The sequence below is a fragment of the Pseudomonas serboccidentalis genome (genome assembly GCF_028830055.1).
In the GTDB taxonomy this organism is placed as follows: domain Bacteria; phylum Pseudomonadota; class Gammaproteobacteria; order Pseudomonadales; family Pseudomonadaceae; genus Aquipseudomonas; species Aquipseudomonas serboccidentalis.
Genome location: NZ_CP101655.1, coordinates 2303394 through 2534079 on the forward strand (window position 1 = coordinate 2303394; position 230686 = coordinate 2534079).

The following is a 230686-nucleotide window of genomic DNA, read 5'->3' on the forward strand; positions in this document are numbered from 1 at the left end:
TCATATTGGGTGGCTGTTTAGCTATTACGTTTCAGCGTTTGTTCAGGTTCGTTCAGCGAACATTGCATGAACTAAGGTAAACAGCGACCGCCGGGACTCGTTTCAAAAGAGTGCGACATCCTTGATCGTCTTCCTTGTTACAGGAGTTTTTCGATGAACCATTACCTCACGCCTGACCTGTGCGACGCCTATCCGGAGCTGGTGCAGGTGCTGGAACCGATGTTCAGCAATTTCGGTGGCCGTGATTCCTTCGGCGGCGAAATCGTGACCATCAAATGCTTCGAAGACAACTCGCTGGTCAAAGAGCAGGCCGAACTCAAGGGTAACGGCAAGGTGCTGGTGGTCGATGGCGGCGGTTCGCTGCGTCGCGCACTGCTCGGTGACATGATCGCCGAGAAAGCCGCGAAAAACGGCTGGGAAGGGATGGTCATCTACGGTTGCATCCGTGACGTCGATGTCATTGCCCAGACCGATCTTGGCGTCCAGGCGCTGGCCAGCCATCCGATGAAAACCGAAAAGCGCGGCATCGGTGACCTCAACGTGGCGGTGACCTTCGCCGGTGTGACGTTCCACCCGGGCCAATACATTTATGCGGACAACAACGGCGTGATCGTTTCGCCGAGTCCGCTGAAGATGCCTGAATAAGTTTTCGACAAAGGGATGCGGATGTTCGAGGAAGAAAACGCGCAGTGGGGGCTGGTGCATGCCCTGGTACTGGACGGTAAAGGCGGTGCGCGTTCGATTGCCCGGACTGAGCTCGACGATCTGCAGCTGCAGGCCCACGAGAGCCTGTGGCTGCATTGGGATCGCAGCCATCCGCAAACCCAGACCTGGCTGCGCAAATCCAGTGGTCTGAATGAATTCACCTGCGACCTGCTGCTGGAAGAAAACACCCGGCCGCGCCTGTTGCCGTTGCCGGATGCCGAGCTGCTGCTGTTTCTGCGCGGGGTCAATCTCAACCCCGGTGCCGAGCCGGAAGACATGGTCTCGGTGCGGATTTTCGCCTCTGCCCAGCGCGTCATCTCCTTGCGTCTGCGCCCGCTGCGCGCCACCGATGAACTGCTGGCGCTGCTGAGCGAGGGCAAGGGCCCGAAAACCTCCTCTGAACTGATCCTTTATCTGGCGCAATTCCTCACCAACAAGGTGCAGGATCTGGTCACGTGCCTGTCGGAACTGGTCGATGAAGAGGAAGAAAAACTGGATGCCGACGAACGGTATACCCCAGAGCATGGCTCGATTTTGCACATCCGTCGCAGGGCTGCCGGACTGAAGCGTTTTCTCGCGCCGCAGCGGGATATTTTCGGACAGCTGACGCGAATAAAACTGCCGTGGTTTGTCGATGATGACGCCGACTACTGGAACGAATTGAACAACAGCCTGACCCGCTATCTCGAAGAGCTCGAATTGACCCGAGAGCGCATGGGGCTTGTGCTGGAGGCCGAAGACCGGCGTTTGAACGTGCGCATGAATCGCACGATGTACCGCTTCGGCATCATCACCTGCATCTTTTTGCCGATGAGTTTTCTTACCGGTCTGTTGGGTATCAACGTGGGCGGAATTCCGTTCTCGAGCAGCCCTTATGGCTTCCTCATCGCCTGTCTGACGGTGCTGACCATGGCCTTCGGTCAATGGTGGTTATTCCGTCGTTTGCGCTGGGTATGAAGATGCAACATGTGACCCGACCAAATTTGCCCGCGTCTTTCACAGACATCACGAGAGGTGCGTATGCACGATCCGTTTGAACAGTCTTTGCGCGACATGCTCAACGCCTCGCCGTCCAGCCGCGACGACGATGCCTGCCTGGGTCGCGTACTCAAAACCGCCAACCGCCAGGTCGGCGCCGGTGATCTGTTCAGCCTGCTGGGCCGCTGGCTGCCCGCGCTGATGATCGCCCTGAATAACGGATCGGCCCACGTCTCGCCGGTTTCCCGTCTTCGTAAAACTACTGCACGCACTGCTGATAAGGCTGATTGAATATGGAACTTGATCTCTGGACTCAGAGCCTCGTCACTGCAATGACTGCGTTGTGGACCAAAGTTGCGAACTTCATCCCGAACCTGTTCGGCGCACTGGTGGTGCTGCTGTTGGGCTTCGTGGTGGCCAAACTGCTCGATACCCTGCTGTCCAAATTGCTCGCCAAACTGGGCCTCGATCGCCTGATGGGCGGCACCGGGCTGACCAAATTGATGTCGCGGGCCGGGTTGCAAGTGCCGATCTCGACCCTGATCGGCAAGATCGTCTACTGGTTCGTTCTGCTGATTTTCCTCGTTTCTGCAGCAGAGTCCCTTGGACTTGAGCGAGTTTCAGCTACGCTGGACATGCTGGCGTTGTATTTGCCGAAAGTTTTCGGCGCCGCGCTGGTCTTGCTGGTGGGTGTTTTGCTCGCGCAACTGGCCAATGGGCTGGTGCGCGGGGCGGCAGAAGGCGTAGGACTGGACTACGCTTCGGGCTTGGGCCGAATCGCCCAAGGGCTGGTGATCATCATCAGCATTTCGGTCGCGATCAGTCAGCTTGAGGTCAAGACCGACCTGCTGAACCATGTGATCGTCATCGTATTGATTACCGTTGGTCTGGCGGTTGCGCTGGCCATGGGGTTGGGAAGCCGGGAAATTGCCGGTCAGATTCTTGCGGGAATCTATGTGCGTGAGTTGTATCAGGTTGGGCAACAAGTGCGTGTTGGTGAGGTCGAAGGCCAGATCGAAGAGATCGGCACGGTTAAAACCACATTGCTGACCGATGAGGGTGAGCTAGTCTCACTTTCCAATCGGATCCTGCTGGAACAGCATGTGAGTAGCCGCTAACCCGGCAAACCCTGCTAATGTATGCCGCCGCAAATTGCCCTGAGAGGGTAGCGGCGGACATTGACCTGACTGTCGGCACGACTTGTTTTGAATAAAGCCCAAACGCTATCCACGCGCTATGACCCCCGTGAGCTCTCTGATGAGGAGTTGGTCGCGCGCTCGCATACCGAGCTGTTTCACGTGACGCGCGCCTATGAAGAGCTGATGCGGCGTTACCAGCGAACATTATTTAACGTTTGTGCGAGATATCTTGGGAACGATCGCGACGCAGACGATGTCTGTCAGGAAGTGATGCTGAAGGTGCTGTACGGCCTGAAGAACTTCGAGGGGAAATCGAAGTTCAAGACGTGGCTGTACAGCATCACTTACAACGAATGCATCACGCAGTATCGGAAGGAACGGCGAAAGCGTCGCTTGATGGACGCTTTGAGTCTGGACCCCCTGGAAGAAGCGTCGGAAGAAAAGGCGCCGAAACCCGAGGAGAAGGGCGGACTCGATCGCTGGCTGGTGTATGTGAACCCGATTGACCGTGAAATTCTGGTGCTACGATTTGTCGCAGAACTTGAATTTCAGGAGATCGCAGACATCATGCACATGGGTTTGAGTGCGACAAAAATGCGGTACAAACGTGCTCTAGACAAATTGCGTGAGAAATTTGCAGGCATTGCTGAAACTTAGTTCAGCGCAAATATCTCTTACGTGTAGGCAAGTTCTGATAGACTTGCCGCCGAGTTGTCCCCCGGTTTGCGGGACTGCTTCACAATCACCAGATGGGGATTTAACGGATGAAACTGAAAAACACCTTGGGCTTGGCCATTGGTTCTCTTATTGCCGCTACTTCGTTCGGCGCACTGGCACAAGGCCAAGGCGCAGTTGAAGGCGAGATCAACTACAAGAAGCAGTACAACGACAGCATTGATCATGTCGAAGACGGCTTCAACCCAGGCGCCAAAATCGGTTACTTCCTGACCGATGACGTCTCGATCAACTTCGGCTGGGATCGTAACAACCACACCCGTTCGAACGATGGTACCGGCAGCCAGAAACTGCGCGGTGACAACTTCGGTCTGACCGCTCAATACCACTTCAACAACGCTGGCGACGCTCTGCGTCCATACGTTGAAGGTGGCGTTAAGCACGGCAACCTGACCAACGTAGCTGCTGACGGCCACACCGGTCGCGACCAGTCGACTTTCCTGACTGCTGGCGCTGGCGTTAAGTACTACTTCGCCGAAAACTTCTTCGCCCGTGCTGGCGTAGAAGCTGACTACAAACTGGACAACGGCCGTTGGGACTACGCTCCATCGGTTGGTCTGGGTGTGAACTTCGGTGGCGGCGGCAAGCCAGCTGCTGCTCCAGTTCCAGCTCCGGCTGAAGTCTGCTCCGACAGCGACAACGATGGCGTTTGCGACAACGTTGACAAGTGCCCGGACACCCCAGCCAACGTAACTGTTGACGCTGATGGCTGCCCAGCAGTTGCTGAAGTTGTTCGTGTAGAGCTGGACGTGAAATTCGACTTCGACAAGTCGGTCGTCAAGCCAAACAGCTACGCTGACATCAAGAACCTGGCTGACTTCATGAAGCAGTACCCAGCCACTCACACCACTGTTGAAGGTCACACTGACTCCGTCGGTCCTGACGCTTACAACCAGAAACTGTCTGAGCGTCGTGCAAACGCCGTTAAGCAAGTTCTGACCAACCAGTACGGTGTTGAGTCGTCCCGCGTTCAGTCGATCGGCTACGGCGAATCCCGCCCAGTTGCTGACAACAAAACTGAAGCTGGTCGCGCTGTTAACCGTCGCGTAGAAGCGCAGGTTGAAGCTCAAGCTAAGTAATTAGCTCGCCGCTTTGAGAAAAGCCCGGCTCAGGCCGGGCTTTTCTTTGTCTGCGATTTGGCTGCAGCCACTTTTACATTGGAGCGGCCTACGCCCTGTAGGCGCTGCCGAAGGCTGCGATCTTTTGATCTTCTGCAATGGCGGCCACCGCGCCGATCACCAGAATCGCCGGGCTTTTCAAATCAAAGGCACTCGCGTCTTCGCTCATACCCAGCAGATCACTGCGGCATTCGCGCTGCTCAGGCAGTGACGCATTTTCAATCATCGCCACCGGCGTATTCGCCGCCATCCCGCCGGCCAATAGCTGATCGCGAATCTCGCCAAGCTTGGCCACGCCCATGTAAATCACCAGTGTCGTCCCGCCCTGCGCCAGCGCCTGCCAGTTCAGTTGGCTGTCGTCCTGGGTGTGCGCGGTCACCAGCGTCACGCCGCGCGCCACACCACGCAACGTCAGTGGAATATCGCACTGCGTCGCGCCGGCGAGTCCGGCGGTAATGCCATTGACCAGCTCCACCGCAACACCACGTTCGCGCAGCCACTGCGCCTCTTCACCGCCACGGCCGAAAATGCACGGGTCGCCGCCCTTGAGCCGCACCACGCATTTACCCTGGCGCGCGTAACGCAGCATCAGTCGGTGGATGAACGCCTGAGGTGTCGAGCGGCAACCGCCGCGTTTGCCCACGGCAATGATTCGCGCAGCGGGGCAATGCTCCAACACCGCGTCGTTGACCAGATCGTCAATCAGCACCACGTCCGCTTCGCGCAGCGCGCGGACTGCTTTGAGCGTCAGCAACTCGGGATCACCGGGGCCTGCGCCCACCAGCCAGACTTTTGCATTCATGGTGTTTTCCTTATCAGATAACCGATACCGGCTGCAGATCTGCGGCCAGCAAGCGCTTGATTTCGGGGACGCATGAACCGCATTGCGTGCCGCATCCCAGTTGTTGTTTGAGGCCCTGCAAATCGAGGCCTTGGCGAATCCCGGCGCACACCGCGCTGTGGCTGACGTTTTTGCAGTTGCACAGGGTTTTGCCCGGGTTGGCCTGCAAGTCGGCATTGCCCGGTGGCGCACTCATCGGGGCCAGAAGCCAGCGGCGCAGTTGTTCGTCGGCGCGGCCTTCAAGCCACAATCCTTGCAGCCAGTGTTGGGCCAAGGTTTCGCCCGCGAGGCGGATCGCGGTGATTCGGCCGTTTTCGATGCGTACCCGTTTGCCAATGGCGCGGCGCGGGTCGTCGTAGGCCAGTACCGGACCGTCGATCAGCGCCAGGCACTGGTCGATATCGCGCAGCAGTTGTGGTTCCGGAGCCGTGGCGCTGGCAGCGCGTATCAGCAGCGCGGGCCGTTCACGTCCGACAAGGCTGAGGCTGACGTAGGAAAACGCCTCACAGAGGGGTCGTAGCGTCTCGAAATGCCGTTGAACATCGCCCTCGATGAGTGCGAACAAGTGCCATGGCAAATTCACCGGCTCCAGACGCACGCCGCTGTGTTTGAGTTCGGGCTGCTTCGACAAAGGATCGAAGGCCGGCAAGGTCAGGCTGTTTACCCCGCCCTTGAGAAACCGGTCGCCCCAGTGCATCGGCAGAAAGGCCTGACCCGGACGCACGCTGTCGTCGCTGCCGACTGCCACGATAAGTGCACCGCGCCGACTCTTCAGATTGACCAGATCGCCCGGCTGCAAGCGATGTCGGCGCATTTCGTCCGGATGCAGGCTTAACACCGCTTCGCTGACATGCCCGAACAATTGCGCAGCGGTGCCGGTGCGGCTCATGCCGTGCCATTGATCGCGCAGGCGTCCGGTGATCAGGGTCAGCGGAAACCGCGCATCCCGTTGTTCTTTGGCGGCGCGGTAGGGATCGGTGATGAACTGCGCGCGACCACTGGCCGTAGGAAATATCCCGTCGCCATACAGGCGCGCAGTGCCTTGCCGGGCGCCGGTGGAGAAGGGCCATTGCTGCGGCCCCAACTCGTCGATCAATTGATGGCTGATGCCTGACAAGTCCAGGTCGCGCCCACGGGTCAGTTGCTTGTATTCATCAAACAGCTGCGCCGGTTGCTCGAAGGCAAACAGACTCGGCTGTTGCGGGCGCAGACGTTTCTCCAGTCGCTGTGCGAAATCCACGGTGATCGCCCAGTCCGACCGCGCTTCACCCGGTGGGAGAATGGCCTGTCGCACGTGGGAAATTCGCCGTTCGGAGTTGGTCACCGAACCTTCCTTTTCACCCCAACTGGCAGCGGGCAACAACAGGTCGGCGAAGGCGGCGGTTTCGGTGGTACGAAAGGCTTCCTGCAACACTACGAACGGGCAGGCCTGGAGCGCCTCGCGAACGGCGTGTTGATCAGGCATCGATTGAGCAGGGTTGGTGCAGGCAATCCACAGCGCCTTGATCTGGCCGCTGCGCACGCGCTCGAACAGCTCAATCGCACTCAGACCGGTGCTTTCGGGCAGTTGATCGACACCCCAATAAGCCGCCACTTCGGCGCGGTGCTCGGGATTGGCTGCGTCACGATGGCCGGGCAGCAAATTGGACAGGCTGCCGGTTTCCCGCCCACCCATGGCATTCGGCTGACCGGTCAACGAGAAAGGTCCTGCGCCCGGGCGACCGATTTGCCCGGTGGCCAAGTGCAGGTTGATCAGCGCGCTGTTTTTCGCGCTGCCGGCCGTGGACTGATTCAGGCCCATGCACCACAACGACAGGAAACTTGGCGAGGTGCCCACCCATTCGGCACATTGCTGCAATTGCTCGACACTGATCCCGCACAGTTGCGACACCATCTGCGGAGTGTAGTCGCGCACCAGGTTTTTCAGCTCGGGCAAACCCTCGGTGTGCGCCTTGATGAAGTCGCGGTCGATCCAGTCTTCCCACAACAACAGATGCAAAATCCCATGGAACAACGCGACGTCGGTGCCGGGCAGAATCGCCAGATGCAGGTCCGCGAGGTCGCAGGTGTCGGTGCGCCGGGGGTCGATGACGATGACTTTCATCTGTGGACGGCGGGATTTTGCCTCTTCCAGACGCCGGAAAAGTACCGGGTGGGCGTAGGCCATGTTACTGCCGGCGATCATCACGCAATCGCTCAGTTCCAGGTCCTCGTAGCTGCACGGCGGGGCATCGGCGCCGAGGCTGCGTTTGTAGCCGACCACCGCTGACGACATGCACAGCCGTGAATTGCTGTCGATGTTGTTGGTGCCAACCAGCGCCCGGGCGAGCTTGTTGAAGGCGTAATAGTCCTCGGTCAGCAACTGGCCGGAGATGTAGAACGCCACACTGTCCGGGCCATGTTCGGCGAGGGTCTCGGCGAACACGTTGGCGGCGTGTTCCAGTGCGCTGTCCCAGTCAGTACGGCTGCGCGCCAGGCCTTTGCCCAGGCGCAATTCCGGGTACAGCGCGCGTGCCGCGAGGTCGCCGGTCAGGTGCAGGGTCGAGCCTTTGCTGCACAGTTTGCCGAAGTTGGCCGGATGCGCCGGATCGCCGCTGACGCCGAGGATGCGCTCGCCGTCATGTTCGATCAGCACGCCGCAGCCGACCCCGCAATAGCAGCAGGTCGAGGCGGTCGTCTGGCGGTTCATCAGACGGCATCCCGCAGGGCCAATTGCACGCGACCGTTCTCGACCCGCGCCGGGTGGTGATGGGCGCAGCCGATGTCCGGTGCCTGGGCTTCACCGGTTTGCAGGTCGATCTGCCAGTTGTGCAGCGGGCAGGCCACGCGTTTGCCGTAGATCAACCCCTGTGACAACGGCCCGCCTTTGTGTGGGCAGCGGTCGTCGAGTGCGAAAACCTCGTCGTCACTTGTACGAAAAATCGCGATGTCACCTTTTGGCCCGGCGATGATCCGCGAACCGAGGGCATTGATCTCTTCCAGGGCACAGATATCGAGCCAGTTCATGCCGGCACCTCCAGGTTTTTCACAGGGATCACATCGAATTCTTTCTTCAGTTGCGGCTGCGCCAGACGCTCTTTCCACGGGTCCTGTTCGAACGACAGGGAGAACTGCAGGCGTTCGTTCAGAGCCTTGCGGCGCTCGGGGTCTTCGAGCACGGCTTTCTTGATGTGCTCCATGCCGACCCGTTGCAGGTAGTGCACGGTGCGTTCGAGGTAGAAGGCTTCTTCGCGATACAGCTGCAGGAACGCGCCGTTGTATTCGCGGACTTCCTCGGCGGTTTTCAGCTTGACGAAGAATTCGGCGACTTCGGTCTTGATCCCGCCGTTGCCGCCGATGTACATCTCCCAGCCGGAGTCGACGCCGATAATGCCTACGTCCTTGATCCCCGCTTCCGAGCAGTTGCGTGGGCATCCGGAGACGGCCAGCTTCACTTTGTGCGGCGACCACATGTTGAACAGGTCATGTTCCAGCTCGATGCCCAACTGTGTCGAATTCTGCGTGCCGAAGCGGCAGAATTCGCTGCCGACGCAGGTTTTCACGGTGCGGATGGATTTGCCGTAGGCATGGCCGGACGGCATGTCGAGGTCCTTCCAGACACCGGGCAAGTCCTGCTTCTTGATCCCCAGCAGGTCGATACGCTGACCGCCGGTGACCTTGACCATGGGCACGTTGTACTTGTCGGCCACGTCGGCAATCCGCCGCAGTTCCGACGGGTTGGTCACGCCACCCCACATCCTTGGAACCACCGAATAGGTGCCGTCCTTCTGAATGTTGGCGTGGGCGCGCTCGTTGATCAGGCGCGATTGCGGATCGTCCTTGGCTTCGCCGGGCCAGGTGGAAATCAGGTAATAGTTCAGCGCCGGGCGGCACGTCGCACAGCCGTTGGGGGTGCGCCAGTTGAGGTAGCTCATGGTGCCGGCGATGGTCAGCAGGTGCTGTTCGCGAATGGCCTGGCGAATCTGCCCGTGGTTGAGGTCGCTGCAACCGCAGATGGCTTTTTCGCTCTTCGGTTTGACGTCCGCCGCGCCGCCGACGGTGTTGATCAGAATCTGCTCGACCAAACCAGCGCAGGAACCACAGGAACTCGCGGCTTTGGTGTGTTTTTTCACCTCATCGACACTGAACAGGCCGTGTTCCTGAATCGCCTTGACGATGGTGCCTTTGCACACGCCGTTGCAGCCGCAGACTTCGGCGGTGTCGGCCATGACCATGGCTTTGTCCTGGCCCTGATGTCCTACGTCTCCGAGGGCGTTTTCGCCGAACATCAGGTGATCGCGGATCTCGCCAATGGCGTGATTCTCACGAATCTGGCGGAAATACCAACCGCCATCTGCCGTATCGCCGTACAGACAAGCGCCGACCAGCACGTCATCCTTGATCACCAGTTTCTTGTATACGCCGCCGATCGGGTCGGAGAGGGTGATGGTTTCGGTGCCTTCGCCGCCCATGAAGTCGCCGGCGGAAAACAGGTCGATGCCGGTGACTTTCAATTTGGTCGAGGTCACCGAGCCCTGGTAGCGGGCGAAACCCAATTGTGCGAGGTGGTTGGCGCAGACTTTGGCCTGTTCGAACAGCGGTGCTACCAGGCCATAGGCAATGCCGCGATGGCTGGCGCACTCGCCGATGGCATAAATGCGCGGATCGTAGGTTTGCAGGGTGTCGTTGACCAGAATCCCGCGGTTGCACGGGATGCCGGCCTGTTCCGCCAGTTCGGTATTAGGGCGAATGCCGGCGGCCATGACCACCAGATCAGCAGGGATGATGTCGCCGTTCTTGAATTGCACCGAGCCGACCCGGCCATTGCCGGCATCGTGCAGGGCCTGGGTCTGCTCGCACAGGCGAAAGTGCAGGCCACGGGATTCGAGGGCGCTTTGCAGCAGTTGGCCGCTGGTCTTGTCCAGTTGCCGCTCCAGCAGCCATTCGCCGAGGTGCACCACGGTGACGTGCATGCCGCGCAGCATCAGGCCGTTGGCGGCTTCGAGGCCGAGCAGGCCGCCGCCGATGACCACCGCGTGTTTGTGGGTTTTCGCGGTGTCGATCATCGCCTGGGTGTCGGCGATGTCGCGGTAGCCGATCACACCCTGCAAGGTATTGCCAGGGATCGGCAGGATAAATGGCGTCGAACCGGTGGCGATCAACAGGCGGTCGTATTCGGCCTCGGTGCCGTCTTCGGCGATCACCCGACGTTTGACCCGGTCGATCTGCACCACCTTGCGGTTGAGCAACAACTTGATGTTGTTTTCCAGGTACCAGTCGAGGTCGTTGAGCACGATCTCTTCGAAGGTCTGCTCGCCGGCCAGCACCGGTGACAGCAGAATGCGGTTGTAGTTGGTGTGCGGTTCGGCGCCGAAGACCGTGATGTCGTACAGCTCGTTGCTCAGTTTGAGCAGTTCTTCCAGGGTGCGAACCCCGGCCATGCCATTGCCGATCATCACCAGTTTGAGTTTTTTCATCAGGTTCTCCGGGGGAGCTGCGGCTGGCCTCTTGTGGGCAGTCAGGCCTTGCTCGACAAATTTTGCGCAAACAAAAAAAGGCGTCCCGCTAGTTGCCTAGCGAGGACGCCTTTGTCCTGGTCCCGTTCTCTCGGGAAACCCGGCCTTCGTCGTTGAAGGTTGGGTTTTATGTATGGTGAAACGAGTAATGCAGCGGTTGTGCCAAGTGCCGGGAGGACTGTAATTGCTGGGACATTGGCTCGATTGGGGATGTCTCGCTGCACTTTTTGGAGGCGTGTTGCGCTTTTTTGGAGCGCAGGATCAAAAGATCGCAGCCTTCGGCAGCTCCTACAGGTGTACGCAATTCCCTGTAGGAGCTGCCGAAGGCTGCGATCTTTCAAGGGTGATGAAACAACAACACCAGCAGCACCAGATTCCCCAGCAGGGCCAGCAACGCCATCGTCCGCCAGACCTTCAGCGGCTCTCGCTCCAATAAAGGTCTGGGTCGCACGCTCAAGCTGCGCCGCTCACCCTGTTCCAGCAGCAATAACCATTCTTCAGCCGTTTCAAATCGCTGGTGCGGGTCCGCAGCAACACCGCGCTCAAGACTCTGCGCGACCCACTCCGGCAAGTCCGGACGGTAGCGACTGGCACTCACCGGCACGCCGAATCGCGGTCGTTGAAAGGCTTCGATCTCGCCGTAGGGAAAGTGCCCCGTCAGCAGGAAATACAGGCTCACGCCGACGGCGTACAAATCCTGTTGCGCACTGGGTGGCTCGCCGCGAAAGGCTTCCGGGGCGATGAAACTCGGTGTTCCCGGCAGCGTTGACGGTGTGTCTTGTGACAGTCCCGGGCAGTACGCCAGACCGAAATCCAGCAACCGCAACTCACCGTCGTCGCCCAGGTGCAGATTTTCCGGCTTGATGTCGCGGTGCAGAATCTGTCGCCGATGCAGCAATCCCACCGCGCGCAATAGCCGCTCGGCGATCTCCTGCCATTGCGCCACGGGCAAGGGGCCGTTCTGTTGAAACAACTGCGCCAGCGTCGTTCCGCAATATTCACGCATCACGTAGTACAAATGCTGACGCTGGTTGCCGGCATGGACTTCAGGAAAGTGCCGTCCGGCGACGCGTTTGAGGAACCATTCTTCCGACAGCAAGGCCTGCCCGGTCTGGGGATCATCGGCCAGACGCGCCGGCAGGGTTTTCAACAGCCAGCTCCGGCCTTGCCCATCCAAGACCCGATACAGCAGCGATTGCTGGCTCTGGCCGACGACGCCTTGCACCTGCCAGCCTTCGAACATCTGCCCGGTTTTCAGCGGCGGCGGCAGCGGCCATTGCTGTAAATGTATCAGCGCATCGCCGAGGCTCGCCTCACCGACGGCATCGACCCGCACCAGCAACGCGCTGGCGTTGTCCTGACTGCCGGCCAGGTGAGCGGCGTTGACCAGCGTGTGTGCCGCGCTGTGGAGATCCGGCTGATCACGCAGAATCGCGGCAATCGCGGTATCACCCAATGTCGACCACACGCCATCGCTGAGCAGCACGAAACACTCGCCTGCGCGCAATTCACCGTCGAGGAAATCCAGCACCAGATGCTGATCCAGCCCCAGCGCGCGTTTAAGCACGTGCTGCATACCCGGTTGATCCCAGACGTGATCTTTGCTGACCCGCTGCAGACTGTCGGCGTGCCAGCGATAAACCCGGCAATCGCCTACATGAGCCAGGGTAAAGCGCCGACCGCGCATGACCAAGGCACTGACCGTGGTGAGCAGCGGTTGCCCACCACCGTTGGCCTGCAACCAGCGGTTCTGGGCGAGCAGCAGGCGATCCAGGGCCTGGGCCGCGCTCCAGGTTTCCGGCGTGGCGTAGTAGTCGAGGGCCAAAGCCTGCAAGGTCGAACGCGCAGCGAGCCCGCCATCGGCACATTGGCTGACACCGTCGGCAATGGCGAACAGATAACCCTTGCTCGCCGCCAGTGCCGGAGCCGGTGTGACCAGGCGCAGGGCGTCCTGATTCTCCTCGCGAGGGCCGGTGGCGCTGGCTTCGGCGAAACTCAGTTGCAAAGCCATCGGCGTTTCAGACCCGTGCCGCGGTCACGGCTGCCGAACCCCAAGTGGTTCTCCAGCGACGTTTGACGCCGTGCAGGCCGAACCACGCCAATACGCCAAGGCTGGCGAACAACCACAACGCCAGTTGATAGCTGCCGGTGCTTTGCTTGATCGCGCCCATACCGGCGGCCAGGGCAAAGCCGCCGATGCCGCCGGCCATGCCGATCAGCCCGGTCATCACCCCGATCTCAAGGCGAAAACGTTGCGGCACCAACTGGAACACCGCACCGTTGCCAGCGCCAAGACCGAGCATGGTGCAGACAAAAAGCGCCAGCGCCGCGTAGGAACTTGGCAGGTTGAAACCGACAGCCGCAATGCAGATCGCCGCCACGGTGTACATCGCCAGCAAGGTGCGGATGCCGCCGAAGCGATCCGCCAGTGCGCCACCCAGCGGGCGCATCAGGCTGCCGCCGAACACGCAGGCGGCGGTGTAGTAACCGGCGGTGACCGGGCTCAGGCCGTATTGGTCATTGAAATAGCCGGGCAGGGCGCTGGCCAGGCCGATGAAGCCGCCGAAGGTGACGCTGTAGAAAAACATGAACCACCAACTGTCGCGGTCACCGAGTGCCTTGAAATAGTCGGCCATGGCTTTGGCTTTCGGCCGCTGCGGGGCGTTTTTTGCCAGCCAGGCGAACAGCACCAGGGTCAGCAGCAATGGAATCAGCGCGAAGCCGAATACGTTGCTCCAGCCGAATGACGCGGCCAGCACCGGAGCGATCAACGCGGCAAACACGGTGCCGGAGTTACCGGCGCCGGCGATGCCCATGGCCTTGCCCTGATGTTGCGGCGGATACCATTGCGAGGCCAGCGGCAGCGCGACGGCGAACGAGGCGCCGGCCATGCCGAGGAACAACCCGAGCACCAGCGCCTGTTCATAACTGTGGATGCCGAGTTTCCAGGCGCCGAACAGTGCGCAGATCACGATCACCTGGCCGATCAGTCCGGCGGTTTTCGGTGACAGGCGATCAGCCAGCATGCCCATCACAAAGCGCAACACCGCTCCGGCCAGAATCGGCGTTGCCACGACCAGGCCGCGTTGTTGCGTGGTCAGGTGCAGGTCGGCGGCGATCTGCACCGCCAGCGGGCCGAGCAGGTACCAGACCATGAAACTCAGGTCGAAATACAGAAAGGCTGCGAACAGGGTCGGGGTATGGCCGGATTTCCAGAAGCTTGAATTCATCGCGCACCTCAGCTGAAAAGAGTCTCTATAGGAGTCACAGCAGGTGGAGCGCCGCCACGGCCGCACCACCGGCCCCGGGCTGTGGGGCCAAAACGCAAAAAACGCCGCTACCTGTTTCGCCATGAGGGGCGAACGGGTGAGCGACGTCTTTGTCGTGGGTGGGGCAACCGCCGTTGGTTACCTGTACTGAATGCCTAGCCAGATTTGTGCCAAGGATCAAAAGATCGCAGCCTCGTTGCACTCGACAGCTCCTACAGGAATACGCATGTCCGTGTAGGAGCTGCCGAAGGCTGCGATCTTTTGATCTTTAATCAGCCGAGCAACTCACTCATGGCAATGATCTGCTCCGCCACCTGAATCAGTTTCTGCTGGCGGCTCATGGCCTGGCGGCGCATCAGGGTGTAGGCCTCTTCCTCGTTGCAGTCCTTCATCTTCATCAGCAGCCCTTTGGCCAGTTCGATGCGCTTGCGCTCGGCCAGTTGCTGGTCGCGGGCGTGCAGTTGCGCGCGCAGGGCCTGATCGCTTTCGAAGCGGGCCATCGCCACATCCAGAATCGGCTGCAAGCGCTGGGCGTGAATGCCTTCGACGATGTAGGCGCTGACCCCGGACTTGATCGCCTGACGCATCACCCCGGGGTCATGTTCGTCGGTGAACATCACGATTGGCCGGGGCTGGTCGCGGCTGACCAGCACCACTTGCTCCATCACATCACGGCTCGGTGACTCGGTATCGATCAGGATCACGTCCGGGCGCACCGTTTCGACGCGTGCCGGCAGGTCGATGGTCAGGCCGGACTCATCGATGACCTCGAAACCGGCCTCGGTCAGCGCGGCTTTCAGGCGCCCGACTTTTTTCGCGGTGTCGTTGATCAGCAGAATGCGCAACATGGTGTCGGTCTCCTGTCAGCGGCGGGCGAGAAGGGCAGCGGCGTCGCTCAGGGCGTGCAGCTTGAAACTGCGGGCGTAACCGGCCGGATCGCTGCCGTCCCAGACTTTGCCGTCGAGCAACTGACTGCTGCGCATTTCCTTGCCCCAGGCGGCGACGCCCACGGCGGTGGCGGCTTCGCGGTAAATCTCCAGCTGTTGAACCTGGCGGGCGACGCCGAGGTAGTCGGGGTCTTCACGCAGCAAGCCCCAGCGGCGGAACTGGGTCATGAACCACATGCCGTCGGACAGATACGGCAGATTGACCTCGCCGTTGCCATGAAAGCGCAAGGCGTGCGGGTCCTGCCAGCGATTGCCGAGGCCGTCGGCGTAGTCACCGAGAAACCGCGGCTCGATGCAGGACAGCGGGGCGTCGAGATATTCCGGGGCGCTCAGCAGTTGCGCGGTGCTGCGGCGGTTTTCCGGGCTTTGCTCAATGAAGCGGCTGGCCTCCAGGATCGCCATCACCAGCGCCCGGGCGGTGTTGGGGTATTGCTCGACGAACGCGCGGGTGCAGCCGAGGACTTTTTCCGGGTGATCGGGCCAGATGGTCTGGCTGGTGGCGAGGGTGAACCCCAGATCCTGCTGCACGGCGCTGGCAGCCCACGGCTCACCGACGCAGAACCCATCGATGCGCCCGGCTTGCAGGTGCGCGACCATTTGCGGCGGCGGCACCACCACACTGTCGACATCCTGCAACGGATGAATGCCCTGACTCGCCAGCCAGTAATAAAGCCACATTGCATGGGTGCCGGTGGGGAAGGTCTGGGCGAAGGTCAGTTTTGCGCGGGTTTGGTGCGCGTGCCGATCCAGCGCCTCAGGACTGGTCACGCCCAGTTGCTGCAAGCCGCGGGACAGGTTGAGGCTCTGGCCGTTCTGGTTCAGCCCCATCAGCACCGCCATGTCGCACGGGGCGACGCCGCCGATGCCCAGATGCACCGCGTAAATCAGCCCGTACAGGCTGTGGGCGACATCCAGTTCGCCACTGACCAGTTTGTCGCGCAACGTGGCCCATGAGGCCTGACGCTTGAGGTTGATCGTCAGGCCGTAAGGTTGGGCAAAGCCCTGCGTTGCGGCCACGACCACCGAGGCGCAATCGCTCAGGGCCATGAAGCCGAGGTTGATCACGCTTTTTTCCGGGGCGTCACTGCCGTTGACCCAGGCCAGCGGCCCGACGGGCGAATCACTCATATAAAGCCACCTTCAAAAAAAACGTCGTCCCCGGCTTTGCCCAAGCAAAACCCGAGGACGACGCCATTGTCCGTGCCCGCACGCCGCCATTGGCCTGTGGGCTGATAACCCGCAAGGTGCAAGGCATATGCCAGTCGGGCTGATTTGCCTGTACGCCTCGCGCCAGGGAGCGTTGCCCGGCTATAATCGCCGCCTCTTTTCGCCGCCCGAGTCATCGCCGCCCATGTACACCCTGGCCCGTCAGCTGTTGTTCAAACTTTCCCCGGAAACCTCCCATGATCTGTCGCTGGATCTGATCGGCGCGGGTGGGCGTTTGGGCCTCAACGGCTTGCTGTGCAAGAAGCCGGCGAACGTGCCGGTGACGGTCATGGGCCTGGATTTCCCGAACCCGGTGGGTCTGGCGGCCGGTCTGGACAAGAACGGCGCGGCCATCGATGGCTTCTCGCAACTGGGGTTCGGTTTTGTCGAAATCGGCACCGTGACTCCGCGTCCGCAGCCGGGCAATCCGAAACCACGGATCTTCCGCCTGCCGGAAGCCGAGGCGATCATCAACCGCATGGGCTTCAACAACCTCGGTGTCGATAACCTGCTGGCGCGGGTCGCCGCAGCCAAATACAAAGGCGTGCTGGGGATCAACATCGGCAAGAACTTCGACACCCCGGTCGAGCGCGCTGTCGACGACTACCTGATCTGCCTGGACAAGGTGTATGCCCACGCCAGTTACATCACTGTCAACGTCAGCTCGCCGAACACCCCGGGCCTGCGCAGCCTGCAGTTCGGTGACTCGCTCAAGCAGTTGCTGGCGGACCTGGCCACGCGCCGCGCCGAACTGGCCTTGCGTCACGGCAAACACGTGCCGCTGGCGATCAAGATCGCCCCGGACATGACCGACGAAGAAACCGCGCAGGTCGCGCAGGCGTTGATCGAAACCGGGATGGATGCAGTGATCGCCACCAACACCACCCTGAGCCGCGTCGGCGTCGAAGGCATGGAGCATGGTGACGAGGCGGGTGGTTTGTCGGGTGCCCCGGTGCGGGAGAAGAGCACCCACACCGTGAAAGTGCTGGCCGGTGAATTGGCCGGACGGTTGCCGATCATTGCGGCTGGCGGTATTACCGAAGGCAAGCATGCGGCGGAGAAGATTCTCGCCGGTGCGAGCCTGGTGCAGATCTATTCGGGCTTCATCTATAAAGGCCCGGCGCTGATTCGTGAGTCGGTAGACGCGATCGCCGCCCTGCGCAAATAACCCAGGCTGACCCGGTCAATGTAGGAGCTGCCGGAGGCTGCGATCTTTTGATGTTGTTTTTTAATATCAAAAGCAAAAGATCGCAGCCTCCGGCAGCTCCTACATGAGATGTGTGTCATTCAGGCATAAAAAAGGGCTCCTCGAAGGAGCCCCTGGGCCGCAGCCCGCCGTCCGGGAAGGACGTGCATGGTAAGTCGCTAAAAATTCAGATTGTCGTGTCGCAATAAGTGCCCTGTGTCAGCCGACGGCGTGAAGTTCGTTGAGTCTGTGGATCCCCGCAGTGCCGGTCATACCGTCCCAGTTGTCGCCGCGTCCTTCTCGCCAGCCGTTGATCCAGGCTTGACGTACCGACGGTAGAGTAAATGGGCAAAGCTCGCGGGATTTGCCACCAACGCCATATTGATATCCGCGCAAAAATGCTCTTTCCAACGGATCACGCTTAAGTCTTCTCATAGGGTGTTTCCCTCACTTGTTGACTGTTTGTGTCGCGTTGACCTCAACCGAGGTCTGGCAGAAAAACTCTGCCGTGGGGCGGCTCGCTGCCGGCGTGGCGAGCCAAGGTGTTGACGCCGTTGCGACGTCAACCTGTGGTCAGTTCTAACCAATGAGTCACACCGAGGGAATGATCGTTTTGTCATAAGGACGTAACGAAAATAGTGCTACAGCCATAAGTAACGACGGGTTTCATGAGCGTTTTTTCAGCAAACCCCGGTATGATCAGCCCCGCGCGGGATGATGGGGTTAATCCTTTAGTGAGAATGACCCACGTTTACGCTCGGTTAATAAGCGACGAAGGGTCGCTTTAAGACTTTTTGTTTCATCAACTTTTTTACCTGTCCTTGCATCTAAGCTCTTTTAACCCGAGCAGCGGGGATGGAACGGCACACCTTCGTGCCACGCGGGCGCTCTTTTAGAAAAGCGCCTGATTGAAAACCGGATCGGCAATGCGTTGCCGGTTCACTAGCCAAAGGCTCTGGAAATACCATGTCCGATCGTTTCGAACTCTTCCTCACTTGCCCCAAAGGCCTTGAAGGCCTGCTCATCGAGGAAGCCGTCGGGCTTGGCCTTGAAGACGCCCGCGAGCACACCTCCGCCGTGCGTGGCATGGCGACCATGGAAACCGCTTATCGCCTGTGCCTCTGGTCGCGTCTGGCCAACCGTGTGCTGCTGGTCCTCAAGCGTTTCCCGATGAAGGACGCCGAAGACCTCTACCACGGCGTGCTGGATGTCGACTGGCAGGACCACATGCTCAGCGACGGCACTCTGGCCGTTGAGTTCAGCGGTCACGGCTCGGGCATCGACAACACCCACTTCGGCGCCTTGAAGGTCAAGGACGCCATCGTCGACAAACTGCGCACCCCGCAGGGCGACCGTCCGTCCATCGACAAGCTCAACCCGGACCTGCGCATTCACCTGCGTCTGGATCGCGGTGAGGCGATCCTGTCCCTCGATCTCTCCGGCCACAGCCTGCACCAGCGCGGTTACCGCTTGCAGCAGGGCGCTGCACCGCTGAAGGAAAACCTCGCGGCGGCGATCCTGATTCGTTCCGGCTGGCCGCGCATTGCTGCCGAAGGCGGCGCGCTGGCTGACCCGATGTGCGGTGTCGGTACGTTCCTCGTCGAGGCCGGCATGATCGCCGCCGACATGGCGCCGAACCTGCGTCGCGAGCAGTGGGGCTTCACTGCATGGCTGGGCCACGTCCCGGCGCTGTGGAAAAAACTCCATGAAGAAGCCGTCGAGCGTGCCGCTGCCGGTCTGGCCAAGCCACCGCTGTGGATTCGCGGTTACGAAGCCGACCCGCGCCTGATTCAACCGGGCCGCAACAACGTCGAGCGCGCCGGTCTGAGCGAGTGGATCAAGATCTATCAGGGCGAAGTCGCGACCTTCGAGCCGCGTCCGGACCAGAACCAGAAAGGTCTGGTGATCTGCAACCCGCCGTACGGCGAGCGTCTGGGTGATGAAGCCAGCCTGTTGTACCTCTACCAGAACCTCGGCGAGCGTCTGCGTCAGGCCTGCCTGAACTGGGAAGCCGCGGTGTTCACCGGCGCGCCGGACCTGGGCAAGCGCATGGGCATTCGCAGCCACAAACAGTATTCGTTCTGGAACGGCGCGCTGCCGTGCAAGTTGCTGCTGATCAAGGTGCTGCCGGATCAGTTCGTTACCGGCGAGCGTCGTACCCCGGAACAGCGTCAGGCCGAGCGCGAGCAAGCGGCTTACGATCAAACCCCGAACGAGCCGCAAGAGCGCAAGTTCAACAAGAACGGCAATCCGATCAAACCGACGCCAGCCCCGGCGCCGGTGATCGAGCAACCGCGCCTGAGCGAAGGCGGGCAGATGTTTGCCAACCGCCTGCAGAAAAACCTCAAGGCGATGAGCAAGTGGGTCAAGCGCGAAGGCATCGATTGCTACCGCGTCTACGATGCCGACATGCCGGAATACGCCATGGCCATCGACCTGTACCACGACTGGGTGCATGTGCAGGAATACGCTGCGCCGAAGTCGATCGATCCGGAGAAGGCCTCGGCACGCATGTTCGATGCCCTGGCCGCGATTCCGCAGGCGCTGAACGTCGACAAGAGCCGCGTGGTGGTCAAACGCCGCGAGCGCCAGAGCGGCACCAAGCAGTACGAGCGTCAGGCCGCGCAGGGCAAGTTCAATGAGGTCAGCGAAGGTGGCGTCAAGCTGCTGGTGAACCTCACCGACTACCTCGACACCGGGCTGTTCCTCGACCACCGGCCAATCCGCATGCGCATCCAGAAAGAGGCGGCCGGCAAGCGCTTCCTCAATCTGTTCTGCTACACCGCGACGGCCAGCGTGCACGCCGCCAAGGGCGGGGCGCGCAGCACCACCAGCGTCGACCTGTCGAAAACCTACCTCGACTGGGCGCGTCGCAACCTGTCGCTGAACGGTTTCTCCGACAAGAACCGTCTAGAGCAGGGCGACGTGATGGCGTGGCTGGAAAGCTGCCGGGACGAGTTCGACCTGATCTTCATCGATCCGCCGACCTTCTCCAACTCCAAGCGCATGGAAGGCATTTTCGACGTGCAGCGTGACCAGGTGCAGTTGATCGACCTGGCCATGGCGCGTCTGGCCCCGGGCGGCGTGCTGTACTTCTCCAACAACTTCCGCAAGTTCCAGCTGGAGGAGAACCTGGCCGAGCGCTACGCGGTCGAGGAAATCAGCGCGCAGACCATTGATCCGGATTTTGCCCGCAACACCAAGATTCACCGCGCCTGGAAAATCACGGCTCGTTGACACTTGCCAAAGTTGGATCCACAGAGCCTTGATTTTTAAAGGCTCCGTGGATCCTCCTGCGCTAGCTAAATTAGTGGCTAATAGCTATAACTCACACACGGTCAATGGGGTTTTCCCGCAAATGCTGGCGTAGTGAGTTGTCTTTATGTCGTTGCACCCCGTGCGCCCAAGGATCCTGGGTTTTATCAGCGAAGACGTCTCGGCCTGGTTGGTCGCGCTGCTGGTATTGCTCGCCGGCGGGATTCTCACGGGGCTGCTCGCCTGGGCTTCCCTCAACCAGTTTCATCATCAATTGCGCCAACGCTTCCAACTGCTGGCCAATGAGCGTTACAGCCGTATCGAAGAACGTTTCCAGGATCAGGAACAACGCCTCGACGGCCTGCGCCGTTTCTTCGCCAACTCCTATTCGGTATCCCGTGCCGAATTCGACGGTTATGCCAAACCTCTTTTATTACGTACCCAGGCCTATTCCTATGCGCCTCGGGTGAGCCGTGCCGAGCGCCCGGCGATCGAACAAGCCGTGCGCAACGAAGGTTTCAGCACCTTCACCCTTCGCGAGCTGAACGCTGAAGGCCAGTTACAGGCGGCCGGTGATCGCCCCGAATACGTGCCGGTGATCTACACCCAGAGCCGGAGTCATTTGCCCACGCCGTTGGGTTACGATCTGCTGGCGCAACCTCTGCGACGAGCGACACTGGAGCGCGCCGATAGCACCGGGCACATGGCGGTGTCGCAGCCATTGCACCTGGTGGGCATCGATCCAGCGTATGCCCGGGGCGTATTGCTGCTGGCGCCGGTCAGCCGTGAAGGGGCGCCGACAGGTACGTCTGAAGGCTATGTGATGGCGGTGATCAGCATGCAACAGTTGCTGGCCGATGGCTTGCCCGAGGACAACCAGGACTTCCTCACGGTGCGCATCCTTGATCTGTCCACTGATGATCAGCATGAAGTGCTCTACGAATCCGCCAACACAGCCGGGGCCAGTGATCTGTCTGCCACGCGGTTGTTGCGCATGGCCGACCATGACTATCAAGTGGACATACAGCCCAGCGAAGCCTTTCTGCAGGCCAACCATTCGTCGGTCAGCAGCCTGGTGGTGCTGGGTGCACTGCTGAGCCTGTTGCTCAGCGCATTGCTCTATGTGCTGGTGAGTCAGCGCCAGCGCGCCCTGCGCATGGTCGAACTGCGCACCCAGGAATTGCACGCTCGCGAGCAGGAACTGCGCGGCACCCACGGCCAGTTGCGCGGGGTGCTGAACGCCGCGACCCAGGTCGCAATCATCGCCACTGACCTGCGCGGGGTGATCAACACCTTCAATCCCGGCGCAGAGCAGATGCTCGGCTACAGCAGCGCCGATGTCGTCGGCCACATGACCCTGGAAAACCTGCACCTGCCGCGCGAACTCGCAGCGCGCGCGGCGGAATTGAGCGCGCGCTACGGCAAGAGCATCCCGACCTGTCACGCGATGCTGGTCGAGGGTGGCGAAGTCGGCGGTCATGAAGCGCGCGAGTGGACGCTGGTGCGCAGCGATGGCAGTCATCTGCCGGTGAACATGCTCGCCACCCCGGTGCTCGATGAGCAGGGCCTGTGGGTCGGGCATCTGGCGATCTGCATCGACATCACCGAGCGCAAGCGCGTGCACGAGGCGCTGGCGGCGCGGGATGTGCTGCTGAAAAAGCTCAGTGCTCACGTGCCTGGCGGCATCTATCAATTCAAGATGGAATTCGACGGGCGCTTCAGCGTGATCTACGCCAGCGACGGCATCCGCGATATCTACGAGCTGGCGCCGGACGTGCTGCTGCTCGATGCCGAGGCGATTTTCTCCCGCATCCACCCGCAGGACATCACCCGCGTGCGCACCTCGATCCGCGCCTCGGCAGACAACCTCAGCCCCTGGCGCGAGGAGTACCGCGTGCAACTGCCCGAGCGCGGCCTGCGCTGGGTGCGTGGTGAGGCGACGCCGGAAGAGCTGCCGGGCGGCGGCGTGCTGTGGCACGGCTACATCTCAGACATTTCCGATCTGAAGCGGGTGGAAGAGGAATTGCGGGCACTGTCGGTCACCGACTCACTGACCGGCATCCACAACCGTCGCTATTTTCAAGAACGCCTGACCACCGAAATGGCCCGGGTCGAGCGCGGCGGTGGCGAACTGTCGGTGATCATGCTCGACATCGACCACTTCAAGCGGATCAACGACCAGTACGGGCATGCCGTGGGTGACCGCGTGCTGCAAGCGGTGTGCGAGCGCATTGGTCATCGTCTGCGTCGCACTGATGTGTTCTGCCGTCTGGGCGGCGAAGAGTTCATGGTGCTGTGCCCGGACATCGACGGCGAGCACGCGTACATGCTGGCGGTGGAGTTGTGGCAGGGCTTGCGCGGTGCGCCGGTGGATGTGGTCGGCGTGGTGACGGCGAGTTTCGGCATCGCCAGCTGGCGCCCGGGGGAGGGCGCGGATGCGCTGCTGCTGCGCGCGGATTCGGGGGTGTATGCGGCGAAGCAGGGCGGGCGGGATCGGGTTGAGCAGATGAGTTAGGCCGTTACGCCAATCCCCCAGAAGATCAAAAGATCGCAGCCTGCGGCAGCTCCTACATGGGAATGATGTACACCCTGTAGGAGCTGCCGCAGGCTGCGATCTTTTGCTTTGGGCGGTTTAGAGGGCCGAAGCCGTCTGCGGCAACCGCGGCTGCTTGTACAGATCCAGCAGCACCTGATCCAGCACCGACGATGCGCCGAACGGGGCCTTGTCGTTGAGGATCGCCACCACCGCCCAGGTATTGCCGTTGACGTCGCGGCTGAAGCCGGCGATCGCGCGCACGGTGTTCAGGGTGCCGGTCTTGACGTGGGCTTCGCCGCGCATCGCGGTGGTCTTCAAGCGTTTGCGCATGGTGCCGTCGGTGCCGGCAATCGGCAGCGAGCTGATGTACTCGGCGGCGTACGGGCTGTGCCAGGCGGCTTGCAGCATGTTGGCCATTTCGCGGGCGCTGACGCGTTCGGCGCGGGACAGCCCGGAGCCGTTCTCCATCACCAGGTGCGGCGCGGTGATGCCTTTCTTCGCCAGCCACTGGCGGACCACGCGTTGTGCGGCCTTGGCGTCGTCACCGTCGGCTTCGTTACGGTACTTCTGGCCCAGGCTCAGGAACAGCTGTTGGGCCATGGTGTTGTTACTGTATTTGTTGATGTCGCGGATGATTTCCGCCAGATCCGGCGAGTAGGCGCGGGCCAGCAGTTTGGCGCTGCTCGGGGTCGCGGCGAGGCGATCCTTGCCCTGGATGCTGCCACCCAGTTCTTTCCAGATCGCGCGTACGGCGCCGGCGGTGTAGGTCGCGTGGTCGAGCAGCGACAGGTAAGTCTGCGAGCTGCAACCTTCACCCAGTTGGCCGGCGACGGTCACGGTCACACTGCCGTCCGCCTGGGTCACCGGGTTGTAGCGCACGCCACCGGTGCACTGTTTGGAGTTGAGCGCCTTGACCGTGTTTTCGATGCGCACGCTGGCAATCGGCGGCTCCACCGAGATCAGCACCCGGCCACCGTCATTGCGTGCGACGAAACGCAGCGCCTTGAGGTTGACCAGCAGCGAATCCGGCTTGACCAGGAACGGCTTGTTCTCGTCGTTGCCGTCGTCGTTGAACTCGGGCAGTTGTGGCTGGATGAAGAAGCCGCGGTCGAGAACCAGGTCACCGGTGACCTGGGTCACGCCGTTGGCGCGCAGGTCGCGCATCAGCAGCCAGAGTTTTTCCATGTTCAGCTTCGGATCGCCGCCACCCTTGAGGTACAGGTTGCCGTTGAGGATGCCGCCGCTCAGGTCGCCGTCGGTGTAGAACTCGGTTTTCCACTGATGGTTGGGGCCGAGCATTTCCAGCGAGGCGTAGGTGGTGACCAGTTTCATGGTAGAGGCCGGGTTGACCGAGACGTCGGCGTTGTACACGGTCGCGTTGCCCGGGCCGTCGAGCGGAATCATCACCAGCGACAGTGCATTGGGCGGCAGTTTGCTGGTCTTCAGGGCTTTTTCGACGTTAGGGGTGAGGGCGGTGTTGATGGTGGCCGCAGAAACCGGCAGGGCCAGGGGCAGAAGAAGGCCGGCGAGAAACAGTGGACGCAACGATTTGATCATATGAAATAAAACCCTGCAGAAGAGGGGAAAAATAACGAGGGCATGGATGAAAAAGCCCTCAGTGGTCATGAAAGTGTCGGCATTATGCCCCAAGCTGTAACAGCTTGTGCCTTGCCCGAGGCGGCCATTTCGTTATTTTTTTACAGGCGGTCGGCCACAGCGCCCAGAGAGTCGGGCAATTGACCGCTTAAACTGGTAAAGTGCCGGCCGTTATTACTTAAGAGGATTGTTCCAATGGCGACTAACCGTTCCCAGCGTCTGCGCAAAAAACTGTGCGTTGATGAATTTCAAGAGCTGGGTTTCGAACTGAACCTGGACTTCAAAGAAGACTTGTCCGAAGAAGCCATTGACGCTTTCCTCGAAGCATTCATCAAAGAAGCCATGGAAGCCAACGGTCTGGGCTATGTCGGCGGCGACGACTTCGGTCTGGTGTGCCTGCAGAAGCGTGGCTCGGTCAACGAAGAGCAGCGCGCTGCCGTTGAAGCCTGGTTGAAAAGCCGTAGCGAACTGACCGGCATGACCGTCAGCCCGCTGCTGGACGTTTGGTATCCGGAAAAGCCGATCAACGCGGCTAAGTGATACTGAAAAAAACGGCGACCTTCGGGTCGCCGTTTTTTTTCGTGAATCAAAAGATCGTCCGAACGCGGCCCGATCTTTGCTTTTAAGCTTTGCGCCAATTCAGAATCAGCAACGTCAAAACCCCCGCCACAATCCCCCAGAACGCCGACCCAATGGAAAACAGCGTCAGCCCCGACGCGGTGACCATGAAGGTGATCAGCGCCGCTTCACGTTCCTTCACCTCGGTCATGGCAATGCTCAGGCCGTTGATGATCGAGCCGAACAGCGCCAGTGCGGCAATCGACAGCACCAGTTCTTTCGGCAACGCGGCAAACAGCGCCGCCAACGTAGCGCCGAATACTCCGGCAATCCCGTAGAAAATCCCGCACCACACCGCGGCGGTGTAGCGCTTGTTGCGGTCTTCGTGGGCGTGCGGGCCGGTGCAGATGGCTGCGCTGATTGCCGCGAGGTTGATGCCGTGGGAGCCGAATGGCGCCAGCAGCAGTGAGGCGATGCCGGTGGTGGTGATCAGCGGCGACGCCGGCACGTTGTAGCCGTCGGCGCGCAGCACGGCGATGCCGGGCATGTTCTGCGAGGTCATGGCCACCACGAACAGCGGGATGCCGATGCTGATGGTCGCCGCCAGCGAGAAGTGCGGCGTAGTCCACACCGGTGTCGCCACTTCCAGGTGAAAACCGCTGAAATCCAGCAGGCCCATGAAGCCCGACAGCGCGGTGCCGATCAGCAATGCTGCGAGCACCGCGTAACGTGGCGACAGGCGTTTGACCACTAAATAGGTGAAGAACATCCCCAGCACCAGCCCGGTGCGGTGTTGCGCAGCGACGAAGATTTCGCTGCCGATCTTGAACAGAATCCCCGCCAGCAGCGCCGCCGCCAGCGATGCCGGGATCTTTTTCATCAGGCGTTCGAAGCTGCCGGTCAGGCCGCAGATGGTCACCAGTACTGCGCAGGTAATGTAGGCGCCGATGGCTTCGCCATACGTGACGCCGCCCAGGCTGGTGATCAGCAGGGCCGCGCCCGGGGTCGACCAGGCGATGGTGATCGGCGTGCGGTAACGCAGCGACAGGCCGATCGAGCACACCGCCATGCCGATGGAGATCGCCCAGATCCACGAGGAAATCTGCCCGCTGCTCAGGCCCGCCGCTTGCCCGGCCTGAAACATCAGCACCAGTGAGCTGGTGTAGCCGGTCATCATCGCAATGAAACCGGCGACGATGGCCGAAGGCGAAGTGTCGGCGAGAGGGCGCAGCCGGGTGTAGGTGGCGTCGTTCATGACGGTGGTGTTCCTTATACAGATGAAGATGTCCGCCATAACGCTAACCCTTGTAGGAGCTGCCGAAGGCTGCGATCTCTTGATCTTGCTTCTTAAAATCAAAGTCAAAAGATCGCAGCCTTCGGCAGCTCCTACAGGGGAGGTGGTGTTCTGGCGGCGGATTCTGTGATCAAGCCTAAACTCAATCGTAACGGATCGTTGCAATACAGCCGTGGACGCAAACAGCCATACAGTCGTGTTGCCACCTTCCATTGTGTACAATCGCGCTGTTTTTTACGCGATACTTGCCAGCGACCTACTGTGCCGTATTACAGTCACGGTCTATTCGCCGCAGTTCTCCCGACTCGAGTGCCCATGAACGAACAGTTGCAACCCCTCAAGAAACAACCGCGAGCAGGCAAAGCCGGCCGCAGCGGAACCCAGGACGATATTGTCTACGCGCATATCTTCGAGGCCATCCTCGAACAGCGTCTGGCGCCCGGCACCAAGTTGAGCGAAGAAGCGCTGGGGGAAATCTTCGGGGTCAGCCGCACCATCATTCGCCGCGCGCTGTCGCGTCTGGCCCATGAAGGCGTGGTGTTGTTGCGGCCGAACCGCGGCGCCGTGGTCGCCAGCCCGAGCGTTGAAGAAGCGCGTCAGGTGTTCATGGCCCGCCGTCTGGTGGAGCGCGCGATCACTGAACTCGCCGTGCAGCACGCCACCGCCGAGCAGATCGCCGAACTGCGCCAGATGGTCAACGACGAGCGCGACAGCTTCTCCCGTGGCGATCGCGGTGCCGGTATCCGTCTGTCGGGCGAATTCCATCTGAAGCTGGCTGAAGCGGCGAAAAACGCGCCATTGATCAGCTTCCAGCGCAGCCTGGTCTCGCAGACCTCGCTGATCATCGCCCAGTACGAAAGCGGCAACCGCTCGCATTGTTCCTACGACGAGCACACCCAGTTGATCGACGCCATCGAAGCGCGCAACGGTGAGCTGGCGGTGGACCTGATGATGCATCACATGGATCACATCGACAGCAAGCTCAACCTCGATGAGGAAAGTGCGTCGGATGACCTGCATGCGGTGTTCTCGCATCTGTTGCAGACCAAGAAGCCTGGGCGTCCGGCGGCCAAGCTTTGAGCTGATACCGGGTCGCTCCAATCGCGAGCAGGCTAACTCCTACAGTGGATCTTCAGTGGCCACAAAATGTGTGAACAACAAAGATCACTGTAGGAGTGAGCCTGCTCGCGATAGCAATCGGACAAGCAATAAAAATCCCCCGGGGTGAACACCCCCGGGGGATTTTTTATGCCTCGGGAAAACTCAGCGCTGATGCACCAAAGCACCCGCCGCATACGTCTGTTGCACCGTGCGGTCATCGCCCAGCGTCATCAACACAAACAACGTCTCGGCAATGGTGTTGGCCTGCTTCAGGCGATAGCTGAGCAGCGGCGTGGCGTTGTAATCCAGCACCAGGAAGTCGGCGTCGGAGCCCGGTTGCAGGTTGCCGATCTTGTCTTCCAGGCGCAGCGCCCGCGCACCGCCAAGCGTTGCGAGGTACAGCGACTTGAACGGACTCAGGCGTGCACCCTGCAACTGCATGACTTTGTAGGCTTCGTTGAGGGTTTGTAGCAGCGAGAAACTGGTGCCGCCGCCGACGTCAGTGCCCAGGCCGACGTTCAGCTTATGCTTCTCGGCCATCGGCAGGTTGAACAGGCCGCTGCCGAGGAACAAGTTCGAGGTCGGGCAGAACGAGATCGCCGAGCCGGTTTCCGCCAGGCGCGCGCATTCGTCGTCGCACAGGTGCACACCGTGGGCGAATACCGAGCGCTCGCCGAGTAACTGGTAGTGATCGTAAACGTCGAGGTAGCCCTTGCGCTCCGGGAACAGTTCCTTGACCCACTCGATTTCCTTGAGGTTCTCGCTGATGTGGGTCTGCATGTACAGATCCGGGTATTCGGTCAGCAGTTGTCCGGCGAGGGTCAGTTGTTCCGGGGTGCTGGTCGGGGCGAAGCGCGGGGTGACGGCGTAGTGCAGGCGGCCCTTGCCGTGCCAGCGTTCGATCAGCGCCTTGCTCTCGACGTAGCTGGATTCGGCGGTGTCGGTCAGGTAGTCCGGGGCGTTGCGGTCCATCATCACCTTGCCGGCGATCATCCGCAGGTCGAGCTTCTCGGCGGCTTCGAAGAACGAATTCACCGATTGCGGGTGCACGCTGCCGAACACCAGCGCGGTGGTGGTGCCGTTGCGCAGCAGTTCCTTGATGAAAATGTCCGCGACTTCATCAGCGTGGGCCTTGTCGCCGAACTGGCTTTCGCACGGGAAGGTGTAGGTGTTGAGCCAGTCCAGCAGTTGTTCGCCGTAGGCACCGACCATGCCGGTTTGCGGCAGGTGGATGTGGGTGTCGATGAAGCCCGGGGTGATCAGCGCGTCCTGATAATGCGTGATCTCGATGTCCGCCGGCAGCGTCGGCAACAGTTCGCTGGCGTGGCCGAGGGCGCTGATCTTGCCGCCATCGACCACCAGCAGGCCGTCCTCGAAATATTCGTAGGAGGCGTCGATCCCCACTTCAGCGGGGTCGGCGATGCTGTGCAGGATGGCGGCGCGGTAGGCTTTGCGAGTCAGAGGCATGAGGGTTCTCTAATCAGTTTGAGGCTTTGAGTTTGGCGGCCTGACTGCGCCGGGAAGCGGGCAGCAGTCTGGCAATCGGTTCGGCGCTGGCGGTGTGCAGGCCGAAATTGGCGTTGTAGGTGGCGATGATTTCGCCGGCGATGGAGATGGCGATTTCCACAGGCAGTTTGCCTTTGACTTCGCCGATGCCCATCGGGCAGCGCATGCGTTGCACGACGCTGGCGTCGAAACCGCGATCACGCAGGCGATGTTCGAACTTGGCCCGTTTGGTCTTCGAACCGATCAGGCCGAACCAGGCAAAGTCGTTGCGCTTGAGGATCGCGGCGGTGAGTTCAAGGTCCAGCTGATGGTTGTGGGTCATGACGATGCAATAGCTGCCGACGGGCAGGTCATCGATTTCATCCACAGGCTCTTCGGCGACGATTTTACGCACGCCGTGGGGGATCTGTTGGGGGAATTCCTCTTCCCGCGAATCGATCCAGCGCACCCGGCAGGGCAGGCTGGCGAGCAATGGCACCAGCGCGCGGCCGACATGGCCGGCGCCGAATACGGCGATCTGCGCCTGCACCTGGCCCATCGGTTCGAACAGCAACACCGTGGCGCCGCCGCAGCACTGACCGAGGCTGGCACCGAGGCTGAAGCGCTCCAGATGGGTGTCCTGCTTGCCGCTGGCGAGCATGTCGCGGGCGATCTGCATGGCTTTGTATTCCAGATGCCCGCCACCGATGGTGTCGAAGGTCTGTTTCGCGCTGACGACCATTTTCGAGCCGGCATTGCGCGGGGTCGAGCCGAGTTCTTCGATGATCGTCACCAGAACGCAGGGTTCACCCTGGTTCTGCAGGTCGGCGAGGGCGTCGATCCAGTTGTACATGTTCACCTCGACATCTTCGTTGTCTGTCAGTCCGCCATCGCGAGCAGGACTCACTCCTACAGTTGGAATGCATTCCCCTGTAGGAGTGAGCCTGCTCGCGATAGCCGCACCTCGGTCCTTAAAGCGGAGCCAGCTCAGCTTCAGCAGCAACCGGTTTTACCGCTTTGAGCTGGCGCATCTGCTCACACCCCCACAACACCCGCTCCGGGGTCGCCGGCGCATCAATCTGCGGTTGATGCTGATAGTCACCAAGGCTCGCCACTGCATCCTTGATCGCACACCACGCGGCAATCCCGAGCATGAATGGCGGCTCACCGACAGCCTTGGAATGGAACACCGTGTCTTCCGGGTTCTTGCGGTTTTCCACCAGTTTCACCCGCAAATCCAGCGGCATGTCCGCCACGGCCGGGATCTTGTAGCTGGCCGGGCCGTTGGTCATCAGCTTGCCCTTGTTGTTCCAGACCAGCTCTTCCATGGTCAGCCAGCCCATGCCCTGAACGAAACCGCCCTCGACCTGACCGATATCGATCGCCGGGTTCAGCGAGGCACCGACATCGTGGAGGATGTCGGTGCGCAGCATCTTGTACTCGCCGGTCAGGGTGTCGACGATCACTTCGCAGCACGCCGCGCCGAAGGCGAAGTAGTAGAACGGCCGGCCACGGGCCTGGCTGCGGTCGTAGTAGATTTTCGGGGTCTTGTAGAAGCCGGTGCTCGACAGTGAGACCTGATTGAAATACGCCAGCTGGATCAGCGCTTCGAAGGTCATGATGTGGTCACGCACGCGCACATGGCCGTTGTGGAATTCCACGTCTTCTTCGCTGACCTTGTAGTGCCGCGCGGCAAATTCCACCAGACGCTGCTTGATGATCTCGGCGGCGTTCTGCGCAGCCTTGCCATTGAGGTCGGCACCGCTGGAGGCGGCGGTCGGCGAGGTGTTCGGCACCTTGTCGGTGTTGGTCGCGGTGATCTGCACCCGGTCCATTTCCACCTGGAACACTTCGGCCACCACCTGCGCGACCTTGGTGTTCAGGCCCTGGCCCATTTCCGTGCCGCCGTGGTTGAGGTGGATGCTGCCGTCGGTGTAGACGTGGATCAGCGCGCCGGCCTGGTTGAGGAAGCTGGCGGTGAAGGAAATGCCGAATTTCACCGGGGTCAGCGCCAGGCCTTTTTTCAGGATCGGGCTGTTGGCGTTGTAGCGGCGGATCGCTTCGCGGCGCTCGGCGTACTGGCTGCTTTCTTCCAGTTCCGCGGTCATTTCCTCGAGCATGTTGTGCTCGACGGTCTGGTAGTAGTGGGTGACGTTGCGCTCGGTCTTGCCGTAGTAGTTGGCCTTGCGCACGGCCAACGGGTCGAGGTGCAGGTGGCGGGCAATAGCGTCCATCACTTCTTCGATGGCAACCATGCCTTGCGGACCGCCGAAACCACGGTAGGCGGTGTTCGACGCGGTGTTGGTCTTGCAGCGGTGACCATTGATGGTCGCATCACCCAGGTAGTACGAGTTGTCCGAGTGGAACATCGCCCGGTCAACGATCGATGCGGACAGGTCCGGCGAGCAGCCACAGTTGCCGGCCAGGTCCATGTTGATCCCGTGCAGGCGCCCGGTGCTGTCGAAGCCGACGTCGTACTCGACGTAGAACGGGTGACGCTTGCCGGTCATCAGCATGTCTTCGACCCGTGGCAGACGCATCTTGGTCGGCTGCCCGGTGAGGTGCGCGATTACCGCGCACAGGCACGCCGGGCTGGCGGCCTGGGTTTCCTTGCCGCCGAAACCACCGCCCATGCGGCGCATGTCGACGACGATCTTGTTCATCGACACGTCGAGCACTTCGGCCACCAGTTTCTGCACTTCGGTGGGGTTCTGCGTCGAGCAGTAGACGATCATCCCGCCGTCTTCGGTGGGCATCACTGAGGAGATCTGCGTCTCCAGATAGAAGTGTTCCTGGCCGCCGATGTGCAGCGTGCCCTGAATGCGGTGTTCGGCCGTGGCCAGTGCCGACGCTGAATCGCCGCGCTGATGGGTGTGGCTATCGAGCACGAAGTGGCGTTTGCGCAGGGCTTCGACTACATCCAGCACCGGCTCCAGATCTTCGTATTCGATGATCGCGGCCATTGCCGCTTTGCGCGCGGTTTCCAGGTCTTTGGCGGCCACGGCCAGCACCGGTTGGCCGACGAACTGCACATCGTCGATGGCCAGCAGCGGATCGCCCGGCAGCAGCGGGCCGATGTCTTTCAGGCCCGGCACGTCTTCGTGGGTGATCGCAATGCGCACGCCGTCGAAGGCGTAGCAGGGCTGGGTGTCGATGCTGATGATTTTCGCGTGGGCGCGGTCTGACAGTCGTGCGTAAACGTGCAGCTGGTTGGGGAATTCCAGACGGTCATCGATGTACTGCGCTTCACCGGACACATGCTTGGCGGCGCTGTCGTGCTTGACGCTGCGGCCGACACCGGTGGTCAGGTCCTTGGCGAACAGTTCAGCCAGTTCGGCCTGAGTCTTCTCTACGGCGTGATGGTTAGACATAAGCGGTCACCCGAGTCTCGATGTGCGGTGTTTGCAGTTCGATGAAGTATTTGCGCAGCAGGTTCTGCGCGCTGAGCAGGCGATATTCCTTGCTGGCGCGGAAGTCCGAGAGCGGCGTGAAGTCCTCGGCCAGCGCGGCGCAGGCGCGTTCGACCACGGCGTTGTTGAACGGCTGTCCGAGCAGCACGGTTTCGCAATGGGCGGCGCGTTTCGGGATCGCCGCCATGCCGCCGAAAGCCATGCGGGCATCGGTGATTACGCCGTTTTCCACACGCAGGTTGAAGGCGGCGCAGACCGCAGAGATGTCGTCGTCCAGGCGCTTGGAGACCTTGTAGGCGCGGAACAACTGCTCGGCGCTGGCGCGCGGGACGATGATCTTCTCGATGAACTCGCTTTCCTGGCGGGCCGTGACCTTGTAGTCGATGAAGTAATCTTCCAGGTTCAGCGTGCGCCGGGTTTCACCCTTGCACAGCACAACTTGAGCGCCGAGGGCGATCAGCAGCGGTGGCGAATCACCGATTGGCGAGGCGTTGCCGATGTTGCCGCCGAGGGTGCCCTGATTGCGAATCTGCAGCGAGGCGAATCGGTGCAGCAATTCGCCGAAGTCCGGGTACTCGGCGTTTAACGCTTCGTAGCAGTCGGAGAGGGCAGTGGCGGCGCCGATTTCGATGCGGTCTTCGAAGGTTTCGATGCGCTTCATTTCGGCGACGTTGCCGACGTAGATCATCACCGGCAGGGTGCGGTGGAACTGGGTGACTTCCAGGGCCAGATCGGTACCGCCGGCCAGCAGTCGCGCTTGTGGATAAGCATCGTAGAGGTCGGCCAGATCGGCGACGGTCAGCGGCACCAGGCAGCGCTTGTCGCCGCTGTTGAGTTCGCCGATATCGGTCGGGGCGATGGCTTTGAGGCGGGCGATGGTCTCGGCTTCGCGGGCATCGAACTGGTCCGGCTGCTTGCCGCAGCACGATTGCTCGGCGGCAGCGAGGATCGGCCGGTAGCCGGTGCAGCGGCAGAGGTTGCCGGCCAGCGCTTCGTGGGCCTTGGCCTGATCCGGTGCATCGCTGTTCTTTTGCAGGGCGAACAGCGACATGACGAAACCGGGGGTGCAGAACCCGCACTGCGAGCCGTGGCACTCGACCATGGCTTGCTGCACGCTGTGCAATTCGCCCTGGTGCTTGAGGTCTTCGACGCTGATCAGTTGTTTGCCGTGCAGCGACGACACAAAGGTCAGGCACGAGTTGAGGCTGCGGTAGCGAATGTGTTCGCGGCCGTCGTCATCCGTTTGCAACTCGCCGACCACCACAGTGCAGGCGCCACAATCGCCGCTGGCGCAGCCTTCTTTGGTGCCGGATTTGCCCACATGCTCGCGCAGGTAATTGAGCACGGTCAGGTTCGGGTCCAGGGCGTGCTCGCTACGGAGTTCCTGGTTAAGTAAAAACTGGATCACGGAAGGCCTCGCAGACTCATTATTGTTGTTAACCGACTTGAACCGAATTTAGCAGGTCTGACTTTTCGGTCAATGGTTTTCTGACTTAAGGGTCAGGAAAATCGCTTTTGTCGATTAACGTGTGCTCTATTGAGTATTGACCCTGAGCGGATCCACTGCTTTTTTGCTTGAATCGTGCCAAAAACCGCCCTGCGGGCACTCCGCCATGCACCTGCATTTGCGCTACACTGCGCCGCTTGTGCAGATCGAAGAGTTTGAAGGACAACCATGACGTTCAAGGCGCCGGACAGCCTCGCCGAGCAAATCGCTCACCACCTCGCCGAACGCATCATTCGCGGCGAAATGAAGCCGGGAGAGCGCATTCAGGAACAGAAGGTCACGCTGGCCCTCAATGTCAGCCGCGGATCGGTCCGCGAAGCCCTGCTGATCCTCGAACGCCGCCACCTGATCGCGATCCTGCCGCGACGTGGCGCCCATGTCACCGAACTCACCGCGCACAAGGTGCAGAGCCTGTGCACGTTGATGAGCGAGCTGTACATCCTGCTCGGCAATGCGGTCGCCAATGGCTGGCAGACCCAGGCCGACATGGCGCCGTTCGTGCAGATCCAGCAGCGCCTGAGCGCCAGCTATGAACGTCAGGACATCCGCACCTTCGTCGACGACAGCTTCGCCGTGATGCGCGCAGCGTACCCGTTCGCCAACAACCCGTACCTGCAAGAGACCGTCGAGAACCTGCAGCCGGCCATGAGCCGTGCCTACTTCCTCGCCCTCGAACAGCGCAAGGCCGAAATGAGCGAGTTCCTCGAACTGTTCGAACGCCTGCTCGCCGCCGTGCTCGCCCGTGATTTGCCGCAGATCCGCATCGTGCTGACGGCTTACGCCCGGCGCAGCTGCGATCTGGTGGTTTCCGCCCTGACGGTTGCCTGAGCGTGCGGCTAAAGTGCATCAAACTGGCGGGGTTCAAGTCCTTCGTCGACCCGACCACGGTGAACTTCCCCAGTAACATGGCGGCAGTCGTCGGGCCGAACGGTTGCGGCAAGTCGAACATCATCGACGCCGTACGCTGGGTGATGGGCGAAAGCTCGGCGAAAAACCTGCGTGGCGAGTCGATGACCGACGTCATCTTCAACGGCTCGACCAGCCGCAAACCGGTGAGCCAGGCGAGCATCGAGCTGGTGTTCGACAACTCCGATGGCACGCTGGTTGGTGAATACGCGGCGTATGCCGAGATTTCCATTCGCCGCAAAGTTACCCGCGACAGTCAGAACAGCTATTTCCTCAACGGCGCCAAATGCCGCCGTCGCGACATCACCGATATCTTCCTCGGCACCGGTCTGGGGCCGCGCAGCTACTCGATCATCGAGCAGGGGATGATCTCCAAGCTGATCGAAGCCAAGCCCGAAGACCTGCGCAACTTCATCGAAGAAGCGGCGGGCATCTCCAAGTACAAGGAGCGCCGGCGCGAGACCGAAAACCGCATTCGCCGCACCCACGAAAACCTCGCCCGCCTGACCGACCTGCGCGAAGAACTCGAACGCCAGCTCGAACGCCTGCACCGTCAGGCCGAGTCCGCGAAGAAGTATCAGGAATACAAGACCGAAGAGCGTCAGCTCAAGGCGCAACTGTCGGCCCTGCGCTGGCAGGATCTGAACGATCAGGTCGGCCAGCGCGAGTCGATCATCGGCACTCAGGAAGTCAGTTTCGAAGCGTTGGTCGCCGAGCAGCGTAATGCGGATGCGGCCATTGAGCGCCTGCGCGACGGGCACCATGAACTGTCCGAACGCTTCAATCTGGTGCAGGGGCGCTTCTATTCGGTCGGCGGCGATATCGCCCGGGTCGAGCAGAGCATCCAGCACGGCCAGCAGCGCTTGCGTCAGTTGCAGGATGACCTGAAAGAAGCCGAACGCGCGCGTCTGGAAACCGAATCGCATCTGGGCCACGACCGCACGCTGCTGCTGACCCTCGGCGAAGAGCTGGACATGCTCACCCCCGAGCAGGAGGTCACCAGCGCCGCCGCCGAAGAAGCCGCCGCTGCGCTGGAAGATTCCGAAAGCGTCATGCACGGCTGGCAGGAGCAGTGGGACACCTTCAACCTGACCGCCGCTGAACCCCGGCGTCAGGCCGAAGTGCAGCAGTCGCGCATCCAGCAGCTGGAAACCAGCATGGAGCGTCTGGCCGATCGACAAAAGCGTCTTGCGGAGGAGCGTGACTTGCTCTCGGCCGATCCGGAAGACGCCGCGATCATGGCGCTCAACGAGCAACTTGCCGAGTCCGAAGCGACCCTGGAAGACTTGCAGACCAGCGAAGAAGCGCAGGTCGAAAAGCTTGAGCAACTGCGTCAGGAATTGCAGCAGGCGCTGACCGCGCAGCAACAGGCGCAGGGCGATCTGCAGCGGCTCAACGGTCGCCTGGCGTCCCTTGAGGCCCTGCAGCAAGCCGCGCTCGATCCGGGCACCGGCACCGCCGAATGGTTGAAGGAACACAACCTCGCCGAGCGCCCGCGCCTGGCCGAGGGCCTGAAGGTCGAGGCGGGTTGGGAGCTGGCGGTGGAAACCGTGCTCGGCGCCGATCTGCAAGCGGTACTCGTCGACGATTTCAGCGGCTTCGATCTGTCCGGTTTCAGCCAGGGTGATTTGCGCCTGCTCAGCCCGGGCAACGATGGCGTGCGGGTGGCCGGCAGCTTGCTGGACAAGGTCGAGGCGCAGATTGATCTGTCGCCGTGGCTCGGTCAGGTCAAACCGGTCGACAGCCTCGAGCAAGCCTTGGCCTTGCGCGGACAGTTGAGCGCCGGCCAGAGCGTGATCAGCCGCGACGGTTATTGGGTCGGCCGGCACTTTCTGCGCGTGCGTCGTGCCAGTGAAGCCGAGAGCGGCATGCTCGCCCGAGGTCAGGAAATCGAGACGCTGCAGGCCGAGCGCGAAGAGCGCGAAGCCACGGTCGAGGCCATGGAAACCCGCTTGCAAACCCTGCGTGCGCAACAGCGTCAGCAGGAAAACGGTCGCGAACATTTGCGGCGCTTGCTGCAAGACGAAGCGCGTCAGCAAGGTGAACTGAAAGCCCAATTGTCCGCCGGCAAAGCCAAGGCCGAACAACTGACCTTGCGCCGTACGCGCCTCGATGAAGAGCTGGTCGAACTCGGCGAACAGCGCGAGCTGGAACACGAACAGATCGGCGAAGCGCGCATGCAATTGCAGGAAGCGCTCGACGCCATGGCGCTGGACACCGAACAGCGCGAATTGCTGCTGGCCCAGCGCGACAGCCTGCGCGAACGCCTCGACCGCGTGCGACAGGAAGCCCGTCAGCACAAGGATCACGCTCATCAACTGGCCGTGCGTCTCGGCTCGTTGCGTGCCCAGTACGATTCCACGCGTCAGGCGCTGGAGCGTCTGGAGATGCAGGCCGAGCGCCTCACCGAAAAGCGCGAACAGTTGAGTCTGAATCTGGAGGAGGGTGAGGCGCCGCTGGAAGAGCTGCGCCTGAAACTCGAAGAGCTGCTCGACAAACGCATGACCGTCGACGAAGAACTGAAGACTGCGCAGATCGCGCTGGAAGACGCCGACCGCGAATTGCGCGAAGCGGAAAAACGTCGGACCCAGGCCGAGCAGCAATCGCAATTGATCCGCGGCCAGCTCGAACAGCAGCGCATGGAATGGCAAGCGCTGACCGTGCGACGCAAGGCGTTGCAGGATCAATTGCTCGAAGACGGCTACGATCTCAATGGCGTGCTCGCGACCTTGACGCCTGAGGCCAGTGAACGCGCCGCCGAAGATGAACTCGAACGAATCAATGCGCGGATTCAGCGTCTGGGCGCGATCAACCTCGCGGCCATCGACGAATACACGCAACAATCCGAGCGTAAACGTTATCTGGATGCGCAGGACGCCGATCTGGTGGAAGCACTGGAGACCCTGGAAAACGTCATTCGCAAGATCGACAAGGAAACCCGTAACCGTTTCAAAGATACCTTTGATCAGATCAATGGCGGTTTACAGGCACTTTTCCCGAAAGTTTTCGGTGGAGGCAGCGCCTATTTGGAACTGACGGGCGAAGATCTACTCGATACAGGGGTGACGATCATGGCGCGGCCGCCAGGAAAGAAGAACAGCACCATCCATTTGCTCTCCGGCGGGGAAAAAGCCCTGACCGCACTGGCACTGGTTTTTGCGATCTTCAAATTGAATCCGGCGCCGTTCTGCATGCTCGATGAAGTTGACGCGCCACTGGATGACGCTAACGTTGGACGCTACGCACGATTGGTTAAAGAGATGTCGCAGACCGTGCAGTTCATCTATATCACCCACAACAAGATCGCCATGGAAATGGCCGATCAACTGATGGGGGTGACGATGCACGAGCCGGGTTGTTCGCGACTGGTTGCAGTGGATGTCGAGGAGGCGATGGCGATGGTGGACGCCTGAGCCAGCGTGGTGTCGGAAGGGTATTGATGTTCTGTAGGACTTTTTTACCGACTTCGACTTGCTGGCCAATCGACATATTCGCGCAAGCCAATGTGACAGACGGTGTAAAGTTGTCTTTGGTCGTGCTAGTTTAATGTCAATTTTTCGTATACGTGGGCAAAACGCCTGTCAGAACATAGAGTTGGCGCCACGTTTTAAAGCGGTTTACACAGTGTAAACCCCTTATTTTTCAGCATTTTTTATAGAGGCACGGGATTACATGGAAATCGGTCTGCGCGAGTGGCTGATCGTCATCGGCATCATTGTGATAGCCGGTATTCTTTTCGATGGCTGGCGCCGTATGCGCGGCGGCAAGGGAAAACTGAAATTCCGTCTTGACCGAAGTCTGTCCAACCTGCCGGACGAGGACACCAGCGCTGAGCTGTTGGGCCCGGCTCGCGTGCTGGACACGCATAAAGAACCGCAACTGGACGAACACGATCTGCCGTCGGTGAGCATGCCGGCCCGCGAAGCACGCGAGCCTCGCGAATCGGGCTCCAAACGTGGCAAGCGTGGCAGCAATGGTCCGGCCCAGGGCGACCTGAACCTCGACCTGGACCTGGACGGTGGCCCGAGCTTCAGCAGCCGTGATGATGACTTTGTCGAAGACAGCAAGCCTTCGCCGGCCGTGGCCGACAAGGATCAGCCGCAAGCCGAAGAAGTCCTGGTGATCAGCGTGATCTGCCGCGACGCAGCCGGCTTCAAAGGCCCGGCGTTGTTGCAGAACATTCTGGAAAGCGGTCTGCGTTTCGGCGAGATGGATATTTTCCACCGCCACGAAAGCATGGCCGGTAACGGTGAAGTGCTGTTCTCCATGGCCAACGCCGTCAAGCCGGGTATCTTCGATCTGGACGACATCGACCATTTCAGCACCCCGGCGGTGAGCTTCTTCCTTGGCCTGCCAGGCCCGCGTCATCCGAAGCAGGCCTTCGACGTGATGGTGGCGGCAGCCCGCAAGCTGTCCCAGGAGCTGAATGGCGAGTTGAAAGACGATCAGCGCAGCGTTCTGACCGCGCAGACCATCGAGCACTACCGTCAGCGCATCGTCGAATTCGAACGCCGGGCCCTGACCCAGAAGCGCTAAAGGCCAAGATCAAAAGATCGCAGCCTTCGGCAGCTCCTACAGAGGACCCTGTAGGAGCTGTCGAGTGCAACGAGGCTGCGATCTTTAAATGATGAAACTGGAGCAGCCTCGGCTGCTCTTTTGCTTTATGAGAGAACACCCATGACCGCCGCCAAAACCCGCATTCTAGAACTGCGCGCTGAGCTCGATCAGCACAACTACCGTTACCACGTCCTCGACGAACCGAGCATTCCGGACGCCGAATACGACCGGTTGTTCCACGAGCTCAAGGCGCTGGAAGCGGCCAACCCGGAACTGATCACCAGCGACTCGCCAACCCAGCGCGTCGGCAGCGTGGCCCTGACCGCGTTCACCCAGGTGCGTCACGAAGTGCCGATGCTCAGCCTCGGCAACGCCTTCGAAGAAACCGACATGCGCGAGTTCGACCGCCGGGTGACTGAAGGGCTGGACCTGCCGGCCGGCGATCTGTTCGGTGGCGGTGCGGCGGTGGAGTACAGCTGCGAACCGAAGCTCGATGGCCTGGCGGTCAGCCTGCTGTATCAGGACGGCGTGCTGGTACGCGGCGCCACACGCGGCGACGGCACCACCGGTGAAGACATCAGCGTCAACGTGCGCACCGTGCGCAACATCCCGCTGAAGCTGCACGGCAGCGGTTGGCCGGCGGCCCTGGAAGTGCGCGGTGAAGTGTTCATGTCCAAGGCCGGTTTCGAGCGCCTCAACGCCTCGCAACTGGAAGTCGGCGGCAAGACCTTCGCCAACCCGCGCAACGCCGCTGCCGGCAGCCTGCGTCAGCTGGATTCGAAGATCACCGCCAACCGCCCGCTGGAATTTTGCTGCTACGGCATTGGTCAGGTCTCCCACGATATTTCTGACACCCACATCGGCAACCTCAAGCAATTGCAGGCGTGGGGCCTGCCGATCAGCCATGAGCTGAAACTGGCCAAAGGCATCGGCGAGTGCCTGGATTACTACCGCGACATCGGCGAGCGACGTAACTCGCTGGCCTACGAAATTGACGGCGTGGTGTTCAAGGTCAACAGCATTGCCGATCAGCGTGAGTTGGGCTTTCGTGCCCGCGAACCGCGCTGGGCCATCGCGCACAAATTCCCGGCGATGGAAGAACTCACCGAGCTGCTCGACGTGGAATTCCAGGTCGGCCGCACCGGTGCCGTTACGCCGGTAGCGCGACTGAAACCGGTCAAGGTTGCCGGTGTCACTGTCGCCAACGCCACTTTGCACAACATGGATGAAGTGGCGCGTCTGGGCTTGATGATCGGCGACACGGTGATCATCCGCCGCGCCGGTGACGTGATCCCGCAGGTGGTGCAAGTGGTCACCGAACGTCGCCCCGACGATGCGCGCCCGGTGCATATCCCGCAAAGCTGCCCGGTGTGCGGCTCCCACGTCGAGCGCACGCAACTGGTCAAGCGCAGCAAAGGCAAGGAAACCATCAGCGAAGGCGCGGTGTACCGCTGCGTCGGCCGTCTGGCCTGTGGCGCACAACTGAAACAGGCGATCATTCACTTTGTGTCGCGCCGGGCGATGGACATCGAAGGCCTCGGCGACAAGAGCGTCGAGCAACTGGTCGACGAAGGTCTGGTCAGTTCGCCGGCGGACCTGTACGCGCTGAAGTTTGACGACATCGTCGATCTGGAGGGCTTCGCTGAAGTCTCCAGCAACAAGCTGCTGGCGGCGATCGAAGACAGCAAGCAGCCAGGACTGGCGCGCTTCATCTACGCCCTAGGCATTCCCGATGTCGGCGAGGAGACGGCCAAGGTCCTGGCGCGTTCGCTGGGTTCGCTGGAGCGCGTGCAACAGGCGCTGCCACAAGTGCTGACCTACCTGCCGGACATCGGCCTGGAAGTGGCGCACGAGATTCACAGCTTCTTCGAAGATGCGCACAACCAGCAGGTGATTACTGAATTGCTGGGGCATGGTCTGCAGATTCAGGATCAGGGCGAGCTGGGCGCCGAGTTTGCTGCGAGTACCACGCTCGGTGGGTTACTCGACAAGCTGCACATCCCTTCGGTCGGCCCGGGCGGCGCGCAGAAACTCGCAGACAAGTTCGGCTCGCTGGAAGCGGTGATGAATGCCGATTGGCTGGACATGCGTCAGGCACTGCCGGAGAAACAGGCCAATTCGGTGCGCGAGTTCTTTGCTTCGCCAGAGCACCGGCAGATCGCCGAGTCCGCCGAGAAACAGCTGCGTGATTTCGGCATGCACTGGTTGAGCGAGAAGAAAGTCGTCGAAGGCCTGCCGCTGTCCGGCCAGACCTGGGTGCTGACCGGCAAGGTTGAGCTGATGAGTCGTGATGTGGCCAAAGAGCATCTGGAAAGCCTCGGCGCCAAGGTGGCGGGCTCGGTATCGGCGAAAACTCATTGCGTGGTCGCAGGGCCGGGCGCCGGCTCGAAACTGACCAAGGCCAATGAGCTGGGCGTGAAGGTCATGGACGAAGAAGCGTTTATCGCCTTCCTCAAAACCCATGGTATTTCTGCCTGATACCTCTTCCGGAGAGTGCGCTTTTTTGTGGTGAGGGGGCTTGCCCCCGTTGGGTTGCGAAGCAGCCCCGACTTCAGAGAATGCAGTTCATCCATAGTCTGCCGTTGGAGTGCGTTGCACTCCAACGGGGGCAAGCCCCCCTCACCAGGTGTTAGTGGGAACGATGTTGTCTCGGCAATGATCTAGTCTTGGCAAGCCCCAGGGAGAGATCGCCATGTACCGCTTTTTCGAGCAGCTCAGTTCTCGCATCGTCGCGCCGTTCATGGGCGAAACTTCACGCAACAGCAAAGTCTGGCCGTGCCGCTGCGGCCAGTCGCTGTTCTTTCGCAACAGCCAGTGCCTGGCTTGCAACGCTGCGCTGGGCTACCAGCCTGAAGAAAGTCGCATCACTTCATTGTCGCCCGGTGTGGAGGGTGGCATCTGGACGCTCGACGCCGACCCCGATGCCGGACTGTTTCGCCGCTGTGCCAACCTGGACACGCCGGCTGCCTGCAACTGGCTGCTGCCCCTCAATGCGCACGACAGTTTGTGTGTCGCGTGCAGCCTCAATCGCACCATCCCCGACCTCGCGGTGGCGGCAAACCCCGAGCGCTGGCGCAAAGTCGAAATCGCCAAACGACGCCTCGTCGCGCAACTGATCACCCTCGGTCTGCCGGTCATCCCGAAAACCGTGGATGAAGACACCGGTCTGGCCTTCGATTTCATCGGCGTCGACCTTGAAGGCAACGCACCGATGACCGGCCACGCCAACGGCCTGATCACCCTCGACATCAAGGAAGCCGACGACGCCCACCGCGAGCAGGTGCGGGCGGCGATGCATGAACCCTATCGCACGCTGCTCGGGCATTTCCGGCATGAGGTCGGGCATTACTACTGGGATCGCCTGATCGCCAACGGCCCGTGGCTCGAAGCCTTCCGTAACCTGTTTGGCGACGAACGCGCCAGTTACGCCGAAGCGCTTGATCGTCATTATCAGCAGGGCGCACCGCTGGACTGGCCGCAACACTACGTCAGCGCCTACGCGACCATGCATCCGTGGGAAGACTGGGCCGAAACCTGGGCGCATTACCTGCACATGATGGACGCCGTGGACACTGCGCTGGGCTTCGGCATGAGCGCGCGGGAAATGGACTTCGACTACCAGCCGTTTCCGCCCGGCACCCTGTACGACCCGGAGCACCCCGGCGGCGCGGCATTCCTGTCATTCGTCAATGCGTGGATCGAACTGGCCGGCATGCTCAACGAACTGTCGCGCAGCATGGGCCAGCCGGATTTCTACCCGTTCGTGCTGCCGGCGGCGGCGATTGCCAAGCTGCACTTCATCCATCTGGTGATCCAGCAGGCGGGCGGTCGGGCAGACGAGGTTCTCACCCTGTAGGAGCTGGCGCAGGCTGCGATCTTTATGTCCTTGAAGCCACTCATATTTTTAATCTGAAACCAACGGTTGTAACTTCGCTTCAGATAGGTACAATGGCGCGGCTCGCCGACAGGTGAGTGTCGTTATGGTGACCCCATCGGTCCCCCCGCAACGATTACCCGTGAACCTGGTCAGATCCGGAAGGAAGCAGCCACAGCGGGAACATTGTGTGCCGGGGTGTGGCTGGTGGGGTTACCACCTTAACGAACATCGAACGCTTCAACAGAACTGCATGGGTTTCGCCCACTGCGGTTTTTTTATGCCTGCGATTCGAGTTTTCACGCCAGCCTCTGTGGGAGCGAACCTGCTCGCGAAGGCAACGCCCCAATGCCTGTTCGGCCTTCGCTGCGCAACAGTGGCATACTCCACCGTCTTGCTGCGCGCGTCGTTGACAAGTTCGCGCCCTGGCTACGAGGTTGTATGCACCCGGAACATCACGATTTATCCACTGCCGTTTACTTGCCTGTGACGGATGAAACCTGCGCGAGCCTGTTGCAGCCAGAGGGCGTGAAAACCCTCGGCGAGCTGACGGACGCGCAATTGGCCGCGGTGCTGGTCATTCAGAATCTGGCCCAGGCGGCCGAAAAGGATCTCACCGCCGCCGCGGCGGAGAAGGTCCTGGCCAAGTTGATTGCATGGGCGGTCGATGGCCGGGCAGGGCTGTTGTCCGAGGCGCAGCGACTGTTCGATCCGCGCCAGTTGTACTTCGGGCTCAACGCCATCCGGCGGCTGAACCTGCGATTGCTGTTGGCCGACGAAGTATCGGCGCAGGATTACCTGCTGCCTGATGGCAAATGGGATGACGAGTTCAAGACGCGCCACCACGCCGCCAACAATCCGTTCAGCCAACAGATGATCAGCCCCATCCATCGCGAGCGCTGGCTGAGCGCGGCACAAGACAAACTGGTCAGGACCTTCCGCGCCAATCTGGACGAAGACCTGCACGTGCAGGGCTACGCCGGGATCGGCAAGAGCCATCTGCTCGGTGCCTTGACCGAGTGTCTGCGACCGGAGAAAACCCTGCTGCTGGCGCGCACCCCGGAAAAACTGGCCACGCTCGGTCAGCGCATGGGCATTACCGGTGATCGCAAGCCCGGCATCACTTTCGAAGCCTTCGCGCGCGGGCTGATACACGGTCGCAGACCGCAGCCGGCGGGTGCTGCCGCCAGGTTGGCGAGTAAGCAGAGTGTGGCGCAGGAACTGAATATCCTCGGCTTTCGCGGCCATGATGCGCAACGGACCTTCAACGTTTGCCTGGAAACCCTTGAGCGCTATTGTCAGTCCCGGGACTACAGCCTGAGCGCCCAGCATCTGCCGTATTTCCAGCTTTCGTTGTCCAGCCTTGAGTCCAAGGTGCTGCTGGAATATTCCAGCCGCGTCTGGACCTATCTTGAGGCCAACCCGGCATGGGGGCGGCAGAGCGGCTTCGAAGCGTTGTTGCTGATCAAGCGGGCGAGTCTGGCCGGCTGCGTGGTGCCGCCTCGCTATACCCACGTGCTGATTGATGAGAGCCAGGATATTCCTGCCTCGCTGCTGCAGATCATCGAGCGCGGCCGTCAGGTGCTGATCACCCTGGGCGATGAGTATCAGCACGCCAGCCGAGATCTGGTGAAAAGAAAGCGCGAAGTGCGCCAGAGCGATATCACCTATTCGGTACGCTCCGGCCGCAACGTCGAGCGTCTGGTCAATCCGCTGATTTCCCGGCACTCGGAAAAGACCAAGGTGCCTTTCGAAGGCGCGCGTGAGGCGGACGTCGGAATCGAGTTTTATCCACAAGGCTTTGTGCCGCCCGAAGGTTGCGTGGTGCTGACCGCCTCACCGTGGGACACGATGATGTGGGCCATGCAATTGCACGATGGCAACTGCCTGTTCAGCTTTGCCGACATGAAAGCGCAGCGCGATCTCGAACACTTCATGACCACCGCCATCGAGCTGTTCAAGGTTGACTACTACAGTGCCGAGTACAGCGATAAGGGCCCGCATCGGTATTTCAGCGACTTGCCCGACTGGCAGCAGGTGCGCGAGGCCAATCAGTTCGACGAGGCGTTTCTGTGGGTCGAGGCCGAGCTGCAAAAGGGCTTCAAGGTGGCTGACCTGACCCGTCTGAATCGCATGATCGGCGGCCCCGGCAAGAGCTGCATGCTGATGCAGGCGCAGGAGGCGGGTGGCATGGAGTTCGACCGGGTGCTGCTGACGCCGGAGCTGCTGACCAACGTCAAGTTCAAGGACGCCTATGCGTTCGATGAGCGGATCTGCGCCGTGTACATCGCCATCTCGCGCGCCCGGCAGCAGCTCTATCTGCCGTACGACGTGGTCGAATGGATCGAATTTCATGACTACCAGAAATTCCGCGAGTCGCACGGCTACTGAATACCTGGCCACAATCTCCCTGTAGGAGTGAGCCTGCTCGCGATAGCGGTAGATCATTCACTAAAGGATGGCGGCTGATACACCGCCATCGCCAGCAGGCTCACTCCTGCAGAGTTACGGGTTGTCTTCGGAACTGCCGGTATACAACCGGATCATGTCTCGATCTCCCCCAACATTTTCCGCCACCCCTTGCTGTTGTTCTTCAGGCAGCAGACGCTGGTTGAACCAGTCCAGGGCCATTGATTGCTACGATCCCGGGCTGATATTCCCCCGCCAACAGCAGCTTGGCCATATTAGACGAGCACACCGGATGCAATTTTGCCCTTGCTCCGCTAGCATTAGCCGCTTCAGCTTCCTTCGTTGCGACGGTTTTCGATGAGTTATCAGGTTCTTGCACGTAAATGGCGTCCGCGCTCGTTCCGCGAAATGGTCGGCCAGACCCATGTGCTCAAGGCTCTGATCAATGCCTTGGACAGCCAGCGGCTGCACCACGCGTACCTGTTCACCGGTACGCGCGGGGTCGGCAAGACCACCATTGCGCGGATCATTGCCAAATGCCTGAACTGTGAGACAGGTATCACTTCCAGCCCGTGCGGCGAGTGCTCGGTGTGCCGCGAGATCGATGAAGGTCGCTTCGTCGACCTGATCGAGATCGACGCCGCGAGCCGGACCAAGGTCGAGGACACCCGCGAGCTGCTCGACAACGTGCAGTACGCCCCGAGCCGCGGGCGCTTCAAGGTCTACCTGATCGACGAAGTGCACATGCTCTCCAGCCATTCCTTCAATGCGCTGCTGAAAACCCTCGAAGAGCCGCCGCCGTACGTCAAGTTCATCCTGGCGACGACGGACCCGCAGAAACTTCCGGCAACGATTTTGTCGCGCTGCCTGCAGTTCTCTCTGAAGAACATGACGCCCGAGCGCGTGGTCGAGCATTTGACCCACGTCCTCGGCGCCGAGAACGTGCCGTTCGAAGACGACGCGTTGTGGCTGCTGGGTCGCGCTGCTGACGGCTCGATGCGGGACGCCATGAGCCTGACCGACCAGGCCATTGCCTTCGGTGAAGGCAAGGTACTGGCCGCCGACGTGCGGGCGATGCTCGGCACGTTGGATCACGGCCAGGTCTTCGACGTACTGCACGCGCTGATCGAAGGCGACGCCAAAGCGTTGCTCGAGGCCGTGCGCCACCTGGCCGAGCAAGGCCCGGACTGGAATGGCGTGCTCTCGGAAATTCTCAACGTGCTGCACCGCGTCGCCATCGCCCAGGCGTTGCCCGAAGGTGTTGACAACGGTCATGGCGACCGTGATCGGGTGTTGGCGCTGGCTCAGGCGCTGCCGGCCGAAGATGTGCAGTTCTATTACCAGATGGGCCTGATCGGCCGCCGCGACTTGCCGTTGGCGCCGGACCCCCGGGGTGGCTTCGAGATGGTTCTGCTGCGGATGCTGGCCTTCCGGCCGGCGGACACGGCGGACGCCCCGAGGCAACCGCTAAAGCCAGTGGGGATCAGCCAGGCCACAGTTGATTCCGCAAACTCAGTGGCTGCCGCGCCTAAACCTGCGCCGGTAGTCGCTGCGGCTGTTGCGCCGACGCCTGCACCTGCACCGGTTGTTGCGCCTGCGCCAGTACCGACCCCGGAACCCGCGCCTGTCGTGGTCGCCGAGCCCGCGCCAGAGCCGGCGCCAGAACCCGAGCCGGTCGTCGCCGAAGAGGTCGTCGACCTGCCGTGGAACGATCCGGTCGAACCCGAGCCTGAACCCGCGCAGCAACCGGCCGTCGAACCGGTGTTGGAAACCGCTGGCGAGCAGCCCGAGTTGCCGCCGATGCCGCTGCCGACCCCGGACAGCGTGGTGCCGGATGCACCGGAGTGGGCCGCCGCGCCGATTCCCGAGCCGTCGGTCGCCGAGATCGATGCCGCCACGCCGGGCATGGACCTGGACGACGAACCGCCGCTGGACGAAGACTACATCGAGCCGGACATGGATTCGGCCTACAGCTACCTCGACGACCTGGCCAGCGAACACACCGCCGAGCCGGTTCCGGAACCTGAGCCCGAGCCTGCCGCCGCGCCGGCCACCGGTCTGGCGTTGCAATGGCTGGAGCTATTCCCGCAACTGCCGATCTCCGGCATGACCGGCAGCATCGCCGCCAACTGCACGCTGATCGCGGTCGATGGCGACCATTGGCTGATGCACCTGGACCCGGCGCACAGTGCGCTGTTCAACGCTACGCAGCAACGTCGCCTGAACGATGCATTGAACCAGTTCCACGGTCGCACGCTGACCCTGACCATCGAGCTGATCAAGCCCGAGCAGGAAACCCCGGCGCAGGCCGCGTCTCGTCGTCGGGCCAACCGTCAGCGCGAAGCGGAGGAATCGATCCACGGTGATCCGTTCATCCAGCAGATGGTCCAGCAGTTCGGTGCGGTCGTGCGACACGATACTATTGAACCTGTCGACGCTCTGGTCACTCAGGGCTAATAACTGAAGGCGTTCGGCGTGCATTCGCCGGGCGCTGATTTGATCCAAGTACTTTTGAGGTGATTCCCATGATGAAAGGTGGCATGGCCGGCCTGATGAAGCAGGCGCAGCAGATGCAGGAAAAAATGGCCAAGATGCAGGAAGAACTGGCCAACGCCGAAGTCATCGGCAAGGCCGGTGGCGATATGGTCACCGTGGTGATGACCGGTCGTCACGACGTGAAAAGCGTCAGCATCGACCCAAGCCTGGTTGAAGGCCTGAGCGAAGACGACAAAGAAATGCTGGAAGCCGTGGTCGCTGCCGCCGTCAACGACGCCGTGCGCAAGATCGAAGCCAACAGCCAGGAAAAAATGGGCAGCATGACCGCCGGCATGAACCTGCCAGCGGGTATGAAACTGCCATTCTGATTCGCCATTGCGCGGCAGATGAGCTACACAAAATGCCAGGCATCGCGCCTGGCATTTTTGTTTCTGCCTGATCAGGTACAAACCCTGTAGGAGCTGTCGAGTGAAACGAGGCAGCGATCTTTTGATCTTGATCTTTAAAAGCAAAATCAAAAGATCGCAGCGTGCCGCAGCTCCTGCATAAATCTCGTGCAGTGTCGAAACATCGAACCCGCTACCGCCACAAAGGTCTGCTCCCTATACCCCCTGAATTCCCCATTCACAGGAGACGCTGACATGTCCGACCCTCTGACGCTCAACCAACGCTTCGTCCTCGCCTCGCGCCCGGTCGGTGCGCCGACCCCGGAAAATTTCCGTCTGGAGCGCGAAGCGTTGCCGGACCTCGAAGACGGTCAGGTGCTGTTGAAAACCCTGTACCTGTCGCTCGACCCGTACATGCGCGGGCGTATGAGTGACGCGCCGTCCTACGCCGCGCCGGTACAAATCGGCGAAGTGATGACCGGTGGTGCTGTCAGCCGTGTCGAAGACTCCCGTCATCCGAAATTCCACAAGGGTGATCTGGTGGTCGGCCTCACCGGTTGGCAGAGCCACAGCATCAGCGACGGGCGCAACATCATTCCGATCCCGTCCGGCCTGCCGAGCCCGTCGATGACTCTCGGTGTATTGGGCATGCCGGGAATGACCGCGTACATGGGCCTGATCGACATCGGTCAGCCGAAGGAGGGCGAAACCCTGGTGGTTGCCGCTGCGTCCGGCGCAGTTGGCTCGGTGGTCGGCCAAGTGGCGAAGATCAAAGGTCTGCGCGCCGTCGGCGTGGCCGGTGGCGCCGACAAATGCAAATACGTGGTCGAGGAGCTGGGTTTTGATGCCTGCATCGATCATAAGGCGCCGGATTTTGCCGAACAACTGGCCAAGGCGTGCCCGAATGGCATCGACATCTATTACGAGAACGTCGGTGGTCATGTCTTCGATGCCGTGGTGCCGCTGCTCAACCCCAAGGCGCGAATTCCGCTGTGCGGGCTGATTGCCGGCTACAACGCCTCTGAAGCGCCGCAAGGCCCGGATCGTCTGCCGATGCTGCAACGTACGTTGTTGACCAAGCGTGTGCGGATTCAGGGCTTCATCGTGTTTGACGACTATGGCGACCGTCAGCCGGAATTCATCAGCCACATGGTGCCGTGGGTGCGCGACGGCAAGGTGAAATTCCGCGAGGACGTGGTGGAAGGCCTGGAGCAGGCACCGGAGGCGTTTATCGGTCTGCTGGAGGGGCGCAACTTCGGCAAACTGGTGGTGAAGGTCGCTCAGGACTGAGCATTTGACGCTGGCCGGAGGCGCGGGTATAAACCGCGTCTCGTTGTTTTGTCGGACTTTTTACCCATGAGCTTCAGCCCTTTGATTCGCCAACTGATCGACGCCCTGCGAACCTTGCCGGGCGTGGGTCAGAAAACCGCCCAGCGCATGGCGTTGCAGTTGCTCGAGCGTGATCGCAGCGGCGGCACGCGCCTGGCCCAGGCCCTGAGCCAGGCCATGGAAGGGGTCGGTCATTGCCGTCAGTGCCGCACGCTGACCGAAGACGATCTGTGCCCGCAATGCGCCGATCCGCGCCGCGACGACACGCTGCTGTGCGTGGTGGAAGGGCCGATGGACGTGTATGCGGTCGAGCAGACCGGTTTCCGTGGCCGCTACTTCGTGCTCAAGGGCCATCTGTCGCCGCTCGACGGTCTGGGGCCTGAGGCGATCGGCATTCCGCAGTTGATGGCGCGCATCGAAGAGGCGGGTACCTTTACCGAAGTCATCCTCGCCACCAACCCGACGGTGGAAGGTGAAGCCACGGCGCATTACATCGCCCAGCTTCTCGCCAACAAAGGCCTGATCGCCTCACGCATCGCTCATGGCGTGCCGCTGGGCGGTGAGCTGGAACTGGTGGATGGCGGGACGCTGGCGCATTCGTTTGCCGGGCGTAAGCCGATTTCCCTCTGATCAAAGCAAAAGATCGCAGCCTTCGGCAGCTCCTACAGGGATGCATTCCAATTGTAGGAGCTGCCGAAGGCTGCGATCTTTTGATCTTCTGCATCTTGAAAACCAAGCAAGCGCTCGGTTAACGTCGGCGAACCCTTCGATGGAGCTCGCCCATGCCTGCCTTCCAGGAATACTTCGACCCCAGCCACCAAATGGTCCGTGACAGCGTCAGACGTTTCGTCGAGCGCGAGATCCTGCCGGACATCGACGCGTGGGAAGAAGCCGAAAGTTTTCCCCGTGAGCTGTACCTGAAGGCCGGGGCGGCGGGGATTCTCGGTATTGGTTACCCAGAAGCACTGGGCGGTAGCCACGAAGGTGATCTGTTCGCCAAGATCGCCGCCAGTGAGGAACTGATGCGCTGCGGCTCCGGCGGTCTGGTGGCCGGGTTGGGGTCGCTGGATATCGGTCTGCCACCGATCGTCAAATGGGCGCGCTCTGAAGTGCGTGAGCGCGTCGTGCCACAAGTGCTCAGTGGCGAAAAGATCAGCGCCCTGGCGGTCACCGAGCCCGGTGGCGGTTCCGACGTCGCTAACCTGCAAACCCGCGCTGTGCGTGACGGTGATGTCTATCGGGTCAGCGGCAGCAAAACCTTCATCACCAGCGGCGTACGCGCCGATTGCTACACCGTCGCGGTGCGCACCGGCGCGCCAGGTTTCGGCGGCATCAGCCTGCTGCTGATCGAGAAGGGCACACCAGGCTTCACGGTAGGTCGCCAGCTGAAGAAAATGGGCTGGTGGGCCTCGGACACCGCTGAACTGTTCTTCGACGACTGTCGGGTACCTGTGGGCCATCTGATCGGTGCCGAGAATATGGGCTTTGCCTGCATCATGGGCAATTTCCAGAGCGAACGGCTGGCACTGGCGCTGATGGCCAACATGACTTCACAGCTGGCGCTCGAAGAGGCCCTGAAGTGGGCGCGCGAGCGTGAGGCCTTCGGCAAACTGATCGGCAAGTTTCAGGTGATCAAGCATCGCCTCGCCGAAATGGCCACGGCGCTGGAAGTGTCGCGGGAGTTCACCTACCGGCAGGCGGCGAAGATGGCGGCGGGACAGAGCGTGATCAAGGAGATTTCCATGGCCAAGAATTTTGCCACGGATACCTCGGACCGGATCACCACTGAAGCGGTGCAAATTCTCGGCGGCCTCGGTTACATGCGCGAGAGCCTGGTGGAGCGGCTGTATCGGGATAACCGCATTCTGTCGATTGGCGGCGGGACGCGGGAAGTGATGAACGAGATCATCAGCAAGCAGATGGGGCTTTAAAAGCAAAAGATCGCAGCCTTCGGCAGCTCCTACATTGAGATGGGTGTTTCCCTTTAGGAGCTGCCGAAGGCTGCGATCTTTTGATCTTTACTATTTATCGGTCAACGCAAACTGCGTCAGGCAGAAGGCAGGAATCCCCATGTCTTCCAGACGCTGCGAACCACCCAGCTCCGGCAGATCAATGATCGCCGCCGCTTCATGCACCCGCGCGCCCATGCGGCGGATCAGGTTGGCCGCTGCGATCAACGTACCACCGGTGGCGATCAGGTCATCGAACATCACCACCGAATCACCTTCGCACAGGCTGTCGGCGTGCACTTCGAGGAACGCTTCGCCGTACTCGGTCGCGTAACCTTCGGCCAGCACGTCCGCCGGCAGTTTGCCCTGCTTGCGGAACAGCACCAGCGGCTTGTTCAACTGGTAGGCCAGCACCGAACCGATCAGGAAACCGCGCGCATCCATCGCGCCGATGTGGGTGAAGTCGGCTTCCACATAACGGTGGGCGAAGCTGTCCATCACCAGGCGCATGGCCTTGGGCGACTGGAACAGCGGGGTGATGTCGCGAAAGATCACGCCCGGTTTCGGAAAATCGATCACGGGGCGGATCAGGGATTTGATGTCGAAGGAGTCGAAGACCATCGTCGAGGTGTCCTGGCAGGGCTGCAAACGGCGCAGTATACCCGCGGCTGAAACGCTTCGCTCAACCGCGGATCGAGATCAGCCTTCGAGCGAGCCACCAGCCAGGGCGCAGAGCTGGATCGGGTCGAGGATGTGGATCTCCTTGCCCTCGGCGGCGATCAGTTCATTCTGCTGGAAGCGGGTGAACACCCGGGACACGGTTTCCACCGCGAGGCCCAGGTAGTTGCCGATTTCGTTGCGCGACATGCTCAGGCGGAACTGGTTGGCCGAGAACCCGCGAGCGCGGAAGCGGGCCGACAGGTTGACCAGGAACGTGGCGATGCGCTCGTCGGCGGTTTTCTTCGACAACAACAGCATCATTTGCTGGTCGTCACGGATCTCGCGGCTCATCACGCGCATCAACTGGCGGCGCAGCTGTGGCAGTTGCAGAGCCAGTTCGTCGAGGCGTTCGAAAGGAATTTCACACACCGAGGTGGTTTCCAGGGCTTGGGCCGACACCGGGTGTTTCTCGGTGTCCATGCCGGACAGACCGACCAGCTCGCTCGGCAGGTGGAAACCGGTGAGCTGCTCTTCGCCGGTGTCGCTCAGGCTGAAAGTCTTGAGGGCGCCGGAGCGTACTGCATAAACGGAATCGAAGGTGTCGCCCTGGCGGAACAGGAACTCGCCTTTTTTCAGCGGGCGACCACGTTTAACGATTTCGTCCAGCGCATCCATGTCTTCCAGATTCAGAGAAAGTGGCAGGCAGAGAGGGGCCAGGCTGCAATCCTTGCAATGGGCCTGGTTATGAGCGCGCAGTTTGACTGGCTCGGACATTTCTTAAATCCTTGTGGGAAAACACACATAAGCCGTAAGGGTAACCTACGGGAGGACATTCAGGCCAGTCCACGGCGAGATTGCCCCACGGGCATAAGGCCGCAGGGCAAACAATAGGCGCGGGGTGTTCGCGAGACTCGCAAGGAATCGGTTTCATGGGCAGGACGTTTCAGATCACCCGCGAGAAGCGCTGACGGTTCTGCTGTTCCAGATACGCGTCGAACACCATGCACACCGAACGCACCAAGAGGCGTCCGGCCGGCAATACTTCGATCCTTTCGCGATCCAGCGTGATCAAGCCATCGTTGGCCATGTCTTGCAGTTGTGGCCACAGCGCGCCGAAATAACCTTGAAAGTCGACGTTGAACGCTTGCTCGATCTCGGCGAACTCCAGGCTGAAATTACAGATCAGTTGCTGGATTACTGCCCGGCGCAGGCGGTCGTCGGCGTTGCACACCAGGCCCCGGCTGGTCGCCAGTTGCGCGGCAGCGAGGCTGTTCTGGTACTGGTTGAGGTCGCTGCTGTTCTGGCAGTACAGGTCGCCGATCTGGCTGATCGCCGACACCCCCAGACCAATCAGATCGCAATGGCCGTGCGTGGTGTAGCCCTGAAAGTTGCGTTGCAGGGTCTGTTCTTCCTGGGCGATCGCCAGCTCATCGTCGGGCAGGGCGAAGTGATCCATGCCGATGTAGCGATAACCGGCGGCGGTCAGTTGTTCGATGGTGCGCTGGAGCATTTCCAGTTTTTGCGCCGGGCTCGGCAGCTCGTTGCTGTTGATCCGCCGCTGCGGCATGAAGCGCTCCGGCAGGTGCGCATAGTTGAACACCGAGAGCCGGTCCGGCTGCAGGCTGATGACTTCTTCGACAGTGCGCGCGAAGTTCTCCGGCGTCTGCTTGGGCAGGCCGTAGATCAGGTCGATGTTGATCGAGCGAAATTGCAGGGTGCGCGCCGCATCGATTACCGCGCGGGTTTCTTCCAGACTTTGCAGGCGATTGACTGCGCGCTGCACCGCCGGATCGAGGTCTTGCAGGCCGATACTGACCCGGTTGAACCCCAGCTCGCGCAACAGGCCCATGGTCGACCAGTCGGCCTCGCGTGGGTCAATTTCAATGCCGTAGTCGCCGGAATCGTCATCCAGCAAATTGAAGTGTTTGCGCAGGTGCGCCATCAACTGCCGCAGTTCGTCGTGGCTGAGGAAGGTCGGGGTGCCGCCGCCGAAGTGCAGTTGCTCGACTTTCTGCGCCGGTTCCAGGTGGCAGGCAATCAGCTGGATTTCCTGCTCCAGCCGTTGCAGATATGGCTGTGCGCGGCCGCGATCCTTGGTGATGACCTTGTTGCAGGCGCAGTAGTAGCAAATGTTCGCGCAGAACGGCACGTGCACGTACAGCGACAACGGGCGCAGCGCCTTGCGGCTGTCGCGCAGGGCATGGAACAGGTCGAACGTGCCGACCTGACTGTTGAATTGCACGGCCGTCGGGTACGAGGTGTAGCGCGGCCCCGCCAAGTCGTAGCGGCGGATCAGATCAGTGTCCCAACGAATGGCGTCGAGCATGCGGGCATTCCCCCGGATAGGCTGGCAGTGTGGCGAGTCTATCGGGCGGCGGTGAGGGGGCTCTTGATTTGCATCAAGAGCATAAGAGCAAAAGATCGCAGCCTGCGGCAGCTCCTACAGGGAAACACATTCCAAATGTAGGAGCTGTCGTTTTTTTTGTGGCGAGGGGGCTTGCCCCCGTTGGGCTGCGCAGCGGCCCTCTGCAATCAGGCAATTAGAACATGTTGTCCGGATTTACGACTGCTGCGCAGCCGGACGGCGGCAAGCCCCCTCGCCACAGTTTTAATGGCCCATGAGCCAATGCTGATGCGGCCCCGGCAGCGTCCAGATCCCAAACAGAATCACCAGCAAGCCACCCGTCATGCGCACGCTGCGTTTGCGCAACAGCGCGGTCACACGCTCGGCGGCGAGCCCCGTGGCGAGCAGCACCGGCCATGTGCCCAGGCCGAAGGCGAGCATCAATAACGCACTGTCTAGCGCATTGCCCTGGCTCGCCGACCACAGCAGCGTGCTGTAAACCAGCCCGCACGGCAGCCAGCCCCACAGCGCGCCGAGCAGCAATGCCCGCGGCAGAGTCGACACCGGCAGCAAGCGGTTGGCCACGGGTTGGATATAGCGCCATAAGCCACGGCCAAGGCTTTCGATGCGGGTCAGGCCGCTCCACCAGCCGGCCAGATACAGGCCCATGGCGATCAGCAGCAATCCGGCGAGAATGCGCATGAACATCGCCGCCGGGCTGTTCGCCACCGCCCAGCCGGCCAGACCGATCAGCAGGCCGGCAGTGGCGTAGCTGAGGATGCGTCCGAGGTTGTACGCCAGCAGCAAACGAAAGCGCCGGCTGCGCTGTTCCTTGGGAATCGCCAGGGTCAGCGCGCCCATCAGGCCGCCGCACATGCCCAGACAATGACCGCCGCCGAGCAGGCCGAGGATCAGCGCCGAAACCAGCAGGGGCGCCAGCTCAAGCATGGGGTGGCGCCTTGTCCTGCGGCTTGTCGGACTTGGCTTCGTCCACGGCAGCGGTGTGGTTGGGGTCCTGATCATCGAACAGGATGCTGTGGGCCGGGCCGTCGAGGTCGTCGTACTGACCGCTGTCCACCGCCCAGAAGAAGATGTACACGGCGATGGCCACGATCAGCAGGGCGGCCGGGATCATCACGTAAAGAGCTGGCATCGCTACTCCAGGCCCGCGCGGCTCAAGCCGGCAACGGGCGGGTTTCTGAGCGGGTGCCGGCGACCGGCGCACTCGGCAGGCGAGTCAGGCGCAGGGCGTTGAGCACCACGGTCAACGAACTGATCGACATACCGACGGCGGCCCACACCGGGGTGATCCAGCCGAGGGCGGCGAACGGCAACATGAGGCCATTGTACAGCGCCGCCCACAGCAGGTTCTCGATGATTACCCGGCGGGTGCGTCGAGCCAGCGTGAATGCCTGCACCAGCGCGTCGAGGCGATTGGACAGCAGCACCGCATCGGCACTGGTTTTCGCCAGATCGGTGGCCGAGCCCATGGCCACGCTGATGTCGGCGGCGGCCAGCACCGGGACGTCATTCACGCCGTCGCCGAGCATCAGCACTTTGCGACCCTGTGCGTGCAGTTGTTGCAGCACTTGCAGTTTGTCGTCCGGGCGCAGCCCGCCACGGGCCTCGTCGATGCCCAGCTCGGCGGCGACACTGGCAACCATCGGCGAGCTGTCGCCGGACAGCAGCAGCGTGCGCCAGCCACGGGCCTTGCACGCGGCAAGCAGCGCGGGGGCATCGTCGCGCAGGCGATCATCGAGAACGAACCAGGCCAATGGCCCCTGATCGTCACCGAGCAGCAGCCATTGTCCCGGTTCATTCGGCATCGCCGGTATAGGTTTGCCGCTGAGGTCGCAGACAAATGCGGCCTGACCGATGCGCAAACGCTGTGCGCCGACCAGCCCTTCGAGCCCAAGCCCCGGCGTGCTGTGGACTTCTTCGGCGGCCAGCGGTGCGCGGCCAAAGGCGCGGGCAATCGGGTGTTCCGAACGGTTTTCCAGCGCAGCGGCAAGGCTCAGGCACTGGTCGCTGTTCAGCGTGCCCAGCGGGCGAATCGAGCGCAAAACCAGGCGCCCCTCGGTGAGGGTGCCGGTCTTGTCAAAGATCACCGTGTCGATCTGGTTCAGGCCTTCGAGCACATGGCCGCGAGTGAGCAGCAGGCCGAGTTTGTGCAAGGTGCCGGTGGCGGCGGTGAGGGCGGTTGGCGTGGCGAGCGACAGCGCACAGGGGCAAGTCGCAACCAGCATCGCCAGGACGATCCAGAACGCCCGCGACGAATCCAGTTCCCACCACAACAGGCCGATGGCCGCCGCGGCAATCAGCGACAACAGCAGGAACCATTGCGCGGCACGGTCGGCGATTTCCGCCAGTCGCGGTTTCTCGGCCTGGGCGCGATCGAGCAGGCGGACGATGGCCGACAGCCGTGTGTCCTGACCCAGCGCCAGCACTTCGACGGTCAATGCGCCTTCGACATTCAGTGTGCCGGCGGTTACGGCGTCACCGGTCATGCGCGGCTGCGGCAGGTATTCGCCGGTGAGCAGCGATTCGTCGATGCTCGACTGGCCGTCGAGGATCTTGCCATCCGCCGGCAGGATCGACCCCGGTTGCACCAGCACCCGGTCGCCCAGACGCAGTTCGCTGAGCAGAATGCGTTCGCTCTGGCCGCTGTCGTCGAGGCGCAGGCACGAGGCTGGCAGCAGGTTGACCAGTTGCGCCGTCGCGGCGGCGGTGCGCTCGCGGGCGCGGCGTTCCAGATAACGCCCGGCGAGCAGGAACAGCGCAAACATCCCGACCGCGTCGAAATACAGTTCGCCGACCCCGGTGATCGAGGTCCAGATCCCGGCGATGTACGCGCTGCCAATCGCCAGCGACACCGAGACGTCCATGGTCAAGTGACGGGTGCGCAGATCACGCATCGCGCCTTTGAAGAACGGCGCGCAGCTGTAGAACACGATCGGCGTGGTCAGGAACAGCGCGACCCAGCGCAGAATTGTGTGCAGTTCGGGGCTGAGATCAATGTTGAATTCCGGCCAGGTCGCCATGGTCGCCATCATCGCCTGGAACCACAGCAGCCCGGCGACGCCGAGCTGGCGCAGGGCCAGACGGTTTTCGCTGGCCAGTTGTTCGCTGGCGCGGTCGGCCTGATACGGGTGGGCGGCGTAACCGATGTGACGCAGTTCGGCGAGGATCTGGCTCAGCGGCAATTGCGCGTCGGCCCAGCGCACGTGCAGGCGATGGTTGGACAGATTCAACCGCGCCTCGGCCACCGCCGGCAGGGTGCGCAAGTGTTTCTCGATCAGCCAGCCGCAGGCGGCGCAACTGATGCCCTCCATCAGCAAGGTGGTTTCGGCGAGTTCGCCTTCGTGACGGACGAAAGGCTTTTGCACATCGGCGCGGTCGTACAGCGCCAGTTCATCGGTCAGTTGCACCGGCAGCGCTTCGGGGTTGGCCGAGGCTTCACTGCGGTGTTGGTAATAGCTGTCGAGACCACCGGCAACGATGGCTTCGGCCACGGCCTGACAGCCGGGGCAGCAGAATTCGCGGGACTCCCCGAGCACGATGGCGGTGAAGCGACTGCCGGCCGGAACGGGCAGGGCGCAGTGGTAGCAGGGGAGTGGGGTGGTCATCAGATTTTCACTAATACTGCCGAATCAACACCATTCCTGTAGGCGCTGCCGCAGGCTGCGATCTTTTGACTTTACCTTTTCAAGGCAAGATCAAAAGATCGCAGCCTGCGGCAGCTCCTACAGGGTTCGGTTTATTTTTTCAGGTCTTCGGCGCCCTGCAGGGGTTCATCTCCCAGCAGCAGATCCTTGTCATGGCTGACCAGTTCTTCTTCGAACATGCGCCACACGTGATCATCCTGAGTACCCAGCAACTCGACAAACCGGCGGCCCTCGACCTTATCGCCCAGCTGGCCGATGTAGCGACCGGTTTCGGTTTCGCTGCGAGTCAGGACGATCTTGCGATCCTTCTCCGGCTGGGTCGGCGAGATCAGGTTCAGTTCCAGGGTTTTCGGCTGGCTGTCGCCGCTCAGGCGCAGGTCGACTTCGCCGGTGAGGTCATCCAGGTGCACGCTGGCGCGCATCTTCAGGTTCTGCGCCAGCAACTCGCGATCCAGTGAACGGTTGATGCCCTTGCCGGCCTCGTAATAGTTGTCGTTGACCAGATTGTCCGGGTTGTTCACCGCAATGGTCACCATCGACAGGGTCAGGGTCACCGAACAGGCCAGAATCGCGATGATGATCCATGGCCAAAGGTGCTTGTACCAAGGGCTGGCGGCGTTTGCTGCGGGCATGTTCAGTTCTCTCAACGGGTTTGTGGGCCGATGAATCGGCTCTTGGCTTCAACGTGAACGCTGTCGTCGTCGGCATCCTTGAGGATGAATTTCACCTCGTTGGTGCTCGACGGCAATTGTTCCGGTGCGCTCGACAACTCCACCGGCATGCTGAAGATTTCACCGGCCGGGACCTTGATCTCGCGTTTGCCCTGCAGGCGCAGATCCGGCAGACCGGCGGCTTCCAGCACGTAGGTGTGGTCGCGCTGATCCTTGTTCATGATCTTCAGGCTGTAGACGTTTTCGATCCGGCCTTCGGCGTTCTCGCGGTACAGCACACGGTCCTTGCTGACGTCGAAGCCGACCAGCGAACGCATGAAGAACGCCGTCACCAACAGGCTGATCATCGTCAGCAGCACTACCGCATAGCCAATCAGGCGTGGCCGCAGTTTATGGGTTTTCTGGCCTGACAGGTTGTGTTCGGTGGTGTAGCTGATCAGCCCGCGCGGGTAGTCCATCTTGTCCATGATCGCGTCGCAGGCATCGATGCACGCGGCGCAGCCGATGCACTCGATCTGCAGGCCGTCGCGGATGTCGATACCGGTCGGGCAGACCTGGACGCACATGGTGCAGTCGATGCAGTCGCCCAGGCCCAGGGCCTTGTAATCGACGCCTTTCTTGCGCGGGCCACGGCTTTCGCCGCGACGCGGATCGTAGGAAACGATCAGGGTGTCCTTGTCGAACATCACGCTCTGGAAACGCGCGTACGGACACATGTAGATGCACACCTGCTCGCGCAGCCAGCCGGCGTTACCGTAGGTGGCGAGGGTGAAAAAACCGACCCAGAAGTACGACCAGCCATCGGCCTGGCCGGTGAAAAACTCAAAGACCAGTTCGCGGATCGGCGAGAAGTAGCCGACGAAGGTCATGCCGGTGACGAAACCGATCAGCAGCCACAACGAATGTTTGGCGAGCTTGCGCAGGAACTTGTTGCCGCTCATCGGCGCCTTGTCGAGCTTGATGCGCTGGTTGCGGTCGCCTTCGGTGACCTTCTCGCACCACATGAAGATCCACGTCCACACGCTTTGCGGGCAGGTGTAACCGCACCAGACGCGACCCGCGTAAACGGTGATGAAGAACAGGCCGAACGCGGCAATGATCAGCAGGCCGGAAAGCAGAATGAAATCCTGCGGCCAGAAGGTCGCGCCGAAGATGAAGAACTTGCGTTCCGGCAGGTTCCACCATACGGCCTGATGGCCGCCCCAGTTGAGCCACACCGTACCGAAATACAACAGGAACAGGGCGGCACCGCCCATCATCCGCAGATTGCGGAACAGGCCGGTGAAAGCACGGGTGTAGATTTTTTCTCGAGAGGCGTAAAGATCGACGCTGTTGTTCGCGTTCTTGCTGGGCGGTGTAACGTCGTGTAGCGGAATCTGGTTGCTCATCATTGCATCCCACGGCAGTGGAAAAATGCCTCGGTCGATACATGCCGACCGCGGTCAGAAAGAGATCTTGCAGTGGCGCAATGATACGCCTGTCGCCCTAACTCAAGGGTGCGACCTTTGGTCGCGTTGGGAAAAAAGCGTTATTGGTGTAGCGAATGCGGTAAAGCCTGATGCAGATCAATTGACTTGTTGAGTATGGACAGTTTTGGCGCTGCCGCTCACTTCTCGTTCGCGCGTGGCCAGGGCCACGGATTCCTCGGGGGCGTCCGATGATTGGGGGGCGTGATCGATTTCCGTGAGTGTGTGCTCAACCGATTGATGGGTTTCGTCGTCATTCAGCATAGCGGCTTCATCCTTGAAGTGGCTCCGATGCGGGTCATCGGGCTGTGGAGGACCCTACAGAGCAAGGTGAATAGAGTCCATCAGGCATGTGTCTCAAAGTATTAATTTCAAGGGCTGTACCCATGTTGTGGAAATATCATTAGTTAATTAATGGGTTTTAAATTCTTATTGCTTTCGAATAGCTTGGTGGCTGTTCTGCAATCGCTGGGTTGCATGTTCAAGTTTGATAATTAACGGAATAATGGAATGTTATGAAGATCAAGGAAGTTAAAAAGCTTTTCGCTGGTTTGTGCCTGTTATCGCTGGCCTCTTTCGCCAGTGCCAATGAAAGCGTTCCGCAGCACATGGTATTTGCCTCAGACCCGCAATACCCGTGGACGGAAAAATCGGACAGTGGTGAAGATGAGTCGAGCGCGGACTTCGACAAGCGTTCGAAGTGGCTGGTGGAAAGCCAGTTCGCGAGTATTGCGCAGTTTCGCAGCGAGATGGGCGGACAGGCTGCCGTGCCATTGATGATCAACGGCGACATGACCGCTTTCGGCCACGGCTGGCAGCGTTCGTTTGTAGGGACGATGCTGAAGAAGCACTTTGGTGATCACTATCTCTATGGCCTGGGTAATCATGATTACCAGAACAATGTGGGCGACTGTTTTAGTGAAAGTTGTGCGGCGGGGAGTATTGTCGATTATCGCGATCATCACGTTGATAAAGTCGATCAGTTCGATCTTGAAGTGAGCGGCAGTTTCCTGAATAAGCTCTATCTTGGCAGTCTGGCTTATTCAAAGAACATCGGGGAAGTGCATCTGGTACAACTGAATAATGAACCGACTTACCAGGTAAGGATTTCCCACGCGCTGAACCCGACAACATTCGATATCAGGCAGTCGCTGGATTGGCTGGAGAATGATTTGCGAATGGCGCGAGTGCAGGGCTACGCGATCATTATCAACATGCACAAACCCTATGACTGGGCGGGCAGTTGGGATCAGGAAAAGCGTTTTCGCGAAATGATCGAAAGGTATGAGGTGACGGCAATATTCGCGGGCCATTTCCACGCCGAGGGTGGCAGCAAGACTTACCTGGGGAGCGTGCCGATGTTCCTCAGTGGTGCGACGTCGCAGCAGACCTACCTGACCGCCAGTTTTTCCACGGACCGCAAGCAACTGGAGGTGAGCCTGGTCGAGGGTAATCAGTGGCGCAATCGTAAGCCGGTCGCCACAGTGCCGGTGAAGTCGATCTGGGCCAATCGACCATAAAAAATCCCCCGCCAGGTCACTGGCGGGGGCTTTTTCCTGCGTCAGGCGTTGGCTTTACTGGGCCTCGGCTTCCGCGGGTTTGTCACCGTGGGACAGGCTGTAAACATAGGCCGCCAGCAAGTGCACCTTGTCGTTGCCTTGCAGTTGTTCCTGTGCAGGCATCTGGCCCTGACGGCCGTAACGGATGGTCTGCTGCAGCTGCGCGAAGCTCGAACCGTAGATGAACGCGGCCGGGTGGGTCAGGTTGGGCGCGCCCATGGCCGGGGTGCCTTTGCCTTCCGGACCGTGGCAGGCCACGCAGTTGGCGGCGAACAGCTTCTGGCCGTTGGCCGGGTCAGCCTTGGTGCCTTCCGGCAGCTTGCGGCCGTCGAGCTGGGTGACCACGAAGGCCGCCACGTCGGCTACGCCTTGTTCGCCGATCACTTCGGCCCAGGCCGGCATCACCGCGTGACGACCGCCCATGATGGTGGTCTTGATGGTTTCCGGTTCGCCGCCCCAGCGCCAGTCGGCGTCAGTCAGGTTCGGGAAGCCATAGGCGCCCTTGGCGTCGGAACCGTGGCACACCGAGCAGTTGGAGGCGAACAGACGGCCGCCCATCTTCAGTGCTTGCGGGTCCTTGGCGACTTCTTCGATTGGCATCGCCGCGAACTTGGCGAAGATCGGACCGAACTTGGCGTCCGAACGAGCCATTTCCTTTTCCCACTCATGCACGCCGGTCCAGCCGGTCTGGCCGTTGGCGAACGCCGTCTGCTTGTCGTTATCGAGGTAGTTGTAGCCCGGCAGCAGGCCTTTCCAGTTGCCCAGGCCCGGGTACAGCACCAGATAACCCAGTGCAAACACGATGGTGCCCACGAACAGCATGAACCACCATTTCGGCAGTGGGTTGTCGTACTCCTCGATCCCGTCGAAGGAGTGGCCCACGGTCTCTTCCGTCTGTTCGCTACGCTGGCCCTTGCGGGTCGACAGCAGCAGCCAGGTCAGGGAAAAGATCGTACCGAGACTGAGGACTGTGACGTACAGACTCCAGAATGTAGTCATTCTTTGTTACTCCTAGAAGCTTGCTCGACGTGCTTGATGGCTTCGGGATCATCCGCAAAAGGCAGCAAGGTCGCGTCTTCGAACTCCGACTTGCGCTTGGGGCTGAACACCCACAGCGCCAGACCGATGAAGGCCACCATCACAACGACGGTGCCCAGGCCACGAATCATCCCGATATCCATTAAGAATCACCGTTTGCTTTTGATGATGGTGCCCAGGCCTTGCAGATAGGCCACCAGCGCGTCCATTTCGGTTTTGCCCTTCACGGCATCTTTTGCACCGGCGATGTCTTCGTCGGTGTAAGGGACGCCGAGCGTGCGCAACACTTCCATCTTCTTGGCCGTGTCTTTGCCGTCGAGCTTGTTTTCCACGAGGAACGGGTAAGCCGGCATTTTCGACTCAGGTACCACGTTGCGCGGGTTGTACAGGTGCGCACGCTGCCAGTCATCGGAGTAACGACCGCCAACCCGGGCCAGGTCCGGACCGGTACGTTTGGAGCCCCACAGGAACGGGTGGTCCCAGACGCTTTCACCGGCGACCGAGTAGTGGCCGTAGCGTTCGGTTTCGGCACGGAACGGACGGATCATCTGCGAGTGGCAGCCGACACAGCCGTTGGCGATGTAGACGTCGCGGCCTTCCAGTTCCAGCGCCGAGCGCGGCTTCATGCCTTCGACCGGCTTGTTGGTGACGTCCTGGAAAAACAGCGGAACGATCTGGGTCAGGCCGCCAATGCTGACGGCAATGACCATGAAGAAGGCCAGCAGGCCAATGTTCTTCTCGACAGCTTCATGCTTCATCAGTGAGCTCCAACGACAGCGATCTGGGCGGCGGCTTCGGCTTCAGCCGGGTTCGAGGCGCGCACGGTGCGCCAGACGTTGTAAGCCATCAGGAACATGCCGCTGGCGAAGAATGCACCGCCCAGGGCACGGACGATGTAGCCCGGGTGGCTGGCCTGCAGCGCTTCGACGAACGAGTAGGTAAGGGTGCCGTCATCGTTGATTGCACGCCACATCAGGCCCTGAGTGATGCCGTTGACCCACATCGACGCGATGTACAGTACGGTGCCGATGGTGGCGAGCCAGAAGTGCGCGTTGATCAGGCCGACGCTGTGCATCTGCGCACGACCGAACAGTTTCGGGATCATGTGGTAGACCGCGCCGATCGAGATCATCGCCACCCAGCCCAGAGCGCCGGCGTGTACGTGGCCGATGGTCCAGTCGGTGTAGTGCGAGAGCGAGTTGACGGTCTTGATCGCCATCATCGGACCTTCGAAGGTCGACATGCCGTAGAACGCCAGGGAAACCACGAGGAAGCGCAGGATCGGGTCGGTGCGCAGCTTATGCCAGGCGCCCGAGAGGGTCATCATGCCGTTGATCATGCCGCCCCAGCTCGGTGCCAGCAGGATGATCGACATTGCCATGCCCAGCGATTGTGCCCAGTCCGGCAGTGCGGTGTAGTGCAGGTGGTGCGGGCCGGCCCAGATGTACAGGGTGATCAGTGCCCAGAAGTGCACGATCGACAGGCGATAGGAGTAGATCGGACGTTCGGCCTGTTTCGGCACGAAGTAGTACATCATCCCCAGGAAGCCGGTGGTCAGGAAGAAACCCACGGCGTTGTGGCCGTACCACCACTGGATCATCGCATCGGTCGCGCCCGAGTAGGCGGAGTAGGACTTGAAGAGGCTGACCGGCAAGGACGCGTGGTTGACGATGTGCAGCATCGCGGTCACGACGATGAATGCGCCGTAGAACCAGTTACCGACGTAGATGTGCTTGGTCTTGCGCTTGGTGATGGTACCGAAGAACACCAGCCCGTAGGAGACCCAGACAATGGCCAGCAGAATCGCGAGTGGCCATTCCAGTTCGGCGTATTCCTTGGTGGTGGTGTAACCCAGCGGCAAGGTGATGATTGCGCCGACTATGACCGCTTGCCAGCCCCAGAAGGTGAAGGCGGCGAGGCTGTCGGAGATCAGTCGCGTCTGGCAGGTTCGCTGCACGACATAGTAGGAAGTGGCAAACAGTGCACAACCACCGAAGGCGAAAATCACCAGGTTTGTGTGCAACGGGCGCAGGCGTCCAAAGCTCGTCCACGGCAGACCGAAGTTCAACTCCGGCCAGACCAGTTGCGAGGCGATGAAGACACCGAGCCCCATGCCAAGGATCCCCCAGACCACCGTCATGATGGCGAACTGGCGGACTACCTTATAGTTATAAGCAGTCGGACTGATTGCTGTGCTCATTCTAAGGTTCCACGGTTTAGGTGTTTTATTAGGATTAAAATCGGCCGCAAGTATGCAGAGAGCAAGGGGTCATTGCAACGCGCCATGACCTGGGTCAATGCTTTCCAACGCTGATTCTGCGGCCTTTCCATACGCCGCGTAAGGACAAAATTGGCCTCGGACAAAATGTCGCAGCGGACGAAAAAAGCGAGGGGTTCAGGTCAGTTGTAACGGGGTGTGTTCGAACGCAGTGATCGGGTGACGGACGGTCATTGGCGCGACAGCCGGTATCTACCGGGCTTTGCGCCCTGTCAGTCAGGCGATTTGTCGAACACATCGCTCAAGGTCGACCTGCAACCGGCACGGGCCAGTCCGCATCGTGCAAGCGTAGACCCGAATCGGGGGATCCGAAAGGAGAGGGTGTGACGGGGTGCGACAAAAAGAAGCAGCTGCGAGCTGAAAGCTGCAAGCGACAAGATGGTTCAAGTCGCCTGCAGGTTTGTATACAGTTTTGTTGATTTTACTTGGAGTTTTCAGCTTGAAGCTTGTCGCTCAATTGATCACTATCTTTTGAAAGGCTGTATACATATGCGGCGAGCAATTGCACTTTATCGTTGCCCAGCAGTTCGTTCTGCGCCGGCATGTGACCCTGGCGGCCATGGCGGATGGTCTGCTCAAGCTGCGTCAGGCTGGTGCCATAGATAAATCCGGCCGGGTGCGTCAGATTCGGCGCCCCCATGGCTTCAGTGCCTTGCCCGGTTGCGCCATGACAGGCGATGCAGGTGGTGCTGAACGCTTGCTGTCCGGCTTGCAGGTCCGCCTTGCTGTCGGCGGGCAGCGGCAGGCCGGCCAGCTCGTGACGCACATACGCCGCGACGTTCTTCACGCCCGCCTCACCGAGCACTTCGCCCCAGGCCGGCATCGCCGCCATCCGTCCACCCATGATGGTGGTCTTGATGGTCTCGGCACTGCCGCCCCAACGCCAGTCCTTGTCGGCCAGGTTAGGGAAACCGAAGGCGCCCTTGGCGTCGGAGCCGTGGCACACCGAGCAGTTGGAGGCGAACAGCCGGCCACCCATTTTCAGCGCCTGCGGATCCTTCGCCACTTCTTCCACCGGCATGGCGGCGAACTTGGCGAAGATCGGTCCGAATTTGGCGTCGGCCTTGTTCATTTCCTTTTCCCACTCGTGGACGCCGGTCCAGCCGTCCTCGTAGCCGGGCAGGACACCTTTCCAGTTGCCCAGGCCCGGATACAGGATCAGGTAGCCCACGGAGAACACCAGCGTGCCGGCGAACAGCATGAACCACCACTGCGGCAGCGGGTTGTCGTACTCCTCGATGCCGTCGAAGCTGTGGCCCATGGTCTGATCGACGCTGCCCTTGGTCTCGCCCCGGCGGGTGCCGATCAGCAGCCATGTCAGGCCGATCAGGCTGCCGATGGTCAGTACGCAGATCCACGTACTCCAGAAGGTGGTCATGGCCGGGTACTCCTTGTCTCAGATGCTGGGGTAGTGTCGGGTTGCGGCTCGTCGGCGAACGGCAGCAGGCGCGCTTCGGCGAACTCCGGGGTACGCTTGCGGTTGAACACCCATAGGGTCAAACCGACGAAGGCGACGAACACCACGACGGTGCCGAGGCCGCGAATCAGGCCTGCACTCATTTCAATGACCATGGCTCACCTCTTGCTCTTGATCGCAGTGCCGAGCACTTGCAGGTAGGAGACGAGGGCGTCCATTTCGGTCTTGCCCTTGAGGCTGGCCACCGCGCCGCTGATGTCGTCGTCGGTGTACGGCACGCCGAGGGTGCGCATGGTCTTGAGCTTGGTTTCGGTGTGGCTGCTGTCGACCGCTTGCGTCACCAGCCACGGGTAGGCCGGCATTTTCGATTCCGGCACGACGTTGCGCGGGTTGTACAAGTGCGCGCGGTGCCAGTCATCCGAGTAGCGCGCGCCGACCCGGGCCAGGTCCGGACCGGTACGCTTGGAGCCCCACAGGAACGGGTGATCCCAGACGCTTTCACCGGCCACCGAGTAGTGCCCGTAGCGTTCGGTTTCGGCACGGAACGGCCGGATCATCTGCGAGTGGCAACCGACGCAGCCTTCGCGGATGTAGATGTCGCGGCCTTCCAGTTGCAGCGCGGTGTAGGGCTTCATGCCTTCCACCGGTTTGTTGGTGACGTCCTGGAAGAACAGCGGGACGATCTGGGTCAGGCCGCCGATGCTCACGGCGAACACCATCAGCAGCATCAGCAGGCCGACGTTCTTTTCAATCGTTTCGTGTTTCATGGCGGACTCCTCAGGCCATCTGCGCGGCAGCAACGACATCAGCAGGCTGCGAGGCCCGCACGGTGCGCCAGGTGTTGTAAGCCATCAGGAACATGCCGCTGAGGAAGATCGCGCCGCCCACCAGTCGCACGATGAAGCCTGGGTGGCTGGCCACCAGGGTTTCGACGAAGGAGTAGGTCAGCGTGCCGTCCTCGTTCACTGCGCGCCACATCAGGCCCTGAGCGATGCCGTTGACCCACATCGACGCGATGTACAGCACGGTGCCGATGGTCGCGAGCCAGAAGTGCGCGTTGATCAGGCCGATGCTGTGCATCTGCTCTTTGCCGAAGACTTTCGGGATCATGTGGTACAGCGCGCCGATGGAAATCATCGCCACCCAACCCAGAGCGCCGGCGTGCACGTGGCCGATGGTCCAGTCGGTGTAGTGGGAGAGGGCGTTGACGGTCTTGATCGCCATCATCGGACCTTCGAAGGTCGACATGCCGTAGAACGCCAGCGACACCACGAGGAAACGCAGGATCGGGTCGCTGCGCAACTTATGCCAGGCGCCCGAGAGGGTCATCATGCCGTTGATCATGCCGCCCCAGCTCGGTGCCAGCAGAATCAGCGACATCACCATGCCCAGCGACTGCGCCCAGTCCGGCAGCGCGGTGTAGTGCAAGTGGTGCGGGCCGGCCCAGATGTACAGGGTGATCAAAGCCCAGAAGTGCACGATCGACAGGCGATACGAATACACCGGACGTTCGGCCTGCTTCGGCACGAAGTAGTACATCATCCCGAGGAAACCGGCGGTGAGGAAGAAACCCACGGCGTTGTGGCCGTACCACCATTGCACCATCGCGTCGGTTGCACCGGCGTACACCGAGTAGGACTTGGTGAAACTCACTGGCAATTCAAGGTTGTTGACGATGTGCAGGATCGCTACGGTGATGATGAACGCGCCGAAGAACCAGTTGCCCACATAGATGTGCTTGGTTTTGCGCTGCATGATCGTGCCGAAGAACACGATGGCGTAGGCGACCCAGACGATGGTGATCAGGATGTCGATCGGCCATTCCAGCTCGGCGTATTCCTTGGAACTGGTGTAGCCCAGTGGCAGGCTGATCGCCGCCAGGAGGATCACCAGTTGCCAGCCCCAGAAGCAGAACGCGGCGATTTTTGGCGCGAACAGCTGCGTCTGGCAGGTGCGCTGCACCGAGTAGAACGAACTGGCGAACAGCGCACAGCCACCGAACGCGAAGATCACCGCGTTGGTGTGCAGCGGGCGCAGACGGCCGAAACTGGTCCATGGCAAATTGAAGTTGAGTTCAGGCCAGACCAATTGGGCGGCGAGAAAAACCCCGAGCCCCATGCCGACGATGCCCCACACCACCGTCATAATGGCGAATTGGCGGACCACCTTGTAGTTGTAGGCGGTACTGATAGAAGTGTTCATGGTTCCCCATCCACGGTTCAGCCGAAGTGAGCGCGCGCGAGAACGCCGCGAATCCTTCGTCTGGAGTTATAGGCAGACTAAAAGCGAGGCAAGCATGGACAAACAGCACAAGGCCAGTATTGACGGGGATCAATGGGCGCAGTGTGTGCGTGATCATGGGTGGCTTTGGGATGCCGCGTCGGGCGAGGCTGCGGCGACGTTGATCCTGGCCCACGGTGCTGGTGCGCCGATGGATAGCGACTGGATGAACGATATGGCTGGGCGCCTTGCCGGGCTTGGTATCAACGTGTTGCGGTTTGAGTTTCCGTATATGGCGCAGCGGCGGGTGGATGGGGTGAAGCGGCCGCCGAATCCTGCTGGGAAATTGCAAGAATGCTGGCGTGAGGTTTATGCCGAGGTGCGGCGTCATGTCACTGGGGTTTTGGCCATTGGCGGCAAGTCGATGGGCGGGCGGATGGCGAGTTTGGTGGCGGATGAGTTGGGTGTTGATGCGATGGTGTGTCTGGGGTATCCGTTTTATGCGGTGGGGAAGCCGGAGAGGCCTCGGGTTGAGCATTTGGCGGGTTTGCGGACTCGGGCTTTGATTGTGCAGGGGGAGCGGGATGCGTTGGGCAATCGCGAGGCTGTCGAGGCTTACACGTTATCGCCTGAGATTGAGGTGTTTTGGTTGGCGGCTGGGGATCATGATTTGAAGCCTTTGAAGGTTTCGGGGTTTACGCATGAGGAGCATTTGGCCCGTGCGGCTGGGCGTGTGGCTGGGTTTCTTCGGTGAGGCTTCACTTGGGGTGTATATCCGTTGCTGCGGTAACGGCGGCTTAGGGTTTCGCCCTGACGGCGACTCACTTTTTTTACAAACGCCTAAAAAAAGTAAGCAAAAAAACGCTTGCTCCTACGTGCGGCCCGCTCGCTGGGGCTCGGGGTTCCCTCGCTCCGGGATCCATCCGGGCGCATCGTCTACGGTTTGCTTCGCTGCACCTCCTCTCGCTGTGTTTGGCTGCGCCAAACGGTCGCTGCGCTCCCACCCCCGGATGAATCCCGGAACGAGGCCTTCCGATGTCGCCCGTGGATCAAGATCAAAAGCTGCAGCCGAGCTTGCGCTCATCCTGTTGAGTGGTGAAGAGCAGAAGCGGTGTGCTGTTGATTTCTGTGGGAGCTGGCCTGCCAGCGATGGCGGCCTACGAGCCGACCAATCTCTAACTGACCCCACCCATTCCCACTGTAGGAGTGAGCCTGCTCGCGATGGCGGCCTGCCAGCCGCCCCATTTCTACTGGGTGTACCCAATCCAACTGTGGGAGCTGGCCTGCCAGCGAAGGCGACCTGCCAGCCGACCAATCTCTGCCGGATGTACCCAATTCAACTGTAGGAGTGAGCCTGCTCGCGATGGCGGCCTGCCAGCCGCCCCATTTCTACTGGGTGTACCCAATCCAACTGTGGGAGCGAGCTTGCTCGCGAAAGCGGCGGACCAGACACCATCGAAATTGAGGGCAATTCCCGGCACTTCATGCCCTGTTTAAATTACACGAACCGTTACGCCATAAAGGCTACAACGCCTTGCGCCGTTACCTACGCCTACGCCAGAATCCGCCGGCTTACGCGGCCATGCAGTGGGCGATATCGTTTCCCTGTCACTGAAAAACAGTGATCGGGTTTGGTAGCCCGTCTGTAATAGCTGTATGGCGACACCGTATGCAGTCCCTTTTTGGGGGCTCGGTTTTATGGTGGTCATGCGTGGGGCTCATTCGTGAGCGCCGGGTTCCTATTGCAGCCGGTCTACCAACCCGCGTATGGCCGCCACCCTCGTTTGGTAGCGAGGGTGATGGCTCCTTGAAATCTGCGATAGGAGTTCATCCATGTTCAAAATCACACCCAACCCACCGCACACTGACCCAATCCCCCACGACCCAGCGCTTGAGTCTCAGAAGACCAAAGAGGCAACGGATCGCGCCCTCGACTACTACCTCAGACCCGAAGCTCTGGTAGCGCCGCCCAAGACTCGTCCCATCTACCTTGTCGATCCCACACTGGATGACGAAACCCTGCTCGTCGAAGCCTGTGAATCGCTGTCCTCGGCCAAAGCCATGGCCGGCAACATCGCCAACTCCGTGAGCGGCCCGGAGCGTCAACCGCTGCTGGCGCTGCAACAGCTGATCATGCTGAACGAGCTGCTGGTCAATCGACTGCTGGATAAGCTGCGCGTGCCCCTGTAGGAGTGAGCCTGTTCGCGATGGTGGCCTGCCAGGTAGCATCAATTTCAGACAGGCAACAAAAAGCCCGGAAGCTCTCGCTGTCCGGGCTTTCAAGATCAAAAGATCACCACCGCGGCAACTCCTGCACGGTGTCATCTTTTCGATGTACCTCGAAGGGTACTTGCCCGCAGTTGCAGCGCTCAACCCAGCCAGTGTTAGTTGGCTTCAGGCGGTCTCAGCCTCGTCATGGTGAAAATCCCCTTGGGGTTCAGACGATAGCGATGACTTTTGAACACGGCCTCGAATGATCCCGTAGCAATGTCCGTTTTAGTGTCATATTTGATGCTGAGGGTCGCCGAGTCGGCGGTTACCCTAGCCATTCCGATAAAACCCGGCGGTGCAGGGATCCAATGGCTATGTCCAAATGTCAGCCCGTGGCTGAGGTTATAGGTGCCTGTGAGTGCCTCATCGGATTGGTAGGGCAGAGTCAGGGAGAAAGCAAAATAGCTTTCATCGTCGAAATTTCCCGTTCCACCATCAATGGCCCAATACGGCTCACCCAAAAACTCGCCCTGATAGAAAGATCTGAATTTGGCTGTTTTCTGTTTACCGCCCAATCTCCATTGAAATGTGTCATCGCGCACTAGCACTAGTGGCTTTTCTTTCGGGAGAAAAATAACTTGAGTGGTCATTGTCATACCTGCCTTTTCGAGTAAGAGGAGGTGTTACAACCGACTGCAATTACGGTTTCTCTTGATACCCGCTCGAACAGATGTTCGTCTACTGTCAGATCTGACAGGTAGCGCAAGCAATAAAAAAACCGGAAGCTTTCGCTGCCCGGTTTTTTGGGGAGGGACCAGCAAGATCAAAAGATCGCAGCCTTCGGCAGCTCCTACATTGGAATGCAGGTTCCTGTAGGAGCTGCCGAAGGCTGCGATCTTTTGCTTTTAGCGGTTAAACCGCTCCACCAACGAATACTGCGTATTGGCAGTCTTGGTCAGCTCTTCACTCAGCAACGCCGAGTTATGCGCTTGCTCGGAAGTCTGATCCGCCAGTTCCGAAATGTTGCTGATGTTGCGGCTGATCTCCTCAGCCACCGCACTTTGCTCTTCGGTCGCCGCCGCAATCTGTGTGGTCATGTCGGTGATGTTGGCTACCGCTTCGCTGATACCGACGAGTGCCTGATCCGCTTCCAGCACCCGCGCCACACCTTCTTCCGCCTGGCGGTGTCCGGCTTCCATGGTTTGCACGGCGCTGCTTGCAGTCTGCTGCAGCTTGGCGATCAGGGCATGGATCTGCCCGGTGGATTCGCTGGTGCGCTGCGCCAGTTGACGCACTTCGTCAGCCACCACGGCAAAACCTCGGCCCATCTCGCCGGCACGTGCGGCTTCGATGGCGGCGTTGAGGGCGAGCAGGTTGGTCTGGTCGGCAATGCCCTTGATCACGTCGACCACACCGCCGATTTCGTCGCTGTCCTTGGCCAGTTGAGTGACGGTCAGGCCGGTTTCGCCGACCACCACCGACAGACGCTGGATGGCTTCACGGGTTTCGCCGGCGATGTCGCGGCCGCGACCGGTCAGGCGATTGGCTTCCTGGGTGGCGTCGGCGGTGCGCTGTACATGGCTCGCCACTTCTTGAGTGGTCGCGGCCATCTGGTTGACGGCGGTGGCGACCTGTTCGGTTTCCACGCGCTGACGTTCCAGGCCGCTGGAGCTGTTGTGCGCCAGGGTGTCGGACTGTTTGGCCTGATCGGTCAGGTGTTCGGCGGTGTCCTGCAGACGGGTCAGGCAGGTTTTCAGACGCGCTTCCTGGCTGAGGATCGACATTTCCAGACGCGCCTGGGCGCCACGGCTGTCGGTGTACATCTGCGCGATCAGCGGGTCGGACGTGGTCTGCTCAGCCAGGCGCAGCAGGCGTTTGAGCCCGCGCTGCTGCCATTGCAGGCCCATCAGGCCCAGCGGAACCGACAGACCGGCGGCGAGGGCGAAGCCCCATTGCGAGTTCAGGGTCGCGCCGATCACGAAGCTCAGCTGGCTGACCAGAATGAACGGCAGCCAGTCCTGCAGCACCGGCAGCCATTTGTCGCTGGAAGGGATCGCCGACTTGCCCTGGTTGATGCGTTGGTAGAGCGCTTCGGCGCGGCGGATCTGTTCGGCGGTGGGTTTGATCCGCACCGACTCGTAACCGATCACCTGACTGCCGTCGAACACCGGTGTCACGTAGGCGTTAACCCAGTAGTGATCACCGCTCTTGCAGCGGTTCTTGACAATGCCCATCCATGGCAAGCCTTGTTTCAGTGTGCCCCACATGTGCGAAAACACCGCCGCCGGCACGTCTGGGTGACGGACCAGGTTGTGCGGCGCACGGATCAGCTCTTCACGCGAAAACCCGCTGATTTCGACGAAAGCGTCGTTGCAGTAGGTGATCACGCCCTTGGCGTCGGTTGTGGAAATCAACCGCTGCTGAGCCGGGAAAGTCCGTTCGCGTTGTGTAATGGGCTGGTTATTACGCATGGTTTTTCAATCCGCAAGGCTTTGAAAGGTTGTCGGCGCTGCCAGGAAATTATTGAAGTTTTTTTTCAGATATAAGTACGGCGTCGCAAAACCGCTCTTGCTTCAACCGGCCAGCATCGGATAGGTGAACAGCGCAAAATGCAGCAGGTTCAGCCCAAAGTGCGTGGCGATCGCCGCAGCAAGGCCACCAAAACGGTAGGCCAGACCATAGCCGACACCCGCCAGACCCGCCAGCAGCACCCAGTGCCATCCCGCGCCCAGATGCGCCAGAGCAAAGATCAGCGACGCCAGTAGCAGGGCGAGGTTATCGCCGTGGGGCAGGTGCTTGAACAGGCGGCTCAAACCGCCCTGTATATAGCCGCGAAACAGTGCTTCCTCGACCAGTGTCACCAGCAACAGATTGTTCAGCAGCCACAGCCACGCCTGATCGGGCCACTTCGGCGCCCAGGCAATCATGCCGAACAACAGCGCGCCGCCCAGTGCCAGGACTGCGCTCAACGCCAGGGCGAGGACGCTGGCGCAGGCCGTCAGACGCAGCGAGCGCGCCGCGACAATCCATGGGCAGGCCAGCAACAGCCAGAAGCCGAGCAAGGGTTTGTCCAGGTTCAGGTACATCGCGAACGGCACGGCGTCATCGGTGAACCGCAGCGGGGCGATGGCCCGGCCGTTGTCGAACCCCGGCAACCAGTGCAGCGCCAGCGACAGGGCGAGGAAGATAAACAGAGCGTGCCCCAGCACCCGCGCCACCGGCACCTGCTGTTGGCGCACGGCGAAACCGGCCACCAGCAACAATCCGAAGGAGATCAGCGCGAGCCAGCCGAGTTGGCCGAAGCTCAACGCCAATCCATAACCGAGGCTGAGAAGTGCCAGATAGAGCCATGGCAACACCTTCATCGAAAGTCCTTGTGCAGAATTCTGTGGAAGGGCTTTCTACACGGGTGGGGGCCTGGGGACAAGTAAAGGTGTGGCGGGAAACTGTGACACGCCGCAATCCTCCCTGTAGGAGCTGCCGCAGGCTGCGATCTTTTGATGTTGATCTTCAAAACAAAGTCAAAAGATCGCAGCCTGCGGCAGCTCCTACATTGAACGAAGGAGGTTTAGCTCAAATTGAGTTTCACTGCTGCTCGTTCAGTAATTGCCGTGCGTGTCTTCAACGATGCCGCTGCACGATCACGGGCCTCATCGACGATCGCGCTCGGTGCCGTATCCGGGCTGCCCGATTCAAACGGCGGCGCCGGCGCATATTCCAGTTGCAGTTGAATCAACTGCGCCGCATCGGCCCCCACCAGTTCCTCGGCCAGCACCAATGCAAAATCGATCCCCGCCGTAATCCCGCCACCGGTAAACAGATTGCCGTCGCGTACCACCCGGTCCTGCACCGCGATCGCGCCGAGTTTTGGCAGCAGTTCGTGATAGGCCCAGTGCGTGGTTGCGCGCTTGCCACGCAGTAACCCGGCGGCGCCAAGCACCAGCGAACCGGTGCACACCGACGTCACATACTTGGCCTGCGCCGCCTGACGCTTGATGAAACTCAGCGTGCGCTCGTCCTCCATCAACGGGCCGACACCCGCGCCGCCGGGCACGCAGATCACATCCAGATCCGGGCAGTCGTCGAAGGTGGTGGTCGGTTTCAGCAGCAGGCCGGTGCTGGCGGTGACCGGCACCAGATCTTTCCAGATCAGGTGCACCTGCACGTCCGGCAGCGAGGCCAGCACGTCATAAGGACCGGTCAGGTCCAGTTGCTGCACCTGTGGAAACAACAGAAAACCGATCTGCAACGTCATGGTGTATTTCTCCATTTGAGGGGTGGACGGCTTCACTGTAGGCGCGTAGGTTCTGGCGTATACGCCAATAACCCCACGAATTACGCCAAATGCCCAAAGCCATTCACGTACTCGCGTTTGCCAACATGCAGATCCTCGACGTCACCGGCCCGTTGCAAGTGTTCGCCTCGGCCAACGACATCGCCCGCCAGCGCGGCTTGCCCGTGCCGTATGCACCGTCGGTGATTGCCAGTGAGGCCGGGGCGGTGATGTCGTCAGCCGGGCTGGCGGTGCTCGCCGAGCCGTTGCCGCAGCAGGCCAGCGATACCTTGATCATCGCCGGTGGCTGGGGCATTTACCCGGCGGCCGAGGACTTGGCGCTGGTGGACTGGGTGCGTGAGCACGCGGCGAAATGCCGACGCGTGGCCTCGGTGTGTACCGGCGCTTTTCTATTGGCCGCCAGCGGCTGGCTCGACGGGCGTCGCGTGGTCACCCACTGGACCCGTTGCGAGCAACTGGCGCGTCAGCATCCGAAACTGCAGGTCGAAGCCAATCCGATCTTCATCAACGACGGCCCGGTCTGGACCTCGGCGGGCGTCACCGCCGGCATCGATCTGGCATTGGCGATGGTCGAGGAGGATCTGGGGCGCGACATCGCCCTCGACGTCGCCCGGCATCTGGTGGTGTTCCTCAAACGCCCGGGCGGTCAGTCGCAATTCAGCGTGACCCTGGCGTTGCAAAATCAGGGCAATCGTTTCGATGACCTGCACGCGTGGATTGCCGAAAACCTCACCTGCGACCTTGGCGTGCCGACCCTCGCCGAACAGGCCGGCATGAGCGAACGCAGTTTCGTGCGGCACTACCGCGCCGACACCGGCCAGACCCCGGCCCGCGCCATCGAACTGATCCGCGTCGAAACCGCCCGGCGCTTGCTCAGCGACACCGGGCTGCCGTTGAAACGCATCGCCGCCAACTGTGGGTTTGGCAGTGAAGAGACATTGCGCCGCAGTTTTCTGCGGGCGATTGGCGTGACGCCGCAGGCGTATCGGGAGCGGTTTTCGGTCAGTGCTGGAGCAGATCCAGTAATGCCTTGAGGGTTTGCTGCGGTGCTTCTTCGGGAATGTTGTGGCCGACACAGGCCAATACCCGTCGCTCGTAAAACCCGGTGAAGTGGTGCGCATCTTCATCTTCTTCTGGCGCCGGCCCGACCCCGTCGTCAGCACCGCACAGGGAAATAGTCGGCACGCTGATCGGCGGTTGTCGGATCAACGCGTCTTCCATCCATTGCAGCGCCGGATCGCCTGCGGCGTACATGAAGCGATGACGGTAGGAATGAATCACCACGTCAACGAAGTCCGGGTTGTCGAAGGCCGGAGCGCTCAGCGGATAACGTTCGGCGTTGCGTGCCCAGGTCGGTGACCACAATCTCCAGAGCAGTTCACAGAACGCCTGCCGATTTTCCGTCAGCCCCGCTACGCCGCGTGGCGTGTGGAAATAGTATTGGTACCAATAGCGGTGCTCGGTCTCGGGATCCAGTGGCCGGGTCGAATTGGCGATGTCCTGCACGTTATAGCCATCCCCCGTCACCAACCCGCGCACCCGCTCGGGAAACAGCGCCGCGACAATGCAGGCCGCACGACCGCCCCAGTCGTAACCGCACAGCGTGGCTTGTTCGATACCCAGTGTATCCATCAACTCCCGCAAGTCTTGAGCGAGGGCTGCTTGCTGGCCGGAGCGCAATGTTTCGGGGTGGTTGAAGCGGGTCGGCCCGTAACCGCGCAGATACGGGACGATCACCCGATAACCCTTGGCGGCAAGGGCGGGGGCGACTTCATCGTACGCCCGAGGCGAGTAGGGGAAGCCATGCAGCAATATGACCGCGTCACCGTTGGACGGGCCGTGCTGTTCAAAGGCAACGGTCAAGTTCGGTGTCAGTACACGTTGAATGTCAGACACGGCAGACTCCACAGCAATGGGCGTCAAGCAACACTAGACCATTCTTTTGTGGCGAGGGAGCTTGCTCCCGCAGGACTGCGTAGCAGGTCCATTGAAGTATGGGGTCGCTTCGCAACCCGGCGGGAGCAAGCTCCCTCGCCACAGGGGAAGCGTCACTTGCCGGCGTCAGTACCGCTGCTTCTCCTTAAGCCTCAGCTTCCGCCACCTGATTGAAATACTTCGTCCGATCCGGAGTAAACGTCACTCGCATCTTCGTCCGCGAACAGGTCAGCGCACGTTCCTCGCCCAGATCAATATCCAGATCTTCGCCACGCAAGCCCTGCCACTGCGCCAGGTATTTGAGCGAACCGTATTTCTCGTTTTTCTTCAGGCTGCGGCTCACGCCGCCTTTCCAGCCGAGCACCGGCAGTTCGCCGGCGAGGCATTTTTGGGCGAGGTCGGGGAAGCGGGCGGCGCGCTGGCGACCGATTTCCCAGCATTTGATCAGGCCTTTGTCGGCGGCTTCCCAGAGTTGGGTGCGGGTCAGGCCGGTGCGCAGGGGCGTGGCGATGGTGCGATGGACGTGCTGGGTCATTCTGGTTCCTTGAATTCGGGTTTTATTGGACAGCTCCGCTGTGCCCGTTGCGGTGGATGGTAGGGGGGGATGTAACAGCTGGCAACAAGGTATTTCTGGGTGTAAGTGCAGGTTGCGGGGGAGGGATGAACTCGGGGCATTGAAGGTTTGTAGGCCGGATTGTTGAAACCTTGTAAGCCCTGATTCCATTTCTTGTGGCGAGGGGGCTTGCCCCCGTTCGGCTGCGCAGCAGTCGTCAAGCCAGACGCTGCGGTACATCTGGGGGGCATTGGTCGAAGGAATTTGGGCTGCTTCGCAGCCCAACGGGGGCAAGCCCCCTCACCACAGGATTTTGCGCTGCGCTTCAATGTGTGTAGGAAATGATCCTGTAGCGTGGCTATTGGCTGAGAGATTTCCTACAGCTTGCGTCGAATATTACGGCTGCCACTCACTCTTTTCCCCGCTCAAACGCCGATCCAGAAAACTCGCCGCACTGATCAACGCCAGGTGCGTCAGCGCCTGCGGGGTGTTGCCCAGATGCCGGCCATGGTTGTCGAACTCTTCGGCGTACAACCCCAGCGGGTTGGCATAGCGCAGCAGTTGTTCGAACTCCAGATGGGCCTTTTCCACCTGGCCGGCGCGGGCCAGACACTCGACGTACCAGAACGAACAGGCGGCAAACGCGCCTTCAGTGCCGGTCAGGCCGTCAATGTTGCTGTCGTCGTTGCGGTAGCGATAGACCATGCCGTCGCGCACCAGATGCTTTTCGATGGCTTCAAGGGTCGACAACCAGCGCGGGTCCTTGGCACTGACGAAACGCACCAGCGGCATCAGCAGCATCGAACCATCGAGCGCGGTGCCCCCCTTGTACTGGACGAAATGCCCGCGCTCCTCGTTCCAGAAGTTGTCCCAGATGTCGCTGTAGATCGCCTGGCGGGTCTGGTCCCACTGGGCGAACGGTGCCGGCAGTGAGCGTTTCGAGGCCAGGCGAATGGCCCGGTCCAGCGCTACCCAGCACATCAATCGCGAGTGCAGGAAGTGGTGCTGCTCACCGCGCATTTCCCAAATGCCTACATCGCTGGTCTGCCAGGTCTCACACACCTGATCGACGACTTCGCTCACGTGTTTCCAGCCTTCGTGGGAAATCGCGTCGCCGTATTTGTTGACCAGATACACCGCATCCATCAGCTCGCCGAAGATATCCAGCTGAATCTGTTCATACGCGCCATTGCCGATGCGCACCGGTTGCGCGCCGCCGTGCCCGGACAAGTGCGTGAGCTCGGTTTCCGGCAATTCCTGACGACCGTCGACGGCGTACAGAATGTTGAGTTTCATCGGACGGCCCCGACAATCGCTGACCCGCCCGCGCAGCCAGCTCATGTAGGCGTTGGCCTCGCCGACAAAGCCCAGGCGCATGAACGCGTAGACCGTGAACGACGCATCGCGGATCCAGGTGTAGCGGTAATCCCAGTTGCGCTCGCCGCCGGGGGTTTCCGGCAGGCCGAAGGTGGCGGCGGCGAGGATCGCGCCGTGCTTGCGTGAGGTCAGCAGCTTCAGTGCCAGTGCCGAGCGATTGACCATTTCCCGCCAGCGCCCACGGTAGTTGGACTGGCGGCTCCAGTCGCGCCAGAACTTCAGCGTGCGTTCCAGGCACAATTTGGCAGCGTCATTGCGCAAGCGTGGATCATCGGCGCCGCCGAGGATGAATTCGGCGGTTTCGTTTTGCTGCAAACTGAACGTCGCGACGGCCGATGCGCCATCAATGTGCAGCGCCTGATCCGCTACCAGACGCAGTGACGGCTGGCCCTCGGCGCTGAAAATCACCGATTGCTGGTCCCTTTGCGCTCGGGTCTTGGCGCGGGCGTAGTCGTGACGCACCGCGCAGCGCAGGTGAAAGGTGGCCTGGCCGCTGACCACCCGCACCCGACGCATCAGCATCGGCAGGTCATCCTCGCTGTCGCCCACCGGCAGCAGGTCGGTGATTTCCACCACCGCATCGTCGCTGAGCCAGCGGGTCTGCAGCACGTTGGTGTCCGGCAGGTAGATCTGCTCGCGGCGCGCGTCGGGCAGGTCCGGCGCGAGCTGGAAAATCCCGGCGTCGGGGGTGTCCAGCAGCGAACAGAAGATCGATGGACTGTCGAACTCCGGCCAGCAGAAAAAATCCACACTGCCCCTGTCGTTGACCAGTGCCGCACTGCGCATGTCGCCGATGATGCCGTGGGCGTCGATCGGACTTTGTCGTTCGAGGTGATGCTCAGCCATTGCCGCGAAACTCCGGATAAAGACTCATGCCGCCGTCGATGAACAGGGTGGTGCCGACGATGTAGTCGGCGGCGTCGGAGGCGAGAAACACCACCGCGTTGGCCACGTCTTCGACATCACCGATGCGTCCGTAGGGGATCAGCTCCAGCAGTTTTTCAGCGGCGGCGCCTTCGGTGACTTCCTGATTGATCGCCGTGCGAATCGCCCCCGGCGCGATGCCGTTGATGCGGATGCGCTGATGGCTGACTTCCTGGGCCAAGGTCTGCATCAACTGATCGACGCCGCCCTTGGATGCCGCGTAGTTGACGTGCCCGGCCCACGGAATGCGCTGGTGCACCGAGCTCATGTGAATGATTTTGCCGGCCGCCCGGGACACGCCTTCGCGCACGCCCTGGCGGTTGAAAATCCGCAGCGCGGCGCGAGCGCAGAGGAACTGGCCGGTGAGGTTGACGCCGATGACCGTGTTCCAGTCTTCGAGGCTCATGTCCACGACCGCCGCATCCTTTTGCAGGCCGGAATTGGCCACCAGAATGTCCAGCGAACCAAACGCCTCGAGGGTCTCGGCGAACAGCCGTTCGACCTCGTCTTCCTGCGACACGTCGGCAGCGATGGCCAGCGCCTGACCGCCGTCGGCGATGATCTGCCGGGCGAGGGCTTCGGCGGGTTCAGCTTGACGATTGTAGTTGATGACCACCGCGGCACCGGCAGCGGCCAGGGCTTTGGCGGCGGCGTGACCGATGCCGGCGCTGGCGCCGGTGACCAGGGCTACTTGTCGGGTGAGGGAGATCTGCATGCGAAGTCGTGCCTTGGGTGAGGGCCTATTTAGCTGACTGGTCGCAAGCCGGGAGAGTTCAGTAACAAAGATCAAAAGATCGCTGCCGAAGGCTGCGGTCTTTTGATCTTCAGGGGCTTCACATTCCACCAACAATTGCGCGCTTCCACGCCACCCGACCCTATGGCAACTTGGCGGCCCTTGATGAGGCTGCAACCCATGGCAAACCCCTACCGCGAATTGTTCACCGCCCCCGGTGCGCGAAATTTTGTTCTCGCCGGAATGATCGCGCGCATGCCGATTTCCATGACCGGCATCGGCGTGATCACCATGCTCTCCCAACTCAAGGGCGGGTATGCGCTGGCCGGTGCGGTGGCGGCGACGTTTGCCTTGGCCACGGCGTTTTGCGCGCCGCAGGTGTCACGTCTGGTCGACCGCTTCGGTCAGGGCAAGGTGCTGCCGCTGTCGGCGTTGATCGGCGGCGGAGCGTTGCTGATGTTGTTGCTGTGCACGCGCTTGCAGGCGCCGACCTGGACGCTGTTCATCTTTGCCGCGCTGGCCGGTTGCATGCCGAGCATGTCGGCGATGGTGCGGGCGCGCTGGACCGAGATCTATCGCGGCCAGCCGCAATTGCAGACGGCCTATGCGCTGGAATCGGTGCTCGATGAAGTCTGTTTCATCGTCGGCCCGCCGCTGTCGGTGGGGCTGTGCGTGGTGGCGTTTCCCGAGGCCGGGCCACTGGCGGCGCTGCTGGCGCTGGCGATCGGCGTGACGGCGTTTGTCGCCCAGCGCAGCACCGAGCCGGCGGTGCATCCGCAGGAATCGCAACAACAGGGTTCGATCATTCGTTCCATCGACATTCAATGGCTGCTGGCGTTGATGGTCGCCATGGGCGTGATCGTCGGCGTGGTCGATGTGGTCAGCGTCGCGTTCGCCCAACAACAGGGGCAGCCGGCAGCGGCGAGCATCGTGCTCTCGGTGTACGCCATCGGTTCCTGTCTGGCCGGTATTGCCTTCGGCGCGATGCGCTCGAAACTGCCGTTGCCACGCCTGTTCCTGTATGGCGGCATCGCGACCGCCGTGACCACGCTGCCGCTGTTGCTGGCGAGCAATATTTTCGGGCTGTCACTGGCGGTGTTTGTCGCCGGGCTGTTCTTCTCGCCGACGCTGATTGTCGCCATGGCGCTGGTCGAACGCATCGTGCCGCCGGCCAAGCTCACCGAAGGCCTGACCTGGCTGGTGACCGGTCTGAGCATCGGTGTGGCGCTGGGGGCGGCGGGGTCTGGTGCACTGGTGGATGCCTTCGGCGCGCGCAGCGGGTTCTGGCTGGCGATTGTCGCCGGGGCCGTGGTGCTTGGCTCGGCGGTGCAGAGTTTCCGTCATCTGAAATAACGTTTGCCGAGGTGCAGGGCTAATTTGCGCAAGGTTGTCTTCGTTCTTTTATACAGACAACTTTTCGAGGTAAGCCGGGTGACTCAGCTGACATTGCTGTGCCTTCCTTATTCGGGCGCCAGTGCGATGGTCTACAGTCGCTGGCGGCGCAAACTGCCCCAGTGGCTGACGCTGCAACCGGTGGAACTGCCGGGACGCGGCGCGCGGTTCAGCGAACCGCTGCAAACCGACATGCGCACCCTGGCCCGACAATTGGCCGCTGAGCTGCAACCGGCATTGCGCGCGCCGTACGCGATCTTCGGCCACAGCCTCGGCGCCTTGCTGGCCTGTGAGCTGGCGCATGCGTTGCGGGCGCTGGGCCTGCCGGAGCCGGTGGCGCTGTTCGCCTCGGGCACCGCAGCGCCGACGATGCGCAGCGACTATGACCGTGGTTTCGCCGAGCCGAAAACCGACGCCGAACTGATCGAGCAGTTGCGCACCCTCAATGGCACCAGCGAGGAGGTGCTGGCCAGTGCCGAGTTGATGAGCCTGACCTTGCCGATCCTGCGCGCCGACTTCCTGTTGTGCGGCACGTTCCGCCCGGTTCAGCGTGCGCTGCTCAAATGTCCGATCCACGTACTGGGCGGCACCACCGACCGCGCCACCACCGAACAACTGATCGGCTGGAGCAAGGAAACCCTTGGCAGCTTCTCCGTGGACATGCTCGCCGGCGGGCACTTTTTCATTCATGAGCATGAAGCCAGGGTGCTGAAGGTGATCAAGGATCAGTTGGATGTGCACCATCGCCGGCATGCCATGGCCGCCACTGCCTGACACGCTCCCCGGTAGGAGCTGCGGCACGCTGCGATCTTTTGATCCTGATCTTTAAGATCAAAAGATCGCAGCGTGCCGCAGCTCCTACAGGGTGTTTGCAATACGACAGAAAATCCCCGTTCTACCTCACGCCTGATAGTTGTTCTCATTCGCTAATTTTTCCGGTCTGCATTCGTTTTATAGGGACGACGTGCCTTTGTGCTTCCTGCCTACTGATCCGGATGCTGAGAAATGAATGCTGAAGACTCCTTGAAACTTGCTCGCCGGTTTATCGGGTTGCCCCTGGAAAAGCGCCAGATGTTCCTCGCGGCCTTGCACAAGGAGGGCGTGGATTTCGCCCGTTTTCCGATCCCGCAGGGAGTCGAGGCCGATGACCGGCAGGCGCTGTCCTACGCGCAGCAGCGGATGTGGTTTCTCTGGCAGCTCGATCCGCACAGCGGCGCCTACAATCTGCCGGGCGCGGTGCGCTTGACCGGGCCGTTGAACCTGGCGGCGCTGGAGCAGGCCTTCGCCCATCTGGTCGAGCGTCACGAAACCCTGCGCACGGTGTTCCAGCACCAGGCCGACGACAGCCTGCTGCAGGTGCCGGCGACGGCACCGTTGCTGATCGAACACGTGGACTTCACGGGCCTGACCCCGGCCGAACGTGAGCTCGCGGTCGCCGACGCCGCCCAGCACCAGTCGCTGCTGCCGTTCGATCTGGGCGTGGGGCCGCTGCTGCGGATCAAACTGCTCAAGCTCGACACTCAGGAGCATGTGCTGCTGCTGACCTTGCACCACATCGTCTCCGACGGCTGGTCGATGAACGTGCTGATCGACGAATTCATTCGTTGCTACGACGCGTTCGATGCCGGCCAGCCGGTGCAACTGGCAGCGCTGCCGATCCAGTACAGCGACTACGCCCTGTGGCAGCGCCGCTGGCTGGAAGCCGGGGAGCAGGCGCGGCAACTCGACTACTGGCAGGCGCAACTGGGTGATGAACACCCGGTGCTGGAGTTGCCCACCGATCACCCGCGCCCGGCGATGCCGAGTTATCGCGGCACCCGTTACGAATTCGCGCTCGATGGCGCGTTGGCCGAACAACTGCGCAGTACCGCCCAGCAGCACGGCATCACCTTGTTCATGCTGTTGCTCGGCGCGTTCAACGTGCTGCTGCATCGCTACACCGGACAAACCGACATCCGCGTCGGCGTGCCGATTGCCAACCGTAATCGCGGCGAAATCGAAGGCCTGATCGGCTTCTTCGTCAACACCCAGGTGTTGCGGACCGAGCTGGACGGCCAGACCCGCGTCGACGAGCTGCTGCGCGCGATCAAGGAAACCGCGCTCGGCGCCCAGGCCCATCAGGACCTGCCGTTCGAGCGCCTGGTCGAAGCGCTGAAACTGGAACGCAGCCTCAGCCACACACCGCTGTTCCAGGTGATGTACAACCATCAGCCGCAAGTCGCCGACATCAGCACCGTCAGCACCGCCTCCGGGCTGGAACTGGGCGTGATCGAGTGGCAGGGTCGCACCACCCAGTTCGACCTGACCCTGGATACCTATGAGAAGGCCGGCAAGTTGCACGCCGCGCTGACCTACGCCAACGACCTGTTCGAGCCGCAGACCATCGAGCGCATGGCGCAGCACTGGCTCAACCTGTTGCGCGGCATGGTCGAGGACAGCCGCCAGCGCATCAGCGATCTGCCGCTGCTGGAAAGTGCCGAGTATCAACGGATCGTCCATGACTGGAATCGCATCGAGGCGAATGTCACTGAAGCCGCGTGCATTCATCAATTGATCGGGCAACAGGTCGCGAGCCAGCCGCAGGCGCTGGCGGTGACCTTCGGTGACCGGGCGTTCAGCTACGCCGACATCGACGCACGGGCCAATCGTCTGGCGCACAAACTGATCGAGTGCGGGGTCGGCCCGGAGGTGCGGGTCGGCGTCGCCCTGCAGCGTTCCGACACGCTGCTGGTGGCCTTGCTCGCCGTGCTCAAGGCCGGTGGCGCCTATGTGCCGCTCGACCCGGACTACCCGGCCGACCGCGTGGCTTACATGCTTGAAGACAGCCGGGCGCGGGTGCTGCTGACCGAGCAGAGCATCGCGCAGACGCTCGCGGTGGGCGCCGACACCCAGGTGTTGTTGCTCGACCGGATCGATGCCGAACTGGCGGCTTACCCAAGCCATGCACCTGTCACTTCGGTGACGCCGGACAACCTGGCCTACGTGATCTACACCTCCGGCTCGACCGGCAAGCCGAAGGGCGTCGCCATCGCGCACCGCAATGTGCAGGCGCTGATCGACTGGTCGCGCAGCGTCTATCGCCGCGATGACATTCAAGGCGTATTGGCTTCGACGTCGGTGTGTTTCGACCTGTCGGTGTGGGAGCTGTTTGTCACGCTGGCCAACGGTGGCTCGCTGATCATCGCGCGCAATGCCCTGGAGCTGGCGCAACTGCCGGCGCGCGATCAAGTGCGCCTGATCAACACCGTGCCGTCGGCGATCAATGCCTTGCTGTGTGACGGCGCGATTGCTTCAAGCGTGCGCATCATCAATCTCGCGGGCGAGCCGTTGAAGCAGAGCCTGGTCGACGCGCTGTATCAGCAGACCTCGGTCGAGCAGGTGTTTGATCTGTACGGGCCTTCGGAAGACACCACGTACTCGACCTGGACGCGCCGCGAGGCGGGTGGTGCAGCGAACATCGGCCGGCCCTTGACCGGCACCGCCAGCTACCTGCTGGACGCCGATCTGCAAGCGGTGCCACAAGGCGTCGCCGCTGAACTGTATCTGGCCGGCGCCGGCATCACCCGGGGTTATCTGGGACGGGCGGCCATGACTGCTGAAAAGTACGTGCCGAATCCGTTTTCCAGCACCGGCGAGCGGCTGTACCGCACTGGCGACCTGACCCGTTATCAGCCGGACGGCGCGCTGCAATACGTCGGGCGTATCGACCATCAGGTGAAGGTGCGCGGTTTCCGTATCGAGCTGGGTGAAATCGAAGCGCGGCTGTTGCAGCAGGACGCCGTGCGCGAACTGGCGGTGCTGGCGCAGGACGGTGCCAGCGGTCAGCAACTGGTGGCCTACATTGTGCCGAGCGACGCCGCTGTGCTGGCGGCAGACGCCGATGCGCAGGCGAGCCTGCGCGAAACGCTGAAAGCGGCATTGCGCCAACACCTGCCGGATTACATGGTGCCGGCGTATTTGCTGTTCCTCGAACAATTGCCGCAGACCCCCAACGGCAAGCTCGACCGCAAGGCCTTGCCGGCGGTCGACGGGCGCCAGCAGCAGCGCGAACATGTAGCGCCGCGCAGCGTCATGGAAAAGGCCCTGGCCGCGATCTGGCAGGACGTGCTGTCGCTGGAAAACGTCGGCGTGGAGGACAACTTCTTCGAGCTGGGCGGCGATTCGATTGTGTCGATGCAAGTGGTCAGTCGGGCACGGCAGGCCGGGATCGTCCTCAGCCCCAAAGAACTGTTCCAGTACCAGACCCTCCGCAGCCTGGCGCAAGTCGCGCGGCAGGGTGAACGAAGTCTGATTGATCAGGGGCCTGCCGTCGGTGCGGTGGCGCTGGCGCCGGTCCAGCGTTGGTTCTTCGAACAGGAGATTGCCGAGCGTCAGCACTGGAACCAGTCGCTGTTGCTGGTGCCGCAACAGACGATGAATGCCGAGGCGCTGGATCGTGCGCTCAAGCATTTGATCAACCATCACGACGGCTTGCGCCTGCGCTACACCCTGAGTAGCGCAGGCTGGCAGCAGGCCTATGCCGCGCTGTCCGACGCATCGGTGCTGTGGCAGCGCAATGCCGCCTCGACGCAAGACCTCAAGGCGCTGTGCGACGAAGCCCAGCGCAGTCTGAATCTGAGTCACGGACCGTTGCTGCGCGCGCTGTTGCTGGATCTCGCCGACGGCAGTCAGCGCCTGCTGCTGGTCGCCCACCATTTGGTGATCGACGGTGTTTCGTGGCGGGTACTGCTGGAGGATTTGCAGCAGGCTTATGCCCAGGCCTTGAGCGGCGCGGTGATTGCCTTGCCGGGCAAGACCAGCGCCTATCAGCACTGGGTCGCACGCCTGCAAAGTCACTTGCCGAACTTCGCGCAGAGCCTCGATTACTGGCAGACGCTACTGCGCGAAGCTGCGCAGAACGACCTGCCATGCGAGCGCCCGCAGGGTTCGCTGGAAAATCGCCACGAGCAGAAAATCGAGCTGACATTCAGCGCCGAGCAGACCCGCAAGTTGCTGCAACAGGCGCCGGCGGCCTATCGCACCCAGGTCAACGACCTGCTGCTGACTGCGCTGGCGCGGGTGATCTGCCGCTGGAGCGGTCACACCGGCAGCCTGATTCAACTGGAGGGCCATGGCCGCGAAGACCTGTTTGACGACATCGACCTGACCCGCACCCTCGGCTGGTTCACCAGCCTGTTCCCGGTCCATCTGGTGCCGGCGGACAGCCTCGGTGCCTCGATCAAAACCATCAAGGAGCAACTGCGTGCGGTGCCGGACAAAGGCCTGAGCTACGGTGCGCTGCGTTATCTGGGCGATGAGCAAACCGCCGCGACCTTGGCCGCGCAGGTCAAGCCGCGTATCACCTTCAACTACCTCGGGCAATTTGACCGTCAGTTCGACGCGGCGGCGTTGTTTGTGCCGTCCAGCGAAGGCGGCGGTGTCGCTCAGGATCCGTCGGCGCCGCTGGCCAACTGGCTGACCGTCGAAGGTCAGGTGTACGGCGGCGAGCTGTCGATGAACTGGGGCTTCAGCCGCCAGATGTTCGACCGCGCCACCGTGCAGCGACTGGCCGATGAATACGCCAGCGAGCTGAATGCGTTGATCGAGCACTGCTGTGCCATCGACACGCCGCAGGCGACGCCGTCGGACTTCCCGCTGGCCCGGGTCACGCAGGCACAACTCGATGCGCTGCCGCTGCCGAGCGGGCAACTCGAAGACCTGTATCCGCTGTCGCCGATGCAGCAGGGCATGCTTTTTCACACCCTGTACGAACCGCAAGTCGGCGCCTACATCAGCCAGTTGCGCGTGGACATTCACGGCCTCGATCCACAGCGCTTTGCCCAGTCGTGGCAGGCGGCGTTGGCGCGTCATCAGATTCTGCGCAGCAGCTTCCACTGGCACGACCTCGACGCCGCGCATCAGGCGATCGTGCGTGAGGTGGCGTTGCCGCTGGAGATCTTGCAGGCGACCGACACCGACGCATTGGCCGATGCCGAACGGGCACAGGGTTTCGCGCTGGATAGCGCGCCGTTGTTGCGTTTGAAACTGGTGCGCAGCGGCAACGATGACTGGCACCTGATCTACACCAGCCACCATATTTTGATGGATGGCTGGAGCAACGCGCAGTTGCTCGCCGAAGTGATTGAACACTACAGCGCCGGCCAGCCGCTGCCGGCTCCGACTGGGCAATACCGCGATTATCTGGCGTGGTTGCAGGCGCAATCGGCCAGTGCCGGCGAGCAGTTCTGGAAAGCGGCGCTGGCGCCACTGCAAGCGCCGACACTGCTGGCCGACGCCTTGCGTCCACCGGTAGCGGGCGAGGGCAGCGCGGACCTGCGCGTGGTTCTCGACAGCCACGCGACCCGGCGCCTTGGCGAGTTCGCCCGCCAGCAGAAGGTGACCCTCAACACTGTGCTGCAAGGCGCCTGGGGCCTGTTGCTGCAACGCTACACCGGCCAGGATTGCGTGGCGTTCGGCGCGACGGTGGCCGGGCGTTCGGCACCGTTGGCGGGGATCGAAGAGCAGCTCGGACTGTTCATCAACACCTTGCCACTGATCTGTGCGCCCAACCCGCAACAGACCGTCAGCCAGTGGCTCGGCGACTTGCAGGGGCAGAACCTGGCGCTGCGCGATTTCGAGCACGTGCCGCTGTATGACATTCAAAGCTGGGCCGGTCAGCAGGGCAGTGCGTTGTTCGACAGCCTGCTGGTGTTCGAAAACTTCCCGGTGGCCGAGGCGCTGAAACAGGGCGCACCGGCGGGGCTGTCGTTCAGCAACCTGCACAACCATGAGCGCACCCACTATCCGTTGACGCTGGGCGTCGAAATCGGCGCGACCCTGACCCTCGACTTCGGCTACGACCGCGCGCGTTTCAGTGCCGGGCAAGTGGCGACGTTGTCGGCCAACCTGCAGCACCTGCTGAGGCAACTGATTGCTGATGCCGATGCCGCGTTGGGGTCGCTGGAGCTGCTCGATGCCGAGTCTCAGGCGTCGTTGCTGGCGGTCAGCCAAACGGCAGCGGTGGCGTTGCAGGACTCGCGTCTGGCCCATCAACAGATCGCCGCCCGCGCGGCGGCCGCGCCCGATGCACTGGCGCTGCGGGTCGACGGCCAGAGCCTGAGCTACGGCCAGCTCAACACTCAGGCCAACCGCCTGGCCCATCGCTTGATCGCCCACGGTGCCGGCCCGGGCACTCGGGTGGGGCTGGCGCTCAACCGTGGCCCGCAACTGATCGTCAGCGTGCTGGCGGTGCTCAAGAGCGGCGCCGCGTATGTGCCGCTGGACCCTAAATACCCGGCCGAGCGTCTGCGCTACATGATCGCCGACAGCCGCCTCGATGTGCTGCTGTGCGAGGCCGGTCTGCTGCAGGATCTGCCGGTGCCGGTGCCGGCGGTGGTGCGCCTGGTGCTGGATGACAGCGAAGGTTTTGCCGAGAACGACCCGCTGATTCAGGCTGACGCGCAGGATCTGGCCTATGTGATTTACACCTCCGGCTCCACCGGGCAACCGAAAGGCGTGGCGATTGCCCAGGGCGCGCTGCGCGAGTTCTGCCAGAGCGCTGCTGCGTATTCGCGGCTGTCGCCGGCGGACCGCGTGCTGCAGTTCGCCACGTTCAGTTTCGATGGTTTCGTTGAGCAGTGTTTCCCGGCGCTGTGCGTCGGCGCCGCGCTGATCATGCGTGGCGACGAGCTGTGGGATGCCGGGCGTCTGGCCGCTGAAATCGTGCGTCATGGCGTCACCGTCGCCGACTTGCCGGCCGCCTACTGGTACCTGCTGGCCCGTGAATGCGCGAGCGGCGCGATCAATACACTGGGCGAGTTGCGTCAGGTGCATGTCGGTGGTGAGGCCATGTCCGTCGAGGGCTTGCGCCTCTGGCATCAGGCCGGCCAGGGCCATGTGCGCTTGCTCAACACCTACGGTCCGACCGAGGCCACCGTGGTCTCCAGCGTGCAGGATTGCCGTCTGGACGACGCCAGCGACAGCTTCGGTGTGCCGATCGGCCGCGCCATCCCCGGACGTGCCCTGTATGTGCTGGACAGCGCCGGGCAATTGCTGCCGGCCGGCGGCATCGGCGAGCTGTGCATCGGCGCGCCGGCCTGTCTGGCGCAAAGCTATTTCGACCGCCCGGCGCTGACCGCCGAACGCTTCCTGCCGGACCCGTTTGCCGTGGAGCCCGGCGCCCGTCTGTACCGCAGCGGCGACCTGGCGCGCTACAACGCCAACGCCGATCTGGAATATGTCGGGCGTATCGACCACCAAGTGAAGATTCGTGGCTTGCGCATCGAAATGGGTGAGATCGAGGCCTGCCTGCAAGCGCGTGCCGAGGTGCGCGATGCCGCGGTTATCGCTCAGGACGGTACGCAACTGGTGGCGTATGTCGTGGCCAACGGCGTGCCGAGCGATGAGGCGCAGTACCGACAAGCCCTCGACGCCGCAATGCGCCAGTCGTTGCCGGATTACATGGTGCCGAGTCACCTGGTGTTGATGGCCGCGTTGCCGCTCAACAACAACGGCAAACTCGATCGCAGCGCCTTGCCACGGGTTGCCGCTGGCGCTGGTCAGCGCGAGTTCGTGGCCCCGGCGCCAGGGCTGGAAATGCAGCTGGCGCAGATCTGGCAAGCGGTGCTGCAAGTCGAGCGCGTGGGGCGCGAGGACAACTTCTTCGAGCTGGGCGGCCATTCGCTGCTGGTGCTGCAAGTGATCTCGCGGGTGCGTCAGCAACTGCAACTGGAGTTGCCGGTCAGCAGCCTGTTTTCGGCGGCCACGCTGGCTGAATTTGCCGAGCGCGCCGCGTCGGCCAGCGGCAGCGCGCAACCGCTGTTGCAGGCCAGCGAGCAGCCGGCGCTGTTGTCTTACGCCCAGCAGCGGCAGTGGATTGTCTGGCAGTTGGATCCGCAGAGCCCGGCGTACAACATTCCTGCGGCGTTGCGCCTCAAGGGCCGTCTGGATCAGGCGGCCCTGCGGCTGGCGTTCGAGCAATTGCAGGCGCGTCACGCCACCTTGCGCACCACCTTCGAACAGGACGGGCAGCAGGCGCGGCCATGTGTACATGCGCAGTTGCCGCTGCAACTTGATCAGCGTCAGATCGATGCAGCGTCTCTCGATGCCGCCATCTCCGCGCAAATCGCCCGTCCGTTCGATCTGCGCAACGGCCCGCTGTGGCGCATGTTGCTGCTGCAGCTTGGCACCGAGGAACATGTGCTGGTGCTGACGGTGCATCACATCGCCGCCGATGGCTGGTCGATGCAGATCATGGTCGATGAATTCAGTGCGCTGTATCAGGCCGCTGTCGAAGGGCGTGCCGCCGACCTCAAACAGTTGCCGGTGAGCTACAGCGATTACGCCCGCTGGCAGCGCGAGTGGCTGGAGGCGGGCGAGGGCGAACGCCAGCTCGGTCATTGGCGCGAGCGCCTGGCCGGCAGCCAGACACCGCTGGAATTGCCAAGTGAGCTGAGCCGTCCGGCGCGCCGCAGCGAGCGTGGCGCCAGCCTGCTGCTGAACGTCGATGCGCCGTTGCTGGCGGCGCTGCGCGAATGTGCGCAGGCGCAGCAAGTGACGTTGTTCATGCTGTTGCTGGCGAGCCTGCAGACCTTGTTGCACCGCCAGAGCGGGCAAGCGTCGATCAATGTCGGTGTGCCGAGCGCAGGGCGTTCGCGCCTGGAAACCGAAGGCCTGATCGGCTTCTTCATCAACACTCAGGTGCTGCGTGCCGAGATCGACGCTCAGCAATCCTTCAGCAGCCTGCTGCAACAGATCAAGCATGTGGCGTTGCAGGCGCAGGCCAATCAAGACCTGCCGTTCGAGCAACTGGTCGATGCCTTGCAACCGGATCGCAGCCTCAATCACAGCCCGTTGTTCCAGGTGCTGTTCAACCATCAGCAGCAACTGGGCGCCAGCGTCGAGCGCACGGTCGGTGACTTGCAGGTCGAGCGTTTGCACTGGCAGCAGACCACCACACAGTTCGATCTGGTCCTCGACACGCAGGAGCAGGGCGACACGCTGGACGCGAGCCTGACCTATGCCACCGACGTGTATGACCCGGCCTCGATGCAGCGCTTCGCCGAGCAGTGGCTGAACCTGCTGCGCGCGGTGGCGGCGGATCCGCAGCAGCGGGTGGCCGAGCTGCCATTGCTGGCAAGCGCTCAGCGTCAGGCATTGATCGCTGACTGGAACCCGCTGTTCGAACAGCAACCGCCGTCGCCGACCTTGCACCAGTTGTTCGAAGCCCAGGTCGCGCTGCGTCCGCAGGCGATTGCGCTGGTCTATGAAGGCGAACACCTGAGTTATGCCGCGCTGAATGCCCAGGCCAATCGTCTGGCGCGCAAGCTGCGCGAGCAGGGCGTCGGCCCGGAAGTACGGGTCGGCATCGCCACCGAGCGTGCGCTGGCGCTGGTGGTCGGTGTGCTGGCGATTCTCAAGGCCGGCGGTGCCTACGTACCGCTCGATCCGCAATACCCGGCGGAGCGTCTGAGCTACATGATCGAAGACAGCGGCATCGCCCTGCTGCTGACTCAGCAACCTCTGCTCGAAGGCTTGCCGGCGCGTGATGAGGTGCAGGTTCTGTGCCTCGACACGCTGGCACTGGACGGCTACAGCGCGGACGATCTGCCCGGACTGAGCCGCCCGGACAACCTCGCCTATGTGATCTACACCTCGGGCTCTACCGGCCGGCCGAAAGGCGCATTGCTCAGCCATGCCAACGTCGGGCGCCTGTTAAGCGCAACCGCCTGTGAATTCAACTTCGGCGCGGACGATGTCTGGACCCTGTTCCATTCCTGTGCGTTCGACTTCTCGGTGTGGGAGCTGTTCGGTGCGCTGTGCACCGGCGGGCGTCTGGTGATCGTGCCGTATTACATCAGCCGTGAGCCGCAGGCGTTCCATCGCCTGCTGTGCGACGAAGGCGTGACGGTGTTGAACCAGACGCCGACCGCGTTCCGGCAACTGCTGCCGATCGCCTGCGCCAGCCCGCGCAACCTGGCCCTGCGCCAGGTGATTTTTGGTGGCGAAGCGCTGGAAGTGGCGAGCCTGCGACCGTGGTTCGAACGCTTCGGCGATCAACAGCCGACGCTGGTGAACATGTACGGCATCACCGAAACCACGGTGCACGTGACCTATCGCGCGATCCGTCGGGCCGACCTCAACGGCAAGGCGCAGAGCCCGATCGGCCTGCCGATTCGCGACCTGCGCTGGTACTTGCTCGACAGTCAGTTGCAACCGGTGCCAGAGGGTGTGGCCGGTGAGTTGTATATCGCCGGCGCCGGTCTGGCGCGCGGTTACCACGGGCGCTTCGACCTGAGCGCCGAGCGATTTGTGCCGAACCCGTTCGGCAGCGGCGAGCGCCTGTATCGCAGCGGCGACCTGGCGCGCCAGCGACACGACGGCAGCATCGATTACCTCGGGCGGATCGACCAGCAAGTGAAGATCCGTGGCTTCCGCATCGAGCTGGGGGAAATCGAGGCGGCGCTGCTCGCGCAACCCGGCGTGCGCCACGCGGTATTGAGCGTACACGGCGACGAGGGTGGGCCGCAGTTGTGCGCCTACGTGGTGGCCGAGCACACCCCGGCCGACCCGATCGCCTGGCGCGACAACCTGCGCGCGGCACTCAAGGTCGATCTGCCGGACTACATGGTGCCGAGCCACTGGCTGCTGCTCGATGCCTTGCCGCTGACCAACAACGGCAAGCTCGACCGCAAGGCCTTGCCGCGGCCCGATGCCCAGGCCTTGCAGCGCCCTTATGAAGCCCCCGAAGGCGAACTCGAACGGCAACTGGCGGCGATCTGGGCCGACGTGCTGGGCGTGGCGCAAGTCGGGCGGCGCGACAACTTCTTTGAATTGGGCGGGCACTCGCTGCTCGCCGCGCAGGCCAGCGCCCGTGTGGCGCTGGAACTGGGCATCGAGCTGGCGCTGCGTGCGCTGTTCGAATCCAGCGACCTTCAGGCTTATGCCGCCCTGGCCGGGCAACTCGCCCCGACTGACAACGATGCACGTCTGGATGCGCTTGAGTCGCTTCTCGACGAGATGGAGATCAACTGATGGAACACTCTACCGCCTGGCGCATCGCTACCCGTTTTGCCGCGTTGCCGGCAGACAAGCGCCGCGAATTTCTGCAGCGCATGCAAGAGCAGGGCGTGAGCTTCGGGCAACTGCCGATCCCACCCGCCGCCGAGCCACAAACGACGTTCGAACTGTCGTACGCGCAGCAACGCCAGTGGTTTCTCTGGCAGCTCGACCCGCAGAGCGCCGCCTACAACATTCCTGCTGTCTTGCGTCTGCAAGGGCCGCTGAACGTCGCTGCCTTGCAACACAGTTTCGACGTGCTGCTGGCGCGTCACCAGAGCCTGCGCAGCCGTTTCGTCGAGGACGACGGTCAGGTCATGCAAACCCTCGCGGCGGTCACCTCGCTGCCGATCGAACCGCATGACCTGCGGGCGCAGCCACAGGCCGAACGTCTAGCCTGCGCCATGCGCCAGGTCGAAGCTGAGATTGCCCGGCCTTTCGATCTGCAGCACGGCCCGCTGTTGCGCGTCAGCCTGTTGCAACTGGAGGCCGAAGACCACGTGCTGGTGCTGACCCTGCATCACATCGTCACCGACGGCTGGTCGATGGGCGTGTTGATCGAGGAGTTCTCGCGCCTGTATGCGGCTCACTGTCAGGGCCAGGACGCGCAGCTTGAAGCGCTGCCGATCGAGTACTCGGACTACGCCGCCTGGCAACGCCGCTGGATGGAAGCCGGCGAGCTTGAGCGCCAGTTGAACTGGTGGCGCGACACCCTGGGCAGCGAGCAACCGCTGCTGGAACTGCCCACCGACCGCCCGCGTCCGGCCCAGCCAAGCCAGCGCGGTGCGCGTCTGGAGTTCGCCTTGGAGGCCGATCTGGCCGCTGGCTTGATGGCCCTGGCGAAGCAGTCCGGTGTCACCCCGTTCATGTTGCTGCTGGCCAGTTTCCAGGCCTTGCTCTATCGCTACAGCGGCCAGTCCGACCTGCGCATCGGTGTGCCGATCGGTAACCGCAACCGCGCCGAAACCCGTGGCCTGATTGGCTTCTTCGTCAACACCCAGGTGATGCGCGTCGAGGTCGACGGGCGTCAGACCTTCAGCCAATTGCTTGAGCAGACCCGCGCCGCGTCGCTGGACGCGCAGGCTTATCAGGACTTGCCGTTCGAACGTCTGGTGCAGGCGCTGCAAGGCGATCGCAGCCTGAGCCACAGTCCGCTGTTCCAGGTGATGTTCAACCATCAACAAAGCAAAGCGACGGCAGTCGACGGCTGGCTCGCAGGGCTGCGGGTCGAGGCGCTGAATGCCACGACGCCAACCACCCAGTTCGACCTGCAACTCGATACTCAGGAAGTCGGTGAGCAGTTGTTCGCCAGCCTGACCTACGCCACCGATCTGTTCGACGCCGAGCGCATCGAACACCTGGCCCGGCATTGGCGTAACCTGCTGGCCGGGGCAGTGGCAAACCCGCAATGCTCGCTGGCGGAACTGCCGCTGCTGGACGCCGACGAGCGTCTGCGCATGCTCGCTGACCTCAATGACACTGCACAGACGTACCCGGGCGAAGTCTGCGTGCAGCGCCATTTCGAAGCGCGTGCGGCGCAGCAACCTGACGCCACGGCGCTGGTGTTCCAGGGCCAGACCCTCAGTTACGCCGAGCTCAATCGGCGCGCCAACCGTCTGGCTCACCACTTGCGTGCGCAAGGCGTCGGCGCGGAAGTGCTTGTCGGGATCGCCTGCGAGCGTTCGCTGGAGATGGTTGTCGGCCTGTTGGCGATTCTCAAGGCCGGTGGCGCCTACGTGCCGCTGGACCCGGAATACCCGCTCGATCGCCTGAGCTACATGATTGAAGACAGCGGCATTTCCCTGCTGCTGACCCAGGAGCATTTGCTGACGCAACTGCCGACGCCGGATTCGCTGCGCACCTTGTGCCTGCAAGCGGACGCCGACTGGCTGAGCGAACTGCCGGACAGCGATCTGCCCAATCTGGCGCTGGCGGAAAACCTCGCGTACGTGATCTACACCTCCGGCTCCACCGGTAAACCCAAGGGAGCCGGCAACCGTCATGTAGCGCTGCACAACCGTCTGGAGTGGATGCAGCAGGCCTACAATCTGCAACCGCGCGACCGGGTGCTGCAAAAGACCCCGTTCAGTTTCGACGTGTCGGTCTGGGAGTTTTTCTGGCCGCTGATGAAGGGCGCAACACTGGTGATTGCCGCGCCCGGCGAGCACCGTGATCCGCAGCGCCTCGCCGCGCTGATCGTCGAGCAGTCGATCACCACGCTGCATTTCGTGCCGTCGATGCTGTCCGCGTTCATCAGCGCCGACGAGTCGCTGGCCTGCACCTCGCTGACGCGGATCATCTGCAGCGGCGAAGCGTTGCCGATGGCGTTGCAGCGCCAGACCTTGCGCAGCCTGCCGCAAGCCAGTCTGTACAACCTCTATGGCCCGACTGAAGCGGCCATCGACGTGACCCACTGGACGTGTGTGGAGGAGGGTCGCGACAGCGTGCCGATCGGTCGGCCGATCGCCAACCTGCGCACCTTGATCCTCGACAGCGAATTGCAGCCGTTGCCGCTGGGCGCGGTGGGTGAGTTGTACCTGGGCGGTATCGGCCTGGCCCGTGGTTACCACCGGCGCGGCGCGTTGACCGCCGAGCGTTTTGTCGTCGACCCGTTCGGCAGCGGCGAGCGCCTGTACCGCACCGGTGACCTGGCGCGCTACCGCGCCGACGGGGCCATCGAGTACTGCGGCCGTATCGACCATCAGGTGAAAATTCGCGGCCTGCGCATTGAACTGGGCGAAATCGAGGCACGCCTGCAAGAACATGCCGAGGTTCAGGAGGCGGTGGTGCTGGCGCTGGACGGGCCGAGCGGCAAGCAACTGGTGGCGTACGTGGTGCCGCAGGATCGGGCGCTGCCGAATGCCGATGGCGCCCGGCAGAACGCCTGGCGCGAAACCCTGAAAACTCATTTGCTCGCGAGCCTGCCGGACTACATGGTGCCGGCGCAGACCGTGCTGATCGAGCAGATGCCGCTCAGCCCCAATGGCAAGCTTGAACGCAAACGCCTGCCGGCACCGACCCTGCAAGTCAGCCAGCGCGCCTTCGAAGCGCCAAGTACAGCGCATGAACAAGCGCTGGCGCAGATCTGGCAGGAGGTGCTCGGTGTGGCGCAAGTCGGGCGCCAGGACAACTTCTTTGAGCTGGGTGGCGACTCGATCATTTCGATTCAGGTGGTCAGCCGCGCCCGGCGTGCCGGCCTGAGCCTGCAACCGCGTGATCTGTTCCAGCAGCAGACGCTGCAGGCGCTGGCTGCGGTGGTCAAGGTGCAGACCGCGCCGCTGGCGCCACAGGGGCCGGTAGAGGGCGGGCAGGTGCTGACGCCGATTCAGCGCTGGTTCTTCGACGAACCGATCCCGCAACGCCAGCACTGGAACCAGGCGGTGTTGCTGGTCCCGCGTCAGCCGCTGGAACTGCCACGCCTGCAAGCGGCATTGCAACGCCTGCTCAAGCAGCACGACGCCTTGCGGTTGCGCTTCGGTCAGGTCGACGGCCAGTGGTCGGCGCGCTATGTCGGCGCCGACAGTGCCGACGTCGTCGACATGCTCTGGACCGCCCGGGTCGCCAGCAATGACTCGCTGGAATCGGTGTGCGAAGAGGCCCAGCGCAGCCTGAGCCTGCAAGACGGCCCGTTGCTGCGTGTCGCTCTGATCGCCCAGGCCGACGGCAGCCAGCGCCTGTTGCTGGTGATCCACCATTTGGCGGTGGACGGTGTGTCGTGGCGAGTGTTGCTGGAAGACTTGCAGGCGGCTTATCAGGACAAGGAACTGCCGGCCAAGACCAGCGCGTTCCAGACCTGGGCGCTGAAGCTGCAAGACCATGCGCGCAGTGAGGCGGCGCTCGCCGAATTGGCGTGGTGGCAGACGCAACTGGGCCAGGCCAGCGACCGTTTGCCGGCGGCCAATGCCCAGGCCAGTCAGGCCGGACATTTGCGTCAAGGCGTGAGCATTGCGCTGGATCGCGAGCAGACCCGGCGTTTGCTGCAACAGGCGCCGGCGGCCTATCGCACCCAGGTCAATGACCTGCTGCTGACCGCGCTGGCCCGCACCTTGAGTCGCTGGAGCGGTCACGCCTCGGCGCTGATCCAGCTCGAAGGGCATGGTCGCGAAGACCTGTTCGACGACATCGACCTGACCCGCACGGTTGGCTGGTTCTCCAGCCTGTTCCCGGTGTGCCTGACGCCGACGGCGGACCTTGCCGGTTCGATCAAGGCGATCAAACAGCAGCTGCGTGAAATCCCCGGCAAAGGCCTGGGTTACGGGCTGCTGCGCTACATGGGCGACGCCGCGACTCAAGCGGCGCTGACGGCGTTGCCGCAGGCGCGGGTGACGTTCAACTACCTGGGGCAGTTCGACCAGAGTTTCGCCGAGGACGCGCTGTTCAGCCCCGCCAGCGAAGCCAGCGGCGCCGCGCAATCGGCCGACGCGCCGTTGCCGAACTGGCTGTCGGTGGACGGTCAGGTGTATGGCGGTGAACTGAAACTGGACTGGACCTTCAGCCGCGAATGCTTCGACCACAGTGAAATCGAACAGCTGGCTGCAGACTATCGCCACGAGTTGCTGGCGCTGATCGAGCATTGCCTGAGCGATGAGGCCGGTGGCGTGACCCCGGCGGATTTCCCGCTGGCACGTTTGAGCCAGGCACAACTCGATGGCTTGCCAGTGGCGGCGACGCAGATCGAGGACCTGTACCCGCTGTCGCCGATGCAGGCCGGCCTGCTGTTCCACAGCCTGTTCGAGTCGGCGTCCGGTGCCTACGTCAACCAGCTTAATGTCGAGGCCCGTGGTCTGGACGCCGAGCGACTGGGGCAGGCGTGGCAGGCGGTGATCGATGCGCATCCGATCCTGCGCAGCAGTTTCCACTTCCCGCAGGGCTTCGAGGCGCCGGTGCAACTGGTGCAGCGTCATCTGCGCCTGCCGTTCCGTTGCCTGGACTGGCGCGGCCGTGCCGATCAGGCCGAGGCGCTGGCGCAACTGATCGACAGCGAGCGCCTGCAACTGGACCCGGCTCAGGCGCCGTTGATGCGTTTGACCCTGGTGCGGCTGGACGATGAGCGTCAGCAATTGATCTACACCCACCACCATTTGCTGCTCGACGGCTGGAGCAATTCGCTGTTGCTCAGCGAAGTGCTGCAGCGTTACGCCGGGCAAGCAGTGTCGGCCCCGAGCGGACGTTTTGCCGACTACATCGGCTGGCTGCAACGCCAGGATTCACAGGCCGACGAGCGCTTCTGGCTGGAACAACTGGCGCCGCTGGACAACCCGACTCTGTTGGCCCAAAGCCTGGCCCATGGCGATCTGAAACAGGCGACCAGCGACGCCTTTGCCGACCATCTGCAAACCTTCGACGTGGCCGCGACCCGGCGCTTGAGCGAGTTTGCCCGTCAGCAGAAAGTCACCCTCAACACCTTGCTGCAAGGCGCGTGGGCGCTGTTGTTGCAACGCTACAGCGGCCAGCGCTGCGTGGCGTTCGGCGCGACCGTTGCCGGGCGCCCGGTGGACCTGCCGGGAGCGGACAGTCAGTTGGGCCTGTTCATCAACACCTTGCCGGTGATCAGTTGCCCGGACGCGGTGGAAACAGTCAGCCAGTGGCTGAGCCGTTTGCAGGCACAGAACCTGGAGCTGCGTGAGCACGAGTTCACCGCGCTGGGCGACATCCAGCGTTGGGCCGGACGTGCCGGTGAGCCGTTGTTCGACAGCCTGCTGGTGTTCGAAAACTTCCCGGTGGCCGAGGCGTTGCAACAGGGTGCGCCGGCCGGCCTGAGCTTCTCGACGCCGCAAAACCATGAACGCACCAACTTCCCGCTGACCCTGGCGGCCACCGCGGAAAACACCCTGAGCCTGAACTGGAGTTACCAGTGCAGCCACTTCAGCGCCGCGGCCATCGCCCGCATGAGCGAGCATCTGGCTGTGCTGCTGAACGCGATGGTCGACGCACCCGAGGGCGCCTTGAGCGAATTGGATCTGCTGACCGCCAGCGAGCGTACGCAGCAGTTGCAAACCTGGAACCCGGCCTTCGCCGCGCACGAAAATCCGCTGTGCGTGCATCAACTGATTGAAGCCCAGGCCGAGATTCGTCCGCAGGCCACGGCGCTGATTTTTGCCGAGGTCGAGCTGACCTTCGCCGAGCTTAACCGCCGCGCCAACCGTCTGGCCCATCGCCTGCGCAACCTCGGGGTGGGGCCGGAGGTGCGGGTCGGTCTGGCGATGCAGCGTTCGCCGGAGATGATCGTCGGTCTGTTGGCGATCCTCAAGGCCGGCGGTGCCTACGTGCCGCTCGACCCGGCGTATCCCGCCGAGCGCCTGCAATACCTGATGCAGGACAGCGGCATTGTGCTGATGCTCAGCCAGTCGTGGCTGCGGGACAAACTGGCGCTGCCGGACGACCTGCCGGTGCTGGACATCGACCGCGAGCCACTGGAATTGATGGCGGACAGCAACCCGGTCAACCTGACTTGTGGGGAAAACCTTGCGTACCTGATTTACACCTCGGGCTCCACCGGGCGGCCGAAAGGCGTCAGCGTGGCCCACGGTCCACTGGCGATGCACTGCCTGGCAATCGGCGAGTTGTACGGCATGACCCCGGAGGATCGCGAGCTGCAGTTTGCCTCGATCAGTTTCGACGGTGCTCACGAACGCTGGCTGACCCCGCTGCTGTTCGGTTCGGCCGTCATGCCGCGTGACGATGAGTTGTGGAGCGTCGAGCGCACCTGCGCGGAAATCCAGCAGCACGGCATCACCATTGCCTGCTTTACCCCGAGCTATCTGTTGCAGATCGCCGATTTCATGGGGGAAGCGGGGCGCGACCTGCCGATCCGCTCCTACACGCCGTGCGCCGAAGGCATGCCCAAGCATGCGTTCGATGAAGTGCAGCAGGTGCTGCAACCGCAGCGCCTGATCAACGGTTACGGCCCGACCGAAACCGTGATCACCCCGCTGATCTGGCTGGCCTACCCGGACACCGAATTCGACTCGGCCTTCATGCCGATCGGCCGGCCGGTGGGCAACCGCAGCGCTTACATTCTCGACGGTGGTTTGCAGCCACTGCCGGTGGGGGTGGCCGGCGAGTTGTACCTGGGCGGCGAGGGCGTTGCCCGGGGTTATCACCAGCGTCCGGACTTGACTGCCGAGCGTTTCGTGCCGGATCCGTTCGTGCCGGGGGCGCGCCTGTATCGCAGTGGTGACCTGGCGCGGTTCCGCGCCGATGGCGTGGTGGAATACCTCGGCCGGATCGACCAGCAGGTGAAGATTCGCGGTTTCCGCATCGAGCTGGGGGAAATCGAAGCCTGCCTGCTGGAGCACGAAGGCGTGCGCGAAGCACTGGTGATCGATCGCGACGGGCCGGTGAGCCGCCAGTTGGTCGGCTACATCGTGCCGCGCGATCCACTGGCCAACGAGCAGGACCTGCACGCCGCGTTGACTGCGCACCTGCGCAGCCGTCTGCCGGCGCACATGTTGCCGGCGCACCTGATGTGCCTGGCGGCATTGCCGCTGACGCCCAATGGCAAACTCGACCGCAAGGGCCTGCCGGCACCGGACGTTGCGCGCCAGACTCAGGATCAGGTGCCGGCCGCGACACCGGCCGAAGCGCTGCTGGTGGAGATCTGGCAGGACCTGCTGGGTCTGGATGCGCTGGGCGTCACCGAGAACTTCTTCGAATTGGGCGGTGACTCGATCATTTCCCTGCAAGCGGTCAGCCGCGCCGGGCAGCGCGGGCTGGTGTTCAGTCCGAAGCAGCTGTTCGAACAGCAGACCATCCGCGCACTGGCAGCCGTGGCGGTCACTCGCGAAACGACCTTGAATGAGGCGCCGACAGTCGCCGCGTTCGCGCTGGTGCCGCACATCGACGGGGCCGCTCGCGAAGGATTGCAAGACCTGTATCCGCTGTCGCCGATGCAGCAGGGCATGCTGTTCCATTGCCTGGATTCACCGGAGCTGAACCCCTACGTCAACCAGTTGAGCGTGGCCGTGGACGGTTTGCAGGTGCCGCGTTTCCGTGCGGCATGGCAAACCCTGATCGAACGCCATGAGGTGCTGCGTGCTGCGTTCCGCTGGCGTGATGGGCTGGCCGATCCGCTGCAGGCAGTGTTCGCCGATGTCGAGTTGCCAATCGAAGAACTCGACTGGCGCGAGCGCAATGACACCGAGCAGGCGCTGAGCGAACTGGCCGCTGCCGAGCAGGCCAAGGGCTTCGACCTGAGCTGCCCGCCGCTGATGCGTTTCGTGCTGGTGCGCCTCGATGCCGAGCGCTATCAGATGATCTGGGTCTACCATCACCTGCTGCTCGACGGCTGGAGTGCATCGCGCCTGCTCGGCGAGATGCTGCGCCTGTATCACCACGCCAGCCTGCCAGCGCTCAATGGCCGTTACGCCGATTACATCGGCTGGCTGCAACGTCAGGACAATGCGCAGGCCGAAGGCTTCTGGCGCGAGCGTCTGGCGTTGCTCGAAGCACCGACGATTCTGGCCAAGGCCAGCGGGGCCACGGGCTCCGGGCACGGCGTGATGTACACCGATCTCGATGCCGAGGCGACGCGCAAGCTGCATGCGTTTGCCAAGCGTCAGCGCGTGACCCTCAACACCTTGGTGCAGGCCGCCTGGCTGCTGTTGTTGCAACGGCACAGCGGCCAGCGCAGCGTGGCGTTCGGCGCTACGGTGGCAGGGCGCCCGACCGGCCTGCCGGGGGCGCAGGAAATGCTCGGTCTGTTCATCAACACCTTGCCGGTGATCCAGACCCTCGACCCGCAGCAGCCGTTGGGCGAATGGTTGCGTGAACTGCAGGACTACAACCTGACCGTGCGTGACTATGAACACACGCCGTTGTCGGACATCCAGCGTTGGGCCGGACTCGGTGGCCAGGGCCTGTTCGACAGCATCATCGTGTTCGAAAACCATCCGGTCGATCGGGCGTTGCGCGGCGGCGAGGAAGGCGAGTTGCGCTTTGCCGAAGTCGGCAGCGCCGGCGTCACCAACGTGCCGATGGACTTGATGGTCAGCGCCAACGACGATGGCCTGGAAGTCGAATACCTGTACCTGCGTGAGCGTTTCAGTGATGCCGAGGTCGAGCAGATCCGCGCGCAACTGGAAGGTTTGCTGCGCACCTTGCCGGAAGATGAACGCTGCCTGATCGGCAATCTCGGCTTGCCCGGGGCGCGTCCGGGCCTGCCACAAGCGTCGACCGACGAGACTGATCTGCTGTGCAGCTTCAACCAACACGTGCGCAACCAGCCGCAGAAAACCGCGCTGTTCTGTGAAGACCGTGAAGTCAGTTATGCCGAGCTTGAAGCCCGGGCCAACGGCTTGGCCCGGCAATTGATCGAGCGTGGTATCGGTGCGGAAAGTCTGGTGGCCGTGGCATTGCCGCGCTCGGAACGCACGATCATCGCGTTTCTCGCGGTGCTCAAGGCCGGCGCGGCGTATTTGCCGCTGGACCTGGCGTACCCGCCGGAGCGTCTGGCCTACATGCTTGATGATTCGGCGGCCAGCCTGCTGCTCTGCGACAGCGACCTGGGTCAGCGCCTGACCCTGGCCGACAATGTGCCGCGCCTGTTGCTCGATCAACTGCCGCACGACGACAGCGCGCAATGCCCGTTGACGCAGCCGCTGGCAGGGCACCTCGCGTACCTGATCTACACCTCCGGTTCCACCGGTCAGCCCAAAGGCGTGGCAGTGGCGCGCGGACCGATTGCCCGGCATTGCCGAGGCATCATCGACCTGTACGAACTGGTGCCGGACAGTCGTGAATTGCACTTCATGTCGTTTGCCTTCGACGGTGCTCAGGAGCGCTGGCTGAGCGAGTTGCTGGCCGGTGGCAGTCTGGTGGTTCGCGAGGACAATCTGTGGACGCCGGAGCAGACCCTGCAAGTGCTGGAGCGCCATCAGGTCAGCGTCGCCTGCTTCCCGCCGGCCTACCTGCAACAGATGGCTGAAGTGGCTGAACGCCTGGGGCATGCGCCGGCGGTGCAGGTGTATTGCTTCGGCGGTGATGCGGTGCCGGAGGCCAGTTTCGAACAGGTCAAACGCGCCTTGCGTCCACAGCGTCTGGTCAACGGCTATGGCCCGACCGAAACCGTGGTCACGCCGCTGCTGTGGCGTGCCGAAGCCAGTGAGCGCTGCGAGGCGGCCTATGCGCCGATCGGGCGTGGCGTGGCCGGGCGTGGATTGTATGTACTCGACGCCGACCTCAATCCGTTGCCGGCCGGGGTCAGTGGCGAGCTGTATCTGGGGGGCGAATGCCTGGCGCGGGGTTATCACCAGCGCCCGGGCATGAGCGCCGAACGCTTCATTCCCGATCCGTTCGAAGCGGGCGGGCGCATGTACCGCACCGGCGACCTGGTGCGCCAGCGCGAATGCGGTCTGATCGACTACCTCGGGCGTCTTGACCAGCAAGTGAAGATTCGCGGCTTCCGCATCGAACTCGGCGAAATCGAAGCACGCCTGCGTGAATGCGCCGGGGTGCAGGATGCCGCCGTGGTGGTGCACGACACGCCGACCGGCAAGCAGTTGGTGGGCTATGTGGTCGCAGCAGGTGTGACCGGTCTGGATCGCCGCATCAAGACCGAGCTGCAGGCGCAACTGCCCGACTACATGGTGCCGGCGCGGATCATGCTGCTGCAGCGCTTCCCGCTGTCGGCCAACGGCAAGCTCGATCGTCGGGCGCTGCCGCAACCGGAGTGGGCGCTGGGCGGTTATCGCGCCCCCCGCAATGCGCTGGAGCAGGCACTGGCGACGATCTGGCAGGAGGTGCTCGGCGTGCCGCAAATCGGCATCGACGATAACTTCTTCGAACTGGGCGGCGACTCGTTGCAGGTGCTCAAAGTCATTTCGCGGGTGCGCAGTCAGCCGCAACTCGGTTTCGAATTGAAGCTGCGTGACCTGATGCAAAAGCCGTGCATTGCCGAACTCAGTGGTTATCAGGTGCAGGAGGCGGCTACTGCGCCGGATCCGTTGCTGGCGCTCAACAGCCGCCTGGCCCATGTGCCGGCACTGTTCTGCCTGCACGCCGGGTTCGGCACGGTGTTCGATTACGAGCCGCTGGCCCGGCGTCTGGAAGGTCGGCGCACGGTCTACGGCCTGCAATGCCGGATGCTGCTCGACCCGCAATGGCAGGATGAATCGCTGCCGGCGATGGCCCTGGCCTACGCCCAGCGCATTCGTGCGCAGCAACCGGAAGGCCCGTATTACTTGCTCGGTTGGTCGCTGGGCGGGGCGCTGGTGCAACTGGTGTCCCGCGAGCTGGAAAGCCAGGGCGAAACCGTCGCGTTCGCCGGTCTGGTCGACAGCTACGTGGCCGGCACGGCCGAGGCGGGGGACTGGCGTGAAGACTTGGCGGATTTCCTCAAATTTGTGCTCGGCCTGTCGGTTGCAGAGGCTCAGGCGCTGATCGTTGAAAAAGCCGCTGGGCTCGACGAACAGGCCGCCGCTGCGGCAGTGATCGAAGCCGCGCTGCACGGTTCCAGCAGCGATGCAGCATTGGGCGCCGATGAGTTCACGCGGATCTTCGCCACCGGTGCCGCGCTCAAGCAACTGGCGCTGGCCCAGCAGCAACTGCCGAAGATCCAGGTGGCGGCGTACCGCTGGTGGGTGGCTGAGCGAGACGCCGAGCGCGAGGTGTTCGCCGCTCAGGTCGGACGCCAGGGCGTCGACCGTCTACTGGCTGGCGGGCACTACGAATTGATGCGCGGTGACGAGTTGCTCGATCAGTTGCAAGCCTTGCTCGAACGTCGCACCACAGTCGCTTGATCACTGCCGGGCAGCCAACGCTGCCCGGTCATTCACCTGTTTTTGGAAGGATGTAAACGATGGCGGTACTGCCAGAGCTGCAAGCATTTCTCGAACTCGCCGAGTTCGGCCGACTGACCGGCAAAAGCCGTGCGATGCACGAGCAGACCCCGCAACAGGCGCGCATCGATTTCGAAGCGGCTTCGGGGTTTCTCGATGTTCCGCTGGACCACGTTGCCTGCGAAGATTTCACCATCGCCGCCCGCGATGGTCACCGTCTGGCGGCACGCCTGTACCGCGCCGGGCAGGCCACTGACGGCCTGCAATCGGTGATGCTGTATTTTCACGGTGGCGGCTACGTGGTCGGCAGCCTCGATTCTCACGATGCACTGTGCCGGCGCCTGGCGGCGCAGGGTGGTTTCTCCCTGTTGACGGTGGACTATCGCCTGGCGCCGGAATGGCGTTTCCCGACCCCGGTAGAAGATGCCTGCGATGCCGGCAACTGGCTGGTGCGCGAAGGCGCAGGTCTGGGCCTGGACGCCGCGCGCACGGTGCTGGCCGGTGACAGCGTCGGTGCGACGCTGGCCACCGTGTTGGCGTTGATCGCGGTGCGCGAACCCGAGGAACTGAAGCTGCTGCCCAAGGCGCAGGTTCTGGTCTACCCGGTAACAGACGCCACCTGCCATCGCGCTTCGCATCGTGATTTTGCCGAAGGCTATCTGCTGGAGACCCCGACGCTGGACTGGTTCTACGCGCATTACGCACGCACCCCGGAAGATCTGGCCGACTGGCGCTGCTCGCCGTTGCTGGCGCAGGATCTGTCCGGTGTCGCCCCGGCGCTGGTGTACCTCGCCGGGTATGACCCGCTGCATGACGAAGGCCTGGCCTACGCCGAGCGCCTGCGCGCGGCCGGCAATGACCTGACCCTGCTCGAACAACCGGGCATGACCCACGACTTCCTGCGCATGGCCGGGCTGCTGGGTGAGGTCGAGGCGATCCATAACGAGGTGGCGCAGTGGGTACGCTCACACATCTGACCTGATCTGATCCGGGAACCGCCCTTGCCGAGCCGGCAATGGCGGTTTTTTTTGCCCGGCAGAAAGTCCACGAGACCCACGACGGGGCAAAAAAAATGCCCGCCTCTTTCGAGACGGGCATGGGTGTTTCCGGGGTGAATCAGAAGTTGTACTTGGCGGTGAGTTGCAGGTTGCGTGGCTCGCCGTAGAACGTGGTGTCGAAGTTGCCCAGGCCCGTCAGGTACTTCTTGTCGAAGACGTTGTTGGCGTTGACGGTGAAGCTCAGGTGCTCGTCGTATTCGTACTTGGTCATCAGGTCCACCAGCGAGTAGCCTCCTTGCTTGATGCGCGTGTAGTCGCCGGCCGGTGCGCTGTAGATCTTGCCGTAGAACGCGCTCTGCCAGCTCACGCCGCCACCGACGGTGACCTTGTTCAGCACACCCGGCAGGCGGTAAGTGGTGAACGTGCGGAACACGTGCTCGGGTTTGGTGGTTGACAGCGGGTAGCCGTAGATCCGTTGTTCGTCCTGGTCACGGGTACGGGCGTAGGTGTAGCCGGCCGAGAGGTTCCAGCCTTCTTGCAGTTCACCGGCCAGTTCCAGTTCGACACCGTTGGTGGTGGCGCCGTCGATGGCTTTGTAGATGCCTTCGTTGGTCACCGGGTTGGTGCCGATCGATTCGGCGACGTTGTCCTGCTCGATGCGGAAGAACGCCAGGCTGGCGTTGAGTCGGCCATCGAAGTAGGCGGCCTTCAGACCGGTTTCGTAGGCGTTGCCTTCGACCGGGGCGAGGGTCTTGCCGTCGGTATCCTTGTAGATCTGCGGCTGGTAGATGTTGGTGTAGCTGCCGTACAGCGAGTAGGTGTCGTTGAGGTCATAGACCACACCGGCGTAAGGCGTGACGACGCCGTGTTCCTTGTAGCTGGCATGCGTGTCGGACATGCCGGTGCCGGCGTTATAGGAGTAGTCCTCGTTGTATTTGAAGGTGCTCAGACGGCTGCCGAGGATCACCGATAGGTCGTCGGTCGGGCGCAGGCGCGTGGCGAGGTAGATACCGTTCTGGCTCTGGGTGCGCTCGTATTTGCCGTTCTTCGGGAAATCCTGTTTCGGCAGATGGCTGTTCCAGTCATAGATGCTGCCCGGCACCTGGCTGAAGGCGCTGGTGTCGAACGTCGCACCGGTCTGGCGCGAGTGCGAGGCCATGAAACCGGCCACCAGTTCATGCTCGCGCCCGCCCAGGGTGAACGGGCCGGAGAGGTTGATGTCCGCCGAATCCTGCACGCGGTGACCTTCCCAGCGACCCCAGTAGAGGAACATGCCTTCGCCGGTGGCGCGATCCGGGTTGCCGCCGCTGGCCGAGGCCAGTTGGGTGTCGTGGTCGCTGATTTTCTCGTTGAGGCTGACTTTGAGTTTCCAGTCGTTGGCCAGGGCCTGCTCCAGCGCGGTGAAGTAGGTCACGGAGTCGAAGTCGCGACGGCTCCAGTCGGCGCCCGGGTTGAAGCTGCGCGGGAAGTCGGTACGCCCGCCGTCGGCGAAGTACACCGGGTTGCCGGTCCAGGACGAACCACGCGGGGTCACGCTCTGTCTGTCGATGCCGAAGGTCAGCAGGGTGTCTTCGCTGAGGTCGGCTTCGAGGATGCCGTAGTACACATCCTTTTTCTGCGTGTAGTGATCGATGTAGGAGTTCTTGTCCTGATAGGCGCCGACGAAACGCCCGCGCACCGAACCGCTGTCATTGAGCGGGCCGGAGATATCGCCTTCGGTGCGGTAGTTGTCCCACGAGCCGGCCGTGCCGGTGATCGACGCCTTGAATTCCTTGGTCGGCTTTTTGCGCACCAGGTTGACGGTGGCCGACGGGTCGCCCGAGCCGGTCATCAGGCCCGTGGCGCCCTTGATGATTTCGACGCGGTCGTAGGTGGCCATGTCGACATGGGTCGCCCCCTCGTCGTACACGCCGTCGTAGACGTTGTTGACGCCGTCGTACTGGAAGTTGGTGATGGCAAACCCGCGAGTCGAGTACTCGGTGCGGTCGCTGTCATATTGCTGCACGGAAATGCCGGGAGTGTTGCGCAACACGTCGCCAATGTTCTTTTCGCCACGGTCGTCCATCTGTTGACGGGTGACTACGGTCACCGATTGCGGCGTTTCGCGAATGGTCAGCGGCAGCTTGGTGGCGGTGGTGGTGGCGCCGGTGGTGTAGGCGCCAGTGTCTTCAGTGGTCAGGCCCAGCGTCTGACCGGAAATGGTGGTCGCGCCCAGTTGCAGGGTCGAACCCGCGCCACCGGATACCAGCGTCACGCTGCTGCCATTGATCTGGAAGGAAATTCCGCTGTCCTTGAGCATCGCGGCCAGAGCGTCGGACGGCTCCAGCGAACCGGACACTGCGCGGGATTTGATCCCGGCCACCTGGTCCGGGCTGTAGAGGATCTGCAGGTTGGTCTGCAGGCCCAGTTCGGTCAGCGCGCTGGACAGCGGCTGCACCGCAATATTGACCTTGACCGGTGCCGCGTTGGCCATCGAGCTCCCCAGCAAGGTGGCGGTCAGCAGCACACGGGTCAGCAGGGTTGTATGCAAATTCGGGCGCTGTACGGCCAGCGCGAGAGGTGTGCGGCGTGGAAGAGGGTGCATGACTTGCCTGAGCTCCTGAACGTGTTGTGCAGAGTTTTTGTTAATAGGAATTATTATTAAGACGGAGCGATGGCAAAAAACCGGAAACAAACCCGACAAATAAATCGCTTTCGGGTCGGTTCTGTGCGCTGAAACAGGGGGGGCGCCCTGCGGATCAAGCCGCGAAGGCGTACGGCGGGTGTATCAGGCCGGGGTCAGTTCGCTGAGCACCCGGCCGCGCTCCATGCGCACCAGTTGATCGGCCACATCGAAATAGCGGTCGTCGTGGGAGATCACGATGATGGTTTTGCCCAGGCGCTTGAGGTCCGGCAACAGCTCGGTATAGAAGATGCGGCGGAAGGTCGGGTCCTGATCGGCCGCCCACTCGTCGAACACCAGCACCGGACGCTCCTCCAGCCAGGCATTGACCAGCGCCAGGCGCTTACGCTGGCCGGTGGACAGGTCGGTGGTGGTGAAACTGCCGTCCTTGACGCTGACCTTGTGCGCGATCTCCAGCCGTTGCAGGTATTTGTTGGCGTCTGCCGGGATCTGCATGTCGCCCTGGACCACGTCATCGAACAGGTAGTAGTCGGCAAAAATCGTCGTGAACAACTGGCGGTAGTCATCGCGATTGTGCGCATCGATACCCACGCCGTTGACGCGAATCTCGCCCTGTTGCGGGGTGTAGAGGCCCAGCAGCAATTTGATCAGGGTGGTTTTGCCGCAGCCGTTTTCGCCGACGATGAACGTGATGTCGCCCTGTTTGATCGTCAGGTTGACCGGCCCCAGTTGAAACGGCGCAGCGCCGTCGACGGCCGGGAAGGCGTAACGCACGTCGGCCAGTTCCAGGCTGTGCACGGTCTTGTTGGTCTGGCTCTGATCGCTGAGCAACAGGTGCGCTTCGGGCGTGGAGAATTGCTCGGACAGTTCAGCGATGCGGCGAAAGGCAATCTGCGCGCGGCTGACAATCGGCAGGGTGCTGATCAGATGTTCCAGCGGGCCTTTCATGTACAGCAGCACCAGGACGAAACCGCTCATGACGGTCTTGTCGGCGCTGGGCCAGAAGGTTTGCAGCGCCAGGGCCAGGCCGATGACCACGAAGAACAGCATCGAACCGAAGGTCTTGGCGATCACGAAGGTGTTGATCGAGCGCACCTGGGTGTTGCAGATGAATTCGGCGGTGGCCTTGATCCCCGACACGAACATGCGCTGACGGCGCGGGCGGTGAATGCGCAGTTCCTTGGCGCCCTCGGCAATCGCGTTGTAGTGCTTCTGCAATTCGTCTTCGGCATCGCGCGCGGCCATGAAACCCTGCACGCCCTTGCTCTGGGCGTAGGCCTGGATCGCCGTGCCGATGAGGATCGCCGCGACCATGATCAGGAACATCGGCCACGACAGCAGCGCCAGGTAGCCCATGCACCCCAGGGTCACGGTGACGGAAATCGCCAGCGGTGCGAAAGCGAAGGCGAAGTCGCTGATGGTGTCGACGTCGTGGGTCAGCACCGGGATCAGCCGATGGCTGCGGTAGCGCTCGATCTGTTCGATTGGCGCCGAGAGGACTTTCTCGCCCAGCTGTTTACGCAGTTTGGCGATGATGTGCTGGCCGACGTAATTGGTGCCGATGTCCGAGCAGATCGAACTGGCCAGGGCCAGCAGGCACAGGCCGGCGAACAGTGCGACCACGCCTTGGGTCAGGCCGCTTGGCGAATGCAGGGCGTTGTTGATGGTCGCCAGCAATACCGTGACGCTGAGGCCGCCGACCATGCCCAGAAAAATGGACGCGGCAACGATGAGCCGAAACGGTTTCAACAGGGCGAACAGTTCGCCGATGGCGCCACGGGCAGGCTGGGTCATGGAAGACAGTTCCTTGGGTATAAAGGCAGATACCCAGTAGAACGTCTGGCGGCCGGCTTAATTTAGCCGGGTGCCGACTGGCGGCGACCCGGTAAAAACCTGTGTGCGAGCTTGCTCGCGAAAGCGTTGGGTCAGTCGACAGTGTTGGTGACTGACAGGCCGTATTCGCGAGCAAGCTCGCTCCCACAGGGGGATGTCGGTGTTTGAAAAAATTGCCTCAGAGCTCGCGCACTACGCGAAAGCCCATCCAGTCGCCACGCTCGTTCGGATACTGGCTGTTGCGGTTGCCGGAGCGCGAGAACACCGGCGCTTCGCCCCAGTCGTTGCCGCGAATGCGCACGGCTTCGCAATTGGCTTCCAGCCACGCGCTGCCATCGGCAGGTGCGCCGACGTAGTCCGGGTGTTCGCAGTCTTCGACCCATTCGTAGACGTTGCCGTGCATGTCGTACATGCCAAAGGCATTGGGCGGGTAGCTGCCCACAGGCGAGCTGTAGCTGAAACCGTCCGCCGGGCCGTAAGTGTTGGCGTGCTTGGCGATGCTGTAGGCCTTGCCCTCGTCGAACGGGAAGGGGAACGGACCCTGGGTGCCGCCACGCGCGGCATATTCGCGCTGGGCCTCGCTGACCATGTGGTAGTTCTGCCCGGTTTTTTTCGACAGCCAGGTGACGTAGTTCTTCACGTCGTAGTAGTTCATGCACACCGCCGGTTGCCGAGGCCCCTGCGGGTAGCGCGGCTTGCTGGCGACGCATTCGCGACCGGGGCGGGTATCGCCATTGGCGATGGTCACGCCGCTTTCGCGCACGTAGTTGTCCCATTCACCGGCGGTGATCTGGAAGCGGCTCATGGCGAACGGTTTGGCGAAGGTCACGTCATGCATCGGGCCTTCATCGGGTTCGCGACCGACTTCATCGTCCGGGGTGCCCATGCTGAAGGTGCCGGCCGGTAACACGACCATTTCCGGGCAGTCCTTGCAGTCCTTGAACACTTTGCCCGGCGTGGGCGGTGTGGCGGCCAGCGCGGCACTCGGCAGCAGGCTGCCGAGCAGGGCCGTGAGGGCCAGGGCCTTGAGTGCACCGGCGCCAGTGGTGGGGGACAACAGATCACGTTTCATGAGTCATCTCGATTAAAGGAAAGCGGGGCGCTTCACAGGTGCTTGTGCAGCACAGCCATGAAACGCTCGATGTCGTTTTCACTGTTGAGCAGGCCCGGGGCGATGCGGATTACCGGGCCGACATCGCGGTCTACCGCATCGCACACCACGCGGTCGGCCATCAGTTGCGCGGCGACCTGATCGCAGTCGCGGCCCTTGATCCGGAAGAAGGTGAAACCGGATGACAGTGCCGCGCTACGTGGTGTCACCAACTCGATGGCGGGCTGTTCCAGCAAGCGGTTTTTCGCGTAGGTGTTGAGGCTGTGGATGCGCGATTGCACCTCGTTCTTGCCCAGCTCCAGGTGCAGCTTGAACGCTTCGTCCAGCGCCCAGCGGTGTTCGAAGCTGTGGTAACCGCCCGGGGTCATGGTGGTCGAGAACGTGGTGGCTTCAGAAAAGGTCGGGATGATCGGGGTGACGTCCTTGAGCTCGCTGGCGCGCGCGCAGATGATCCCGGTGCCACGCGGGCCGAACATCCATTTGTGGGTACCGGCAATAAAGAAATCGCAATGCATGTCGGGGAAGTCGAGGTCTTCGACGCCAAAGCCGTGCACACCGTCGACCACGTAGAGGATGCGGTCCTTGTCGTCACGCTGGCGGTTGTGGTGTTCGACCAGTTTGCCGATCTCGCCGATCGGCAGTTTCACGCCGCTGCCGGACTGTACCCAGGTCATGCCCAGCACGCGGGTTTCGGGGCGGATGCCGCGATCGATGCCGCTCAGCACTTCGTCGACCGAGATCGTTGCGCTGTTCTCGAACAGCTTGAGCTTGCGCACCTTGACCCCGTCGCGCTGCTGGCGGTAGCCGAGGGTGTAGTGGGTCGAATAGTGCTCATGCTCAGTGGTGAGGATTTCCTGTCCCGGACGCACGTGAATGCCGCCGTAGATCAGCGCCAGGCCTTCGGTGGTGCTGCCGGTCAGGGCGATCTGTTCGGGTCTGGCCTTGAGGTAGCGACCGGCCCACTCGCGCACGATCTGTTCACGCTTTTCGGTCTCGCCCAGGTCCCAGTCCATCGCCCGGCCGGGGTTGCGATCCAGCGTGGCGCGATGGCGCTCGATGGCTTCGCGCACCGGTCTTGGGTGCGAGGTCACGAGGAAGTTGGCGAAGTGCAGGTAGTCCGGATCCTGGTCGAACAACTGGCGCAGTTGCACCCATTTGTCTGCCGAGACCGGTTGCGGGCTGGCGGCCCGCGTCGGCAGGTTCACGGCGGCGCCCAATGGCAGGCCGGCGGCCAGAATCCCGGCCTGCTTGAGGAAAGAACGGCGGTTGGTCATGAAGTCGGTTCGCTTGTTCAAAAGGGCGTCAGTGGCTGGCCACGGGTTTTGACGACTGCTGCACCTGTTCCCAGACCCGCAGGAAGTTGCCGCCCCACAATTTCGCGATGTCGGCTTCGCTGTAGCCACGGGAGATCAGTTCGGCGGTCACGTTGCGGGTCTCGCTGACGTCCTTCCAGCCGTCGATGCCGCCGCCGTCGTTGAAGTCGGAGCTGATGCCGACGTGGTCGATGCCGATTTTCTTCACGGCGTAATCGATGGCGTCGCCCAGGTCCTTGAGGGTGGCTTTCGGTTCTTCGTCGACAATCCCGTAGAGCTGACTGGCGTACTCGCCAAAGCGCTGTTCGGGCCACACGGTGATGACCGGATCGCCGGGCATCAGCGCCATCTCCAGACCTTGCAGCGGTTGCAGGTCGAATTTGGCGCGCAGGGCGTTGAGCTTGTCCTGGGTGTGCTGGCTCAGCGGTCGCAGGTAGGTCGGGAAGCCGACAATCTGCACCACGCCGCCGCTGTTCTTGATCAACTGCATTTCCTGATCGCTGATGTTGCGCGGAATGTCCACCAGGGCCCGAGGTGCCGAATGCGAGGCGATGATCGGCGCCCGGCTCAGTTGCGCAACTTGCTCCAGGGCCTTGGTCGACATCTGCGACACGTCGATGATCACCCCCAGGTCGTTAAGCCGGTGCACCGCCTGCTTGCCGATCTCCGACAGCCCGCCGAGGGCGTCGCGGGTGTCATTGAAAAACGGCAGCGGTCGCGACGAGTCGGCCCAGGCGTTGTTGCCCACGTAGCTGAAGCCGAACATGCGCATGCCGCGTGCGGCCCACTGATCGAGGGCGTTGAGGTCGTTGCCCAGCGGGTAGGCGTTGAGCATGCTCATGAAGATCGCGAACTTGCCTTCGCCGTGCAGACGCCGGAAGTCGTCCGGGGTATAGGCGATGGCCACCTGATTGGGGAAGTCGCGCACCAGCGTGGTGATGATCTTGTAGCGGGTTTCCTGTTCGAAGCGCGCTTCCTCGACGAAGCCGGCGGTGGGCCGGTGCGGGGCGTTGGCGCCGTTCCAGATTTCCGGCCAGCCGAAGATCGTCAGCGCTGCACCGGAAAGCCGGCCCCGGGCGGCCTTGACCAGGTCGAACTGGCCGCTGCCGTCCTTGTCGGCCTCGTTGCCGGCGGTGCCGAAATCCAGCGGCACGGTGATGTGGCTGTCGAAGGAAATAATCCGCTCCTGCAACTCGTCGGCCTGCTTCATGACGTTGGCCGGGTAGCCGGGGTTGTCCTTGAACCAGTGCTCCCAGACCGCAAAGCCTGCTGCGGCGCTGATCGCCAGGGCCAGCGGCAGGCCGATGTAAAGAGCCTTTTTCGAACGTGGTTTTGTCATTGCCATCTCAGTCAGGTTCGCCGTCGAGGTGCAGGCACGAGGGCCTTCGCTATCTGGGTGGAACGACTGGGCAGCCGTGGAATTTAGCTGCTCGGGAAAAGATCGCAGCCTGCCGTTACACGCCGACCCCTGTAGGCGCTAGAGAAGGCTGCGATCTTTTCCGTCACGCATAAATTTGCCGTCGTAATAAACGTTCTAGCTTGGATAAAGCCTGCTTCATGGCTGACACAGGTAGGGCAATGACGATTTCTCGACGATGGTTCATGGCGGGGCTGGCACTGACCGGCGCCGCCGTGCCTGCAGCGTATTTTGGGCATCGTGAATGGACGAAGCCGGACCCGACGATCACCCCCGGCGAAGCCTCGTTCGACGTCGCGGATGTGGCCGGTCAGCGTCTGGCCGATACTCTGCGGGGTGTCTGGCAGATCCGTTTCGAGGGGCGTGATGCGGGCATTGCCGGGTTGCCGAAAGACGGCCTGGAAGTGTTTCTCGACATCGCCCACAAAGGTCGCGGGGTGATCGGGTTTCTCGACACCGCCGAACGCCTGCGCTCGCCTGAGCCGCCGCGCTACCGGGTGCTCGCCGATCTGGCCGATGTCAGCGCCGCGCAACTGAGCTGGCGGCTGGTCAGCAGCACGGCGGCCGATGGCGCTCCCGACTATGAATTCAGCCTGCGCCTGGATGAGGTCTGGGCCGGTTTCGGCAATGCCGGCAGCGGCAGCCTCAGCGGGCGGGTGTTGAATCTGGATCGGCCATTGATGTTGCCGGCCCAGGACAATCGCTTTGTTGCGGTCAAGCGGGTGTTCCCCGAAGCCCGCGAGCGCATCGGCCTCAACCCGACGCTGCTGGCGTGGCTGATCTCCCCAGAGCACCGTTTGTTCCACCAGCTCTGGCACGCCTCGCGGGACAAGTGGCACACCTTGTCCGAGGACAAGCGCGGCGCCCTGCGCGGCATCGGCTGGCAGCCCGGCCCCCACGACAAGGAGCGTGACGCTCGCGGCCCAAAAAAGGACCGCAACGGATCCGGGATCGATTTCTTTTTCATGCACCGGCACATGCTGGGCACGGCGCGGTCGATGCAGGACTTGCCGTCGTGGCAGCACTTCCCGTTGCCACAGCCGGAGCTGATCCGCGATCGTCAGGGCTTTGCCGCCTATTTCGACAACCACGACGGCACTTCGCTGCCGCCGACTTGGCTGGCCGAAGAGGATGACGAGTACTCGCAATGGGTCAGCGACATCAAGACCGCCGAGACCTATCACAGCAACTTCCTGGTCTGGGAATCGCGTTACCGCGACCCGCGCTATCTGGCGAAGCTGACATTGGGGCAGTTCGGTTCCGAGGTCGAGCTGGGGCTGCACGACTGGCTGCACATGCGCTGGGCGTCGGTGCCACGCGATCCGTCCAACGGGGAGCCGGTGCCGTTTGCTCGCGACCCGGCGGACTTTGCCGCACGCTGGTACGCCGCTGAAAACGACTTTCTCGGCGACCCGTTTTCTTCGCACGTCAACCCGGTGTTCTGGGCGTTCCATGGCTGGATCGATGATCGTCTGGAAGACTGGTTCCGCGCCCACGAGCGGTTTCATCCGGGGGAGGTCACGCGCCTGCAGGTCAATGGCGTGCCGTGGTTTGCCTCAGGGCGCTGGGTCGAGGTCAATGACCCGTGGCTCGGTCCGATCACCCATGGCTGCAGCACCGTGCCGGGTTTGCAGGTGGGCAAGTCGGTGGAGATGGACCCGGAGACCATGAAACTGGCGCTGCGCATCACCTTCAGCGATGACGAGAACAAGCTCTCGGAGCTGTTGCGAAAAGTGCCGAAACGACCATGGTATGCGCGGCACCTGAAGGCCAAACGGACACCGGCCTGAGACCGCGTCATCGTTCATTCGCGAGCAAGCTCGCTCCCACAGTGGATGTGTGAACAACACAGGTCAAATGTGGGAGCGAGCTTGCTCGCGAAAGCGGTGGCTCATTCAAAGATGCTTCGCCTGACACGGCCCAATCGTTGGCAAGTGATTACCGGCTCGCTGTCTGCCAACCACCACCAAGGGCCTTGTACAGGGCAATACTCGCTTGCAGTCGCGACAGGCGCAGTTGCACGTTGAGGTCCTGCGCGGCATACAGGGTGCGCTGGGTTTCCAGTACGGTCAGCAGGTCTTCGGCGCCAGCCTGGTAACGGCTCTGGGCAATGTCGAATGCGGTCTGCGCCTGATTCAGCTCTTCGCTTTGCCATTGCCGTTGCGCGTCGAGGCCGCGAATACTGTTCAGGGCTTTTTCCACATCGGCGAAACCATTGATGATCGTCCCGCGATAGTTCTCCAGCAGTTCCTGCTGGCGCGCGGAGGCCTTGTCGCGCTCGGCACTCAGGCGACCATTGTTGAAGATCGGTGCGACCAGGCCGGCCGTGAGGTTGTAGAACGGGCTGCGGAGCAACTGGTCGAACTGGTCGGCGCCCGAGCCGAGTTGGGCGGTGAGGGTCAGGTTCGGCAGCATCGCCGCGCGGGCGACTTTGACGTCGGCCTCGGCCGCTGCCAGTTGCGCTTCGACGCGGGCGATGTCCGGGCGGCGGCTGAGCAGGTCGCTGGGCACGCCGCTGGAAATCTGTGGCCACTGCAACCGATCGAACGCTTCCTGGCTGACCGACAGTTGCTGCACCGGTCGACCGAGCAGGGCAGCAAGGCTGATCAGGGCTTCCTGGGCCTGTTGCTGCACCAGCGGCAATTGCCGTTGCTGCGCGGCCACCAGACTTTTCTGCTGGGCCAGTTCCAGAGCGGTGGTCGAGCCGGCGTCGTAACGCGTTTGCACCAGTTGCAGCACGCTTTGCGCGTTGCCCAGATTCAGCGCGGCAATGCGCGCCTGCTCACGCAGCGACAGGGTTTGTGCATAAGTGCTGGCGACCCCGCTGAGCAACGTCAGCTCGACGGTGGCGCGATCGAATTCGCTGGCCTGCAGGGCAAATTGTGCACTGTCGCGCGATGCGCGTTTGCCGCCCCAGAAGTCGACTTCGTAGCTGGCGCTCAGGCTGGTGTCGAAATAGTCCACCGCCTGATTGCTGCTGTCGGCGTCCAGTTGGCTATAGCCGCTGCCGCGCAGCAGTTTCTGCCGATTGGCGTTGAAGCCGGCCTTGACCTCCGGCAGTTGCGAGCCGCCGGCAATCACCGTACTGGCCTGTGCCTGACGCACGCGGGCGACGGCGGCGGCGAGGTCGAAACTGCTCAGGCGCGCCTGTTCGATCAGGCGATCGAGTTCGGGGCTGCCGAACTGCGTCCACCACTGCGGATCGATGCGTGCGACGCTCGCCGCCTGGGGTGATTGCCAGGTGGCCGGCGCTTGCACGCCACTGTCCGGACGCTGAACGGGATTGGCGCAGGCGCTGAGGAGCAGGCACACGGTCAACAGGCTGAGGCGCGGTTTCATAGATCGATCATTCACTGGTAAGGGCCGTGACCGGGTCGAGCCGGGCAGCTTTGCGGGCAGGCATGAAGCCGAAGACAACACCGGTCACCAGGGCGCAACCGAACGCACCGAGCACCGCCATCAGCGAGAACGCCACGGCGACTTCGCTGAGGATCAGCACGCCGCCGACGATCAGCGCCAGGGCGATGCCGGCAATCCCGCCGACCACCGAAAGCATCACCGCTTCGGTGAGGAACTGACGCAGGATGTCACGCTGGCGGGCGCCGGTGGCCATGCGAATGCCGATTTCGCGGGTCCGTTCGCGCACGGTCATGAGCATGATGTTCATCACGCCGATGCCGCCGACCAGCAGCGAAATCGCGGCGATCGAACCGAGCATCAGCGACAGGGTGTTCTGGGTGCGCGCCTCGGCCTGGATCATCGCGGCGTTGTTGGTCAGTTCGAAATCTTTCTTGCCATTGTGCAGGCGCAGCATCATGCGTTCGATGGCCTGCTCGGTCTCCTTGACCTTGCGTGCGTCGGCGGCGGCGATGGCCACGTACTCGGGGTTGTAAGTGCCGAAGAGGCGCGTGCTGGCGGCGGAGTAGGGCACGGCGATGCGGTCGTCACTGTCGGAATCGCCGGAGCTGGCGCCTTTTTCGGCGAGCACGCCGACCACTTGAAACGGCACGTTCTCGATCAGGATGTACTGGCCGATGGGGTTGGCGACATCCTTGAGCAGCTTGGTCCGGACCTTGTGCCCGATCACTGCCACGGCGGCGCCGGCGGCTTCATCGGCGGCCGTGAAGTAGCTGCCTTCGGCCACCGGCCAGTTGAATATTTTCGGGAAATGGGTGTCGTTGCCGCCGACATAACTGTTGTGGTCGAGGTTGCCGAAACGCACCACCGCTTCGGCACCGTTGACCGGCATGATCTGCTTGATCAGCGGCAGGGTCGCGAGCACGGCCAGATCGTCCAGGGTAACGATGCCCTGGGGCGCACGTGGATGCGGGGAAGCGCCGCTGAGGTAAATGATGTTCGAACCGAACGCGCCCATTTGCGCCATCACCTGGCGTTTGCTGCCTTCGCCGACGGCCAGCATCACCACCACCGACGCCACGCCGATGATGATTCCGAGCAGGGTCAGCGCGGTGCGAAAACGGTTGATCCACATCACGCGCCATGCCGCGTGCAAGGCGTCGACCAATTCGCCTTTCCATGCGCCGGTGGCTTCGGCGCCCTCGGCCAGACGCTTGCGCAGGTCGACCGCTTGCAGGGCGCCGGGGTTGGCGCTGGTTTGTGCTGCGGGATTGTCCCGGGCACTGTCGCTGATGATCAGGCCGTCGCGAATTTCGATGATGCGTTTGGCCCGGGCCGCGACTTCGCGGTCGTGGGTGATGAGGATCACCACGTGGCCCTGGCTTGCCAGTTCGTCGAGCAGCGCCATCACCTCTTTGCCGCTGTGGCTGTCGAGGGCGCCAGTGGGTTCGTCGGCGAGAATGATGTGGCCGCCGTTCATCAAGGCCCGAGCAATCGACACCCGTTGCTGCTGGCCGCCGGACAACTGATGCGGGCGGTTGCCGGTACGCGAGGCCAGACCGAGACGGTCGAGCAGGGCGACGGCGCGGGCGTGGCGTTCGGCGGCCGGGGTGCCGGCATAGATCGCCGGCATCTCGACGTTTTCCTGGGCTGAGCCGGACGGAATCAGGTGATAGCCCTGAAACACGAAACCGAAGGCTTCGCGGCGCAGCCAGGCCAGTTCGTCGCTGTCGAGGCCGGCGACGTTTTCCCCGGCAAAGCGGTACTCGCCGGACGTCGGCCGGTCAAGGCAGCCGAGGATGTTCATCAGGGTCGATTTGCCGGAGCCGGAAGCACCGACAATCGCCACGAATTCGCCGGCGTGGATCGACAGGTCGATGCCGCGCAGCACGTGAACCTCGGGGGCGTCGCCGCCACCGTAGGATTTGCGGATGTCTTGCAGGTCGATCAGAGGCGTTTGCATTCAGCCCCCGTTGCCGTCGGCCGGGCCGATCAGCAGGTGATCGCCTTCGTTGAGACCGTCGACAATCTGCACCTTGAGCCGATCGCTGATCCCGGTGCGCACCTCGCGCTGCTGGATGGCGCCGTTGGCCGCGACCACCTGCGCGGTCTGCAGGTTGGCCGTGGTGCTGCCCTGCAAGGCGGCGACCGGCGCGGTGAGCACATCCTTGGCCTGGTCGGCGACGAAAAATACCTGGGTGGTCATCTCCGCCATCAAGGCGTTGTCGGCGTTATCGACGTCGAGCAGCACGGTGTACAACACCACCCGCGCGCTCCCGCTTTTGCTGGTGCTGGCAGGGCTGCCACCGCCCTGACTGGTCTGGTCCAGTGGCTTGGGCGGCACCGGCAGAATCTGCCGCACGGTGCTGCTCCAGCGTCGCTGACCGCCGCTGAGGGTGGTGAAGTAGGCGGTCATGCCCGGTTTGACGTGACCGATGTCGGCCTCGGAAACCTCAGCCCACACCGTCATCGGCGACAGTTTGGCGATGCGCAGGATCAGCGGTGTCTGCTGTTGCGCGTTGAGGGTCTGGCCTTCGCGGGCGTCGAGGGCAACCACGGTGCCGGCCATCGGCGCGTAGATCCGCGTGTAACCGAGTTCGGCCTGATCGCTGCGCAGGCTGGCCTCGGCCTGGCGGATCTGCGCCTGGAACATGTCGATGCGCGCCTGGGTGGCTTTCACTTCGGCGCGGGCGGTCTGCACGTCTTCTTCGCGGGTGGCGCCGCCGGCGGCCAGATGCTGCTGGCGCTGATACTTCTGTTGCGCCAGTTCATGCTGGGCACGCTGCTCCTGCAGTTGCGCCTTGAGGTTTTCGATGGAGAAACGCCCGGCGTCGAGTTTGGCCTTTTGCGTGGACGGATCGATTTCCACCAGCAACTGGCCTTCCTTGACCACATCGCCGACTTCCACGTGGATCTTCTGGATCTGCCCGGAGGCCTGCGCCCCGACATCCACGTAACGTCGCGGTTGCAGGGTGCCCAGCGCGGTGACGCTGCTTTCGATGTCGCCACGGGTGACTTGCACGGTGGCGAAGCGGTCGCGGCCCGGCGGCATGATTTGCCACGCGGCGTAGGCAACAACGGGAATCAGACAAAGAACTACGAGCAGCGCGCGTCGGGCGGGGCGGGGACGTTTCATGCAGGGTTCCGGCCAGTGAAATTCGGCCCGTCGTTCGGCTGCGCGTACAAGCGGACAGCCGCTGAACGCTGTCGCAGGGCGCGACAGACACGGGGAGCTGTCCTGTAAACGATGAGCGCGGAAGGGAATTTAAGCGAAGACACAGGATGTTACAGGTATAGAACGGCACTATTTGGCAGGCAACGACAAACGCCACTTTAAATCTATATGAGAATTACTATAAATTACGCACCTCAAGTTGCCACTATCTTGCTACCCGTGTTTGCGGGGCCGTCGATCAGTGTGCTCAAGGATCGAATCCGCATCGAAGCGGCCGGGAGTCATGTTGGAAAACTACTATCGCGAGCTGGTGTGTTTCCTGAACGCCAAGCTGGGCAACCGTCAGGTCGCCGAAGATGTGGTGCATGACGCTTATGTGCGGGTGCTGGAACGCTCCAGCGACACACCCATCGAGCAACCCCGGGCCTTTCTCTATCGCACGGCGTTGAATCTGGTCATCGACGATCATCGGCGTAACGCCTTGCGTCAGGTCGAACCGCTGGAAGTGCTCGACAGCGAAGAGCGCTATTTCACCCCGTCGCCCCACGGCACCCTCGATCACGGCCAGCGCCTGGAGATGCTCCAGCGCGCATTGGCAGAACTGGCGCCGCTGTGTCGCGACAGTTTTCTGCTGCGCAAGATCGAAGGCCTGTCGCACCCGCAGATCGCTGAACATCTGGGCATTTCCAAGGCGCTGGTGGAAAAACACATCGTCAATGCGATGAAACATTGCCGCCTGCGCATCAAACAATGGGATGCCCATTGAGCCGGCTGCGTTAAATTTTATTTCACTGTCCTCGTTCCTACTCAACAGACGACCTGCTGTCCTGCTCAAGGCCGGTCAGGTCACTTAGGCTCTCCTTGCCCCTTGTTGAGGGGTTCATCCAGAGGACACTGGAAATGACTCAGGCAATTGCATCGCCCATCGTTCACGACCTGATCGGCGTCGGTTTCGGCCCTTCGAACCTGGCGCTGGCCATCGCTCTGCAAGAGCGCGGCCCGACCCACGGCGAGCTGGATGTGCTGTTCCTCGACAAGCAGGCCGACTACAGCTGGCATGGCAACACCCTGTCGACCCAAAGCGAATTGCAGATTTCCTTCCTCAAGGACCTGGTGACCCTGCGCAACCCGACCAGCCCGTACTCGTTCGTCAACTACCTGAAGGCCCACGGCCGCCTGGTCGACTTCATCAACCTCGGCACCTTCTACCCGTGCCGCATGGAGTACAACGACTACCTGCGCTGGGTCGCCGGGCAGTTCACCGAGCAGAGCCGCTACGGCGAAGAAGTGCTGACCATCGAGCCGGTGCTGCACAACCATCAGGTTGAAGCGCTGCGTGTGATCTCCCGTGATACCGACGGCCAGCAGTTCGTGCGCACCGCGCGTTCGGTGGTGGTCAGCGCCGGCGGCACGCCGCGTATTCCCGAAGCGTTCAAGGCGCTCAAGGGTGACAGCCGCGTGTTCCACCACTCGCAGTACCTGTCGCAGATGGCCAAACAGCCGTGTGTGAACAATCAACCGATGAGCATCGCGATCATCGGCGGCGGGCAGAGCGCGGCGGAAGCGTTCATCGATCTGAACGATTCGTTCCCGTCGGTGCAGGTCGACATGATCCTGCGCGGCTCGGCCCTCAAGCCTGCGGACGACAGCCCGTTCGTCAACGAAGTGTTCTCGCCGGAGTTCACCGATCTGGTGTTCCAGCAAAACAGCGCCGAGCGTGAGCGCCTGGTCAACGAGTACCACAATACCAACTACTCGGTGGTGGACATCGACCTGATCGAACGCATCTACGGCATCTTCTATCGCCAGAAAGTTTCGGGCATTGCCCGTCATGCGTTCCGCACCCTGACCACCGTCGAGAGCGCCACCGCCACCGAGCGCGGCATCGAACTGGCGGTGCGCAACAACGCCACCGGCGAAGTCACTGTGCGTCTCTACGACGCCGTGGTGCTGGCCACCGGTTACGAGCGCCAGATGCACCGCAAACTGCTGGCACCGCTGGAAGAATACCTGGGCGACTTCGAGGTCGATCGCAACTACAAACTGATCACCGACGAACGCTGCAAGGCCGGTCTGTACATGCAGGGTTTTTGCCAGGCCAGCCACGGCCTGAGCGACACGCTGCTGTCGGTGTTGCCGGTGCGTGCCGACGAGATTGCCGGCTCGCTGTATGAGCATGGCAAGCATCGTGGGCATCGTTCGATGGCGGATTTGTTGTTGGCGACTGCCAGCTGAATCTGGGTTGCCTGTAATACCGCTATCGCGAGCAGGCTCACGCCTACAATGTTCTGTGCACGCAGGACAAATGTAGGTGTGAGCCTGCTCGCGATGGGGTCATCAAGAATGCTAAAAATCTGAATCCTGAACCCTTCCTGAACATCCCCGACATTCCCCGACACACCTCCTTTTCCGGGTTTACTCTCAAATCATCGAGGCGTAAGCTTCGCGCGTTTTCATCAATAGCGGAGACCCACAGTGGGTACTTGTTCGAGTGACAGTTGTCGGCCGGTCTCGGTAACCGGCAGATTCTCGGCAAGATAACGCGCAGCCTTTCTCTGCCGTTGTCTCGCCGAAAAGCGAGCAGCGGCATCCCGATCATGGTCAGTTGAGACCATGTCCCGACGTCCTTCTCATCGACACTGAAATAGTGTGCTTTCGACCCTAGGGTCGTTATCGCAACTCTATCGACACGCCTGTCTTTTCTGACCGGCGCGCCAAGCCTTGCCGTGCCGGTTTTTCCGGCGCACGAGGCGCGGCCGTACCTGCTCGACGGTTTCCCGGCTGACCATAGGGGCAACAGCCATGAAACTTACGCTCAAGGAATTTTTCGCAGGCTTCCTGCGCACACGCCACATCGCCCGGCACTTCCGCCGTCTGGCGTTGCTGGAGTCGATCACCGACACCACGGTCAGCCGTGAAGTGCCGCCCACCCTGGCGAACACCCTGGTCGATGCGGCCCATCGCGACAACGGCGAACTGCTGTCGTCGCTGGGCACCCACACCGATGGTCTGACCGATTTTGAAGTCGATGCACTGCGTGCGCAGTACGGCCTCAATGAAGTCGAACACGAGCAGCCGCTGCCATGGTGGACGCACCTGTGGCACTGCTACAAAAACCCGTTCAACTTGCTGCTGACCCTATTGGCGGTGATCTCCTGGCTGACCGAAGACCTCAAAGCCGCCATCGTGATCTTCTCGATGGTGGTGCTGTCGACGCTGCTGCGCTTCTGGCAGGAAAGCAAATCCAACCAGGCCGCCGACGCACTCAAGGCGATGGTCAGCAACACCGCCACGGTGATGCGCCGCGATGAGCCGCGGATCGAACTGCCGATCAAGCAACTGGTGCCGGGCGACTTGATCGTGCTGTCGGCCGGCGACATGATTCCCGCCGACTGCCGGGTGCTCAGCGCCAAAGACCTGTTCGTCAGCCAGGCAGCGATGACCGGTGAATCGATGCCGGTGGAGAAATTCCCGCGTCAGGCCGACCGCGACACACGCAATCCGCTGGAGCTGGAAAACATCCTGTTCATGGGCACCAACGTCGTGTCCGGCACGGCCGTGGCGGTGATTCTTACCACCGGCAACAGCACCTATTTCGGCGCACTGGCGCAGCGTGTCGGTGCGACTGACCGGGCCGTGACGTCGTTCCAGATGGGCGTGAACAAAGTCAGCTGGCTGCTGATCCGCTTCATGTTCGTGATGGCGCCGCTGGTGCTGTTCATCAACGGGTTCACCAAGGGCGACTGGACCGAAGCGCTGCTGTTCGCGCTGTCGATCGCCGTCGGCCTGACCCCGGAAATGCTGCCGATGATCGTCACCTCGACGCTGGCCAAAGGTGCGGTGTTCCTGTCGCGCAAGAAAGTCATCGTCAAGCGTCTGGATGCGATCCAGAACTTCGGCGCGATGGACGTGCTGTGCACCGACAAGACCGGCACCCTGACCCAGGACAAGATCTTCCTCGCGCGCAATGTCGATGTCTGGGGTGAAGACTCCGACGACGTGCTGGAAAAGGCCTACCTCAACAGCTACTACCAGACCGGCCTGAAAAACCTGCTCGATGTGGCGGTGCTGGAACACGTGGAAATCCACCGTGAACTGAAAGTCGGCACGGCGTTTCGCAAGGTCGACGAGATCCCGTTCGACTTCAATCGTCGGCGCATGTCGGTGGTGGTCGAAGGGCGTGGCGAACCGCATCTGCTGATCTGCAAAGGCGCGGTGGAAGAAGTGCTGGCGGTGTGCAGCCGTGTGCAGCACGGTGACGTCGAGGAAGCCTTGAGCGATGAATTGCTGACCCGGATTCGTCAGGTCACCGCAGCATTCAACGCTGAAGGCTTGCGCGTGGTGGCGGTGGCGGCCCGTTCGATGCCCGAAGGTCGCGACACTTACAGCCTGGCGGATGAGCAGGAATTGACGCTGATCGGTTACGTGGCATTCCTCGATCCACCGAAGGAAAGCACCGCCCCGGCGCTCAAGGCCCTGGCCGAGCATGGCGTGGCGGTCAAAGTGCTGACCGGCGACAACGAGCTGGTGACCGCGAAGATCTGCCGCGAAGTCGGCCTCGCGCAACAGGGCTTGCTGCTGGGTAATGATGTCGAGCGCATGAGCGATGCCGAACTGGCCGTGGCGGTAGAGAAAACCAACGTGTTCGCCAAGCTCACACCGTCGCACAAGGAACGCATCGTGCGCATCCTCAAGGGCAACGGGCACGTGGTCGGTTTCATGGGCGACGGCATCAACGACGCCCCGGCGCTGCGCACGGCCGACATCGGTATTTCGGTGGACAGCGCGGTGGACATCGCCAAGGAAGCCGCCGACATCATCCTGCTGGAAAAGAGCCTGATGGTGCTGGAGGAGGGCGTACTCGAAGGGCGTCGGACCTTCGCCAACATGCTCAAGTACATCAAGATGACCGCCAGTTCCAACTTCGGCAACGTGTTCTCGGTGCTGGTGGCCAGTGCGTTTATCCCGTTCCTGCCGATGCTGCCGATGCACCTGTTGGTGCAGAACCTGCTCTACGACATTTCGCAGATCGCGATTCCGTTCGACAACGTCGATGAGGAAATGCTGAAAAAGCCACAGCGCTGGCAGCCGGGTGACGTCGGTCGCTTCATGCTGTTCTTCGGCCCGATCAGTTCGATCTTTGACATTCTGACGTTCGCCTTGATGTGGTATGTGTTCGATGCCAACACCCCGGATCACCAGACCCTGTTCCAGTCCGGCTGGTTCGTGGTGGGGCTGCTGACCCAGACGCTGATCGTGCACATGATCCGCACGCCGAAGATTCCGTTCCTGCAAAGCCGCGCAGCCATGCCGCTGCTGGTGATGACCGGGATCATCATGGCGGTCGGGATCTTCCTGCCGATGGGGCCGCTGGCGAACTACTTCAAACTGCAGGCGCTGCCGTCGATGTACTTCGTGTTCCTGCCGATGATCCTGCTGGCGTACATGGCGCTGACCCAGGCGGTGAAAGGCTTCTACATCCGTCGGTTCGGCTGGCAATAATGTTGCCCCTGTAGGAGCTGCCGCAGGCTGCGATCTTTTGATTTTGCTTTCAAAGATCAACAGATCGCAGCCTTCGGCAGCTCCTACAGGGATTGCGTGTCTACAAGGAGATGACGATGCAAGCCATCAACAACCTCAACCTCACCTCGCTGCTCGACACCCTGGTCAGCCTCAGCGCGGCGTTCATCCTCGGTGGCCTGATCGGTTTCGAGCGCCAGTACCGGCAACGCACGGCCGGCCTGCGCACCAACGTGCTGGTGGCGGTCGGCGCGGCAATTTTTGTCGACATGGCCAACCGTCTCGGCGGTGCTGAAGGCGCGGTGCGGGTGGTTGCCTACGTGGTCTCCGGCATCGGCTTTCTCGGCGCCGGGGTGATCATGCGCGAAGAGGGCAACGTGCGCGGCCTCAACACCGCCGCCACCCTGTGGACTTCAGCCGCCGTCGGCGCCTGCGCCGGTGCCGACCTGCTGGCCGAAGCGGTGCTCGGCACGCTGTTCATTCTGGCCGCCAACACCCTGCTGCGACCGATCGTCAACAACATCAACCGCCAGCCACTGGACGTGGTGTCGGCCGAAGTCACCAACATCGTTTACGTGATCGCCCGGCGTTCGCAGCAGAAAGCCGTGTTTGCCCTGCTCGAAGCCGAACTGGAGCGCAGCAACTACCCGGCCAGCGACGTCGACGTGCATGCCTTCGGCGCCGATGAGATCGAGATCGAAGCCACCCTGGCGACCACTTCCGTGGACGGTGACGAACTGGACGCGCTGGTGGCGCGGATCTCCACGTCGGCGCTGGTGGTGCAGGCGTTCTGGAGTCCGAGCACCACGGAGTAAGGCAAACGCATCGAGCCGTCAATTCAACCGTCCTTTGGCGTGCCCCCGGGTTTTCGCCATCTCTGATAAGAAAATCGCCGCACGGGCCAAACCTGTGCGGCGTTCTTGTCTGTATTCCAGAGGTTTCTGCCTGACTTTAGGACTTGTCCTACATAGATTCTGATGGGTTCTGGTTAGCGTGTTCAGCACATTTCCCACACCGTTAATTTCCATGTCCTACAAATGCAGGCGAATCGTGATCGTCGAAGAGCAGCCCGCTCTGCAGTCCCGAATCGCCAGAGTTTGCCACGAGCTGGGCTATCGCAATCTCACGCCGATTCGTTCGTTTCGTGAACTGCTGGCGTTGACGCATTACGCCCATGACCCGTTCGAGCAATACGATCTGATGATCATCAATGGTGAACTGATTGCCGCAGCGGGGATTGACCCGGTGCGGTTCTTTCAAGGCAATCCGCAGATCCGCCACGGCGTGATCCACGATGCCCGACGTGGTCAGCTCCGGGCCGAGGCGATATTCGCCACCGGTCGACGGCAGCTGTTGATGCTGCGTACGCCGGATCGCCAGAGCCTTGGCGCAGTGCTGAAGCACCTCGATGTTTAGGAAATTTCCCACGCAACTTCAGACCTTTCCTCGCGAGTTAAACGCTCAGGCAGCGGACACTCAGATGCCTTTCACCCACAACGAGCCCACCACCATGTCCAATCCGCCGCTTCGTATCCTGGTGCTTGAAGACCACCCGTTCCAGCGTTCGGTGGCAGTGAGCATGCTGCAGAACCTGGGTGGCCACCAGGTGTTCGAAGCCAGTGACGGCGCGCAAGCGCTGGCGCTGCTTGATGAGGTCGGCACGGTGGATATCGCCCTGTGCGACTTGCAGATGGACGGCATGGACGGCCTGGAATTCCTGCAACGGGTAGGGGCCTCGGGGCAAGTGAAGGCCGTGATCATTTGCAGTTCGTTGTCGGCGGATCTGCGTCGCGCGGTGCATCAGATGGTGACCTTGCTCGGCCTGGAGCTGTTGGGCGATGTCGGCAAACCGATGCACGCGCAAGTGTTGGCCGGGCTGTTGGACACGTTCATCGACAGGCCGGCCGTCACCGGCAGCCCGGCCGGGGCGGTGGTGCTGGCCAGTGAGGCGTCGGTGCGTCAGGCGTTGGCCGCGGAGCAATTACAGGCCTGGTATCAACCCAAATTCAACCTGCGCACGGGAGAAGTCTGCGGGGTCGAGGTGCTCAGCCGCTGGCTGCACCCGACCCGGGGGATTATTGCCCCGGGGCAGTTCATGCCAGTGCTGGAGCGCTGCGGCTTGCTCGATGATTTGCTGTTTTCCCAGCTGGAGCAGGCGCTGAACTTGCACCAGAGTGCCCGGGCCCAGGGCTTTGCCCTGAACATGGCGTTCAATCTGCAAACCGTACAGTTGGCCAATCCAGGGCTGGCCAACACCCTTAAAACCACGCTGGCGCGGCATGCCGTGGCGGGTTCGAGCCTGACCTTCGAATTGACCGAAAGTGGCCTGCTCGAAGCGCCGGCCACCAGCCTGGAGACGCTGGTACGGCTGCGGATGATGGGCTGCCGCTTGTCCATCGATGACTTCGGTGCAGGGTTTTCCTCATTGCAACGTCTGTGTCAGTTGCCGTTCAACGAAATCAAACTCGACGCCGAGTTCATCCGCAGCCTTGAGCACGAGCCACGTTGCCGGGCGGCGATCAGCAGCACCCTGGCGCTGGGCGAGACGCTGGGCATGGCGGTGGTGATCGAAGGCATCGAAACCGATGCGCAGCGCCGTGAGTTGCTGGCACTGGGCTGCACCCAAGGGCAGGGCTACTGGTATGCACGGCCAATGGCCGGGGTCGATTTGTTGACGTGGCTGCAACGGCGCAACCACGGCAAAGGAACAGATGAATGAGCGGATTTTTAGGAAAGGTCCTACAGAGTTGTTCCAGCGCCATGCGTAGTCTTGGCCCATCCACCCCTGACCTTCGGGAGATCGAGCATGATCAATAAAACCCTGCGCATCCTGATTGCCGATCCGCAGCATTTTCACCGGATGAAGGTCGAGCGCCTGTTCAACCACCTCGAATATTTCCGCATCGCCCCGGTGCTGAGCCTGCTGGAGTTGCTGACCCTGGTGGATTACGGCTGTGAGCCGTTCGATGCGGTGGTCATCAATGCCGAACTGGCGGCCGGCTCACTGGACCTGCCGGGCTTTTTCCTGAACAACCCGCATGTGCGTCATGTCCTGATCTACAACGAGCCTTCGGCCCCGGTGCAGACCCCGGCAGGCTTCGCTCAGGAAAACGTGCAGATCAGCCATGCCGTATTGCCCAACCTGGCAGCGATCAAGCACCTGATGGCCCGCGTCGATGTTCCACCGGTGCGCGCGGCGAACGTCTGGAACCCGGCCTCCGCCCTGCAGTGCCGGGCATAAGCACGGTTTGGCCTTTGCCGCAACTGTCAGATCTGACAGGTAGATCCCGCCGGGTTCCCGTGTAACAGTCATTGCGCAGCCACGGTGTCATGAGCAGCCGACGCCGGTGGTGCCTTCGACATGTTTTTTGCCCTGGGAGCCGTCATGAAGTCAGCGCTGGTCATCGACGATCATCCGGTGGTGCGCGCTGCCGTGAAGCTCGTACTCGAAAGCGAGCGATTCAAGGAGATTCACGAGGCCGCGAACGCCAGCGAAGCCATGGCGCTGAACCGTGAGCACAAACCAAAACTGGTGGTGCTCGACCTCAAGTTGCCGGGGATCAGCGGCCTGGAAGTGCTGGAACGGCTCAAGGCCAACGACCCCAGGTGCAAGGTGCTGATCTTCACCTCCCAGGAACCGCAGTATTATCAGGACCGCTGTCTGCGTGCCGGCGCCATGGGCTACGTGGCCAAAACCAACCAGCTGGTGCAATTGCACAAGGCAATCCAGGCGCTGATGTCGGGCTATTCCTATTTTGCGGCGCCGTCTGACAAGGACTATTCGTCGAACCCGTTGCACCGCAGCGAAAAACAAATGATCGACGCACTCTCCAATCGGGAGCTGAACATCTTTGAACAATTGGCGCAGGGCAAGGCCAACAAGTTGATCGCCGAAGACATGCACCTGAGCCATAAAACCGTCAGCACCTACAAAACCCGCTTGATGAAAAAGCTCAACGTGAAATCGTCCGTGCATTTGCGCGAATTCGCCAAACGTAATCATCTGATCTGAGCGAGCTGATGAATCCGCGAGGCTGGTGGTGTGCGTTGTGGTTGATCGTCACGCTCACCTGCCGGGCCAGTGAGCCGCCACAACGCCTGGAGCTGTTGACCCAGGCCGGACTGGACAATATCCACATCGCGCTCGACGAGCGCGACCGGCAATGGCTACGTCAGCATCCGCCATTGCGCATGGGCATTTCCGGCGCGGATTACCCGCCGTTCGAAATCACCCGCAACCAGCACGAGCTGGAAGGGCTCACCGCCGATTACGCCGACCTGCTGGCGCAACTGCTCGGTGTGCGCATTGACGTGCAACGCTACGCCAACCGCGAAGAGGTGATGGCCGCGCTCAAACGCGGCGAACTCGACCTGCTGGGGACCTCCAACAGCTTTGAACTGGCCGATCCGGACTTCGTCCTGTCGCGTCCCTACGCCGAAGATCAGCCGATGCTGGTGACCCGGCTCGACGATACGTTGCCGGCGGATCTGACGGGCAAACGCATCGCCATGGTCGAGGACTATCTGCCGCTGGCCGGCGTGCAGGCGTTCTATCCCCTGGCCAATGTGCAGCGTTATCCCTCGGCGATGGATGCACTCGGGGCGGTAGCATTTGGGCTCGAGGATGGTTACCTGGGTGACTTGATCAGCGCCAATTACCTGATCAACACCAATTACCGCAATGACCTGCAACTGGCCGGGCCATCGGGCCTGGACGCCAACCCCTTCGGTTTCGCCCTGCTGCGCAGCGAGGTGCGCCTCAAACGCATCATCGACAAGGCGCTGACGGCGATTCCGATGGAGCGTCGTCAACTGATCGAACAACGCTGGAGCGCGGGGCGCGCACAAATGGCTACACAGTCGCGAGTGCGCCTCAGTGCCAGCGAGCAGGACTGGCTGGAGCGGCATCCGCTGGTGCGGGTGGGGGTGATCGAGGATTTCGCGCCACTGAGTTTCTTTGATGCCGAGGGGCGCTTCAACGGGCTGTCGGCACAACTGCTCAGCCTGATCAGTCAGCGCACCGGGCTGAATTTCGAAGTGGTCCGGGGGCATTCGCTGGACCGCCAGATCGAACAGCTCAAGGCCGGCGAACTCGACCTGTTGCCGGTGGTGGCGCCCAGCAGCGAGCGTGAAGCCGAGCTGCAATTCACCCGCGCGTACCTGAATAATCCGTTTGTGCTGATCAGTGCGACAGCGCCCCGCAGCCCGCGCCGCCTCGACGATCTGGCGGGCAGACGGCTGGCGATCTATCGCGGTCATCCGTTGCGCGACTACATGCTGCAGCGCGTGCCTGGGGTGCGTCTGGTGGAGGTCAGCAGCCCCGCCGAGGGCATGGAAATGATCGTCAAAGGCCAGGCTGATGCGACGGTCAGCTCGCTACTGGTGGCGCGCTTTCTGATTGCCCGCCAGTTCCGCGAGCGCTTGCGCATCACCAACACCGTCGGCGATCAACCGGCTCGCATCGCTCTGGCTACCGCACCGCAGGCCACGGCGCTGCACACAATCCTGAACAAGGCACTGCTGAGCGTCGCGCCACAGCAAATGGACGAACTGGTCGAGCGCTGGAGTCATGATGTGGTGGTGGAGCAGAGCTATTGGTTGCGCCACCGCCGCGAGATTCTCCTGGGTTTTGCCGTGGCGGCGGGGTTGTTGGTGCTGGCATTGGCCTGGATCGGTTTTCAGCGCTGGCAGTTGCGTCAGCGTCAGCAATGGCTGCGCCAGTTGCAGCAAGCCAAGGACGCGGCTGACGATGCCAATCGGGCCAAGACCACCTTTCTGGCGACCATGAGCCATGAAATCCGCACGCCGATGAACGCATTGATCGGCATGCTCGAACTGGCGCTCAAACGTGCCGAGGAGGGCGTGACCGATCGCCTGGCGATTCAGGTCGCGTCCAGCGCCGGCCAGCAATTGCTCGCGCTGATCGGCGACATTCTCGACATCGCGCGCATCGAGTCAGGCCATCTTTCCCTTGTGCCGCAGCGGGCCAACCTGCGGGAACTGGTGAATTCGGTGTGCCGGGTGTTCGAAGGGCTGGCGCGCCAGAAACACTTGGCGTGGCACATCGACCTGGATGCGCACAGTGACGTCGACGTGCTGATCGACCCGACCCGCTTCAAGCAAGTGCTGTCGAATCTGTTGAGCAATGCGATCAAGTTTACCGAGCACGGCCAGGTGAGCCTGCAATTGTCGGTGGCTGCAACGCCGCTCGGGCCGTTGGCCGTGACGGTGGTGATTGCCGACAGCGGCATTGGCATCAGCGCCGAAGACCGGCAGCGCCTGTTCAACCCGTTTGTCCAGGCCGGTAACCCTGGCCCGTCAGCGCGCAGCGGCTCGGGACTGGGGCTGGTAATCAGCCGCAGCCTCTGCGAAATGATGGGCGGCACGCTGCACCTGGACAGCACGCCCGGACACGGAACCCGGGTTGAACTCACGCTGCAGGTGCCACGACTGGCTGCGCTCGAGCCCGAGGCGGCAGGCCCCGAGATCGCGGATAAACCCGCGCGCTCGCTGAGCGTGCTGGTGGTGGACGATAATCCGGTCAACCGTCTGCTGCTGTGCTGGCAACTGAGTGAACTGGGCCACCGCACGGTCGACCTTGACGACGGTGAGCAGGGGCTGGAGCGCTGGCGAGCACAACCGTTCGATGTGCTCATCACCGACTGCAACATGCCACGTCGCAACGGCTACGAGCTGGCTCGGGCAATCCGTGACGCCGAGGCCGCGAGCGGCCGGGCGCGTTGCCTGATCCTCGGTTTTACCGCCAATGCGCAGATCGAAGAGAAGGCCCGCTGTCTTGAGGCCGGCATGGATGATTGCCTGTTCAAACCGATCCGCCTGGCTGATCTAGCGCTGGCGTTACAAGGCGCCAGTCACCGCGAACATGAACACGAGCCAGACCAGACACGGGCGCTGACGGAACTCGACCTGAGCGCGCTGGAGCAAATGGCCGCTGGCAATCACGCAGTGATTCAAGGATTGCGAGAGCAAGTGTTGCGCAGTCTGCAGGACGATCTGCAACGGCTGGAGGATGTGCGCCATCCGCAGGACCTGAGCGGATTGCGCATGCTGGCGCATCACATCAAGGGTGGTGCGCAGATGGTCGGTGCCGCGCGAGTGGCAGCAGCCTGTGCAGGTCTCGAACAGGCCTGCGCAGACGCTGAAATCCAAGCGGTCGAACGCTCGGTCGATGCGCTGCGCGAGGCCATGCTCGGCCTCGCGCAGCGACTTCGGGCCTGATCGCTCAATCCCACTGTGGGGCGATGCCTTTGGGGCTGGTCAGGCGCTGGCCGCGTTCCAGCGTGGCGATCAGCGCCATGTCGGCATCGCTCAGGGTCAGCGCGGTCGCGCCGAGGTTGCTTTGCAGGTTGGCGCGTTTGGTCGACGACGGAATCACCGCGTAGCCCAGTTGCATCGCCCAGGCCAGGGTGACTTGCGCCGGGGTGGCCTGCAGGCGTGCAGCGATCTGCTGGATCAGCGGATCCTTGAGCACTTCGCCGTAGGCGAGGGTCATGTACGAGGTGATCTGGATGCCCTGGCTTTGGGCGAACTCGACCACTTTGCGGTTCTGCAGGTACGGGTGCAGTTCGATCTGGTGGGTGGCGATGTTGTCAGCGCCGACCGCTGCGATCGCCTGTTGCATCAGCTCGATGGTGAAGTTGGACACACCGATCTGCCGGGTCAGGCCCAGACGCTTGGCTTCGAGCAGCGCGCCCATGAATTCGGCGACCGGCACCTGGTCTTCCGGCGACGGCCAGTGGATCAGCGTCAGGTCCAGGTAATCGGTTTGCAGCTTGTGCAGGCTTTCCTTGAGGCTCTCGATCAGGCGCTCTTTGGCGAAGTTGGCGACCCAGATCTTGCTGGTGATGAACAGCTCGTCACGGGCGATGCCGCTGGCGGCGATGGCCTGGCCGACCTCGGCTTCGTTCTCGTAGATCTGCGCGGTGTCGATGACCCGGTACCCGAGCTCAAGCGCGGTGCTCACCGAATCGATGACCACCTGACCTTGCAGGCGAAACGTACCCAGACCAAAAGCGGGAACAGACATTGATGACTCCAGAGTTGCAGTGAGAATGGGCAGGAGTATCCGTGTCTGCTGCCTTGAGAAAAACCGTGGGTGGGACAAAGCACTGTTGATCAGAAGTCATGAATCTTGTAGGAGCTGCGGAACGCTGCGATCTTTTGATCTTGTTTTATAAAGCCAAAAGATCGCAGCCTGCGGCAGCTCCTACAGGGGTTGTGGATCGCTCGCGAAGGGCGTACCACTGTTCTAAATATGGAACACTCAAGCCGATTTTTGCCGTCTAGTCCTCCGTCCGTCATGGATTTAAGCTTAATTCATTGCGTCACCCACCTTTTTTGGAGGCAACCATGAAAAACATCATCGGTATCTACACCAGCCCTCGCGGCCATTGGGTCGGCGATGGGTTCCCGGTTCGCACCCTGTTTTCCTACGACAACCTGGGTAAATACATCAGTCCGTTCCTGCTGCTCGATCACGCCGGACCTGCCGAGTTCACCCCGACCACCGAGCGCCGTGGCGTCGGCCAGCATCCGCATCGTGGTTTTGAAACCGTGACCATCGTCTACGACGGCGAGGTGCAGCACCGTGACTCCACCGGCAGTGGCGGCACCATCGGCCCCGGCGATGTGCAGTGGATGACTGCTGCGTCCGGCATCCTGCACGAAGAGTTTCACTCGGATGATTTCGCCAGAACCGGCGGCAAACTGGAAATGGTGCAGCTGTGGGTCAACCTGCCTGCCAAGAACAAAATGGCCGCGCCCGGTTATCAGACCATTCTGGATGGCGACATCCCGAATATTGCGCTGAAGGACGATGCGGGCCATCTGCGCCTGATCGCCGGTGAGTTCGACGGCCATAAAGGCCCGTCGCGCACATTCACCCCGATCGACGTCTGGGACCTGCGGCTGAATGCCGGCAAATCGCTGACGCTGGATCTGCACGAAGGTCGCAATACCGCCCTGGTGCTGCTGAAAGGTTCGGTCAGGATCAACGGTGGGGAAACCGCGCAGCAAGGGCAACTGGTGCTGTTCGAACGCGACGGTCGTCAGTTGACACTTGAGGCCAGCGCAGACGCGGTGGTGTTGCTGCTCAGCGGCGAGCCGATCGACGAACCGATCGTCGGTCACGGCCCGTTCGTGATGAACACCGAGCAGGAAATCCATCAGGCCTTCGCCGACTTCCAGTCCGGCCGTTTTGGCCAGATGCACGGCTAAAACCTACCCCTGTGGGAACGGGCTTGCTCGTTCCCACAGGGGTTTTTTCGTGTTTTTGTGCGCGCGTCCACCCTCTGAAATCAATTGCTCCTACACTTGCCCAATCTGTGCGATCTTCTCGCGATTGGCCCGTGTCGGAGTGGTTTGATGTTGTCTTTCTTGACCGAACATCCGTTGTTTTGCGCGTTGATCCTGATCCTCCTCGATCTGGGCCTGTGGCGGCTGATCAGCTCCCGTGGCAGTGAGTGGAAGCTGTTGGTGCGGGTGCTGATTTTCAGCCTGTTCAGCGCAGTGCTGTTCAACGAAGGCCTCAACCCGATGGAGCCAGCGCCGTGGGCCGACAACGTGCCGCTGCACCTGGCGGCGACCGGGTTGCAGATCGGCTGGTGGCTGTTCGGCGCGCGCACCCTGACCGTGCTGATCGGCGCGGTGATGATGCAGCGGGTCGGGCACACCGGGCGGCTGTTGCAGGATCTGCTCGGGGCGGTGATCTTCCTGATCGCGATCATTGCCGCGCTGGCTTACGTGCTGGATCTGCCGGTCAAAGGCGTGCTGGCGACGTCCGGGGCCTTGGCGATCATCGTCGGTCTGGCGTTGCAGAGCACCCTGAGCGATGTGTTCTCCGGGATCGTGCTCAACACCACCAAGCCGTATCAGATCGATGACTGGATCTCCATCGACGGCACCGAAGGCCGGGTCATCGACATCGACTGGCGCGCCACGCGGCTGCAAACCAGTCAGGGCAGCATGGCGGTGATTCCCAACTCGCTGGCGGCCAAGGCCAAGATCATCAACTTCAGCCGACCGAGCAACATGTTCGGCCTTGCTGTCAGTGTGCAGGTCAGCCCGCATGCGCGACCGACCACCGTGCTTGAGGCGCTGGAGAGGGCGATGCAGGGTTGCCGTCCGCTGCTGGACAATCCCTCGCCGAGCGTGGCACTGAAAAGCTCCAGCAGCACGGGCGTCGAATACGAAATCAGCGGCTTCGTGTCATCGATGGACCAGAAACGTCCGGTGCGCAATCAGTTGTTCGATCTGGCCTATCGGCACTTGCAGGCGTCCGGAGTCAATCTGTTGTCGAGCGTGGAGCCGAATGTGCCGAGCGATCTGTCACGGCCACGGGCGCTGCTCGACAGTTCGCCGATTTTCTCCACCCTGCGCCAGGAAGAGAAAGACACCTTCAGCCAGAACATGACCCTGCAGACCTTCCGGGCCGGCGAGACGATTCTGCAAGCCGGGGAGGTCAGCGATCATTTGTTCATCATCGAATCCGGTGTGGTCACCGTGACCCTGGCCCGCCATGGCAGCCCGTTCGAGTCCGGGCGCATGGGGCCGGGGGAGGTGATCGGCGAGGCCGGTATTCTGTCCGACTCGTCGGTGCCGGCCATGTTCGCCGCGAAAACCTTCTGTGCGCTGTACCGCATCGAGAAGACCTACCTCAAGCCATGCCTGGATGCCCGCCACGACATCAACGAGGCGATGAAGGCCTTGCTCGATTACCGCTTGCACAAGGCCCAGACGCTGACTCAGGACGCGCCGACCGTGGTGGCGAAAACCGGGTTCCTGCAGTGGTTGCGCAATCGGGTGTGACGCGGTGGTCTACTCGACTTCCGGGAGATTGGCTATTTGTCCGGGGCCGGTGCGGGACTACCTTAATCACACATTCACTGGCCCCGGAAACTCACCATGCAAGCTCGTACCGATTTCTATACCGCTTCCCCAGACGCCCTGAAAGCGATGATCGCGCTGGAAACCGCGGTCTCGAAACTGCCGCTGGAAAAGACCCTGATCGAACTGGTCAAACTGCGTGCTTCGCAGATCAACGGCTGCGCGTTCTGCATCGACATGCACACTGCCGATGCGATCAAGGGCGGCGAGACCCCGCGCCGGCTGTTCGCGGTGACCGCATGGCGTGAAGCGCCGTTCTTCACCGAGCGTGAACGCGCGGCACTGTTGTGGACCGAATCGTTGACCCAACTGAGCCTGACTCACGCCCCGGACGAAGATTACGAAGTCGTCGCCGCGCAATTCACGCCCAAGGAAATGGTCGACCTGAGCGTGGCGATCAACACCATCAACAGCTGGAACCGCCTGGCGGTGGGCTTCCGTAAAACCCCGCAACTCTGAGGCCATACATAACCCCTGTAGGAGCTGCCGCAGGCTGCGATCCTTTGATCTTGTTTTTAAAAATCAAAGTCAAAAGATCGCAGCCTGCGGTAGCTCCTACAGGGGCGGGTCGTTTTGGAAACCTGGATCAATGCGCATCCGCACTCGGCGCAGCCGGTGGTTGCACCTTGCGCATCAAGGGCACCATCGCCGTGGCGATGATGAAGCACAGCATGATCATCAAGAAGGTGTCGCCGTAGGTCTGGGTCTGCGCCTCGCGGTAGGTCAGCAGCCACAGTTGATGCAGGCCGGCGGTGACGCCGACGTCACCGCTCTGGCCCAGCGTCGCGAGGTTGCCGGAGACCTGCGCCAGCCACTGGTTCATCGCCTCGTTACGGCTGTTCAGATGCTCGGCCAAACGAGTGAAGTGCAGGTTGGTGCGGTCATTGAGAATGGTGGCGCAGGCGGCAATGCCGATGGCCCCGCCAAGGTTGCGCATCAGGTTGAACAGGCCCGAGGCGTGCTTCAGTCGCGCCGGTGCCAACCCGCCCAGCGTCAGTGTCACCGCCGGCGGCACCGCCAGTTGCTGGGCAATCCCGCGCAACGCTTGCGGCAGCATCAACTGCCCGGCACCCCAGTCGTGGGTGATAGGACTGAATTCCCACATCGACACTGCAAACAATCCGAGCCCGATCATCATGATCCAGCGCAAATCCATGCGATTGGCGAGAAAGGCGTACAGCGGAATCGCCATGATCTGGAACACCCCGGTGGAAAAAACCGCCAGTCCAATATCCAGCGCGCTGTAACCGCGCACCCGTCCGAGAAACAGCGGCGTCAGGTAAATCGTCGCGAACAGGCCAATCCCGGTGACAAAGGAAAAGAAGCAGCCCAGCGCAAAATTGCGATCCTTGAGGGCGCGCAGATCGACGATCGGATTGGCCACGGACAACGTGCGCCCGATAAAGGCCAGCCCCGCCAGACCGCTGATCCACGCCGTGGTCAGAATCGTTTGATCGCTGAACCAGTTCCAGCGCGGGCCTTCTTCGAGGGTGTATTCCAGGCAGCCGAGAAACAGCGCGAGAAACACCATGCTCAGGTAGTCCGCGCCTTTGAGCAGCGACAGTTCCGGCTGGTCGATCTTCACCAGCATCGGCACTGCCACGGCGACGAAAATACCTGGCACCAGGTTGATGTAGAACAGCCAGTGCCACGAGGAAATATCAGTGATCCAGCCGCCGATCACCGGGCCCAATGTCGGCGCCAGCGACGCCACCGCTCCGATGGTTGCAGCGGCAATCACCCGTTGTTTGCCGGTGAAGAAAAAGAACGCGGTGGTGAACACCAGCGGGATCATCGAACCGCCGAGAAAACCCTGCAGCGCACGAAAGGCGATCATGCTCTGGATGTTCCAGGCTACCCCGCAGAGCAGGCTGGCCAGGGTGAAGCCAACCGCCGAGGCGCAGAACAGCCAGCGTGTGGAGAACACCCGCGACAGCCAGCCCGACAGCGGGATCACGATGATTTCGGCGATCAGGTAACTGGTCTGCACCCACGCGGTTTCGTCGGTGCCGGCCGAGAGTCCGCCGCCGATGTCACGCAGCGACGCCGAGACGATCTGGATGTCCAGCAGCGCGATGAACATGCCGATGCACATCGTGGCGAAGGCGAAGACCTTGGTCGCGGTCGCCATGTCCGCCGCATTGAACGGTTGCGTCGGGGCGGCGAGGCTGGTGCTCATGGCGCGACGGCCACGGCGCTGGTTTCAGTGGGCGCGCGAGTGTCGACCTCAGCTGTCACCGACAGCCCCGGCCGCAGATGGCCGAGCACGCCGTCGGCCGGGTCGAGCAGGATCCGCACCGGCACCCGCTGGACGATTTTGGTGAAGTTGCCGGTGGCGTTCTCCGGGGGCAGCACGCTGAATTGCGAACCGGTGGCGGGGGCGAGGCTGTCGAGGTGGCCGTGGAATTCCTGGCCGGAGAGCACGTCGGCGCGGATGCTCACGCGTTGTCCGGGACGCATTCTGGCAAGCTGGTCTTCCTTGAAATTGGCATCGACCCACAGGCCACTGGCCGGCACCACCGACAACTGCTGCGAACCGGCCTGGGCATAGGCGCCGACTCGCGCGCGGCGGTTACCGATCACCCCATCGACCGGTGCACGCAGTTCGGTGTAGCCGAGGTTCAACTGCGCCAGATCACGCTCGGCCCGGGCTTGTTGCAGGGCGGCGCGGGCCTGTTGTTTCTGGGTATCGATCACCGCCAGTTGGCGTTGTGCGGCGAGCAGTTCGGCCTGGGCGCGGGCACTCAGGGCCTGGGCAGTCTTGAAGGTGGCGTCGGCACGCTGGGCGCTTTCCACTGACACGGCATTGGTGCTCACCAGCCGTTTGTAGCGCGCGTTGTCGTCCCGCGAGCGGGCGGTTTCGGCACCGGCCGCATCGATGCCGGCACGGGCCTGGCCGATCACCGCTTGCTGCAGTTGTTCGGTGGCGTCGAGGTTGGCCAGCAGCGCTTGTTCGGCGGCAACTGCGCCTTCGGCTTTGGCGAGGTTGGCGCGATAGTCCCGTGCATCGAGGCGAATCAGCACATCGCCGGCCTTCACCGACTGGTTGTCGCTGACCAGCACTTCTTCGATGTACCCGGCGACCTTCGGCCCGATCACCGTGACGTCGCCACCAATGTAGGCATCGTCGGTCTCTTCCAGAAATCGCCCGGTGCCCCACCAGTGAGCGGCGTACACCCCGGCAACTACCAAGATAATCAGGCCGACGCCGGGCAATAACAGGCGTTTGCGCAGCGGTGGTCTGGCAGGGGTGACCGTAGCAGACAGGTCGGGCTCAAGGGTGGGCATACTGGTCATGGCGTCATACCTGTGGAAACGGGTCGTTATTACGGATGTAATATGACGTGAGTAATATTTTGTGGCAATTGAATTTTCATGCCAATCGTCAGTTGCCCGCTGGGGCTCAGGGTTTGGAGCGGTTTCGCTGGACGACGGCCACCCGTAATACAGGCCAGGTATTGGAGAGCGCAATGAACGCCCTCGGGGAAACCCTGAGGTCGTGATGTTGAACACAGCAAAATCAAATGTTTAAGAAATGTAAGCGCTGTAGGAAGCGTCTTGCATTTGTGTAGGAAGGCTCTGACTATCACTCGCATTGATGAGGTGGCATTACGCCATTTTATGATTGCAAGGATGTTGCGTGCCGTATTCGCTTCGCGCTGTATTTCGTCGTCGTTCCACGCGTTGCCCGCTGTTGTCGGCCTTGTTGTTGAGTGTGTGTGCCTCCTCGCTTCAAGCCGCTGACCCTGTCGCACCGGGCCAGGAGGTGCTGCGCCAGCAGCAACAGCAACAGCGCGATCTGCAACAACTTCAGATTGAACAACGCAAGCGCCAACTGGAGCGCGGCGCGTTCGGCCCGGCGCCTGCCACCCCGGCGATCCCGCAGACGGTGGCCCCCGATGAGCGCTGCTGGCCGCTAAGCGGCACGCGCATCGGCGGCGTCACTTTGATCGACAGCGCCAAACTCAACGCGCGGATCAAACCGCTGCTGGCACCGTGCATGGGCGTCGGCCAGATCAATCATCTGCTGGCGACCATCACTGCGATCTACGTCAAGCAGGGTTACATCGCCAGCCGCCCGTACCTGTTGAGTGCGCCTGCGGCGGGGCAGTCGCTGGACATCATGATCGACGAGGGCTACATCGAGTCCATCGAGCTGGCCGACCAGAGCCTGCCGGTGTCGCTGGGCGGCGCGTTCCCGCATATGCTCGGCCAGCCGTTGAACCTGCGCGATCTGGAGCAGGGGCTGGACCAGTTGAACCGCTTGCGTTCGATTGACCTGACTGCCGACATCGCCCCCGGCAGCCAGCCCGGCGCGTCGCGGATCATCCTGCGTTCGCGCACCTCAGGGCAGTCGCGCTGGGCCCTGGGATTGGGCATGGACAACCTCGGCAGCGCCAGCACCGGGCGAGATCGCGATACCGTCAGCCTGAGCCTCGACAGCCCGCTGCAACTCAACGATCTGCTGAGTCTCAGTGCCAGCGACACGTTGAATCAGGGTGACCGCTACAACCGCAACGCGAGCCTGTATTACGCGATTCCCTACGGCTACTGGACCTACAGCGTGTTCGCCAGCCACGCTGAATACCGCGCGCCGTTCAAACTGCCCAGCGTGACCTTTCACAGCACCGGCATCACCGATCAACTGAGCCTGCGCGCCGACCGCGTGTTGTGGCGCGACCAGAGCCGCCAGCTCAGCGCCAACCTGCAGTTGGCGCACAAAGACGTCGACAGCTATCTGGAGAATGCCCGCCTGGGCATTCAGAGCCCGACCCTGACGGTGGCCGAAGCCGGACTCAATCTGTTCTGGCTCGACCGTGCGGTGTGGAACCTCGATTTCACCTACTCGCAAGGTTTGCGCTGGCTGGGCGCCGACGACGATGGCGATCATCAAGTCAACAACCTGCCCAAGGCGCAATTTCGCAAGTACCGCGCCGGCCTCAGCCAATGGCGCAACGGCCAGTTCGGCGCGCAGGCCTGGCAGTGGCAGAGCCAGCTCAATCTGCAATACAGCCCCGACCCGTTGCCGGCCATCGAACAGTTGCTCGGCACCGACGATTCGGCGGTACGCGGCTATCGGGTCAGCAGCGCATCCGGCGCCAGCGGCGCGATCTGGCGCAACACCTTGCGCCTGCCACTGCGCAGCGATTGGCCGGTGCAGATCACCCCGCGCGTGGGCCTGGACAACGGTTGGCTCAAGGCCGACCACGGCGCTCAAGGTCAACGCCTGAGCGGCGCCAGCGTCGGGTTGAATCTGGGCTGGAAGAATCTGCAAGTGGACGTCGATTACCAACGCGCCCTCAACACCCCTAACGGTCTGCAGCACGAACCAGAGACCTGGCTGATGCGCGTGGGGTTGCAGATATGAGCACCACCGAGACTCATCAAGCAGTGAACAAACAGCCGTCGGATCTGAGCGCGACAGCCACGGCCAAGACTAAATCGCGCGCCGTGATGCCGTACTTACATGGAGACGTTTTTATGCCAGCACATACCTTTGCATTCCATCTTTCTCCTCGGGGCAAATTGCGCTGGGCGATCGCCAGCCTGTTCTTCGCCGTGCACCTGCCCAGCGCCATCGCCGGCGGTGTGGTGGTCGCACCCGGCCCCGGCGGCACCGCGCAATTGCAGACCCAGGGCGGTGTGCCCATCGTCAATATCGTCGCGCCCAACGGCTCGGGCCTGTCGCACAACCAGTTCCTCGACTACAACGTCGACCGTCAGGGCCTGGTGCTGAACAACGCCTTGCAGGCCGGGCAATCGCAGCTCGCCGGGCAACTGGCGGCCAACCCGCAACTGCAGGGGCAGGCGGCCAGCGTGATCCTCAACGAGGTGATCAGCCGCAACCCGTCAGCCATCAATGGCGCCCAGGAAATCTTCGGCCGCGCCGCCGATTACGTGCTGGCCAACCCCAACGGCATTTCGGTGAACGGCGGCAGTTTCATCAACACGCCAAACGCCAATCTGGTGGTCGGTCGTCCGGAACTGAACGACGGCAAACTGCAAGCGCTGAACACCCGCGACGCCAGCGGCCAGTTGCAGATTCAGAGCGGCGGCCTGCGCAACGGCGAAGGCTCGATCAACCTGATCGCGCCGCGTATCGACAGCCAGGGCGCGATCAATGCCCGCGATCAACTGAACCTCACGGTCGGGCGCAATCAGGTGGATTACGCCAGCGGTCAGGTCAACGCCGTGGACCCGGCGGGCCACACCTCAGATCAACGCATCGACGCCAGCCTGTTCGGTGCGATGCAGGCCGGGCGCATCAACATCGTCAGCACCGCCGAAGGTGCGGGCGTGCGCGTGGGGGCGGTGCAAGTGGCGGGGCGTGACGGCGTGCAGATTCGTTCTGCCGGCGACCTCAGCGTCAGCGGCGAAGCGATCCCCAACAGCCTTGAAGTGACCCGTGCCGGTATCCGCAGCAGTCTGGGCGATGTCGGCCTGCACAGCGGCAAGGACCTGACCCTGGCCGCCGCCGATGTCAGCGGTCGCGACGTCAGCGTCGATGCCAAACGCAACCTGACCCTCAGCACCGTCGAAAGCCGCAAGCTCCAGGAAAAGCGCGAAAACTGGAGCAACAGCACCATCGGTATCACCTGGGAAACCTACGACCGCACCCAGACCGACAGCGATTCGCGCCAGCACGGCAGCCAGATCGTCGCCAGCGGTGACGCGAAATTGTCCTCCGGCAACGACACTGAGCTCAAAGCGGCCAAGGTCGAAGCGGCGAAGAACCTTGATGTGCAGAGCGGCGGCGATCTGCGCCTGACCGCGGCCACCGAAAGCCACACCCAGACCGATCAGGGCAACCACCGCAAGCATCTGTGGAAGGCCGACTGGAACACCAGCAGCGAAGAGCAGCGCAGCATCGGCAGTCAGCTGAAGGGCGGCAATATCGCCCTGCAAACCGCTGCCTTGTTGCGCTCGGAAGGCGCCGAGCTGAATAGCACCGGCGATGTGAAACTGGCGGGCAAGCAAGTGGACGTCACCACGGCCACGCGCACCAGTCGCAGCAATAACAACAGTTACTCCGGCGACCTGGTCGGCGGTGGTTTCTTCGGCAAGACCGGTGACGCCGACAAGGGCCAGACCCAGCACCAGGGCAGCAAAATCAACGCCGCCGGCAAACTGCTCGTCAAGGCTGACGATGTGCGCATCAGCGGCAGTCAGGTGCGTGGCGGCACCGAGGCCAGTGTGATCAGCGACCAGGGTTCGCTGGTGATCGACGGCGTGCAGGACACCTCGCACAGCAACAACCACGACAAGGACAGCAAGTTCTTCGGCATCACCAAGGACGAGTCGCGGCAGAACGCCAAGGACAGCACCACGGTGCGCAGCGAGCTGGTTTCCGACAGCAACCTCAAGCTCAAGAGCGCCAAGAACATCGAAGTTGCCGGTTCCACGGTCAAGGCCGGCGGCGCGCTGACGGCGGATGCCGCGGGGGATGTGAACGTGCATTCCACGCAGAACACCCACGACAGCCGCTCGACCACCGAGACCCGTGGCTTCGACGCCTACGCCAAAGAAAACACCCCGGAGCAATACCGCGCCGGGGTGCATTACCAGGACAAACAGCAGACCGTCACCCGCAACGACGTCAACCAGCAAGGCGCAAGCCTCAGCGGCGCCAGCGTGCAGGTGCAGGCGGGCGGCGACCTGACGATCAAGGGCGGTGAGGTCAAATCCACTGCCGGCGACACCACGCTGGGCGGCAAGAACGTGTCGTTGCTGGCCGAACAGGACAGCCATAAAACCTCGACCGATACCTCCAGCACCGGCGGCGGTTTCTACTATACCGGTGGCCTCGACCGCGCCGGCAGTGGCGTCGATTTCGCCCACAGCACCTCGCAAGACACCAGCAGCAAGACCACCGCGCAAACCACCAGCGTGCAGAGCAGCGGCGGCCTGACCATCAACGCTGACAAACTGCTGACCGAAGGCGCGCAGGTCAAGGCCGGCAATGGTTTGAACGTCGCGGCTAACGAAATCGACAACCGCGCGGCCAGCAACACCGACAGCAGCACTCACAGCCAGAGCAACTGGTCGGCGGACATCGGTGCCAACGTCGAGTACAAGGACATCGCCCGCCCGATTGCCGGTGCGGTCAAGGATGTGCTCAACGGCAAGGTGCCGGACAAGGACGGTCTGAGCAATCTCGGCCAGCCGAACGTCGGCATCGACGTGGCGATCGGTCACGCAAGCGCCGACAAGACCGAGCAGAGGAGTCACGCGGTGGTCAGCCGTTTCGACGGCGGCAGCGTCGAGGTGAAAACCGCCGGCACCCTGCACGATCAGGGCACCCAGTACAACGCCAGCACCGGCAAGGTGAACATCAGCGCTGACAAACTGCTCGCCGACGCCGCCAGCAATACCCACAGCAGCACGGATAACGCCGTGGACGCCAAGGTCGACGTGCGGGTCTACACCAAGACTGGTGAGGACGTTAACGTCGCCGGCAGCGGCGCCGGTGGCAATAGCTACAGCAGCAAGGACAGCAGCACGGCGGTGGTTGGCGGGTATGCCGGCGATCAGGGCGTGAACATCAATGTCGGCGGTGACGCGCAGTTCGCCGGCAGCCGTTTCGACGGCGGGCAGGGCGGTGTGAGCGTCAAGACTAGCGGCGATCTGGCGCTGAATCAGGCCAACGACCGCCAGAGCAGCAGCGACTCCAGCCTGCGCGGCAATGGCTCACTGACGGTCGGCACCTTGCCGGGCACTGACGGCACCAACGTCGACCTCGGCGCCGGGTTCCAGCTTGACCACACCGGCAAGCAGACCAGCGACAGTCAGGCCCATGTTGCGAGCATCAGCGGCAACGGTGCGGTGCAACTGAGCAGCGGCGGCAACCAGGTCCAGCAAGGCACGAAGATCGACAGCGCCGGCGCCATCGATCTGCACGCTGACGGCAAGCTCGATCTGCAAGCGGCCGTCGATACGCACACCGCGACCGGCAGCAATCTCGGCGGCGGTTTGAAGGGCGGCGGCAGCAAATCCAGCAGCGAGAAGAGTCGTGATCAGGGCGGTAATCTGAGCGGCAACTTCAACATCGGTCGGGTCAACGAACACTCGCAAACCCTGACTGGTGGCCAGATCAACAGCCAGAGCGGTGTGGCTTTGAGCGGTGACGCGGTGCACCTGCAAGGCACGCAAGTCGGCGCGCCGATCGTCAACATCGATGCGCAGAAGGGCGGTTTCGTCCAGGAGTCGGCGCAGTCCACCGAGAGCCGCAACAACTGGAACGTCGCGCTGAATGCCGGCGGCAACTTGAGCAGCAAGACCCCGACCGCTGCCGATGAAAAAGCCAGCAGCGACCACGGCTTCAACGCCGGGGCCAAGGTCGGTGTCGATTACCTGCAAGGCACCACCCAGCAGAACAGCCAGATCAAGGCTGACAGCGTGGTGCTGAACAGTACCGGTGATGCACAGCTCTCGGGGGCGCGAATTGACGCGAAGACTGTCAGCGGCGAGGTCGTCGGTGATCTGACCGTCGACAGCCGTCAGGACGCGAAGACGCAAGCCAGGGTCGATGTCGATCTGGGGCTGACCGCGAAGAAGAACCCACCGAGCGACAAGGAAAAACTTGCCGGCACCGACTACAAGCCGACGCTGAAAGCGCAGGGCGAATACACGCACAAGGACAGCGTGACGCAGGCTTCCGGCATCAGTGGTAATCAGGGTGTGAACCTTGCGGTGAGCGGCGCAACGCAGCTGACCGGCGCACGGATCTCGGCGACTGAGGGCAAGGTCGACCTGGGCGGTTCGAAGGTCGGTAGCAGCGATCTGGTCAACCGTGACTACGGGGTGAAAGCCGGGCTGGACCTGCCGCAGAAAACCGAGGAAAACGCACCGAAGGTGTCGTTCGATAACGGCAATCTGAAAGTCGGTCCGGTGACTCTGAGCGGGAATCTGGACAGCCAGACCTTGCAGGCCGGGATCGACGAAAAAGGCTAATCCACACCGCTGTCACAATTGTGGGAGCGAGCCTGCTCGCGAAGGCGTCAATTCAGTCAGCTAATTTGTCGACTGAATCAACGATTTCGCGAGCAGGCTCGCTCCCACATTTTTATCTCGACTAGACCCTTGAAGTCAGTTCGAAGCCTTCGCCTTGCCGGCATTTATCAGCACGACCACCGCCAGCAGTGCGGACAGAATCGAACCCAGCAACACGCCAACCTTCACCGAGTCGACCAGGTGCGGTGCGCCCGGGAACGCCAGCGCGCCGATGAACAGGCTCATGGTGAAGCCGATCCCGCAGAGTAGGGCGACGCCGTACAGTTGCAGCCAGCTCGCGCCTTGCGGCAGTTGCGCCAGACCACTGCGAATCGCCAGGGCACCGAGGCCGAGGATGCCGATCTGCTTGCCGAACAACAGGCCCAGCGCGACGCCCAGCGGTACCGGCTCAAGCAGGTTGCTCGGAGATATGCCGCTCAGGGACACACCAGCATTGGCGAAGCCGAAAATCGGCACCACGGCGAACGCCACCCACGGGTGCATTTTTTCTTCGAGGTACAGCAGCGGCGAATTGTGCTCGTCTTCCGGGTTACCCAGTGGAATGCACAGCGCCAGAATCACCCCGGCGAGGGTCGCGTGGATGCCCGATTGCAGCATGAAGAACCACAGCAGGGCGCCGGCGATCAGGTACGGCAAAAGCTTTTTGACGCCGCAACGGTTGAGGATCACCAGGAACGCAATCACCGCCAGCGACGCCAGCAGCATGCTCACCGACAGGCCGCTGGTGTAGAAAATGGCGATGATCACCACCGCGCCCAGGTCATCAAGAATGGCCAGGGCCGAAAGGAAGATTTTCAGCGAGACGGGCACCCGTTTGCCCAGCAGCGACAGCACACCCAAGGCAAAGGCAATGTCAGTGGCAGCGGGAATCGCCCAACCGCTCAGGGTTTCTGGATTGCCCCAGTTGATCGCGACATAGATCAGCGCCGGCACCAGCATGCCGCCGAGGGCAGCGAAACCTGGCAGCGCGCGCTGACCCCAGGTCGACAACTGGCCGGCAAGCATTTCGCGCTTGATCTCCAGGCCCACCAGCATGAAGAAGATCGCCATCAGGCCATCATTCACCCAATGCTCGATCGACAAGCCGGCGATCTTGATGTGCAGGGTCGAAAAGTATGTGGCTGCCCACGGCGAGTTGGCGATCAGCAGTGCGGCGAGGGCAGCGGCCATCAGGATCAGGCCACCGGCGGATTCGGCGGCGAAAAAACGCGAGAGAAAGGCCATCGCAGACGGTGAGCCCTGGCGGGCAGGGGCAGATTGCAGGCGTGACGGATCGTGGCTCATAGGCACGGCAACTCCGCGCGGCGGCCCGACCTGCGCTGAATTAAACCTGCCCTGCCGCGTTGTTGCGGTGGCACCCGGGCGGCATTTTACACAATAGGCGGGGGCTTGGGGGGAACGCGGGCGCGGTTTCGGCGCGGCGTGGCGCCGGCCAGCAATTTCTCGAGATGAAGAAACGTTTCCAGATGTGTGCTTAGCTGTACGCCGTTCGTTTCAGTCTCTGACCCCTTTAAAAATGAAAACAACATTCATCGCTTTACTCGTTTTTTTATCAATCACTCAAACATCCCTGTCCTTCGCGGAAAATGCCAACGGCAAGAATCTCTATACACAGCGCTGTGCCGTGTGCCACGGCGCAGATATCAAGGCGACAGGGCCATTGGCCAATAAAAGCAATCCGCCGACACCTGACCTGACAACCTCCGCGTTCAAGAAGCGCCTGAATGATTATCCGGGCGTTATCGTGTCCTCGATAATCCTTCGCCCCAACGGCAACCTGATTCCCAAAACCTTGCAGGACAACGGCGTAAAGATCGCGCCGCATGCCTGGAGCGTTAAGGATTTTCGCGATCTGCATCAATACATGAGTGAGGTGATTTCCAGATCACGATGATCCCGGGATGAGGGGCACAATGCCGATGGCAACTTCAACGGCAATGACCTCCAGGTGGACGGGCAGTACGGCGGCGTTGATTTCAGCTCGCCACAATCGACGCGGCTCAGACTTTGAGTGTTTTGCCGCCGATCGCCACTGCCACCAACAGCACCGCCATCAACCCGAAAGCAAAACTCAAACTGCTGGCATGGGCGACGAAGCCGATCACCGCCGGCCCCGCCAGAATCCCTGCGTAACCCAGCGTGGTGATCGCCGGCACCGCGATGCTTTCCGGCATCACCGTTTGCTTGCCCACAGCGGTGTACAGCACCGGCACGATGTTCGAGCAGCCAGCGCCGACCAGCGCATAACCCACCAGCGCCGCCTCCCAGCTCGGGGCGAAGGTCGCGAGAAACAGGCCCGCCGCCGCTAACAGACCGCCGAACAGAATGATCCGCGTGGCACCGACACTGCGCACGATCCGGTCACCCATCAAGCGTCCGGCCGTCATGGTCAGGGCGAAGGCGGCATAACCCAACCCCGCGTAGGCCGTGTCGATTCCGCGTTCCTGCGCCAGGAACACCGCGCTCCAGTCCAGCGCCGCGCCTTCGGTGAGGAACACGATGAAGCACATGCCGCCGATGAACAGCACAATGCCGTGTGGAATGGCGAACGCCGGCCCCGAGCTTTCACTGCCGTACGGCAGCATGTGCGGCACCGCTTTGAACAGCGCGCCGATCAACACCGCCACCACCACCAGCATCGCCGCCAGCGGCGTCAGCCCGAGGCCGAGCAGGGCACTGACACCCGCCGCGCCGACAATCCCGCCGAGGCTGAACAAGCCGTGAAAGCCCGACATCATGTGCTTGCCGCTGGCGCGTTCGACGATCACCGCTTGCAGGTTGACCGTCGAATCCACTGTGCCGAGCCCGGCGCCGAACATGAACAGGGTGGCGATCAACGCCGGAATCGACGACACCGTCGCCAGCAACGGCAACGCCGCGCAAATCAGCAGCGTGCCGCCGGTGGCCACTTTGCGGCAGCCGAACCGCGTGGCGAGAATCCCCGCCAGCGGCATCGCCAGAATCGAACCGACCCCCAGACACAGCAACAGCAGGCCCAACGTGCCTTCATCGAGTCCGGCCCGGGCCTTGGCGTACGGCACCAGCGGCGCCCACGCGGCAATGCCCAGCCCGGCGATGAAAAAAGCGATGCGCGTCGACATCTGTTGCAGGCGTCCGGGGACGAAGGTGTCTTGGGGGTTGAGGCTGGTCATATCGATCCTTGGCAAAAAACGTCGCGTCCCCGAATGACAATGCTCGCGCATCGAGGTTCGATCGCAAGACTCGGGGAAGTGCAGCCGACATCCTAACCTGTGGGAGCGAGCTTGCTCGCGAATGCAGTGCATCAGGCAGTGAATATGGCGACTGACACGCCGCCTTCGCGAGCAAGCTCGCTCCCACAGGGATCTGCGCATGACAGCAGATTTGTGAGCGCCCGCTATTAAATGTGGGAGCGAGCCTGCTCGCGAAAGCGGTGGTTCAGGCGACATTGTCTAACCTGATACTGCGCTCTCGCGAGCAGGCGAACGCCTACAGGGGATCGCGGTTTACAGTGATGGATTCGACAAGGTGAGTGAGGCCGGTGATGACGCAGTTCTATGACGCGCGGGGCAATATTTACGGGGTGATTTCGCCTGAGGCACTTCGCGAGGCGGGGATCGATTTGCCGATCAGTGCCGCGCAGTGTGCGTTGTCGAGACCGGCGTGGAGCCAGGCAGCCATTGCCCTGTGTTGCGAATGGCCTGAGGGGCTGCGTCCGGCGGGGAGCAAATCGCACCGCAGCGATGGCTTATTGATTGGGCCGTTTCAGTCGGCAGCGCCATTCGACGTGCTGATCGTCAACACCGACGGCACCCTGGCCGAGCGCAGTGGCAATGGCCTGACGATCTTTTCCCAATCCCTGCTCGAGCAGGGGCTGATGCCGGCGGAAGGCGCGTTGCTAAGGGTGCATCACGACAAGGGCGATGCCGTGCAAACCTCGGTGAAACTGGCCGAAGTCGAAAGCGTTAACGGCTTCTGGCTGGACCTCGGGCAACCGGGTTTCGGGCCATCGGTGGTGGGGGCACAGACTGTTGAAAACCGTGAGTTCAATGGTCATGAAGTCAGCCACGTTGCGCCATTGGCCCAGCTCGATCCCGCGTGGCAGCACAGCCAGTTCGTGCGCCTCGGCAACCCGCATTGCGTGACGTTGCTGACCGACGTTGCCGCGTTGCCGAACAACTCACAAATGCGCCAATCGCCATGGGCAGAAGGCCTGACCCGAATCGCCTACGCCATGCCCACGGGCGCTGGCCAACCGTGCCCGGCGGGCGTCAATCTGCAGTGGGCCGCGCGCGAATCAGCGCAACGCATCGTCGCGCGGGTGTTCGAGCGCGGGGAAGGGCCGACGGCGTCTTCCGGCACCAGTGCCAGTGCGGTGGCCTGTGCTGCATGGGCGGTGGGCTGGGTGGTGAGCGGTGAGGTGCATGTGGTCATGCCGGGCGGGACGGCGCCTGTTTTGCTTGAGGAAGAGCGGGGGGAATTGGTGCGGGTCAGATTGTTCGGTACGGCGCGATTGATGGGTTGAAGCGGTAATCGTTTTCGCGAGCAGGCTCGCTCCCACAGGGTTGCGTGGTGGACACGAAGGCTGCGATCTTTTGACTTTGATTCTCAAAACAAGATCAAAAGATCGCAGCCTGCGGCAGCTCCTACAGGGGCGCTCTATCAATTCACATGGCTGCTGAACTCCACCACCGGCATCTGCCGCTTCATCAGCACTTTGCCGCCGCGAATCGAATACAGCGGCAGACCCTGGCTGCGGATCACTTCGTAATCGCTGTCTGCCGACAGAATCAGCAGGTTGGCCGGGCGGCCCTGTTCCAGGCCGTAACGGTCGCCCAGGTGCATGGCCCTGGCGCTGTTGTCGGTGACCAGGTCCAGCGCGTTCTGCAGGTTGCGGTAGCCGAGCATGTGGCAGATGTGCAGCCCGGCCTCGAGCACACGCAGGATGTTGCCGTTGCCCAGCGGGTACCATGGATCGACGATGGAGTCCTGACCGAAACACACGTTCATCCCGGCTTCGAGCAGCTCGTTGACCCGGGTCACGCCACGGCGTTTGGGGAAGTTGTCGAAGCGCCCCTGCAGGTGAATGCTTTCGGTCGGGCACGAGACAAAACTGATCCCGGAATGCCCGAGCAGGCGGAACAGTTTGGCGCAATAGGCGTTGTCATAAGAGCCCATCGCCGTGGTGTGGCTGGCGGTAACCCGTGCGCCCATGTCGCGGCTGCGCGCTTCTTCGGCGAGCACTTCGAGAAAGCGCGAATGCGGGTCGTCGGTTTCGTCGCAGTGCACGTCCACCAGGCACCCGGTGCGCTCGGCCAGGTCCATCAGAAATTTCACGGAGCTGACGCCCTGATCACGGGTGTACTCGAAATGCGGGATGCCGCCGACCACATCGGCGCCCAAGCGAATCGCTTCCTCCATCAGCTCGCGACCGTTGCGGAACGACTCGATGCCCTCCTGCGGGAACGCGACGATTTGCAGGTCGATCAAGTGCCGGGTTTCTTCGCGCACTTCGAGCATCGCCTTGAGCGCTGTGAGCTGCGGGTCGGTGACGTCGACGTGGGTGCGCACGTGCTGGATGCCATGGGCGGCCAGCGCCTGAATGGTCTTCTTGGCGCGGGTTTTGGTGTCTTCTTCGGTGATGGTGACTTTGCGCTCGCCCCAGCACTCGATGCCCTCGAACAGCGTGCCGCTCATGTTCCAGCGCGGCTCGCCGGCCGTCAGGGTGGCGTCGAGGTGGATGTGCGGTTCGACGAAGGGCGGCACCACCAGATTGCCGCCGGCGTCGAGGTCGCCGGGGTTGAGGGTCGGGGCTTCGGTCTGGCGACCGATGCTGCGGATCAGACCGTCCTCCAGGTGCAATTCGTGCAAACCGTCCTGGTTGCGCAGTCGGGCGTTGATGATGTGCATCAGGCGAATCCTTCTTATAGGTCTTGTAGTGGCGCAGTGGCGCGACGGGCGCGGAGCAGGCCGGTGACGATGACATACGTTAGCGCGGCGGCGGCAATCCCTACCAGCGGCGCGACCCACGGCGAGTGGAACGCAGCGAGCGTGCCGACCGCGTAAGCCCCCAGCCCCGGCCAGTTGAACGCCGGTAGCCGTGCGTCGGCCAGACGCGGATAGCGCCCGCGCCAGCGGAAGAAAAAGTCGGCCATGATCACTCCGCCAATCGGCGGGATCACCGTGCCCAGCAGAATCAGGTACGGCACCAGCATGTCGTACATGCCCAGCAAGGCGAGCAGGGTGCCGATCACCGCGCCCGCCAGAGTCACGGTCTTGCGTCGCCCGGTGCGCAGCAGGTTGCAACCGGCGACGGCGAAGTTGTAGATGGTGTTGTCCTGAGTGCTCCAGATATTGAGCAACAGCATCGCCATCGCGGCCATGGCGAACCCTTGCAGCAGCAACACTTCAACCACGTCCGGCTGTTGATAGACGATCGCACCGTAGGCGCCGATCAGCACCATCAGGCCGTTGCCGACGAAGAAACCGATCAGGCTGGCCAGCACCGCCACCCGCGCCGAACGCGAGAAGCGTGTCCAGTTGGTCGCCTGGGTCGCGCCGCTGACGAAGGTGCCGAACACCAGGGTGATGGCGGTCGACCAATCCAGCGAACCCGTCGGCACCACACTGAGCAAACCTTCGAGGCCGCCGACTTTCACCGTTGCCACCCACATCGACAGCATCAACAGCAACATCATTGCCGGCACCGCGATGTACGACAGGATCTCCAGGCCGCGATAACCGACATACGCCGTGGCGCAGAACATCAGGCCGAACAGCACCATCAGGCCGAGCACCGTGCCTTGATCCAGGGCGAAGTATTTGCCAATCACCACGGCAGCGGTCGCGGTGCCCCAGGCGTACCAGCCGATCTGGGTGAAACCGAGGATCAGGTCGCTGAGCTTGCTGCCGACCTCACCGAAACAGAACCGCCCCATCAGCACCGAGTTGAGACCGCTCTTGAAGGCGATGTACCCCAGGCCTGCCGCGTACAGCCCGAGCAGCAGATTGCCGACGATGATCACCACAAGCATCTCGCTGAAACTGAACGCCACACCGAGCTTGCCGCCGGCAAACATGGTCGCGGTGAAAAACGTGAAACCGAGCAAGACCATGGCCGTGGAGGCCAGGCCTTTGCGGGCATGCATGGGGACTTCGCTGAGCGGGTAATCGTTACCAGGATCGTTCTGCGTCATGGGGCGGTCCTTGCTGGAATGGAGGAGACGCGGGGGAGGGTTGCAGTGGTCGTGCCAAATGCCGGGTGGCGCGGGTTATGTATAGACGAGTCGCGTCGGCAGGCGCGAAAACAGTGCACCTGAACAGACCGAGGCCCAATGTAGGAGCTGCCGAAGGCTGCGATCTTTTGATCTTGTTTTAAAAAGCAAAATCAAAAGATCGCAGCCTTCGGCCGCTCCTGCAGGTGGATAGGTGTTGGGTCAGAGGAAGCGCAGCAGGGCGGCGACGATGGCTTCGGGGGCGTCTTCCTGAACGAGGTGGCCGGCGTCGGGGATCGGGTGAAATCGTGACCCCGGGATCATCTGCTGTAACGCGCGGCCACGCTCGACGGGAATCCACTGATCGTCTTCGCCCCAAAGAATCTGCACCGGGCAGCGAATCGTTGGGTACAAACCTTCGGCCTCACGGGTGTAGCGCTCGTCCATCTGCGCGATCTGCCGATAGAACGCCGCTTGCCCCGGATCGCCGAGCCACGGTTGCACGTAGGGCGCCAGTTCGGCGTCAGGGATGTCGCGGTGAATCGCCCCGCGAATATACGTCGGGACGATGGCGCGCTGGATGTAATCCGGCAGCCCGCTGAACGCCGCTTCATGCTGGCGCACATGCTGCACGAACGGCGAACCCCACGGCGTCAGCGCCACCGGATCGATCAGCGTGAGGCTGCGGTAGTCCTTGCCATTGAGCAAATGCGTGCGCAACGCGGTGGCGCCGCCGAAGTCATGGGCGACGACGTCCGGGCGCTGGAGGTTCCAGTGATCGAGCAACTGCGCCAGTAGCTGATTCTGCACGCCGAGCGAGACATCGGCCTCCGGTTGCGCGGAGCGCCCGTAACCCAGCAGGTCGAAATAATGCACCCGGTGACTGGTAAAGAAATGCGGCGCGATGCGGTGCCACACGTAGGACGAAAACGGTGTGCCATGCACGAACACCAGCGGCGGGCCGTCACCGCGCACGGCATGGCGCACTTGATGCCCGTTGAAGTCAAAGACCTGATCCAGCAGCCAGTCCGTCATCGGCCTGTCCTCTTGGCGGGTTTGAGCCAAAAAGCATAGGCATAAAAAAACAGCCGTGAAGGTTGTTCTCTATTTTCCTGACCAACACCATTTCCTGTAGGAGCTGCCGCAGGCTGCGATCTTTTGATCTTAAAAATCAAGATCAAAAGATCGCAGCCTGCGGCAGCTCCTACAAGGGAATCGGTGTTGAATCACTCACCGCGATAAATGCAACCGCTGGTGCACGTCTCGTGAATCCGGATCGCGCTCAGTTCCGGCAGCAGTGGTTTGAGTTCATTCCAGATGAATTTGGCCAGCACTTCGCTGGTCGGGTTTTCCAGGCCGGGAATATCGTTCAGGTAGTTGTGGTCGAGACGCTCGTACAGCGGCTTGAAGATCGCCTTGATCTCGGAGAAATCGCGGATCCAGCCGGTGTGCGGATCGAGGTCGCCGCTCAGGTGAATCGCCACCTTGAACGAGTGACCGTGCAGGCGTCCGCATTTGTGGCCGTCCGGTACGTGCGGCAGGCGGTGGGCGGACTCGAATGTAAATTCCTTGAAGATTTCCACAGTATTTTCGGCTCTGTTCAGGTGGCGTTCGCCGCAGCGATTCGGGCAGGCGGCGAGTTTACCAGCTTGTGTTTGGCGATGCGGGAAAACACTGACTAAAGGGTCAGCAAGCGCTCGGCGAGGCGACCGTTGGCGCTCAGCTCGAGAAATTCGTCGCCCAGTCGCCGGCTCTCGTCCATCGCCGCGTGCCAGTATTTCTGCCGGCTCGGTGCGTCGCCCATGAAGCGTTTGAAGTCATTGCGGTCGGGCAGTTTGCCGTAGGGCAGGCGCGCCAGGTACTCCTTCGACGGCGCGAGCAACAGCACGTCCTGCAAGCGCTCGACCGAGGCACGGCGCCAGGGCAGGGTCTTGTCGAACCAGCCGGGGATCACCCTGTCGGTGAAGTGCGGATAGAGCACGATGCCGTCGCCGCTGTAGGGCAGGTCGAGGTGATAGTCAAGCAGGCCACCATCGCGGAACGTGCCGGCACCGGCGCCCGGCAGGTCGCGCACGCCTTCCATGACCATCGGGATCGAACCGGACGCGAGCAGCGCTTGACGCAGGTTACTCGCATTGAGGGCGACGAAGCGCGACGGGAAGTCATGCAGCGCATTGACCGGCGGGGCGAGGCGCGGGTCGTGAATGATCAGGCGTTCGAAGTGTCGCGACAGCCGTGCGCGGCCGCGCAGGTTATCGGCAATCACCGAACCCAGCGCCAGACCGAGGCGGCCGCGATGGTCGTCGGCCAGGCGCCCGTGGCTTTTGACCACCATGATGTTCAGGCGGTAGTCGGCGTTGTTGAGGATGCTGGCGTCGCGGCCGTCGAGCAGGTCATTGAGCATGCGCTGCGAGCTCTGGCTGATCTCGGCCATGGTCACGCCCTTGTTGAAATTCTGCTCGGCGTACAGCTGGCCGAGCCGGCGGATGCCTTCGGCGGCGTCCGGCAGACAGGCGCTGGCGAAGCGCCAGGAGCCGACCGACGCACCGATCAGCGAGCGCTCACGCGGCGCGCTCGGCAGCCATTCGCCGAACAGCGCCAGATCCAGCCCCTGAATCCCCAACGCCTTCGGACCACCTGCCGCACCGGGCAGTGTGCCGACGTCAGCGGCGTTCAGGCCCTGGGCACGAATACGCGCCATGGCCCGAGGGCCGGCCTTGAGGGTGAGGGCGGGGAACTTGATGTGGATGGCGGTCATACCGGTCTCGATCGTTAGCAAGCGAACAATTATAAGCACATGTTGCCGCTTTTGTAGGAGCTGCCGAAGGCTGCGATCTTTTGACTTTTAAAAGCAAGATCAAAAGATCGCAGCCTGCGGCAGCTCCTACACGGGGGCATGTGTTGAGCCGGGGCAATGATGGCAATTCAGTTTCAGTTAAGTTCATCCCGCTAAGGTGCCCACCGTAGCTGCACATAAAAATACGGAGACACCCATGAAAACCCTGACTGCCCTGTCCATTGCCACGATCATCGGCCTGACCGCCAGCCTCGCCCACGCCCGCGATCTTGGCCCCGATGAAGCCCTGCGCCTGCGCGACGCTGGTACTATCGTCTCCTTCGAGAAGCTCAACGCCACGGCGCTGGCCAGACACCCGGGTTCGACCATCACCGATACCGAGCTGGAAGAGCAGTACGGCAAGTACATCTACCAGATCGAAATGCGTGACCCGCAAGGGCTGAAGTGGGACCTGGAACTGGACGCGGTCAGTGGGCAAGTGCTCAGGGATCATCAGGATACTTAATGAAGCCGTATTTGTTACAGCCACGCACCGGGAGCCGCCTGGCCCTGGTGCTATTGGCATTCTGCTCGGTGGCGGTGGCCCGCGACCTGGACCAGGACGAAGCCCTGCGCCTGCGGCAGCAGGGTGTGATCCTGCCGCTGGAGCAAGTGCTGCAAAAGGCGCTGGATCGCTATCCGGGGGCCAAACTGCTGGAAGTCGAGCTGGAGGAAAAGCACGACGTCTATGTTTATGAAGTCGAACTGCTGACCGTCGAGGGCGTCGCGCGCGAACTGCACCTGAAGGCCGACAGCGGCGAATTAGTGAAAGACAAGGAAGATTGAACGATGCGTTTGCTTCTGGTGGAAGACCACGTGCCGCTGGCCGACGAATTGCTCGCCGGTCTGCAGCGTCAGGGGTATGCGGTGGACTGGCTGGCGGACGGGCGCGATGCGGTCTATCAGGGTAGCAGCGAGCCCTATGACCTGATCATTCTCGACCTCGGCCTGCCCGGCGTGCCCGGGTTGGAGGTGCTGGCGCAATGGCGTGCCGGTGGGCTGTCGACCCCGGTGCTGATCCTCACCGCCCGCGATTCCTGGGCCGAGCGCATCGAAGGCCTGAAGGCCGGTGCCGACGATTATCTGACCAAACCGTTCCACCCCGAAGAGCTGCACCTGCGGGTGCAATCGCTGTTGCGTCGCTCCAAGGGCCAGGCCAACCAGCCAACGCTGAAGGCGGCCGGCCTGCATCTGGATGAGGGTCGCCAGTGTGTGATTCGCGACGGCAGCGAGATTCAACTGACCGCCGCCGAATTCCGCCTGCTGCGTTATTTCATGCTGCACCCTGAACAGATCCTGTCGAAAACCCACCTCGCCGAGCACCTTTACGACGGCGAGACCGAGCGTGATTCCAACGTCCTCGAAGTCCACGTCAATCACCTGCGGCGCAAGCTGGGCAAAGCCGTGATCGAAACCCGTCGCGGCCAGGGTTACCTGTTCGGCGGGCAAGCTTCGTGAGGTCGATCCAGCGCCGTTTGAGCCTGGGGTTGATCAGCGTGATGGTGATCGTCGGCCTGGTGCTGGCGCAAACCAGCCTGTGGTTGTTCGAAGTGGGGCTGCAGCGTTATCTGGAAGCCGGACTGCGCAACGACAGCGAAAGTCTGCTGGTGGCGCTGGTGCGTGGCCCGCAAGGTTTGCAGCTGGATGAGCGACACCTGTCGCCGGCGTATCAGCGACCGTTTTCCGGGCATTACTTCCGCATCGATTTTGCCGACAGCCATTGGCGTTCGCGTTCGCTGTGGGATCAGGACTTGCCGCTGCTTGAGCATCCTGGCCTGCACAGCAACCTGCAATTGGGCCCGGACGGCCAGCAGTTGCTGGTGTTGCGTTCCGATTACCGGCGCCTCGGGCAGTCGATCTCGATCAGCGTCGCCCAGGATTACACCCCGGTGCGCGAGAGTTTTCAGCGCATGCGTCAGATCGGTCTCGGCCTCGGGCTGACCGGTTTGCTGCTGATCCTGCTGCTGCAGCGCATCACCGTGCGCCGCGCCTTGCGCCCGCTGGAACGCGCCCGCGAGCAGATCGCCCAGTTGCAGCAGGGCCAGCGTTCGCAACTCGACGATCAGGTGCCGGTGGAGCTTGAGCCGCTGGTGGCGCAGATCAACCATTTGCTGGCGCACACCGAAGACAGCCTCAAGCGCTCGCGCAATGCACTGGGCAATCTGGGCCATGCCTTGAAAACGCCATTGGCGGTGCTGTTGAGTCTGGCTTCGAGCGAAAAACTCGATGCCCATCCCGAGTTACGCAAGATCCTCAAGGAACAACTGGAACAGGTGCAGCAGCGGCTTAATCGTGAACTCAATCGTGCGCGGTTATCCGGTGATGCGCTGCCCGGTGCACTGTTCGATTGCGATGCGGAACTGCCGGGACTGCTGGCGACGCTGAACATGATCCACGGCGAGCACTTGAGCTTGAGCTACGTCGCGCCACCGGGGCTGCAACTGCCGTGGGATCGTGAGGATCTGCTGGAACTGCTCGGCAACCTGCTGGACAACGCCTGTAAATGGGCAGACGCCGAGGTGCGCTTGAGTGTGATCGAGCGTACCGACGGCTTTGCCCTGAGCGTGGAAGATGACGGCCCGGGGATCCCCGAAGGGCAGCGCGCTCAGGTGTTCAGCCGGGGCACGCGGCTGGATGAACAAACCCACGGGCATGGCTTGGGGCTGGGGATTGTCCGGGATATCGTCGAGACGTGGGGCGGGTTGCTGGTGTTGGGCGAGAGCGAGTGGGGCGGGTTGAAGGTGGTGATCGAGTTGCCACGCCGCTAATCCCTGTAGGAGCTGCCGCAGGCTGCGATCTTTTGACTTTGGATTTTTAAAAAACAAGATCAAAAGATCGCAGCCTGCGGCAGCTCCTACAGTGAAATAGCGGGGAACTGTCAGACGCGGAACTGATCCATCAGACTCTGCTGCTGATTCGCCAGGCTGTTCAGCGACTGGCTCACCCGCGCCGACTCGTTGGCCTGCCCGGACAGCGATTCAGTCACGTCGCGAATGGTCGCCACGTTGTTGTTGATCTCCTCGGCCACTGCGCTCTGTTCTTCCGCCGCGCTGGCGATCTGCAGGTTCATGTCGCTGATCACCGTCACCGCATCGCCGATCTGGCGCAGTGCGGTCACCGCTTGCCCGACCTGTTCGACACTGCCCTGAGCCTGGCGATGGCTATTGCCCATGGAACCGACCACGTCCTGGGTACCGGTCTGCAGTTGTTCGATCACCTGACGGGTTTCTTCCACCGACTCTTGCGTGCGGCGGGCGAGGTTGCGCACTTCGTCGGCGACCACGGCAAAACCACGCCCGGCTTCACCGGCACGCGCCGCTTCGATCGCCGCGTTGAGCGCCAGCAGGTTGGTCTGTTCGGCGATGGCGCGGATGGTTTCCAGCACGGTGCCGATCTTCTCGCTGTTGGCGGCCAGGCCTTCGACCTGGACCATCGCCGCGCTCATGTCGGCGGCGAGGGTGTCGATGCTCGCGGTGGTGCGGTCGATCACGGTCAGGCCCTGACGGGTCGCGCGGTCGGCGTCCTTGGCCGCTTCGGCGGCTTGCGCGGCACTGCGGGCTACGTCCTGGGCGGTGGCGCTCATTTCGTGGGACGCGGTGGCGACCTGATCGACCTGCCGGTATTGCTGCTCCATGCCGGCGCTGGTCTGGGTGGCGATGGCCGAGGACTGGTCGGCGGTGTTGCGCGCGTCCTGCACCGAGCGTTTCACTTCGGCGATGATCGGCTGCAGCTTGTCGAGGAACTTGTTGAACCAACCGGCCAGTTGACCGAGTTCGTCCTGCTTGTCGTAGGCCAGGCGGCGGGTCAGATCACCTTCACCGCTGGCAATGTCTTCGAGCATGTTGGCCACGCCGAGGATCGGCCGGGTCACGCTGCGCGCCATCAGCCACACCAGCAGCAGGCCGACCAATGCCGCGAGCACGCCGAGGCTCAGTTCGATCAGGGTGCCTGAATGGTTGCTCGCATCCAGTTGCTGCTTGAGCGCTTCGGCGCGGCTGACCAGAACCTTTTCCGGCACGTCGAGCAACACGGCCCACGACGGGCCGCCGGGGATCGGCTGGAACGGCGACAGCACTTTCAGCTGGCCGTTGCTGTGCAGGCTGCTGACGCTGCTGCTGGCCGTGAGTTGACGCAGCAGTTCGGCGCCGCTGACGGTGTCCACGGCATCCAGACGCTTGCTCAGCTTGCCGGCGTCCGGGCTGTAACCGGCGAGCAGGCCGGTGGGGCTGATGATGCTCACGGCGGTCTGGCCGTCATAGAGCTTCTTGCTCGCGCCCTGGCTGATCGCTTGCAGGCTGTTGAGGTTGATGTCCACCGACAGCGAGGCGATGACTTTGCCATTGACTATCAGCGGGAAGACGATGCTGGTCATCAGCACGTTCTGGCCGTCGATCACGTAGAAGTACGGTTCGATCACGCACGGCTTGAGCGTGGTGCGCGGGCAGGTGAACCAGGCGTTGGCGGCCTGACCGCTGGGGCCGGTGCTGGTGTCGGCCATGTCGCTTTCCGGCAGGGCCATCGAGGTGACTTTGCCCGGGGTCGGTTGCGACCAGTACAGGGCAAAACGGCCCTTGTCGTTGCTGCCCAGCTCGGCCTGACCGGCGAACAGTTCATCCTTGCCGTCCAGCGCGTTGGCTTCGAACACCAGCGACAGGCCGAGCAGTTCCGGGTTGGCCTGCAGCGCGGATTTGACCTGACGGGTCATGTCTTCGCGCAGGTCGAAGGCATCGAGGAAGCGCTTTTCTGCCTGTTCACGCAAAAACAGCACCTGACGCGAGAACCCGTGGCCGTATTGATAGGCGTCCATGAACTGCTGGCGAATGCCGGCAGCCTGCACTTCACCTTGCGATTCAATGCGCGCCTGGGCCGACTCGGTCAGCATCTCCATGCTCGAAGCTTTCACCAGCTCGGAGCTGTGCTCCATGCGGTACAGCGAAAGACCCACCAGCAGGGTCACGATGCCCGCCAGGCAAAGGCCGGCGAGCAGGGTGATTTTCCATTGAATGGAAAGTTGTCTGAGCGACATGGCGACGTCCTTATTCGATAAATATCTGAGACTTTGCACTGTAACGGCTGCGTTTCGGCTTTCTTTATGTTGGCAGCGCAATAGGGCCGATTGCCGCATGTCAGCGATACTCATGCAGGCGATCAGATACCTGTGGTGAGGGGGCTTGCCCCCGTTGGGTCGCAAAGCGGCCCCGAATTCCTGCAGCCAAAACGAGTTCACTTGTATTGCGACTGCTGCGCAGTCGAACGGGGGCAAGCCCCCTCGCCACAGGGTTCTGCGTTGATAGTTACATTCAGTTCAGCCGCTCGCTTTGACACCGCCGCCACTCTGCGGCACAGTGCGCGCCCTTCTAATAAGACCCTCTTTGCAAATCCGCCGGTGCTCCGTGGGCGGACTCATCCTGTCTGGTGGTGATGGTTTTATCGCCGTGTTTTTGAGGTAGTGAAATGAATGCAGTGATTGCTGCGGTCGGCGTCATGCTGATCCTCAGCCTGTCCCGTGTGCACGTGGTGATCGCCCTGATCGTCGGTGCGTTGGTCGGTGGCCTGACCGGTGGTCTGGGCATCGACGCCACGCTCAAGGCGTTCAACAGTGGCCTGGGCGGCGGGGCGACCGTGGCGTTGTCCTACGCGTTGCTCGGCGCTTTCGCCGTGGCGATTGCCAAGTCCGGCCTGGCCCATGCATTGGCCGACAAGGCGCTGGCGATGGTTGATCGGCAACATGCGACCGGTGGCGGTAACGTCAAATGGCTGTTGATCGGCCTGCTTTGGGTGGTGGCGATTGCTTCGCAGAACATCCTGCCGATCCACATTGCGTTCATTCCGTTGTTGGTGCCGCCGCTTTTATATGTGCTGACCAAGTTGCAACTCGATCGCCGCCTGATCGCCTGCGTCATGACCTTCGGCCTGATCACCCCGTACATGTTCCTGCCGGTGGGTTTCGGTAACATCTTCCTCAATGAAATCCTGCTGGCCAACGTCGCGCGCAGCGGCGTCGACATCAGTGGCATCAACGTCACCCACGCCATGGGCATTCCGGCGCTGGGCATGGTGTTCGGCCTGGCGATGGCGTTCATCAGCTACCGCAAGAAGCGCGTCTACGACCTGGCGAAGATCGAGCAAGTCGAGCAGGTGGCGGTGCAGTACAACCCGTTGAGCCTGATGATTGCCGGTGTGGCGATTGCGGCGGCGTTCATCGTGCAACTGCTGCTGGACTCGATGATTATCGGGGCGCTGGTCGGTTTTCTGATCTTCTCGGTGTCCGGCATCGTCAAGTGGCGCGAGACCGATGACCTGTTCACCGAAGGCATGAAGATGATGGCGATGATCGGTTTCATCATGATTGCCGCGTCCGGTTTCGCCGAAGTGATGAAGGCCACCGGGCAGGTGCAGACCCTGGTCGAATCGTCGGCGTCGTGGATCAACCACAGCAAAGGCGTCGGCGCGCTGCTGATGTTGCTGGTGGGGCTGCTGGTGACCATGGGCATCGGTTCGTCGTTCTCCACCGTGCCGATTCTGGCGGCGATTTTTGTGCCGCTGTGCGTGCAACTGGGCTTCAGCCCGCTGGCGATCGTCTGCATTGTCGGCACCGCCGGGGCGTTGGGCGATGCCGGTTCGCCCGCCTCGGACTCGACCCTCGGCCCGACCTCCGGCCTGAACATCGACGGCCAGCACCACCACATCTGGGACACCGTGGTGCCGACCTTCCTGCACTACAACCTGCCATTGCTGGCGTTCGGCTGGGTGGCCGCGATGGTCCTCTGATTAAAAGCTGAAGATCAAAAGATCGCAGCCTTCGGCAACTCCTACACCAATCTCTGTAGGAGCTGCCGAAGGCTGCGATCTTTTTTTGGGTTCAACTTTTGCTTGCGCGTGCCGTTAACGCCTTTAACCACGCCAATAAAACCAAAAGAGTGAGCCCCCCAATGCGCTTGAGTCTCAAGGCCAAAGTCCTGTCCCTTGCCGTCCTGCCGGTGTTGCTCTTTGCGCTGGTCATCAGCCTGACCACGCTGTTCATCCTCCAGCAACAGGCGCACACCGAGGTCGAGCAGACCCGCGAACGTCTGCTCGTCGACGCCAAGGCCACGCTGCAAAGTTACGTTGCCGTGGCCATGACCACGATCAAGCCGCTGTACGACGCAGCCGCCCCCGGTGACAACGAAGCGCGGGCGCAGGCGATCAAGCTGCTGTCGGGCATCCGCTACGGCAAGGACGGTTACTTCTTCGGCTACGATTCCGAGACTGTGCGCCTGTTCAAGGCCAACGACCCCGAAGGCGTGGGCAAAAGCTTCAAGGACAACCGCGACCCCAACGGCGTTTACGTCAACCGCGGTCTGGTGAGCGTGGCGAAGGACGGCACCCACTATCTGCAATACAGCTCGCCGCTGCCGGGCAACGCGCAGGTGCTGGTGCCGAAACTCGGTTACACCGAATACCTGGCGAAGTGGGACATGGCGGTGGGGACCTCGGTCAACCTCGACGGCATCGAAGCGCAAGTGGCGTTGGTCGAGGCGCAAGTGCAGGAGCGCATGCAAGGCGTGATCCTGAGCATCGTCGGCGTGGCGGTGCTGGTGCTGTTGGTGATCGCCGCAGCGGGCCTGCTGCTGGCCAACACCATTCTGCGTCCGCTGACCCTGATGAAAGCCAACCTCGATGATATCGCCGCAGGCGAGGGCGACCTGACGCGCCGGCTGAACATCACCAGCCAGGATGAACTCGGCGAACTGGCCGGCTCGTTCAACCGTTTCGTCGACAAGATCCACGGCCTGGTGCGGCAGATCACCGAGATGACCACGCAACTGACCGGCCTGGTGACCCAAGTGTCGGATCAGGCTCAGCGCTCCGATCAGGCGATGGAGCGTCAGCGCCACGAGACCGATCAGGTCGCCACGGCGATCAACGAGATGTCCGCCGCTGCTCAGGAAGTCGCCAAGAGTGCGCAGAACGCGGCGGTCGCCGCGCAGCAGACCGATGAAGAAGGCCAGAGCGCCAAACGCGTGGTGGCCGGCAGCATCAAACAGATTCATGCGCTGGTGGATGACATTCGCAGCAGCGGCGTGTCGCTCGACAGCCTGCAGCAGGACGTGTCGTCGATTGTCGGCGTGCTCGGGGTAATCCGCTCGATTGCCGAGCAGACCAACCTGCTGGCGCTGAACGCCGCGATCGAAGCCGCACGCGCCGGGGAGGCCGGGCGCGGCTTTGCGGTGGTGGCGGACGAAGTGCGGGCGCTGGCCAGCCGCACACAGATCAGCACCCAGGAAATTCAGGGCATGATCGATCGCTTGCAGGCGGGCACGCAGTCGGCGGTCGAGGCGATGCGCCGCTCCAGCGAAGCGGGCGATGGCACCTCGGCGCAGGCCAATCAGGCCGGGGCGTCGCTGGATGCGATGGCAGAGCTGATTGCGACCATCAACTCGATGAACGCGCAGATCGCCAGTGCGGCGGAGGAGCAGACGGCGGTGGCCGAAGAGATCAACCGTAGCGTGCATCAGATCGCCGTGGCGGTGGACAGCGTGGCGGATGAGACCCAGTTGGGCGCGCAGACCTCGCGCAGTCTGGCGGAGCTGGGGCAGCGGCTGGGCAAACTCGTAGGCCAGTTCCGTATCTGAAACCCACCGCAGAACGCTGTGTAGGAGCTGCCGAAGGCTGCGATCTGTTGACTTTGATCTTTTAAAAGCAAGATCAAAAGATCGCAGCCTTCGGCAGCTCCTACAGGGAGCGTGCATGGCTCAAGGTCTGTCCCAGTAGGGCACTTCGCCGAAGCATTCGACAAAGAAATCAATCACCGTACGCACCTTCACCGACAGCCGCCGGCTGCCCGGCCACAGCACCGCAATCTGCTGCGGCTCCAGACTGTTCGACACTTGATACTCGCCCAGCACCGGCACCAGCGAGCCTTCGCGCACCGCTTCGCCAATCAGCCATGACGGAAACATCACCAGCCCCAGGCCTTGTTCGGCGGCCTGGGTGAGGGTGTCGGCGTGGTTGCCGGTGATCGGGCCTTTGACCGAGTAGGGTGTCCAGTCGCCCTGATCCTGACGGAAGAACCAGCGCTGCTGGCCGGTCGCGCCTTTGTAGGCCAGGCACTGGTGCTGCGCGAGGTCGTCGGGATGTTGCGGCGTGCCGTGGCGCTTGAGGTACGCCGGGCTGGCCGCGACTTGAAAGCGGTGCGGCGCGAGAATCCGTGCCTGCATGCTCGAATCGTGCAGCGGGCCGATGCGGAACAGCAGGTCGGCGCCTTCCTGCAACGGGTCGACGTAATGGTCGGTCTGCTGGATGTCCAGTTGCAGCTTCGGATAACGTGCACACAATTTGCCGAGCCACGGCGTCAGATGCCGTTGGCCGAACACCACCGGCGCGTTGATCCGCACCAGTCCGGTGGGTTCGCTTTGCTGTTCCTGCAACGCCTGTTCGGCCTCCTCCAGTTGCACCAGCACCAGCCGCGCATGGTGACCAAGCATGCGTCCGGCCTCGGTCGGGCTGACGGCGCGGGTGTGGCGGTAGAGCAATTGCTGGTTCAGTGCCTGCTCCATCAACTGGATCTGCCGCGAAATCGAAGAGGGCGCCACGCCCTCGCGGCGGGCCACTTCGGAAAAACTGCCATGGTCGAGCACCGCCACAAACAGCCTGAGTGCCTTGAATCCGAGTTCATTGAGCCCGTGCATGAATCGTCCTGCTGTGCGAGATGCGCAAAAGTGTTGTCTGGATGCTCCCATTTATCGCACAGCGGCGCCAGCCGATAATCCGCGCCATCGTTTACTTGCACGGGTTTTGGTTATGCAGACGTTGGATGAGGTGAGTGTGGCGGCGCCGGTGAGCAAACCGCGGTTGCGCCTGCTGTTGCTGCCGCTGGTGATCCTGGCGGGCATGGGTTTGTCGGTGGAGGCGGGGTTGCTCGGGCCGCTGGGGGGGCAGGTCGGGCACCTGTGGGCGACCTTGAGCATCTTCGGCGTGGGCTCGGCGATTCTGTTTCTGCTGTTGCTGTTCGCGGGACCGCAGAAAGGCCCGGCGCTGACCGATCTGCCGCGCTGGCAATTGATCGGCGGCTTTCTCGGGCCGATGTACTTGGTGGTGCTGACATTGGCGACGCCGCATATCGGGATTGCGATGACGATGATCGCGATTCTCTCGGGGCAGGTGGGCAAGAGTGTGCTGATCGACCATTTCGGCTGGTTTGGCGCGACGCGCAAGAAGGTCAATGCCGAGCGCTGGCTGGCGTTGGGGTTGATTGTGGTGGCACTGGTTTTGATTGCGCGAGGTTGAGTGATGAGTCTGGTTATTTTGTTGGCCGTGGTGGTGCTGGCCGGTGCGGTGTTGAGTGTGCAGGCGGCGATCAATGGGCGCCTGGGGGAGACCGTCGGGGTGTTGCGCAGTAGTTTGCTGACCTTCGTGGTGGGGGCGGTGACGACCGGGTTGTTGATTCTGTTTTTCGAGCCGGCGCATGCGGTGAGTCTGTTGGACGTGCCGAAGTGGCAGTTGACCGGGGCACTGTTTGGGGTGGTTTACATGATGGTCATGGTCGGGGCGGTGCCGGTGGTGGGCACGGCGGTGGCGACGGTGGCGGTGATTGTTGGCCAGCTTGGGATGGGGATGTTGATTGATAACTTTGGCTGGTTGGGCAATCCGGCGATTGAGCTTTCGTCTTCTCGGGTGTTGGCGATGGTTTGTCTGGGGTTGGCTTTGGTCTTTATGTATCGCAGCAGTTTGCGTTCTGTTGACTGATTTTTTTGGGCATATCCGTTTCTTCGGGTATGGCGGCTGGCGGTTTCGCTCTTACGGCGAGTCACTTTTTCAAACGCCAAAAAGTAACCAAAACGCTAGGCCCCGGCGTTCGGCCCTCGCCGTGGCTCGGGTTCCTTCGTTCCGGGGTTCATCCGGGGGCATCGTCTACGGTTTGCTTCGCTGCACCTCCTCTCGATGTGTTTGGCTTCGCCAAACGGTCGCTGCGCTCCCACCCCCGGATAAACCCCTCCACTCAGCCTGCCGAAGGGGCTGGCAGATCAAGAGCTGCAGCCGAGCTAACGCTCATCCTGTTGAGTGGTGAAGAGCATGTGGTCTGCTTTTGCCTTTCTGTGTGCGAGCCTGCTCGCGATGGAGACCTGCCAGCTAACCAATCTCTAACTGACTGCACCCAACCCCGATGTAGGAGCTGCCGAAGGCTGCGATCTTTTGATCTGCTTTGGCTTTGGCTCTTGATGTGGCTTTTGACCTTCAGCCCCTTCGGCAGGCCGAGCGAAGGTGTTCATCAGGGGATAGGCGCGCAGCGCCGTGCGGCGAAGCCGCATACATCGAGAGGAGGTGCAGCGAAGCAAGCCGTAGGCGATGCCCCCTGATGGACACCGTAGCGAGGGGACACTGAGCCTCAGCGAAGTGCCGTACGCCGGGGCAAAGCCTTTTGGGTTATCTTTTCGGCGTCTGGAAAAGGTGACTCGCTGTAAGAGCGAAACCGCCAGCAGCAGCATCCGAGGAAACGGATATTCACCCCATATGGCCAGCAGAAACGGATATACACCCAATCCCCCCAAAAAAACCAGATCAAAAGATCGCAGCCTTCGGCAGCTCCTACACTGTTATCTACGGCTTGCCCCACAAGCCCCGGACAACCACCAAAAAAGGAGTCTGACCCATGCCAGATAGAAAATGCGATTGCCCCAACTGTAAATGCACGATCAAAGAAGGCGACCACGCCTACGCCGTGCACGGCAAACACTATTGCTGCGAGGCCTGCGCGCACCACCACAAGGGCGGCGAGGAGTGTTCAAGCAAGGGCTGCCATTGCGCTCACCCCAAATAACCGCGCGCATAAAAAAGTGGAGCCTAATCAGGCTCCACTTCCAGTTTCAGGCTTTCATCATCCAGCCGTTCGGTATGGCGCACCGTGCCTTGCAATCGTCGACCTTCCACTCGAACCACCACGGTTTTCGCCTGGTCCAGGTCTTCCGGTAACGGTGCCGGCACGCGTACGGCGAAGCGATAGGGGTCACCTTCGACGGGTTCCAGGCCCAGCCGACAGTCGACGCTTTTGGTGATACGGCCGAACAGGGTGTCGAGGCCGTAATCCAGATGCGCCGGGCTGAAGAGGTCGCTCATGTGTATCCCCCCGAAAATTCCCCGTTGCCTGGCGAGAGTCTAGCTCGCCGGTCGCCATTTGACGTTTTCCACGCCAAATTTCTCCGCCATCGGTTTGCTGGTCTTTTGCACTTTTTCCCGGCCGAAGCGCGGGATGCGACCCACGCCGGCGTCGCAGCTTGCCCAGTGCCACGCCTCGGCGTTGTCCATTTTGTCCGAGCGGATAATGAACGATTTCGGCGTGCCGTGAAGGGTGTAGTCGATGACAAACAGTTTTGCGTTGTTCATAAAGCCCGTATTCCTCCCTGTGGTATTAGAAGGATCGCGGCGCACCGGGAAAATTCACTCGGATTGTCCGACGGTATCTATCGTTGGCGACACCTCGGCGCACTGGTTACCATGGCCGCTCCGCCAACCCCCAATGAATGCTCGCCATGGCCCTCGCTGCGCCCCCCGATCTGAGTGATACCGATGTGCCGGTGCAGCCGCTGGCGCGTACCTATCCGCGCGGTTTGTTCATCGAGCCGCATGAGCATGTCTGGGGACAGTTGCTGTATGCGATGAGCGGAGTGATGTGGGTCGAGACCCCGCAGGAAGCGCTGGTGGTGCCGCCACAGCGGGCGGTGTGGTTGCCGCCCGGGGTGCCGCATGGGATTCGCGTGGTCTCGGACCTGCAGATGCGCAATATCTACCTGCGCCCGGCGCTGGCGGCGACGCTGGATGAGACGGTGCAGGTGATCGAGGTCGGCGGGTTGCTGCGTGAGTTGATCGTCGGGCTGGTGGAGCAGGGCGACAGCGGTGAGCCGGCCTATTACGACGCCTTGGTCGGGCTGGCGTTGCTGGAGCTCAAGCGCGCCCGGCGCTCGCAATTGAAGATCCCGATGCCGGACGATTCCGACCGGCGTCTGATGAACCTGTGCCAAGCGGTGATGGCGGCGCCGTCGCTGGAGATCCCGTTCGAGCAGCATGCGGAAAACGCCGGCGCCAGCGTGCGCACGCTGGCGCGGTTGTTCAAGGACAGCCTCGGCATGGGCTTTGCCGAATGGCGGCGGCAGGTGCAACTGGCGACAGCGGTGGCGGAGTTGATCCAGGGCGTACCAGTGAGTGCGATCGCGCGGGAACTGGGCTATTCGCCGAGCAGTTTCAGTGACATGTTCCGCCGGGAATTGGGCGTGGCGCCCTCGCAATTCGCCACTGCCTGAACGCCCCCCTGTAGGAGCTGCCGCAGGCTGCGATCCTTTGATCTTGTTTGTAAAAATCAAAGTCAAAAGATCGCAGCCTGCGGCAGCTCCTACAGCGGGATTGCATCGCCTGAGATTTGGCCGGAATTCAGAAGTCCTTGGCCGATACCGCTGCCCATCCTTCTCTAGACTCTGCCCATTCCTTTCACGTGGCGGAGTGTCCCCCATGAACTACCTGATTTCGCTGGCCATCGGCCTGGGTGTCGGCCTGCTCTATGGCGCGCTGAATTTTCGTTCTCCCGCGCCACCGGCCATCGCCCTGGTGGGGCTGCTCGGCATGCTCGCGGGTGAGCAGTTATGGCCGATGGGCCGGCAACTGGTCGCCGGTTGGTTCTCGTGAATTTCCCTTTCTCCCTTCGGTGGATGTCCTCATGAAAGCATTGCAATTCGATAAAACCGGCGATCTGTCCTCCCTGCGTTTCGTCGACGTCGCCACTCCGGTATCCGGCGCCGATGAAGTGCTGGTCGAGATCAAGGCGGCCGGCCTGAACCCCAGCGACGTGAAGAACGTGCTCGGGCGTTTCCCTTACACCACCTTGCCGCGAATTCCCGGGCGCGATTTTGCTGGTGTAGTGGTCGAAGGGCCGCAGGCGTTGCTCGGTCAGGAAGTCTGGGGCACCGGGCGTGAACTGGGCTTTTTTGCCGATGGCTCGCACGCGCAGTTCGTCAAGCTGCCGGCCAACGGCGTGGCGCACAAACCATCGCACTTGAGCTTCGCCCAGGCTGCCAGCCTCGGCGTGCCGTACACCACGGCGTGGGATGCACTGGAGCGCAGTCTGGTGAGTGCTGAAACCCGTTTGCTGGTGATCGGCGGCGGTGCGGTGGCGACGGCGGCATTGGCGCTGGCCAAGGTCCGTGGTGCGCAGCTACTGGCGGCGGCGCGGCGGCCGGAGCAGGTCAAGGATTTGCAGGCGCAGGGCTTCCAGACGATCCAGCTGGATAAACCCGAAGACCTCGGTGCACAGGTCAACGCGGTGTACAGTGGCGGCGCCGATGTGATCTTCGACACCACCGGTTTCTGGTTGCCGGCCTCGGTGGCGGCGCTCGCAGCGTTCGGTCGCATCGCGATCATCGCGGCCCCGGTCGACGGCCATGTGCAGTTGCCGGCGCTGGCGCTGTACCGCAAGGGCGGCTCGGTGGTCGGGATCAACTCGCTGTTGTACGGCGTGCAAGCCTGTGCGGCGATGCTGGAGCAGTTCGGGCGGTTCTTCGATGAAGACCGGCTGCCATTGCCGCAAGGGTTGGTGGAGGTGCCGCTGGCGGAGGGTGTGCAGCACTATGCAGAGATTAATCAAGGCAGTGGTGACAAGATCATCCTGATTCCATAAGCACCACGTCCCCCCCTGTAGGAGTGAGCCTGCTCGCGATAGCGGTGTGTCAGATAACCCATTTGTAATTGACACACCGCTATCGCGAGCAGGCTCACTCCTACAGCGGGCTTATGGTGGGCTCAGGATTGCGGAACGCCGTTCTCCCACGCCGACCAGTGTTTCAGGATGTCCTGCACCAGCGGATTACCCGTGCGATAGAGGTTCTCCAGCGCCGGCACGAACCCGCCCTGATCGGCGTACTTGAGCAGGTTGTCGACTTCGTTGCCGCCCGGGGCAGGGCGGTCGAAGTCGGAGCCGGCGCGCACCACCGCCAGGCGTTGTACATCGACCAGGCCTTCGCGACTGGCGCGCAACAAGGCTTCGTAGGTGGAATTGTCCTCTTGTTGCGTGGTGCAGTATTCCCCCTTGTTGTCGGTCAGCAGTCTGGTCCAGACCTCGGCGCGTTCGCTCAGGCGGGTGCCGGAGAACCAGGTGTTGCCCGCCAGCGTGTCGCAACGGGTGACGACTGGCGGCTGGTTGGCCGGGGCGGACGGGTATTTCAGGCGCCACGCCGCTGATTCCTCGCTCTCGCTCAGCTCGACCTTGTGGCTCAGGGCGAAGGCCTTGGCCTGCAACGTCGGGTTGAGTTCGAAGACTTCGGTCTTGTAGTCCAGCGGCGGTTTTTCGTTCGGGCCTTTGGTGTTGATGCCGAGGTAGCCGGTCGGCCAGCTCGCCGGCGCATCGCGCGAATCCAGCTCCCATTGCGTACCGAATTCCACCAGGTAATGCGCCCACGCGGCGGTGCCGATGGTTCCGTGTTTCGGGCTGATGCCGGCAATCCCGGCGATCAGGAAGTAGCTTTTGCGCAGGTCGAATTTCGGCGACAGGGCCAATGCCAGCGTCGAGGCGGCGGCGTTGGTCTGGCCCATGCCGGTGGTCAGCAGGCACACCTGTTGCGTGTTGCAGCGGATGGTCGGGTACTCGGCGGACAGGCCCGGCACGCGGATTTCCTGCTTGAGGTCCAGGCGCTCGATCCAGTGCTGCGCCTCGGGGGCGAACATGGTGATCAGCACCACTTTCGGTTGGATCGGCGCCTCAGCCGCCCAAGTGGTGGAAGAGAGCAGGGCCGCAGCGGCCAGGGTCAGACGCGTCATTGCTTGCATGAGAATCTCCTGAATTCAGAACTGGTAGCCGATGCCGGCGTAATAACCCCAACCGTTGGAGCGTGCGCGGAAATTGCCGTCGCCGAAGTTCAGCTCGCTGCCGTCCTCCCAGTTGCCGCCGTTGTGGAAATAACGGCCGACCAGGGTGAAGCGCAAATGGGTGAACGAGTACAGCAGCACGTTGGTCGCCACCGTGGCGTTGGCGGTGCGCGCCGGATTGTCCTTGTGCAGGTCCGAGCCGAAATCGAAGTTGGTGAAGCCGATGTAGGTCAGCGACGCGCCGTTGCTGAATTTGTCGATGGGCACGATGTACTTCAACTGGGCACGGTAGCCGTCCCATGAGTATTCATTGCTCGCGCCGTAGTTTTCCCACTGGTAACGCCCGTACAGATTGGCCGACAGGTTGACCCGCGAATGGGTGTCGATGTCGGTGCCCAAACCGCTGTACAGAGTGTTGGCGCGGTTCTCCTTGCGGCTGCCGTGATCGTAGATCCAGTCGAACGCCACGTACCATTCCTTGAACGGGCCGATGGCCAGGCTGCGGCCGGCGAGGTAGTCGATGGAGATGCGCGGTTCGTGCTCCATGAACACCGGCGAGCCGTGGTCCCACACGCCTTTGTCGTGGCTGTTGCCGATGTTGAAGATCTTCGGGATGTCGACGTAGCCGTACAGCTCGAACGGCCCCTTGCGCCCGAAGTACTCGTATTCCAGGTAGATATCGTCGGCCGGTTGCGGACCGAAACTGATGTCCTTGCTGCCGATCAGCGTCAGGTCCTGGTTGTACCAGTCCGACAGGTACGCACCTTCCTTTGGCGGGCTGGCTTCGGGGCTGAGGGTCTCGCCCTGGGCGGATTCTTCGGGTTGGGCCGGTTGCGCCAGCGCGGTGTGGCTGAGAACTCCGGTAACGCCGGTCAGTAGCAAGGAAACGGCAAACGTGCGCGCAAACGGGGCGCGAAGCAGGGAAGCGGCGTGCATTCAAAGTCCTTTTTTTGCAGATCGAGGCCCGGTTCTGCGGGTCCGTACGGTTTTGTTTCGAAAAAGCCGGTATTGGCAGGTCGCAAACGTTTGCACAAGGCGTACCAACTCTCTCTGGTTGCCCCTGTAGGAGCTGCGGCACGCTGCGATCTTTTGATTTTGTTTTAAAGATCAAGATCAAAAGATCGCAGCGTGCCGCAGTTCCTACAGAGGGGGACTGCGCGTTCCAATCCGCGTGTCTGCTGGCCGAAAGCCCCGTTCTAGACGGCTAGTATTAAAGTATTAACACCATTTAATCAGTGCTCCATGACGGGGCGTCTACTAGCTTGTCACCCATGACGCGGTTTTTGTGATGACCGTCGCAGTCTTGATTCGCGTGTGGAATAAGCACGGCTACACGCCTTCAAGGAAGAATCTGGCCACGACAAGGAGTAGCCCGTGGAAGCAAGGTTTGGTGTTGCCCTCGTTTCGCGTTTCTCCCCTCTTTCCCTTGCTGTGCACCTGAGCGTTGCCGGGCTGTTGTTCGGTGGCGTCAGCGCACCTGCCCTGGCCACGTGCTCCACGGCCGGTTCCACGGTGACCTGTACCGGTGTGCCGAGTCTGCCGCTGTTTCTCAACAACTTTTCCAGCGCCACCAGCGGCCTGACAGTCAACGTCAACTCCGGCGCGCAAATGAACGCGACCCTCGGTGGTCACGTGATGGACCTGACCGGGGTCAACATCACTTTGAACAACTCCGGCACGATCGACCCGGCGCTGCTGGGGCTGGTTTCGGTGTTGAGCGGCGGTGCCTTCATCGGCACTGGCGCAACGAGTACGGTCAGCGTGCTCAACAACGCCAGCGGGATCATTCGCGGCACCGGCATGTTGCTCGGGCTCAACCTGACCAGCGTTGACGGCCTGGGCATTGCGGTGAACAACGCCGCGGCCGGCACCACCAGCATCACCAACAACGGCACCATCACCTCGACCGGACTCTCGGTCGGTGGCATCACCCTGGCCGATACTCCGGTGGTCGGCGTCTACGGCGGCTCGCAGGTCAACATGACCAACAGCAGCACCGGCGTCATCAACGGCCGGATCGCCTTCGAGACCTCGGCGGCGGGCAACACCTTCACCAACGCCGGCGCGATCACTGGCGGCGTGTCGATGGGCGCGAGCAGTACCAACACCTTTACGGCGATCACCGGCTCGTCGGTCAGTGTCGGTGACGGCGTGCAAATCAGCGTCGGCCTCGGCGGACTGATCGGCATCAACCTGACCTTCGCCCCGACCGGGACCGTCGATGGTGGCGCGGGCGGCACCAACAGCCTGATCCTGCAGAACCCGATCGGCGTCGGCGGCGGCACCACCGGGGTCGGCACGGCTTCGAGCGCCACCTACGTCAACTTCAACAACCTGACCATCAACAGCGGCACCTGGACCCTGCAGGGGCCATTGGTCAGCGGCGCGACCACGCTCAATGGCGGTGTCGCCCAGTTCAACAACAACGCCACATTCGGCAGCGGTGTGCTGACTTCCAACGGCGGGATCTTGCAGGCCAGCAACGCCGGTTTGAACATCAGCAACCTGATCTCCCTCGGCGCCGGTGGCGTGACCGTGCAAGGCACCAACGCAACGACCCTGAGCGGGGTGATTTCCGGCAGCGGCGGCCTGACCAAAGTCGGTTCCGGGCAACTGAGCCTCAGCGCCGCCAACACCTACCTGGGCAACACCACGCTCAACGGCGGCACCGTGCAGTTGGGCAACAACCTGGCGCTGAGCACCGGCACCCTCAACGTCACCGGCGCGACCACTTTGAGCGCGCCCGGCACGATCAACCTGAACAACGCGATCAGCCTCGGCGGCACATTGACGGCCGGCGGCACCGGCGCGCTGACGCTCGGCGGCTTGATCACCGGCAGCAGCGGCCTGACCAAGACCGGCACCGGCAGCCTGACCCTCAGCGGTGCCAACAGCGGTTTCACCGGCACCACCACCCTGAGCGCCGGCAGCCTGCTGGTGACCAACAACGACTCGCTGGGCAGCGGCGCGCTTAACACCGCCGCTGGCACCAGCCTCGACAGCACTGCCAACGTCACCCTGGCCAACAACATCGCCATGACCGGTGCGCTCAACGTGCTCGGCAGCAATGCCCTGACCCTGGGCGGCGTGTTGTCCGGCACCGGCGGCATCAGCAAAAGCGGCAGCGCCAGCCTGACCCTGACCGGCAACAACACCAACGCTGGTAATACGCTCCTCAATGCCGGCAGCCTGTTTGTCGGCAGCAACACCGCACTGGGGACCGGCGCGTTGAGCGCGGCGGCCGGCACCACGCTGGATGCAACCACCGCAGTGACCCTGGCCAACGCCGTCGCGCTGGCGGCGGATCTGACCATTGGCGGCACCCAGGCATTGGGCCTGAGCGGGGTCGTCAGCGGCGCCGGCAACCTGATCAAGAACGGCACCGCGAGCCTGAGCCTCAGCGGAAACAACACCTACGCCGGTGGGACTGCGCTGAATGCCGGCACGCTGATTGTCGGTTCCAGCACTGCGCTGGGCACCGGCGCGTTGACCACCGCAGCAGGCACCACCCTCGATGCCAGCACCGCCGTGGCGCTGACCAACGCGGTCAGCCTCGGCGGCAACCTGAACATTGGCGGCAGCGCCGACCTGACCCTGGGCGGCATCGTCAGCGGCAGTGGCGGGCTGACCAAGAACGGTGCGGCCAACCTGATTCTCAATGGCAGCAACACCTTCCTCGGCGCCATCGCGCTGAACGCCGGTACCCTCACGGCGGGCACCAGCACGGCGCTCGGCAGCGGCGACATCACCGTCGGCGGTGTGGCGACCCTCGACAGCAATGCCGCGGTGACGCTGAACAACGGCATCATTCTCAACAACAGCCTGGGGATCGGCGGCAGCAACGCGCTGACCCTCGGCGGCGTGATCAGCGGTACCAGCCAACTGGTGAAAAACGGCGCCGCCAATCTCACGCTCAACGGCACCAATACCTACAGCGGCGGCACCAGCCTGAATGCCGGCAGCCTGACGGTTGGCAACGGCGCCGCACTGGGCACCGGCGATTTGTCGGTGGACGGCGCGGGCACGCTCAACAGCAGCTCGGCCGTGACCCTGAGCAACAACGTGATTCTCAATGCCAACCTCACCGCCGGCGGCGCCAATGCCCTGACCCTCGGCGGCGTGATCAGTGGCGGCAGCGGCCTGATCAAGACCGGCGCGTCGAGCCTGACCCTCAGCGGCAACAACACCTACACCGGCACCACGGCGCTGAATGCCGGCTCGCTGATCGTCGGCTCCAACACCGCACTCGGCACCGGCGCACTGAACGCCTCGAACGGCACGACGCTGGATGCCGGCACGGCTGCAACGCTGGCGAACAACGTCAACCTCGGCGGCACCCTGACCGTCGGCGGCAGCAATGCGCTGACGCTCGGCGGGGTGGTCGCCGGCATCGGTGGCCTGGTCAAGAACGGCGCGGCCGCCCTGACCCTCAACGGTGCCAATACCTATTTCGGCAACACCGCACTCAATACCGGCAAGCTGATTGTCGGCAGCAACACCGCGCTGGGTGCCGGAACATTGAATGCGGCGGCCAACACCACGCTGGACGCCAACACGGCGGTCAGCCTGAACAACGCGATGGCCCTGGCCGGGGCGCTGAACATCGGTGGCACGGCTGACCTGACCCTGACCGGTCTGGTCAGCGGCGCTGGCAGTCTGGTGAAAAGCGGCACGGCCAATCTGATTCTCAACGCGGCCAACAACTACCTCGGCGGCACCACGCTGAATGCCGGCACCCTGACCGTTGGCAACAGTTCGGCGCTGGGCTCCGGTGCACTGACCGTCGCGGGCGCCGCGACGCTGGACAGCAACTCGCCGCTGGTCAGCCTCAACAACGACGTCACCCTGAATGCCGCGCTGACCGTGGGCGGCACGCAGAACCTGACCCTCGGCGGCGTCACCAGTGGCACCGGCCAGTTGATCAAGGACGGTGCGGCCAACCTGACGCTCAACGGCAACAACACCTTCAGCGGCGGTACCACCCTCAACGCCGGCACCCTGACCCTGGGCAATGCCAACGGCCTGGGCAGCGGCGCGTTGATTGTCGGCGGCGCCGCGACGCTGGATAACAGCGCCTCATTCGGCATCGGCAATGCGATCACGCTGAATGCCGGCCTGACGGTGGCCGGCAACAACGACTTGAGTCTCAACGGCATCATCGACGGCGCCGGCAGCCTGACCAAAAACGGGCTGTCGGACCTGACCCTGGCCGGCAGCAACACCTTCACCGGGGCACTGAATATCGTCTCCGGCAGCGTCACCACCCTCAACACCAATGCGCTGGGCGCGACTTCCGGCGTCAACATCAGCGCCGGCGCCGGCCTGAATCTGGGCAGCGATGCCAGCCTCGGTGCGCTGACCGGCAGCGGCAGCGTGCAACTGACCGGCAGCAACACGTTGACCGTCGGCGGTGGCAACGTCACCAGCACGTTTGACGGTGATCTCAGCGGCAGCGGTGGCCTGACCAAAGTCGGCACCGGCACGTTGAATCTCACCGGCATCAACGGCATCACTGGCAACACCGCGATCAACGGCGGTACGGTGGACCTCAGCGGTTCGCTGGCCAGTGCACAGGTCAACGTCAATACCGGCGGCACCCTGACCGGTACCGGTTCGGCGCTCGGCACGGTGAACATCAACAACGGCGGGCATCTGGCGCTGTCGTCGGGCAATACTTTGTCGGCCTCGTCGCTGGTGCTGGGCGCCGGCAGCAACGTCGATGTGGCACTGGGCACACCGTCGACCTCGTCGCTGATGAACGTCGGTGGCAACCTGACCCTCGACGGCAATCTCAACGTCACCGATGCCGGCGGTTTCGGTGTCGGGGTGTATCGCGTGTTCAACTACACCGGCAGCTTGACCGACCTGGGGCTGGATGTTGCCGGCGTGCCGGTCGGTTATGGCCTCGGTGATCTGGTGGTGCAGACTGGCGTGGCCAATCAGATCAACGTTCAAGTGTCGGCACCGAACGTCAACATTCGTTACTGGGATGGTAGCCAGACCATCGCCAACGGGGTTGTCGATGGCGGCAGCGGGACCTGGAACGCGGTCGGCACCAACTGGACCGATGCCAACGGTCTGGTCAATCAACCGTGGGCCGGCGACTTCGCGGTGTTCCAGGGCGTAGCGGGCACTGTGACGGTGAACGGCACGCAACTGTTCACCGGCCTGCAGTTCGTCACCGACGGCTACAACCTGGTCAATGGCACGGCAGGGCAACTGACCGCCGTCAACGGCACCGGCGGCACCACGGCGGTACGGGTTGATCCGGGCGTGACTGGCACCCTCGGCGTGAATATTGATGGCAGCGGCATTCTCAACAAACTCGACAGCGGCACCCTGGTGCTCAATGGCGCCAACACCTACAGCGGCGGCACACAACTGGACGGCGGCAAGATCATTGTCGGCAGCAACACCGCACTGGGTAGCGGCACGCTGACCGCCAACGCCGGTACGCAACTGGACAGCAACACCGCCGTGACCCTCGGCAACGCCGCCACACTCAATGGCAACCTGACCGTGGTCGGCAGCAATGCGCTGACCCTCACTGGCGTGATTGGCGGCACCGGCGGGCTGATCAAAAACGGCGCGGCGAACCTGACCCTCGGCGGCAACAACGCCTTCCTCGGCCCGGTGGCGTTGAACGCAGGCGGGTTGATTCTGGCGTCGAACTCGGCGCTGGGCTCCGGCACGCTGAACGCTGCTGGGGGCACCACGCTTGATGCGAGCAGCGCGGTTTCGCTGAACAACGCGGTCAACCTCGCCGGCAATGTCGGCGTCGGCGGCACGGCGGATCTGACGCTGGCCGGCACGCTCAACGGTGCCGGCAGCCTGACCAAGAGCGGTGCGGCCAACTTGACCCTGAGTGGCAACAACAACTTCCTTGGTGGCGTCACCCTGAATGCCGGCACCCTGACCGCCGGCAGTAACTCGGCGCTGGGCCTGGGCAACCTGACCGTGGCCGGCGCTTCGGCGCTGGACAGCAGCAGCGTGCTGAGCCTGGGCAACAACGTGCTGCTCAACGCCAACCTGAGCAACACCGGCAGCAACAACCTGACCCTCGCTGGCGTGGTCAGCGGCGCGGGTGGACTGATCAAGGACGGCGCGTCGAACCTGACCCTCAACGGCATCAACACCTACTCCGGTGGCACCACCCTGAACGCCGGTACGCTGACCCTCGGCACCGGTGCCTCGATGGGTAGCGGTGCGCTGACCGTGGCCGGTGCATCGACCCTCGACAACAGCGCGCCGCTGGTACTGGCGAACGACGTCAACCTCAATGCCAACCTGAGTCTGGCCGGTAACAACAACCTGACCCTCGGCGGTGTGATCGGCGGGGCGGGCACCCTGACCAAGAACGGTCTGGCCGACGTGACGCTGTCCGGCAACAACACCTTCAGCGGCACCTTTGACGTGTTGTCCGGCAGCCTGACCACCCTGGGTGGCACGGCATTGGGCAATAACGCCACGGTCAACCTGGGCGGCGGCGCAGCGCTCAATCTCGGCGCCTCGGGCAGCCTCGCCAGCCTGACCGGCAGCGGTACGGCGTTGGTTGGCACCGGCAACACGTTGAGCCTCGGCGGCAACAACGCCAGCAGCACCTTCGCCGGTGTCCTCAGCGGGGCCGGCGACCTGACCAAACTCGGCACTGGCACCCTGACCCTCAGCGGCATCAGCGACCTGACCGGCGACACCAACGTCAACGCCGGCACCTTGCAGGTCAACGGTTCGCTGGCCAGCGGCAACGTGCTGGTCAACAGCGGTGGTACCCTCGGTGGCAGCGGCACCTTGACCGGTGCGGTGACAGTGGCCGACGGCGGGCATCTGGCGGGCGCGACCGGCAGCACCTTGTCGGTGGATTCGCTGGTGCTCAACGGCAATTCCAACTTCGACGTCGGCCTCGGCGTACCGGTCGCCGGTGGCGGCAATGCGCTGGTCAATGTCGGCGGCAACCTGACCCTCGACGGTAACCTCAACGTCAGCGACATCGGTGGTTTTGGCAGCGGCGTGTATCGCCTGATCAACTACACCGGCGGCCTGACCGACAACGGCCTGCTGATCGGCACGGTGCCGGGCAGCGTCACGCCGGGCGATCTGACCCTGCAAACCGCGCTGGCCAACCAGATCAACCTGCTGGTTATCGCACCGGGCGTCACCGTGCAGTTCTGGGACGGCAACCAACTGGTGGCCAACGGTTCGGTGGATGGCGGCAGCGGTACCTGGGGCACCGGCACCACCAACTGGACCGATGTCAACGGCACCACGAATCAGGCCTGGACCAACAACTTCGCAGTGTTCCAGGGCACGGCGGGCACTGTGACCGTCAACGGCGCGCAAACCATCACTGGCATGCAGTTCGTCACCGACGGCTACAGCCTGCAGAGCGGCACGGCGGGTTCGCTGAATCTGGTCAACGGTTCGCTGGGCAATACCTCGGTGCGGGTCGATCCAAACGTCATTGCGACCGTCGGCGTGGCACTCAACGGCACCGGCACCCTTGGCAAATACGACAGCGGTACGCTGGTGCTCAACGCCGCCAACGGCTACACCGGTGGCACTGCGCTCAACGGCGGCAAGATCGTCGTCGGCAACAATGCGGCGCTCGGCACCGGCGTGCTGACCGCTGCGGACGGCACGGCGCTGGACAGCAACGCGGCGGTCAGTCTCGCCAATAACGTGGCGCTCAACGGTGGCCTGAGCGTCGCCGGCAGCAACGCCTTGACCCTCGACGGTGTGGTCAGCGGTGCGGGCAGCCTGATCAAGACTGGCGCGTCGAGCCTGACCCTCAACGGCAGCAACACCTACAGTGGTGGCACTCAACTCGCTGGCGGCACGCTGGTGCTGGGTAACAACAGCGCAATCAGCAGCGGCGCACTGAGCGTGACCGGCAACGGCACCCTCGACAGCACCTCGGCGCTGCAACTGGCGAATGCCGTCAACCTCGGTGCGCAACTGACCCTGGCCGGCAACCAGAACACCACGTTGCTGGGCGCCGTCACCGGCACCGGCAGTCTGGTGAAAAACGGCAGTGGCGATCTGCTGCTCAGTGGCGCCAACACCTACAGCGGCGGCACCACGCTGAACGGTGGCAGCACCACGGGCGACACCAGCAGCCTGCAAGGCGCCATCGTCAACAACGCGGCGCTGACCTTCGCGCAAAACGCCGACGGCAGCTACACCGGCACCCTTACCGGCAGCGGTACGTTGAACAAAACCGGCACTGGCCAGCTGCTGCTGACCGGCAACAACACCTTCACCGGCGACACCTCGGTACAGGATGGCAACCTGATCGTCAACGGCGTGCTCAACAGCGCCAACGTCAATGTCGCCAGCGGCGCGACAGTCGGCGGTAGCGGGCAACTGGGTGGCAACGTGCAACTGGCCAGCGGCGCGACGCTGACCGGTGGCGGCACCGCCACACCATTGTCGGTCGGTGCGCTGGCACTGTCATCGGGCACCAATCTGGACTTCAGCCTCGGCTCGGCCGCAAGTTCCACCACGGTGGTCAACGTCGGCGGCAACCTGACCCTCGACGGCACGCTGAACATCAGCAACGCCGGCGGCTTCGGCACCGGGGTCTATCAACTGTTCCGCTACGGCGGCAGCCTGACCGACAACGGTCTGGTCTACGGCAGCCTGCCGGTATCGGCGGCCAACCTGACCCTGCAAACCGCGATTGCCAATCAGGTCAACCTGCTGGTGCAGGGTACCCCGGGTGAAGTGCAGTTCTGGAACGGCGGCACCACCAACCCTGATGGCAGCATCGGCGGCGGCAGTGGCGTGTGGGGCCCAGGGACCAACTGGACCGATCCGAGCGGTACGCAAGCCTTGGCGTCCAATGGTCAGTTCGCCGTGTTCGGCGGCCAGCCAGGTGTCGTCACCGTGCAGGGCAATCAAAACTTCACCGGCCTGCAATTCCTTACCAGTGGCTACAGCGTGGTTCCGGGGGCTGGCGGTACGCTGACGCCGGTCAATGGTGCCGATGGCAGTCTGGCGCCGGTGCGGGTGAATGCCGGCGCCAGCGCTGAAATCTCCGCACCGCTGGTGGGTACGGGAGGTATCGAGAAACTCGATTCCGGCACCTTGATTCTCTCGGCTGCCAATACCTACAGCGGTGGCACCACGGTCAGCGGCGGTACGCTGATCGGTAACACCACCAGCCTGCAAGGCAACATCACCGACAACGCCTTGCTGGTGTTTCAGCAGAATGTCGATGGCCAGTTCAATGGCATTCTCAGCGGTACCGGGGAGCTGGCCAAACGTGGCACCGGCACCTTGTTGCTGACTGGCAACCAGCCATTCAGCGGCACTGTCGCGGTCGATCAAGGCCTGCTGCAAGTCGGCAGTCGTGCGGCCCGGGCGTCGCTGGGCGGGCAGGTCACCGTCGCCAACGGCGCAGGCCTGAGCGGTAATGGCAGCGTTGGTTCGGTACTCAACCACGGTGTGGTGGCTTCCGGTGGCGCTGACGGCACCTTGAGCGTGGCCGGCAACCTGACCAACGCCAGCGACGGTGTGTTGGCGCTGACGGTCAGCTCGCCGACCGCCACGCCACTGGCGGTGGGTGGCACGGCAGCCCTGAGTGGTGGTCTGGTGGTCAACAGCCTTGCGCCGTTCACCGGCAACACCACTTACTCGCTGATCACTGCGGGCGGCGGCGTGACCGGCACCTTCAGTGCGGCCGATCTGCCGCAGTACGCGTTCCTCAGCAGCTCGCTGGTCTACGGTGCCGATTCGGTCAACCTGACCGTGAGCCGCAACGGCAACTCGTTCGCCGACGTCGCTGCCACGGGTAACCAGCGCGGCACGGCCACGGCACTGACGAACAACGGGGCGGCCGGTGCGGCGCTGCAGAACCAGATCGTCAACCTCAGCGTGGCCGGGGCGCGCAATGCCTTCGACAGCCTCTCCGGGGAAATCCACGCCAGCACCGCAAGCGCCATGCTCGAAGACTCGCGCTTCATCCGCGAGGCGGTCAACGACCGCATGCGCCAGCCGTCGTGCAGCGCTTTGGATGATCCACGCAGAACCCTGGCACCGAGCGACACCCAACTGAGCAGCAACGGTTGCCACGAGGAAATGGTCGGCTGGATTCGGGCCATCGGTGCCTGGGGTGACATGGGCGGCGACAGCAACACGGCGAAAGTCGATCGCAACCTCGGCGGTTTCATGCTCGGCACCGACAAGGCGCTGGACGACACCTGGCGTGCCGGGATGGCCGCCGGTTACACCCGCAGCAACCTCAACGCGCATGATCGCAACTCCGATGCCAAGGTCGACAGCTACCACCTGGCCGGTTACCTGAACTCGCAGTTCGATGCACTGGCGGTGCGCCTCGGCGCGGCTTACAGCTGGCACAGCATCGAGACCAAGCGCGATGTCAGCGTCGGCAGCTACAACGATCGTCTGAAGGCTGATTACGATGCTCGCAGTGCTCAGGTGTTCGGTGAAGTGGGTTACGCGATCAACGCCGCCGGCGTTGCCATCGAACCGTTCGCAGGGCTCGCCTACGTCAACTACGACAGCGACACGGCCAAGGAAAAAGGCGGAGTGGGGCGCCTGAAGGCCGACGCCGATCAGGACATCACCTACTCGACGCTCGGAGTACGCGTCGGCAAATTGGTGACCCTGGCCAACGGCAGCCAACTGACACCACGTGCCGCCATCGGCTGGCGCCATGCCTACGGCGACACCAAGCCTGACGCCGACCTGACCTTCATCGACGGCGGCGCCTCGTTCAGCACCCAGGGCGTGCCGATTGCCAAGGACAGCGCGCTGCTCGAAGCCGGTATCGACTTCCAGGTCACCCCGACCGGCAAGCTGGGCATCGGTTATTCGGGCCAGGTGTCGAGCGACAACAACGACAGCGCGTTCAACATCAGCTTCAGTCAAAGCTTCTGAATCATGGTCGAAGTACTTTAGCCGCCCGAAAGGGCGGTTTTTTTTGAAAGTCGATCAGTTATCGCTGGGTGCCATGGTAGCTGGGACTTTATCAGGACATTTTTTGAGTCCGATTTTGCAGAAAACAAAATCACATACACTCATGTCTTTTTGGGGCGCTGGATCAGTGGAAGTCTGCTTTTCTGTTGGTTTCATCTGCAGTTTAAGTTCGATCTCAACACGCCGGTCTACAGCCAAGCACTCTTTTAGTTCGGCAGGGTTGAGTTCCCTGGAGCAATTGGACTTGGAAAGTAGTGAGCCTTGTCCGGAGCTTTTTATTTCAGACTCCGGAATGTCAGTTAATAGTCCATATTCTTTGAGTTCGGTGTGGACGCTGTTGGCTCGTCGAATGGATAAGTCAAAATTGGAGTCGCTATTTTTTGATACGGGAACTCTATCTGTGTATCCAATGATTTTTGCCGATAGAATCTGTAAGTGGTCAGCATTCAACTTATTCTTTGTTTCGTCGCTGAAGACCTTCAGTTGAAGCTTCCCGTACTTGCTGATGTTGTCTTCGTAGGTGCCAAATAGCGTGTCGGAGTTGAGTGTGAGGCAGGTGTTGAAAGTAGTTTCTTTGTTAGTGGGTTTCAAGATCTTAAGTCCGCTACGATCGAGTTCGATTCGCGCCTTGGGCTTCCATCCATTGCCATCATGCGTAAGCAACTCTACAAGGCTTCGTTCGCCTAAACCGTGCCAGAGAACATTAAAATGGTGAACGATGTTAGTCTTTTTTCCATTTTCCGAGCAGCCATAAACGGAGATGTCGAATTCTTTTGCCACATCATTAATGATTTTCTGATTATCTTCGCTCACTGCCAGTGAGACATTTTTTTGAGTAATGCCAATAAGTCCGAATGAGCTATCTATTATGATTCCAATAACAGGTACCGCCACGGTGAGTGGCAAGAATAAGGCAGTGAAAAAGATCACTATCCGCATGCGTGCTCTTTCACGTCGTTGCTTAATAGATGCTCTGGCGACATCAGGCTTCCAGTGAATGATTGTTAGATATAGCAAGGCTCCACTAAATAAAGGGGCCAATAGAGATGAAGCGTCTTTCATGATGCAGGCCAAAAAAACTAAACACCCAGCGAAAACCAAAAACATCACGGCCGCAAATAAACGAGCTCTGATGTGAGGTTCCTGGAAGAAAGAGACGAAAAAGTAAGCTCCTAGGAATCCAAAAAGCAGCCAGTAAACATACAAAATGCCGAAGCCTAAGGCGATAAAGATAAAGACAAGGCTATCTGCAACGGTTAAACCGGTTGGGAAAAAATTAATTATAAAGGCACAGTAACCCCAGGTAATACAAACACCTAAAGCCACAATTAATTTTGCAGTGAGCGATCCATATTTTTCCACTGATGTGAGAAGTTCGGACATTTTCTTCCTTGAAATTCATATAAACGGGAGTAGGCGCAGGTCTGTGCGAAGACGCGGAAGTCTGGACGTTTACACGATGATGTCAATATGCCTTGTGCTAATCGAAAGGTTGAAGGATCACTGACCAACAGACCCGCTCTGCTAGAATTCGCCCCATTCCCTGCCAGAGACCCTCTCATGAGCGAGCCGATTCGTCTGACCCAATACAGCCACGGTGCCGGTTGTGGCTGCAAGATTTCCCCGCAGGTGCTGGAAGTGATTCTGGCCGGTAGCGGTGCGCAAAACCTCGATCCGAAACTGTGGGTCGGCAATGCTTCGCGTGATGACGCGGCGGTCTACGAGATCGATGCCGAGCGCGGTGTGGTGTCGACCACCGATTTCTTTATGCCGATTGTCGACGACCCGTTCGATTTCGGCCGGATTGCCGCGACCAACGCGATCAGCGACATCTACGCGATGGGCGGCGACCCGTTGATGGCGATTGCAATCCTCGGCTGGCCGGTGAATGTGTTGGCGCCGGAAGTCGCGCGGGAAGTGATTCGCGGCGGGCGTGCGGTGTGCGACGCTGCCGGCATTCCGCTGGCTGGTGGGCATTCGATCGATGCGCCGGAACCGATCTTCGGCCTGGCGGTGACCGGCCTTGTCGAAAAGCGCCACATGAAGCGCAACGACACCGCCACTGCCGGCTGCCTGTTGTACCTGACCAAACCGCTGGGCATCGGCATCCTCACCACCGCCGAGAAGAAGGGCAAATTGCGCCCCGCCGACGTCGGCGTGGCCCGCGACTGGATGTGCACCCTGAACAAGCCAGGCAGCCGTTTCGGCAAACTCGCTGGCGTCACCGCGATGACCGACGTCACCGGTTTCGGCCTGCTCGGGCATCTGGTGGAAATGGCCGACGGCAGCCAGCTGACCGCACGCATCGGCTACAACCACGTGCCGCGTCTGGACAGCGTCGAGTACTACCTCGAACAGGGTTGCGTGCCCGGCGGCACCTTGCGCAACTTCGACAGCTATTCGAGCAAGCTCGGCCGTCTGCAGGAGCTGCACAAGCGCGTGCTGTGCGACCCGCAGACCAGCGGCGGCCTGCTGATTGCCGTTACCCCGCAAGGCAATGACGAGTTCCTCGCCGTGGCCGCCGAACTGGGCCTGAACCTGGCGCCGATCGGTGAGCTGGTTGAGCGACAGAGCCACGCAGTCGAGGTGATTTGATGTCACGCGACTGCACCGATTACCACGATATTTTCCTCAACGACCGGCCGCTGATGGATGCCCGTGCGCCGGTCGAGTTTCACAAAGGCGCATTCCCCGGTGTGGTCAATCTGCCGCTGATGAACGACATCGAGCGGCAGAAGATCGGCACCTGCTACAAGCAGCACGGTCAGCAGGCCGCCATCGAACTGGGCCATCAACTGGTGTCCGGCGCGGTGAAGGCCGAGCGCATCCAGGCCTGGGCCGATTTCGCCCGGGCCCATCCTGAGGGTTATCTCTATTGTTTTCGTGGCGGCCTGCGCTCGCAGATCACGCAACAGTGGCTGCGTGACGAGGCCGGCATCGACTATCCGCGCGTCGGCGGCGGTTACAAGGCAATGCGCAACTTTCTGCTCGACACCCTTGAGCGAGCGATCAGCCAGTGTGATTTCGTCTTGTTGGGTGGCATGACCGGCACCGGCAAGACCGAGGTACTGGTGCAATTGCGTAACGGTCTGGATCTGGAAGGTCACGCCAATCATCGTGGTTCCAGTTTCGGCAAACGCGCCACCGGCCAACCGTCGAACATTGATTTCGAAAACCGTCTGGCCATCGACATCCTCAAGAAGCGCGATGCCGGTATCGAGCAGTTTGTGCTGGAAGATGAGAGTCGGGTGGTGGGCAGTTGTGCGCTGCCACTGCCGCTGTATCAAGGCATGCAGCAGTACCCGATGGTCTGGCTGGAAGACAGTTTTGAGGACCGCGTGGAGCGGATCCTGCGCGACTACGTGGTGGACCTGTCGGCCGAGTTTTCGGCGGTGCATGGCGAGGACGGTTTTACCTTGTTCTCCGAGCGCTTGCTGGAAAGCCTGAACAACGTGCAGAAACGCCTCGGTGGCGAGCGGCATCGGCGGATGTTGCTGTTGATGGAAGATGCGCTGGCCGAGCAGGGGCGTAGCGGGGCGGTGGACTTGCACCGTGGCTGGATCGAAGGGTTGCTGCGCGAGTATTACGACCCGATGTACGTGTTCCAGCGCGAAAAGAAGGGCGGGCGGATCGAGTTTGCCGGGGAGCGCGGTGCGGTGCTGGAGTATCTTCGCGAGCGGGTGAATCAGAAAGCTTGATGCTGCCATTGCTGGCCCCTTCGCGAGCAGGCTCACTCCTACAGGGGAATGCGCTCCAATTGTAGGAGTGAGCCTGCTCGCGATGGCGGCCGCAAAAACACCACCAGTCTCAAGTCGGGCAAGTCACCTTGCCGTTATCCAGCCCCTGCTTGTAGCTGTGGCTCTGCAAACTGGCCTTGCCGTTGTGCCAGGTCAGGGTCAGCACATACAGCGAATCGAAATCGCCGGCCGCCCAGTCATCGGTGATGGTCTGCTTTTCGCCGACGGCCTTGCCCGCGACCTCGTTGATCAGCTCCGGCAGATAGCCGTGCGACCACGCGGTGTAGATCGTTGAGTTGTGGTACTTGTCTTCAGTCAGTTCACGCGCCAGGTCGCTGGTGTCGTTGGCGGAAAACTCGATGTTCACCGGCAGGCCGAGCTTGATCGCGGCGGGGCTGATGGTCATTAGCGGGCGGATGTAGCTGTAGGAGTTGTCCAGCTCACCTTCCTCGACGTTGCGCGTCGGGTTGGCGGCGAACACGTAATCGGCCTTGCCGAATTTTTCCGGCAGCAGGGTCGACAACTCGATCGCGCGGTTCAGGCCCTGGCAGTTGAGCTGGCCGAGCCCGCCCGCAGGTTTTTCCGCGTGGCGCAGGAAGACCAGGGTCTGGGTGCCGTCCACCGGTTGTGCGCGAATCTGGCTCGATTCCAGCGACAACGTCAGCGCACTCACTGCCAGCAGCGAGGGCAGGGCCACGTAGGCGCGATGTTTGAAGCGTTTGGCGAATCTCATGAGGTTCGTCATTGAATAAAGGTTCTTCAGCTAATTCGGTTAAGGCTGACAAACCCTTGCGCCTCGGGCTCCCAGCGCCGGGCGTTGTCCATGTCGTGTGTCGCGCTTCCTTTGCGAAGGGCATAGCTCAGAGTCCTCTGAGGCGGGTTTGGTTCATGCAAATTAGCCGAGGGATGTTACGGTTCGTGTAGGAGCTGCCGCAGGCTGCGATCTTTTGATCTGGCTTTTAAAAACCCAATCAAAAGATCGCAGCCTGCGGCAGCTCCTACATTATGATCAGTGCTTTCCTTGCGACTGGATGCTTCTCATGACCGATCTGTCCGCGTTCCCGATCACCCGGAAATGGCCCGCGCAATACCCAGACTGGATTCAGCTCTATTCCCTGCCGACCCCCAACGGTGTCAAGGTCTCGATCATGCTCGAAGAGATCGGCCTGCCGTACGAGCCGCACCGCGTAGGCTTCGACACACAAGACCAGTTGTCCCCCGAGTTCCTGTCGCTGAACCCCAACAACAAGATTCCGGCGATCCTTGACCCCCACGGTCCGGAGGACCAACCGTTGCCGTTGTTCGAGTCCGGCGCGATCCTGATCTACCTCGCCGACAAGAGCGGCCAGTTGCTGGCGCAGGAAGGCGCGCTGCGTTACGAGACTATTCAGTGGCTGATGTTCCAGATGGGCGGTATCGGCCCGATGTTCGGCCAGCTCGGTTTCTTCAACAAATTCGCCGGCAAGGACTACGAGGACAAGCGACCGCGTGATCGCTACGTCGAGGAGAGCAGACGCCTGCTCAACGTGCTCGACAAACGCCTGGAAGGCCGCGACTGGATCATGGGCGAGCGCTACACCATCGCCGATATCGCCACGTTCCCGTGGGTGCGCAACCTGATCGGGTTCTATGAGGCCGGGGATCTGGTCGGGATCAGCAACTTCCCGAACGTGACCCGGGTGCTGGAGCGCTTTCTGGCGCGGCCGGCGGTGGTGCGGGGTTTGACCATTCCTTCGTGACTTCTGTCCTCTGTAGGCGCTGCCGAAGGCTGCGATCTTTTGATCTTTCTTGTAAAAATCAACGTCAAAAGATCGCAGCCTTCGGCAGCTCCTACTCGGGAGCGTGTGTTGGCTGACGGATTATTGCGCACCCGGTAATGCACTCTTGATTGATCCAGGTTTGTACCTGCGCCCACCGAAGGCATAAGCTTCGCCCCCTACGACTTTCGTCTCATCTGCCCGTTTTCAGGAAGAACCATGTCCAGCCAGTTCCCCGAAGCACGTCCCCGCCGTCTGCGCCGCAATGCGAGCCTGCGCAGTCTGTTCCAGGAAACCGAGTTCACCCTGAATGATCTGGTGCTGCCGATTTTCGTCGAAGAAGAAATCGACGACTTCGTGCCCATCAAGAGCATGCCAGGGGTGGTACGCATTCCCGAGCGCAAGCTGGCCAGCGAAATCGAGCGCTATGCCCGTGCCGGCATCAAGTCGGTGATGACCTTCGGCGTGTCCCATCACCTGGACGCCAACGGCAGCGACACCTGGCGCGAAAACGGCCTGGTCTCGCGCATGTCGCGCATTGCCAAGGACGCGGTGCCGGAAATGATCGTGATGTCCGACACCTGCTTCTGCGAATACACCGATCATGGCCACTGCGGCGTGATGCACCACCACGAAGTCGACAACGACCAGACTCTGATCAACCTCGGCAAACAGGCCGTTGCCGCAGCCCGTGCCGGTGCTGACGTGATCGCCCCGTCGGCGGCGATGGACGGTCAGGTGCAGGCGATTCGCCGGGCGCTGGACGAGGCCGGCTTCACCCAGACCGCGATCATGGCCTACTCAACCAAATTCGCCTCGGCGCTGTATGGCCCGTTCCGCGAAGCCGGCGGCAGCGCGCTCAAGGGCGACCGTAAAAGCTATCAGATGAACCCGATGAACCGCCGCGAAGCCCTGCGCGAATCACTGCTCGACGAGCAGGAAGGCGCCGACGCGCTGATGGTCAAACCGGCCGGCGCGTACCTGGACATCATCCGCGACATCCGCCAGGCCTCGAACCTGCCGCTGTCGGCGTATCAGGTCAGTGGCGAGTACGCGATGATCAAGTTCGGCGCGCAGGCCGGTGCGATTGACGAGGACCGTGTGGTGCGTGAAAGCCTGGGCGCGATCAAGCGCGCGGGGGCGGATCTGATCTTCACTTACTTTGCGATGGATCTGGCTCTGGCCGGGATCTAAGCAAATGCAGGAGTGAGCCCGCTCGCGATTGCGGTGTGCCAGTCGAATTGTCGTTGAATGACACACCGCAATCGCGAGCAGGCTCACTCCTACAGAGGATTGCGGTGGATCAGGGGCAGTTGAAGTAGGGCCGGATGCCGTGATCCCGGAAGTACCGCTCGATCACCTTCGGATCAGCGCTGCTATCAGCCATCGCCACATAGGTATCCGGGCGCAGCAGATAAAAGCCGTTACGCCCCAGGCCCGCCGTTTCAAAGGCCGGGCGCCAGTCGAACACGTGCAGCGGCAGGTGGTGTTCAGTGCACCAGGCGATCATCTCGTCGCTGGTGTCGCCGTACACATGCACCTGCCAGCAGGGCTGGCGCAGCGGCTCGTAATTATCGCCCTCACCGTCATGCGCCCACGGTAAGCGGTCACCGCCATGCACGTGGCCGGCCGTGCCCTGGCTCAGCGGCATGCCGCGATAGTTGAGAGTGACCTGGGACACCGTGCGAAACAGGAACTCGCGGCTGGCCTCGAACATGGCCATTTTCGGGATCAGAAACGGTGCCAGGCGCATGCGCAGCAGATCGGCGATGCGCCCTTCGGCGGTGACAAAGGTGAATACTTTGTCGGTGGTCGACACCAGTCGGCGGGCGAAGGCGATGCGTTCGGTTTCGTAGCTGTCGAGCAGTTTCGCCGTGGCGCTGCCGTTGAGCACGGCGGCGAGTTTCCACGCCAGATTGATCGCATCGCCGATGCCGGTGTTCATGCCCTGGCCGCCGGCGGGGCTGTGCACGTGCGCCGCGTCGCCGAGCAGAAACGCCCGGCCGCTGCGAAAGTGCTCGGCCACGCGGTGATGCACACGGTAGGTAGAGAACCAGTTGACCTGGTCGATGTGTACTTTCAGGTGTTCGATGGCGCGGCTGCTGACGTCGGCAAACTGCAGGGTTTCGGCGCGGTCGGCACGTTCGTCGCGCACCGTGCCGATCAGGCGTGCGCGGCCTTCGCCGGCCAGCGGGAACACTGCGAGAAAATCCGCTTCGTCCAGATCCAGGTGCAGGTCACCGTTGAGTGCCGGGCCGCTGGCCTGCACATCCGCGACGTAAAAAATCTGCTGATAGGTGCCGCCCGGGAAGTCTGTGTCGAGGGTTTTGCGCACCACCGAGCGCGCGCCGTCGCAGCCGGCGAGAAAGCACGCCTGACAGGTTTCCTGTTGCCCGTCCGGCAAGCGCAGATGCGCCGTGAGGCCGTCGCCGGTTTCCTCGAAACTCTCAAGCTCGGTGTTGCGTTCAACCACCACGCCATAGTCTTCAAGGCGTTCGAGCAGCAGCCGTTCGTGTTGGTCCTGAGGGAAGATTTCGATGAACGAGTAGGGCGTCAGACCTTCACCGATGCGTTGCAGCGGCAACTGCGCGACCGGTTTGCCTTTGACCCAGAAATTCGCCGCGCTAACCTTGTGACCGTTGCGCACCACGGTGTCGGCCAGGTCCAACTGCCGGTACAACTCCAGGGTCCGCGCCTGCACCGCCAGCGCCCGCGAGGTGGTGCCGGGGGCGGAGGTCTTGTCGAGGATGCGCACGCGCACGCCCAGTTTGCTCAGCCACAGGGCCAGCACCAGACCGGTCGGGCCGGCGCCGATGATCAGTACGTCGCTGCGGTTCATGGGCCTGTCCTCCGTTGCCTGTGCAGCAAGTATGGATCAGCAGGGCGCGGCGGCCAGTTTGTCAGCCAGACGGAAAAGGCCCCGCCACGGGAATGGTGAAACCCGAGGGAACATGACCAGACCCTTACAGTCCTAGCCTGCGCCATGTCATTGAACGTATGGTGAACCCGGCACAACGGACTGGATGACGCTTCATGCACAACTTTCGATTACCAATCACACTCGCCGCACTGCTGGTGCTCGCCGGTTGCGCGGGGCAGCACAGCCAGGAACCGGTGCGCCGTGCACCCGCTGAAGTGAAGGCCGAGATCGTGCGGCTGATGCCGGCCAAGACGGCTGATCGGCAAGGCTGGGCCACTGATATCTACGCCGCGTTTGCCGCGCAGAACATCAGCCCGACCACGCAGAATCTGTGTTCGGTACTGGCCGTCGCCGAGCAGGAATCCACCTTTCAGGCCGACCCCACGGTGCCGGGCCTGGGCAAAATCGCCCGCGACGAAATCGATCGCCGCGCCGCCAAAGTGCATATTCCCAGCCTGTTGGTCAGCGGTGCTCTGCAAGTGCGCTCCACCAACGGCAAAACCTACAGTGAACGCTTGAACGCCGCGCGCAGTGAAAAAGAACTCAGTGGCATTTTCGACGACTTCATCGGCAGGGTGCCGATGGGGCGCACGCTTTTCGGCGGCTTCAACCCGGTACACACCGGCGGGCCGATGCAGGTCAGCATCGAATTTGCCGAGCAGCACGCCAAGGATTACCCGTACCCGGTAGACGGCACGATCCGCCGTGAAGTGTTCAGTCGCCGTGGTGGTATGTATTTCGGCATCGCGCATTTGCTCGGTAATCCGGTGAGTTATCGCGAGCCGCTTTATCGCTTTGCCGATTTCAATGCGGGGTGGTACGCCAGCCGCAATGCTGCGTTTCAGAATGCGGTGAGCCGTGCTTCCGGCATCCCGCTGGCGCTCGATGGTGACCTGATCCGCTACGATTCGATCATGCCCGGCGGCACGGAATTGGCGGTGCGCACCCTCGGCAAGTCGCTGGGCATGCGCAACCCGACCATTCGCGATCAACTGGAGAAGGGCAAAACCCTGGAGTTTGAAGAGACCAGACTCTATCAACGAGTGTTCGAACTGGCCGAGCAAGCGGAGGGGAAAAAGCTGCCGCGTGCTGTGTTGCCGGGGATCGTGCTGCAGAGTCCGAAGATCACCCGCAAACTCACCACGGCGTGGTTTGCCAAGCGTGTGGACGAGCGTTACAAGCGCTGCATGGCCAAGGCCGGATAAAACACACAGGCATAAAAAACCCGGCCTAGGGAGCCGGGTTTCTCTGGGGTGTTGCGCTTACCGCTAGTCATCAGGCAACGCGGCGTTCAATCAGACGATCCGAGCCACCTTCGGCCACGCGGCGTTCAATCAGACGATCCGAGCCACCTTCGGCCACGCGGCGTTCAATCAGACGATCCGAGCCACCTTCGGCCACGCGGCGTTCAATCAGACGATCCGAGCCACCTTCAGCCACACGGCTTTCGATCAGTTTGTCCGAACCGCCTTCAGCGATCATGGTGTGGGCCGGGGTGACGGCGAAAGCGTTGATAGCGAAGACCGAGAAAGCAATGCCGAGAAGGGTTTGGCGTTTCATGATGGTGTGCTCCGGGGTGTTGTTGGTTGGTATGGAGCAGATGTTACGCCGCAGATTTTTTATGAGAACTTCATTGCCGTGATGGTGAACATCGATAGCAATGATGGTTGATGTAGGCGCTGCCGAAGGCTGCGATCTTTTGATCCTGAAAAACAACATCAAAAGATCGCAGCCTGCGGCAGCTCCTACACAAGTTCGGCGGTTTTGCGGGGCACGCTCAGGCCGGAGGCTTTCAGCAGTTCCTGGGTGTAAGGGTGTTTTGGTGCGGCAAAAATCTCTCGCGACGATCCCTGCTCAACCACTTTGCCGTCCTTGATCACCATCAAGTCATGAGCCAGCGCATGGACCACCGCCAGGTCATGGCTGATAAACAGATACGTCAGCCCATGCTTGATCTGCAATTGCCGCAACAGGTCCACCACTTGTTTCTGCACCGTGCGATCCAGTGCCGATGTCGGTTCATCGAGCAGAATCAGTGCCGGCTCCAATACCAATGCGCGGGCGATGGAGATGCGCTGGCGCTGGCCGCCGGAAAATTCGTGGGGATAGCGATGGCGACTCTTTGGGTCGAGGCCGACTTCTTCGAGTACGCGAATCACCGCCGCCTCGCGCTCGGCCTCGGTGCCGATGCCGTGGGTCAGCAAGCCTTCGGCAATAATCTGCTGCACCGACATCCGCGGGCTCAGACTGCCGAACGGGTCCTGAAACACCACCTGAATCTGCCGTCGCAAGGGCCGCATCAAGCGCTGATTGAGCAGGCTCAGTTGCTTGTTGCCGAAGCGGATATTGCCCTCGGACTCCACCAGCCGCAGGATCGCCTGGCCCAGCGTCGACTTGCCCGATCCGGACTCGCCAACGATGCCCAGGGTCTTGCCCCGCTGCAGGGTGAAACTCACGCCGTCCACCGCTTTGATGTAGTCCTGCTGACGGCTGAACAGCGCCTTGGGCAACGGAAACCAGACCTTCAGATCATCCACCTCAAGCAAGTTGTGGTCGTACTGACTCGGTACTGGCGCACCGCTCGGTTCGGCCTCGATCAGCAGGCGGCTGTAAGGATGTTGCGGCGCACGAAATAGCGTTTCGCAGTCGGCCTGCTCGACGATTTCGCCGTGGCGCATCACGCACACGCGTTGCGCGATGCGCCGTACCAGATTGAGGTCATGACTGATCAGCAGCAGCGACATGCCGAGGCGTTGCTGCAACTCGATCAGCAGTTCGAGAATCTTCTGCTGCACCGTCACATCCAGCGCCGTGGTCGGCTCATCGGCGATCAGCAGTTCCGGCTCATTGGCCAGCGCCATCGCGATCATCACCCGTTGCCGCTGGCCGCCGGAGAGCTGGTGCGGATAGGCTTTCAAACGCTGCAGAGGTTGGCGAATACCCACCAGTGCGAGCAATTCCAGCGTCCGCTCACGTGCCGCGCGGCCCTTGAGGCCCTTGTGAATCTCCAGCACTTCGCTGATCTGTTTTTCCACGGTGTGCAGTGGATTCAGCGAGGTCATCGGCTCCTGGAAGATCATCGCGATCCGGTTACCGCGCAAACCGCGCATCTGCTGTTCGCTGGCCTGCAGCAAGTCCATGCTGTTGTAGTGGATCGAGCCGCTGCTGCTGACGGTTTTACCCGGCAACAAGCGCAGGATCGAATGCGCCGTCACCGACTTGCCCGAACCGGATTCACCGACCAGCGCCAGGCACTCGCCACGGCGGATATCCAGGTTCAGACCATGCACGACTGCTTGCCCGGCGAAGGCGACGCGCAGGTCGCGGATTTCAATCAGGTTGTCTTTCATGTCAGCTCCGGGGATCGAACGCGTCACGGCAGGCCTCACCGATAAACACCAGCAACGAAAGAATCAGCGCCAGCGCAAAAAACGCCGTCAGCCCCAGCCATGGTGCTTGCAGATTGCGTTTGGCCTGACCGATCAACTCGCCCAGCGAGGCGGTGCCGGCCGGCATGCCGAAGCCGAGAAAATCCAGCGCGGTGAGGGTGGCGATAGCGCCGGTCAGAATGAACGGCAGGTAGGTGAGGGTGGAGGTCATCGCGTTGGGCAGAATGTGCCGGCACATCAGTTCACTGTCGGTCAGGCCCAGTGCCCGCGCGGCTTTGACGTATTCGAGATTACGCCCGCGCAAAAACTCGGCGCGCACCACATCCACCAGTGCCAGCCAGGAAAACAGCGCCATGATCCCCAGCAACCACCAGAAACTCGGCGAGACGAACCCGGACAGAATGATCAGCAGATACAGCACCGGCAACCCCGACCAGATCTCCAGCACCCGTTGCCCGAGCAAGTCGACCCAACCGCCGTAATAACCCTGCAACGCCCCGGCAACGATGCCGATCAGCGCACTGATGCCGGTGAGCATCAGCGCAAACAGAATCGAAATCCGTGTGCCGAAAATCACCCGCGCCAACACGTCGCGTGCCTGATCGTCGGTGCCCAGCCAATTGCTCGCGGAGGGCGGGCTCGGCGCGGGTTCCGCGAGGTCGTAGTTGACCGTGTCGTAACTGAACGGGATCGGTGGAAACAGCATCCAGCCGCCCTGATCCTCGATCAATTTGTGCACGTAAGCGCTGGCGTAATCCGGTTGAAACGGCAGCTCACCGCCGAAATCGGTTTCCAGGTAATCGCTGAGGATCGGAAAGTACAACGCGTCGTGGTAACGGATCACCAAGGGTTTGTCGTTGGCGATCAATTCGCCGCCGAGGCAGATCAGGCACAGGCCGATAAATAGCCACAACGACCAGCGTCCACGGCGGTTGGCCTTGAACTGCGCGACACGACGCTGACCCAGAGGGGAAAGTGTGAACATCAGGCAGTCCTCGCCGAGAAGTCGATACGCGGGTCGAGCAGGGTGTAGCAGAGGTCGCCGATCAGCTTGATCAACAGGCCGAACAGGGTGAACAGAAACAGCGCGCCGAACACCACCGGATAGTCGCGCGACACCGCCGCCTCGTAGCTCATGCGCCCGAGGCCATCGAGGTTGAAGATGGTTTCGATCAACAGCGAGCCGGCGAAAAATACCTCGATCAACGCCGGCGGCACACCGGCCACCACCAACAGCATCGCGTTGCGAAACACGTGGCCGTAGAGCACGCGGCGCTCGGTCAGCCCCTTGGCCCGCGCGGTGATCACGTACTGACGGCTGATCTCGTTGAGGAAGCTGTTTTTGGTCAGGATGGTCAGCGTGGCGAACCCGCCGATCACCAGTGCCGTCACCGGCAACACCAGGTGCCAGAGGTAGTCGCCAATCTTGCCCAACGTGCCGAGGCTGTCGAAGTTATCCGACACCAGGCCCTGCACCGGAAACCAGTTGACGTAGCTGCCACCGGCGAACACCACGATCAGCAACATCGCAAACAGAAACGCCGGCATCGCATAACCAATGATGATCGCGGTACTGCTCCAGACGTCGAACGCGCTACCGTTTTTGATTGCCTTTCGAATGCCCAGCGGGATTGAAATCAGGTAGGTGATCAACGTTGCCCACAGGCCGAGCGACAACGACACCGGCAGCTTCTGCACGATCAGATCGGTGACCTTGGCGCCGCGAAAGAAACTGCTGCCCAGATCCAGCTGCACGTAGTTTTTCAGCATCAGCCACAGGCGTTCGTGCATCGGTTTGTCGAAGCCGTAATGGTGTTTGATCTCCTCGATCAGCGCCGGGTCGAGGCCACGGCTGCTACGGCCCGCACCGCCAACCGCAGCGACCTCGCCACCACCGCCCATGCTGTGCCCGCCAAAGCCCTGCAAACGCGCAATGGCTTGCTCCACCGGGCCACCCGGTGCGGCCTGCACGATGAGGAAATTGACCACCAGAATGCACAGCAACGTGGGGATGATCAGCAGCAGACGTCGGCTCAGATAACGCAGCATGTCACTGGCCCCCCGCAAGCTGGGTGTGCATCTGTTGCGCGGTCAACGGCTTGGCCGAGACCTCCCACCAGGTGTTGAGGCCTTCGTCGTACGCCGGTTGTACCGGCGGCATGCCAAAGCGGTTCTGATACACCGTCGGCGTGCCTTTGGAGTAGTAGTTGGGAATCATGTAGTAACCCCATTGCAGCACCCGGTCGAGGGCGCGCGCGTAATGCACCATGGCTTCGCGAGTGTCGGCCTTGACCAGCCCGTCGATCAGTTGATCGACCGCCGGGTTGGCCAGCACCATCGAGTTCGAACTGCCGACTTGCGTGGCACTTTGTGAGGCGTACAGGCTGTACAACTCGCGGCCGGGGGAGACGATCGGGTCGCCGCTGCGCGGGAAACTGGTGACGATCATGTCGTAGTCCCGGGCGTTGAGGCGGTTGATGTACTGCGCCGAATCGATGCGCCGCAAATTCAGGGTGATGCCGATCTGCGCGAGGGTGCGTTTGAACGGCAGCAGCATGCGGTCGAAACCGCCCTGACCGTCGAGAAAAGTGAATTCCAAAGGCTCGCCCGCGGCGTTGACCAGCCGATTGTGTTGTGGCGTCCAGCCCGCCTCGGCGAGCAGCTTCAAGGCTTGCAGTTGCTTGTCGCGGATGTAGCCGCTGCCATCGGTTTTCGGTGCCTGATAAACCGTGGTGAACACCTCGTCCGGGATCTGCCCGCGCAGGGGTTCGAGGATCTTCAACTCGTCGGCATCAGGTAGCGCGGTGGCGGCCATTTCACTCTTCGGCCAGAAGCTGTTCTGGCGCACGTAGAAGCCACGCATCATCTGCTTGTTGGTCCACTCGAAATCCCACAGCAGGCTGATCGCCTGACGCACGCGGCGATCCTGGAAGATAGGGTTCTGCAGGTTGAACACAAAACCCTGTGCCGCCGTGGGTTTTTCCGGAGCGAGGATCGACTGCTGCAAACGACCGTCGCGCAGGGCCGGGCTGTCGTAGCCGACCACGTAACCGGACGAGGAAAACTCGCGGTTGTAGTCGAATGCACCCGCCTGCAACAGCTGACGGGCGACGTCGGTGTCGCCGTAGAAATTCACCGTGAGCGTGTCGAAGTTGTACATGCCGCGACTGACCGGCAGGTCCTTGCCCCACCAGTGCGGATCGCGCTCGAAACTGATACTGCGCCCGGCGTCGACCTTGCTCACGCGGTACGGGCCGCTGCCCAGCGGTGGCTCGAAACCGCCGCCATTGGCGAAATCGCGAGTCTTCCACCAGTGTTCGGGCAGCACGCGCATCGTCGCCAGGTCCAGCGCCAGGGTGCGGTTGAGGTTGTTCTTGAAGGTGAAGCGCACCTGCCGTGGGCCTTCGATCAGCACGTCCTGCACGTCGGCGTATTGCTGGCGATAACTGAGGCTGCCCTTGGTCATCAGCAGGTTGAAGGTGTAGCGCACGTCTTCGGCGGTGATCGGCGTGCCGTCGGCGAAGCGTGCTTTTGGATTGAGGGTGAAACGCACCCACAGGCCTTGCGGGTCGCGCTCGATCTGCTGCGCGACCAATGCGTAAACGGTGTAGGGCTCATCGAGCGAGCGAAACGCCAATGGCGAGTACACCCAGTCGTTGACTTGCACCACGGAAATGCCCTGATCGGCATACGGGCTGATGTAGTTGTACTGGCCGATCTCCATCGACGCGCGGCTGAGCGAACCGCCCTTGGGCGCCTTGGGATCGACGAAATCGAAATGCTCGAAGTTCGCCGGATACTTCGGCGCCTCGCCGTACACCGTCAGCGCGTAGCTGCCGCCGGCCAGCGCCGAGGTGCCGGTGCACAGCAGTGCGCTGCCGAGCAGCAGGGCGGCCATGTTGCGCATGAAAGTCATGAAGTCACTCCTCAGTCCCTGAAACAACACAGATCAAACTGTAGGAGTGAGCCTGCTCGCGATGAAGCCCAGTCAGACCCGGCAAGGTTGACTGAAAAAACGCTATCGCGAGCAGGCTCACTCCTACAGGAGTTGCGGTGCTCTCAGTCAGAAGTGATACGTCATGCGCGCAAACAGCGTCCGCCCAAGCGGGTCGGTGTAGCGCGGGTCATAGCCGCTCTGGAAGTTGTAGGCCTGGTTGGAGAATGGTGGGTTGCGGTCGAACATGTTCTTCATCCCCGCATCCACATCCAGCACCTTGTTGAAGGTGTAGCCGGCCGACAGGTCCCAGACCGAATACGACGCCACGCGTGCGTGGGTATCGCGGTCGTAGTCGTTGTACCCGGTGGTGAAGCGGTTGGTCAGCGACGCCCGCGCAGCGCCGAAAGTCCAGCTGCCGGTGAGGTTGTGTTTCCAGCGCGCGATCACGCCGTCACCTTCGAAGTCGCCGACCTTGTCGGTGAACGGGCCTTTGATGGTGCTCTGGAAGTCGTACTCGTCAACGTAGGTGCCTTGCAGCCCCAGGCCGAATTGACCGTATGGCGTGTTCGGGAAACGGTAGTCCAGCGACACATCGACACCGTTGGTTTCGACGATGCCGAGGTTGGCGTTGCCGGTGACGATGTAGTTGAGCGTGCCGTCGGCGTTGCGCACGAAGCGATCCGGGTAGGTACCGGCCTGATCGAACACGGTGGATTCGGGGAACGGCTGGATCTGGTTGGAGATGTGAATCCACCAGAAATCCAGACCCACCGACAGGTTGCTGACCGGCTGATAGACGAAGCCCAGGGTCACGTTGCGCGCCTTCTCCGGGGCCAGGTCTTCATTGCCGCCGATCTGGTTGAGGAACTGCTGGCCGCAATCGCGCCCGCCGTTGCCGCCCGGTTGCACCACGCCGCCGGCACACAGCACCGGGTCGTTGTAGTAGCCCTGGGTGTACGTGATGCTGCGCGGCGAATACAGCTCGTACAGTGACGGCGCACGGAACCCTTCGCTGTACGCGCCGCGCACCACCAGCTCTTTGAGCGGTTGATAACGGAACGAGTATTTCGGGTTGGTGGTGCTGCCGAAGTCGCTGTATTTGTCGTGCCGCACGGCCGCGGACAGTTCGAGGCTGTCGAGCACCGGCACGTTGATTTCGGCGTACGCGGCTTTCACGCTGCGGTCACCCTCGACGCTGCCGGCCGGGTCGATACCCAGGCTCTGGATATCGCCGGCAAACTGCTCGAAGTCCTGGTGGAATTTCTCTTTGCGGTACTCGCCACCCAGCGCCAGACCGGCAGGGCCGGCACCGAACCAGTCACCGATTTCGCGACTGATCCGCCCGTCGAAACCGGCCACGCGGCCGACGGCGGTGGAGTAGGCGCCGTGGTACGCAGCCGCGTCGATGTACTGCTGGCCGGCAGCCGATTGCGGGCCGAACGGGTTGAGCAAACCGCTGGCCAGGCCGTCGATCATCGCCTGATCGCTGACATAACCGCTGGTGACGCTGGAGACGATTTTGTTCTGGTTGTACGAGGCGCCGACGTTGTAATCCCAGCCGCCGACCAGACCGTCGAAGCTCAGCAAAAAGCGCTGGCTGGTGTTCTGGTCTTTCGATTCACGCGGGCCTGCAGCGGTTTCGCGCCAGTTCACGTCGACCGGTTGGCTCGGGTCGAGGGCGAAGCCGGTCGGGCCGGGCGTGATGCCGTTGCCGGGGTAGTAGGGCGACGAGGAATCCAGGCTCAGGCCGGTGAGCGGGGCCGGGCCGATCGCCGTGGCGTTGTTGTTGCGAGACCAGAAGTATTCGAGGTTGACGTTGTGGTCATCCGCCAGCTTGCCGGTGGTCTTGCCGAAGAACGAGGTCTTCTCGGTCTGCGGCACCAGGTCGATGAATTCACGGGTGCTGAAGCGGCACAAGCCGTCGCGCGCCACCAGGTTGGGGCCGTTGCAATTGCTGTTGGCCAACGGGTTGGTGGCGTTGCCGTTCTGGCTGTAGTTGCCGGGGAACGCCGTGCCGGAGGTCTGATCCAGACCTCGGCCGGGCACATAGTCGCGGGCAAAGGAGCGATCATTGGCATCGAGGTTCTGCTGCTTGTTGTAATTGAACACGCCGAGGACGTTGAAGCGGTCTTGTTCCAGGTCGCCGTAGCCCCAACTGGCGCTCATGTCTTTGGTGGCGCCACCGCCGCTGTGGGTCGGGGTTTCGCCGCCGAGGGTCAACTGGCCGTCGGTCATGGATTTCTTGGTGATGAAGTTGATCACGCCGCCGATGGCGTCAGTGCCGTACAACGCCGAGGCACCGTCGCGCAGAACTTCCACGCGTTCGATGGCGGCGAACGGGATCATGTTCAGATCCACCGCGCCACCGGCCGAGTTGGTGCCGGACAAGGCGTTGTTGGCCAGCCGTCGACCGTTGAGCAGCACCAGGGTCTTGTTCGCGCCGATGCCGCGCATGTCGGCGAACGAAGCGCCGCCGGTGGCGGCGCCAACCGAACCGGCGCTGTTGTTGATCGACTGGCTGCCGGTGATCCGCTGCACCAGTTCGGCGGTGGTGGTCACGCCCTGTTTGCGCAGCTCATCGGCCTTGAGAATGGTGATCGGCACCGCCGTTTCGGCATCGACCCGGCGAATCGCCGAACCGGTCACTTCCACCCGTTGCAGTTGCGTGGTCGGCGCCACCACCGCCGCTGCAGCCGGCACGGTGGAATTGTCTTCCTCGGCGGCTTGCACAGTCCCGGCGCCCATCCCCATGGCCACCAGGTACAACGGAACAAAACGGTGACGAGAGATCGTGGCCACCAAGGGTTTGAGCGTAAAGCGTGGAGTGTTCATCAGCATGGTTGTTTCCGACTTTGTTAGACGTTATCGAAATGGCCTTGTGAGCCCTGATTGCGCAGGTCACGGGGGTGCCGCGCCGCGAAAAACCACTTTCTTCAAGCAAGCCGATCCCCTCCGAAGACGCGCAGCGTTTTTCGGTCGGCTGATTGCGACGGGATGCGATCTGCGGTGTCGGGCGCGGTTCTCAACGCGCGCCCGACACCGCACTCAGTGGGTGGTCATCACCGAAATCTTGCTGATGCCCGAGCGTTCGATGGACGCCATGGCCTTGGCCACCTGGCCGTAGTTGACGTTGGCGTCGGCCTGCAGCTGCACGCGCACTTCGGCGTCCTTGGCCTTGACCTCCTTGAGGCTGGCTTCCAGGGACTCCGGCGCAAGCTCGGTTTTTGCCAGATAGAACTTGCCGTCCTGATCGACGCTGACCACCACCGGGTCTTTCTTTTCGGCGGGAGCGACGGCGTCGGTTTTCGGCAAATTCACTTTGATCGCGTTGGTCATCAACGGCGCGGTAACGATGAACACCACCAGCAGCACCAGCATCACGTCCACCAGTGGCGTGACGTTCATTTCGCTGAGCACTTCATCGCTGTCTTGAGTGGAGAACGACATCAGCTGGCCTCCCGCACGGCGGCAGTGGTTTTGCTGGCGATGGCCTGACGGCTGATCGAAAACGCGCTACGCGAGGCGAGGGCGTCGAAGTCGTGGGCGAAGTCATCCATGTCCGCCGAGGCCAGTTTCAGGCGGCGCAGAAAGAAGTTGTAAATCAGCACTGCCGGCACGGCGACGGCGATACCCACGCCGGTGGCGATCAGTGCATGGCCGATGGGGCCGGCGACCGCTTCAAGGCTGGCCGAACCGGTTTCGCCGATGCTTTGCAGGGCTTCCATGATGCCCCACACGGTGCCGAACAGACCAATGAACGGCGCGGTGCTGCCGATACTGGCGAGGATCGCCTGACCGTTTTCCAGGGAGCGGCGTTCCTTCTGGATCTGCTGGCGCAGGTTGCGTTCCAGACGATCCGAGCGGTTGATGGTGTGCGCCAGTTGTTGCGTGGTGCGCGGCGATTCTTCTACCAGCAAGGCTTCAAAACCGCTGCTGGCGATGCGCGCCAGTGAGCCCGGATACTGGCTGGCGTGTTCGGCGGCGGTGAGCAGGTCCGGCGCGCCCCAGAAGGCTTTGCTGAACTGTTTGTTCTGGGCTTTCTGGCGCAGGTATTGCGCCGACTTGACCAGCAGGATCGCCCAGCTGACCACGGAAAACAGCACCAGGCCCCAGAGCACACCGGGGACAATCATCGAAGACAGTGAAGGGTTCATGGCTACACCTCGCTTGCATTAAGTCGGTTGTGAGTTCGTTGGGTTGTGCCGTTATTGCGGCAATTTGAAATCGATGGTCTGGGTGGCGAAGCCGTCAATCGGCGTGTCACCGCGCTTGGCCGGAATAAACTTCCAGTTCTTCACCGCGGCGACGGCCGCCTCATCCAGTTGTGGCTTGCCGCTGGACTTGGTCACCGTTACCGAACCGGCGCGACCGTTGGCCAACACCTGAATCCGCAGGACCACGCTGCCTTCCCAATTGCGCCGCAGTGCCAGCGACGGGTACTCCGGCGGCGGGTTGCCGAGGCTGGCGAGGCCGGAAATCGCAGCCGATTCCTTGACCGGCCCGGGCGCGGCGGCAGGGGCCGGTGGCGCGCTCGGTGTGGCCGGCGCAGCCGGGGCGGCCGGTTGTGCCGGGGCGGGCGGGGCTTTTGGCGGCTCGACCTTTTTCACCGGTTTGGGCTTCTCGACCGGTTTCGGTTTTTCGATCGGTTTGGGTTTCTCCACCGGTTTGGGCGGTGGCTTGACCGCGTCTTCGTCTTCCACCGGTTGTTCCGGCTCGGGCGGCGGTGGTGGCGGAGGTTCCGGCGTGGGCGGTGCCGGGGGCGTCGGGCTGGTCAGCTCGACGGTCATTTCCGGGATCTGCGGCGGTGTCGGCAGTGGCTCGGGCCGGGTCTGCTGGAGAAACCACCAGGCGCCGCCATGTATCAGCGCCGACACGGCCACCAGCAACAGCATCTGCTGTTTGTTCAAACCGCCAGGTTGCGAGGTATTGGCTGTGAAGGCCGGCCTGCCCGGTGGCGGCGGGATTGGCGCCTCCCGTAACGGTCCCGGCAGGGTTCTGTGCTTTACCGCGTCGTTCATTAAAGCTCCCTCGGGTTGATGAAGGGCAATAAGGTGCCGTCCGAACATTGGGGTGATGTTCGAGTGGGTGGGTGCAACTTTCTTCAAGGTGTGCGCAAGCCGATTGTTGAACTATCTATTCATCAGGCTTGGGCAAACTCACTGGTTTAGTGCCGTTGATTTTTTCTCATTAGCCATTCCCTGGTGTTGTTCTATGTAGGCGCAGCCTTTGGCAGCGCCTGCAGATGTTGCGGTCGAAGTTCGTTTAGCAACCGCTGTGCCAAATGTTGCTGAAATGTAGAGCTGTTATTTCGCGGCTGTTACTCATGTCGCATTTATATAAGTTTTATTGGTCGGCCGGATTTTCTTTAGTGCGTGGCTGTCCACGGCCCCGAATACCGGGGCTTTTTTGCAGGCGAGTCAGACGGGGCGCTGTATCCGGCGAAATAGCCAGTCAGAGCAGCTGAGCTCGGGTCTGCCAGGGCATTTGATGGTGCGCGGCGGACTGATTTGGTGCGGGTCAATGTATTAGCGGGTCACAGGTCGTTTCCTTGTTCTTGTTCAATTGAAAACCATGTTCAAGTGTTCGTGAGTTGTAATCCTGGAGAGCGTTTTTGGTGCAATTAGAAAATGCGGGAAGTTATTGTTCGACAATCCTGCTATCGGTCGCTGAACGTCGTTCGCTCACTAACTTCATGCGTTGTATTTAAAAAATAAATAGTGTGTTGCCGCGGGCGCAATCAATTGCGCCAAACGCAGTGCATGACTGTTCGGTTCAGGTAATAAGGTAAATGTTTTGATGGCCGGGACTGTTCAGGCGAACTCGGCTTTGCGCGGATGAATACCCACAGGCCGTGAAGCGGCAGAGCGAATGAAGATTCACGCAGTGACCTCCTTGTTGCCAGCTCGGATACGCGAACTTTTGGTTCGGTATCGCACCTTACAAGAACGCGGATAGCGTTCGATGATTGCTCTTGGTGCGGGATGGGCACCGTAAGCGCTGTTTTGCGACGGTTGAATTCGCAAGTCGCAAATGCATGGGAAAAACGTGCCAAAGCGGATACACCCGCTATAAATAGGGCTACACCAGAACTGTCGGGATCGAGGAGGGGGCATGTATCAACTTTACGGGCACAGAAACTCGGGCGCAGCAGCCATCGAAGCGGCGCTGGAGTTGTGCCAGATCGCGTATCGCTTTATCGATATCGAAGCCTCGGCCGAAGCCGCCGAAGCATTGGCACGCCTCAATCCACTGAAACAGGTGCCGACCCTGCAATTGCCGGACGGCACTGCGATCACCGAGAGTGTGGCGATTCTGATTCACCTGGGCCTGAGCTTTCCCGGGTCCGGCTTGTTGCCGGCCAAGGCCGTCGATCGCGCTCAGGCCATTCGCGGCATGGTCTACATCGCCAGTAATTGCTACGCCGCCATCGGTGTCATCGATTACCCCGAGCGCTGGCTGGTGATGCCCGACGAAGCCTCGCGGCAGAACCTGATGGCCGGCGCCCGCGAGCGCTTGCACTGGAGTTGGGAAGTGTTTGCCGACCAGTTTTCCGCCGAGCTGTACCTGGACGACGAAGCGCCCGGCGCGCTGGACGTGCTGGCGGCGGTGGTGACGCGCTGGGCGGGCAGCCGCGAGCATCTGCGCCAGACTCGCCCGGGGTTTTATGCGTGGTTGCAGCGCATTGACCGGCATCCGGTGCTGGCGCCGGTGTTTGCCCGGCATTGGCCGGCCTGAAAAGATCAAAAGATCGCAGCCTTCGGCAGCTCCTACACTGCTTTCTGTAGGAGCTGCCGAAGGCTGCGATCTTTTGCTGTGCTGTTATTCCCCGCGAATGTACTGCTCCAGCTGCTTGATCAGCTCCGCCTGTTCGGCAATCGCCTCTTTCACCAGGTCGCCGATCGACAGCAGGCCGATCAGCTTGCCGTTCTCCACCACCGGCAAGTGCCGCAGGCGTTTGTCGGACATGATCCCCAGGCAGGTGTCGACGGTCTGGTGGGTGTCCACGGTGATGACGTCCTTCACCATGATGTCGCGCACTGGTGTGCCGACCGATGAGCGCCCGTGCAGCACCAGTTTGCGCGCGTAGTCGCGTTCGCTGATGATGCCGACCACTTTGTCGTCCTCGACCACCAGCAAGGCCCCGACGTTTTTTTCGGCCATCTTCATCAGCGCTTCGAGCACCATGTGACCGGGTTTGATCTGGTGCACTTCCTGATTGTTCTGATCTTTGAGCTTGAGCAGTTGGGCGACGGTCTTCATGGCGGTTTCTCAGGTGTTGTCGTTGTTCTTCAAGCATCGTAGACCCTTGCGCGCAGGGCAAGGTGGCAAAGCGGCAGATAGCACGCAAAAAACGTCATTTGCCGAATTTTCTTGCCCCCAAACCTGCGGAACGGTGAACGACGTTTGTGGCGAGGGGGCTTGCCCCCGTTCGGCTGCGAAGCAGTCGTAAATTCACGGCCTCAATTATCTGGCCGAGCTGATACGCAGGATTGGGCCTGCTGCGCGGGCCGACGGGGGCAAGCCCCCTCACCACAGGAGTCAGGTCAACAGGGAAACCCTGTATCAGCAAGGGCAGCGTAGAATGCCCCTCTGATTCAATTCCTGAGGTCGCAGTGGTGGATTTACAGCAGGGCTTCGTCCTGACCCGGCATTGGCGCGATACCCCGGCCGGCACCGAAGTCGAGTTCTGGCTGGCGACCGACGCCGGGCCGCGCCGTGTGCGACTGGCGCCGCAGACGTCGGTGGCGTTTATCCCCGCCGCACAGCGCGAGGCGGCCGAGCGTCTGCTGCAGGACGAAAAAAACGTCGAACTGCGCCCGTTGGCGCTGCAGGATTTTGAACATCGCCCGGTGCTCGGGCTGTATTGCCAGCAACATGGGCAGTTGCTGCGTCTGGAAACCGCGCTCAGTCGCGCCGGTGTCGACGTCTTCGAAGCCGATGTGCGCCCGCCCGAGCGCTACCTGATGGAGCGTTTCATCACCGCGCCGGTGCTGTTCAGCGGTACCGCCGATGCCGATGGCGTGCTGCTCAATGCACAGCTCAAACCTGATCCCAAATACCGACCACAACTACGCCTGGCCTCGCTGGACATCGAAACCACCGAAACCGGCGAGCTGTATTCCATCGCTCTGGAGGGCTGCGGCCAGCGTCAGGTGTACATGCTCGGCGCGCCCAACGGTGACGCGAGCATCGTCGACTTCGATCTGGAATATTGCGATTCGCGCACCGTCATCCTGAAGAAACTCAACGCCTGGTTCGCTCGGCATGACCCCGATGCAATCATCGGCTGGAACCTGGTGCAGTTCGATTTGCGCATCCTCCACGAACACGCGCGGCGCCTCGGGGTGCCGCTGAAAATCGGCCGTGGCGGCGATGAAATGCAGTGGCGCGAACACGGCAGTCGCACCCATTTCTTTGCCTCGGCAGCGGGGCGGTTGATCATCGACGGCATCGAATCGCTGCGTTCGGCGACCTGGAGTTTCCCTTCGTTCAGCCTGGAAAACGTCGCCCAGACCCTGCTCGGCGAAGGCAAGTCGATCGACAACCCGTACCAGCGCATGGACGAAATCAACCGCATGTTCGCCGAGGACAAACCGGCGCTCGCCAAGTACAACCTCAAGGACTGCGAACTGGTCACGCGGATCTTCGCCAAGACCGAACTGCTGACGTTTTTGCTCGAACGTGCCAGCGTCACGGGTCTGCCGGCGGATCGCAGCGGTGGCTCGGTGGCGGCGTTCACCCATTTGTATATGCCGCTGATGCACCGTCAGGGTTTTGTGGCACCGAACCTGGGGACCAATCCGCCACAGGCCAGCCCGGGCGGCTTCGTCATGGATTCGCAGCCGGGGCTGTACGAGTCGGTGCTGGTGCTTGATTACAAGAGCCTGTATCCGTCGATCATCCGCACCTTTCTGATCGACCCGGTGGGGTTGATTGAAGGCCTGCAACACCCGAACGATGCGGATTCGGTGCCGGGGTTTCGCGGCGCGCGTTTCTCACGCACACGGCATTGCCTGCCGTCGATTGTCGCGCGGGTTGCCGAAGGCCGCGAGACCGCCAAGCGTGAGCACAACGCGCCACTGTCGCAGGCGCTGAAAATCATCATGAACGCCTTCTACGGCGTGCTCGGTTCCAGCGGTTGCCGGTTTTTCGATACGCGCCTGGCGTCGTCGATCACCCTGCGCGGCCACGAGATCATGCTGCGCACGCGCCAGCTCATCGAAGCGCAGGGCCACGCGGTGATCTACGGCGACACCGACTCGACCTTCGTCTGGCTGCGCCGCCCGCATGGGCAGGACGAAGCGGCGCAGATCGGTCTGGCGCTGGTCAAACACGTCAACGATTGGTGGCGCGAGCACGTGCGCGAGGAGTACGGCCTGCAAAGCGCCCTCGAATTGCAGTACGAAACCCACTACAAACGCTTTCTGATGCCGACCATTCGCGGCGCGGAAGAGGGCAGCAAGAAGCGCTACGCCGGACTGGTGACCCGTTCGGACGGCAGCGAAGAAATGGTCTACAAGGGCCTGGAAACCGTGCGCACCGACTGGTCGCTGCTGGCGCGGCAGTTCCAGCAGGAACTCTACGAGCGGATCTTCCAACGCAAGCCGTATCAGGATTACGTGCGCGACTACGTGCGCAAGACCCTGGCCGGCGAATTCGACGAGCGACTGGTCTACCGCAAGCGCCTGCGTCGCACCCTCGACGACTATGAACGCAACGTGCCGCCGCATGTTCGCGCCGCACGGCTGGCCGACGATTACAACGCGCAGCACGGTCGCCCTCGGCAGTACCAGAACGGTGGCTGGATCAGTTACGTCATCACCCTGGCCGGGCCGGAACCGCTGGAAGTGCGCCGCGCCGCGATCGACTACGACCACTACATCACCCGTCAGCTGCAACCGGTGGCGGACGCGATTCTGCCGTTTGTCGACGACGATTTCTCAACCCTGATCGGGGGGCAACTGGGCCTGTTTTGAGTCCAGCAGTTGCAGGGTCCATTCGTCGAGAATTCCATGGAAGTAGCGTTCGAGTGCCTGATTGAACGGGCCGTCGTCGGCGCTGAACTGCGCAAACAGGGTCATCGAGGAGTGGAATTTCAGGTCATCAGGGTGGCCGAAAATCTCGGCAATCGAACGCTGGCGGATGTTCAGCACCAACTGCGTGCAGGTTCGCAGTCGTGCGCCGAGCAGGTCGTGGGCCAGATAGGCCCGGGCCTCCGCGGCGGACTGAATGGCGAAGCGCCGGGACATCTCGCTGCCACCCAGGCCGGCGAACTGCGGGAACACAAACCACATCCAGTGGCTGCGCTTGCGCCCCTCGCCGAGCTCACGCTGGACCCGTTCGAACACCGGGTCCTGGGCCTGGACGAAACGCTGCAGGTTGAACGGGTCGTACTGATCAGTGCTTCTCATGACGAAGCCCTCGCCAGCGGTCAGCGACTCAGACCATCGCCAGCCGCTGCTTGCGTTGTGGCGCTTTGAATACCTGGTCCAGCGCCGCCAGATCCCCGGCATCCAGTTGCAACTGCGCCGCTTGTGCATTGAGTTGCACGTGTTCCGGTCGCACAGCCTTGGGAATCGCAATCACCCCATCCTGACGCAGAATCCACGCCAGCGAAACCTGCGCCGGGGTCACGTTGTGACGAGCGGCAATCTGCTTGAGCACCGGTTCAGCGAGCATCGCGCCGCCCTGGCCGATCGGGCAGTACGCCATCAACGGCATGCGCTGCTGTTGGCACCAGGGCAGCAGATCGAATTCGATGCCGCGCTCTTCCAGGTTGTACAGCACCTGATTGGTGGCGCAGGCCGGGGAGGACAGTTCTTCGAGGTCGTCGACATCGAAATTCGACACGCCCCAACGACCGATCTTGCCGTCCTCGCGCAGACGCTCGAAGGCCTCGACGGTTTCTTCCAGTGGGTACTGGCCGCGCCAGTGCAGCAGATAGAGGTCGATGTAATCGGTGTCGAGCCGACGCAGGCTGCGTTCGCAGGCTTGCGGGATGCCTTTGCGGCTGGCGTTGTGCGGATAGACCTTGCTCACCAGAAACACTTGGTCGCGCAGGCCGGCGATGGCTTCGCCGACGACTGATTCGGCACCGCCCTCGGCGTACATTTCTGCCGTGTCGATGAGACTCATGCCCAGTTCGATACCTTGACGCAACGCGGCCACTTCACGCTTATGCGCCGAGCGGTCTTCGCCCATGCGCCAGGTGCCCTGGCCAATCACCGGAACCTGCACGCCTGCCAGTTCGAGGGTACGCATTCAAACCTCCTGTCCTGATGGTCGATACCTTAGTGGGCAGCAGGATAGCGCAGGGGTTCCATGGGGCTCAAAAGCAAAAGATCGCAGCCTGCGGCAGCGCCTACAGTGGGACCGTGTTTCCCTTGTAGGAGCTGCCGCAGGCTGCGATCTTTTGATCTTCAGCTTTTATTTGGCAGAAAACTTCAGCACCACGCTATGGCTGTAAGTCTGCCCCGGATCCAGCCGCGTGCTCGGGAAATCCGGCTGATTCGGCGAATCCGGATAGTGCTGGGTCTCCAGGGTAAACGCGCCCCAATGCGGATAGACCTTGCCACCCTTGCCCTTGACGGTGCCGTCAAGGAAGTTGCTGGTGTAGAACTGCACGCCCGGCTCGCTGGTGTACAACTGCAGATGGCGCCCGGACTGCGGATCGCTGACCTCGGCGGCGACTTTGCTCACATCACCTTTTGTATCCAGTACCCAGTTGAAATCGAAGCCGCCCTGTTTCGGTTCGGCGAATTTCAGCTGTGGATGATCAGCCTTGATGTGGGTGCCGATGGCGGTGGGCTGGGTGAAATCCATCGGCGTGCCGGCCACGGGGGCCAGTTCGCCGGTGGGGATCAGCTTGCCGGTGACCGGGGTGTAATGGCTGGCGTGCAAGGTAGCAACCTGCTTGAGGATGTCGCCATTGCCGGCGCCGGCCAGGTTGAAGTAGCTGTGGTTGGTCAGGTTCAGCACTGTCGGTTTATCGGTGTTGGCCTTGTAGTCGATGCGCAGCTCGTTGCTGTCGGTCAGGCGATAGGTTACTTGCGTGGTGAGGTTGCCGGGGAAGCCCATTTCGCCGTCCGCCGACAGGTAGGTCAGGGTCACACCGACCGAGTCCTTGTCTTTGACCGGCTCGGCTTTCCAGACCTTTTTGTCAAAACCCAGTGTGCCGCCGTGCAAGGCGTTGGACTTGTCGTTCTGTGGCACCTGATAGCGTTTGCCGTCGAGTTCGAACGCGCCGTCGGCCAGGCGATTGCCGAAGCGGCCGATGGTTGCGCCGAAATAGGCGGTGCCTTTCTGGTAGCCCTGGACATCATCAAAACCCAGCACCACGTCGGTGGACTTGCCGTGTTTGTCCGGTACCAGCAGCGATTGCAGGGTGGCGCCGTAGGTGATCACGGTCGCCTGCATGCCGTGGCTGTTGCGCAGGATGTATTGCTCGACGGGCGTGCCGTCGTTGGTTTTGCCGAAGGCTTTGTGTTCGGCGGTCAGGCCCGCCGCGTTGGCGGAAAGGGTGGCGATCATCAGGGACAGTCCGAGGCCGGAAAGCAGGTGACGTGATTGAAGCATGGTTGACCTTCCTTTTTGTTGTTGTTTTGAAAACACCACGACTCCCTGTAGGAGCTGCCGCAGGCTGCGATCTTTTGATCTTGATTCTAAAAACGAAGATCAAAAGATCGCAGCCTGCGGCAGCTCCTACAGGTTAACTAGTCAATCTATTTACGTCATGAAAGAAGATTTATAGCTTGTTCATCGTTTATTTCAACAATAAAGACTGACTAATTTGCTTGGCGTTCCTTCGCCAGATATCAGCCGGGAACACCCGCCACTGCACTTTTTCGCAATTAACGGCTCTATCCATGGCCAGGATGCGGCGACGCCCGCCGCGCAGGAATGTGCCCGTTCGAGAATTCATGCCGAGAGTTTGTGACCTGATCGCTGCTGTTGTTCGCCGCCCGTGCCTGCTGTTGGCGTGTCTGTCGTCGTTGCTGTTCAGCGGCTGCAGCCACCAGGATGGCAACGGTTTCATTGCTCAGATGCGTGATGGGCAGCCGCAGGAATTCTTGCAGACCAGTGTCGACCGCATGGCCACGTTGGCGATGCGCGACAACCTCAACAGTCTTTACCGGTTGATGGGCAAGCTGTATCTGCGCAACCCGCAAGAGCTGCGCAAGTCGGGCTTCCTCGACATCAGCACCGCCGTAAAACAAGTGCGCCTGGCAGTCGAGCAGCAGCAACCGTTGCCGGTGCTGGGTGGGCGCAAGGATCTGGCGGCGCTCAGTTACGCGATGAGTCCGGAGTTTCTCGGTGATCGGGTCGGCGCGTTCATTTATGCCATCGGCAGCATGCTGGTCACCGCCCACGGCAACCGCGTCGAGTTCTACATGACCGATGCGATCAACCCGACCTTCGTGCATAACGCCGCGCGCAACATCGAGAAAGCCACGTGGATTCTGTCCCAGCGGCAGAACAAGGAAGGCCAGCCGCTGCTGTTCTCCAATGAGATTTCGGAGGAGGGCAGCAACCTGAGTTTCGCCACCGAGTTCGGCAAGATCGTCGCGCGGCTCGACTTGCTGACGCAGATGCTCGATGAGCGCTACCGGCGCATTGGCCTGAATTACGCGCAAAGTCTGCTGTTCCTGAACTTCCTCCCGGTTCAATAAACGCTACCGCGGGCTGTAAACTTCTTTCCCCTGCTCGCGAAAGCGCCGTATCAGCCACATCATTGCTGACTGACAGGCCGCCATTCGCGAGCAGGCTCGCTCATACAAAGGCTTCTGTCTGTCTTGCAAAGGCATAACGATAGACCGCATCGATATATGTGGTTATATGAAAAATCGCTATGCTGCGGACCAGATTTTTCCTGTCGTTTTTCTGGACGTCTTAATGGAATTGGCAAATTTCGGCCTGATCATCGCCGGGCTGGTGGTGGGTTTTATTGTCGGCATGACCGGCGTCGGCGGTGGTTCGTTGATGACGCCGATCCTGCTGTGGTTCGGCATCAACCCGGCAACCGCAGTGGGCACTGACCTGTTGTACGCAGCCATTACCAAATCCAGTGGCGTGCTCGTTCACAAAAAGAACAACAACATCGACTGGGCCATCACCGGTTGGCTGACTCTGGGCAGCGTACCGGCGGTCGCCATGACCTTGTGGTTCCTCAGCACCCTGCACACCGCGCCCGAGGCGATGAACGCGATCATCAAACAAGCCCTGGGCTTTGTGCTGTTCGCCACGGCGCTGGCGATTCTGTTCAAGAAACGCTTGCTGGAATTCGCTCACAAACGCGCCGGCGGCAACTACAACCCGAGCGGCGTGCGCCTGAATGTGATGACGGTGATCACCGGTCTGATCCTCGGCACCATGGTCGCCCTGACCTCGATCGGGGCCGGCGCCCTCGGCACAGTCGCGTTGTTCATCCTCTATCCGCTGCTACCGACCCGCCGCCTGGTCGGCACCGAAATCGCCCACGCCGTGCCACTGACCCTGGTCGCCGGCCTCGGCCACGCGAGCATGGGCAACATGGATTGGGGCGTGCTGGCCTTTCTGTTGATGGGTTCGCTGCCGGGCATCTGGCTCGGCAGCCACCTGACCGGGCGCATTTCCGATGAATTGCTGCGCCCGTGCCTGGCGACCATGCTGCTGTTGATCGGCTACAAACTGGCGTTCTGATCGATATCCATGAGCGAAACCACCCTGTACTGCAACGAGCGCCTGGCCATCACCGTCGAACCCCGGGAGATGCGCATGAGCCACTGGTTGTATGCGCCGCGGGTGGTCGATCAACGGAGCGGGCGGGAGCTGCTGGATTTGAGTGACAGCCTGTGGGACCTGATTGCCACGGCCGATGAAACGGCCAGTGGCATTGATCTGTTGCTGCGCAAATATCCGGGTGATCGGCCGGCGGTAACGTTGAGTATCAGCCTGGAGGATGGGCAGCTCAGGATTGCCGGGCGCCAAGTCGATGCTTCAGTGCTGGCGTCCGTGCTGGGCTGAACGCACTGAACCGTTGTGGCGAGGGAGCAAGCTCCCTCGCCACAGGATCAAAACCCATCAGCGCTGGATGACAAACTTCATCACCGTCACCGGCAGATCGTCGTACAGCAGATCCTCGATCACCTCCCAACCCAGTCGCGCGTACAGCGATTGCGCCGCGTCGGTGTACAGATACAACTGCGACACGCCCAGCGCCGCCGCCTCATCGACAATCCTGTTGACCAGCTGCGATGCGACTCCGCGCCCGCGATCCTCAGCCTTCACATAGACCCCCGCCAGCCACGGCGTCAGTTGCGGGCGGATCTTCATGTCACTGTCGATCAGCAGCGCGCCACCGAGCAATCTGCCGTCTTCAATGGCCACCACCGCGCAGGGAATCGCGCCCTTGCCGCAAGCCGCGCGCATGCGCACGGTACGGGCCTCAAGGGTATCGCCGTCACGGAATTCGCCCCATTCCTTGAAATTGAGCGCGGCCAGTTCCTCAATCAGATGCGGGTGATCGCACAGGTAGTCGATGTGCATACGCAGAACTCCATTTCGTCGGTCGAACTGCCACCCTAATGCGGTCATAAAAGGTAATCAAATCCACCTCACGATTGTGCGCATCCGGTTGCGCAATGACGGGGCTGACCTAAGCTTCTGGCAAGGCGAAACATATTTGCCGGGCCTGCCCGGAACAATCGCCACGATGCGCAATCATTAGAGCGTGGATATCAAAAGGAGATGCGCATGCTCATCAGGTCACTGACCCTGACACTCTTGCTGGCGATTGCCGGCCCCTTGTTCGCCGCAGACAACGATTCGCCCATCGCCGGGGACCTGGGCAGATCCCGACCGTTGATCGTGATTGCTTCAAGCACCGTCGACCCGGTGTGGGTGGGGCTGAAAAAGTCGCTGGAAGATCCGGCGAACAAGAAGGGCGTCACCGATCGCAACATCAAGGTCTACACCATTCTCAATATGGCCGGACAGCTCGACGGCAAGGACCTCGGCCAGCAGGACACCATGGCCCTGTTGCGTTCGCTGAAGCTGGGCGCCGGGGCGTACCCGAAAGTGTTCCTGCTCGGCAAGGACGGCGAGACCAAACTCTCGGCCTCGGGCGATGAAGCAAAATCTGTGGACTTGAAGAAAGTCTTCGACACGGTTGATGCGCTACCGGCGAGCGAAAAAGACATCGCGCCGCCAACGGTTGCAGCCCCTGCAACCACCGAACCGACGACCAAGAAAGGCGAGAAGGGCGCCAAGGCGACCAAACCGGCGAAACCGAGCAAGCCACCGGAAATGCCGGATGATTGATCCAGCGACCTGAAACAAAAAATGGGCGACCTCTGCAGGTCGCCCATTTTTATTGCCTTCTTTTGTGCTTCAGTCAGTCAGCGCGCTGAAGATGCTATGCGCAATCTTCACTCGCTCCGCGTTCGGGTAGTTCTTGTTCGCCAGAATCACGATGCCGAGGTCTTTCGACGGCACGAAGGCCACGTACGCACCGAAGCCGCCGGTGGCGCCGGTTTTGTTGTACAGCACATTGGCCGGTTCCGGCTGTGGCGAGGCCAGCCATTTGACCTTGTGCGCTTGCATCGTCATTTCCGTGGAGTTGCCGGCTTGCAGACGTTCGAGGCTGATCGGGTAGGGGTAGCGTTCCCAGCCCAGACCCTGGGTCATGTCGCCGATGGTGTAGTAACCGGTGTGGGTAAGGGCGATGGCTTTTTGCAGGGGTGTTTCGAGTTTGGCGGTGTTGAGGTTGGCCTCGACGTATTGCAGCAGGTCGGCGGTGCTGGTTTTCACGCCGTAGGCTTCGGAATCGAGGGCGCCGGGGCTGACTCGAATCGGTTTGTTGTTCTTGTCGTAGCCCTGGGCGTAGAGCTTTTGTTCAGACGCCGGCACCGACAGGAAGGTGTGCTTGAGCCCGAGTTTCGGCAGCAGGGTTTCGGTCATGACCTGATTGAACGGCTGGCCGAGACTTTTTGCGGCCAGGTAACCGAACAGGCCGATGCTCGGATTGGAGTAGAGGCGATGGCTGCCGGCCGGAAAGGTCGGTTTCCACTGTTGGTAATAGCCGAGCATTTTGTCGGAAGAATCCGCAGCCTCCGGGAATTGCAGTGGCAGGCCGCCGGCGCTGTAGGTGCCCAGTTGCAGCAGGCTGATGTGATCAAAAGCGCTGCCTTTCAGCTCGGGCCAGTGCTGGCTGGCCTTGTCGGAGAACTCCAGTTTGCCGATGGCTTGTGCGTAACCGGCGAGTGTCGCGGTGTAGGTCTTGCTCACCGAGCCGACTTCAAACAGGGTGTTTTCGCTGACCGCTTGCCCGGTGTCCTTGGCCGCAACGCCGTAGTTAAAGTAATGCGCTTGACCGTTAACCGTGATCGCAACTGCCAGACCAGGGATGTGCTGTTGCTGCATCACCGGGGTCACGGCGTTTTTCACCACGGCTTGCAGTTGCTCGTCGGTGGGCGTGGCGGCGATGCACGCGGTAGCGCCGAAAAGCAGGCCAAAGGCACTGCAGGAAATGACTTTACTCGGATTGACGAAGGACATGAGTGAACCACTCTCCATGAGTGTTGATGGTGTTATCCCGCTACACTGCGGGCGATTTTCCTGTTGGGCGGCTGATCAGCGCCGTCAATTTAGGCAGTGCGGACGCAATCGGCAAACGATGAAATTTCGCATGAGCCATTAGAAAAATTTGGGACTGGGCATGATTCGACCTCAATTGCCGCTCAATGCACTGCGCGCGTTCGAAGCTTCGGCGCGGCATCTGAGCTTTACCCGTGCCGCCGTGGAGCTGTGCGTGACCCAGGCGGCGGTGAGCCATCAGGTCAAAAGCCTCGAAGCGCAACTCAACGTCACCCTGTTCAAGCGCCTGCCACGCGGGCTGATGCTCACCGGTGAAGGCGAAACCCTGTTGCCGGTGCTGACGACCTCGTTCGATCACATTGCGCAGATGCTCGAACGTCTGGCCGGTGGACAATACCGCGAAACGTTGACCGTCGGGGCGGTGGGGACGTTCGCGGTCGGCTGGTTGTTGCCGCGGCTGGCGGACTTTGAGGCGAAACATCCGCTGGTCGACTTGCGCCTGTCGACGCACAACAATCGGGTCGACGTCGCTGCCGAAGGGCTGGATTATGCGATTCGTTTCGGTGCCGGGGCGTGGCATGGCATCGAGGCCACGCGACTGCTCGACGCTCCACTGTCGGTGCTGTGCGTGCCGGAAATCGCCCGGCAACTGCACACGCCGGGGGATCTGCTGCAGCAGCGCTTGCTGCGCTCCTATCGCACCGATGAATGGCCGGAATGGTTTCACGCTGCCGGCCTGGCGACCCACGCGGCACCGCCGCAGAGCATTGTGTTCGACTCATCGCTGGCGATGATGGAGGCCGCGCTGCAGGGCAGCGGGGTGGCGCTGGCGCCGCCGTTGATGTTCGCCCGGCAACTGGCGGCGGACGTGATTCGCCAGCCGTTTGCGATTGAAATCACCACCGGCAGCTATTGGCTGACGCGGTTGCAATCGCGGTCGGAAACGGCGGCGATGACGGCGTTCAAACAGTGGCTGCTACAAATCACTGCCTGACACAAAACCCTTGTAGGAGCTGCCGCAGGCTGCGATCTTTTGACTTTGATTTTTGAAGATCAAGATCAAAAGATCGCAGCCTGCGGCAGCTCCTACAGGGGAAGCATCAGCAGCGCATCAACGCACCAGGCACGGCCGCTTGTTATCGAACGTCCACCCCGGAATCAAGAACTGCATCGCCACGCTGTCATCCCGTGCGCCGAGGCCCATGCCTTTGTAGAGTTCGTGGGCCTTGGCCAGTTGATCCATGTCCAGCTCCACGCCCAGCCCCGGTTTGGTTGGCACCTGCACACAGCCGTCGACAATCTGTAGCGGCGCCTTGGTCAGGCGCTGGCCGTCCTGCCAGATCCAGTGGGTGTCGATGGCGGTGATGTCACCCGGTGCCGCCGCCGCGACATGGGTAAACATCGCCAGGGAGATATCGAAGTGGTTGTTGGAGTGCGAACCCCAGGTCAGCCCCCACTCATGGCACAACTGCGCGACACGCACCGAGCCCTGCATGGTCCAGAAGTGCGGGTCGGCCAGCGGAATGTCCACCGACTGCAACTGGATCGCGTGGCCCATCTCGCGCCAGTCGGTGGCGATCATGTTGGTCGCCGTCTTCAGCCCGGTGGCGCGGCGGAATTCGGCCATGACTTCGCGCCCTGAGTAACCGTTTTCCGCACCGCACGGGTCTTCGGCGTAAGCCAGCACGTGATGCTGGTCGCGGCACAGGCGGATCGCTTCTTTCAGTGACCAGGCGCCGTTCGGATCAAGGGTGATGCGCGCGTCCGGGAAGCGTTCGGCCAGCGCTGTCACGGCTTCGATTTCCGCATCGCCACTGAGTACGCCGCCCTTGAGTTTGAAGTCCTTGAAGCCGTATTTCGCTTGGGCGGCTTCGGCCAGGCGCACCACCGCTTCGGCGGTCATGGCCTTCTCGTGTCGCACGCGGAACCAGTCGTTATCGGCGTCCGGTTCGCGGCGGTAGGCGAGGCTGGTTTCGCGCTGATCGCCAACGTAGAACAGATAACCGAGCATCTTCACTTCATTGCGTTGCTGGCCTTCGCCGAGCAATGCCGCAACCGGTACGTCGAGGTATTGGCCGAGCAAGTCGAGCAGGGCGGCTTCGAGCCCGGTGACGGCGTGGATGGTGATGCGCAGGTCGAACGTCTGCAGGCCACGACCGCCGGCATCACGCTCGGCGAAGGTCTGGCGCACCTGATTGAGGATTCTCTGATAGTTGCCGATGGGGCTGCCGATCACCAGGCTGCGGGCGTCTTCCAGCGTCTGGCGGATGCGTTCGCCACCGGGCACTTCACCGACGCCGGTGTGACCGGCGTTGTCTTTGAGAATGACGATGTTGCGGGTGAAAAACGGCCCATGGGCGCCGCTCAGATTGAGCAGCATGCCGTCGTGACCGGCCACCGGAATGACCTGCATGTCAGTGATGATCGGTGCTTTGGCGGTGTCGTGTGCAGTCATGTTTTTATCCTTGTCAGCATTCATCAAAACAGAAGTCAGGCGTGTTTCGCCGCGGCTTCGGCCACGGCGAGGTCAGCAGCGGACTTGGGGGTGGTGCGCGCGGCGAAGACGATGATTGCGGCGATGATCGAGGTCGCGGCCAAACCGTAGAGACCGCCTTGAATCGAGCCGGTGTGCTCTTCGAGCAGGCCGAAAGTGGTCGGCGCGACGAAGCCGCCGAGGTTGCCCACCGAATTGATCAGCGCAATCACCGCTGCGGCGATCCGCGCGTCCAGATACGCCTGCGGAATCGGCCAGAACAGTGACGAAGCGGATTTGAAGCCCAGTGCCGCAAAACAGATCGCGACAAAGGCGAAGATCGGCCCGCCGGTGGTGGACATGAACATTCCCGCCGCCGCGATCAACAGCGCGGTCGCCACCCAGGCCTGCTGGTGCTTCCACTTGGCCGAGAAGGCTGCGAAGGCGTACATGCCGATGATCGACAGCAACCACGGAATCGAGTTGAACAACCCGACCTGGAAGTCACTCATTTCGCCCATTTTCTTGATGATGCTAGGCAGCCAGAACGTTGCGGCGTAGATCGTCAACTGGATGAAAAAGTAGATCAGGCAAAACAGAATGATCTGCCGGTCCTTGAGCAGTTTGCCCATCGATGGCCGGATCGGCGTCGCGGCTTCGCGGGCCTTCTGTTCATCGTCGATGGCCGTGACCAGCGCATCCTGTTCGGCGCGGGTCAGCCATTTGGCGTCGTGGGGTTTGGCATCGAGCCAGAACCAGACGAACACACAGAGCCCGACCGAAAACATCCCTTCGATGAAGTACATCCACTGCCAGCCGTGCATGCCCAGGCCGTTGATCTGCAACAGCAGGCCGGACAGCGGGCCGGAGATCAGCGAGGCGACTGCCGAACCGCTGAGGAAAATCGCGATCGCCTTGCCGCGTTCGGCTCCCGGCAGCCAGCGGGTGAAGTAGTAGATCACCCCGGGAAAGAACCCGGCCTCGGCCACGCCGAGCAGGAAACGCAGGATGTAAAAGTGCGTTTCGTTCTGGATGAACGCCATGCCGGCGGCGACCAGACCCCAGGTGAGCATGATGCGGGTCAGCCAGATACGCGCGCCGACTTTCTGCAAGAGCATGTTGGACGGGACTTCGAACAGCGCGTAACCGATGAAGAACAGGCCGGCACCGAAGCCGTAGGCGGCGGCACCAATGCCCAGATCGTGTTCCATGTGGGTGCGGACGAAACCGATGTTCACCCGGTCAATGTAATTGACGATGAACATGATCACGAAGAGCGGCAGGACGTGGCGTTTCACTTTCGAGATGGCAGAGGCGAGTGTCGAGTCGACGCCCTCGTTCATCCCGGAGACGGAGGTTTTCACTTGGTTTTCTCCCACTGATTATTTTTATGCGGGGTAGGGCTGGGTGCTGCGTTGTTGATAGACATCATACAACTGAGATTTTTTGTCCTACAAGTGGGGGAGAACGATTAAATTTGCCTGGCGGGCAAATTTTTTATGCCTTTTTATCGATTTGTCCCGTATTTGTTAGGTTTTGTTGGCTGTTGCGGTCGTGCGTCACAATCATTCGAGGCTGAGCCTCAAGCAGGTGTTCGGCCTGACGTGTGCGAGATTTTTGGTTTTATTGAGTGTTGTCATACAAGTTGAGGGTTATTTCAACGCTAAAATCAATCTCGTCTGCCATTGCGCAATGCTACGATCCGCAAGCCCCGATGACCGGAAACGACCATGCAAGAAGAACTCGACGCCCCTGCCCGCAAACGTGCGCATAACCTTGCGCATGATCTGGTGGAGAAACTGACCCAGAGCATCCTGCTCGGCCAGATGTCGCCCGGCGACAAGCTGCCGTCGGAGAACGCCATCGTCCAGGAGCACGGCGTCAGTCGCACGGTGGTGCGCGAGGCGATTTCCAAATTGCAGGCGTCGGGACTGGTCGAGACGCGGCACGGCATCGGCACATTCGTCATCGAGCGCGCTGCCGAGCAGGGCTTGCGCCTGAATGTCGATACCGCGCTCGGCGTGCGCAGCATTCTTGAATTGCGCATGGGCCTGGAGACGCAGGCGGCCGCGTTGGCGGCGCAACGGCGCAGCGAACAGCAATTGCTGCAAATGCGTCAGGCGCTGGATGACTATCAGCGCCTTTTGGACAGCAACGACAGTTGCGTCGAGGCCGATCGACGTTTTCATCTGCTGATCGCCGAAGCCACCGGCAACGTCTGCTTCAGCGAAATCATGCAGCACCTGGGCAACGCGATGATTCCGCGTCAACGACTCAACGCTGCCGAGCGCGGTGCAGCGGATTTGAGCAAGCTGGGACAGTTGGCCCATCTGGAGCACGAGGCGATCTTGAATGCGATCAAGCGCCAGGATCCGGATGCCGCGCGCGCGGCCATGTGGCTGCACCTGACTAACAGCCGCGACCGCTTCGGTGCGCAAGGCTGATTGCCACTGGTCGCGAGCGGGCTCGCTCCCACAGAGGAATGCAGTCCAAATGTGGGAGCTTGCTCGCGAAGAGGTCATCAGCCTCAGTAAAAATCCAGGCTCAGACCTCAACCGTTCGCACCACCGCCCGCCGCTCCAGATTCAGCGCCAGCACACTGATCAACACCACCACCGACCCCACCAGCACCATCAGGGTCGGCCGCTCGCCCAGACCCAGCGAAGCAATGCCCATCGCCGTCGGCGGGATCAGGTACAGGGTCATCGTCGCCCGGCTCAAGTCCACATGCTTGAGCACAAACCCCCAGGCCAGATAAGCCAGCGCACTGGGAAACACCCCCAGCGCCAGCACCGCCCATTGCACCCGCAACGGCGCCTTCAGCACCGCGTCGCTCAGCCCCGGCAGGTAAATCAGTAACAGCAACGTCCCCGACCACACCGCGTAACACGCCAGGCTAAAGCCGTCGTAACGCCGGGCGTGATGTTTTTGCAGGGCGAAATAAATGCTCCACGACAGCGCCGCCAGCAGGATCAGCAAGCCATGCGCGTCGATCTGCCCCAGGCCGCGATCAGCGCTGACCACGATCACCACGCCGATCAGCCCCAGCAGCACACACCCCCAGCGCCAGGCACTGACCTGATCCTTGAACACGTATCGCGCCAGCAATGTGCTGAACAACGGGCTCGACTGCGCCAGTACGCTGGAGGCGCCGGCACTGACGCTTTGCTGGCCGATGTTCAGCGCCACGTGATGCAGGCTGACGGCGAAGAATCCCAACGCGAACAGCATCGGCACATCGCGCCGCTGCGGCAGGCGAATGCCCTTGAACGCTGCAATCGCGGCCATGAACAGCGACGCCAGCAGAAACCGCAGCAACGCCAGATGCCCGGGCTCATAAGCGTGCAGGCCGAGGTGAATGCCGGTCGGCGAATAGGCCCAGCAGCCGACCACGAACGCCATGGCCAGGACGATTTTCAAGGAGGAGGGGGACGGCATGATGGGCGCACCAGAGGGGTTGATGCGCCGAGTATCCGGTCGGGCAATCATTCGCCACAACTGACTTATACTGTGCTTAATGTTCACTTTGAGTGATGAATATGGAGCTGGCGCAGATCCGCATGTTCAAGTCCGTGGCCGATGAGGGCAGCATTACCCGGGCCGCGGAAAAGTTGTTTTGCGTGCCGTCGAACATCACCGCGCGGATCAAGGCGCTGGAGGCGGAACTCGGTGTGGCGCTGTTTCTGCGCGAGGGGCGCGGGCTGCGGATCAGCCCGGCGGGGCAGACATTTCTGGCGTATGCCGAAAAGATTCTGGCGCTGACCACCGAAGCCAAGCGTGCGCTCGATCCTGCCGCCGAGCCGTCCGGCCCGCTGCGTATCGGCGCCATCGAGTCCTCGGCCACCGGGCGTTTGCCGCGGCTGTTGGCGAAATTTCACCAGCGCTACCCGCAAGTGGCGCTGGAGTTGACCACCGGCACCTGGGGCCAGTTGCTCGACGACACCGTCAACCATCGCCTCGACGGCGCCATCGTTGCGGTGGACGTCGAGCGCTCACAGCTCAAACGCACGCCGATGTACCGCGAAGAACTGCTGTTGATTGCCTCGACGTCATTCGGGCCGGTGCGCGACATCCATGATCTGCAGGACAAAACCGTGTTCATGTGGCCGCAGGGCTGCCCGTATCGGGCGGCGCTGGAGCACTGGTTGTTGCGTCAGGGGCAGGCGCTGCCGATTGTCAGCCTGGCGAGTTATGGGGCGATTGTCGGTTGCGTGAGTGCCGGTGCCGGGGTCGCACTGGTGCCCAAAGGCGTGTTCGAGCAGTACGCCAAGGGGGCCGGGTGTGTCGGCTATGAATTCCCCGAGCTGACGGCCATCGACAACCTGTTCTACTGGCATGAAAACGCCGGGGTACACCCGGCGCGTGAGGCGTTTGTGGCGATGTTGCGCGAAGAATTTGCATGATCCCGCTACGCGCATCATGCCCTCTGTAGGAGCTGCCGCAGGCTGCGATCTGTTGATTTTTTTATTGAAAAAACAAGATCAAAAGATCGCAGCCTGCGGCAGCTCCTACAGGGAGGGATTCAGGAAGTCAGGTCACGCATCAACAAGCCAAAGCGCAAATCCACTGCATCCGGAATCGGCAGGTACACCGTGTGCCCGTCCCCCGGCGCAATTTCGATCACTTCACCTTTAAGGTTCTGCAACTGGTGCAGATCGAAGTGAAAGTTGCCCTTGGGCGTCATCAGCTCCAGATGGTCGCCCAGTGCAAAGCGGTTCTTCACCTTGACCTCGGCCAGTCGGTCGCGGCGTTCGCCGGTCAACTCACCGACGAATTGCTGGCGCTCCGACACCGAGCTGCCGTGCTGATAGTTCTGGTATTCGTCATGCACATGCCGGCGCAGGAAACCCTCGGTGTAGCCGCGCTGCGCCAGTGATTCCAGATCGGTCATCAGGCTGCGATCGAATTCGCGCCCAGCCACCGCATCGTCGATCGCCCGGCGATAGACCTGCGTGGTGCGCGCGCAATAGAAGTGCGACTTGGTGCGACCTTCGATCTTCAGCGAATGCACGCCCATGCGGGTCAGGCGTTCGACGTGCTGCACCGCGCGCAGATCCTTGGCGTTCATGATGTAGGTGCCGTGCTCGTCCTCGAAGGCGGGCATCAGTTCGTCCGGGCGATTGGCTTCCTGCAGCAGGAACACCTGATCGGTCGGCGCGCCGATGCCCAGCGTCGGCTCCGGCTGGAAGGTCTGCACGATCTCGCCGAGCTGATTTTCCGTGGCCTCCTGCGCCGAGTATTTCCAGCGGCAAGCGTTGGTGCAGGTGCCCTGGTTGGCGTCGCGCTTGTTCATGTAGCCCGACAGCAGGCAGCGCCCGGAGTAGGCCATGCACAGCGCACCGTGAACGAACACTTCCAGCTCCATGCCCGGCACCTGCTCGCGGATTTCGCCGATTTCCTCCAGCGACAATTCCCGCGAGAGGATGATCCGGCTCAGCCCCTGTTGTTGCCAGAACTCGACGCTCGCCCAGTTCACCGTATTCGCCTGCACCGAGAGGTGGATCGGCATCTGCGGAAAATGCCGGCGCACCAGCATGATCAGCCCCGGGTCGGACATGATCAGCGCGTCCGGCGCCATCTCGATCACGGGCGCCAGGTCCTTGAGGAAGGTCTTCAGCTTGGCGTTGTGCGGGGCGATGTTGACCACCACATAGAAACGCTTGCCCTGCGCCTGCGCTTCGCGAATACCGAGGGCGAGGTTGGCGTGGTCGAACTCGTTGTTGCGCACCCGCAGGCTGTAACGCGGCTGGCCGGCGTAGACCGCATCGGCGCCGTAGGCGAAGGCATAGCGCATGTTCTTCAGGGTGCCAGCGGGGGCGAGCAGCTCCGGGGCGGCGTGGGGGAGGTCGGGGATCATGGCGGCATCGGTCGCAAAAGCGCGGCAGGGTAGTGCAGTTGCAACCAGGGTTTATTGATCTGGATCTACCTTTGCACTCAACGGTGTGTCCACCGACAAGAGATTCTCTGCTCGTCAAGGCTGCCGGTGCGTTGAATGCTGGTCGCGATCGGCAACTATGCTCCATGAACAAAGATGGCACTCGCGCGCGCCCCGGCGGACTAAGGTTCGAGGCGTGCGAGACGCCTGACTGACCTGGATCGGACATGAACGAGAAAACCCTGCAATTCAAATCCCTCACCGTGTTGCTGCTGTTGGTGACGGTCGCCTTCATCTGGGTTCTGCTGCCGTTCTACGGCGCGGTGTTCTGGGCGGTGATCCTCGGCATTCTGTTTGCGCCGATGCAACGCCGGTTGCAGCTCAAATTCGGCCCGCAACGCAACCTGACGGCGCTCTGTACGTTGGGCATTTGCCTGGTCATCGCGATTTTGCCGGTGATCATCCTCAGTGTGTTGCTGGTTCAGGAAGGCGCGACGCTGTACCACAACATCGAAAGCGGCCAGCTGGACATCGGCGCCTATCTGGCGCAGTTCAAACACAGCCTGCCACCGTACTTTCAGCATTTGCTCGACCGCTTCGGCATGGGCGAACTCAACGAGCTGCGCGAGAAAATCGTCAAGGCGTCAATGCAAGGCAGCCAGGTGCTGGCCACTCAAGCCTTCAGTTTCGGCCAGGGCACGTTCGAGTTCGTGGTCAGCTTCGGCATCATGCTGTACCTGCTGTTTTTCTTTCTGCGTGATGGCCCCGAACTGGTGCGCAAGGTCCGTACCGCCGTGCCGCTGGAAGAGAGTCACAAGCGGCGTTTGCAGTTGAAGTTCAACCGGGTGGTGCGCGCAACGGTGAAGGGCAACCTGGTGGTGGCGATCACTCAGGGGACATTGGGCGGGGCGATTTTCTGGTTTCTCGACATCCCCAGCGCGTTGCTGTGGGCGGTGTTGATGGGCTTTCTGTCGCTGTTGCCAGCGGTGGGGGCGGGGATCGTCTGGGCGCCGGTGGCGCTTTACTTCTTGCTCAGCGGGATGATCTGGCAGGGCGTGGTGCTGGCGTTGTTCGGGGTGTTCGTGATCGGCTTGGTCGACAACGTGCTGCGCCCGATTCTGGTAGGCAAGGACACGCGCATGCCCGATTACATGATTCTGATCTCGACCCTCGGCGGCCTGGCGGTGTTCGGCCTCAACGGTTTCGTGATCGGGCCGCTGATCGCCGCGCTGTTCATGTCGAGTTGGGCGCTGTTCATCGAGACCAAACCGAAAGTCCAGTTGCCTTAAGCATCGAACGGGGTGCTGACCAATTGCTGCGACAGGGCCTGCGCCGCGGGCAGCGAAGTGAGCGGGCCGCTGATCGGCTCGCCGTCGCGCACCAGATACCAGCAGGCGAGCAACCCCAGCGCTCTGAGGGAGGCGGGAACGGCGCTACCGACCACCGACATGATTTGAACCTGAGCCATGACAAGTACCTCCATCCATCTATGGAGCTACCTTATGGATTCGCCGCGCTCAGGGACAATCAACGCGTTCGATAGTGGTCATTGATGGTGGTGAGGACTGTTTCAGTCGACAACCTGGTCCAGCATGTGCACCACTTCGCGCTCGTTGAGCAAACCCTTGTGCACGAGATTCTCGGCCAATAGCGAAAGAAACTTGGCGCAGCGGTGGCCTTCCAGGTGCTTGAGTTCGGTCAGCGCGTTGTACACCTTGCTGGAGGTGCATAAGCCGACGATGCGGTGCGGATTTTGTGTAGGCATGAGTCGTCCTTGTTTTTATCAACCTGTTGTTTACGGACGGATTCAGATTGCGGTTCCGTCATGACAAATAGATGACCGTTCTGTGTTTTGCCCCCAACGGTCAAGTCCATCATGCCGACTTTAACGGTTCAAACTGTCCCGACAGCGACCTTCACCAGATTTTTTCAGACTTTGTCCGACCGACGGTCAAAAAAAGCCCCGCTATAAAAGCGGGGCTTGATGGGTGATTACCAGCGCGGGCCACCGTAGTAACCGTGTGGTCGACCGTAGTAGCCGCGTGGCGGGCCGTAATAAACCGGACCTGGCACATAAACCGGTTGTTGAACGTACACCGGCGCAGGCTGGTAGTAGACCGGTGGCGGCGGTTGTTGCACGTAAACCGGTG

Annotated in this window: 165 protein-coding genes, 1 other RNA gene and 3 pseudogenes (1 of these 169 running past the window's edge); 78 read left to right on the plus strand and 91 right to left on the minus strand. The window is 61.9% G+C overall.

Going from position 1 to position 230686, the window contains the following annotated elements:
• Positions 1-153: 153 nt before the first annotated feature.
• The 6 genes from rraA to NN484_RS10690 all read left to right on the plus strand — a co-directional run bounded on the left by rraA (position 154) and on the right by NN484_RS10690 (position 4636).
• Positions 154-645, plus strand: a complete 492-nt coding sequence (gene rraA, locus NN484_RS10665; RefSeq protein ID WP_215501079.1) for a ribonuclease E activity regulator RraA — start codon at positions 154-156, stop codon at positions 643-645.
• Between the two features lie 21 nt (positions 646-666).
• Positions 667-1662, plus strand: a complete 996-nt coding sequence (locus NN484_RS10670) for a zinc transporter ZntB (protein ID WP_127652018.1) — start codon at positions 667-669, stop codon at positions 1660-1662.
• 63 nt (positions 1663-1725) lie between these two features.
• The gene (locus tag NN484_RS10675) at positions 1726-1974 is read left to right on the plus strand and encodes a hypothetical protein (protein ID WP_003223293.1); all 249 of its coding nucleotides are present in this window, start codon (positions 1726-1728) and stop codon (positions 1972-1974) included.
• Between the two features lie 2 nt (positions 1975-1976).
• Positions 1977-2801: a mechanosensitive ion channel family protein gene (locus NN484_RS10680; RefSeq protein WP_007916401.1), complete on the plus strand. Its 825-nt coding sequence runs from the start codon at positions 1977-1979 to the stop codon at positions 2799-2801.
• Between the two features lie 87 nt (positions 2802-2888).
• A complete protein-coding gene (sigX, locus tag NN484_RS10685; protein ID WP_011333251.1) occupies positions 2889-3479 on the plus strand; it encodes an RNA polymerase sigma factor SigX in 591 nt (196 codons plus the stop codon).
• A 107-nt stretch (positions 3480-3586) separates the two neighbouring features.
• Positions 3587-4636, plus strand: coding sequence for an OmpA family protein (locus NN484_RS10690; protein ID WP_102357820.1), 1050 nt, complete (start codon positions 3587-3589; stop codon positions 4634-4636).
• A gap of 88 nt (positions 4637-4724) precedes the next feature.
• Here NN484_RS10690 and cobA read toward each other — a convergent pair whose 3' ends face one another.
• The 8 genes from cobA to NN484_RS10730 form a co-directional block, all read right to left on the minus strand.
• Positions 4725-5477 (minus strand): uroporphyrinogen-III C-methyltransferase, encoded by a 753-nt coding sequence (gene cobA, locus NN484_RS10695; protein ID WP_127652019.1) that lies wholly within the window; start codon positions 5475-5477, stop codon positions 4725-4727.
• A 13-nt stretch (positions 5478-5490) separates the two neighbouring features.
• A complete protein-coding gene (locus tag NN484_RS10700) occupies positions 5491-8205 on the minus strand; it encodes a nitrate reductase (protein ID WP_274659071.1) in 2715 nt (904 codons plus the stop codon).
• Positions 8205-8522, minus strand: a complete 318-nt coding sequence (gene nirD / locus NN484_RS10705) for a nitrite reductase small subunit NirD (protein ID WP_027613287.1) — start codon at positions 8520-8522, stop codon at positions 8205-8207. Before nirD ends, NN484_RS10700 begins: the two co-directional genes overlap by 1 nt.
• Positions 8519-10972: a nitrite reductase large subunit NirB gene (gene nirB, locus NN484_RS10710; RefSeq protein ID WP_215501077.1), complete on the minus strand. Its 2454-nt coding sequence runs from the start codon at positions 10970-10972 to the stop codon at positions 8519-8521. Before nirB ends, nirD begins: the two co-directional genes overlap by 4 nt.
• 376 nt (positions 10973-11348) lie before the next feature.
• Positions 11349-13022 (minus strand): bifunctional protein-serine/threonine kinase/phosphatase, encoded by a 1674-nt coding sequence (locus NN484_RS10715; protein WP_274659072.1) that lies wholly within the window; start codon positions 13020-13022, stop codon positions 11349-11351.
• Positions 13023-13029: 7 nt separating this feature from the next.
• Positions 13030-14241 carry a nitrate/nitrite transporter gene (locus tag NN484_RS10720; RefSeq protein ID WP_127652023.1) on the minus strand — a complete coding sequence of 404 codons (1212 nt, stop codon included), beginning with the start codon at positions 14239-14241 and terminating at the stop codon, positions 13030-13032.
• Positions 14242-14552: 311 nt separating this feature from the next.
• Positions 14553-15128 (minus strand): ANTAR domain-containing response regulator, encoded by a 576-nt coding sequence (locus NN484_RS10725; RefSeq protein WP_042558507.1) that lies wholly within the window; start codon positions 15126-15128, stop codon positions 14553-14555.
• Between the two features lie 15 nt (positions 15129-15143).
• The gene (locus tag NN484_RS10730) at positions 15144-16355 is read right to left on the minus strand and encodes a CmpA/NrtA family ABC transporter substrate-binding protein (RefSeq protein ID WP_215501075.1); all 1212 of its coding nucleotides are present in this window, start codon (positions 16353-16355) and stop codon (positions 15144-15146) included.
• A 223-nt stretch (positions 16356-16578) separates the two neighbouring features.
• Here NN484_RS10730 and NN484_RS10735 point away from each other — a divergent pair, with 223 nt between their 5' ends.
• Complete coding sequence (locus tag NN484_RS10735) at positions 16579-17601, plus strand: quinone-dependent dihydroorotate dehydrogenase (RefSeq protein ID WP_215501074.1); 1023 nt, start codon at positions 16579-16581, stop codon at positions 17599-17601.
• A 237-nt stretch (positions 17602-17838) separates the two neighbouring features.
• Here NN484_RS10735 and rmf read toward each other — a convergent pair whose 3' ends face one another.
• Positions 17839-18054, minus strand: a complete 216-nt coding sequence (rmf, locus tag NN484_RS10740; RefSeq protein ID WP_003223300.1) for a ribosome modulation factor — start codon at positions 18052-18054, stop codon at positions 17839-17841.
• A 531-nt stretch (positions 18055-18585) separates the two neighbouring features.
• Here rmf and rlmKL point away from each other — a divergent pair.
• On the plus strand, positions 18586-20856 hold the full coding sequence (rlmKL, locus tag NN484_RS10745) for a bifunctional 23S rRNA (guanine(2069)-N(7))-methyltransferase RlmK/23S rRNA (guanine(2445)-N(2))-methyltransferase RlmL (protein ID WP_127652026.1): 2271 nt from the start codon (positions 18586-18588) through the stop codon (positions 20854-20856).
• A gap of 145 nt (positions 20857-21001) precedes the next feature.
• Entirely contained in the window at positions 21002-23389 is a 2388-nt protein-coding gene (locus NN484_RS10750) for a sensor domain-containing diguanylate cyclase (protein ID WP_274659073.1), read from the plus strand.
• A gap of 117 nt (positions 23390-23506) precedes the next feature.
• On the opposite strand, the gene dacB is transcribed toward NN484_RS10750, so the two are convergent.
• Entirely contained in the window at positions 23507-24967 is a 1461-nt protein-coding gene (gene dacB / locus NN484_RS10755; RefSeq protein ID WP_127652028.1) for a D-alanyl-D-alanine carboxypeptidase/D-alanyl-D-alanine endopeptidase, read from the minus strand.
• Between the two features lie 234 nt (positions 24968-25201).
• On the opposite strand from dacB, the gene NN484_RS10760 reads away from it, so the two are divergent.
• Positions 25202-25546: a YggL family protein gene (locus NN484_RS10760; RefSeq protein ID WP_127652029.1), complete on the plus strand. Its 345-nt coding sequence runs from the start codon at positions 25202-25204 to the stop codon at positions 25544-25546.
• An 82-nt stretch (positions 25547-25628) separates the two neighbouring features.
• Here NN484_RS10760 and NN484_RS10765 read toward each other — a convergent pair whose 3' ends face one another.
• Positions 25629-26819, minus strand: a complete 1191-nt coding sequence (locus NN484_RS10765; protein ID WP_274659074.1) for a benzoate/H(+) symporter BenE family transporter — start codon at positions 26817-26819, stop codon at positions 25629-25631.
• Positions 26820-27173: 354 nt separating this feature from the next.
• On the opposite strand from NN484_RS10765, the gene NN484_RS10770 reads away from it, so the two are divergent.
• Positions 27174-27938 carry a GntR family transcriptional regulator gene (locus tag NN484_RS10770; RefSeq protein WP_007961054.1) on the plus strand — a complete coding sequence of 255 codons (765 nt, stop codon included), beginning with the start codon at positions 27174-27176 and terminating at the stop codon, positions 27936-27938.
• A gap of 183 nt (positions 27939-28121) precedes the next feature.
• Here the strand turns inward: NN484_RS10770 and guaD are convergent, their stop codons facing one another.
• The 4 genes from guaD to xdhA form a co-directional block, all read right to left on the minus strand.
• Entirely contained in the window at positions 28122-29426 is a 1305-nt protein-coding gene (guaD, locus tag NN484_RS10775; protein WP_127652031.1) for a guanine deaminase, read from the minus strand.
• Between the two features lie 13 nt (positions 29427-29439).
• The gene (gene xdhC, locus NN484_RS10780; protein ID WP_215501072.1) at positions 29440-30297 is read right to left on the minus strand and encodes a xanthine dehydrogenase accessory protein XdhC; all 858 of its coding nucleotides are present in this window, start codon (positions 30295-30297) and stop codon (positions 29440-29442) included.
• 118 nt (positions 30298-30415) lie between these two features.
• Positions 30416-32815, minus strand: a complete 2400-nt coding sequence (xdhB, locus tag NN484_RS10785) for a xanthine dehydrogenase molybdopterin binding subunit (protein ID WP_274659075.1) — start codon at positions 32813-32815, stop codon at positions 30416-30418.
• Positions 32808-34262, minus strand: a complete 1455-nt coding sequence (gene xdhA, locus NN484_RS10790) for a xanthine dehydrogenase small subunit (RefSeq protein WP_274659076.1) — start codon at positions 34260-34262, stop codon at positions 32808-32810. Before xdhA ends, xdhB begins: the two co-directional genes overlap by 8 nt.
• A 267-nt stretch (positions 34263-34529) precedes the next feature.
• On the opposite strand from xdhA, the gene NN484_RS10795 reads away from it, so the two are divergent.
• The 7 genes from NN484_RS10795 (at position 34530) to NN484_RS10825 (ending at position 46089) form a co-directional block, all read left to right on the plus strand.
• Complete coding sequence (locus NN484_RS10795; protein ID WP_215501069.1) at positions 34530-35189, plus strand: GntR family transcriptional regulator; 660 nt, start codon at positions 34530-34532, stop codon at positions 35187-35189.
• 2 nt (positions 35190-35191) lie between these two features.
• A complete protein-coding gene (gene smc / locus NN484_RS10800; protein WP_274659077.1) occupies positions 35192-38680 on the plus strand; it encodes a chromosome segregation protein SMC in 3489 nt (1162 codons plus the stop codon).
• 259 nt (positions 38681-38939) lie between these two features.
• Complete coding sequence (gene zipA / locus NN484_RS10805) at positions 38940-39803, plus strand: cell division protein ZipA (RefSeq protein WP_215501068.1); 864 nt, start codon at positions 38940-38942, stop codon at positions 39801-39803.
• Between the two features lie 141 nt (positions 39804-39944).
• Positions 39945-42302, plus strand: a complete 2358-nt coding sequence (gene ligA, locus NN484_RS10810; RefSeq protein WP_274659078.1) for an NAD-dependent DNA ligase LigA — start codon at positions 39945-39947, stop codon at positions 42300-42302.
• Between the two features lie 214 nt (positions 42303-42516).
• Complete coding sequence (locus NN484_RS10815) at positions 42517-43680, plus strand: zinc-binding metallopeptidase family protein (RefSeq protein WP_274659079.1); 1164 nt, start codon at positions 42517-42519, stop codon at positions 43678-43680.
• A gap of 134 nt (positions 43681-43814) precedes the next feature.
• Positions 43815-43911: signal recognition particle sRNA small type (ffs, locus tag NN484_RS10820), an RNA gene on the plus strand.
• A 228-nt stretch (positions 43912-44139) separates the two neighbouring features.
• The gene (locus NN484_RS10825) at positions 44140-46089 is read left to right on the plus strand and encodes a hypothetical protein (RefSeq protein ID WP_127652039.1); all 1950 of its coding nucleotides are present in this window, start codon (positions 44140-44142) and stop codon (positions 46087-46089) included.
• Between the two features lie 114 nt (positions 46090-46203).
• Here the strand turns inward: NN484_RS10825 and NN484_RS10830 are convergent, their stop codons facing one another.
• Entirely contained in the window at positions 46204-46329 is a 126-nt protein-coding gene (locus NN484_RS10830; RefSeq protein WP_274659080.1) for a hypothetical protein, read from the minus strand.
• Between the two features lie 135 nt (positions 46330-46464).
• Here NN484_RS10830 and dnaX point away from each other — a divergent pair, with 135 nt between their 5' ends.
• From dnaX to NN484_RS10855, 5 genes are all read left to right on the plus strand, one after another.
• Positions 46465-48564 carry a DNA polymerase III subunit gamma/tau gene (dnaX, locus tag NN484_RS10835; RefSeq protein ID WP_274659081.1) on the plus strand — a complete coding sequence of 700 codons (2100 nt, stop codon included), beginning with the start codon at positions 46465-46467 and terminating at the stop codon, positions 48562-48564.
• A gap of 68 nt (positions 48565-48632) precedes the next feature.
• Positions 48633-48971 (plus strand): YbaB/EbfC family nucleoid-associated protein, encoded by a 339-nt coding sequence (locus NN484_RS10840; protein WP_102358119.1) that lies wholly within the window; start codon positions 48633-48635, stop codon positions 48969-48971.
• A 273-nt stretch (positions 48972-49244) separates the two neighbouring features.
• The gene (locus NN484_RS10845; protein ID WP_274659082.1) at positions 49245-50279 is read left to right on the plus strand and encodes an NADP-dependent oxidoreductase; all 1035 of its coding nucleotides are present in this window, start codon (positions 49245-49247) and stop codon (positions 50277-50279) included.
• A gap of 66 nt (positions 50280-50345) precedes the next feature.
• Positions 50346-50948 (plus strand): recombination mediator RecR, encoded by a 603-nt coding sequence (recR, locus tag NN484_RS10850; protein WP_127652042.1) that lies wholly within the window; start codon positions 50346-50348, stop codon positions 50946-50948.
• Between the two features lie 152 nt (positions 50949-51100).
• On the plus strand, positions 51101-52249 hold the full coding sequence (locus NN484_RS10855) for an acyl-CoA dehydrogenase family protein (RefSeq protein WP_215501063.1): 1149 nt from the start codon (positions 51101-51103) through the stop codon (positions 52247-52249).
• 90 nt (positions 52250-52339) lie between these two features.
• Here the strand turns inward: NN484_RS10855 and NN484_RS10860 are convergent, their stop codons facing one another.
• The 9 genes from NN484_RS10860 to NN484_RS10900 form a co-directional block, all read right to left on the minus strand.
• Positions 52340-52888, minus strand: coding sequence for an adenine phosphoribosyltransferase (locus NN484_RS10860; protein ID WP_127652044.1), 549 nt, complete (start codon positions 52886-52888; stop codon positions 52340-52342).
• A gap of 78 nt (positions 52889-52966) precedes the next feature.
• Complete coding sequence (gene fnr, locus NN484_RS10865) at positions 52967-53701, minus strand: fumarate/nitrate reduction transcriptional regulator Fnr (RefSeq protein WP_025110355.1); 735 nt, start codon at positions 53699-53701, stop codon at positions 52967-52969.
• A gap of 169 nt (positions 53702-53870) precedes the next feature.
• Positions 53871-55253, minus strand: a complete 1383-nt coding sequence (gene hemN, locus NN484_RS10870) for an oxygen-independent coproporphyrinogen III oxidase (protein ID WP_274659083.1) — start codon at positions 55251-55253, stop codon at positions 53871-53873.
• 282 nt (positions 55254-55535) lie between these two features.
• Positions 55536-56219, minus strand: coding sequence for a sulfite exporter TauE/SafE family protein (locus tag NN484_RS10875; protein ID WP_127652046.1), 684 nt, complete (start codon positions 56217-56219; stop codon positions 55536-55538).
• Positions 56212-56424, minus strand: coding sequence for a cbb3-type cytochrome oxidase assembly protein CcoS (ccoS, locus tag NN484_RS10880; RefSeq protein ID WP_025110359.1), 213 nt, complete (start codon positions 56422-56424; stop codon positions 56212-56214). Before ccoS ends, NN484_RS10875 begins: the two co-directional genes overlap by 8 nt.
• Positions 56425-56446: 22 nt before the next feature.
• Positions 56447-58897, minus strand: a complete 2451-nt coding sequence (locus NN484_RS10885; RefSeq protein WP_274659084.1) for a heavy metal translocating P-type ATPase — start codon at positions 58895-58897, stop codon at positions 56447-56449.
• 131 nt (positions 58898-59028) lie between these two features.
• Complete coding sequence (locus NN484_RS10890) at positions 59029-59568, minus strand: FixH family protein (protein ID WP_127652048.1); 540 nt, start codon at positions 59566-59568, stop codon at positions 59029-59031.
• Between the two features lie 11 nt (positions 59569-59579).
• The gene (gene ccoG / locus NN484_RS10895) at positions 59580-60995 is read right to left on the minus strand and encodes a cytochrome c oxidase accessory protein CcoG (protein WP_274659085.1); all 1416 of its coding nucleotides are present in this window, start codon (positions 60993-60995) and stop codon (positions 59580-59582) included.
• Positions 60996-61172: 177 nt separating this feature from the next.
• Positions 61173-61337: a hypothetical protein gene (locus tag NN484_RS10900; RefSeq protein ID WP_215501060.1), complete on the minus strand. Its 165-nt coding sequence runs from the start codon at positions 61335-61337 to the stop codon at positions 61173-61175.
• A gap of 251 nt (positions 61338-61588) precedes the next feature.
• On the opposite strand from NN484_RS10900, the gene NN484_RS10905 reads away from it, so the two are divergent.
• A complete protein-coding gene (locus tag NN484_RS10905; RefSeq protein WP_274659086.1) occupies positions 61589-62593 on the plus strand; it encodes a metallophosphoesterase family protein in 1005 nt (334 codons plus the stop codon).
• 54 nt (positions 62594-62647) lie between these two features.
• On the opposite strand, the gene ccoP (NN484_RS10910) is transcribed toward NN484_RS10905, so the two are convergent.
• The 8 genes from ccoP (NN484_RS10910) to ccoN (NN484_RS10945) all read right to left on the minus strand — a co-directional run bounded on the left by ccoP (NN484_RS10910) (position 62648) and on the right by ccoN (NN484_RS10945) (position 69567).
• Complete coding sequence (gene ccoP, locus NN484_RS10910; protein WP_127652053.1) at positions 62648-63631, minus strand: cytochrome-c oxidase, cbb3-type subunit III; 984 nt, start codon at positions 63629-63631, stop codon at positions 62648-62650.
• The gene (locus NN484_RS10915) at positions 63628-63813 is read right to left on the minus strand and encodes a CcoQ/FixQ family Cbb3-type cytochrome c oxidase assembly chaperone (RefSeq protein WP_003175465.1); all 186 of its coding nucleotides are present in this window, start codon (positions 63811-63813) and stop codon (positions 63628-63630) included. Before NN484_RS10915 ends, ccoP (NN484_RS10910) begins: the two co-directional genes overlap by 4 nt.
• A gap of 6 nt (positions 63814-63819) precedes the next feature.
• Positions 63820-64428, minus strand: a complete 609-nt coding sequence (ccoO, locus tag NN484_RS10920) for a cytochrome-c oxidase, cbb3-type subunit II (protein WP_024164411.1) — start codon at positions 64426-64428, stop codon at positions 63820-63822.
• Positions 64428-65870 carry a cytochrome-c oxidase, cbb3-type subunit I gene (gene ccoN / locus NN484_RS10925; protein ID WP_127652054.1) on the minus strand — a complete coding sequence of 481 codons (1443 nt, stop codon included), beginning with the start codon at positions 65868-65870 and terminating at the stop codon, positions 64428-64430. Before ccoN (NN484_RS10925) ends, ccoO (NN484_RS10920) begins: the two co-directional genes overlap by 1 nt.
• A 499-nt stretch (positions 65871-66369) precedes the next feature.
• Positions 66370-67326 carry a cytochrome-c oxidase, cbb3-type subunit III gene (ccoP, locus tag NN484_RS10930; protein ID WP_274659087.1) on the minus strand — a complete coding sequence of 319 codons (957 nt, stop codon included), beginning with the start codon at positions 67324-67326 and terminating at the stop codon, positions 66370-66372.
• Positions 67323-67520: a cbb3-type cytochrome oxidase subunit 3 gene (locus NN484_RS10935; RefSeq protein WP_102358145.1), complete on the minus strand. Its 198-nt coding sequence runs from the start codon at positions 67518-67520 to the stop codon at positions 67323-67325. Before NN484_RS10935 ends, ccoP (NN484_RS10930) begins: the two co-directional genes overlap by 4 nt.
• A gap of 3 nt (positions 67521-67523) precedes the next feature.
• Entirely contained in the window at positions 67524-68132 is a 609-nt protein-coding gene (gene ccoO / locus NN484_RS10940) for a cytochrome-c oxidase, cbb3-type subunit II (RefSeq protein WP_003223389.1), read from the minus strand.
• A 10-nt stretch (positions 68133-68142) separates the two neighbouring features.
• Positions 68143-69567 (minus strand): cytochrome-c oxidase, cbb3-type subunit I, encoded by a 1425-nt coding sequence (gene ccoN / locus NN484_RS10945; protein WP_041067879.1) that lies wholly within the window; start codon positions 69565-69567, stop codon positions 68143-68145.
• 94 nt (positions 69568-69661) lie between these two features.
• On the opposite strand from ccoN (NN484_RS10945), the gene NN484_RS10950 reads away from it, so the two are divergent.
• A complete protein-coding gene (locus tag NN484_RS10950) occupies positions 69662-70339 on the plus strand; it encodes an alpha/beta family hydrolase (RefSeq protein WP_274659088.1) in 678 nt (225 codons plus the stop codon).
• 1079 nt (positions 70340-71418) lie between these two features.
• On the plus strand, positions 71419-71775 hold the full coding sequence (locus NN484_RS10955; RefSeq protein ID WP_274659089.1) for a DUF6124 family protein: 357 nt from the start codon (positions 71419-71421) through the stop codon (positions 71773-71775).
• A gap of 194 nt (positions 71776-71969) precedes the next feature.
• Here the strand turns inward: NN484_RS10955 and NN484_RS10960 are convergent, their stop codons facing one another.
• From NN484_RS10960 to inhA, 4 genes are all read right to left on the minus strand, one after another.
• A complete protein-coding gene (locus NN484_RS10960) occupies positions 71970-72446 on the minus strand; it encodes a hypothetical protein (RefSeq protein ID WP_215501054.1) in 477 nt (158 codons plus the stop codon).
• 255 nt (positions 72447-72701) lie between these two features.
• Positions 72702-74267, minus strand: coding sequence for a methyl-accepting chemotaxis protein (locus NN484_RS10965; RefSeq protein ID WP_127652162.1), 1566 nt, complete (start codon positions 74265-74267; stop codon positions 72702-72704).
• 102 nt (positions 74268-74369) lie between these two features.
• Positions 74370-75161: a CPBP family intramembrane glutamic endopeptidase gene (locus tag NN484_RS10970; RefSeq protein ID WP_274659090.1), complete on the minus strand. Its 792-nt coding sequence runs from the start codon at positions 75159-75161 to the stop codon at positions 74370-74372.
• Between the two features lie 203 nt (positions 75162-75364).
• On the minus strand, positions 75365-76051 hold the full coding sequence (gene inhA / locus NN484_RS10975) for an isonitrile hydratase (RefSeq protein WP_274659091.1): 687 nt from the start codon (positions 76049-76051) through the stop codon (positions 75365-75367).
• 89 nt (positions 76052-76140) lie between these two features.
• On the opposite strand from inhA, the gene NN484_RS10980 reads away from it, so the two are divergent.
• Positions 76141-77124, plus strand: coding sequence for a GlxA family transcriptional regulator (locus tag NN484_RS10980; protein ID WP_215501052.1), 984 nt, complete (start codon positions 76141-76143; stop codon positions 77122-77124).
• Here NN484_RS10980 and NN484_RS10985 read toward each other — a convergent pair.
• The 4 genes from NN484_RS10985 to NN484_RS11000 all read right to left on the minus strand — a co-directional run bounded on the left by NN484_RS10985 (position 77093) and on the right by NN484_RS11000 (position 81594).
• On the minus strand, positions 77093-77986 hold the full coding sequence (locus NN484_RS10985) for an alpha/beta fold hydrolase (protein ID WP_274659092.1): 894 nt from the start codon (positions 77984-77986) through the stop codon (positions 77093-77095). The two genes, NN484_RS10980 and NN484_RS10985, sit on opposite strands and share 32 nt — an antisense overlap.
• Before the next feature lie 184 nt (positions 77987-78170).
• Positions 78171-78560 (minus strand): hypothetical protein, encoded by a 390-nt coding sequence (locus NN484_RS10990; RefSeq protein WP_127652157.1) that lies wholly within the window; start codon positions 78558-78560, stop codon positions 78171-78173.
• Positions 78561-78974: 414 nt separating this feature from the next.
• The gene (locus tag NN484_RS10995) at positions 78975-80801 is read right to left on the minus strand and encodes a glycoside hydrolase family 15 protein (RefSeq protein ID WP_274659093.1); all 1827 of its coding nucleotides are present in this window, start codon (positions 80799-80801) and stop codon (positions 78975-78977) included.
• Positions 80794-81594, minus strand: coding sequence for a glucose 1-dehydrogenase (locus tag NN484_RS11000; RefSeq protein ID WP_127652155.1), 801 nt, complete (start codon positions 81592-81594; stop codon positions 80794-80796). Before NN484_RS11000 ends, NN484_RS10995 begins: the two co-directional genes overlap by 8 nt.
• Positions 81595-81792: 198 nt before the next feature.
• Between NN484_RS11000 and NN484_RS11005 the strand changes: the two genes are divergently transcribed.
• The 5 genes from NN484_RS11005 to NN484_RS11025 all read left to right on the plus strand — a co-directional run bounded on the left by NN484_RS11005 (position 81793) and on the right by NN484_RS11025 (position 107794).
• Positions 81793-82965, plus strand: a complete 1173-nt coding sequence (locus tag NN484_RS11005) for an MFS transporter (RefSeq protein WP_274659094.1) — start codon at positions 81793-81795, stop codon at positions 82963-82965.
• Between the two features lie 78 nt (positions 82966-83043).
• The gene (locus NN484_RS11010) at positions 83044-83778 is read left to right on the plus strand and encodes a thioesterase II family protein (protein WP_215501049.1); all 735 of its coding nucleotides are present in this window, start codon (positions 83044-83046) and stop codon (positions 83776-83778) included.
• 231 nt (positions 83779-84009) lie between these two features.
• The gene (locus tag NN484_RS11015) at positions 84010-95016 is read left to right on the plus strand and encodes a non-ribosomal peptide synthetase (protein WP_274659095.1); all 11007 of its coding nucleotides are present in this window, start codon (positions 84010-84012) and stop codon (positions 95014-95016) included.
• The gene (locus tag NN484_RS11020) at positions 95016-106778 is read left to right on the plus strand and encodes a non-ribosomal peptide synthetase (RefSeq protein ID WP_274659096.1); all 11763 of its coding nucleotides are present in this window, start codon (positions 95016-95018) and stop codon (positions 106776-106778) included. Before NN484_RS11015 ends, NN484_RS11020 begins: the two co-directional genes overlap by 1 nt.
• A gap of 59 nt (positions 106779-106837) precedes the next feature.
• On the plus strand, positions 106838-107794 hold the full coding sequence (locus tag NN484_RS11025) for an alpha/beta hydrolase (RefSeq protein WP_274659097.1): 957 nt from the start codon (positions 106838-106840) through the stop codon (positions 107792-107794).
• A gap of 139 nt (positions 107795-107933) precedes the next feature.
• Here NN484_RS11025 and NN484_RS11030 read toward each other — a convergent pair whose 3' ends face one another.
• The 5 genes from NN484_RS11030 to pvdM all read right to left on the minus strand — a co-directional run bounded on the left by NN484_RS11030 (position 107934) and on the right by pvdM (position 116034).
• Positions 107934-110399 (minus strand): TonB-dependent siderophore receptor, encoded by a 2466-nt coding sequence (locus tag NN484_RS11030; protein ID WP_127652149.1) that lies wholly within the window; start codon positions 110397-110399, stop codon positions 107934-107936.
• 183 nt (positions 110400-110582) lie between these two features.
• Positions 110583-112232 carry a cyclic peptide export ABC transporter gene (locus tag NN484_RS11035; protein ID WP_215501045.1) on the minus strand — a complete coding sequence of 550 codons (1650 nt, stop codon included), beginning with the start codon at positions 112230-112232 and terminating at the stop codon, positions 110583-110585.
• A gap of 217 nt (positions 112233-112449) precedes the next feature.
• Positions 112450-113343: a dihydropyoverdine dehydrogenase gene (gene pvdO / locus NN484_RS11040; RefSeq protein ID WP_215501044.1), complete on the minus strand. Its 894-nt coding sequence runs from the start codon at positions 113341-113343 to the stop codon at positions 112450-112452.
• Positions 113344-113375: 32 nt separating this feature from the next.
• On the minus strand, positions 113376-114656 hold the full coding sequence (gene pvdN / locus NN484_RS11045; protein WP_274659292.1) for a pyoverdine-tailoring periplasmic protein PvdN: 1281 nt from the start codon (positions 114654-114656) through the stop codon (positions 113376-113378).
• Positions 114657-114684: 28 nt separating this feature from the next.
• The gene (gene pvdM, locus NN484_RS11050; RefSeq protein ID WP_274659098.1) at positions 114685-116034 is read right to left on the minus strand and encodes a pyoverdine-tailoring dipeptidase-like protein PvdM; all 1350 of its coding nucleotides are present in this window, start codon (positions 116032-116034) and stop codon (positions 114685-114687) included.
• A gap of 239 nt (positions 116035-116273) precedes the next feature.
• Here pvdM and pvdP point away from each other — a divergent pair, with 239 nt between their 5' ends.
• Entirely contained in the window at positions 116274-117902 is a 1629-nt protein-coding gene (gene pvdP, locus NN484_RS11055; RefSeq protein WP_274659099.1) for a pyoverdine maturation tyrosinase PvdP, read from the plus strand.
• A 148-nt stretch (positions 117903-118050) separates the two neighbouring features.
• On the opposite strand, the gene NN484_RS11060 is transcribed toward pvdP, so the two are convergent.
• Genes NN484_RS11060 through NN484_RS11070 form a run of 3 tightly spaced genes read right to left on the minus strand, consistent with a single transcriptional unit; the run spans position 118051 to position 122605 of the window.
• Positions 118051-119451, minus strand: a complete 1401-nt coding sequence (locus NN484_RS11060; RefSeq protein ID WP_274659100.1) for an efflux transporter outer membrane subunit — start codon at positions 119449-119451, stop codon at positions 118051-118053.
• A 7-nt stretch (positions 119452-119458) separates the two neighbouring features.
• Entirely contained in the window at positions 119459-121432 is a 1974-nt protein-coding gene (locus tag NN484_RS11065) for a MacB family efflux pump subunit (RefSeq protein WP_127652143.1), read from the minus strand.
• Positions 121433-122605 (minus strand): efflux RND transporter periplasmic adaptor subunit, encoded by a 1173-nt coding sequence (locus NN484_RS11070; protein ID WP_274659101.1) that lies wholly within the window; start codon positions 122603-122605, stop codon positions 121433-121435. It abuts the gene before it with no gap.
• 322 nt (positions 122606-122927) lie between these two features.
• Between NN484_RS11070 and NN484_RS11075 the strand changes: the two genes are divergently transcribed.
• The 9 genes from NN484_RS11075 to NN484_RS11115 all read left to right on the plus strand — a co-directional run bounded on the left by NN484_RS11075 (position 122928) and on the right by NN484_RS11115 (position 135403).
• The gene (locus NN484_RS11075) at positions 122928-123410 is read left to right on the plus strand and encodes a sigma-70 family RNA polymerase sigma factor (protein ID WP_127652141.1); all 483 of its coding nucleotides are present in this window, start codon (positions 122928-122930) and stop codon (positions 123408-123410) included.
• A 134-nt stretch (positions 123411-123544) separates the two neighbouring features.
• A complete protein-coding gene (locus NN484_RS11080) occupies positions 123545-124879 on the plus strand; it encodes a lysine N(6)-hydroxylase/L-ornithine N(5)-oxygenase family protein (protein WP_127652140.1) in 1335 nt (444 codons plus the stop codon).
• Between the two features lie 567 nt (positions 124880-125446).
• Positions 125447-128146: a magnesium-translocating P-type ATPase gene (mgtA, locus tag NN484_RS11085; protein ID WP_127652139.1), complete on the plus strand. Its 2700-nt coding sequence runs from the start codon at positions 125447-125449 to the stop codon at positions 128144-128146.
• A gap of 116 nt (positions 128147-128262) precedes the next feature.
• Positions 128263-128979 (plus strand): MgtC/SapB family protein, encoded by a 717-nt coding sequence (locus NN484_RS11090; RefSeq protein ID WP_007968289.1) that lies wholly within the window; start codon positions 128263-128265, stop codon positions 128977-128979.
• A 235-nt stretch (positions 128980-129214) separates the two neighbouring features.
• Positions 129215-129580: a hypothetical protein gene (locus NN484_RS11095; RefSeq protein ID WP_274659102.1), complete on the plus strand. Its 366-nt coding sequence runs from the start codon at positions 129215-129217 to the stop codon at positions 129578-129580.
• A gap of 64 nt (positions 129581-129644) precedes the next feature.
• Complete coding sequence (locus NN484_RS11100) at positions 129645-130883, plus strand: EAL domain-containing response regulator (RefSeq protein WP_274659103.1); 1239 nt, start codon at positions 129645-129647, stop codon at positions 130881-130883.
• Positions 130884-130970: 87 nt separating this feature from the next.
• A complete protein-coding gene (locus NN484_RS11105) occupies positions 130971-131405 on the plus strand; it encodes a chemotaxis protein CheY (protein WP_274659104.1) in 435 nt (144 codons plus the stop codon).
• A 144-nt stretch (positions 131406-131549) separates the two neighbouring features.
• Positions 131550-132176 (plus strand): response regulator transcription factor, encoded by a 627-nt coding sequence (locus NN484_RS11110; protein ID WP_215501035.1) that lies wholly within the window; start codon positions 131550-131552, stop codon positions 132174-132176.
• A gap of 8 nt (positions 132177-132184) precedes the next feature.
• On the plus strand, positions 132185-135403 hold the full coding sequence (locus NN484_RS11115) for a transporter substrate-binding domain-containing protein (protein WP_274659105.1): 3219 nt from the start codon (positions 132185-132187) through the stop codon (positions 135401-135403).
• Positions 135404-135407: 4 nt separating this feature from the next.
• On the opposite strand, the gene dkgB is transcribed toward NN484_RS11115, so the two are convergent.
• Positions 135408-136211: a 2,5-didehydrogluconate reductase DkgB gene (dkgB, locus tag NN484_RS11120; protein ID WP_215501033.1), complete on the minus strand. Its 804-nt coding sequence runs from the start codon at positions 136209-136211 to the stop codon at positions 135408-135410.
• 323 nt (positions 136212-136534) lie between these two features.
• Here dkgB and NN484_RS11125 point away from each other — a divergent pair, with 323 nt between their 5' ends.
• The 3 genes from NN484_RS11125 to NN484_RS11135 all read left to right on the plus strand — a co-directional run bounded on the left by NN484_RS11125 (position 136535) and on the right by NN484_RS11135 (position 139528).
• Positions 136535-137401, plus strand: coding sequence for a pirin family protein (locus NN484_RS11125; protein ID WP_274659106.1), 867 nt, complete (start codon positions 136535-136537; stop codon positions 137399-137401).
• Positions 137402-137548: 147 nt separating this feature from the next.
• Positions 137549-138991, plus strand: coding sequence for a mechanosensitive ion channel domain-containing protein (locus NN484_RS11130; protein ID WP_274659107.1), 1443 nt, complete (start codon positions 137549-137551; stop codon positions 138989-138991).
• A 96-nt stretch (positions 138992-139087) separates the two neighbouring features.
• Complete coding sequence (locus NN484_RS11135) at positions 139088-139528, plus strand: carboxymuconolactone decarboxylase family protein (RefSeq protein WP_127652131.1); 441 nt, start codon at positions 139088-139090, stop codon at positions 139526-139528.
• A gap of 127 nt (positions 139529-139655) precedes the next feature.
• On the opposite strand, the gene NN484_RS11140 is transcribed toward NN484_RS11135, so the two are convergent.
• Together NN484_RS11140 and NN484_RS11145 are read right to left on the minus strand one after the other, a co-directional pair.
• Positions 139656-141248 carry a DHA2 family efflux MFS transporter permease subunit gene (locus tag NN484_RS11140; protein ID WP_274659108.1) on the minus strand — a complete coding sequence of 531 codons (1593 nt, stop codon included), beginning with the start codon at positions 141246-141248 and terminating at the stop codon, positions 139656-139658.
• On the minus strand, positions 141245-142366 hold the full coding sequence (locus NN484_RS11145) for an HlyD family secretion protein (protein ID WP_215501030.1): 1122 nt from the start codon (positions 142364-142366) through the stop codon (positions 141245-141247). Before NN484_RS11145 ends, NN484_RS11140 begins: the two co-directional genes overlap by 4 nt.
• Before the next feature lie 343 nt (positions 142367-142709).
• Here NN484_RS11145 and NN484_RS11150 point away from each other — a divergent pair, with 343 nt between their 5' ends.
• Together NN484_RS11150 and NN484_RS11155 are read left to right on the plus strand one after the other, a co-directional pair.
• Positions 142710-144437 (plus strand): ShlB/FhaC/HecB family hemolysin secretion/activation protein, encoded by a 1728-nt coding sequence (locus tag NN484_RS11150; RefSeq protein WP_274659109.1) that lies wholly within the window; start codon positions 142710-142712, stop codon positions 144435-144437.
• 113 nt (positions 144438-144550) lie between these two features.
• Complete coding sequence (locus NN484_RS11155) at positions 144551-149020, plus strand: hemagglutinin repeat-containing protein (protein ID WP_274659110.1); 4470 nt, start codon at positions 144551-144553, stop codon at positions 149018-149020.
• A gap of 135 nt (positions 149021-149155) precedes the next feature.
• On the opposite strand, the gene nhaA is transcribed toward NN484_RS11155, so the two are convergent.
• Entirely contained in the window at positions 149156-150364 is a 1209-nt protein-coding gene (gene nhaA, locus NN484_RS11160; RefSeq protein ID WP_274659293.1) for a Na+/H+ antiporter NhaA, read from the minus strand.
• Positions 150365-150596: 232 nt separating this feature from the next.
• On the opposite strand from nhaA, the gene NN484_RS11165 reads away from it, so the two are divergent.
• Positions 150597-150974, plus strand: coding sequence for a c-type cytochrome (locus NN484_RS11165; protein WP_127652126.1), 378 nt, complete (start codon positions 150597-150599; stop codon positions 150972-150974).
• Between the two features lie 106 nt (positions 150975-151080).
• Here NN484_RS11165 and NN484_RS11170 read toward each other — a convergent pair whose 3' ends face one another.
• Positions 151081-152232 (minus strand): MFS transporter, encoded by a 1152-nt coding sequence (locus NN484_RS11170; protein ID WP_215501027.1) that lies wholly within the window; start codon positions 152230-152232, stop codon positions 151081-151083.
• Between the two features lie 371 nt (positions 152233-152603).
• Between NN484_RS11170 and NN484_RS11175 the strand changes: the two genes are divergently transcribed.
• The gene (locus NN484_RS11175; protein ID WP_274659111.1) at positions 152604-153584 is read left to right on the plus strand and encodes a diaminopimelate epimerase; all 981 of its coding nucleotides are present in this window, start codon (positions 152604-152606) and stop codon (positions 153582-153584) included.
• Between the two features lie 137 nt (positions 153585-153721).
• Here the strand turns inward: NN484_RS11175 and codA are convergent, their stop codons facing one another.
• From codA to NN484_RS11200, 5 genes are all read right to left on the minus strand, one after another.
• On the minus strand, positions 153722-154969 hold the full coding sequence (codA, locus tag NN484_RS11180; RefSeq protein WP_215501025.1) for a cytosine deaminase: 1248 nt from the start codon (positions 154967-154969) through the stop codon (positions 153722-153724).
• A gap of 14 nt (positions 154970-154983) precedes the next feature.
• Positions 154984-156255 (minus strand): cytosine permease, encoded by a 1272-nt coding sequence (codB, locus tag NN484_RS11185; RefSeq protein ID WP_274659112.1) that lies wholly within the window; start codon positions 156253-156255, stop codon positions 154984-154986.
• Positions 156256-156495: 240 nt separating this feature from the next.
• Positions 156496-157308: an alpha/beta fold hydrolase gene (locus NN484_RS11190; protein WP_274659113.1), complete on the minus strand. Its 813-nt coding sequence runs from the start codon at positions 157306-157308 to the stop codon at positions 156496-156498.
• Between the two features lie 191 nt (positions 157309-157499).
• Positions 157500-157856 carry a 6-carboxytetrahydropterin synthase QueD gene (gene queD / locus NN484_RS11195; RefSeq protein ID WP_007955941.1) on the minus strand — a complete coding sequence of 119 codons (357 nt, stop codon included), beginning with the start codon at positions 157854-157856 and terminating at the stop codon, positions 157500-157502.
• 95 nt (positions 157857-157951) lie between these two features.
• Complete coding sequence (locus tag NN484_RS11200) at positions 157952-159031, minus strand: patatin-like phospholipase family protein (RefSeq protein WP_127652221.1); 1080 nt, start codon at positions 159029-159031, stop codon at positions 157952-157954.
• A gap of 235 nt (positions 159032-159266) precedes the next feature.
• Here NN484_RS11200 and NN484_RS11205 point away from each other — a divergent pair, with 235 nt between their 5' ends.
• From NN484_RS11205 to NN484_RS11220, 4 genes are read left to right on the plus strand one after another with little or no spacing between them, the layout of a single operon-like run.
• Positions 159267-159575 (plus strand): PepSY domain-containing protein, encoded by a 309-nt coding sequence (locus NN484_RS11205; RefSeq protein ID WP_127652220.1) that lies wholly within the window; start codon positions 159267-159269, stop codon positions 159573-159575.
• Positions 159575-159895, plus strand: coding sequence for a PepSY domain-containing protein (locus NN484_RS11210; protein WP_127652219.1), 321 nt, complete (start codon positions 159575-159577; stop codon positions 159893-159895). The genes NN484_RS11205 and NN484_RS11210 overlap by 1 nt, the downstream gene beginning before the upstream one ends.
• Before the next feature lie 3 nt (positions 159896-159898).
• Positions 159899-160567: a response regulator transcription factor gene (locus tag NN484_RS11215; RefSeq protein ID WP_127652218.1), complete on the plus strand. Its 669-nt coding sequence runs from the start codon at positions 159899-159901 to the stop codon at positions 160565-160567.
• Positions 160564-161877, plus strand: a complete 1314-nt coding sequence (locus NN484_RS11220) for a sensor histidine kinase (RefSeq protein WP_127652217.1) — start codon at positions 160564-160566, stop codon at positions 161875-161877. The genes NN484_RS11215 and NN484_RS11220 overlap by 4 nt, the downstream gene beginning before the upstream one ends.
• 110 nt (positions 161878-161987) lie before the next feature.
• Here the strand turns inward: NN484_RS11220 and NN484_RS27300 are convergent, their stop codons facing one another.
• Together NN484_RS27300 and NN484_RS27305 are read right to left on the minus strand one after the other, a co-directional pair.
• On the minus strand, positions 161988-162743 hold the full coding sequence (locus NN484_RS27300; RefSeq protein ID WP_371262551.1) for a methyl-accepting chemotaxis protein: 756 nt from the start codon (positions 162741-162743) through the stop codon (positions 161988-161990).
• Between the two features lie 102 nt (positions 162744-162845).
• A pseudogene (locus NN484_RS27305) lies at positions 162846-164249 on the minus strand (PDC sensor domain-containing protein); the annotation flags it as partial.
• A 314-nt stretch (positions 164250-164563) separates the two neighbouring features.
• On the opposite strand from NN484_RS27305, the gene NN484_RS11230 reads away from it, so the two are divergent.
• The 3 genes and pseudogenes from NN484_RS11230 to NN484_RS27315 all read left to right on the plus strand — a co-directional run bounded on the left by NN484_RS11230 (position 164564) and on the right by NN484_RS27315 (position 167724).
• Positions 164564-165880, plus strand: coding sequence for a Na+/H+ antiporter family protein (locus tag NN484_RS11230; RefSeq protein ID WP_215501020.1), 1317 nt, complete (start codon positions 164564-164566; stop codon positions 165878-165880).
• A gap of 161 nt (positions 165881-166041) precedes the next feature.
• A pseudogene (locus NN484_RS27310) lies at positions 166042-166866 on the plus strand (cache domain-containing protein); the annotation flags it as partial.
• Between the two features lie 102 nt (positions 166867-166968).
• The gene (locus NN484_RS27315) at positions 166969-167724 is read left to right on the plus strand and encodes a methyl-accepting chemotaxis protein (protein ID WP_371260415.1); all 756 of its coding nucleotides are present in this window, start codon (positions 166969-166971) and stop codon (positions 167722-167724) included.
• 120 nt (positions 167725-167844) lie between these two features.
• Here NN484_RS27315 and NN484_RS11240 read toward each other — a convergent pair whose 3' ends face one another.
• On the minus strand, positions 167845-168780 hold the full coding sequence (locus NN484_RS11240) for a LysR family transcriptional regulator (RefSeq protein ID WP_274659115.1): 936 nt from the start codon (positions 168778-168780) through the stop codon (positions 167845-167847).
• A 112-nt stretch (positions 168781-168892) separates the two neighbouring features.
• Here NN484_RS11240 and NN484_RS11245 point away from each other — a divergent pair, with 112 nt between their 5' ends.
• From NN484_RS11245 to NN484_RS11255, 3 genes are all read left to right on the plus strand, one after another.
• Complete coding sequence (locus NN484_RS11245; RefSeq protein WP_274659116.1) at positions 168893-169378, plus strand: DMT family transporter; 486 nt, start codon at positions 168893-168895, stop codon at positions 169376-169378.
• Positions 169379-169381: 3 nt separating this feature from the next.
• Positions 169382-169837: a DMT family transporter gene (locus NN484_RS11250; protein WP_215501017.1), complete on the plus strand. Its 456-nt coding sequence runs from the start codon at positions 169382-169384 to the stop codon at positions 169835-169837.
• A 904-nt stretch (positions 169838-170741) separates the two neighbouring features.
• Positions 170742-170909 carry a metallothionein gene (locus tag NN484_RS11255; protein ID WP_081730276.1) on the plus strand — a complete coding sequence of 56 codons (168 nt, stop codon included), beginning with the start codon at positions 170742-170744 and terminating at the stop codon, positions 170907-170909.
• Positions 170910-170932: 23 nt separating this feature from the next.
• Here NN484_RS11255 and NN484_RS11260 read toward each other — a convergent pair whose 3' ends face one another.
• Positions 170933-171205, minus strand: coding sequence for a hypothetical protein (locus NN484_RS11260; RefSeq protein ID WP_127652210.1), 273 nt, complete (start codon positions 171203-171205; stop codon positions 170933-170935).
• Positions 171206-171244: 39 nt separating this feature from the next.
• Positions 171245-171472, minus strand: a complete 228-nt coding sequence (locus NN484_RS11265) for a DUF6555 family protein (RefSeq protein WP_127652209.1) — start codon at positions 171470-171472, stop codon at positions 171245-171247.
• A 146-nt stretch (positions 171473-171618) separates the two neighbouring features.
• Here NN484_RS11265 and NN484_RS11270 point away from each other — a divergent pair, with 146 nt between their 5' ends.
• The 3 genes from NN484_RS11270 to NN484_RS11280 all read left to right on the plus strand — a co-directional run bounded on the left by NN484_RS11270 (position 171619) and on the right by NN484_RS11280 (position 173753).
• The gene (locus NN484_RS11270; protein WP_252191553.1) at positions 171619-172386 is read left to right on the plus strand and encodes an AraC family transcriptional regulator; all 768 of its coding nucleotides are present in this window, start codon (positions 171619-171621) and stop codon (positions 172384-172386) included.
• Between the two features lie 205 nt (positions 172387-172591).
• Complete coding sequence (locus NN484_RS11275) at positions 172592-172765, plus strand: DUF1427 family protein (RefSeq protein ID WP_127652207.1); 174 nt, start codon at positions 172592-172594, stop codon at positions 172763-172765.
• Positions 172766-172796: 31 nt separating this feature from the next.
• Positions 172797-173753, plus strand: coding sequence for a quinone oxidoreductase family protein (locus tag NN484_RS11280; RefSeq protein WP_274659117.1), 957 nt, complete (start codon positions 172797-172799; stop codon positions 173751-173753).
• A gap of 122 nt (positions 173754-173875) precedes the next feature.
• On the opposite strand, the gene NN484_RS11285 is transcribed toward NN484_RS11280, so the two are convergent.
• Positions 173876-174898, minus strand: coding sequence for a purine-nucleoside phosphorylase (locus tag NN484_RS11285; protein WP_274659118.1), 1023 nt, complete (start codon positions 174896-174898; stop codon positions 173876-173878).
• Positions 174899-174913: 15 nt separating this feature from the next.
• Positions 174914-175873 (minus strand): nucleoside-specific channel-forming protein Tsx, encoded by a 960-nt coding sequence (locus NN484_RS11290; protein WP_127652204.1) that lies wholly within the window; start codon positions 175871-175873, stop codon positions 174914-174916.
• Positions 175874-176311: 438 nt separating this feature from the next.
• Here NN484_RS11290 and NN484_RS11295 point away from each other — a divergent pair, with 438 nt between their 5' ends.
• Positions 176312-186835, plus strand: coding sequence for an autotransporter-associated beta strand repeat-containing protein (locus NN484_RS11295; RefSeq protein ID WP_274659119.1), 10524 nt, complete (start codon positions 176312-176314; stop codon positions 186833-186835).
• A gap of 54 nt (positions 186836-186889) precedes the next feature.
• Here NN484_RS11295 and NN484_RS11300 read toward each other — a convergent pair whose 3' ends face one another.
• On the minus strand, positions 186890-188257 hold the full coding sequence (locus NN484_RS11300; protein WP_274659120.1) for an OmpA family protein: 1368 nt from the start codon (positions 188255-188257) through the stop codon (positions 186890-186892).
• A gap of 177 nt (positions 188258-188434) precedes the next feature.
• Between NN484_RS11300 and selD the strand changes: the two genes are divergently transcribed.
• Positions 188435-189469 carry a selenide, water dikinase SelD gene (gene selD, locus NN484_RS11305; RefSeq protein ID WP_274659121.1) on the plus strand — a complete coding sequence of 345 codons (1035 nt, stop codon included), beginning with the start codon at positions 188435-188437 and terminating at the stop codon, positions 189467-189469.
• Positions 189469-190572, plus strand: coding sequence for a tRNA 2-selenouridine(34) synthase MnmH (gene mnmH / locus NN484_RS11310; protein ID WP_274659122.1), 1104 nt, complete (start codon positions 189469-189471; stop codon positions 190570-190572). Before selD ends, mnmH begins: the two co-directional genes overlap by 1 nt.
• Positions 190573-190681: 109 nt before the next feature.
• Here the strand turns inward: mnmH and NN484_RS11315 are convergent, their stop codons facing one another.
• On the minus strand, positions 190682-191356 hold the full coding sequence (locus tag NN484_RS11315; RefSeq protein ID WP_127652200.1) for a histidine phosphatase family protein: 675 nt from the start codon (positions 191354-191356) through the stop codon (positions 190682-190684).
• 295 nt (positions 191357-191651) lie between these two features.
• Here NN484_RS11315 and NN484_RS11320 point away from each other — a divergent pair, with 295 nt between their 5' ends.
• A complete protein-coding gene (locus NN484_RS11320; protein WP_274659123.1) occupies positions 191652-192350 on the plus strand; it encodes a glutathione binding-like protein in 699 nt (232 codons plus the stop codon).
• 237 nt (positions 192351-192587) lie between these two features.
• Positions 192588-193562 carry a porphobilinogen synthase gene (gene hemB / locus NN484_RS11325; protein ID WP_274659124.1) on the plus strand — a complete coding sequence of 325 codons (975 nt, stop codon included), beginning with the start codon at positions 192588-192590 and terminating at the stop codon, positions 193560-193562.
• Positions 193563-193671: 109 nt separating this feature from the next.
• Here the strand turns inward: hemB and NN484_RS11330 are convergent, their stop codons facing one another.
• The gene (locus NN484_RS11330; protein WP_127652197.1) at positions 193672-195207 is read right to left on the minus strand and encodes an FAD-dependent oxidoreductase; all 1536 of its coding nucleotides are present in this window, start codon (positions 195205-195207) and stop codon (positions 193672-193674) included.
• A gap of 194 nt (positions 195208-195401) precedes the next feature.
• Between NN484_RS11330 and NN484_RS11335 the strand changes: the two genes are divergently transcribed.
• On the plus strand, positions 195402-196493 hold the full coding sequence (locus NN484_RS11335) for a DUF1615 domain-containing protein (RefSeq protein ID WP_274659125.1): 1092 nt from the start codon (positions 195402-195404) through the stop codon (positions 196491-196493).
• A 73-nt stretch (positions 196494-196566) separates the two neighbouring features.
• On the opposite strand, the pseudogene NN484_RS11340 reads toward NN484_RS11335, so the two are convergent.
• The 9 genes and pseudogenes from NN484_RS11340 to NN484_RS11380 all read right to left on the minus strand — a co-directional run.
• A pseudogene (locus NN484_RS11340) lies at positions 196567-196848 on the minus strand (hypothetical protein); the annotation flags it as partial.
• A gap of 185 nt (positions 196849-197033) precedes the next feature.
• The gene (locus NN484_RS11345; protein ID WP_215501005.1) at positions 197034-198638 is read right to left on the minus strand and encodes an ABC transporter ATP-binding protein; all 1605 of its coding nucleotides are present in this window, start codon (positions 198636-198638) and stop codon (positions 197034-197036) included.
• 1 nt (position 198639) lies between these two features.
• Complete coding sequence (locus tag NN484_RS11350; protein ID WP_127652194.1) at positions 198640-199662, minus strand: ABC transporter permease; 1023 nt, start codon at positions 199660-199662, stop codon at positions 198640-198642.
• Complete coding sequence (locus tag NN484_RS11355) at positions 199662-200726, minus strand: microcin C ABC transporter permease YejB (RefSeq protein WP_274659127.1); 1065 nt, start codon at positions 200724-200726, stop codon at positions 199662-199664. The genes NN484_RS11350 and NN484_RS11355 overlap by 1 nt, the downstream gene beginning before the upstream one ends.
• Position 200727: 1 nt before the next feature.
• Positions 200728-202593: an extracellular solute-binding protein gene (locus NN484_RS11360; protein ID WP_274659128.1), complete on the minus strand. Its 1866-nt coding sequence runs from the start codon at positions 202591-202593 to the stop codon at positions 200728-200730.
• 147 nt (positions 202594-202740) lie between these two features.
• The gene (locus tag NN484_RS11365; RefSeq protein WP_215501002.1) at positions 202741-205452 is read right to left on the minus strand and encodes a TonB-dependent receptor; all 2712 of its coding nucleotides are present in this window, start codon (positions 205450-205452) and stop codon (positions 202741-202743) included.
• A 207-nt stretch (positions 205453-205659) separates the two neighbouring features.
• Positions 205660-206061, minus strand: a complete 402-nt coding sequence (locus NN484_RS11370) for an ExbD/TolR family protein (protein ID WP_003223575.1) — start codon at positions 206059-206061, stop codon at positions 205660-205662.
• Complete coding sequence (locus NN484_RS11375) at positions 206061-206768, minus strand: MotA/TolQ/ExbB proton channel family protein (protein WP_127652191.1); 708 nt, start codon at positions 206766-206768, stop codon at positions 206061-206063. Before NN484_RS11375 ends, NN484_RS11370 begins: the two co-directional genes overlap by 1 nt.
• 51 nt (positions 206769-206819) lie before the next feature.
• Positions 206820-207632, minus strand: a complete 813-nt coding sequence (locus NN484_RS11380) for an energy transducer TonB (RefSeq protein ID WP_274659129.1) — start codon at positions 207630-207632, stop codon at positions 206820-206822.
• A 1093-nt stretch (positions 207633-208725) separates the two neighbouring features.
• Between NN484_RS11380 and NN484_RS11385 the strand changes: the two genes are divergently transcribed.
• Positions 208726-209349: a glutathione S-transferase N-terminal domain-containing protein gene (locus NN484_RS11385; protein WP_274659130.1), complete on the plus strand. Its 624-nt coding sequence runs from the start codon at positions 208726-208728 to the stop codon at positions 209347-209349.
• An 84-nt stretch (positions 209350-209433) separates the two neighbouring features.
• Here NN484_RS11385 and NN484_RS11390 read toward each other — a convergent pair whose 3' ends face one another.
• Entirely contained in the window at positions 209434-209874 is a 441-nt protein-coding gene (locus NN484_RS11390) for a CBS domain-containing protein (protein ID WP_215500999.1), read from the minus strand.
• 356 nt (positions 209875-210230) lie between these two features.
• Here NN484_RS11390 and NN484_RS11395 point away from each other — a divergent pair, with 356 nt between their 5' ends.
• On the plus strand, positions 210231-212591 hold the full coding sequence (locus tag NN484_RS11395; protein WP_274659131.1) for a DNA polymerase II: 2361 nt from the start codon (positions 210231-210233) through the stop codon (positions 212589-212591).
• On the opposite strand, the gene NN484_RS11400 is transcribed toward NN484_RS11395, so the two are convergent.
• The 3 genes from NN484_RS11400 to NN484_RS11410 form a co-directional block, all read right to left on the minus strand.
• Entirely contained in the window at positions 212556-213026 is a 471-nt protein-coding gene (locus tag NN484_RS11400; RefSeq protein WP_127652187.1) for a DUF1810 domain-containing protein, read from the minus strand. The genes NN484_RS11395 and NN484_RS11400 overlap by 36 nt on opposite strands.
• 28 nt (positions 213027-213054) lie before the next feature.
• Positions 213055-213876 (minus strand): aldo/keto reductase, encoded by an 822-nt coding sequence (locus tag NN484_RS11405; protein WP_274659132.1) that lies wholly within the window; start codon positions 213874-213876, stop codon positions 213055-213057.
• A gap of 165 nt (positions 213877-214041) precedes the next feature.
• Positions 214042-215190 (minus strand): aldose epimerase family protein, encoded by a 1149-nt coding sequence (locus NN484_RS11410; protein ID WP_215500996.1) that lies wholly within the window; start codon positions 215188-215190, stop codon positions 214042-214044.
• Positions 215191-215534: 344 nt separating this feature from the next.
• Between NN484_RS11410 and NN484_RS11415 the strand changes: the two genes are divergently transcribed.
• From NN484_RS11415 to NN484_RS11425, 3 genes are all read left to right on the plus strand, one after another.
• On the plus strand, positions 215535-216284 hold the full coding sequence (locus tag NN484_RS11415) for a hypothetical protein (RefSeq protein WP_274659133.1): 750 nt from the start codon (positions 215535-215537) through the stop codon (positions 216282-216284).
• 223 nt (positions 216285-216507) lie between these two features.
• Complete coding sequence (locus NN484_RS11420) at positions 216508-217293, plus strand: sulfite exporter TauE/SafE family protein (protein ID WP_215500994.1); 786 nt, start codon at positions 216508-216510, stop codon at positions 217291-217293.
• Positions 217294-217302: 9 nt separating this feature from the next.
• A complete protein-coding gene (locus tag NN484_RS11425; protein ID WP_274659134.1) occupies positions 217303-217617 on the plus strand; it encodes a hypothetical protein in 315 nt (104 codons plus the stop codon).
• A gap of 57 nt (positions 217618-217674) precedes the next feature.
• Here NN484_RS11425 and NN484_RS11430 read toward each other — a convergent pair whose 3' ends face one another.
• Complete coding sequence (locus NN484_RS11430; protein WP_127652181.1) at positions 217675-218139, minus strand: GNAT family N-acetyltransferase; 465 nt, start codon at positions 218137-218139, stop codon at positions 217675-217677.
• A gap of 207 nt (positions 218140-218346) precedes the next feature.
• Here NN484_RS11430 and NN484_RS11435 point away from each other — a divergent pair, with 207 nt between their 5' ends.
• Positions 218347-218913: a DUF4174 domain-containing protein gene (locus tag NN484_RS11435; protein WP_274659135.1), complete on the plus strand. Its 567-nt coding sequence runs from the start codon at positions 218347-218349 to the stop codon at positions 218911-218913.
• Between the two features lie 69 nt (positions 218914-218982).
• Here NN484_RS11435 and ampC read toward each other — a convergent pair whose 3' ends face one another.
• Entirely contained in the window at positions 218983-220149 is a 1167-nt protein-coding gene (gene ampC, locus NN484_RS11440; protein ID WP_274659136.1) for a class C beta-lactamase, read from the minus strand.
• A 160-nt stretch (positions 220150-220309) separates the two neighbouring features.
• Between ampC and NN484_RS11445 the strand changes: the two genes are divergently transcribed.
• Positions 220310-221182, plus strand: a complete 873-nt coding sequence (locus tag NN484_RS11445) for a LysR family transcriptional regulator (protein ID WP_215500991.1) — start codon at positions 220310-220312, stop codon at positions 221180-221182.
• 117 nt (positions 221183-221299) lie between these two features.
• Here NN484_RS11445 and gudD read toward each other — a convergent pair whose 3' ends face one another.
• Positions 221300-222643, minus strand: a complete 1344-nt coding sequence (gene gudD / locus NN484_RS11450) for a glucarate dehydratase (protein ID WP_274659137.1) — start codon at positions 222641-222643, stop codon at positions 221300-221302.
• Between the two features lie 35 nt (positions 222644-222678).
• The gene (locus tag NN484_RS11455; protein WP_127652176.1) at positions 222679-224025 is read right to left on the minus strand and encodes an MFS transporter; all 1347 of its coding nucleotides are present in this window, start codon (positions 224023-224025) and stop codon (positions 222679-222681) included.
• 366 nt (positions 224026-224391) lie between these two features.
• On the opposite strand from NN484_RS11455, the gene NN484_RS11460 reads away from it, so the two are divergent.
• Positions 224392-225105, plus strand: a complete 714-nt coding sequence (locus NN484_RS11460; protein ID WP_127652175.1) for a FadR/GntR family transcriptional regulator — start codon at positions 224392-224394, stop codon at positions 225103-225105.
• A gap of 100 nt (positions 225106-225205) precedes the next feature.
• On the opposite strand, the gene NN484_RS11465 is transcribed toward NN484_RS11460, so the two are convergent.
• On the minus strand, positions 225206-226099 hold the full coding sequence (locus NN484_RS11465; RefSeq protein ID WP_274659138.1) for a DMT family transporter: 894 nt from the start codon (positions 226097-226099) through the stop codon (positions 225206-225208).
• Positions 226100-226200: 101 nt separating this feature from the next.
• Between NN484_RS11465 and NN484_RS11470 the strand changes: the two genes are divergently transcribed.
• The gene (locus tag NN484_RS11470; protein ID WP_274659294.1) at positions 226201-227064 is read left to right on the plus strand and encodes a LysR family transcriptional regulator; all 864 of its coding nucleotides are present in this window, start codon (positions 226201-226203) and stop codon (positions 227062-227064) included.
• 119 nt (positions 227065-227183) lie between these two features.
• On the opposite strand, the gene trhP is transcribed toward NN484_RS11470, so the two are convergent.
• Positions 227184-228518 carry a prephenate-dependent tRNA uridine(34) hydroxylase TrhP gene (trhP, locus tag NN484_RS11475; RefSeq protein ID WP_274659139.1) on the minus strand — a complete coding sequence of 445 codons (1335 nt, stop codon included), beginning with the start codon at positions 228516-228518 and terminating at the stop codon, positions 227184-227186.
• A gap of 245 nt (positions 228519-228763) precedes the next feature.
• Between trhP and NN484_RS11480 the strand changes: the two genes are divergently transcribed.
• Positions 228764-229825, plus strand: coding sequence for an AI-2E family transporter (locus NN484_RS11480; RefSeq protein WP_274659140.1), 1062 nt, complete (start codon positions 228764-228766; stop codon positions 229823-229825).
• Here the strand turns inward: NN484_RS11480 and NN484_RS11485 are convergent.
• The 3 genes from NN484_RS11485 to NN484_RS11495 form a co-directional block, all read right to left on the minus strand.
• The gene (locus tag NN484_RS11485; protein WP_127652171.1) at positions 229822-230004 is read right to left on the minus strand and encodes a hypothetical protein; all 183 of its coding nucleotides are present in this window, start codon (positions 230002-230004) and stop codon (positions 229822-229824) included. The two genes, NN484_RS11480 and NN484_RS11485, sit on opposite strands and share 4 nt — an antisense overlap.
• A gap of 102 nt (positions 230005-230106) precedes the next feature.
• Complete coding sequence (locus tag NN484_RS11490; protein ID WP_127652170.1) at positions 230107-230301, minus strand: hypothetical protein; 195 nt, start codon at positions 230299-230301, stop codon at positions 230107-230109.
• A 227-nt stretch (positions 230302-230528) separates the two neighbouring features.
• Positions 230529-230686, minus strand: the end of a protein-coding gene (locus NN484_RS11495) for a hypothetical protein (protein WP_007965394.1). Its footprint extends 193 nt past the window's final position; the window shows 158 of its 351 coding nt (coding positions 194-351); the start codon falls outside the window, past its right edge; it ends in the stop codon at positions 230529-230531.

What these genes read in the sequence shown, in the direction of transcription:
- rraA (WP_215501079.1), top strand. Translation starts at nt 154, where the DNA reads ATGAACCATTACCTCACGCCTGACCTGTGCGACGCCTATCCGGAGCTG.
- NN484_RS10670 (WP_127652018.1), top strand. Translation starts at nt 667, where the DNA reads ATGTTCGAGGAAGAAAACGCGCAGTGGGGGCTGGTGCATGCCCTGGTA.
- NN484_RS10675 (WP_003223293.1), top strand. Translation starts at nt 1,726, where the DNA reads ATGCACGATCCGTTTGAACAGTCTTTGCGCGACATGCTCAACGCCTCG.
- NN484_RS10680 (WP_007916401.1), top strand. Translation starts at nt 1,977, where the DNA reads ATGGAACTTGATCTCTGGACTCAGAGCCTCGTCACTGCAATGACTGCG.
- NN484_RS10690 (WP_102357820.1), top strand. Translation starts at nt 3,587, where the DNA reads ATGAAACTGAAAAACACCTTGGGCTTGGCCATTGGTTCTCTTATTGCC.
- cobA (WP_127652019.1), bottom strand. Translation starts at nt 5,477, where the DNA reads ATGAATGCAAAAGTCTGGCTGGTGGGCGCAGGCCCCGGTGATCCCGAG.
- NN484_RS10700 (WP_274659071.1), bottom strand. Translation starts at nt 8,205, where the DNA reads ATGAACCGCCAGACGACCGCCTCGACCTGCTGCTATTGCGGGGTCGGC.
- nirD (WP_027613287.1), bottom strand. Translation starts at nt 8,522, where the DNA reads ATGAACTGGCTCGATATCTGTGCCCTGGAAGAGATCAATGCCCTCGGT.
- nirB (WP_215501077.1), bottom strand. Translation starts at nt 10,972, where the DNA reads ATGAAAAAACTCAAACTGGTGATGATCGGCAATGGCATGGCCGGGGTT.
- NN484_RS10715 (WP_274659072.1), bottom strand. Translation starts at nt 13,022, where the DNA reads ATGGCTTTGCAACTGAGTTTCGCCGAAGCCAGCGCCACCGGCCCTCGC.
- NN484_RS10720 (WP_127652023.1), bottom strand. Translation starts at nt 14,241, where the DNA reads ATGAATTCAAGCTTCTGGAAATCCGGCCATACCCCGACCCTGTTCGCA.
- NN484_RS10725 (WP_042558507.1), bottom strand. Translation starts at nt 15,128, where the DNA reads ATGTTGCGCATTCTGCTGATCAACGACACCGCGAAAAAAGTCGGGCGC.
- NN484_RS10730 (WP_215501075.1), bottom strand. Translation starts at nt 16,355, where the DNA reads ATGAGTGATTCGCCCGTCGGGCCGCTGGCCTGGGTCAACGGCAGTGAC.
- NN484_RS10735 (WP_215501074.1), top strand. Translation starts at nt 16,579, where the DNA reads ATGTACACCCTGGCCCGTCAGCTGTTGTTCAAACTTTCCCCGGAAACC.
- rmf (WP_003223300.1), bottom strand. Translation starts at nt 18,054, where the DNA reads ATGAGAAGACTTAAGCGTGATCCGTTGGAAAGAGCATTTTTGCGCGGA.
- rlmKL (WP_127652026.1), top strand. Translation starts at nt 18,586, where the DNA reads ATGTCCGATCGTTTCGAACTCTTCCTCACTTGCCCCAAAGGCCTTGAA.
- NN484_RS10750 (WP_274659073.1), top strand. Translation starts at nt 21,002, where the DNA reads ATGTCGTTGCACCCCGTGCGCCCAAGGATCCTGGGTTTTATCAGCGAA.
- dacB (WP_127652028.1), bottom strand. Translation starts at nt 24,967, where the DNA reads ATGATCAAATCGTTGCGTCCACTGTTTCTCGCCGGCCTTCTTCTGCCC.
- NN484_RS10760 (WP_127652029.1), top strand. Translation starts at nt 25,202, where the DNA reads ATGGCGACTAACCGTTCCCAGCGTCTGCGCAAAAAACTGTGCGTTGAT.
- NN484_RS10765 (WP_274659074.1), bottom strand. Translation starts at nt 26,819, where the DNA reads ATGAACGACGCCACCTACACCCGGCTGCGCCCTCTCGCCGACACTTCG.
- NN484_RS10770 (WP_007961054.1), top strand. Translation starts at nt 27,174, where the DNA reads ATGAACGAACAGTTGCAACCCCTCAAGAAACAACCGCGAGCAGGCAAA.
- guaD (WP_127652031.1), bottom strand. Translation starts at nt 29,426, where the DNA reads ATGCCTCTGACTCGCAAAGCCTACCGCGCCGCCATCCTGCACAGCATC.
- xdhC (WP_215501072.1), bottom strand. Translation starts at nt 30,297, where the DNA reads ATGTACAACTGGATCGACGCCCTCGCCGACCTGCAGAACCAGGGTGAA.
- xdhB (WP_274659075.1), bottom strand. Translation starts at nt 32,815, where the DNA reads ATGTCTAACCATCACGCCGTAGAGAAGACTCAGGCCGAACTGGCTGAA.
- NN484_RS10795 (WP_215501069.1), top strand. Translation starts at nt 34,530, where the DNA reads ATGACGTTCAAGGCGCCGGACAGCCTCGCCGAGCAAATCGCTCACCAC.
- zipA (WP_215501068.1), top strand. Translation starts at nt 38,940, where the DNA reads ATGGAAATCGGTCTGCGCGAGTGGCTGATCGTCATCGGCATCATTGTG.
- ligA (WP_274659078.1), top strand. Translation starts at nt 39,945, where the DNA reads ATGACCGCCGCCAAAACCCGCATTCTAGAACTGCGCGCTGAGCTCGAT.
- NN484_RS10815 (WP_274659079.1), top strand. Translation starts at nt 42,517, where the DNA reads ATGTACCGCTTTTTCGAGCAGCTCAGTTCTCGCATCGTCGCGCCGTTC.
- NN484_RS10825 (WP_127652039.1), top strand. Translation starts at nt 44,140, where the DNA reads ATGCACCCGGAACATCACGATTTATCCACTGCCGTTTACTTGCCTGTG.
- NN484_RS10830 (WP_274659080.1), bottom strand. Translation starts at nt 46,329, where the DNA reads ATGGCCCTGGACTGGTTCAACCAGCGTCTGCTGCCTGAAGAACAACAG.
- dnaX (WP_274659081.1), top strand. Translation starts at nt 46,465, where the DNA reads ATGAGTTATCAGGTTCTTGCACGTAAATGGCGTCCGCGCTCGTTCCGC.
- NN484_RS10840 (WP_102358119.1), top strand. Translation starts at nt 48,633, where the DNA reads ATGATGAAAGGTGGCATGGCCGGCCTGATGAAGCAGGCGCAGCAGATG.
- NN484_RS10845 (WP_274659082.1), top strand. Translation starts at nt 49,245, where the DNA reads ATGTCCGACCCTCTGACGCTCAACCAACGCTTCGTCCTCGCCTCGCGC.
- recR (WP_127652042.1), top strand. Translation starts at nt 50,346, where the DNA reads ATGAGCTTCAGCCCTTTGATTCGCCAACTGATCGACGCCCTGCGAACC.
- NN484_RS10855 (WP_215501063.1), top strand. Translation starts at nt 51,101, where the DNA reads ATGCCTGCCTTCCAGGAATACTTCGACCCCAGCCACCAAATGGTCCGT.
- NN484_RS10860 (WP_127652044.1), bottom strand. Translation starts at nt 52,888, where the DNA reads ATGGTCTTCGACTCCTTCGACATCAAATCCCTGATCCGCCCCGTGATC.
- fnr (WP_025110355.1), bottom strand. Translation starts at nt 53,701, where the DNA reads ATGTCCGAGCCAGTCAAACTGCGCGCTCATAACCAGGCCCATTGCAAG.
- hemN (WP_274659083.1), bottom strand. Translation starts at nt 55,253, where the DNA reads ATGCTCGACGCCATTCGTTGGGACACTGATCTGATCCGCCGCTACGAC.
- NN484_RS10875 (WP_127652046.1), bottom strand. Translation starts at nt 56,219, where the DNA reads ATGCTTGAGCTGGCGCCCCTGCTGGTTTCGGCGCTGATCCTCGGCCTG.
- ccoS (WP_025110359.1), bottom strand. Translation starts at nt 56,424, where the DNA reads ATGCCAGCTCTTTACGTGATGATCCCGGCCGCCCTGCTGATCGTGGCC.
- NN484_RS10885 (WP_274659084.1), bottom strand. Translation starts at nt 58,897, where the DNA reads ATGACCACCCCACTCCCCTGCTACCACTGCGCCCTGCCCGTTCCGGCC.
- NN484_RS10890 (WP_127652048.1), bottom strand. Translation starts at nt 59,568, where the DNA reads ATGCCCGCAGCAAACGCCGCCAGCCCTTGGTACAAGCACCTTTGGCCA.
- ccoG (WP_274659085.1), bottom strand. Translation starts at nt 60,995, where the DNA reads ATGAGCAACCAGATTCCGCTACACGACGTTACACCGCCCAGCAAGAAC.
- NN484_RS10900 (WP_215501060.1), bottom strand. Translation starts at nt 61,337, where the DNA reads ATGCTGAATGACGACGAAACCCATCAATCGGTTGAGCACACACTCACG.
- NN484_RS10905 (WP_274659086.1), top strand. Translation starts at nt 61,589, where the DNA reads ATGAAGATCAAGGAAGTTAAAAAGCTTTTCGCTGGTTTGTGCCTGTTA.
- ccoP (WP_127652053.1), bottom strand. Translation starts at nt 63,631, where the DNA reads ATGACTACATTCTGGAGTCTGTACGTCACAGTCCTCAGTCTCGGTACG.
- NN484_RS10915 (WP_003175465.1), bottom strand. Translation starts at nt 63,813, where the DNA reads ATGGATATCGGGATGATTCGTGGCCTGGGCACCGTCGTTGTGATGGTG.
- ccoO (WP_024164411.1), bottom strand. Translation starts at nt 64,428, where the DNA reads ATGAAGCATGAAGCTGTCGAGAAGAACATTGGCCTGCTGGCCTTCTTC.
- ccoN (WP_127652054.1), bottom strand. Translation starts at nt 65,870, where the DNA reads ATGAGCACAGCAATCAGTCCGACTGCTTATAACTATAAGGTAGTCCGC.
- ccoP (WP_274659087.1), bottom strand. Translation starts at nt 67,326, where the DNA reads ATGACCACCTTCTGGAGTACGTGGATCTGCGTACTGACCATCGGCAGC.
- NN484_RS10935 (WP_102358145.1), bottom strand. Translation starts at nt 67,520, where the DNA reads ATGGTCATTGAAATGAGTGCAGGCCTGATTCGCGGCCTCGGCACCGTC.
- ccoO (WP_003223389.1), bottom strand. Translation starts at nt 68,132, where the DNA reads ATGAAACACGAAACGATTGAAAAGAACGTCGGCCTGCTGATGCTGCTG.
- ccoN (WP_041067879.1), bottom strand. Translation starts at nt 69,567, where the DNA reads ATGAACACTTCTATCAGTACCGCCTACAACTACAAGGTGGTCCGCCAA.
- NN484_RS10950 (WP_274659088.1), top strand. Translation starts at nt 69,662, where the DNA reads ATGGACAAACAGCACAAGGCCAGTATTGACGGGGATCAATGGGCGCAG.
- NN484_RS10955 (WP_274659089.1), top strand. Translation starts at nt 71,419, where the DNA reads ATGTTCAAAATCACACCCAACCCACCGCACACTGACCCAATCCCCCAC.
- NN484_RS10960 (WP_215501054.1), bottom strand. Translation starts at nt 72,446, where the DNA reads ATGACCACTCAAGTTATTTTTCTCCCGAAAGAAAAGCCACTAGTGCTA.
- NN484_RS10965 (WP_127652162.1), bottom strand. Translation starts at nt 74,267, where the DNA reads ATGCGTAATAACCAGCCCATTACACAACGCGAACGGACTTTCCCGGCT.
- NN484_RS10970 (WP_274659090.1), bottom strand. Translation starts at nt 75,161, where the DNA reads ATGAAGGTGTTGCCATGGCTCTATCTGGCACTTCTCAGCCTCGGTTAT.
- inhA (WP_274659091.1), bottom strand. Translation starts at nt 76,051, where the DNA reads ATGACGTTGCAGATCGGTTTTCTGTTGTTTCCACAGGTGCAGCAACTG.
- NN484_RS10980 (WP_215501052.1), top strand. Translation starts at nt 76,141, where the DNA reads ATGCCCAAAGCCATTCACGTACTCGCGTTTGCCAACATGCAGATCCTC.
- NN484_RS10990 (WP_127652157.1), bottom strand. Translation starts at nt 78,560, where the DNA reads ATGACCCAGCACGTCCATCGCACCATCGCCACGCCCCTGCGCACCGGC.
- NN484_RS10995 (WP_274659093.1), bottom strand. Translation starts at nt 80,801, where the DNA reads ATGGCTGAGCATCACCTCGAACGACAAAGTCCGATCGACGCCCACGGC.
- NN484_RS11000 (WP_127652155.1), bottom strand. Translation starts at nt 81,594, where the DNA reads ATGCAGATCTCCCTCACCCGACAAGTAGCCCTGGTCACCGGCGCCAGC.
- NN484_RS11005 (WP_274659094.1), top strand. Translation starts at nt 81,793, where the DNA reads ATGGCAAACCCCTACCGCGAATTGTTCACCGCCCCCGGTGCGCGAAAT.
- NN484_RS11015 (WP_274659095.1), top strand. Translation starts at nt 84,010, where the DNA reads ATGAATGCTGAAGACTCCTTGAAACTTGCTCGCCGGTTTATCGGGTTG.
- NN484_RS11020 (WP_274659096.1), top strand. Translation starts at nt 95,016, where the DNA reads ATGGAACACTCTACCGCCTGGCGCATCGCTACCCGTTTTGCCGCGTTG.
- NN484_RS11025 (WP_274659097.1), top strand. Translation starts at nt 106,838, where the DNA reads ATGGCGGTACTGCCAGAGCTGCAAGCATTTCTCGAACTCGCCGAGTTC.
- NN484_RS11030 (WP_127652149.1), bottom strand. Translation starts at nt 110,399, where the DNA reads ATGCACCCTCTTCCACGCCGCACACCTCTCGCGCTGGCCGTACAGCGC.
- NN484_RS11035 (WP_215501045.1), bottom strand. Translation starts at nt 112,232, where the DNA reads ATGACCCAGCCTGCCCGTGGCGCCATCGGCGAACTGTTCGCCCTGTTG.
- pvdO (WP_215501044.1), bottom strand. Translation starts at nt 113,343, where the DNA reads ATGAAACGTGATCTGTTGTCCCCCACCACTGGCGCCGGTGCACTCAAG.
- pvdN (WP_274659292.1), bottom strand. Translation starts at nt 114,656, where the DNA reads ATGACCAACCGCCGTTCTTTCCTCAAGCAGGCCGGGATTCTGGCCGCC.
- pvdM (WP_274659098.1), bottom strand. Translation starts at nt 116,034, where the DNA reads ATGACAAAACCACGTTCGAAAAAGGCTCTTTACATCGGCCTGCCGCTG.
- pvdP (WP_274659099.1), top strand. Translation starts at nt 116,274, where the DNA reads ATGACGATTTCTCGACGATGGTTCATGGCGGGGCTGGCACTGACCGGC.
- NN484_RS11060 (WP_274659100.1), bottom strand. Translation starts at nt 119,451, where the DNA reads ATGAAACCGCGCCTCAGCCTGTTGACCGTGTGCCTGCTCCTCAGCGCC.
- NN484_RS11065 (WP_127652143.1), bottom strand. Translation starts at nt 121,432, where the DNA reads ATGCAAACGCCTCTGATCGACCTGCAAGACATCCGCAAATCCTACGGT.
- NN484_RS11070 (WP_274659101.1), bottom strand. Translation starts at nt 122,605, where the DNA reads ATGAAACGTCCCCGCCCCGCCCGACGCGCGCTGCTCGTAGTTCTTTGT.
- NN484_RS11075 (WP_127652141.1), top strand. Translation starts at nt 122,928, where the DNA reads ATGTTGGAAAACTACTATCGCGAGCTGGTGTGTTTCCTGAACGCCAAG.
- NN484_RS11080 (WP_127652140.1), top strand. Translation starts at nt 123,545, where the DNA reads ATGACTCAGGCAATTGCATCGCCCATCGTTCACGACCTGATCGGCGTC.
- mgtA (WP_127652139.1), top strand. Translation starts at nt 125,447, where the DNA reads ATGAAACTTACGCTCAAGGAATTTTTCGCAGGCTTCCTGCGCACACGC.
- NN484_RS11090 (WP_007968289.1), top strand. Translation starts at nt 128,263, where the DNA reads ATGCAAGCCATCAACAACCTCAACCTCACCTCGCTGCTCGACACCCTG.
- NN484_RS11100 (WP_274659103.1), top strand. Translation starts at nt 129,645, where the DNA reads ATGCCTTTCACCCACAACGAGCCCACCACCATGTCCAATCCGCCGCTT.
- NN484_RS11105 (WP_274659104.1), top strand. Translation starts at nt 130,971, where the DNA reads ATGATCAATAAAACCCTGCGCATCCTGATTGCCGATCCGCAGCATTTT.
- NN484_RS11110 (WP_215501035.1), top strand. Translation starts at nt 131,550, where the DNA reads ATGAAGTCAGCGCTGGTCATCGACGATCATCCGGTGGTGCGCGCTGCC.
- NN484_RS11115 (WP_274659105.1), top strand. Translation starts at nt 132,185, where the DNA reads ATGAATCCGCGAGGCTGGTGGTGTGCGTTGTGGTTGATCGTCACGCTC.
- dkgB (WP_215501033.1), bottom strand. Translation starts at nt 136,211, where the DNA reads ATGTCTGTTCCCGCTTTTGGTCTGGGTACGTTTCGCCTGCAAGGTCAG.
- NN484_RS11125 (WP_274659106.1), top strand. Translation starts at nt 136,535, where the DNA reads ATGAAAAACATCATCGGTATCTACACCAGCCCTCGCGGCCATTGGGTC.
- NN484_RS11130 (WP_274659107.1), top strand. Translation starts at nt 137,549, where the DNA reads ATGTTGTCTTTCTTGACCGAACATCCGTTGTTTTGCGCGTTGATCCTG.
- NN484_RS11135 (WP_127652131.1), top strand. Translation starts at nt 139,088, where the DNA reads ATGCAAGCTCGTACCGATTTCTATACCGCTTCCCCAGACGCCCTGAAA.
- NN484_RS11140 (WP_274659108.1), bottom strand. Translation starts at nt 141,248, where the DNA reads ATGAGCACCAGCCTCGCCGCCCCGACGCAACCGTTCAATGCGGCGGAC.
- NN484_RS11145 (WP_215501030.1), bottom strand. Translation starts at nt 142,366, where the DNA reads ATGACCAGTATGCCCACCCTTGAGCCCGACCTGTCTGCTACGGTCACC.
- NN484_RS11155 (WP_274659110.1), top strand. Translation starts at nt 144,551, where the DNA reads ATGCCAGCACATACCTTTGCATTCCATCTTTCTCCTCGGGGCAAATTG.
- nhaA (WP_274659293.1), bottom strand. Translation starts at nt 150,364, where the DNA reads ATGAGCCACGATCCGTCACGCCTGCAATCTGCCCCTGCCCGCCAGGGC.
- NN484_RS11165 (WP_127652126.1), top strand. Translation starts at nt 150,597, where the DNA reads ATGAAAACAACATTCATCGCTTTACTCGTTTTTTTATCAATCACTCAA.
- NN484_RS11170 (WP_215501027.1), bottom strand. Translation starts at nt 152,232, where the DNA reads ATGACCAGCCTCAACCCCCAAGACACCTTCGTCCCCGGACGCCTGCAA.
- NN484_RS11175 (WP_274659111.1), top strand. Translation starts at nt 152,604, where the DNA reads ATGACGCAGTTCTATGACGCGCGGGGCAATATTTACGGGGTGATTTCG.
- codA (WP_215501025.1), bottom strand. Translation starts at nt 154,969, where the DNA reads ATGCACATCATCAACGCCCGACTGCGCAACCAGGACGGTTTGCACGAA.
- codB (WP_274659112.1), bottom strand. Translation starts at nt 156,255, where the DNA reads ATGACGCAGAACGATCCTGGTAACGATTACCCGCTCAGCGAAGTCCCC.
- NN484_RS11190 (WP_274659113.1), bottom strand. Translation starts at nt 157,308, where the DNA reads ATGACGGACTGGCTGCTGGATCAGGTCTTTGACTTCAACGGGCATCAA.
- NN484_RS11200 (WP_127652221.1), bottom strand. Translation starts at nt 159,031, where the DNA reads ATGACCGCCATCCACATCAAGTTCCCCGCCCTCACCCTCAAGGCCGGC.
- NN484_RS11205 (WP_127652220.1), top strand. Translation starts at nt 159,267, where the DNA reads ATGAAAACCCTGACTGCCCTGTCCATTGCCACGATCATCGGCCTGACC.
- NN484_RS11210 (WP_127652219.1), top strand. Translation starts at nt 159,575, where the DNA reads ATGAAGCCGTATTTGTTACAGCCACGCACCGGGAGCCGCCTGGCCCTG.
- NN484_RS11215 (WP_127652218.1), top strand. Translation starts at nt 159,899, where the DNA reads ATGCGTTTGCTTCTGGTGGAAGACCACGTGCCGCTGGCCGACGAATTG.
- NN484_RS27300 (WP_371262551.1), bottom strand. Translation starts at nt 162,743, where the DNA reads ATGGAGCAGCAATACCGGCAGGTCGATCAGGTCGCCACCGCGTCCCAC.
- NN484_RS11230 (WP_215501020.1), top strand. Translation starts at nt 164,564, where the DNA reads ATGAATGCAGTGATTGCTGCGGTCGGCGTCATGCTGATCCTCAGCCTG.
- NN484_RS27315 (WP_371260415.1), top strand. Translation starts at nt 166,969, where the DNA reads ATGGAGCGTCAGCGCCACGAGACCGATCAGGTCGCCACGGCGATCAAC.
- NN484_RS11240 (WP_274659115.1), bottom strand. Translation starts at nt 168,780, where the DNA reads ATGCACGGGCTCAATGAACTCGGATTCAAGGCACTCAGGCTGTTTGTG.
- NN484_RS11245 (WP_274659116.1), top strand. Translation starts at nt 168,893, where the DNA reads ATGCAGACGTTGGATGAGGTGAGTGTGGCGGCGCCGGTGAGCAAACCG.
- NN484_RS11250 (WP_215501017.1), top strand. Translation starts at nt 169,382, where the DNA reads ATGAGTCTGGTTATTTTGTTGGCCGTGGTGGTGCTGGCCGGTGCGGTG.
- NN484_RS11255 (WP_081730276.1), top strand. Translation starts at nt 170,742, where the DNA reads ATGCCAGATAGAAAATGCGATTGCCCCAACTGTAAATGCACGATCAAA.
- NN484_RS11260 (WP_127652210.1), bottom strand. Translation starts at nt 171,205, where the DNA reads ATGAGCGACCTCTTCAGCCCGGCGCATCTGGATTACGGCCTCGACACC.
- NN484_RS11265 (WP_127652209.1), bottom strand. Translation starts at nt 171,472, where the DNA reads ATGAACAACGCAAAACTGTTTGTCATCGACTACACCCTTCACGGCACG.
- NN484_RS11270 (WP_252191553.1), top strand. Translation starts at nt 171,619, where the DNA reads ATGGCCCTCGCTGCGCCCCCCGATCTGAGTGATACCGATGTGCCGGTG.
- NN484_RS11275 (WP_127652207.1), top strand. Translation starts at nt 172,592, where the DNA reads ATGAACTACCTGATTTCGCTGGCCATCGGCCTGGGTGTCGGCCTGCTC.
- NN484_RS11280 (WP_274659117.1), top strand. Translation starts at nt 172,797, where the DNA reads ATGAAAGCATTGCAATTCGATAAAACCGGCGATCTGTCCTCCCTGCGT.
- NN484_RS11285 (WP_274659118.1), bottom strand. Translation starts at nt 174,898, where the DNA reads ATGCAAGCAATGACGCGTCTGACCCTGGCCGCTGCGGCCCTGCTCTCT.
- NN484_RS11290 (WP_127652204.1), bottom strand. Translation starts at nt 175,873, where the DNA reads ATGCACGCCGCTTCCCTGCTTCGCGCCCCGTTTGCGCGCACGTTTGCC.
- NN484_RS11300 (WP_274659120.1), bottom strand. Translation starts at nt 188,257, where the DNA reads ATGTCCGAACTTCTCACATCAGTGGAAAAATATGGATCGCTCACTGCA.
- selD (WP_274659121.1), top strand. Translation starts at nt 188,435, where the DNA reads ATGAGCGAGCCGATTCGTCTGACCCAATACAGCCACGGTGCCGGTTGT.
- mnmH (WP_274659122.1), top strand. Translation starts at nt 189,469, where the DNA reads ATGTCACGCGACTGCACCGATTACCACGATATTTTCCTCAACGACCGG.
- NN484_RS11315 (WP_127652200.1), bottom strand. Translation starts at nt 191,356, where the DNA reads ATGACGAACCTCATGAGATTCGCCAAACGCTTCAAACATCGCGCCTAC.
- NN484_RS11320 (WP_274659123.1), top strand. Translation starts at nt 191,652, where the DNA reads ATGACCGATCTGTCCGCGTTCCCGATCACCCGGAAATGGCCCGCGCAA.
- hemB (WP_274659124.1), top strand. Translation starts at nt 192,588, where the DNA reads ATGTCCAGCCAGTTCCCCGAAGCACGTCCCCGCCGTCTGCGCCGCAAT.
- NN484_RS11330 (WP_127652197.1), bottom strand. Translation starts at nt 195,207, where the DNA reads ATGAACCGCAGCGACGTACTGATCATCGGCGCCGGCCCGACCGGTCTG.
- NN484_RS11335 (WP_274659125.1), top strand. Translation starts at nt 195,402, where the DNA reads ATGCACAACTTTCGATTACCAATCACACTCGCCGCACTGCTGGTGCTC.
- NN484_RS11345 (WP_215501005.1), bottom strand. Translation starts at nt 198,638, where the DNA reads ATGAAAGACAACCTGATTGAAATCCGCGACCTGCGCGTCGCCTTCGCC.
- NN484_RS11350 (WP_127652194.1), bottom strand. Translation starts at nt 199,662, where the DNA reads ATGTTCACACTTTCCCCTCTGGGTCAGCGTCGTGTCGCGCAGTTCAAG.
- NN484_RS11355 (WP_274659127.1), bottom strand. Translation starts at nt 200,726, where the DNA reads ATGCTGCGTTATCTGAGCCGACGTCTGCTGCTGATCATCCCCACGTTG.
- NN484_RS11360 (WP_274659128.1), bottom strand. Translation starts at nt 202,593, where the DNA reads ATGACTTTCATGCGCAACATGGCCGCCCTGCTGCTCGGCAGCGCACTG.
- NN484_RS11365 (WP_215501002.1), bottom strand. Translation starts at nt 205,452, where the DNA reads ATGCTGATGAACACTCCACGCTTTACGCTCAAACCCTTGGTGGCCACG.
- NN484_RS11370 (WP_003223575.1), bottom strand. Translation starts at nt 206,061, where the DNA reads ATGTCGTTCTCCACTCAAGACAGCGATGAAGTGCTCAGCGAAATGAAC.
- NN484_RS11375 (WP_127652191.1), bottom strand. Translation starts at nt 206,768, where the DNA reads ATGAACCCTTCACTGTCTTCGATGATTGTCCCCGGTGTGCTCTGGGGC.
- NN484_RS11380 (WP_274659129.1), bottom strand. Translation starts at nt 207,632, where the DNA reads ATGAACGACGCGGTAAAGCACAGAACCCTGCCGGGACCGTTACGGGAG.
- NN484_RS11385 (WP_274659130.1), top strand. Translation starts at nt 208,726, where the DNA reads ATGTATCAACTTTACGGGCACAGAAACTCGGGCGCAGCAGCCATCGAA.
- NN484_RS11390 (WP_215500999.1), bottom strand. Translation starts at nt 209,874, where the DNA reads ATGAAGACCGTCGCCCAACTGCTCAAGCTCAAAGATCAGAACAATCAG.
- NN484_RS11400 (WP_127652187.1), bottom strand. Translation starts at nt 213,026, where the DNA reads ATGAGAAGCACTGATCAGTACGACCCGTTCAACCTGCAGCGTTTCGTC.
- NN484_RS11405 (WP_274659132.1), bottom strand. Translation starts at nt 213,876, where the DNA reads ATGCGTACCCTCGAACTGGCAGGCGTGCAGGTTCCGGTGATTGGCCAG.
- NN484_RS11410 (WP_215500996.1), bottom strand. Translation starts at nt 215,190, where the DNA reads ATGCTTCAATCACGTCACCTGCTTTCCGGCCTCGGACTGTCCCTGATG.
- NN484_RS11415 (WP_274659133.1), top strand. Translation starts at nt 215,535, where the DNA reads ATGCCGAGAGTTTGTGACCTGATCGCTGCTGTTGTTCGCCGCCCGTGC.
- NN484_RS11420 (WP_215500994.1), top strand. Translation starts at nt 216,508, where the DNA reads ATGGAATTGGCAAATTTCGGCCTGATCATCGCCGGGCTGGTGGTGGGT.
- NN484_RS11425 (WP_274659134.1), top strand. Translation starts at nt 217,303, where the DNA reads ATGAGCGAAACCACCCTGTACTGCAACGAGCGCCTGGCCATCACCGTC.
- NN484_RS11430 (WP_127652181.1), bottom strand. Translation starts at nt 218,139, where the DNA reads ATGCACATCGACTACCTGTGCGATCACCCGCATCTGATTGAGGAACTG.
- NN484_RS11435 (WP_274659135.1), top strand. Translation starts at nt 218,347, where the DNA reads ATGCTCATCAGGTCACTGACCCTGACACTCTTGCTGGCGATTGCCGGC.
- ampC (WP_274659136.1), bottom strand. Translation starts at nt 220,149, where the DNA reads ATGTCCTTCGTCAATCCGAGTAAAGTCATTTCCTGCAGTGCCTTTGGC.
- NN484_RS11445 (WP_215500991.1), top strand. Translation starts at nt 220,310, where the DNA reads ATGATTCGACCTCAATTGCCGCTCAATGCACTGCGCGCGTTCGAAGCT.
- gudD (WP_274659137.1), bottom strand. Translation starts at nt 222,643, where the DNA reads ATGACTGCACACGACACCGCCAAAGCACCGATCATCACTGACATGCAG.
- NN484_RS11460 (WP_127652175.1), top strand. Translation starts at nt 224,392, where the DNA reads ATGCAAGAAGAACTCGACGCCCCTGCCCGCAAACGTGCGCATAACCTT.
- NN484_RS11465 (WP_274659138.1), bottom strand. Translation starts at nt 226,099, where the DNA reads ATGCCGTCCCCCTCCTCCTTGAAAATCGTCCTGGCCATGGCGTTCGTG.
- NN484_RS11470 (WP_274659294.1), top strand. Translation starts at nt 226,201, where the DNA reads ATGGAGCTGGCGCAGATCCGCATGTTCAAGTCCGTGGCCGATGAGGGC.
- trhP (WP_274659139.1), bottom strand. Translation starts at nt 228,518, where the DNA reads ATGATCCCCGACCTCCCCCACGCCGCCCCGGAGCTGCTCGCCCCCGCT.
- NN484_RS11480 (WP_274659140.1), top strand. Translation starts at nt 228,764, where the DNA reads ATGAACGAGAAAACCCTGCAATTCAAATCCCTCACCGTGTTGCTGCTG.
- NN484_RS11485 (WP_127652171.1), bottom strand. Translation starts at nt 230,004, where the DNA reads ATGGCTCAGGTTCAAATCATGTCGGTGGTCGGTAGCGCCGTTCCCGCC.
- NN484_RS11490 (WP_127652170.1), bottom strand. Translation starts at nt 230,301, where the DNA reads ATGCCTACACAAAATCCGCACCGCATCGTCGGCTTATGCACCTCCAGC.